The sequence below is a fragment of the Cyanobium usitatum str. Tous genome (assembly GCF_003011885.1).
Taxonomy (GTDB): domain Bacteria; phylum Cyanobacteriota; class Cyanobacteriia; order PCC-6307; family Cyanobiaceae; genus Cyanobium_A; species Cyanobium_A usitatum.
Map to the genome: position 1 here is coordinate 163,258 of NZ_PXXO01000001.1, position 199,236 is coordinate 362,493.

219 protein-coding genes, 1 tRNA gene, 1 other RNA gene and 4 pseudogenes (1 of these 225 only partly in view) are annotated in these 199,236 nt (G+C 64.2%); 91 read left to right on the forward strand and 134 right to left on the reverse strand.

Annotation, left to right across the window (positions count from 1 at the left end):
* Positions 1 to 842, reverse strand: a protein-coding gene (locus C7K55_RS00845; protein ID WP_241518073.1) for an IS5 family transposase whose coding sequence is annotated in 2 segments (ribosomal slippage) — positions 1 to 316 and positions 318 to 842 — 981 coding nt in all (it extends 140 nt beyond the left edge of the window). Because the reading frame shifts where the segments join, the coding sequence is not laid out codon by codon here.
* 226 nt (positions 843 to 1,068) lie between these two features.
* Here C7K55_RS00845 and C7K55_RS00850 point away from each other — a divergent pair.
* The 4 genes and pseudogenes from C7K55_RS00850 to C7K55_RS00860 all read left to right on the forward strand — a co-directional run bounded on the left by C7K55_RS00850 (position 1,069) and on the right by C7K55_RS00860 (position 3,100).
* Positions 1,069 to 1,521: a helix-turn-helix transcriptional regulator gene (locus C7K55_RS00850; RefSeq protein WP_206603451.1), complete on the forward strand. Its 453-nt coding sequence runs from the start codon at positions 1,069 to 1,071 to the stop codon at positions 1,519 to 1,521.
* A gap of 51 nt (positions 1,522 to 1,572) precedes the next feature.
* A pseudogene (locus tag C7K55_RS13955) lies at positions 1,573 to 1,825 on the forward strand (hypothetical protein); the annotation flags it as partial.
* A gap of 95 nt (positions 1,826 to 1,920) precedes the next feature.
* Positions 1,921 to 2,193 (forward strand): cell division protein SepF, encoded by a 273-nt coding sequence (locus C7K55_RS00855; protein ID WP_106501508.1) that lies wholly within the window; start codon positions 1,921 to 1,923, stop codon positions 2,191 to 2,193.
* Positions 2,194 to 2,248: 55 nt separating this feature from the next.
* The gene (locus C7K55_RS00860; protein ID WP_106501509.1) at positions 2,249 to 3,100 is read left to right on the forward strand and encodes an acyl-CoA desaturase; all 852 of its coding nucleotides are present in this window, start codon (positions 2,249 to 2,251) and stop codon (positions 3,098 to 3,100) included.
* Here C7K55_RS00860 and C7K55_RS00865 read toward each other — a convergent pair.
* The 3 genes from C7K55_RS00865 to C7K55_RS00875 form a co-directional block, all read right to left on the reverse strand.
* Positions 3,097 to 3,318 (reverse strand): hypothetical protein, encoded by a 222-nt coding sequence (locus tag C7K55_RS00865; RefSeq protein ID WP_106501510.1) that lies wholly within the window; start codon positions 3,316 to 3,318, stop codon positions 3,097 to 3,099. The two genes, C7K55_RS00860 and C7K55_RS00865, sit on opposite strands and share 4 nt — an antisense overlap.
* A 98-nt stretch (positions 3,319 to 3,416) precedes the next feature.
* Complete coding sequence (locus C7K55_RS00870; protein WP_106501511.1) at positions 3,417 to 4,013, reverse strand: esterase/lipase family protein; 597 nt, start codon at positions 4,011 to 4,013, stop codon at positions 3,417 to 3,419.
* A 105-nt stretch (positions 4,014 to 4,118) separates the two neighbouring features.
* On the reverse strand, positions 4,119 to 4,466 hold the full coding sequence (locus C7K55_RS00875; protein WP_106501512.1) for an RNA recognition motif domain-containing protein: 348 nt from the start codon (positions 4,464 to 4,466) through the stop codon (positions 4,119 to 4,121).
* Positions 4,467 to 4,674: 208 nt separating this feature from the next.
* Between C7K55_RS00875 and C7K55_RS00880 the strand changes: the two genes are divergently transcribed.
* Positions 4,675 to 4,839 carry a Nif11-like leader peptide family natural product precursor gene (locus C7K55_RS00880; RefSeq protein WP_106501513.1) on the forward strand — a complete coding sequence of 55 codons (165 nt, stop codon included), beginning with the start codon at positions 4,675 to 4,677 and terminating at the stop codon, positions 4,837 to 4,839.
* Positions 4,840 to 4,855: 16 nt separating this feature from the next.
* Here the strand turns inward: C7K55_RS00880 and C7K55_RS00885 are convergent, their stop codons facing one another.
* Positions 4,856 to 5,305: a hypothetical protein gene (locus C7K55_RS00885; RefSeq protein ID WP_338152854.1), complete on the reverse strand. Its 450-nt coding sequence runs from the start codon at positions 5,303 to 5,305 to the stop codon at positions 4,856 to 4,858.
* A gap of 103 nt (positions 5,306 to 5,408) precedes the next feature.
* Between C7K55_RS00885 and C7K55_RS00890 the strand changes: the two genes are divergently transcribed.
* Positions 5,409 to 5,627 carry a CP12 domain-containing protein gene (locus tag C7K55_RS00890; RefSeq protein WP_106501514.1) on the forward strand — a complete coding sequence of 73 codons (219 nt, stop codon included), beginning with the start codon at positions 5,409 to 5,411 and terminating at the stop codon, positions 5,625 to 5,627.
* 37 nt (positions 5,628 to 5,664) lie between these two features.
* On the opposite strand, the gene C7K55_RS00895 is transcribed toward C7K55_RS00890, so the two are convergent.
* Entirely contained in the window at positions 5,665 to 6,798 is a 1,134-nt protein-coding gene (locus C7K55_RS00895) for a potassium channel family protein (protein WP_106501515.1), read from the reverse strand.
* A 183-nt stretch (positions 6,799 to 6,981) separates the two neighbouring features.
* Between C7K55_RS00895 and C7K55_RS00900 the strand changes: the two genes are divergently transcribed.
* From C7K55_RS00900 to C7K55_RS00915, 4 genes are all read left to right on the forward strand, one after another.
* Positions 6,982 to 8,244, forward strand: coding sequence for a ferredoxin:protochlorophyllide reductase (ATP-dependent) subunit N (locus C7K55_RS00900; RefSeq protein WP_106501516.1), 1,263 nt, complete (start codon positions 6,982 to 6,984; stop codon positions 8,242 to 8,244).
* A 28-nt stretch (positions 8,245 to 8,272) separates the two neighbouring features.
* The gene (locus C7K55_RS00905; RefSeq protein WP_106501517.1) at positions 8,273 to 9,895 is read left to right on the forward strand and encodes a ferredoxin:protochlorophyllide reductase (ATP-dependent) subunit B; all 1,623 of its coding nucleotides are present in this window, start codon (positions 8,273 to 8,275) and stop codon (positions 9,893 to 9,895) included.
* Positions 9,896 to 10,041: 146 nt separating this feature from the next.
* Positions 10,042 to 10,941 carry a ferredoxin:protochlorophyllide reductase (ATP-dependent) iron-sulfur ATP-binding protein gene (bchL, locus tag C7K55_RS00910; protein WP_106501518.1) on the forward strand — a complete coding sequence of 300 codons (900 nt, stop codon included), beginning with the start codon at positions 10,042 to 10,044 and terminating at the stop codon, positions 10,939 to 10,941.
* Positions 10,941 to 11,654, forward strand: a complete 714-nt coding sequence (locus C7K55_RS00915; protein ID WP_106501519.1) for a potassium channel family protein — start codon at positions 10,941 to 10,943, stop codon at positions 11,652 to 11,654. Before bchL ends, C7K55_RS00915 begins: the two co-directional genes overlap by 1 nt.
* On the opposite strand, the gene C7K55_RS00920 is transcribed toward C7K55_RS00915, so the two are convergent.
* The 6 genes from C7K55_RS00920 to pyrC all read right to left on the reverse strand — a co-directional run bounded on the left by C7K55_RS00920 (position 11,626) and on the right by pyrC (position 20,162).
* On the reverse strand, positions 11,626 to 14,760 hold the full coding sequence (locus tag C7K55_RS00920) for an efflux RND transporter permease subunit (protein ID WP_106501520.1): 3,135 nt from the start codon (positions 14,758 to 14,760) through the stop codon (positions 11,626 to 11,628). The two genes, C7K55_RS00915 and C7K55_RS00920, sit on opposite strands and share 29 nt — an antisense overlap.
* 40 nt (positions 14,761 to 14,800) lie before the next feature.
* Positions 14,801 to 15,016 carry a DUF3136 domain-containing protein gene (locus tag C7K55_RS00925; protein ID WP_094561403.1) on the reverse strand — a complete coding sequence of 72 codons (216 nt, stop codon included), beginning with the start codon at positions 15,014 to 15,016 and terminating at the stop codon, positions 14,801 to 14,803.
* A gap of 39 nt (positions 15,017 to 15,055) precedes the next feature.
* Positions 15,056 to 16,399 carry a cation:proton antiporter domain-containing protein gene (locus tag C7K55_RS00930; RefSeq protein ID WP_106501521.1) on the reverse strand — a complete coding sequence of 448 codons (1,344 nt, stop codon included), beginning with the start codon at positions 16,397 to 16,399 and terminating at the stop codon, positions 15,056 to 15,058.
* Positions 16,396 to 17,889, reverse strand: a complete 1,494-nt coding sequence (locus tag C7K55_RS00935; RefSeq protein ID WP_106501522.1) for a bifunctional orotidine-5'-phosphate decarboxylase/orotate phosphoribosyltransferase — start codon at positions 17,887 to 17,889, stop codon at positions 16,396 to 16,398. Before C7K55_RS00935 ends, C7K55_RS00930 begins: the two co-directional genes overlap by 4 nt.
* A 26-nt stretch (positions 17,890 to 17,915) precedes the next feature.
* Positions 17,916 to 19,028: an acetate/propionate family kinase gene (locus tag C7K55_RS00940; protein ID WP_106501523.1), complete on the reverse strand. Its 1,113-nt coding sequence runs from the start codon at positions 19,026 to 19,028 to the stop codon at positions 17,916 to 17,918.
* 75 nt (positions 19,029 to 19,103) lie between these two features.
* Positions 19,104 to 20,162 carry a dihydroorotase gene (gene pyrC, locus C7K55_RS00945; RefSeq protein WP_106501524.1) on the reverse strand — a complete coding sequence of 353 codons (1,059 nt, stop codon included), beginning with the start codon at positions 20,160 to 20,162 and terminating at the stop codon, positions 19,104 to 19,106.
* A 130-nt stretch (positions 20,163 to 20,292) separates the two neighbouring features.
* Between pyrC and C7K55_RS00950 the strand changes: the two genes are divergently transcribed.
* On the forward strand, positions 20,293 to 20,517 hold the full coding sequence (locus C7K55_RS00950; protein WP_106501525.1) for a DUF3136 domain-containing protein: 225 nt from the start codon (positions 20,293 to 20,295) through the stop codon (positions 20,515 to 20,517).
* Between the two features lie 100 nt (positions 20,518 to 20,617).
* Positions 20,618 to 21,850, forward strand: coding sequence for an NAD(P)/FAD-dependent oxidoreductase (locus C7K55_RS00955; RefSeq protein ID WP_106501526.1), 1,233 nt, complete (start codon positions 20,618 to 20,620; stop codon positions 21,848 to 21,850).
* On the opposite strand, the gene C7K55_RS00960 is transcribed toward C7K55_RS00955, so the two are convergent.
* Complete coding sequence (locus C7K55_RS00960; protein WP_106501527.1) at positions 21,847 to 22,866, reverse strand: helix-turn-helix transcriptional regulator; 1,020 nt, start codon at positions 22,864 to 22,866, stop codon at positions 21,847 to 21,849. The genes C7K55_RS00955 and C7K55_RS00960 overlap by 4 nt on opposite strands.
* 90 nt (positions 22,867 to 22,956) lie before the next feature.
* The gene (locus C7K55_RS00965) at positions 22,957 to 23,244 is read right to left on the reverse strand and encodes a DUF7219 family protein (RefSeq protein ID WP_241518074.1); all 288 of its coding nucleotides are present in this window, start codon (positions 23,242 to 23,244) and stop codon (positions 22,957 to 22,959) included.
* Between the two features lie 252 nt (positions 23,245 to 23,496).
* Here C7K55_RS00965 and C7K55_RS00970 point away from each other — a divergent pair, with 252 nt between their 5' ends.
* The 5 genes from C7K55_RS00970 (at position 23,497) to pstS (ending at position 29,695) form a co-directional block, all read left to right on the forward strand.
* Positions 23,497 to 24,597, forward strand: a complete 1,101-nt coding sequence (locus C7K55_RS00970) for a CorA family divalent cation transporter (RefSeq protein WP_241518075.1) — start codon at positions 23,497 to 23,499, stop codon at positions 24,595 to 24,597.
* Between the two features lie 69 nt (positions 24,598 to 24,666).
* Entirely contained in the window at positions 24,667 to 25,686 is a 1,020-nt protein-coding gene (locus C7K55_RS00975; protein WP_117434954.1) for a PstS family phosphate ABC transporter substrate-binding protein, read from the forward strand.
* Between the two features lie 7 nt (positions 25,687 to 25,693).
* A complete protein-coding gene (locus C7K55_RS00980; RefSeq protein ID WP_106501528.1) occupies positions 25,694 to 26,668 on the forward strand; it encodes a CHAD domain-containing protein in 975 nt (324 codons plus the stop codon).
* 166 nt (positions 26,669 to 26,834) lie between these two features.
* Entirely contained in the window at positions 26,835 to 28,514 is a 1,680-nt protein-coding gene (locus C7K55_RS00985; RefSeq protein WP_106501529.1) for an iron uptake porin, read from the forward strand.
* A gap of 206 nt (positions 28,515 to 28,720) precedes the next feature.
* Positions 28,721 to 29,695, forward strand: coding sequence for a phosphate ABC transporter substrate-binding protein PstS (pstS, locus tag C7K55_RS00990; protein WP_106501530.1), 975 nt, complete (start codon positions 28,721 to 28,723; stop codon positions 29,693 to 29,695).
* 505 nt (positions 29,696 to 30,200) lie between these two features.
* Here pstS and arsJ read toward each other — a convergent pair.
* The gene (arsJ, locus tag C7K55_RS00995) at positions 30,201 to 31,457 is read right to left on the reverse strand and encodes an organoarsenical effux MFS transporter ArsJ (RefSeq protein ID WP_106501531.1); all 1,257 of its coding nucleotides are present in this window, start codon (positions 31,455 to 31,457) and stop codon (positions 30,201 to 30,203) included.
* A gap of 9 nt (positions 31,458 to 31,466) precedes the next feature.
* Positions 31,467 to 32,492 carry an ArsJ-associated glyceraldehyde-3-phosphate dehydrogenase gene (locus tag C7K55_RS01000; RefSeq protein WP_106501532.1) on the reverse strand — a complete coding sequence of 342 codons (1,026 nt, stop codon included), beginning with the start codon at positions 32,490 to 32,492 and terminating at the stop codon, positions 31,467 to 31,469.
* A 78-nt stretch (positions 32,493 to 32,570) separates the two neighbouring features.
* Between C7K55_RS01000 and C7K55_RS01005 the strand changes: the two genes are divergently transcribed.
* The 4 genes from C7K55_RS01005 to C7K55_RS01020 all read left to right on the forward strand — a co-directional run bounded on the left by C7K55_RS01005 (position 32,571) and on the right by C7K55_RS01020 (position 35,099).
* Positions 32,571 to 32,897 (forward strand): ArsR/SmtB family transcription factor, encoded by a 327-nt coding sequence (locus tag C7K55_RS01005; protein ID WP_106501533.1) that lies wholly within the window; start codon positions 32,571 to 32,573, stop codon positions 32,895 to 32,897.
* Complete coding sequence (gene arsB, locus C7K55_RS01010; protein ID WP_106501534.1) at positions 32,894 to 33,961, forward strand: ACR3 family arsenite efflux transporter; 1,068 nt, start codon at positions 32,894 to 32,896, stop codon at positions 33,959 to 33,961. The genes C7K55_RS01005 and arsB overlap by 4 nt, the downstream gene beginning before the upstream one ends.
* A gap of 153 nt (positions 33,962 to 34,114) precedes the next feature.
* Entirely contained in the window at positions 34,115 to 34,354 is a 240-nt protein-coding gene (locus tag C7K55_RS01015) for a hypothetical protein (protein ID WP_106501535.1), read from the forward strand.
* A gap of 67 nt (positions 34,355 to 34,421) precedes the next feature.
* Positions 34,422 to 35,099 carry a CPP1-like family protein gene (locus C7K55_RS01020; protein WP_106501536.1) on the forward strand — a complete coding sequence of 226 codons (678 nt, stop codon included), beginning with the start codon at positions 34,422 to 34,424 and terminating at the stop codon, positions 35,097 to 35,099.
* A gap of 60 nt (positions 35,100 to 35,159) precedes the next feature.
* Here the strand turns inward: C7K55_RS01020 and hslO are convergent, their stop codons facing one another.
* Both hslO and C7K55_RS01030 read right to left on the reverse strand, forming a co-directional pair.
* A complete protein-coding gene (gene hslO / locus C7K55_RS01025) occupies positions 35,160 to 36,077 on the reverse strand; it encodes an Hsp33 family molecular chaperone HslO (protein WP_106501537.1) in 918 nt (305 codons plus the stop codon).
* Positions 36,074 to 36,754, reverse strand: coding sequence for an ABC transporter ATP-binding protein (locus tag C7K55_RS01030; protein WP_106501538.1), 681 nt, complete (start codon positions 36,752 to 36,754; stop codon positions 36,074 to 36,076). Before C7K55_RS01030 ends, hslO begins: the two co-directional genes overlap by 4 nt.
* Positions 36,755 to 36,815: 61 nt before the next feature.
* On the opposite strand from C7K55_RS01030, the pseudogene C7K55_RS01035 reads away from it, so the two are divergent.
* A pseudogene (locus C7K55_RS01035) lies at positions 36,816 to 37,259 on the forward strand (DUF3531 family protein); the annotation flags it as partial.
* A gap of 113 nt (positions 37,260 to 37,372) precedes the next feature.
* Positions 37,373 to 38,155: a 16S rRNA (uracil(1498)-N(3))-methyltransferase gene (locus C7K55_RS01040; protein ID WP_106501540.1), complete on the forward strand. Its 783-nt coding sequence runs from the start codon at positions 37,373 to 37,375 to the stop codon at positions 38,153 to 38,155.
* Between the two features lies 1 nt (position 38,156).
* Here C7K55_RS01040 and C7K55_RS01045 read toward each other — a convergent pair whose 3' ends face one another.
* Entirely contained in the window at positions 38,157 to 38,609 is a 453-nt protein-coding gene (locus C7K55_RS01045) for a hypothetical protein (protein WP_241518076.1), read from the reverse strand.
* A 43-nt stretch (positions 38,610 to 38,652) separates the two neighbouring features.
* Here C7K55_RS01045 and C7K55_RS01050 point away from each other — a divergent pair, with 43 nt between their 5' ends.
* The gene (locus C7K55_RS01050; protein WP_106501541.1) at positions 38,653 to 39,396 is read left to right on the forward strand and encodes a DUF92 domain-containing protein; all 744 of its coding nucleotides are present in this window, start codon (positions 38,653 to 38,655) and stop codon (positions 39,394 to 39,396) included.
* On the opposite strand, the gene C7K55_RS01055 is transcribed toward C7K55_RS01050, so the two are convergent.
* The 7 genes from C7K55_RS01055 to C7K55_RS01085 all read right to left on the reverse strand — a co-directional run bounded on the left by C7K55_RS01055 (position 39,354) and on the right by C7K55_RS01085 (position 45,882).
* Entirely contained in the window at positions 39,354 to 40,280 is a 927-nt protein-coding gene (locus C7K55_RS01055) for a sigma-70 family RNA polymerase sigma factor (RefSeq protein ID WP_106501542.1), read from the reverse strand. The two genes, C7K55_RS01050 and C7K55_RS01055, sit on opposite strands and share 43 nt — an antisense overlap.
* 105 nt (positions 40,281 to 40,385) lie before the next feature.
* Positions 40,386 to 41,066, reverse strand: coding sequence for a GDSL-type esterase/lipase family protein (locus C7K55_RS01060; protein WP_106501543.1), 681 nt, complete (start codon positions 41,064 to 41,066; stop codon positions 40,386 to 40,388).
* Complete coding sequence (locus C7K55_RS01065; RefSeq protein WP_106501544.1) at positions 41,023 to 42,609, reverse strand: PhnE/PtxC family ABC transporter permease; 1,587 nt, start codon at positions 42,607 to 42,609, stop codon at positions 41,023 to 41,025. Before C7K55_RS01065 ends, C7K55_RS01060 begins: the two co-directional genes overlap by 44 nt.
* A complete protein-coding gene (locus tag C7K55_RS01070; protein WP_106501545.1) occupies positions 42,606 to 43,352 on the reverse strand; it encodes an ATP-binding cassette domain-containing protein in 747 nt (248 codons plus the stop codon). The genes C7K55_RS01065 and C7K55_RS01070 overlap by 4 nt, the downstream gene beginning before the upstream one ends.
* 102 nt (positions 43,353 to 43,454) lie before the next feature.
* Positions 43,455 to 43,679: a hypothetical protein gene (locus C7K55_RS01075; RefSeq protein WP_106501546.1), complete on the reverse strand. Its 225-nt coding sequence runs from the start codon at positions 43,677 to 43,679 to the stop codon at positions 43,455 to 43,457.
* 61 nt (positions 43,680 to 43,740) lie between these two features.
* Positions 43,741 to 44,676 carry a putative selenate ABC transporter substrate-binding protein gene (locus tag C7K55_RS01080; protein WP_106501547.1) on the reverse strand — a complete coding sequence of 312 codons (936 nt, stop codon included), beginning with the start codon at positions 44,674 to 44,676 and terminating at the stop codon, positions 43,741 to 43,743.
* 15 nt (positions 44,677 to 44,691) lie between these two features.
* Positions 44,692 to 45,882, reverse strand: a complete 1,191-nt coding sequence (locus C7K55_RS01085; RefSeq protein ID WP_106501548.1) for a pyridoxal phosphate-dependent aminotransferase — start codon at positions 45,880 to 45,882, stop codon at positions 44,692 to 44,694.
* 122 nt (positions 45,883 to 46,004) lie between these two features.
* Here C7K55_RS01085 and C7K55_RS01090 point away from each other — a divergent pair, with 122 nt between their 5' ends.
* The 3 genes from C7K55_RS01090 (at position 46,005) to C7K55_RS01100 (ending at position 49,365) form a co-directional block, all read left to right on the forward strand.
* Positions 46,005 to 46,628, forward strand: a complete 624-nt coding sequence (locus C7K55_RS01090) for a uracil-DNA glycosylase (protein ID WP_106501549.1) — start codon at positions 46,005 to 46,007, stop codon at positions 46,626 to 46,628.
* Positions 46,629 to 46,713: 85 nt separating this feature from the next.
* On the forward strand, positions 46,714 to 47,925 hold the full coding sequence (gene ispG, locus C7K55_RS01095) for a (E)-4-hydroxy-3-methylbut-2-enyl-diphosphate synthase (RefSeq protein ID WP_106501550.1): 1,212 nt from the start codon (positions 46,714 to 46,716) through the stop codon (positions 47,923 to 47,925).
* A 93-nt stretch (positions 47,926 to 48,018) separates the two neighbouring features.
* Positions 48,019 to 49,365, forward strand: a complete 1,347-nt coding sequence (locus tag C7K55_RS01100; protein ID WP_106501551.1) for a S41 family peptidase — start codon at positions 48,019 to 48,021, stop codon at positions 49,363 to 49,365.
* On the opposite strand, the gene C7K55_RS01105 is transcribed toward C7K55_RS01100, so the two are convergent.
* On the reverse strand, positions 49,344 to 49,943 hold the full coding sequence (locus C7K55_RS01105) for a DUF3598 family protein (protein WP_161956099.1): 600 nt from the start codon (positions 49,941 to 49,943) through the stop codon (positions 49,344 to 49,346). The genes C7K55_RS01100 and C7K55_RS01105 overlap by 22 nt on opposite strands.
* Before the next feature lie 77 nt (positions 49,944 to 50,020).
* Between C7K55_RS01105 and C7K55_RS01110 the strand changes: the two genes are divergently transcribed.
* The gene (locus tag C7K55_RS01110) at positions 50,021 to 50,251 is read left to right on the forward strand and encodes a DUF6737 family protein (protein ID WP_106501553.1); all 231 of its coding nucleotides are present in this window, start codon (positions 50,021 to 50,023) and stop codon (positions 50,249 to 50,251) included.
* A gap of 35 nt (positions 50,252 to 50,286) precedes the next feature.
* On the opposite strand, the gene C7K55_RS13665 is transcribed toward C7K55_RS01110, so the two are convergent.
* Both C7K55_RS13665 and mfd read right to left on the reverse strand, forming a co-directional pair.
* Entirely contained in the window at positions 50,287 to 50,460 is a 174-nt protein-coding gene (locus C7K55_RS13665) for a hypothetical protein (protein WP_193486056.1), read from the reverse strand.
* Positions 50,461 to 50,558: 98 nt separating this feature from the next.
* On the reverse strand, positions 50,559 to 54,131 hold the full coding sequence (gene mfd, locus C7K55_RS01115) for a transcription-repair coupling factor (protein WP_106501554.1): 3,573 nt from the start codon (positions 54,129 to 54,131) through the stop codon (positions 50,559 to 50,561).
* 185 nt (positions 54,132 to 54,316) lie between these two features.
* Between mfd and C7K55_RS01120 the strand changes: the two genes are divergently transcribed.
* A complete protein-coding gene (locus C7K55_RS01120; RefSeq protein WP_127431952.1) occupies positions 54,317 to 54,943 on the forward strand; it encodes a hypothetical protein in 627 nt (208 codons plus the stop codon).
* A gap of 17 nt (positions 54,944 to 54,960) precedes the next feature.
* Here the strand turns inward: C7K55_RS01120 and C7K55_RS01125 are convergent, their stop codons facing one another.
* Positions 54,961 to 55,698, reverse strand: coding sequence for a hypothetical protein (locus tag C7K55_RS01125; protein WP_241518077.1), 738 nt, complete (start codon positions 55,696 to 55,698; stop codon positions 54,961 to 54,963).
* Positions 55,699 to 55,741: 43 nt separating this feature from the next.
* On the opposite strand from C7K55_RS01125, the gene C7K55_RS01130 reads away from it, so the two are divergent.
* The 4 genes from C7K55_RS01130 (at position 55,742) to C7K55_RS01145 (ending at position 58,531) form a co-directional block, all read left to right on the forward strand.
* Positions 55,742 to 56,509 carry a TerC family protein gene (locus tag C7K55_RS01130; RefSeq protein WP_106501556.1) on the forward strand — a complete coding sequence of 256 codons (768 nt, stop codon included), beginning with the start codon at positions 55,742 to 55,744 and terminating at the stop codon, positions 56,507 to 56,509.
* Complete coding sequence (locus C7K55_RS01135) at positions 56,506 to 56,853, forward strand: DUF6464 family protein (RefSeq protein ID WP_106501557.1); 348 nt, start codon at positions 56,506 to 56,508, stop codon at positions 56,851 to 56,853. Before C7K55_RS01130 ends, C7K55_RS01135 begins: the two co-directional genes overlap by 4 nt.
* Positions 56,854 to 56,995: 142 nt before the next feature.
* Positions 56,996 to 58,249 carry a DEAD/DEAH box helicase gene (locus C7K55_RS01140; RefSeq protein ID WP_106501713.1) on the forward strand — a complete coding sequence of 418 codons (1,254 nt, stop codon included), beginning with the start codon at positions 56,996 to 56,998 and terminating at the stop codon, positions 58,247 to 58,249.
* 66 nt (positions 58,250 to 58,315) lie between these two features.
* Entirely contained in the window at positions 58,316 to 58,531 is a 216-nt protein-coding gene (locus tag C7K55_RS01145; protein WP_315856769.1) for a hypothetical protein, read from the forward strand.
* Positions 58,532 to 58,534: 3 nt separating this feature from the next.
* Here the strand turns inward: C7K55_RS01145 and C7K55_RS01150 are convergent, their stop codons facing one another.
* The 12 genes from C7K55_RS01150 to C7K55_RS01205 all read right to left on the reverse strand — a co-directional run bounded on the left by C7K55_RS01150 (position 58,535) and on the right by C7K55_RS01205 (position 69,182).
* The gene (locus C7K55_RS01150) at positions 58,535 to 58,741 is read right to left on the reverse strand and encodes a hypothetical protein (protein WP_106501559.1); all 207 of its coding nucleotides are present in this window, start codon (positions 58,739 to 58,741) and stop codon (positions 58,535 to 58,537) included.
* A gap of 90 nt (positions 58,742 to 58,831) precedes the next feature.
* Positions 58,832 to 59,872 carry a methionyl-tRNA formyltransferase gene (gene fmt, locus C7K55_RS01155; RefSeq protein ID WP_106501560.1) on the reverse strand — a complete coding sequence of 347 codons (1,041 nt, stop codon included), beginning with the start codon at positions 59,870 to 59,872 and terminating at the stop codon, positions 58,832 to 58,834.
* A gap of 10 nt (positions 59,873 to 59,882) precedes the next feature.
* Complete coding sequence (locus C7K55_RS01160) at positions 59,883 to 61,259, reverse strand: TldD/PmbA family protein (RefSeq protein WP_106501561.1); 1,377 nt, start codon at positions 61,257 to 61,259, stop codon at positions 59,883 to 59,885.
* Positions 61,260 to 61,261: 2 nt separating this feature from the next.
* A complete protein-coding gene (locus C7K55_RS01165) occupies positions 61,262 to 62,641 on the reverse strand; it encodes a TldD/PmbA family protein (RefSeq protein WP_106501714.1) in 1,380 nt (459 codons plus the stop codon).
* 171 nt (positions 62,642 to 62,812) lie between these two features.
* Positions 62,813 to 63,919: a magnesium-protoporphyrin IX monomethyl ester (oxidative) cyclase gene (gene acsF, locus C7K55_RS01170; protein ID WP_106501562.1), complete on the reverse strand. Its 1,107-nt coding sequence runs from the start codon at positions 63,917 to 63,919 to the stop codon at positions 62,813 to 62,815.
* Positions 63,920 to 63,967: 48 nt separating this feature from the next.
* The gene (locus C7K55_RS01175) at positions 63,968 to 64,384 is read right to left on the reverse strand and encodes a DUF2996 domain-containing protein (protein WP_106501563.1); all 417 of its coding nucleotides are present in this window, start codon (positions 64,382 to 64,384) and stop codon (positions 63,968 to 63,970) included.
* A gap of 74 nt (positions 64,385 to 64,458) precedes the next feature.
* Positions 64,459 to 64,947, reverse strand: a complete 489-nt coding sequence (locus C7K55_RS01180) for a hypothetical protein (protein WP_106501564.1) — start codon at positions 64,945 to 64,947, stop codon at positions 64,459 to 64,461.
* A gap of 27 nt (positions 64,948 to 64,974) precedes the next feature.
* Positions 64,975 to 65,658 carry a flavin prenyltransferase UbiX gene (locus C7K55_RS01185; RefSeq protein ID WP_106501565.1) on the reverse strand — a complete coding sequence of 228 codons (684 nt, stop codon included), beginning with the start codon at positions 65,656 to 65,658 and terminating at the stop codon, positions 64,975 to 64,977.
* 3 nt (positions 65,659 to 65,661) lie between these two features.
* Entirely contained in the window at positions 65,662 to 68,010 is a 2,349-nt protein-coding gene (locus tag C7K55_RS01190) for an RNB domain-containing ribonuclease (protein WP_106501566.1), read from the reverse strand.
* A 135-nt stretch (positions 68,011 to 68,145) separates the two neighbouring features.
* Complete coding sequence (locus C7K55_RS01195) at positions 68,146 to 68,448, reverse strand: TMEM165/GDT1 family protein (RefSeq protein WP_106501567.1); 303 nt, start codon at positions 68,446 to 68,448, stop codon at positions 68,146 to 68,148.
* A 15-nt stretch (positions 68,449 to 68,463) separates the two neighbouring features.
* A complete protein-coding gene (locus C7K55_RS01200) occupies positions 68,464 to 68,814 on the reverse strand; it encodes a TMEM165/GDT1 family protein (protein ID WP_106501568.1) in 351 nt (116 codons plus the stop codon).
* Entirely contained in the window at positions 68,811 to 69,182 is a 372-nt protein-coding gene (locus C7K55_RS01205; protein ID WP_106501569.1) for a YkgJ family cysteine cluster protein, read from the reverse strand. Before C7K55_RS01205 ends, C7K55_RS01200 begins: the two co-directional genes overlap by 4 nt.
* A gap of 85 nt (positions 69,183 to 69,267) precedes the next feature.
* On the opposite strand from C7K55_RS01205, the gene psb30 reads away from it, so the two are divergent.
* Positions 69,268 to 69,441 carry a photosystem II reaction center protein Ycf12/Psb30 gene (psb30, locus tag C7K55_RS13960; protein WP_241518078.1) on the forward strand — a complete coding sequence of 58 codons (174 nt, stop codon included), beginning with the start codon at positions 69,268 to 69,270 and terminating at the stop codon, positions 69,439 to 69,441.
* On the opposite strand, the gene C7K55_RS01215 is transcribed toward psb30, so the two are convergent.
* Entirely contained in the window at positions 69,420 to 70,745 is a 1,326-nt protein-coding gene (locus tag C7K55_RS01215) for a chloride channel protein (RefSeq protein WP_106501715.1), read from the reverse strand. The two genes, psb30 and C7K55_RS01215, sit on opposite strands and share 22 nt — an antisense overlap.
* Position 70,746: 1 nt before the next feature.
* Positions 70,747 to 72,648, reverse strand: a complete 1,902-nt coding sequence (gene recJ, locus C7K55_RS01220) for a single-stranded-DNA-specific exonuclease RecJ (protein WP_106501570.1) — start codon at positions 72,646 to 72,648, stop codon at positions 70,747 to 70,749.
* A 97-nt stretch (positions 72,649 to 72,745) separates the two neighbouring features.
* On the opposite strand from recJ, the gene C7K55_RS01225 reads away from it, so the two are divergent.
* From C7K55_RS01225 to C7K55_RS01235, 3 genes are read left to right on the forward strand one after another with little or no spacing between them, the layout of a single operon-like run.
* Positions 72,746 to 73,498 carry an HAD-IA family hydrolase gene (locus C7K55_RS01225; protein WP_106501571.1) on the forward strand — a complete coding sequence of 251 codons (753 nt, stop codon included), beginning with the start codon at positions 72,746 to 72,748 and terminating at the stop codon, positions 73,496 to 73,498.
* Positions 73,495 to 73,842 carry a DUF565 domain-containing protein gene (locus tag C7K55_RS01230; RefSeq protein ID WP_106501572.1) on the forward strand — a complete coding sequence of 116 codons (348 nt, stop codon included), beginning with the start codon at positions 73,495 to 73,497 and terminating at the stop codon, positions 73,840 to 73,842. Before C7K55_RS01225 ends, C7K55_RS01230 begins: the two co-directional genes overlap by 4 nt.
* Positions 73,842 to 74,672 (forward strand): hypothetical protein, encoded by an 831-nt coding sequence (locus C7K55_RS01235; RefSeq protein WP_106501573.1) that lies wholly within the window; start codon positions 73,842 to 73,844, stop codon positions 74,670 to 74,672. The genes C7K55_RS01230 and C7K55_RS01235 overlap by 1 nt, the downstream gene beginning before the upstream one ends.
* Positions 74,673 to 74,689: 17 nt before the next feature.
* On the opposite strand, the gene C7K55_RS01240 is transcribed toward C7K55_RS01235, so the two are convergent.
* Positions 74,690 to 74,869 (reverse strand): 50S ribosomal protein L32, encoded by a 180-nt coding sequence (locus C7K55_RS01240; protein WP_106501574.1) that lies wholly within the window; start codon positions 74,867 to 74,869, stop codon positions 74,690 to 74,692.
* A 118-nt stretch (positions 74,870 to 74,987) separates the two neighbouring features.
* Here C7K55_RS01240 and ftsH (C7K55_RS01245) point away from each other — a divergent pair, with 118 nt between their 5' ends.
* Complete coding sequence (gene ftsH / locus C7K55_RS01245) at positions 74,988 to 76,820, forward strand: ATP-dependent zinc metalloprotease FtsH (RefSeq protein ID WP_106501575.1); 1,833 nt, start codon at positions 74,988 to 74,990, stop codon at positions 76,818 to 76,820.
* On the opposite strand, the gene C7K55_RS01250 is transcribed toward ftsH (C7K55_RS01245), so the two are convergent.
* The 3 genes from C7K55_RS01250 to thrC form a co-directional block, all read right to left on the reverse strand.
* Positions 76,758 to 77,726: a cupin gene (locus C7K55_RS01250; protein WP_106501576.1), complete on the reverse strand. Its 969-nt coding sequence runs from the start codon at positions 77,724 to 77,726 to the stop codon at positions 76,758 to 76,760. The genes ftsH (C7K55_RS01245) and C7K55_RS01250 overlap by 63 nt on opposite strands.
* A gap of 62 nt (positions 77,727 to 77,788) precedes the next feature.
* On the reverse strand, positions 77,789 to 78,064 hold the full coding sequence (locus C7K55_RS01255) for a MoaD/ThiS family protein (protein WP_106501577.1): 276 nt from the start codon (positions 78,062 to 78,064) through the stop codon (positions 77,789 to 77,791).
* 54 nt (positions 78,065 to 78,118) lie between these two features.
* A complete protein-coding gene (gene thrC / locus C7K55_RS01260; RefSeq protein ID WP_106501578.1) occupies positions 78,119 to 79,384 on the reverse strand; it encodes a threonine synthase in 1,266 nt (421 codons plus the stop codon).
* Between the two features lie 133 nt (positions 79,385 to 79,517).
* On the opposite strand from thrC, the gene C7K55_RS01265 reads away from it, so the two are divergent.
* Positions 79,518 to 82,388: a UPF0182 family protein gene (locus C7K55_RS01265; RefSeq protein ID WP_241518079.1), complete on the forward strand. Its 2,871-nt coding sequence runs from the start codon at positions 79,518 to 79,520 to the stop codon at positions 82,386 to 82,388.
* A 46-nt stretch (positions 82,389 to 82,434) separates the two neighbouring features.
* On the opposite strand, the gene fba is transcribed toward C7K55_RS01265, so the two are convergent.
* The 15 genes from fba to C7K55_RS01340 form a co-directional block, all read right to left on the reverse strand.
* Complete coding sequence (gene fba, locus C7K55_RS01270) at positions 82,435 to 83,508, reverse strand: class II fructose-bisphosphate aldolase (protein WP_106501579.1); 1,074 nt, start codon at positions 83,506 to 83,508, stop codon at positions 82,435 to 82,437.
* Between the two features lie 41 nt (positions 83,509 to 83,549).
* A complete protein-coding gene (locus C7K55_RS01275) occupies positions 83,550 to 84,647 on the reverse strand; it encodes a Gfo/Idh/MocA family protein (RefSeq protein ID WP_106501580.1) in 1,098 nt (365 codons plus the stop codon).
* On the reverse strand, positions 84,644 to 85,048 hold the full coding sequence (locus tag C7K55_RS01280; RefSeq protein WP_241518080.1) for a hypothetical protein: 405 nt from the start codon (positions 85,046 to 85,048) through the stop codon (positions 84,644 to 84,646). Before C7K55_RS01280 ends, C7K55_RS01275 begins: the two co-directional genes overlap by 4 nt.
* Positions 85,045 to 85,920 (reverse strand): acetyl-CoA carboxylase, carboxyltransferase subunit beta, encoded by an 876-nt coding sequence (accD, locus tag C7K55_RS01285; protein WP_106501581.1) that lies wholly within the window; start codon positions 85,918 to 85,920, stop codon positions 85,045 to 85,047. The genes C7K55_RS01280 and accD overlap by 4 nt, the downstream gene beginning before the upstream one ends.
* Positions 85,921 to 85,957: 37 nt before the next feature.
* Positions 85,958 to 86,803: a prepilin peptidase gene (locus tag C7K55_RS01290; protein WP_241518081.1), complete on the reverse strand. Its 846-nt coding sequence runs from the start codon at positions 86,801 to 86,803 to the stop codon at positions 85,958 to 85,960.
* Positions 86,804 to 86,810: 7 nt separating this feature from the next.
* Entirely contained in the window at positions 86,811 to 87,209 is a 399-nt protein-coding gene (locus tag C7K55_RS01295; RefSeq protein WP_241518082.1) for a hypothetical protein, read from the reverse strand.
* A gap of 5 nt (positions 87,210 to 87,214) precedes the next feature.
* Complete coding sequence (locus C7K55_RS01300; protein ID WP_106501582.1) at positions 87,215 to 88,117, reverse strand: phosphoribulokinase; 903 nt, start codon at positions 88,115 to 88,117, stop codon at positions 87,215 to 87,217.
* Positions 88,118 to 88,165: 48 nt separating this feature from the next.
* Positions 88,166 to 89,248, reverse strand: a complete 1,083-nt coding sequence (leuB, locus tag C7K55_RS01305; protein WP_106501583.1) for a 3-isopropylmalate dehydrogenase — start codon at positions 89,246 to 89,248, stop codon at positions 88,166 to 88,168.
* 26 nt (positions 89,249 to 89,274) lie between these two features.
* Complete coding sequence (gene lpxD, locus C7K55_RS01310; RefSeq protein ID WP_106501584.1) at positions 89,275 to 90,327, reverse strand: UDP-3-O-(3-hydroxymyristoyl)glucosamine N-acyltransferase; 1,053 nt, start codon at positions 90,325 to 90,327, stop codon at positions 89,275 to 89,277.
* Positions 90,328 to 90,365: 38 nt separating this feature from the next.
* Positions 90,366 to 91,433: a glutamate 5-kinase gene (gene proB, locus C7K55_RS01315; protein WP_106501585.1), complete on the reverse strand. Its 1,068-nt coding sequence runs from the start codon at positions 91,431 to 91,433 to the stop codon at positions 90,366 to 90,368.
* A 20-nt stretch (positions 91,434 to 91,453) separates the two neighbouring features.
* Positions 91,454 to 91,963, reverse strand: coding sequence for a YqeG family HAD IIIA-type phosphatase (locus C7K55_RS01320; protein ID WP_106501586.1), 510 nt, complete (start codon positions 91,961 to 91,963; stop codon positions 91,454 to 91,456).
* Complete coding sequence (locus C7K55_RS01325; RefSeq protein WP_106501587.1) at positions 91,963 to 92,523, reverse strand: DUF3727 domain-containing protein; 561 nt, start codon at positions 92,521 to 92,523, stop codon at positions 91,963 to 91,965. Before C7K55_RS01325 ends, C7K55_RS01320 begins: the two co-directional genes overlap by 1 nt.
* Before the next feature lie 19 nt (positions 92,524 to 92,542).
* Positions 92,543 to 93,034, reverse strand: coding sequence for a Holliday junction resolvase RuvX (ruvX, locus tag C7K55_RS01330; RefSeq protein WP_241518083.1), 492 nt, complete (start codon positions 93,032 to 93,034; stop codon positions 92,543 to 92,545).
* The gene (locus tag C7K55_RS01335) at positions 93,031 to 94,119 is read right to left on the reverse strand and encodes a GNAT family N-acetyltransferase (protein WP_117434955.1); all 1,089 of its coding nucleotides are present in this window, start codon (positions 94,117 to 94,119) and stop codon (positions 93,031 to 93,033) included. The genes ruvX and C7K55_RS01335 overlap by 4 nt, the downstream gene beginning before the upstream one ends.
* 86 nt (positions 94,120 to 94,205) lie before the next feature.
* Positions 94,206 to 95,402, reverse strand: a complete 1,197-nt coding sequence (locus tag C7K55_RS01340; protein ID WP_106501589.1) for a F420-0:Gamma-glutamyl ligase — start codon at positions 95,400 to 95,402, stop codon at positions 94,206 to 94,208.
* Positions 95,403 to 95,496: 94 nt separating this feature from the next.
* Here C7K55_RS01340 and C7K55_RS01345 point away from each other — a divergent pair, with 94 nt between their 5' ends.
* Entirely contained in the window at positions 95,497 to 96,879 is a 1,383-nt protein-coding gene (locus C7K55_RS01345; protein WP_106501721.1) for a PhoH family protein, read from the forward strand.
* Positions 96,880 to 96,894: 15 nt separating this feature from the next.
* On the opposite strand, the gene C7K55_RS01350 is transcribed toward C7K55_RS01345, so the two are convergent.
* The 12 genes and pseudogenes from C7K55_RS01350 to C7K55_RS13965 all read right to left on the reverse strand — a co-directional run.
* Complete coding sequence (locus C7K55_RS01350; protein WP_206603452.1) at positions 96,895 to 97,704, reverse strand: HAD family hydrolase; 810 nt, start codon at positions 97,702 to 97,704, stop codon at positions 96,895 to 96,897.
* Positions 97,705 to 97,779: 75 nt separating this feature from the next.
* Positions 97,780 to 98,451: a 2'-5' RNA ligase family protein gene (locus C7K55_RS01355; RefSeq protein ID WP_206603453.1), complete on the reverse strand. Its 672-nt coding sequence runs from the start codon at positions 98,449 to 98,451 to the stop codon at positions 97,780 to 97,782.
* Between the two features lie 59 nt (positions 98,452 to 98,510).
* Entirely contained in the window at positions 98,511 to 99,827 is a 1,317-nt protein-coding gene (gene glnT, locus C7K55_RS01360; protein ID WP_193486060.1) for a type III glutamate--ammonia ligase, read from the reverse strand.
* The gene (locus tag C7K55_RS01365; RefSeq protein ID WP_106501590.1) at positions 99,820 to 100,821 is read right to left on the reverse strand and encodes an alpha/beta fold hydrolase; all 1,002 of its coding nucleotides are present in this window, start codon (positions 100,819 to 100,821) and stop codon (positions 99,820 to 99,822) included. Before C7K55_RS01365 ends, glnT begins: the two co-directional genes overlap by 8 nt.
* Positions 100,818 to 101,735, reverse strand: a complete 918-nt coding sequence (locus C7K55_RS01370; RefSeq protein ID WP_106501591.1) for a fatty acid desaturase — start codon at positions 101,733 to 101,735, stop codon at positions 100,818 to 100,820. Before C7K55_RS01370 ends, C7K55_RS01365 begins: the two co-directional genes overlap by 4 nt.
* Positions 101,736 to 101,740: 5 nt before the next feature.
* The gene (locus C7K55_RS01375; RefSeq protein WP_106501592.1) at positions 101,741 to 103,501 is read right to left on the reverse strand and encodes a putative bifunctional diguanylate cyclase/phosphodiesterase; all 1,761 of its coding nucleotides are present in this window, start codon (positions 103,499 to 103,501) and stop codon (positions 101,741 to 101,743) included.
* A gap of 71 nt (positions 103,502 to 103,572) precedes the next feature.
* Positions 103,573 to 104,946 (reverse strand): class II fumarate hydratase, encoded by a 1,374-nt coding sequence (gene fumC / locus C7K55_RS01380; protein WP_106501593.1) that lies wholly within the window; start codon positions 104,944 to 104,946, stop codon positions 103,573 to 103,575.
* Complete coding sequence (locus C7K55_RS01385) at positions 104,946 to 105,560, reverse strand: thylakoid membrane photosystem I accumulation factor (RefSeq protein WP_106501594.1); 615 nt, start codon at positions 105,558 to 105,560, stop codon at positions 104,946 to 104,948. The genes fumC and C7K55_RS01385 overlap by 1 nt, the downstream gene beginning before the upstream one ends.
* 40 nt (positions 105,561 to 105,600) lie before the next feature.
* Positions 105,601 to 107,217, reverse strand: coding sequence for a DUF3685 domain-containing protein (locus C7K55_RS01390; RefSeq protein ID WP_106501723.1), 1,617 nt, complete (start codon positions 107,215 to 107,217; stop codon positions 105,601 to 105,603).
* A 73-nt stretch (positions 107,218 to 107,290) separates the two neighbouring features.
* On the reverse strand, positions 107,291 to 107,653 hold the full coding sequence (locus tag C7K55_RS01395; RefSeq protein WP_106501595.1) for a Fur family transcriptional regulator: 363 nt from the start codon (positions 107,651 to 107,653) through the stop codon (positions 107,291 to 107,293).
* 159 nt (positions 107,654 to 107,812) lie between these two features.
* A complete protein-coding gene (hisA, locus tag C7K55_RS01400) occupies positions 107,813 to 108,577 on the reverse strand; it encodes a 1-(5-phosphoribosyl)-5-[(5-phosphoribosylamino)methylideneamino]imidazole-4-carboxamide isomerase (protein WP_241518103.1) in 765 nt (254 codons plus the stop codon).
* A 30-nt stretch (positions 108,578 to 108,607) separates the two neighbouring features.
* Positions 108,608 to 108,808 (reverse strand): annotated as a pseudogene (locus C7K55_RS13965) (TIGR02450 family Trp-rich protein); the annotation flags it as partial.
* Between the two features lie 179 nt (positions 108,809 to 108,987).
* Here C7K55_RS13965 and C7K55_RS13850 point away from each other — a divergent pair.
* The 4 genes and pseudogenes from C7K55_RS13850 (at position 108,988) to C7K55_RS01415 (ending at position 111,798) form a co-directional block, all read left to right on the forward strand.
* Positions 108,988 to 109,140 (forward strand): hypothetical protein, encoded by a 153-nt coding sequence (locus C7K55_RS13850; RefSeq protein ID WP_206603454.1) that lies wholly within the window; start codon positions 108,988 to 108,990, stop codon positions 109,138 to 109,140.
* A gap of 18 nt (positions 109,141 to 109,158) precedes the next feature.
* Positions 109,159 to 109,851, forward strand: a pseudogene (locus tag C7K55_RS01405) (substrate-binding domain-containing protein); the annotation flags it as partial.
* Between the two features lie 60 nt (positions 109,852 to 109,911).
* Positions 109,912 to 110,829, forward strand: coding sequence for an NAD-dependent epimerase/dehydratase family protein (locus C7K55_RS01410; RefSeq protein ID WP_106501725.1), 918 nt, complete (start codon positions 109,912 to 109,914; stop codon positions 110,827 to 110,829).
* A 45-nt stretch (positions 110,830 to 110,874) separates the two neighbouring features.
* The gene (locus C7K55_RS01415) at positions 110,875 to 111,798 is read left to right on the forward strand and encodes an oxidoreductase (RefSeq protein ID WP_106501597.1); all 924 of its coding nucleotides are present in this window, start codon (positions 110,875 to 110,877) and stop codon (positions 111,796 to 111,798) included.
* Here C7K55_RS01415 and C7K55_RS01420 read toward each other — a convergent pair.
* Positions 111,784 to 112,311 (reverse strand): CDP-alcohol phosphatidyltransferase family protein, encoded by a 528-nt coding sequence (locus C7K55_RS01420; protein WP_106501598.1) that lies wholly within the window; start codon positions 112,309 to 112,311, stop codon positions 111,784 to 111,786. The genes C7K55_RS01415 and C7K55_RS01420 overlap by 15 nt on opposite strands.
* Before the next feature lie 78 nt (positions 112,312 to 112,389).
* Between C7K55_RS01420 and C7K55_RS01425 the strand changes: the two genes are divergently transcribed.
* Positions 112,390 to 112,827: a CBS domain-containing protein gene (locus C7K55_RS01425; RefSeq protein ID WP_106501726.1), complete on the forward strand. Its 438-nt coding sequence runs from the start codon at positions 112,390 to 112,392 to the stop codon at positions 112,825 to 112,827.
* 23 nt (positions 112,828 to 112,850) lie between these two features.
* Here the strand turns inward: C7K55_RS01425 and C7K55_RS01430 are convergent, their stop codons facing one another.
* From C7K55_RS01430 to C7K55_RS01445, 4 genes are all read right to left on the reverse strand, one after another.
* Positions 112,851 to 114,245: a hypothetical protein gene (locus tag C7K55_RS01430; RefSeq protein WP_241518104.1), complete on the reverse strand. Its 1,395-nt coding sequence runs from the start codon at positions 114,243 to 114,245 to the stop codon at positions 112,851 to 112,853.
* A gap of 74 nt (positions 114,246 to 114,319) precedes the next feature.
* Positions 114,320 to 114,970 carry a ligase-associated DNA damage response endonuclease PdeM gene (gene pdeM, locus C7K55_RS01435; RefSeq protein ID WP_106501599.1) on the reverse strand — a complete coding sequence of 217 codons (651 nt, stop codon included), beginning with the start codon at positions 114,968 to 114,970 and terminating at the stop codon, positions 114,320 to 114,322.
* Complete coding sequence (locus C7K55_RS01440; RefSeq protein WP_106501600.1) at positions 114,967 to 115,581, reverse strand: glutathione S-transferase family protein; 615 nt, start codon at positions 115,579 to 115,581, stop codon at positions 114,967 to 114,969. Before C7K55_RS01440 ends, pdeM begins: the two co-directional genes overlap by 4 nt.
* 18 nt (positions 115,582 to 115,599) lie before the next feature.
* Positions 115,600 to 115,815 carry a hypothetical protein gene (locus C7K55_RS01445; RefSeq protein WP_106501601.1) on the reverse strand — a complete coding sequence of 72 codons (216 nt, stop codon included), beginning with the start codon at positions 115,813 to 115,815 and terminating at the stop codon, positions 115,600 to 115,602.
* 6 nt (positions 115,816 to 115,821) lie between these two features.
* On the opposite strand from C7K55_RS01445, the gene C7K55_RS13485 reads away from it, so the two are divergent.
* On the forward strand, positions 115,822 to 115,959 hold the full coding sequence (locus C7K55_RS13485) for a hypothetical protein (protein WP_161956100.1): 138 nt from the start codon (positions 115,822 to 115,824) through the stop codon (positions 115,957 to 115,959).
* On the opposite strand, the gene C7K55_RS14205 is transcribed toward C7K55_RS13485, so the two are convergent.
* Together C7K55_RS14205 and C7K55_RS01455 are read right to left on the reverse strand one after the other, a co-directional pair.
* A complete protein-coding gene (locus tag C7K55_RS14205) occupies positions 115,937 to 116,128 on the reverse strand; it encodes a diguanylate cyclase domain-containing protein (protein ID WP_106501602.1) in 192 nt (63 codons plus the stop codon). The genes C7K55_RS13485 and C7K55_RS14205 overlap by 23 nt on opposite strands.
* A gap of 48 nt (positions 116,129 to 116,176) precedes the next feature.
* Positions 116,177 to 116,500 (reverse strand): diguanylate cyclase, encoded by a 324-nt coding sequence (locus C7K55_RS01455; RefSeq protein ID WP_127431953.1) that lies wholly within the window; start codon positions 116,498 to 116,500, stop codon positions 116,177 to 116,179.
* 123 nt (positions 116,501 to 116,623) lie between these two features.
* Here C7K55_RS01455 and C7K55_RS01460 point away from each other — a divergent pair, with 123 nt between their 5' ends.
* Complete coding sequence (locus tag C7K55_RS01460; protein WP_206603455.1) at positions 116,624 to 116,872, forward strand: hypothetical protein; 249 nt, start codon at positions 116,624 to 116,626, stop codon at positions 116,870 to 116,872.
* Positions 116,873 to 117,067: 195 nt separating this feature from the next.
* Here the strand turns inward: C7K55_RS01460 and C7K55_RS01465 are convergent, their stop codons facing one another.
* The 5 genes from C7K55_RS01465 to nadA all read right to left on the reverse strand — a co-directional run bounded on the left by C7K55_RS01465 (position 117,068) and on the right by nadA (position 124,189).
* Positions 117,068 to 119,551 carry a ligase-associated DNA damage response DEXH box helicase gene (locus tag C7K55_RS01465; RefSeq protein ID WP_106501604.1) on the reverse strand — a complete coding sequence of 828 codons (2,484 nt, stop codon included), beginning with the start codon at positions 119,549 to 119,551 and terminating at the stop codon, positions 117,068 to 117,070.
* The gene (locus tag C7K55_RS01470) at positions 119,548 to 121,179 is read right to left on the reverse strand and encodes an ATP-dependent DNA ligase (RefSeq protein WP_106501605.1); all 1,632 of its coding nucleotides are present in this window, start codon (positions 121,177 to 121,179) and stop codon (positions 119,548 to 119,550) included. Before C7K55_RS01470 ends, C7K55_RS01465 begins: the two co-directional genes overlap by 4 nt.
* Before the next feature lie 7 nt (positions 121,180 to 121,186).
* Complete coding sequence (locus C7K55_RS01475) at positions 121,187 to 122,200, reverse strand: ligase-associated DNA damage response exonuclease (RefSeq protein ID WP_193486062.1); 1,014 nt, start codon at positions 122,198 to 122,200, stop codon at positions 121,187 to 121,189.
* Between the two features lie 13 nt (positions 122,201 to 122,213).
* Positions 122,214 to 123,170: an aldo/keto reductase gene (locus tag C7K55_RS01480; RefSeq protein WP_106501606.1), complete on the reverse strand. Its 957-nt coding sequence runs from the start codon at positions 123,168 to 123,170 to the stop codon at positions 122,214 to 122,216.
* A 65-nt stretch (positions 123,171 to 123,235) separates the two neighbouring features.
* A complete protein-coding gene (gene nadA / locus C7K55_RS01485; protein WP_106501607.1) occupies positions 123,236 to 124,189 on the reverse strand; it encodes a quinolinate synthase NadA in 954 nt (317 codons plus the stop codon).
* A gap of 47 nt (positions 124,190 to 124,236) precedes the next feature.
* Between nadA and C7K55_RS01490 the strand changes: the two genes are divergently transcribed.
* The 3 genes from C7K55_RS01490 (at position 124,237) to C7K55_RS01500 (ending at position 127,159) form a co-directional block, all read left to right on the forward strand.
* Positions 124,237 to 125,139 carry a TIGR04168 family protein gene (locus tag C7K55_RS01490; protein WP_106501608.1) on the forward strand — a complete coding sequence of 301 codons (903 nt, stop codon included), beginning with the start codon at positions 124,237 to 124,239 and terminating at the stop codon, positions 125,137 to 125,139.
* On the forward strand, positions 125,133 to 126,224 hold the full coding sequence (locus tag C7K55_RS01495) for a hypothetical protein (protein WP_106501609.1): 1,092 nt from the start codon (positions 125,133 to 125,135) through the stop codon (positions 126,222 to 126,224). The genes C7K55_RS01490 and C7K55_RS01495 overlap by 7 nt, the downstream gene beginning before the upstream one ends.
* A gap of 185 nt (positions 126,225 to 126,409) precedes the next feature.
* Positions 126,410 to 127,159, forward strand: coding sequence for a glycoside hydrolase family 24 protein (locus tag C7K55_RS01500; protein WP_193486083.1), 750 nt, complete (start codon positions 126,410 to 126,412; stop codon positions 127,157 to 127,159).
* Between the two features lie 5 nt (positions 127,160 to 127,164).
* On the opposite strand, the gene C7K55_RS01505 is transcribed toward C7K55_RS01500, so the two are convergent.
* On the reverse strand, positions 127,165 to 127,986 hold the full coding sequence (locus tag C7K55_RS01505; RefSeq protein ID WP_106501610.1) for a TPM domain-containing protein: 822 nt from the start codon (positions 127,984 to 127,986) through the stop codon (positions 127,165 to 127,167).
* Positions 127,987 to 128,033: 47 nt separating this feature from the next.
* Between C7K55_RS01505 and C7K55_RS01510 the strand changes: the two genes are divergently transcribed.
* Positions 128,034 to 129,212: a class I SAM-dependent methyltransferase gene (locus C7K55_RS01510; protein WP_241518085.1), complete on the forward strand. Its 1,179-nt coding sequence runs from the start codon at positions 128,034 to 128,036 to the stop codon at positions 129,210 to 129,212.
* Here C7K55_RS01510 and C7K55_RS01515 read toward each other — a convergent pair.
* Both C7K55_RS01515 and C7K55_RS14160 read right to left on the reverse strand, forming a co-directional pair.
* Positions 129,172 to 129,870 carry an SDR family oxidoreductase gene (locus C7K55_RS01515; protein ID WP_106501611.1) on the reverse strand — a complete coding sequence of 233 codons (699 nt, stop codon included), beginning with the start codon at positions 129,868 to 129,870 and terminating at the stop codon, positions 129,172 to 129,174. The genes C7K55_RS01510 and C7K55_RS01515 overlap by 41 nt on opposite strands.
* Positions 129,867 to 130,052 carry a DUF4079 family protein gene (locus C7K55_RS14160; protein WP_106501612.1) on the reverse strand — a complete coding sequence of 62 codons (186 nt, stop codon included), beginning with the start codon at positions 130,050 to 130,052 and terminating at the stop codon, positions 129,867 to 129,869. Before C7K55_RS14160 ends, C7K55_RS01515 begins: the two co-directional genes overlap by 4 nt.
* A gap of 95 nt (positions 130,053 to 130,147) precedes the next feature.
* Between C7K55_RS14160 and C7K55_RS01525 the strand changes: the two genes are divergently transcribed.
* The 4 genes from C7K55_RS01525 (at position 130,148) to C7K55_RS01540 (ending at position 134,112) form a co-directional block, all read left to right on the forward strand.
* A complete protein-coding gene (locus C7K55_RS01525; RefSeq protein ID WP_106501731.1) occupies positions 130,148 to 131,140 on the forward strand; it encodes an ABC transporter ATP-binding protein in 993 nt (330 codons plus the stop codon).
* Between the two features lie 50 nt (positions 131,141 to 131,190).
* Positions 131,191 to 131,925 carry an ABC transporter permease gene (locus C7K55_RS01530; protein ID WP_106501732.1) on the forward strand — a complete coding sequence of 245 codons (735 nt, stop codon included), beginning with the start codon at positions 131,191 to 131,193 and terminating at the stop codon, positions 131,923 to 131,925.
* Positions 131,922 to 132,734: an ABC transporter permease gene (locus C7K55_RS01535; protein ID WP_106501733.1), complete on the forward strand. Its 813-nt coding sequence runs from the start codon at positions 131,922 to 131,924 to the stop codon at positions 132,732 to 132,734. The genes C7K55_RS01530 and C7K55_RS01535 overlap by 4 nt, the downstream gene beginning before the upstream one ends.
* A gap of 64 nt (positions 132,735 to 132,798) precedes the next feature.
* Positions 132,799 to 134,112: an aromatic ring-hydroxylating dioxygenase subunit alpha gene (locus C7K55_RS01540; protein ID WP_106501613.1), complete on the forward strand. Its 1,314-nt coding sequence runs from the start codon at positions 132,799 to 132,801 to the stop codon at positions 134,110 to 134,112.
* On the opposite strand, the gene aroB is transcribed toward C7K55_RS01540, so the two are convergent.
* The gene (aroB, locus tag C7K55_RS01545) at positions 134,109 to 135,212 is read right to left on the reverse strand and encodes a 3-dehydroquinate synthase (protein WP_106501614.1); all 1,104 of its coding nucleotides are present in this window, start codon (positions 135,210 to 135,212) and stop codon (positions 134,109 to 134,111) included. The genes C7K55_RS01540 and aroB overlap by 4 nt on opposite strands.
* A gap of 37 nt (positions 135,213 to 135,249) precedes the next feature.
* Between aroB and C7K55_RS01550 the strand changes: the two genes are divergently transcribed.
* The 4 genes from C7K55_RS01550 to ssrS all read left to right on the forward strand — a co-directional run bounded on the left by C7K55_RS01550 (position 135,250) and on the right by ssrS (position 138,944).
* The gene (locus tag C7K55_RS01550) at positions 135,250 to 136,140 is read left to right on the forward strand and encodes a carbohydrate ABC transporter permease (RefSeq protein ID WP_106501615.1); all 891 of its coding nucleotides are present in this window, start codon (positions 135,250 to 135,252) and stop codon (positions 136,138 to 136,140) included.
* A gap of 63 nt (positions 136,141 to 136,203) precedes the next feature.
* Positions 136,204 to 137,523, forward strand: coding sequence for a hypothetical protein (locus tag C7K55_RS01555; RefSeq protein WP_127431954.1), 1,320 nt, complete (start codon positions 136,204 to 136,206; stop codon positions 137,521 to 137,523).
* A gap of 51 nt (positions 137,524 to 137,574) precedes the next feature.
* Positions 137,575 to 138,747: a 5-(carboxyamino)imidazole ribonucleotide synthase gene (locus C7K55_RS01560; protein ID WP_254969513.1), complete on the forward strand. Its 1,173-nt coding sequence runs from the start codon at positions 137,575 to 137,577 to the stop codon at positions 138,745 to 138,747.
* A gap of 15 nt (positions 138,748 to 138,762) precedes the next feature.
* A non-coding RNA gene (ssrS, locus tag C7K55_RS01565) (6S RNA) lies at positions 138,763 to 138,944 on the forward strand.
* Between the two features lie 8 nt (positions 138,945 to 138,952).
* On the opposite strand, the gene C7K55_RS01570 is transcribed toward ssrS, so the two are convergent.
* The gene (locus tag C7K55_RS01570) at positions 138,953 to 139,600 is read right to left on the reverse strand and encodes an NAD(P)H-dependent oxidoreductase (protein WP_106501617.1); all 648 of its coding nucleotides are present in this window, start codon (positions 139,598 to 139,600) and stop codon (positions 138,953 to 138,955) included.
* An 81-nt stretch (positions 139,601 to 139,681) separates the two neighbouring features.
* Between C7K55_RS01570 and C7K55_RS01575 the strand changes: the two genes are divergently transcribed.
* A complete protein-coding gene (locus C7K55_RS01575) occupies positions 139,682 to 140,080 on the forward strand; it encodes a hypothetical protein (RefSeq protein WP_106501618.1) in 399 nt (132 codons plus the stop codon).
* On the opposite strand, the gene C7K55_RS01580 is transcribed toward C7K55_RS01575, so the two are convergent.
* A complete protein-coding gene (locus C7K55_RS01580) occupies positions 140,035 to 140,352 on the reverse strand; it encodes a DUF2103 domain-containing protein (protein WP_106501619.1) in 318 nt (105 codons plus the stop codon). The genes C7K55_RS01575 and C7K55_RS01580 overlap by 46 nt on opposite strands.
* Complete coding sequence (clpS, locus tag C7K55_RS01585) at positions 140,352 to 140,648, reverse strand: ATP-dependent Clp protease adapter ClpS (protein ID WP_127431955.1); 297 nt, start codon at positions 140,646 to 140,648, stop codon at positions 140,352 to 140,354. The genes C7K55_RS01580 and clpS overlap by 1 nt, the downstream gene beginning before the upstream one ends.
* A 70-nt stretch (positions 140,649 to 140,718) precedes the next feature.
* Between clpS and petN the strand changes: the two genes are divergently transcribed.
* Genes petN through C7K55_RS01600 form a run of 4 tightly spaced genes read left to right on the forward strand, consistent with a single transcriptional unit; the run spans position 140,719 to position 143,619 of the window.
* On the forward strand, positions 140,719 to 140,820 hold the full coding sequence (petN, locus tag C7K55_RS01590; RefSeq protein ID WP_106501620.1) for a cytochrome b6-f complex subunit PetN: 102 nt from the start codon (positions 140,719 to 140,721) through the stop codon (positions 140,818 to 140,820).
* A gap of 20 nt (positions 140,821 to 140,840) precedes the next feature.
* Positions 140,841 to 140,993, forward strand: coding sequence for a hypothetical protein (locus tag C7K55_RS13670; protein WP_193486092.1), 153 nt, complete (start codon positions 140,841 to 140,843; stop codon positions 140,991 to 140,993).
* A complete protein-coding gene (locus C7K55_RS01595; protein ID WP_241518086.1) occupies positions 140,990 to 142,327 on the forward strand; it encodes a CofH family radical SAM protein in 1,338 nt (445 codons plus the stop codon). Before C7K55_RS13670 ends, C7K55_RS01595 begins: the two co-directional genes overlap by 4 nt.
* Positions 142,324 to 143,619, forward strand: coding sequence for a hypothetical protein (locus tag C7K55_RS01600; protein WP_106501621.1), 1,296 nt, complete (start codon positions 142,324 to 142,326; stop codon positions 143,617 to 143,619). The genes C7K55_RS01595 and C7K55_RS01600 overlap by 4 nt, the downstream gene beginning before the upstream one ends.
* On the opposite strand, the gene psb29 is transcribed toward C7K55_RS01600, so the two are convergent.
* The gene (gene psb29, locus C7K55_RS01605; protein WP_106501622.1) at positions 143,579 to 144,295 is read right to left on the reverse strand and encodes a photosystem II biogenesis protein Psp29; all 717 of its coding nucleotides are present in this window, start codon (positions 144,293 to 144,295) and stop codon (positions 143,579 to 143,581) included. The genes C7K55_RS01600 and psb29 overlap by 41 nt on opposite strands.
* 76 nt (positions 144,296 to 144,371) lie before the next feature.
* Here psb29 and clpP point away from each other — a divergent pair, with 76 nt between their 5' ends.
* Positions 144,372 to 144,962 carry an ATP-dependent Clp endopeptidase proteolytic subunit ClpP gene (clpP, locus tag C7K55_RS01610; RefSeq protein ID WP_106501623.1) on the forward strand — a complete coding sequence of 197 codons (591 nt, stop codon included), beginning with the start codon at positions 144,372 to 144,374 and terminating at the stop codon, positions 144,960 to 144,962.
* 182 nt (positions 144,963 to 145,144) lie between these two features.
* Here clpP and C7K55_RS01615 read toward each other — a convergent pair whose 3' ends face one another.
* The 5 genes from C7K55_RS01615 to pyk form a co-directional block, all read right to left on the reverse strand.
* On the reverse strand, positions 145,145 to 146,359 hold the full coding sequence (locus C7K55_RS01615) for a phosphotransferase (RefSeq protein WP_106501624.1): 1,215 nt from the start codon (positions 146,357 to 146,359) through the stop codon (positions 145,145 to 145,147).
* Entirely contained in the window at positions 146,277 to 148,193 is a 1,917-nt protein-coding gene (ftsH, locus tag C7K55_RS01620) for an ATP-dependent zinc metalloprotease FtsH (RefSeq protein WP_106501625.1), read from the reverse strand. Before ftsH (C7K55_RS01620) ends, C7K55_RS01615 begins: the two co-directional genes overlap by 83 nt.
* A 58-nt stretch (positions 148,194 to 148,251) precedes the next feature.
* Positions 148,252 to 148,566 (reverse strand): DUF1830 domain-containing protein, encoded by a 315-nt coding sequence (locus C7K55_RS01625; protein ID WP_106501626.1) that lies wholly within the window; start codon positions 148,564 to 148,566, stop codon positions 148,252 to 148,254.
* Positions 148,567 to 148,705: 139 nt separating this feature from the next.
* Entirely contained in the window at positions 148,706 to 149,935 is a 1,230-nt protein-coding gene (locus tag C7K55_RS01630; protein WP_106501627.1) for an ABC transporter permease, read from the reverse strand.
* 23 nt (positions 149,936 to 149,958) lie between these two features.
* Positions 149,959 to 151,743: a pyruvate kinase gene (pyk, locus tag C7K55_RS01635; RefSeq protein WP_106501628.1), complete on the reverse strand. Its 1,785-nt coding sequence runs from the start codon at positions 151,741 to 151,743 to the stop codon at positions 149,959 to 149,961.
* A 57-nt stretch (positions 151,744 to 151,800) separates the two neighbouring features.
* Here pyk and C7K55_RS01640 point away from each other — a divergent pair, with 57 nt between their 5' ends.
* Together C7K55_RS01640 and C7K55_RS01645 are read left to right on the forward strand one after the other, a co-directional pair.
* Entirely contained in the window at positions 151,801 to 152,130 is a 330-nt protein-coding gene (locus C7K55_RS01640) for a nucleoside triphosphate pyrophosphohydrolase family protein (RefSeq protein ID WP_106501629.1), read from the forward strand.
* 11 nt (positions 152,131 to 152,141) lie between these two features.
* Positions 152,142 to 152,639 (forward strand): hypothetical protein, encoded by a 498-nt coding sequence (locus C7K55_RS01645; RefSeq protein WP_106501630.1) that lies wholly within the window; start codon positions 152,142 to 152,144, stop codon positions 152,637 to 152,639.
* Here C7K55_RS01645 and C7K55_RS01650 read toward each other — a convergent pair.
* Genes C7K55_RS01650 through ilvA form a run of 3 tightly spaced genes read right to left on the reverse strand, consistent with a single transcriptional unit; the run spans position 152,633 to position 155,053 of the window.
* Positions 152,633 to 152,920: a YggT family protein gene (locus tag C7K55_RS01650; protein WP_106501631.1), complete on the reverse strand. Its 288-nt coding sequence runs from the start codon at positions 152,918 to 152,920 to the stop codon at positions 152,633 to 152,635. The genes C7K55_RS01645 and C7K55_RS01650 overlap by 7 nt on opposite strands.
* Positions 152,921 to 152,943: 23 nt before the next feature.
* A complete protein-coding gene (gene scpB / locus C7K55_RS01655) occupies positions 152,944 to 153,453 on the reverse strand; it encodes an SMC-Scp complex subunit ScpB (RefSeq protein WP_106501632.1) in 510 nt (169 codons plus the stop codon).
* A gap of 28 nt (positions 153,454 to 153,481) precedes the next feature.
* Complete coding sequence (ilvA, locus tag C7K55_RS01660; protein WP_106501633.1) at positions 153,482 to 155,053, reverse strand: threonine ammonia-lyase, biosynthetic; 1,572 nt, start codon at positions 155,051 to 155,053, stop codon at positions 153,482 to 153,484.
* Positions 155,054 to 155,126: 73 nt separating this feature from the next.
* Here ilvA and dxs point away from each other — a divergent pair, with 73 nt between their 5' ends.
* Positions 155,127 to 157,055: a 1-deoxy-D-xylulose-5-phosphate synthase gene (gene dxs / locus C7K55_RS01665; protein WP_106501634.1), complete on the forward strand. Its 1,929-nt coding sequence runs from the start codon at positions 155,127 to 155,129 to the stop codon at positions 157,053 to 157,055.
* A complete protein-coding gene (locus C7K55_RS01670) occupies positions 157,003 to 158,253 on the forward strand; it encodes an NAD(P)/FAD-dependent oxidoreductase (RefSeq protein WP_315856770.1) in 1,251 nt (416 codons plus the stop codon). Before dxs ends, C7K55_RS01670 begins: the two co-directional genes overlap by 53 nt.
* A gap of 24 nt (positions 158,254 to 158,277) precedes the next feature.
* On the opposite strand, the gene psaK is transcribed toward C7K55_RS01670, so the two are convergent.
* The 4 genes from psaK to C7K55_RS01690 are packed head-to-tail and all read right to left on the reverse strand — an operon-like array spanning position 158,278 to position 160,304.
* Positions 158,278 to 158,535, reverse strand: coding sequence for a photosystem I reaction center subunit PsaK (gene psaK, locus C7K55_RS01675; protein ID WP_106501635.1), 258 nt, complete (start codon positions 158,533 to 158,535; stop codon positions 158,278 to 158,280).
* A gap of 55 nt (positions 158,536 to 158,590) precedes the next feature.
* Complete coding sequence (locus C7K55_RS01680; protein WP_106501636.1) at positions 158,591 to 159,673, reverse strand: substrate-binding periplasmic protein; 1,083 nt, start codon at positions 159,671 to 159,673, stop codon at positions 158,591 to 158,593.
* A complete protein-coding gene (locus tag C7K55_RS01685; RefSeq protein WP_106501637.1) occupies positions 159,673 to 160,002 on the reverse strand; it encodes a DUF3593 domain-containing protein in 330 nt (109 codons plus the stop codon). Before C7K55_RS01685 ends, C7K55_RS01680 begins: the two co-directional genes overlap by 1 nt.
* Positions 159,999 to 160,304: a DUF2499 domain-containing protein gene (locus C7K55_RS01690; RefSeq protein WP_106501638.1), complete on the reverse strand. Its 306-nt coding sequence runs from the start codon at positions 160,302 to 160,304 to the stop codon at positions 159,999 to 160,001. The genes C7K55_RS01685 and C7K55_RS01690 overlap by 4 nt, the downstream gene beginning before the upstream one ends.
* A gap of 49 nt (positions 160,305 to 160,353) precedes the next feature.
* Between C7K55_RS01690 and csaB the strand changes: the two genes are divergently transcribed.
* The gene (gene csaB / locus C7K55_RS01695) at positions 160,354 to 161,436 is read left to right on the forward strand and encodes a polysaccharide pyruvyl transferase CsaB (RefSeq protein ID WP_241518087.1); all 1,083 of its coding nucleotides are present in this window, start codon (positions 160,354 to 160,356) and stop codon (positions 161,434 to 161,436) included.
* 24 nt (positions 161,437 to 161,460) lie between these two features.
* On the opposite strand, the gene C7K55_RS01700 is transcribed toward csaB, so the two are convergent.
* From C7K55_RS01700 to C7K55_RS01740, 9 genes are all read right to left on the reverse strand, one after another.
* Positions 161,461 to 162,039: a peroxiredoxin gene (locus C7K55_RS01700; protein ID WP_106501639.1), complete on the reverse strand. Its 579-nt coding sequence runs from the start codon at positions 162,037 to 162,039 to the stop codon at positions 161,461 to 161,463.
* Positions 162,040 to 162,046: 7 nt separating this feature from the next.
* A complete protein-coding gene (rpmB, locus tag C7K55_RS01705) occupies positions 162,047 to 162,283 on the reverse strand; it encodes a 50S ribosomal protein L28 (protein ID WP_106501739.1) in 237 nt (78 codons plus the stop codon).
* Between the two features lie 227 nt (positions 162,284 to 162,510).
* On the reverse strand, positions 162,511 to 162,846 hold the full coding sequence (locus C7K55_RS01710) for a type II toxin-antitoxin system PemK/MazF family toxin (protein WP_241518088.1): 336 nt from the start codon (positions 162,844 to 162,846) through the stop codon (positions 162,511 to 162,513).
* Positions 162,840 to 163,058 carry an antitoxin MazE family protein gene (locus C7K55_RS01715; RefSeq protein WP_106501640.1) on the reverse strand — a complete coding sequence of 73 codons (219 nt, stop codon included), beginning with the start codon at positions 163,056 to 163,058 and terminating at the stop codon, positions 162,840 to 162,842. The genes C7K55_RS01710 and C7K55_RS01715 overlap by 7 nt, the downstream gene beginning before the upstream one ends.
* A gap of 57 nt (positions 163,059 to 163,115) precedes the next feature.
* Positions 163,116 to 165,026, reverse strand: coding sequence for a molecular chaperone HtpG (gene htpG / locus C7K55_RS01720; protein WP_106501641.1), 1,911 nt, complete (start codon positions 165,024 to 165,026; stop codon positions 163,116 to 163,118).
* 258 nt (positions 165,027 to 165,284) lie between these two features.
* On the reverse strand, positions 165,285 to 165,509 hold the full coding sequence (locus C7K55_RS01725) for an indolepyruvate ferredoxin oxidoreductase subunit alpha (protein ID WP_106501642.1): 225 nt from the start codon (positions 165,507 to 165,509) through the stop codon (positions 165,285 to 165,287).
* Positions 165,510 to 165,518: 9 nt separating this feature from the next.
* Complete coding sequence (locus tag C7K55_RS01730) at positions 165,519 to 166,688, reverse strand: ATP phosphoribosyltransferase regulatory subunit (protein ID WP_106501643.1); 1,170 nt, start codon at positions 166,686 to 166,688, stop codon at positions 165,519 to 165,521.
* Positions 166,689 to 166,734: 46 nt separating this feature from the next.
* Positions 166,735 to 167,613, reverse strand: coding sequence for an inositol monophosphatase family protein (locus C7K55_RS01735; RefSeq protein ID WP_106501644.1), 879 nt, complete (start codon positions 167,611 to 167,613; stop codon positions 166,735 to 166,737).
* The gene (locus tag C7K55_RS01740) at positions 167,610 to 167,978 is read right to left on the reverse strand and encodes a 2Fe-2S iron-sulfur cluster-binding protein (protein WP_106501645.1); all 369 of its coding nucleotides are present in this window, start codon (positions 167,976 to 167,978) and stop codon (positions 167,610 to 167,612) included. Before C7K55_RS01740 ends, C7K55_RS01735 begins: the two co-directional genes overlap by 4 nt.
* A gap of 38 nt (positions 167,979 to 168,016) precedes the next feature.
* Between C7K55_RS01740 and C7K55_RS01745 the strand changes: the two genes are divergently transcribed.
* A tRNA-Ser gene (locus C7K55_RS01745) sits at positions 168,017 to 168,103 on the forward strand.
* Positions 168,104 to 168,289: 186 nt separating this feature from the next.
* On the opposite strand, the gene pstB is transcribed toward C7K55_RS01745, so the two are convergent.
* Genes pstB through pstC form a run of 3 tightly spaced genes read right to left on the reverse strand, consistent with a single transcriptional unit; the run spans position 168,290 to position 171,005 of the window.
* A complete protein-coding gene (gene pstB / locus C7K55_RS01750) occupies positions 168,290 to 169,114 on the reverse strand; it encodes a phosphate ABC transporter ATP-binding protein PstB (protein WP_106501646.1) in 825 nt (274 codons plus the stop codon).
* 47 nt (positions 169,115 to 169,161) lie between these two features.
* Complete coding sequence (gene pstA, locus C7K55_RS01755; RefSeq protein ID WP_106501647.1) at positions 169,162 to 170,076, reverse strand: phosphate ABC transporter permease PstA; 915 nt, start codon at positions 170,074 to 170,076, stop codon at positions 169,162 to 169,164.
* 8 nt (positions 170,077 to 170,084) lie between these two features.
* Positions 170,085 to 171,005, reverse strand: coding sequence for a phosphate ABC transporter permease subunit PstC (pstC, locus tag C7K55_RS01760; protein WP_241518089.1), 921 nt, complete (start codon positions 171,003 to 171,005; stop codon positions 170,085 to 170,087).
* Positions 171,006 to 171,277: 272 nt separating this feature from the next.
* On the opposite strand from pstC, the gene dnaK reads away from it, so the two are divergent.
* Genes dnaK through murQ form a run of 4 tightly spaced genes read left to right on the forward strand, consistent with a single transcriptional unit; the run spans position 171,278 to position 175,701 of the window.
* Positions 171,278 to 173,368: a molecular chaperone DnaK gene (gene dnaK, locus C7K55_RS01765; RefSeq protein WP_106501649.1), complete on the forward strand. Its 2,091-nt coding sequence runs from the start codon at positions 171,278 to 171,280 to the stop codon at positions 173,366 to 173,368.
* A complete protein-coding gene (locus tag C7K55_RS01770) occupies positions 173,365 to 174,318 on the forward strand; it encodes a DnaJ domain-containing protein (RefSeq protein WP_241518090.1) in 954 nt (317 codons plus the stop codon). The genes dnaK and C7K55_RS01770 overlap by 4 nt, the downstream gene beginning before the upstream one ends.
* A 34-nt stretch (positions 174,319 to 174,352) precedes the next feature.
* Complete coding sequence (locus tag C7K55_RS01775; RefSeq protein ID WP_106501650.1) at positions 174,353 to 174,760, forward strand: DUF3110 domain-containing protein; 408 nt, start codon at positions 174,353 to 174,355, stop codon at positions 174,758 to 174,760.
* Positions 174,757 to 175,701, forward strand: a complete 945-nt coding sequence (murQ, locus tag C7K55_RS01780) for an N-acetylmuramic acid 6-phosphate etherase (RefSeq protein WP_241518091.1) — start codon at positions 174,757 to 174,759, stop codon at positions 175,699 to 175,701. The genes C7K55_RS01775 and murQ overlap by 4 nt, the downstream gene beginning before the upstream one ends.
* Here the strand turns inward: murQ and mtnP are convergent.
* Positions 175,680 to 176,603 carry an S-methyl-5'-thioadenosine phosphorylase gene (gene mtnP / locus C7K55_RS01785; RefSeq protein ID WP_106501652.1) on the reverse strand — a complete coding sequence of 308 codons (924 nt, stop codon included), beginning with the start codon at positions 176,601 to 176,603 and terminating at the stop codon, positions 175,680 to 175,682. The two genes, murQ and mtnP, sit on opposite strands and share 22 nt — an antisense overlap.
* A 129-nt stretch (positions 176,604 to 176,732) precedes the next feature.
* Here mtnP and C7K55_RS01790 point away from each other — a divergent pair, with 129 nt between their 5' ends.
* Positions 176,733 to 177,173 (forward strand): peptidylprolyl isomerase, encoded by a 441-nt coding sequence (locus tag C7K55_RS01790; protein WP_106501653.1) that lies wholly within the window; start codon positions 176,733 to 176,735, stop codon positions 177,171 to 177,173.
* A gap of 1 nt (position 177,174) precedes the next feature.
* On the opposite strand, the gene ribBA is transcribed toward C7K55_RS01790, so the two are convergent.
* Positions 177,175 to 178,779 carry a bifunctional 3,4-dihydroxy-2-butanone-4-phosphate synthase/GTP cyclohydrolase II gene (gene ribBA, locus C7K55_RS01795; protein ID WP_123058583.1) on the reverse strand — a complete coding sequence of 535 codons (1,605 nt, stop codon included), beginning with the start codon at positions 178,777 to 178,779 and terminating at the stop codon, positions 177,175 to 177,177.
* A gap of 157 nt (positions 178,780 to 178,936) precedes the next feature.
* Between ribBA and argC the strand changes: the two genes are divergently transcribed.
* Complete coding sequence (argC, locus tag C7K55_RS01800; RefSeq protein WP_106501655.1) at positions 178,937 to 180,001, forward strand: N-acetyl-gamma-glutamyl-phosphate reductase; 1,065 nt, start codon at positions 178,937 to 178,939, stop codon at positions 179,999 to 180,001.
* On the opposite strand, the gene purN is transcribed toward argC, so the two are convergent.
* Positions 179,992 to 180,663, reverse strand: coding sequence for a phosphoribosylglycinamide formyltransferase (purN, locus tag C7K55_RS01805; RefSeq protein ID WP_106501656.1), 672 nt, complete (start codon positions 180,661 to 180,663; stop codon positions 179,992 to 179,994). The two genes, argC and purN, sit on opposite strands and share 10 nt — an antisense overlap.
* 6 nt (positions 180,664 to 180,669) lie before the next feature.
* On the opposite strand from purN, the gene C7K55_RS01810 reads away from it, so the two are divergent.
* The 3 genes from C7K55_RS01810 to C7K55_RS01820 are packed head-to-tail and all read left to right on the forward strand — an operon-like array spanning position 180,670 to position 183,654.
* On the forward strand, positions 180,670 to 181,014 hold the full coding sequence (locus C7K55_RS01810; protein ID WP_106501657.1) for a DUF1257 domain-containing protein: 345 nt from the start codon (positions 180,670 to 180,672) through the stop codon (positions 181,012 to 181,014).
* A gap of 4 nt (positions 181,015 to 181,018) precedes the next feature.
* On the forward strand, positions 181,019 to 182,779 hold the full coding sequence (locus C7K55_RS01815; RefSeq protein WP_106501658.1) for a M61 family metallopeptidase: 1,761 nt from the start codon (positions 181,019 to 181,021) through the stop codon (positions 182,777 to 182,779).
* Positions 182,776 to 183,654 carry an N-acetylmuramoyl-L-alanine amidase gene (locus tag C7K55_RS01820; protein WP_106501659.1) on the forward strand — a complete coding sequence of 293 codons (879 nt, stop codon included), beginning with the start codon at positions 182,776 to 182,778 and terminating at the stop codon, positions 183,652 to 183,654. Before C7K55_RS01815 ends, C7K55_RS01820 begins: the two co-directional genes overlap by 4 nt.
* 76 nt (positions 183,655 to 183,730) lie before the next feature.
* Here C7K55_RS01820 and C7K55_RS01825 read toward each other — a convergent pair whose 3' ends face one another.
* Entirely contained in the window at positions 183,731 to 184,570 is an 840-nt protein-coding gene (locus tag C7K55_RS01825; RefSeq protein ID WP_396094814.1) for a helicase DnaB, read from the reverse strand.
* Between the two features lie 179 nt (positions 184,571 to 184,749).
* Between C7K55_RS01825 and C7K55_RS01830 the strand changes: the two genes are divergently transcribed.
* The 3 genes from C7K55_RS01830 to C7K55_RS01840 are packed head-to-tail and all read left to right on the forward strand — an operon-like array spanning position 184,750 to position 188,409.
* Complete coding sequence (locus tag C7K55_RS01830) at positions 184,750 to 186,345, forward strand: glucose-6-phosphate isomerase (RefSeq protein ID WP_106501743.1); 1,596 nt, start codon at positions 184,750 to 184,752, stop codon at positions 186,343 to 186,345.
* Between the two features lie 14 nt (positions 186,346 to 186,359).
* Positions 186,360 to 188,225: a DNA helicase RecQ gene (recQ, locus tag C7K55_RS01835; protein ID WP_106501660.1), complete on the forward strand. Its 1,866-nt coding sequence runs from the start codon at positions 186,360 to 186,362 to the stop codon at positions 188,223 to 188,225.
* 40 nt (positions 188,226 to 188,265) lie between these two features.
* A complete protein-coding gene (locus C7K55_RS01840) occupies positions 188,266 to 188,409 on the forward strand; it encodes a chlorophyll a/b-binding protein (RefSeq protein ID WP_106501661.1) in 144 nt (47 codons plus the stop codon).
* 27 nt (positions 188,410 to 188,436) lie between these two features.
* Here C7K55_RS01840 and C7K55_RS01845 read toward each other — a convergent pair whose 3' ends face one another.
* A complete protein-coding gene (locus tag C7K55_RS01845; RefSeq protein ID WP_106501662.1) occupies positions 188,437 to 188,970 on the reverse strand; it encodes a tellurite resistance TerB family protein in 534 nt (177 codons plus the stop codon).
* A gap of 131 nt (positions 188,971 to 189,101) precedes the next feature.
* Here C7K55_RS01845 and C7K55_RS13490 point away from each other — a divergent pair, with 131 nt between their 5' ends.
* The 4 genes from C7K55_RS13490 (at position 189,102) to C7K55_RS01865 (ending at position 191,128) form a co-directional block, all read left to right on the forward strand.
* Positions 189,102 to 189,266 (forward strand): hypothetical protein, encoded by a 165-nt coding sequence (locus tag C7K55_RS13490; protein ID WP_161956101.1) that lies wholly within the window; start codon positions 189,102 to 189,104, stop codon positions 189,264 to 189,266.
* A 5-nt stretch (positions 189,267 to 189,271) separates the two neighbouring features.
* On the forward strand, positions 189,272 to 189,487 hold the full coding sequence (locus C7K55_RS01855; RefSeq protein ID WP_106501664.1) for a Nif11-like leader peptide family natural product precursor: 216 nt from the start codon (positions 189,272 to 189,274) through the stop codon (positions 189,485 to 189,487).
* Positions 189,488 to 189,548: 61 nt separating this feature from the next.
* Positions 189,549 to 190,244 (forward strand): hypothetical protein, encoded by a 696-nt coding sequence (locus C7K55_RS13675; protein WP_106501665.1) that lies wholly within the window; start codon positions 189,549 to 189,551, stop codon positions 190,242 to 190,244.
* Between the two features lie 5 nt (positions 190,245 to 190,249).
* Positions 190,250 to 191,128 (forward strand): GNAT family N-acetyltransferase, encoded by an 879-nt coding sequence (locus C7K55_RS01865; protein WP_106501666.1) that lies wholly within the window; start codon positions 190,250 to 190,252, stop codon positions 191,126 to 191,128.
* Here C7K55_RS01865 and C7K55_RS01870 read toward each other — a convergent pair.
* Positions 191,098 to 191,466 carry a hypothetical protein gene (locus tag C7K55_RS01870; protein ID WP_106501667.1) on the reverse strand — a complete coding sequence of 123 codons (369 nt, stop codon included), beginning with the start codon at positions 191,464 to 191,466 and terminating at the stop codon, positions 191,098 to 191,100. The two genes, C7K55_RS01865 and C7K55_RS01870, sit on opposite strands and share 31 nt — an antisense overlap.
* Positions 191,467 to 191,473: 7 nt before the next feature.
* On the opposite strand from C7K55_RS01870, the gene C7K55_RS13980 reads away from it, so the two are divergent.
* Positions 191,474 to 191,761 carry a hypothetical protein gene (locus C7K55_RS13980; protein ID WP_241518092.1) on the forward strand — a complete coding sequence of 96 codons (288 nt, stop codon included), beginning with the start codon at positions 191,474 to 191,476 and terminating at the stop codon, positions 191,759 to 191,761.
* Positions 191,700 to 191,936, forward strand: coding sequence for a tryptophan-rich sensory protein (locus tag C7K55_RS13985; RefSeq protein WP_241518093.1), 237 nt, complete (start codon positions 191,700 to 191,702; stop codon positions 191,934 to 191,936). The genes C7K55_RS13980 and C7K55_RS13985 overlap by 62 nt, the downstream gene beginning before the upstream one ends.
* A 6-nt stretch (positions 191,937 to 191,942) precedes the next feature.
* Here the strand turns inward: C7K55_RS13985 and C7K55_RS01880 are convergent, their stop codons facing one another.
* From C7K55_RS01880 to C7K55_RS01890, 3 genes are read right to left on the reverse strand one after another with little or no spacing between them, the layout of a single operon-like run.
* On the reverse strand, positions 191,943 to 192,524 hold the full coding sequence (locus tag C7K55_RS01880) for a rhomboid family intramembrane serine protease (protein ID WP_241518094.1): 582 nt from the start codon (positions 192,522 to 192,524) through the stop codon (positions 191,943 to 191,945).
* A complete protein-coding gene (locus C7K55_RS01885; RefSeq protein ID WP_193486066.1) occupies positions 192,521 to 193,087 on the reverse strand; it encodes a hypothetical protein in 567 nt (188 codons plus the stop codon). Before C7K55_RS01885 ends, C7K55_RS01880 begins: the two co-directional genes overlap by 4 nt.
* Positions 193,084 to 193,686 (reverse strand): PCC domain-containing protein, encoded by a 603-nt coding sequence (locus C7K55_RS01890; RefSeq protein ID WP_106501668.1) that lies wholly within the window; start codon positions 193,684 to 193,686, stop codon positions 193,084 to 193,086. Before C7K55_RS01890 ends, C7K55_RS01885 begins: the two co-directional genes overlap by 4 nt.
* A 65-nt stretch (positions 193,687 to 193,751) precedes the next feature.
* On the opposite strand from C7K55_RS01890, the gene C7K55_RS01895 reads away from it, so the two are divergent.
* Complete coding sequence (locus tag C7K55_RS01895) at positions 193,752 to 194,588, forward strand: PfkB family carbohydrate kinase (protein ID WP_106501669.1); 837 nt, start codon at positions 193,752 to 193,754, stop codon at positions 194,586 to 194,588.
* Here the strand turns inward: C7K55_RS01895 and C7K55_RS01900 are convergent.
* Positions 194,581 to 194,994 (reverse strand): VOC family protein, encoded by a 414-nt coding sequence (locus C7K55_RS01900; RefSeq protein ID WP_241518095.1) that lies wholly within the window; start codon positions 194,992 to 194,994, stop codon positions 194,581 to 194,583. The genes C7K55_RS01895 and C7K55_RS01900 overlap by 8 nt on opposite strands.
* Before the next feature lie 5 nt (positions 194,995 to 194,999).
* Positions 195,000 to 195,587: a PAP/fibrillin family protein gene (locus C7K55_RS01905; protein ID WP_106501670.1), complete on the reverse strand. Its 588-nt coding sequence runs from the start codon at positions 195,585 to 195,587 to the stop codon at positions 195,000 to 195,002.
* Between the two features lie 57 nt (positions 195,588 to 195,644).
* Between C7K55_RS01905 and C7K55_RS01910 the strand changes: the two genes are divergently transcribed.
* Positions 195,645 to 195,788, forward strand: coding sequence for a high light inducible protein (locus C7K55_RS01910; RefSeq protein ID WP_106501671.1), 144 nt, complete (start codon positions 195,645 to 195,647; stop codon positions 195,786 to 195,788).
* A 167-nt stretch (positions 195,789 to 195,955) separates the two neighbouring features.
* On the opposite strand, the gene C7K55_RS01915 is transcribed toward C7K55_RS01910, so the two are convergent.
* The 4 genes from C7K55_RS01915 to C7K55_RS01930 form a co-directional block, all read right to left on the reverse strand.
* Positions 195,956 to 197,113, reverse strand: coding sequence for a fatty acid desaturase (locus C7K55_RS01915; RefSeq protein WP_241518096.1), 1,158 nt, complete (start codon positions 197,111 to 197,113; stop codon positions 195,956 to 195,958).
* A gap of 98 nt (positions 197,114 to 197,211) precedes the next feature.
* The gene (locus C7K55_RS01920) at positions 197,212 to 197,964 is read right to left on the reverse strand and encodes an SIMPL domain-containing protein (RefSeq protein WP_241518097.1); all 753 of its coding nucleotides are present in this window, start codon (positions 197,962 to 197,964) and stop codon (positions 197,212 to 197,214) included.
* Between the two features lie 159 nt (positions 197,965 to 198,123).
* Positions 198,124 to 198,534, reverse strand: coding sequence for an HNH endonuclease (locus tag C7K55_RS01925; protein WP_106501672.1), 411 nt, complete (start codon positions 198,532 to 198,534; stop codon positions 198,124 to 198,126).
* A gap of 249 nt (positions 198,535 to 198,783) precedes the next feature.
* The coding region (locus tag C7K55_RS01930) for a transposase (RefSeq protein WP_193486068.1) at positions 198,784 to 199,236 on the reverse strand (453 nt) is incomplete at its 5' end.

Sequence of the window (199,236 nt, forward strand, 5' to 3'; positions counted from 1 at the left end):
GATGCTCAACCTTGGAGCGGATGTGAGCTTTGGCTGTCTCGATCAGATCCTGCAGCTTTCCATCTGGTGTATCCGGTAAGGCTCGGCGTTTGCCGGGTCGCATTGCCACCCTGAATTCCATTGCCTTTCCTGCCATCTCAGGCCTTTTGGCGATGCCTTGGTAGCCGGCGTCGCCGTAAACCACTTCCTCTTCTCCATGCATCAGCTCAGCGACGGGGGTGAGGTCATGCACGTTGGCAGCGGTGACGACGACCGAATGGATCAGCCCTGAGTCCTTGTCCACGCCGGCGTGGACTTTCATGCCGAAGTACCACTGGATTGCCCTTCTTGGTCTGGTGCATCTCCGGATCCCGCTTTCCGTCTTTGTTCTTGGTGGAGCTGGGCGCAGCAATCAAGGTGGCATCGACGATCGTGCCCTGGCGCATCGTCATGCCTTTCTCACTGAGATGGGCTTTGACGGTCTCAAAGATCTGCTCGCCCAGCCCGTGCTTCTCAAGCAGATGGCGGAAGGTGAGGATTGTGGTCTCATCGGGGATCCGGTCTCTGATCAGCTCGATGCCGGCAAAGCGGCGCATGGTGGGCACCTCGATCAGAGCCTCTTCCATGGCCGGGTCACTGAGGGAGTACCACTGCTGCAGTAGGTGAATGCGAAGCATCGTTGCCAGCGGGTAGGGAGGCCTGCCGCCTTTCTTGCTCGCTTTTGGGTAGTGGGGCTCGATCAAGTCGATCAGCGCCTGCCACGGCACTACCACCTCCATCTCAGAGAGAAACTTCTCCCGTTTGGTCTGCTTCTTGGCTGTTGTGAGCTCGTAATCCGAGAAGCCAAGCTGCTTGCCGCCCATCAACCCAGTCCTGGCCTGCGGTTACAGGCTCATTTTCGCGCAGATAGGCTGGGTTTTCCAGAGTCTCCCTAAAGCTGGGTGCTGCCGATCATTGCGATAGGTGCAGCCTTGCTACAGATCGCCCAAACGGTGTTGATTGCGATTGCAGCCATTGCTGCGGTGGGGCTATCAGTTGGGAGGTGAGACGTCTTGGATGTCTTGCAGGTGATCACCTTCCCGGACTGCGATGCGGCCCCTTTCACCACAAGCGGCACTCAGCAGTGCTGTTCACGGCCCGCCGCGCCGCTGCCGCAGCCTTCCTGTGGTTCCTGCCCAGCAACTTGAAGTGGTAACTCGGGCTGCCCACTACTTCGCCCATCATTTTTCCGAGCAGATCGAGCTGGAGGTGGTGGCTGATTCGATCGGGGTGAGTGCTGAGTGGCTCGATCTCTGCTTTGACCACTGCCGCGGTAAGACACCGTTTCAGACGCTCCAGCACATTCGACTCAGCCGGCTATTTGAGGGCATCGCAGCCCAACCGCAAACCACCCTTGATCAGCAGGTGCAACGCTGTGGCCTGGCTTCGGTGATGGCAGCCAATCGGCTGTTTGAGGAGTTGTTCGGCATTGGCCTTGCACCCTTTCGTCGGGTTTGTCGCCGAGCCGAGGCTGATCGCTTGCTGCGACAGCGGAGCTGCTGAATCCTGGGACCTTCCGCCTCCATCTGGATCGCGCTGGCCAGTGGCTGGGGGCTGGTGCAGCCGATCATCGCCAGCTTGCTGGGACTGGGTTTTCCAATTGAGCGCGCTAACGATCCCTGCGATCCCCTGGCCTTTGCGGTGACGTGACCCCCTTTGCTGCTCCAGTTCCTATGAGGGCTGGTGGGTTAGCCAGGCCTACAGAGCCATTGGTGGCCACGCTGCCGTGGCCGGCGAAGTGGTGGAGGATCTCGCCCTGGCTCGGGCGATCAAGGGCCAGGGCTTCAGGCTGCGCTATCTGCTGGGGCCGCGGCCGGGGCTGGACCTGGCGGGGTCGCTCCTTGCACATGTAGCAATAGCCCCATACGTTGAGTGCCCACCGCCAGCGGGGTTTCCCCAGGCATGCCCAGCCCATTCAACGAATGGATGCCCGAAGTGGTGGTGTTTCACCCCACCCGCTTCGAGGAGGCGCAGTGGATCGTGCACCACCTGCGCGAGCGCAAGACCGTGCTGGTGCACGCCGGGGCGATGGAGCGCAGCGAGGCCCAGCGGTTGATTGATTTTGTGGCGGGTGGTGTCAGCGCTATCGATGGACAGGCCGAATGCCTCGACGAGCTCACCTTCGTTTTCGTCCCAGAGATGGTGGCCTTGCGGCGGGATCCCGCACCGCCTTGATTCAGGCTGCACCGCTCTGCCTCCTAGGCTCAAACCCATTCTGGGAGTGGGCTGAGTGCCCCGTCTACGTCGCTTTCTGTACTCCATCGGGCCAGTCCTGACGATTGCGGCCCACCTCGGCTGCCTGCTGCTCTTTTGGACCGGTCTCAGCCTCGGTGCGGCCCTTTGGGCTTTGGGGCTCTACTTGGTGCGCATGCTGGCCACCACAGCCATCTATCACCGCCTGATCACCCATTCCAGCTACAAGGCGCCCCGTCCAGTTGCCTGGATCGGTGCCTTTGTGGGGGCTTCGGCAGGTCAGATGGGCCCTAGCTGGTGGAAGGCCCACCACCAAACCCATCACCGCCACGTCGACACTTGCGCCGACCCCCACACCCCCCTTGCTCCTTCAGCGGGATGGCGGGGCCTGTGGCGCTCCCAGGTTGGTTGGTTGTTGTCTTCAAGTTTTTTCCCCACAACCCTGCCGGCCGATGTGGAGGCCGATCCGGTGTTGCGCCTGATCGACAGGCTCCATTTTGTGCCCGTGCTGCTGCTGGCCGGCCTGTCTTGGCAGCTGGGCGGACTGCCGTGGCTGGCGGCCTTCTGCCTAAGCACAACTGTGCTCTATCACGGGGTGGCCAGCGTTAATTCCCTGGCCCATCTGCAAGGCGATCAGCCCTTCGTCACCGGAGATGCCAGCCGCAACAACTTGTTTGTGGCCGTGATCACCCTGGGCGAGGGCTGGCACAATCTTCACCACGCTTTCCAAGCTTCGGTGCGTCAGGGAATCACCCTGCGGCAAGGGCGAGTGCGGCTATTGCCAGATCCCACCTACCGCTTTATCCGCCTGCTGGAGCGTTGCGGCTGGGCCTGGGATCTAAGGATCCCCAGTAATCACGCCCTGCTTGCCCGCGGCGCTGAGAGCTAAAAAGCCCAGGCCACAAGGCTCAACTGCAGCCAGCAACCTCCTGGAGCCAGCTTTTCCACAACCACATTCTGGTGCCGATCGTGGGCTACCAAATGGGCGAAGGTTTCTGCGTCGTCTCTGGTGTTGAAGCGAGCTGCTTGCACCTGCAGCGGCACGCTTTGCTCGCGCTCTACGGCAGCGCGTACGCGATAACGACCCGAAGCGATGGGATCAGCCATAGGCGGATTCTGAATCCAATTGCTGGAAATTGCTCCAGCCTTCAGAGTTTCAGAGCAATTGATGGCTGGGGTGAGTAAGCCAGGGTGTGTAAGCCAGTTCAGGGGCGCAGCAATTCAGCAACCAGTGGCTCCAGCGCCGCGGGATGTTGCAGCAGCTGCTGGTGGGTGCGCACGGGCAAGGGCTGCCGCGGGCCCAGCGGTAATACGGCGCGCCAACCAGGCAGCACCATCAGGTCGGCAGCGCAGTAGAAGCTGCAGCACTCCACGTCGTCTAGCCCCTCGAGATTTGTGTTGAGCTGGCGCAGCAGCGGGCTGCCCCATTTCATGTCGGCAATGCCAGCCAGCAGCCAGCTTGGCCAGGGCTGAGCTGTGAGAGTGCCCTGCTGGGGGCTACCGACGCTGATGAAGCGGCGGGTGCGCGATCGGCCGCCCTGAAGTTGGATCCAGGTACGGCCGATCACGCCACCCATTGAGAAGCCCAGCAGGTCGATTTGGGTGTGGGGACCAAAGGTTGCTTCGATTTGGCGGCCCAGCCGGTGAGCTAACTCCAGGATCGGAGTGGCACCGAGGCGATTGGGTAGGTAGGGGATAAGCAGTGGAGATCGCCGCTCATCCAGCTGGATTTTGAGGCGATCAAACAGACGTGGCGTGTCCCACAGACCGTGCACCAGCACCAAGGGAGGAGCGCTTGCCATGGGCTCAGGCTAAGAAGCTGGTTGGTTTGCATCAAAAAGCCGCCCCCGAAGGGACGGCCAATGGATCACCGGAGTGACCAGGAAATCAGCTTTTGCGAGCGGGGCTCAGTAGCGGCTGCCGCCACCGCCGTAGCCACCACCGTTGTAGCCACCGCCACCGCCGAAGTCGCGGCGACCGCCGCCACCACCGCCGCCGCCACCGCCACCGCTGCCGCGGGGCTCAGCTTTGTTGACGCGGATGGCGCGACCCATCCACTCAACATCCTGGAGATCTTCAATTGCCTTGGTCTCTTCGGCCTCGTTGGCCATTTCAACAAAGGCGAAACCGCGCTTGCGGCCGGTGTCGCGGTCGAGGGGGAGGCTGCACTTGCTCACCTGTCCGTACTGGCTGAACAGATGCTGGACATCTTCCGCTTCCGCATCGAAGGAAAGATTGCCGACGTAAATGGTCATGAACTCAGAAACTATGAATTGATCCTTCGACGGCCCAACAGAAAGTGGTCAGCTCGCTAGAGAGAAATCTTTGAATCACTTTTTACCATACACGGCCGCCTAACGCTTCGGTCGAAACTGCCCCTCACAGGATGTGCCTTGACCAGCGGTGTGATGCCAAATCATCAAACCCTGGCTAGGGATGGGGTGTTCCAAGCCTTGCATCGCCATGTCGAAAGCCCAGCTCACAGCCTTCATGGTCAAGGTTGATGCCGATACGGCCCTCAGGGCTCGGGTTGATGCCGCCGACAGTGTCGACGCGGTCGTGGCGATTGCCCTGGAGCAGGGCCATGCCTTTTCTCCTGCTTCCTGGTCCCGCGCCCAGCGCCCCTGAGCGCAGTCGCGCCTGCTTAGGGCCAGGGCGTGAAGGTGGCGGGCTGGTATTTGACGATGCCGATCCGCCAGCGCCGCTGGGCCAGTTGCTTCAGGCTGGCTAGCAACTCTTCAGTTGTGCCACCGGCGATCCAGTCGGCCTTGATCAATGGCAACCGCTCGCTCATCACTTCGAGCGGCATCTCCAACAGCAACAGGCTGTCTTCAGCAGCGGCCCGCCGCAGGGCACCCTCGTCACTGCGCTGCCACAGCCTCAGCAGCAGCTCCAGGGCAAGGGTGCGGCCTGCTTCGCCGGGTTCGCCGCCGCTGGCTTCCCTCTGGGACTTGCCGGTTAGGGGCAGGGCACGCTTGCCATCGAGTTCGACTAGGGCCAGGGCCACCAGGTATGGAGCGTCTGCCACGGAAATCTCTGTGAGTCGCCACACCATGGCGAGGGGCGCGGATTCAGTGTGGAAACTGACACGCATTAGGTCTTCTGTTGCCGTTGGCAGATGGGGCTGCCCCACAGGCATTTGCCGGGACTAAATTTTCAGCCGTTCGCTCACAACCCCTTTCCAGGGAGCCAGCGCCATGTCGAGCATTGTTGACCAGTTGGTGACCTATCGCTCAGCTCTGGCGGAGGCCACGGAGCGGGGAGATCAGGCCGTTGCCCGCAAGATCGAGCAGCAGATCAAGGAGCTGCAGGATTTTCAGGTGCGCCATCCGGAGGAAACCGAGGCTCCAACACCGTTTGAGGTGTTCTGTGACCTCAACCCATCGGATGTCAATTGCCTCGTCTACGACGATTGAGCCCTGGCTCAGTTGTTCGTTTTTGTAGATCTAACGGTTAGGTAGACATCACGTCCACACTTTTAAGGGCAGTGCCAAGCAGCCTCGTGAATAGGTCCAGCTGCTCCTGACTGCCCATCACAACAAGCATCTGGCCCGGGGCCAGGCGAGTGTCGCTACCGGGATTTGCCAGCAACTCCGGCCGCTGTTGGGAGTACTGGGAGCCCCGGTACTGCCTCTGCACATCGTTGGCTGCAGGCTGGGGCGGCACGATCGCCAGCACTAGGGCACCAGAGCGCGAGCCGAGCTGGAGCTCAGCCAGGGATGCCCCATTGAGGCTGCCCAGGTCGGCTGGGTCGCTACTCAGCAGAAATTCCTCCACCTCGCAACCAGAGCCAGCCAAAAGATCCATGAAGGTCACCGCCAGGGGGCGTAGGGCGGTGGCGGCCATGGTGCGCCCCCCACTGACGTACGGGCTCACCACTTGATCGGCGCCGGCCAGGCGCAGCTTGCGTTCCGCTTCTTCACTGTCGGAACGGGCTATGAGCCGGCAGTTGGGCGCCATCCCCCGGGCGCTCAGCACCACGTAGAGGTTGGATGCGTTGTTGGGCAGTGCCGCCACCAGGGCACGGCAGCGGTGGATGCCGGCATCCAGCAGGGTTTCGTCGAGGGTTGCGTCGGCCATCAGCACGGCTAGCCCCCGTTCTTCGGCGGCCTCGCGGCGCTCCGCATCCATCTCCACCACCAGCAGGGGAACGTTTTCCCTGGCGAGTTGTTCGGCGATTTCACGGCCGATGCGGCCATAGCCGCAAAGGATCACATGGTTATGCATGGTGGATAGCCAACTGCGGAATCGGCGCTCGCGCAGGCGCCGGAAGTACCCGGATTCAGACAGACCCAGCACCGCTTGGATACTGATCTGCACCACCACCAGTCCGCCAAGTATCAGCAGGGTGGTGACGACACGCCCGCTGGCGCTAAGGGTCTGGGTGTCCCCATCACTGAACCCCAGGGTGCTGAGCGTGATCAGCACCATCCAGTAGCAATCCCCCCAGTCCCAACCCTCACTGAGGTGGTAGCCGATGGCGCCAGCATTCACCAGCATTGCCAGCGACAGGGGAGCTCGCCAGGATTTGCGCGCTCGCCGAGAGGGTGGTCGTCTGGGGACTATTGACCGGAAGGGCTTAGGCATGGGACCTGGACCCGGTGCTCCAGATCACGAATCCCAGATTATCGGCTGCAATTAGTTACGGCCTGTGGGCTGATCCCGAACATTTGTAGGGGTTGTCGACAGTTGGCCTGCCAGCTCCGTTAACCCTTAAAGGTTCTTTCCGCAGGGGTCGCCTGGATGGGCGCGTCTTCGGTGATTGGTGACATGACAACTGGTTTGGCTGAGCAGCCGCCCCTACAGCTGTTTAAGGAGAGTGGTCAGCGGGAGGTGTTCTGCGGACTCACCTCGATTGTCTGGCTGCACCGGCGCATGCCGGATGCCTTTTTTCTAGTGGTGGGCTCCCGCACCTGCGCCCACCTAGTTCAGAGCGCCGCCGGCGTGATGATCTTTGCTGAACCCCGCTTCGGCACTGCGATTCTGGGGGAGCGTGATCTGGCCGGCTTGGCCGATGCCAATGATGAGCTCGACCGGTTGGTGAAGGATCTGCTGGAGCGGCGCCCCGAAATCCGCACCTTGTTTCTGGTGGGCTCCTGCCCCAGCGAGGTGATCAAGCTGGATCTGGCTAAGGCTGCCGAGCGGCTCAATACCCAGCTAGCCGGCCGGGTGATGGTGCTGAACTACAGCGGCAGCGGCATCGAAACCACCTTCACCCAGGGGGAGGACCAAGCGCTGCTGGCGATGGTTCCCCTGATGCCCAGCAGCGAGGTGGATCAGCTGTTGATCGTCGGCACCTTGGCCGATGCGGTGGAAGACCGGCTGGTGCAGCTTTTTGGTCGCCTGGGTATTCCGGTGGTCACGAGCCTGCCGCCGCGGCGCTCCACCGAGCTGCCCCCGATTGGTCCCGGCACCCGGGTGCTGCTGGCCCAGCCCTTCCTCTCGGCCACGGCAAGGGCCCTGGTGAGCCGCGGCGGCCAGCTGCTTACGGCTCCCTATCCCTTTGGGGTGGAGGGCAGTCGGGCCTGGATGGCGGCGGGCGCCGCTGCCTTCGGGGTGGCCCCAGCCCTGGTGGCCGAGGTGCTCGATCCGCTGGTGGAGCGGGGCCAGCGTGCAATCGCTCCCCACCGGGAGCTGCTGGCCGGTAAGCGGCTTTTTCTGCTGCCCGATTCCCAGCTTGAGCTCTCCTTGGCGAGGTTCCTGCAGCGCGAGTGCGGCATGGAGCTGGTGGAGGTGGGCACGCCCTACCTCGATCGCCAGCTGCTCGATGCGGAGCTGGCCCTGTTGCCACCTGGCACCCGTATTACCGAGGGGCAAGACGTGGAACGCCAGCTGGAGCGGGTCCGCGCTGAGCGGCCAGATCTTGTGGTGTGTGGCCTCGGCCTGGCCAATCCCCTGGAGGCCGAGGGCATCGCCACCAAGTGGTCGATTGAGCTGGTATTCAGCCCCATCCACGGTTGCGACCAGGCCGGCGATCTGGCCGAATTGTTTGCCCGCTCCCTGCGCCGCCGCGCCGCACTCTCCTTTTCCTGACCACCCGTCCCCGTCCCATTAATCAGTCATGGAACTCACCCTCTGGACCTACGAAGGCCCCCCCCACGTGGGTGCCATGCGCATAGCCGCCTCGATGGAGGGGGTGCACTACGTGCTGCACGCCCCCCAGGGCGACACCTATGCCGATCTGCTGTTCACGATGATTGAACGGCGGGACAGGCGCCCGCCAGTTACCTACACCACCTTTCAGGCCCGCGACCTGGGTGGCGACACCGCCGAGCTGGTGAAGAGTTCGATCGCTGCAGCCGTGGAGCGCTTCCAGCCCGAGGCGCTGCTGGTGGGCGAGAGCTGCACGGCCGAACTTATCCAGGACCAACCTGGCTCCCTGGCGGCGACCATGGACCTGGGCGGTATCCCGGTGGTGAGCCTGGAACTGCCGGCCTACTCCAAGAAGGAAAACTGGGGTGGCGCTGAAACCCTCTATCAACTGGTGCGAGGCCTGCTCAAGGCCCAGGTGCCGCCGCCCGGTGAGCCCAAGCCCGATCCGACTCGCTGGCGTGCCGAGGGCCGGCGGCCCCGGGTGAATCTGCTGGGACCAAGCCTGCTGGGTTTCCGCTGTCGCGACGATGTGCGCGAGATAAGCCAGTTGCTGGCTGGCTACGGCATTGATGTGGCGGTGGTGGCGCCCCTGGGGGCCCGTCCGGCCGACCTCATGCGGATCCCCACGGCTGATGCCAATGTGAGCCTTTATCCCGAGCTGGCGGGCCCGGTATGCAGCTGGCTGGAGCGCAGCTTCGGCATGCAGATGGTGAAGACAGTGCCGATCGGTATCGGCGCTACGGCCGCCTTTTTGCGGGAGCTGCACGGGGTGCTGGGTTTGGAGCTGCCCGCTGAGCTTGAAACCGCAGCCGACGGCACCTGCGCCGCTGAACGGCGCTCGCGGCTGCCTTGGTATTCGCGCTCGGTGGATTCCACCTACCTCACCGGTAAGCGGGTATTCATTTTTGGCGATGCCACCCACGCCATCGCTGCAGCCCGCATCGCCAGCCGCGAGCTGGGCTTCAAGGTGGTTGGCCTGGGGAGCTACAGCCGCGAGCAGGCAAGGGAGGTGCGGGCGGCCGCCCAGGAGCTCGGGCTGGAGGCGTTGATCTCAGACGACTACCTAGCCGTGGAGGCGGCGATGGCGGAGGCGGCTCCGGAGCTGGTGCTGGGCACCCAGATGGAGCGCCACAGCGCCAAGCGCCTCGGCATCCCCTGTGCCGTGATCAGCTCACCGCTGCATGTTCAGGATGTGCCAGCGCGCACCTCGCCCCAGATGGGCTGGGAGGGGGCAAACGTGATCTTCGACAGCTGGGTGCATCCGCTGATGATGGGTCTTGAGGAGCACCTGATCGGCATGTTCCGCCACGATTTTGAATTCGTGGATGGACACCTCAGCCACCTAGAGGGTGCCAGTGCCCCCGCCAAGCACCCCACGGCCACGGCCACTGCTACTGCCCCTGCGCCAGCCAGCATTCCCGGCGATGGGGTGATCGTTTGGAGCCCGGATGGTGAAGCTGAGCTGGCCAAGATCCCCTTCTTTGTGCGGGGCAAGGTGCGTAAAAACACGGAGGCCTACGCCCGCGAGCAGGGCCTAGCTCTGATCGACAGTGAAGCCCTTTATGAGGCCAAGGCCCATTTCGCTCCATGATGGGTTGGATGGCAATAGCAGGCCCGCGCTGCGGGGGTGACCCTGACGCTCCTTCACTGATTCCAAAAGCCCAGGGCTAAGTCTTACGATCCTTAATTATTTAGCTAAGAGTTTCAGTTCCGATCTTTCCTGTTTCCCCAACTTCAATGACCACAACACTCAATCCTCCAGCCACTTCCAAGCCCGATGGCGAGGGCAGCGTGCAGGTACACCTTGATCCCACCATGGCTATAGAGGAGGGTGCCTTGGTGCTGGCGGTTTATGGCAAAGGTGGGATCGGTAAATCCACTACCTCTTCCAACCTTTCGGCGGCCTTCTCGAAGCTGGGCAAGCGGGTGCTGCAGATCGGTTGCGATCCCAAGCACGACAGCACTTTCACCCTCACCAAGAGGATGGTGCCCACCGTGATCGATATTCTCGAAACGGTTGATTTTCATACTGAAGAATTGCGGCCCGAAGACTTTGTGTTTGAGGGTTACAACGGCGTGATGTGTGTGGAATCTGGTGGTCCACCGGCGGGTACTGGTTGCGGTGGCTACGTCACAGGTCAGACGGTGAAATTGCTCAAGGAGCACCATCTGCTCGAAGAAACCGATGTGGTGATCTTTGATGTGTTGGGAGATGTGGTGTGTGGTGGCTTTGCTGCACCGCTTCAGCACGCCCACTACTGCCTGATCGTTACTGCCAATGATTTCGATTCGATCTTCGCGATGAATCGGATCATGCAGGCCATCAATGCCAAGGCCAAGAATTACAAGGTGCGTCTCGGTGGTGTGATCGCCAACCGCTCTGAGGAGACAGACGAAATCGACAAGTTCAATGCCCGTACGGGACTGCGCACCATGGCCCATTTCAAGACCGTGGACGCGATTCGTAAATCCCGCCTCAAGAAGTGCACCATCTTCGAGATGGAAAGCACACCGGAAGTTGATGCTGTTCAGCAGGAATATTTGAACCTGGCCCAGCGGATGCTCGACGACGTCGAGCCCTTGGAGGCCGAATCCCTCAAGGATCGCGAGATCTTCGACCTGCTCGGCTTCGATTGATGGATTGGGGATCTACCCCACGCCAGCAGAGCTACGGCCAGCTGCTGATCTCCTGTCTGTTGGTGCTGATCACCTTCACCCTGCCCCAACCCTGGAATCATCGGCTCTCCTCGCTGGGCTACATGCTCATGGCTCTTGTGATGATCAGGGGCCTGGGTAATCCCACCGGCAGCCTGCAGTTCGGCACACTGCCGCGGCGCTTGTTCAAGGGGCTGGGAGTTGCGGCCATTGCCGTTGGTCTGCTCTGGTATCTCACCCCGCTGGAGCTGCGCAGCACCGGCATTCCGGTGATTGCCCTCTGGGCCTTATTTAGCGGTTGGAGTGCCATTCGCCTGATCAGGGGCCTGGCCCAGGAGCGGCGCGTCTCGGATGTGGTTTTGCGTGGAGCGCTGGCTGGCTACCTGATGTTGGGGCTAGCGGCCGGCTTGCTCTGTTGTGCCCTGGAGACCATCGATCCGGCCAGCTTCAGCAATGTGAACCTGTCGGCGCAGGATCTGGCCCAGGGCAGCTCGGTGTGGGGCCTCAATTTTGTGCGACTCAACTATTTCGCCTTTGTCAGCCTTACCACCATGGGCTATGGCGATGTGACCCCCCAGACCCCCCAGGCCCAGATGGTGAGCGTGGCCATCGCCACCGCAGGCACCTTCTACGTGGCTGCGGTGATGGGGGTGCTGATCAGCCGCCTTACGGTGCAGGAAAGCCAGCAGCCTTAGGGTTGCCCCGCTCCCAGCCCTTGATGATGCGATACATCACGGGAACAACAAACAGGCCCAGGAAGGTAGACACCAGCAACCCAAAGAACACCACCGTGCCGATGCTCACCCTGCCGCCTGAGCCGAAGCCATTGGCGAAGAGTAGGGGTATGCCTCCTGCAAGGGCGGCGAGGGCGGTGAGCAGGATCGGCCGCAGGCGGGCGATCGCCGCTCCGCTGATCGCCGTGTCCAGGTCGAGGCCTTCGGCCATGCGCTGGTTGGCGAATTCCACTATCAGGATGGCGTTCTTGGCGGTAAGGCTCACCAGCATCAGCAGGCCCATCTGGCCGTACACGTCCAGCGGCAGGCCCCGCAGCATGAGGCCGCCGACCGCTCCCAACATGGCCAGAGGCACTGTCACCAGAATGATGAAGGGGTCGGCGAAGTTTTCGTAGAGGGCTGCTAGCACCAGCACCATCACCAGGATTGCCAAGGCAAACACCCGAATGTTGCCGCCACCGGCGCGCGATTCTTCCCGAGCCAGGCCGGCCCATTCCAATTCGGTGCCGCCGCCGACCTGCCGCTGCACTTCCATCAGGCTGGCCATGGCTTGGCCACTGCTCACGCCAGGGCGGGGCAGGGCCCGGATGCTGATCGAACGCACTAGCCGGGTGTGGTTGATTGTGGTTGGGCCAGTGTTTTGTTCGATCCGCACCAATTGGGCTAGGGAGATCAGCTGGCCGTCGCGGGTTTTCACCTGCAGAGCGAGCACGTCATCGGCGCTGCGGCGCGAGGCGCCGTCAAGTTGCACGATTACCTTGCGCACCTGGTCGCTTTCAAAGCTGTCATTGACGTAGTCACTGCCGAAGCTGGCTCCGAGGGTGTCGACCACGGTGCTGAGATCCACCCCAAGGGAGGCCATCTGCAGCCGATCTGGCACCAGCTGCACCAGGGGGGCACCGGCGGTGAAGCGGGTTGAAACCCGTTCAAAGAGATTGGTGGCTTGGGCGGCGCGGATGAAGGCTTGGGCTTGCTGCTCGAAGTCAGGCAGGGTGAGTTGACCGTTGCTGTTGTCCAGCAGTTCAAGCTCGAGCCCCCCTTCTGAACTGAACCCCCGCACGGAGGGGGCCTCGCTTAACTGCACCACTGCACCGGTGATGCGACGGCGCAACTTGCTCTTGAGGCGCTCCCCCACGGCTCGAGTAGATGCTTCGGAGCTGCGGCGCTGCTCGATTGGCGCCAGGCGCAGGAAGAAGTTGCCCTTGTTGGGGCTGCTATCGCCAAAGGAGCGCCCCGCATAGAAATTGGCGCGGGTGATCAGGGGTTCTTCAGCCACCACCTGGCGCACCTGGTCAAGCACCCGTTGGGTCTGCTGCAGCCCCAGGCCATCGGCGAGGATGACAACCCCCCGCAGCTGACCGTTGTCTTCCTGGGGGATGAAGGCTTTGGGCAGGGCTTGCAGGGCGAATCCTGTGATCAGTAGGCCGGCCAGCAGTAGGGACACCACCAGGCGCCGTCGCTCCATAGTCCAGGCCAGCCAGCGCCCGTAGGGCACCTCCAGCCCCTCGAGCCAGCGCCGCGGCGGGTCGATCCAACGCAGCAACCAGGCCGGTTCGCGTTGCTGGGGTTTTAGTAGTCGGCTGCCGGCCACCGGCGTGAAGCTCAGGGCATTGAGGGTGGAGAAGGCAATGGCGCCGCTGATCGTGATTGCGATCGGGGCGTACAGCCGGCCCAAGCTGCCTCCCAGGCTGAGCACCGGGATGAACACCACCACCAGGGCTATGGAGGTGGACACCACGGCCCCGCCGAGCTCGGCCATGGCTTCGCGGGCGGCCTGCAGGGGTGGCTTGCCAGCCTCCAGGCGGCGGCCAATGTCCTCGCTCACCACGATGGCGTCGTCCACCACCAGCCCAGAGGCCAGCACCAAGCCAAACAGGGTGAGGGTGTTCAGCGATTGGCCGGCAAGCTTCAGCAGGCTCAACGAGCCGATCAAGGCCACTGGCACTGCGGCAGCTGTGATCAGGGCCAGGCGGCTGTTGCCAAGGCCAAAAAGAAGCACCAAGAACACCAGCAACACCGCATCGCGCAGGCTGTCGAGGGTGCCCTGGATGCTGCCGCGCACAAAGTCGGCCTCATCAACAATCAGCTGCTGATCGACCCCCGGCGGAAATTGGGGTGCGAGCTCATCTAGGGCTGCATTCACCGCTTTACTCACGGTGATGGCGTTGCTGCCGTCGCGCTGGTAGATCACTACGGCTACCGCTGGCCTGCCCTGCAGGTTGGTGGCGATCGTGTCGTAGCTCTCGCTGCCCAGGCTCACCCGGCCCACATCCCGCAGCAGGGTGACGCCGCCATTAGCGCTGCGGGCCACCACCAGCTGTTCAAATTCCGCCGGACTGCGCAGGCGCCCCTCCATGCGCAGCGGCAGGGTGAGCTCCTGGCCGCTGGGGCTGGGGGCTTCGCCCGTTTGGCCCAAGGCAGCCAGCACGTTTTGCTGCTGCAGGGCCGCGCGCACCTCGGCGATGGTGAGGCCGCGCTCCTCGAGTTGGGCCGGGTTGAGCCAGAGCCTGAAGGCCAGGCTGTTGCCACCTGAAAGGGTGACGTTGCCCACTCCAGGCACCCGCTGCAGTCGCTCTTTCACCACCTGATCGAGCCAACCGCTCAAAAAGGTTTCGCCATAGAGCTTGGGATCAGCACTGAAGCTCAGCACCATCAGCAGGTCGTCGGAGCTGCGCCGCACCTGCACCCCGAAGCGCGCTACCGGTGCCGGCAGCTGGCGGGTTATCACCGCCACTTCGTTCTGGGTGTTGATCTGGTTGAGCTCGGGGTCGCCGCCCTCGAATCCCAGGGTGATGGAGCTGCCGTTGGCGGAGCTGGTGGAGCGGATGCTGTCGAGCCGCTCAAGGCCATTTAGCTGTTGCTCCAGCAGGGCGGTGACCCCCTGCTCCACCACCTCTGGGCCGGCGCCTGGGTAGGTGGCCCGCACCGTGACTCGGCCGGGAGCAATCGGTGGCAGGTTTTCCACCTGCAGCAGCGGTAAACACACCAGCCCTATCAACAGCACCAGCAGGCTCACCACCAGGGTGAGCACGGGCCGGCGCAGAAAGGGATCTGAGATCGATTTCATGGGAGCCTTTGCGTTGCGCTGCTCGGGCTGGGATGAATGATCAGCCGAGATCGCGCTTCAGCACAACGCATAGATAGTCAGGGGCTTTATAGCGACTAGGCAGGCAGATATGCAGTTGCTCCAAACGGCTCCAGCAGACGGTGCGTTGAATGGCGGCTACGGTTTTTCCTTCCTTTAGGAGCAGCCTCAGGGCCTTGCAATAAAGCGAATAATTGGCTTCGAGTTCCCCGATGGTGAGTCCCTGACTGCTGCTCATCGCACGGGTGGGCGTCCAAGAGTTGCAAAGACGCACTTATTACCCTACGGCTTCAGGTGGCGCCGAGATCAGGTTGAGCCGCCGGCAGAGCCGCGGCAGGGTGAGGCCTTGGGCTAGCAGGTTGATCAGCACTACAACGAACACGATGCTTTGGGCGTTGTGGGCTAGGGCAACGACGGAGCCTGGGTCGACACCGCGTAGCTGACTGATCTGATCGACCGCGCTGTAAGAGAGGGCCAAAGGCACTGCCCCCCTTAGGCCACACCAAGACACCAACACGCTGTCCTTCCAGCGGAAGGGAGAGAGGGGTTGAAACACCAAAACGCTTATTGGCCGCACCACCAGCATCAACACCGCCGCGGTTATCAAGCCAACAGGCAGGGCGGGAAGCAGGCTGCTTGGATTCACTAGTAGACCAAATATTAAAAAGATACAAATCTCGGCCATGGTATTGAAGGGCAGCAGCACCTCCTGAATCGATTCATGGTTGATATCGGCTTGGCGGTAGATCATGTTGGTCATCATCACTCCAGTGATGTACACCGAAATCAATCCGGACCCGCCTAGAAAGTAGCTGCAGCCATAGTCTACAAAGGCGATAGACATGGCCACAATCAGTAGCTGGGATCTGTCGTGGGCCAGCTCATTGATCACGAATTTGGCCACATAGCCAAACAGTGCCCCTATGACTAGGCCGCCGCCTACCTGTTGCACGAAGCTGCGCAGGCCGTTGAGCATCACCCCAACAGGTGCTGCTTGCTCGAGGCTGGCGCCGGCGCTGGAGGTGCTGAACAGCCCCACGATCAAGCCGAATAGCAGCAGGGCCGTTGGGTCATTGACCGAGGATTCGAATTCGAGCAGGTGCTTGAGCCGTTCTGGCACCAGGTGCCGCACCGAACTCAGCACGTTGATGGTGGCTCCGGCATCGGTGGAGCCCAGGCAGGCGGCAATCAGCAGGGCAGCCCCCAGGGGCATGGCGTCGCTGAGTCCTGGCGCTAGTTGGTTTCCACCAGCGGAAGAAAGCAGCCAGATCAGGGCGGCCAGCAGACCCGTGGCAATCGCCACCCCCCCTACCGCCAGGGCCAGGCCATACTCCAAAAAACCTCGGATAGTTTTGATATCCGTTTTCAGCCCCGCATAAAAAAGCAGCAGGGCCAGGGCGAATACATGCAGGCTTTCGGCCTGTTCATGGGTGACGTTGAGGCTTTGGATGTTGATCGCTAGGCCCAGCAGCAGCACCCCGAGAATCGCCGGGATCCCGATCTGGACCGAGAACCGGCTGATCGCCAACGTGCCTAAAAACAGCAGGCCGATGAACAGCAGCTGGCCCTCCAAGGGCACCCCACTAAGACCGGGTGCCTGAGCAAAGAGGGGTGCGATCACGGCCGGACTGGGTCGTCGTGACTCGATCCGAGGCTCGCGGCCTGGGCTGCGCTGAGGCGGCCGGCTCCCTGCAGCACAGCGGTGATCTGGGCGATGTCCAGCACTGAATGGCAGCTGTAGCCCGCCGCTGCTAGCCGCTCCCGGGCGCGGCGGTCATGGTCGCCGCCATGGTCGATGAACACCACCACGTCCTGCACCGTCAGGCCAGAGCTCTCCAGCTTGCCGATGCCCTCCAGGACGCTGCCGCCTGTGATCAAGATGTCGTCAACCACCACCACTCGGTCGCCCTCCTCAAAGTCGCCCTCGATCAGGCGCCGGGCGCCATGGGCCTTCACCTCCTTGCGGGGATAGATCAGGGGCTTGTGCAGTTGCAGCGAGAGCCCAGTGGCGGTGGGCAGGGAGCCGTAGGGGATGCCGGCGATGCGGTCAAATTCGAGGCCCTGCAGCTTGCCGGCATAGGCGTGGAGCACTCGGTGGAACAGGTTTGGGTCGGAGATGATCTGGCGCAGATCGACGTAGTAGTTGAAGACCGCACCCGAGGCTTGTACGTAATCGCCGAATAGCAGGCAGCCGATGTCGAATAGATCAACAATCAGGCTCTCGAGCGGGTCGGCGCTTGGTTGCTTCTCAGGTAGCCACAGGGCACAGGTATCCGGGTTGCCCTTGTCGTGATTTTCCAACCACTGTTGCCGCTTGGCCGTGATCTGCTGTTTGAGCGCCTCGGCTCGGCTAGCCATGTCGTCTTCTACCAGCAGGTTTTGAGGTAGGGGCAGCAGCAGCCCATCGGCGGCGGCCCCCAGGCCGGCCTGCAGCATGGCGTCGAGCTTTTCCTCTTCCCCCCAGAGGCTGCGCAGGATCAAGAAGCGCTCCGGTGCTGCGGCCCGCACCCGCGCCAGGATTTGCGGATCACTGGTTCCCACCTCCAGCAAAAGCTGGTCGGGGGTGGCCCACAGCTGGGTCTCGCGCACAATCTGCAGGTATAGGGGTGTCTCCTCATTTGGGTAGTGCTGGATCTGGCGCGCCGCCTGGTTTGAGCTGTGGCAGGTCATCACCACGGCCTTGTCTGGATAGAGCAGGAAGGGGGCTGCGATGTCCTGGCCCGCCAGGGGGGAGAGGGTCACCGCATCGGCGCCCAGATCTTTGAACAGGTAGTGGGCCAGGGCCGAGGAGGAGTTGAGATCGCCGTGTTTGGCGTCGATGATCAGGGGGAGATCGCGGGGCACCAGGTCCCGCACCTCCAGCAGCAGCTCCAGTCCCACCGGCCCAAGGGCCTGATAAAAACCAAGGCTGGGCTTGTAGGCGCAGACATGGGGCGCTGTGGCCTCGATCACCGCCTTGATCCAGTGGCGGGCCTGGCTGAGGAAGGAGCGGCCCGCCAGGCCCCGCCGCGCTGCCCAGCTCTGCAGCATCTCCGGGTTTGGATCAAGCCCGGTCACCAGCAGCGACTGGCGGTCGGCGATGGCGTCGGTGAGTTTGACGAAGAAGCCCATCGCCCGCAGGCTGTTAGGGCTCGTTGTTAAGCCAGCCGTTGGCCTGTCCGCCGGCTGGTGACACAGCTCTTTGCAATCAGCCGCACCATCAACCCTTCCTCATCGGCGGCCACCCGCAGCCAGCGCAGCCCCGGCAACCAGGCCAGGGCCTGCTCCAGTTCGGTGGCGAGGGCGTCGTCGTGTTCGCCGATGCCGCCGCTGAGGGCAATGGCCTCCACTCCACCGAGGCTGGCTGCCATGGCCCCAATCCCTTGCAGTAGCCGGTGGCGGAACACCGCGATTGCCAGCTGGGCGCCGCGGTGCCCCTCGCCAGCCTGGAGGCGCAGCTCCCGCATGTCTCCGCTGAGCTCGGATAGCCCCAGCAGGCCGCTCTGGCGGTTAAGGGCCGTATCCAGTTCGGAGACGCCAATTCCCTGGCGCATTAGGTGCAGCAGCAGCCCTGGATCGACGCTGCCGCTGCGGCTGGCCATCACCAGTCCCTCGAGCGGCGTGAAGCCCATCGTGGTGTCGACGCTGCGCGGCTGGCCCTGGGGATCGATTTCGATCGCGCAGAGGGAGCAGCCGGCGCCGAGCTGGCAGCTGATCAGGCGGCGGATGTCTGGATCTCGGGCCGCGACCGTTTCGCCCACGTGCTGGTGGTTGAGGCCGTGGAAGCCAAAGCGGCGCAGGCCCTGCTGGCGCCAGCTTGCTGGGATGGCGTAGGTGGAGGCGGCTTCGCTGAGGCTGGCGTGGAAGGCGGTGTCGAAGCAGGCCCACTGTTGGATGGCGCTGCCCTGCAGCTGGCTCTCCAGCTGGCCCTGCAGCCAGTTGATTGCCTCCAGCGCTGGGCCGTTGTGCAGCGGGGCCAGGGGCACCAGATTTTCCAGCTCCGCCAGCACCTGCGGGCTCAGCAGGGTGGGAGCGCTGAAGTGGGCACCACCGTGCACGATCCGGTGAATTACAAGCTGGGGTAGGGGCTCAAGGGCAGCGAGCAGGGGGGAGAGCCACTGCTCCAGCAGTTCAGCCAGTTGCTGGCCGCCCGCATCGGCTTGGGAAAGCCCCCAACTGCGCTGCTCTTGCCAGAGCCGTCGGCCGCTCGTATCGCAGAGGGCCAGCTTGACGCTGGAGCTGCCCGTGTTCACCACCAGGGCGTGGGTCATGCGATCGGGTGCAGGCCTGTCTTGGCCATAGCGTTGCAAGTCTTGCCTTAACACTGCCGGCAGCAGCTCGGATTCTCAGGGCTGCAACAATCGCCAGGGCAGGGTTTCTCCAGCATGGAAGGGCACCAGTTCGACGGCGGTGCCGGCCGCATCATTGAGGTGGAGCCGGCTGGGCACCTCCAGGGGCTGCCGCTCCAGGGTGATCGTGGCCTCGTTGAGCGGTAGCCCGTAAAACCGGGGCCCAAACTCCGAGGCGAAGGCCTCCAGCCTCTCCAGGGCATTCTCCTGCTCAAACACCGCCGCGTAGCTCTCCAACGCAAATGGGGCATTGAAAATGCCAGCGCAGCCGCAGGCCGCTTCCTTGGCAGTGCGGGCGTGGGGTGCGGAATCGGTGCCCAGGAAGAACTTCGGGTTGCCGGAGGTGGCGGCGCCCCGCAGGGCGATGCGGTGCAATTCCCGCTTGGCCACAGGCAGGCAGTAGAAGTCGGGCCGCAGGCCGCCGGCAAACATGGCGTTGCGGTTGATGTGCAGGTGGTGGGGCGTGATCGTGGCCGCCAGGTTGGCCGGGCCGCTGCGCACAAAATCAACCGCATCACTGGTGGTGATGTGCTCAAGCACCACCTTCAGGCCGGGGTGGCGCCCCAGTAGGGGTTCCAGGTGGCGCTCGATAAATACCGCCTCCCGATCAAAAATGTCGATATCGGCGCTGGTTACTTCGCCGTGGATCAGCAGGGGCATGCCGATGCGCTCCAGGGTCTCAAAGACGGGCGTGATCGCCTCGATTGAGCTGACGCCAGCGGCCGAATTGGTGGTGGCATGGGCCGGGTAGAGCTTGCAGGCCACCCAGGCCCCCTGGCGGAAGCCCCGTTCGATTTCGGCGGGATCGATGGCATCGGTGAGGTACGCCGTCAGCAGTGGTTCGAAGCGACTGCCGTCGGGCAAGGCTTCGCGGATGCGGCGGCGATAGGCCTCGGCTGCCGCCGCCGTGGTTACCGGCGGGCTCAGATTTGGCATCACGATCGCCCGGGCGAACTGGCGGGCCGTAGCCAGGGCGACGGCCTGGAGCATGGAGCCATCGCGCAGATGCACATGCCAGTCATCGGGTTGACGCAGGCTCAGCTGCTGGCTTGGCATGGCGCGGGATCGGTTGGGGGTGGAACTGGTAAGGATTCGTGTCTGGACGGCTTTGTTGCCGCGGGCACACAGCCTTCTGTTTAGCGTTGTATTGAGCTCGCCGCCGGGCTTCCTTCCGAACTTTCCCAGCATGACCGTTGCCCCCAAGCCCACGATCGGAGAATTGGAAGCTGGTTATTCCGGCTGCTGCAAGGCCCTGCGGCTACTGATCCGGGAAGGGCGCAGCTTGGAGGCGATCAAGCGCACCGTGGCCTGGGACCGACTCAGCCTGCTCCACTCCTGCCTACCCACCCGCTACAAGGCACCCGACTATCTCTACGCCCTGCTCAAACGGGAGGTGACCGAAGCGGTGTGAATCCTTAGCGGTGTGCATCCTTCGGGCTTGTCCATTTGACGCTTCCCGTCTAGAGCGGGAGGAATGGCATCCAGCCGCTGCTCCACCAGCGGCCCTTTTTATGGCCCATCACCAAATTTTGATTGTCGGCGGCGGCGCCGCCGGCATCACCGCCGCCGCCCAGCTGAAACGGGCCCGTCCGGCCCTTGCGGTGACGATTCTCGAGCCCTCCAGCGATCACTACTACCAACCGGGCTGGACCCTGGTGGGTGCAGGTGTGTTCAGCCTTGAGGAGACTCGCCGCGCTGAGGCCGATCTCATCCCAGCGGGGGTGACCTGGATCCGCGATGCGGTGGCTGGTTTCGATCCGGATCGCAACCTGGTTAGCACGGCCAGCGGCCAGAGCCTCAGCTACGACGTGCTGGTGGTGGCCACCGGCCTGCAGCTCTGCTGGGACAAGATCAAGGGTCTGCCAGAGGCCCTTGGACAGGGCGGGGTGTGCAGCAACTACAGCCAGCACCACGCCGCCTACACCTGGGACACGCTCCAGGCCTTCAAGGGCGGCCAGGGGGAGGCCGGCAACGCCGTGTTTACTTGTGCGCCGATGCCGATCAAGTGTCCGGGGGCGCCCCAGAAGATCGCCTATCTGGCCGCCGATGTTGTTGCCAAGAAGCGACTGGCGGCAAAGGTGATCTATGCCACCGCCACGCCAGGCATCTTCGGGGTGCCCGTATATGCCGCACCGCTGCGGGAGGTGGTGAAGCGCAAGGGTATTGATGCCCGCTACAACCACGTGCTTTCGGAGGTGCGCCCCCAGAGCCGGGAGGCGGTGTTCAAGGTGACTGAGGGCGAAACCAGCCGCGAAGAAGTGATCGGTTACGGGATGCTGCACGTGACGCCGCCGATGGCTGCCCCCCAGGTGGTGGCGGATAGCCCGCTGGCAGCGGCGAGCGGCTTCGTCGAGGTCGACAAGTTCAGCCTGCAGCACACCCGCTACGCCAACGTATTTTCGCTCGGCGATGTAAGTGGCATGCCGAACTCCAAGACGGCCGCGGCGGTGCGCGGCCAGGCGCCGGTGCTGGTGGCCAACCTGCTTGCCCTGCTTGATGGCCAGCCCTTAGCGGCGGCCTACGACGGTTACAGCTGCTGCCCCCTGATCACCGGCTATGGCAAGGCGATCATGGCTGAGTTCAACTATGAGCAGCAGCCGGTCCCCTCCTTCCCGCTCGACCCCACTAAGGAGCGCTGGAGCATGTGGTGGATCAAGCGCAAGCTGTTGCCGGGGCTTTATTGGAATCGCATGCTCACCGGTGCCCAGCATGAGCGGCGGTTTATCCCCGGACTGAAGGGCTAGCCGTGTAGGCGCCGCCCTTCACGCAACATCTCTGAGGGGCGAATGCCGTAGGTGTTGTGGAAGTCGCGGCTGAAGGCGGAGAGGTTGCTAAAGCCCAATTTTGAGGAGATGCCGGCCACGCTGTCGCTCGGCGAGGGGTTGAGCAGGTGCTGACGGGCCAGGCCAAGGCGCTGGCGGCGGACCCATTGGATTGGTCCGCAACCGAAGCGTTGGCGGAAGGCGAGCTGCAGGTTGCGCCTCGAATAGCCGCTGCGCTGCTCCAGCTGCGTGAGGTTGATTGGTGATTGCAGATTGGCTCCAATCCACTCCAGCAATTCTTCGAAGATCAGCTCCCTGGAGAGCCCCTCGCCATGCCCGCTACCCCGCTGCTCGAGTTGGGGGCAAAGGGCTAGGGCCAGGATGCGATAAATGAGGTCGTCGAGCTGCAGCACCTCCAGATCGCCACGGGCTTGCAGCTCCGGCGCATCCAGCAGGGCAAAGGCTCGACGCATGGTGAGCAGCAATTTGGCCTGCCGCTCCTCGGTCGTTGAGAGCACTTGGGGACGCTGCAGATCAGGGGCAAAGCGTCGACCGGAGAGCCCCATGCCGCCGATGGCAGCGGCCGTGTCCTGCAATCGCTGTAGATCTACGTGCAGCACTAGTCCGTTGTAGTGCCCACTTGCGTAGGTGTAAGAGAAGCCTGGGTTGAAATAAAGGGGGGCTTCAGCGTGAATTTGGAAGGTGTTCCCGTCCACTCCGTAGGAAGATTCCCCCTGATAGCAGATGTTGATTGCGCCTACGCCGGGGTTATCACCGATGCAGCCATGGATAGGGCTTGTATATCCACAGGTGAGGGTGAGGTCTCCCGCTACGGCAGTGCTGGCCCGGTGCCGAAACGGGTTGAGCAAGGGGTTGCGAGGGGCAAAATCCTGGAGAGGAAAGTGCTGGGCCAGCTTGGTCGCGAGGGCCTGGGGATCTAAATCCACCACCGCTTGCTGGTCGTGGAACACCAGGGGGAACTGGGAGACAGGATCCAAGCCAGACCAAAATCGTTGCCCACACCCTATGGAAAGACGGCTGCAGCGCCAGTAGCCGGGAAGCGGTATTAATGCTTAGTGATTTAGGGCTCAGCCCTGCTCCGGGAGATTGAGCAGGATGTTCTTGCTTTCCTTGAGATCGTTCCAGATGCGGCGGATTTCGTCGTAGGCCTGCTCCTGACTCATCTTGCCATTGCTTTGCAGGCCCACCACTAGCCCGACCCTCTCGGCAAATGATTCGAGGTTTTGGTGGAACATCAAACGCTCGGGAGTCCAATCGGAGCCCCGGTAGGCGGAATGGGGTTCAAAAGGCGAGCTAATGCCGTTGGCTATGCCTTGCGGATCGGATGGGGTGGGCCTGGGCCCCGCACTGGACATTGAGATCTTCCAACCCTGGCCAACTTAGAAGAATTGGATTAAGGGGCGTTGAAGGGCGCTTCGGTGTCGTCAGGAGCACCGGCGGTATCAGGTCGGCGGCCGCAACATGCCAAACCATCAGATCTGCGCTCTCATGGATCAGTCCACGGGTAGTAGGTGGCTACAGGTTGTGATGTGTCTGCTGATCCAGGCCAGCATCATTGCCGGTGGCCAACTCTTGATCCGCTGGCAGGCTCCTGAACTGACCCCAACGTGCTGCGCCCCACCCCTGGTGCTCTGAATTCCCACCTCCTGGAGGAGCGGCCGGCCAATTTGCCAGCCCACCTCTACGTCTCTGGCGGGCGGCACCGCAGTTGTTTCAGTGCCGTGTTGTTTGAGCCAGACGGCCCCCGGCTGATATTCCTGCACGATCCTGCTGAACTTTTGCCTCTGCAGGCGCTCGGCTATCCCATCTGGCTGAGGGTGATGGGCCTGGGGGATCCAGGGGCAGTTGAGGCCATGCTCGACGTAGTCCAGGTGCCTCGCATGTTGCTGCCTCCCCTACTGGAGGTACCCCAGCGCTCACGGGTCGACGGGCTAGGGGAAGCCGTGATTGTGGTGCTGCACCGGCTCAGCTTTGCCCGTGATCCATTTCACCTGCTCAGCTCCCAGGTGGGTCTGCTGCTGCTGCCCAATCTGCTGGTCACCTTTGAGGAGGCGCCGGCGGGGGAGTCGTTTCCGGAGCTCACCGCTTGGCTGGAATCCAGGGTGGGTGAGGTGGAACATCGCGACCTTGATGACATTCTCCACTTCCTGGTGGATGAGTTGCTCGATGCCCTCTTCCCCATGCTTGAGCAGATCGCCAATCGCCTCGACGATCTGGAAGAAGCTGCCTTGCGGGACCCCAAGCCGAAGTTATTGGCCCGGGCTTTTGTGTATCGCAGCAACCTGCGCACGATTCGCAACCAGGTGTGGCCCCTGCGCCACCAGATCCGGGTGCTGCTGCGCCAAAGGCAGCAGCTACTAGGCCCCGAAGCCCTGGTTGGCTTTCAGGAGATGGCAGATCTGGTGGAGTTGCTGTTTGAAAACTGTGAGTTGTTGCGACACCAATGTGATGCCATCACCCAGGCCTATGCGGCCAGTGTGGGCAACAGGATGAACCAGGTGATGAAAACCCTCACCATCCTCACCAGCATCTTCGCGCCGCTCACCTTCATCGCCGGTATCTACGGCATGAACTTCGAGAATATGCCGGAGCTGCGTTGGCATCTGGGCTATCTCTACTGCATTGTTTTGATGGCGATCGTGTCGGTGATCCAGACCTACTGGCTGTGGCGCCGTGGTTGGTTTGCGGATTGGACGGCACCGCGCTGAAGCCACAACCTGGCCTTAACCCCCATAAGCCCTCCGATCACCCAGAGTTCTATTGCCGTTGTGATCGTTATGCGCCCTACCTTGCGCTTTGCCTGGCTTGCCCCGATGGTGTCCCTCCTGCCGGCGGGCGCGCTGGCAGCACCGGAGCCGATCCTCATCGGCGGTTCGAGCACGGTGTTCCCGGTGATGCAGGCGGCGATCGCGGCCTATCAGAAGGGCGGCGCCAATCGCCACGTGCGCTTTGAGCTCAAGGAAACCGGCACCTCGGCGGGATTTAGGCAGTTCTGCAGCGGTAAGTTGCCCGTGGCCAACGCCTCGCGTCCGATCAATGCCAAGGAGCTCAAGGCCTGCGCGGCCAAGGGGGTGACTTTCCTGGAGCTGCCGATTGGCTTTGATGCGATCACTGTGGTGGTGAACCCCGTCAACACCTGGGCTTCCAGCATCACCACCCGGGAGCTCGCGCGTATCTGGAGTGCGCGGGCGGCTGGATCGGTAAAAACCTGGAGTCAGGTCAACCTCGATTGGCCCAATCGGCCGATTCGACTGTGTGGCCCTGGTAAGGACTCTGGTACTTATGATTATTTCAATAAGGCCATAAATGGTGATGAAGACAATTCGAGGTCGGATTACTTTTCCAGTGAAAACGATAATGAACTAGTTGCCTGCGTTGCCAAGAATCCTGATGCCTTGGGCTATTTTGGATTTTCCTACTACCAAGCCAACGCCAAGCGTTTGAAGGCCCTCAGCATTGTTGGGTCAAAAGGTGCTGTGCTTCCTTCGCTGGCGACGGTCCAAAAGGAAGCCTATGTTCCTCTGTCCAGGCCCCTGTTTATTTACGTAAACGACAAGGCCTTGCGGCAACGCCCGGAGCTGCAGAAATTTGTGAACTACACCATCAAAAATGGTCTCACTCTGGTGAAACAGGCTGGGTCTGTGCCCATCTCCTCCAGTACCTATAGGTTGGTGGAAAGTAAGTTGCATCAAAAAGTGAGCGGCACGGCTTTCGGTGGCGATATCCCCGTAGGACTCACCACCAGCCAGGCCCTGCAGCGCAGTCTCGACAGCATCAAGAAACCGGAATTCCGCTGAGCTCGGCATGGTGTTCCAGGCAACCTCCCACCCCCTCAGCAATGGCCGGTTTGCCCGGGATCTGCTGCAGCGGCAGGTTGCCAAGCTGGTGCAGTTGCAGACCCCTGTTTCCGAGGGCAAGGGTGCCGAGCCGTTGCATCAGATGCGGGTCACCATGCGGAGGCTGCGCACCACCGTGCTCCAGTTCGAGCCAGCCCTGCAGCTGCCCTCGGCCATCAATGACCAGCGCCTGGCCAAATGGGTGCGGCGACTGGGTCTGGCCCGGGATCTCGATGTGCTGCGGGAGCGCCTAGAAGAGGGCTTCCTGCCCCAGCTGCCGCAGGCCGAGGTGAAGGCCCTCCGGCCCGTGCTCAAGCAACTGCGCCGGGAGCGGCAGTTGGCCTACGGCCATGTGGTGGAGGTGCTGCAGAGCCGCTCCTATCTGGAGGGATTGGCCCAGTTGCAGCTCTGGTTGAAGCAGCCCCAATACACCCTGTTGGGGGATCAGCCGGTCCGGGAGTGGCTGATCGAATGGCAGGGGCCCTGCCTGGCCAGCGTGTTTCTCCATCCGGGCTGGCAGGTCAGTAGCGCGGAGGGCGAAGTGGAGGTGCTGCACGAGCTGCGGCGGCAGATCAAGCAGGCTCGCTATCGCCTGGAAAATCTAGCCGCGCTGGAGGGCGTTCAAACTGCCGCCTGCATCGACAGCCTCAAGCAGGGGCAGGAGCTGCTTGGTGAATTCAACGATCTGCAGGTGCTGCAGTGCGCCATCAACGATCAGGTGCCAGGTCGGTTGGAGGAGGTGCTGCCCCAGCTGGAGTGGCTGCTGGTGCAGCATCAACGCCATTGCTGGGAGCAGTGGCGCGAGCTGGTCTGCGATGTGCTGCCGAGCAGGCGGCGGCAATCTCTCTGGCGGGCGTTGCTGCCGCGACCGCGGCTGTGGCGCCCCTGGTGTTTACTGAAGGGGAGGTTATGGCGGGCTGTCGCAGCTTCGTCTAAGGGTTGAAAAGCTGGCACTTACTCGCTGCAGCACTTCAGCATCAGACTTGCCGCATGTGCTGTGTCCTGGAACACCCAACGCATGTAGTCCGCTTGCTCGTAGTTGCCAAGCGCCCTCGATAGGTTGCCTGAGTCTTCCTTTGTGAAGTCACCCCTATCGGTGTGAGGACCCGATGATTCTTTCCAAAAAGCTGCTGCTGGCTCTTGCCGGCGCCAGCATTTCAGCACCCCTAGCCGCTCCTGCCCAAGAAGTGGCCTCGTTGAACGGCTCGGCCGCCATCAACGACTACATGCAGCAGCAAGACGTTGATCGCTTCCGCGCCTGGGAATCGAAAAACCAGGTGACCAGCGTCAATCAATTCTCTGATGTGCTGCCCACCGACTGGGCCTATCAGGCACTCAGCAACTTGGTGGAGAAGTACGGCTGTGTGGCCGGCTACCCCAACGGCAAGTTTAAGGGCGGTAACGCCATGACCCGCTACGAAGCGGCCGCCTTGCTGAACGCTTGCCTCGACCGCATCACCGAGGTGACCGACGAGCTCCAAAAGCTGCTCAACGAGTTTGACTCCGAGCTCACCGTGCTCACCTCCCGGGTGGACGGCCTCGAGTCGAAGGTGGGCCAGCTGCAGGCCCAGCAGTTCTCCACCACCACCAAGCTGCGTGGAGAGACTAGCTTCATCATTGGCGGCATGCCGAGTCTTGATAGCAATGTTCCCAAGACCGTAGTTACTCCAGCAGTTTCTGCGGTTCGTGGTACCAAACTCAACGCTGCCCGTACGGCTATTGAGGCCTGCAATTTCGGTACAGCTAACTGTGTTGGGGGTTCAGCTGCCAAGGCCGCTGTATTAAGCGACCGTCCTAATAAGACTGCTTTCAACTACGACCTTCGCCTGAGCTTCGATACAAGCTATACTGGTAAAGATCTACTACGTACTCGCCTGCGCAGCGGTAACTTCAGCTCTCTCCCCTTCGGAAGTAGCGGTCAGATATTCAAGTTGGACAAGGCTGAACAGTCGCAGGGCACAGGTACCAGCAGCAACATCTGGGTTGATCGCCTTTTCTACACCTTCCCTGTTGGTGACGAGATCAAGCTCACGGCTGGCGCACTAGTCCGTAACACCGAGATTCTCGCCTTTATTCCTAGCGCCTACAAGTCAGACATTCTTGACTTCTTCGGCCTGGCTGGGGCATCAGGCACCTACAACAAGGCGACTGGTGCAGGCTTCGGCTTTAATTGGAAGCAGAAAGTAGAGAAAGGTAAGCCTTATGTCACATTTGATGCAAACTACATTTCGGATAGTGGATTCGCAGATTCTTCTGCTATCGGTGCCTTCGACTTTGATGGCGCCCTCAATGTCCTGAGTCAATTGGGTGTCAAAGGCCAGAACTGGGGTGCTGCCGTGGGCTATCGCTATGGCACACAGGGTTCTCGGATGAGGGATCCTAACTTTGCACTTGCCGCCCTGCCTCGTGGTGCTAGCTCCAACAGCATTTCTTTTGCTGCTTTCTGGGAGCCGATGAATACTGCTTGGGCTCCTTCGATCAGCCTCGGCTACGGTTTCAACGCCGGTGGCGGTGGCTATGAAGACTCCCAGTCTTGGATGGCAGGTTTCCAGTGGAAGGATGTCTTCCTAAAAGGCAACAACGCCGGTTTTGCCGTGGGCCAAGCTCCCTTCAATAAAGATGGAGTCGCTGGTATCGACAGCGAAAGCTGGCTCTGGGAGGTGTACTACAAGTATCAGGTCACAGACAAGATTTCGGTTACTCCGGCAATCTTCTGGGCGACTGATTACCGCCAAAACGGTGGTAATGGCACCTACGGCGGTGTCATTCAGACGACTTTCCGGTTCTAATTTCCAAATCGTAACTACTCCTCACGCAGTCCTCGGCTGCCCATCACACACTTCCAAAGCCTCCCCATTTCGGGGAGGCTTTTTTGTAGTTGGCGTTTGCCTATTGAGGGCGATCATCACCCATTGCTTTGCCGCCTCTTAATGGCCTCATAACGTTGGCTAAGGAGGTGGGTTGCTATTATTTTTTTGGAACTGTCTTCTACTTAATGACTTTCCTGAAGCGATCTTTTACTACCCTGGTTTTTGCTGGGCTCATCGGTGGAGCAGCTTCCCAGGCTGCCGTGCGCTTGGCTGGTGCCGGTGCAACCTTCCCTGATGCGATTTATGCCCGCTGGTTTTCCATGCTGGCCAAATCGGGTGGCCCTAAAGTGAATTATCAGGGCATTGGCTCTGGTGGTGGCCGCAAGGCATTCATCAACGAAACCGTTGCTTTCGGTGCCAGTGATGACCCGATCAGCGAAAAGGATATCAAGAGCGTGTCACGCGGTGTGGTTCAGATCCCCACCGTGGGTGGCTCAATCGCGGTTGCCTACAACAAGTCTGGCTGCTCTCCTAAGCTCACCCAGAAGCAGGTTGTTTCGATCTTCATGGGGTCTATCAACAACTGGAAGCAGCTCGGATGCGCTGATGGCAAGATCACCGTGGTGCACCGTTCCGACGGCTCTGGCACCACTGCGGCTTTCACCGAATCACTGCAGTCATTCTCGAAAGAATGGACTCTCGGTAACGGCAAGTCCGTGAACTGGAAAGTGGGTGTGGGTGGCAAGGGTAACGACGGTGTTGCCGGTACTATGAACACCACTGAAGGCTCGATTGGTTACCTGAACCAGGCCTTTGTGAAGGGCAAGTTGAAGGCCGCTGCCGTACAGAACAAGGCGGGTGAATTCATGCTTCCCACTGCCGCCGCCGGCGCCAAGGCTCTGGCTGACATCAAGCTCGATAAGAACCTGGCTGGTGGCAACCCCAACCCAGCCGCCAAGGGTGCTTATCCGATAGCTACTCTCACCTATCTTCTCTTCTACGCCAAGGGAAATGGTGCCAAGGCAGAGTCCCTTCGTGAAATGGCGACCTTCATCCTGAGTGACAAGGCCCAGGCCATTGCCGACGACCTCGGCTACGTGCCCCTGCGTGACTCGATTCAGGTTGCAGCTCAGAAGGCTGTGGCACGGATTAAGGAGTGATCGTCTGGATCTTGTGATCCATTTAGCAAGGGGGCTCAACGAGCCCCCTTTTTAATGGGCTGCGATCGGCGTGCGAATGGCATCCACGGCCGGATTAATTCCCTGTCAGCGCAGGAGTCAAAAGTTCTGCCAACGGGATTTTTCTTTCCCTATCACTTGACTGGCTATCGCTTAAGACCAGCCTAAGTATCAATTGCAATCGATGCGTACTCTGTTGGCTGAATTATACCTTGGTGCTTCGTTGGCCAACTCCCGTTTCGCTGCTGTCCTTGCCACAATATGTCCAATAAGGGATAATGAATCTAAATTGCGACTACATATGTCCTGATCATCTTCTGCTGCCGCGCAGAGAGCAAGTGCTGTATTTATTCTTCTGAATATAAGAGTTGCATCCTTGTCTCCAAATTGTTAGCCCTGGTTTGGTATTTGTGCCGAAAAAAAGGAGCGTGGCTAATCCGCTGGCTTTTGGCGAAAAATCATTAACTCAGCTCGGTAGCCTTCAGAATTAGCTGGTTTCTATAAGTTGCCGCGGCGGCGTTGGCAGGCGAGTGCTCACTAAGGCAGCTAGGGCAACCATTATGGCCGAGCTCCACAGGCAAGCCTGAAGACCTCCCAGCATAAATAGGGTTCCAGAAAGCACGGTGCCGAGTAGGCGGCCTGCTGCGTTTGCCATGTAATAGAAGCCCACATTTAGGCTCACGGATTCAGTGTCGGTGTAAGCCAGCACCATGTAGCTGTGGATTGATGAATTCATCGCAAACACCACGCCAAATACGGCTAATCCCCCCACTACTGCTACCCCAGGCTGGCCAACCTCCCGCCACAACGCAATTGCAATCAGAGCTGGTATAGCGGTGAGGACCGCACTCCAAAACTGCACTGCTGCTACTCCTGGAGGTGCGCTCTGGCCCCAGGCCCTGCGCAGGGCCGGTGCCGACCCCTGCACGATTCCGTAGCCGATCACCCACAGGCCCATGAAGCCGCCTACTTCCCAGGAGCGCCACCCCAGGGCGCTCTGCAGAAAAACGGGTAGGGCCACCACAAACCAAACGTCGCGAGCACCAAATAGGAAGAAGCGTGCCAGCGACAACACGTTGATGCCGCGGCTCTTGGAAAACAGCGCTGTGAAGCCCGGCTTCTGTTTCATCTTGCCGATTTCTGCTGGCAGCACCAGGGTCACCAGGAAAGCCAAAAACAATCCGGCCGCCATCGCTGCCACCGCGAGGTTGAAGCCGATTGTGGTGAGCAGCACTCCGCCAAGAAAGAAGCCCACACCCTTGAGGGCATTTTTGGAGCCGGTGAGAATCGCTACCCACTTAAAAAGCTGACCCTCTCCCTTGCTGTGGTCTTCCGGAGTTTCAGGCACCACGGTTTTAATGGCGCTCTTGGCACTCATTTTGTTGAGATCTTTGGCTATGCCGCTGATCGCCTGGGCCACCATCACATAGGCCACGCTCCACCATTTGGGCCAGTCTTCAGCCACTGGGATCAGCATCAGCAGTGCTGCCACCTGCATTAAGGTGCCGCTCCAGAGGGTTAGCCGCAGACCAAAGCGAGCTCCCAGCCAGCCGCCATAGAGGTTGGTAATGATGCCAAAAAACTCATAAAAAAGAAACAGAAAGGCTATCTCAAGGGTGCTGTAGCCAAGCTCGTGGAAGTGGAACACCACGAGCATGCGCAGTGCGCCATCGGTGAGGGTGAAGGCCCAGTAATTGGCCGTCACGATCATGTATTGCTGCAGGGCTGAAAGGGCGCGGCTCATGGCTCTGGCTCAGCGCTCGTCGATCAGGGCCACATGGCTCACCAGATCGGCCATGCGAGAGCTGTAGCCCCACTCGTTGTCATACCAGGCGTAGACCTTGAGCTGGGTGCCATTAACGACCATGGTCGAGGCGGCATCAACGATGGCGCTGCGATCATCATTTACATAATCAACTGAGACCAGCGGCCTGGTTTCGTAGCCAAGAATGCCTCGCAGTGTTCCGTTGGCAGCGACTTCAAAGGCGCTGTTTATCTCCTCCACTGTCACCTCGCGCTTTAGTTCAAATACCGCATCGGTGAGCGAGGCATTTAGCAGCGGTACCCGCACGGCATGGCCGTTTAGTTTTCCTTGCAGCTCTGGAAAGATCATTCCAATCGCCTTGGCTGATCCCGTGGTGGTGGGGATCAGGCTCTGCATGCAGGAGCGGGCCCTGCGCAGGTCACTTTTAAAGCCATCCACCACTACCTGGGTGTTGGTGACGTCGTGAAGGGTGGTGATCGAGCCGTGCTTGATGCCAAAGCCCTCGTGAACCACCTTCACGACCGGTGCCAGGCAGTTGGTGGTGCAGGAGGCGGCCGTGAGCAGGCGGTGCTGCTCAGGGTCGTAGAGCTGGTGATTGATGCCGAATACAACGTTGAGGGCCTCGGCCCCGGCGATCTCACCCTTCACTGGGCAGGCCACCACCACGCGCTTGAGGCCCACCTGGTCGAAGTAGGGCTGGAGTGTTTCCGGTGTTTTGAACTTGCCGCTGCACTCCAGCACCATCTCCACGCCAGCTTCCTTCCAGGGCACGGTGGTGGGATCGCTGTGGCGGGTGTAGCTCACCGCCTGGCTACCCACGAAGAAGCCGCGCGTATTGCCTTGCACCGCCTGTTGCCAGCGGCCATGAACGGAGTCAAAGGCGAGCAGGTGGGCGGCGGTTTGAGCATCACCGCCGCAATCGTTGACGTGGACAAGCTCAATGCCGGGACGGCCCCACAGGGCCCTAAACACCAGGCGGCCGATGCGGCCAAAGCCGTTGATGCCGATTTTCATGGCGCAGAGCCGACAATGGCGGTATGGGTTGCTAGACCCTAAATCAATATGAGTTGATTGATCAACTAAAGTTGGTGTATGAGTGTTATAGGTCACCCTGTGGCGCTTGATCCCACCAAGGCTCGGGCCCTGCTTAAGGCCATGGCAGATCCCCTCAGGCTCCAGGTGCTTGAAGCCTTGGGGGTTGGTGAGCGCTGTGTTTGTGAGCTCACCAGTGAGCTGGGCCTGGCCCAATCCAAGCTCTCTTTCCATCTCAAGGTATTGCGAGAGGCTGGTTTGATTGAGGCCCGAGATGAGGGCCGCTGGGTGTACTACAGCCTGCGCACCGATGCGATTGAGCAGTTGCGCTGCTGGCTAGGGGATTTGGCTGCCAAATGCTCAACTCCTGCCCCCTCTTGCCGATGACCTCCCCTGCTCAAGAGCCTGTTTTGGCTCGACTTTCTTTGCTTGATCGGCTTTTGCCGTTGTGGATCCTTTTGGCAATGGCGAGCGGTCTGTTGCTTGGTCGCCTATTGCCTGGTCTTCAGTCGCTGCTTGGCACCGTGCAGGTAGGCCACACCTCCCTACCGATTGCGCTGGGTCTATTGATGATGCTGTATCCGGTGCTGGCCAAGGTTCGCTATGGGGAACTCGCGCGGGTGGCCAGCGACCGCAAGCTGCTGGGACTGGCGCTTGGCTTGGTTTGGGGTTTGGGACCCTTGCTGATGTTCTGCCTGGCTTGGTTGTTTTTACCTGATCAGCCCGAATTTCGCACCGGTTTGATCCTGATCGGCATTGCCCCATGCATTGCGATGGTGTTGATCTGGATTGATCTGGCTGGGGGCGATCGGGAAGCGGCTGCTTTGCTTGTGGCCATTAATTCCGTTATTCAGGTGCTCGCTTACGCCCTGCTTGGCAGCTTTTATCTTCAGATCCTGCCTAACTGGCTTGGTCTTAATAGTGAGACGGTGAATTTTTCGCTTTGGGAGATCGCCAAGGCGGTGATGATCTTTTTGGGAGTTCCTTTGCTTGCTGGCTTTCTCACCCGACGCATTGGCGTGCGAACTAAGGGTGTGCGCTGGTATGAAAAAACCTTTTTGCCACGGCTCGCTCCCTGGGCCCTTTATGGCCTGCTGTTCACGATTGTGGTGATGTTCGCCTTGCAGGGTCAGGCCATTACATCTGATCCGCTTCAGGTGTTGTGGATAGCCATTCCACTGTTCATTTATTTCGTTCTGATGTGGAGCCTGGCCTTTGTAATCGGCCGCTGTAGTGGCCTCGACTATCGCCGCACCTCGTCGCTCGCCTTCACTGCTGCTGGCAACAACTTTGAGCTGGCAATTGCCGTCAGTATCAGCGTTTGGGGTGTCACCTCCCAGCAGGCTCTGGCCGGGGTCGTTGGCCCCCTGATCGAGGTACCTGTTTTGGTGGGCCTGGTTTACGTCTCGCAGGCTTTGAGGCGCTGGTTTCCTGTGGTTTATGAGAATTGAGCGCTGTCCCCTTGTCAGGGTCTTCACCGCACTGCTTCGACTTTTGTGGCAACTACAAGCAATGGTCCAGACAGGGGGAACGGTCCCGGCGGGGGAACCCTCACGGCGGGGCGGCTGGCGCGCCAGACTGTTAAGTAACGAACCATCACAGTGATGCCCAAGCCTCTTTGGCTGGTGCGTCCCCGCCCAGACGGGGGCTGCGATTACGTGAGTTTCCTGCCCGCCCAGGGACCTATTGGTGCGACCACGGTTGAGATGCGGGAAGGTAGCCACTTGCCACCCCAGCTTCCCCTGCTCAAACACCGCAAGCGACTCGGGGCTGAGGAAGCAGAGAGCTTCCGCCTCCGACTGCAACTCGAGTCTGGATTTCTCTCCTGTGAGCCCCTGTTTTAGTCACGCCTCGATACCCTGATTCCAGGGAACGATTTGTGATCCCCTCTGTGCCGTTCCGCGGCTTGTCATGACCCAACGCTCCGACCAGCCATCACCTGCAGCCGACCCCTCTGGCCCTTACGAGCTGCTGGGCGTGCCTGCTGATGCTGGCTTCGACGAGGTGCAGGCGGCCAAATTGGCCCGGCTCGACGAGGTGGGTGACGACACCATGGCGCGCTCGCGGATTGAGGCTGCCTACGACGCTGTCTTGATGGAGCGACTCAAAGAGCGTCAGCAGGGTCGCGTCAGTAGTGCTGCTAAGTCCGCCTCCCAGCGGGAGCAACTGGCGCCGCCGCCGCCCAAGCTGGCAGTGCCGGCCCTGCCTCAGCTGCAGTTGCCCAGGGTTTCCGCTCCCCAGCTCAGGCTTCCTGGCTTGGCTCTAGCCACTGGTCGGGAGCTCTGGTTTCCCTTGGCTACATCTGGGGCTTTACTGCTCCTACTGCTGCTTGCTCCAGGCTTCCCCCCGGATCTGGTGCTTGCCTTTGCTACCGCAATGGCAGTTATCAACCTGCAGTGGCGTAACCGCCGCTTCTTGGCTGCGGTGGGCTGGGGCTTCGCCCTTCTCTGCGCCGGATTGCTGGTGGGCGCGATTTTGGCCGGTGCTCTCTCCAGCACCTTGCCGCTGGGGTTGCCATTGAGCCTTACCCAGGTGCAAAGCCTGCCGGCTCTGCTGCTGTTGTTGCTTGGCGCCCTGCTTATTGGTTGATTTGGTTAATCACTTAACCAGCTAATATATTAAATGCTGGAACAGGCCAGGGCTTGTTATCTATAGAGAAGAGCCAAACTCTGCGATTAGCTCGCTAAGCTCTGCTGCCCCAACCGTGTAGATCTCATTACAGAAGTGGCAGGTAAGTTCGGCATGGCCGTCTTCCACTAAAATTGAATTCAGCTCAGCGTGGCCAAGCAGTTTCAGGGCGCTGACGCTGCGCTCCCGGCTGCAGGGGCAGTGGAACCGCACCGGCGTACAGCCCTCAGCATCTTCCAGGGGCTGGGGATCGAGGTCTGGGAAGATATCTTCGAGCAGGTTGTGTAGCTGGCCTTCGCACTCGGCCAGTCGTTGGCTGAAGTGTTTCACCTCGCGGCAGCGCTCCTCGAGAAGGGCCACTAGGGCTGGTTCGCGGGCGGCCTTTGGCATCACCTGCACAAGCACGCCGCCACTGCAAACCACACCACTGTTGTCGAGCTGCTCGCCCACGAATACCGCTGAAGGGGTCTGCTCGGAGTGCAGCAGATAGGAGGCCAGGTCTTCGCCGATGCCGCCGCTCACCAGCTCCACCGTTGAGCTGAAGGGCTCGCCTTCACCCAGATCTCGCACCACGTGCAGATAGCCGGTGCCGCAGGCGGTTTTGAAGTCAAAGTGGGCCAGGCCTTCTGGATCTTTCAGCAGCTCCAGCTCCAAGCCCGGATAGCCCACATGGCCGCGCACCGTGCCGTTGCGGCCCGCATCCACCATCAGGCCCTTCAGGGGGCCATCGGAGGCAATGCGCAGGTTGACGCGGCCATGGGCCACCTTCATCGAGCTGGCCAGCAGCAGCCCAGCCGTCATGGCCCGGCCCAGCAGGGCACTGGCGAGAAAAGAGAGCTGGTGGCGCTCCCTGGCGGTGCGGCTGGCCTGGGTGGTGCTGACCGCCACCATGCGGATGCCGCCGCCGGCGGCCGTGGCCCGGAGAAGTTGGTCGCTCAAGGCTGGTTTCCCTGGGGTGTGGCAATCGTTGGGGCCATCGTAGGCAGCGCGCTGAGGGGTTCCAGCTGGCCCCGCGCCAGCCGCCAGCCGCCATCGATCACGCCGCCAAATAGCTCCGGCTCGTGGGTGACCACCAGCACGGCCCGCTCTTGGGAAAGGACCGCTAACAGCTCCAGGATTTCGCCACGAACGGCCCAGTCGAGGCCTGCGGTGGGTTCATCCAGCAGCAGCACCCGGGGGTTGCGCAGCAGCTGCACTGCCAGGGCCAGGCGCCTTTGCTGGCCGCCGCTGAGCTGCTCCGGCGCCTGCTGCAATGACAACCCCTCCATACCCACCAGCTGCAGGGCTGCCTGGGCCTCTTCTGCTGTGAGCCGGCGGTGACCGAGCTTCAGCTCCTGTCCCACGCTGAGGCCGAGGAAATGGCGCTCCGGAAACTGAAACACCAGGCCGCATAGCCAGCGAAGCTGGCGACCATTGAGCCGCTCGCCTTCCCACAGCACCTGGCCGCTAGAGGGCTCGGCCAAGCCGCTGATCACCTCCAGCAGGGTGGTTTTGCCACTGCCACTGCGGCCGGCCACCAGGGAAGCGCGGCCCACGGCCAGGCTGAGGCTGACGCCGCAGAGCACCGGTGCCACCGCCGTGGCCGGTTGGTAGCTGACGTTGCGGAGCTCAAGCATCCCCCCAGCATGCCGGCGGGCGTGTTTGATTGAGCCAGTTCTCTGTTGCAGCCAATCCGCCATGGAGGTGCGTTTCCGCGAATTCAATCCCTTCAACTGCTGGATCTGGATGCGTTTCCCCCACCCGTTGGGTTCGGGTGAGCGCGGCTACTTGGAAACCGCCTTCGATAGTTGGTTTTACCTGGGCAAGTTGGGGGGCTTCAACGCCGAAAACCTCCAGGCCCACGAGGAGGGCGCGGAGCTGGGCTGGATGGCCTACAGCCACGAAGCTGCTGCCGGCGCCCTGCCAGCCCTGATGCACAACATGGGCCCTATGGAATACCAGGAGGAGTGGGCGCGCTGCTGGGTGGATCTCGGCACCAGTGATGCCTTCGCCCTCGACGTGTTGATCAATGCCCTGGGCCAGCTCAACAACGACGTGCTCGAAATTGAGGAGTTGCTGATTGGTGGCCTCAACGACGACTGGCCGATCGAGGAACAACCCGATGCCCTGTTCCCTGGCCTCGATGAGCTTGAGGATGAAGACAACGACGAAGACGACAACGATGAAGACGACGAAGACGATGGTGAAGCTGGCGAAGATTACGCAGACCCCCAGTCCCGCGACTAGGAAGCAGGGTGACTCGCGATCTTCGCCGTCTGCTAATTACCCCCGGTCGCTTGCCCGCCGGCCCCTCTGCTGGCGCTGAGCTGGAGCTGGATCGTCAGGAGCTCCACTACCTCACCCGGGTGCTGCGCTTGCGCCCCGGTGATCGCTTTGCGGTGGTGGATGGGGCAGGCAGTCTCTGGACTGCCCTGTTGGGTCCTGCCGATCAGGCTCTGCTGGAGCAGCCCCCCAGCTCCCCCCTGGCGTTTGATCCTTCACCGGCGCCGCCACTGCAGCTGGCGGTGGCCCTGCCAAAGCGCGATGCCGACGTGTTGTTGCGCATGGCCTGTGAACTTGGTGTGGATCGGTTCACCCCTCTAAAGGCCCAGCGCAGTGTTGCTGCCGACTCCCTGAAGCCGGAGCGAGCAGAGGCGATCCTGCGGGAGGCGGTGGAGCAGTGTGAGCGCCTGTGGCAACCCCAGCTGGAATCGCTGCGGCCAGCCGCCGAGCTGCTGGGGGCCCGGCCGCCCGGTGGTTCAGGCCGGGGGCTGCTTTGCACCGCCAGACAGCCGGGCCTGGCCCTGTTAGCCCAGGCGCTGGAGTGCTTAGGAGACCCGCCTGGGGCCAGCGAGCCGCTCACTGTGGCGATTGGCCCGGAAGGGGGCTGGACTCCAGGGGAGGAAGCCTTGGCGCTGGCCCACGGCTGGCAAGCCGTGAGCTTGGGCAGCACGATCTTGCGTTGCAGCACCGCTGCCGTGTCGGCAGCAGGGCTGCTCAGCCACTGGCGTGCCCAGCAGATTGGCGCGCCCAGCTGAGTTAGTTGCGGAACATGCCAGAGGCCATCGCCTTATAAACAGCCAGGTTTGCGCCGGCTAGGCGGCGGCGGCTGGGCAGGGCATTGGCGGGGTTGAGGCAGTCGGGGGCGAAGGTGACGTTGCTGGGTGGGGGCAGGGCCTCCTGGGCGGCCCGCAATTCGGCAGCGATCGCTTCAGCAGTGGTGAGTGCCGTGCCTGCTGGAGCTGGGCTCGCTGGCGTTGCTTCAGCAGCAGCTGGAGTGGACGAGCCAATTCCTATTTGGAAAGTTGCCGCTTGGCTGGCTTCCGGTTCGCTGGGATCGGGCTTGGCCTCGGCGATCGCCACCTGCGCTGGTGTGGCCCCTTCGCTGCCCAGATCTAAGAAGAAGGAGGCCTTGCGGTTGAACACCATCACGGCAGCAGCGTCGTAATGGGGATTATCCGTTGCTGCGCTGCCCTCTGACGCTGCTGCCACGCTGTGCAACACACTTTGTTGGCGCCGCTGCTGCCCTGTGCTGATGTCTGCCGCCGCACTCGTCGCCCCCCAGACCTGGAGCCACTGGCTCCTGGCCCTGGCCCTCAATGGGGTGCTGATCTTCCTTGCCCAGCGCCTGCCCCTGCTCACCCGCGCTGGCTGGGTGCATGCCGGCATCCTCGGCAGCTTGCTGTGGGGTTGCCTCGGCCTGCGGGGCTGGCTGGCGGTGGTGATCTATCTGGCTCTGGGCTCCCTGGTGACGCGCCTGGGCTTTCGCACCAAGCAGGCGCGGGGATTGGCGGAGGCGCGGGGCGGGTTGCGAGGGCCGGAGAACGTTTGGGGTTCGGCCGCTACTGGTGCCCTACTGGCTGGCGCCGCCGCCCTGGCGCCGGCAGCGGCGCCGCTGCTGCTGGTTGGTTTTGCTGCCAGCTTCGCCGCCAAGTTGGCCGACACATTCGGCAGTGAAATCGGCAAGCGCTGGGGGCGCCACACGCTGCTGATCACCACCTTGCGTCCGGTGCCCCCCGGCACGGAAGGGGCGATCAGCTTGGAGGGCACAGCCGCCAGCCTGGCGGGCAGTGCGCTAATGGCGGCCCTGATGCTGGCCCTGGGGCTGCTGGCTGGCAGCGGCGCCTGGCTGCTTGTGACCCTGGTGGGACTGGGGGCCACCTTGATCGAAAGCCTGATCGGAGCCAGCTTCCAACAGCGTTGGTGCTGGCTCAGCAACGAGCTGGTGAACGGGCTTCAGACGGCGATCGCGGCGCTGCTGGCGATGGCGTTCACCTGAAGACAGGCCAGCAAAGCCTCGCCACGCTGCCGGGCTTGGCGGCTGCTGAGCTTGTGCTCAAGGGCCAGCTCGCACCAGCCCAGACCCTCGATCCAGTGACCCAGCAGCAACCGCTGCTCGATGCCGCCCAGCCGGCTTAGCTGAGCCTGCAACCAGTGGGCCTCTAAAGCCCTTTCGCCAGCCGTCAGATCTTCGCTCGGATCGTTGCTCGGATCGTCGCCTGCGCTGGTTGCGCCTGTTGACCCAGCTGCCAGCTGGTCGAGCAGGGTTCCCTCCTGCTCGCCTTCGCCGCTGAGCGGGGCATCGAGACTGCGCACCTGCAGGGCCCGCTGCACTGCGCTGGCCTCCTCAAGTTGGGCGGTGTTGCAACCGAGCTCTAAGGCCAGATCTGCGGCGGCAAGCGGCGCAAGGCCCTGGCTGCGGCGCTGCTCCTGCCGCCGCCGGGCCCGTTGCTGTAGCTCCCGCAGCCGCCGGGGGGTGTGCAGTGGCTGGCCGTGGTCGCGGACGTCGTGAAGCATGGCGCCGCGGATGAAGGGCACCGCATAGCTGCTGAGATTGCAGGTTTGGCGCAGGTCGAAGGCCTCCACGGCCCGGATTAGCCCCAGGCAGCCTGCAGACACCAGCTCATCGAAAGGTTGACCCGTGCGCTGGCTCTGGCGCTGGGCCACCATGCGCACTAAGGCGAGGTTGTGCTCCACCAGGGCGTTGCGCCACCAGAGCTTGGTTGCGGCGTCCGGGCTGGCGGCCATGGCCTCAAGCCAGCTGCGGTTGCGGGTGTGCAGCTGGGAGGGGCCCAGCTCGGCCTGGGCTGGATCGGCTTGGCCGCTGCGGCGCTGGCGGGCAGATGTTTTCGAGTGGGCAGATGCTGGGCAGGAGCGGGCCATGGGGTGGAGGCGTCGGTGTTATTACCTTCGCCGCGGTGCCCATGGGGCTGGCTCCCCCAGGGCGGTGAAGCGCTCTTACCCGAATGGGTGATATGTAATTGCTGCTTAGTAGCCCAAGGGGGTGGGCTCCTGGCGCAGCTGCAGATCGGCCCAGTCCAGAAGGGCCGGCCAGGAGCGCACCCGCTCAAATACCCGGCGATGCCCCTCACTGTTGAGGTGCAGGCCGTCGTTGCTCAGCCATAGGGGCCAGTCGGAATCGGCCAGCAGCCCCTCCAGTAGAGGCAGGAACGGCACATTCGCCTCCAGGCAGGCCTCTTCCAGCAGGGCCTCGTAGCGACGGATGTCTGCCAGGGAATACCAGAGCGCCCCTGCATAGGGCATGGCGCTCTCCTCCACCGGGGTGAGGCCGATCACATGCACCGCAGCGATCTCCTTGGCCTTGTGCAGCAGCTGCAGCAAGCCAAACAAAAAGCCTTCGGCATCCAGTTGGGGTCGCCCATCAGGCCGCCCCACCCGGGCGGTGTCGTTGAGGCCTATACCGAGCAGGATCCCCTGGGGCAGCTGGCGTCGTAGCTCACCGCGGCAGCCAACCTCAGCGCTGAGGCGAGCCGCCAGTCGCTCCAGGCCATCGCCACGCACGCCGAGGTTGTAGAGCACCGGGCCGCCCGGCAGTTCCATCCAGTGGCGCCGTAGCCGCTCGCACCAGCCACCCTCAAGGGGATCACCCCAGCCAAAAACGCCGCTATCGCCAAGTGCCACCAGCTTCCTGGGGATGGCCATCACCATGGGGGGTCTCCAGCAGCCACTGGCGTGCGCGGTCGCTGAGATCTTCCCCCAGCAAGGTCAGCAGCGCATAGGCCAGCACAAGGGCCAGCAGTTGGTCGCCGGCAAACGAACTCAGGGCTTCCAGCAGCTGGCTGCCCAGGCCCGTGGCCCCAACCAGCCCAACTACCACCGATTCGCGCAAAATCACATCAGCCCGGTAGGCGCCATAGGCCAAGTAGGGACGGGCCAGGCCGCTGAAGCGGCCGTAGAGCAGGGCCAAGCGCGGACCCACCCCTGCGGCCAGCAGGGCCTGCTCCTGGTTGCCGCCACTGGTTTCGGCGGCTTCTAGTAGCAGGCGTCCGAGAATGCCCAGGTTGTGGAAGCCCAGGGCAAGGGCACCTGTAAGCACCCCGGGCTGGAGCACAAACAGCAGCAACAGCGCCGTTAGCGGTGGCGGCCATAGCCGGCCCAGGGCCCAAAGCCCCCGCACTAGTGCGCCCGCCGCCGGCCAGGGCGTCGCAAGCAGCAGTAGCAGCGGCGCCAGCCCCACAGCTAGGGCCGCTGCCACCAGGGTGAGCACCAGGGTGTTGCCTATCAGTCTCGGCCAGGGCAGGGCGGCCACGGCTCCCCAGTCGGCGGCGCCCAGCGGTGGCAGGCCTTGCCACTGCAACAGGGTGGCGGGCTGCACCTCCAGGCGCCATGCCACCAGCACCAGCACGGGCAGCATGGCCATTGCCACAGCCACCATCTCCTGGCCCTGGCTGCCCACCCCCCGCTGGCTCAGCCCCAGCCGTGCCGGCATGGCCCAGCGACGCCGCAGCCAGCCCATCAGGGCCTCCAGCAGCAGCATCACCGCCAGTAGCAGCCACAGGCCGCTCCAAAGCTCGTTGAAGGCCAGCGATTGCAGGGTGAGGCGCAGCTCGGTGCCCAGCCCGCCCAGGCCAAAAACCCCCAGCAGGGTGGCGCTGCGTAAGGCGCATTCGAGCCGGTAGCCGCTGTAGCTGATCACTTGGGGCAGCAGGGGCGGCCCCAGGGCCGTTAATAGGGCGGTTGGGGCGGGGCTGCCGCCGCAGCGCAGGGCCTCCAGGCTTGCGGTGGGCAGGGCATCCAGCAGGTCGCTGACCACCCGGGCTACTAGCGCTCCAAATGGAATGGCGATTGCCACTACCGCCACCACTGGTTGCAGCCCGACCACCTGCAGCAACAGCAGCCCCCAGAGCAGCTCGTGAATCGAGCGCGGTAGGGCTAGTAGGCGGCGTATCCAGCTAGCTGGAGCGGCGCTGCCGTAGCAGGTGCGCCACACCACCCTTGAACTAGCAATTCCCAGCACCAAGCCCAGCACCAGGCTGCCGGCCCAGCCCAATAGGGCCATGCCGGCTGTTACGGCTAGGCCGCCCAGCACCGATCCCAGCACTATGGGATCAAGGGAGGGCCGCAGGGCTGCGGCAGCAAATTGCCCCACCAGCTCCCAGCCACCGCCATGGCTGATTCCCGGCAGCAACGCCAGCAGCGGCAGCACGATTAGGGCGGGCAGCAACACCCACAACGGCGCCGCTGGTCTCATGCCCCTGGGGTCCCGGCGTAAAGCTCCTCGAGCTGGCCTGGCTCAAGGCTGGCCATGGGTTGGTCGAAGACAAGGCGCCCGGCCCGCAGCCCCAGCACCCGATCGAAACCAGCCAGCAAATCGGGACGGTGCAGGCTCAGCAGCAAGGCCCGAGGCGGGTTGGCGAGCTCCAGCAGCAGGGTTAACAGCTCGCCGGCCAGGCGGGGATCAAGGCTGGCTACGGGTTCATCGGCTAGTAGCAGTTCGGGCTCCTGTCGCAGTAGTCGAGCTAGGGCCACCCGCTGGCGCTGGCCGCCGGAGAGGGCGGAGACGGGCTGGTTGAGCAGGGCTGGATCGAGATCAAGCCGCTGCAACATCGTTGTGCAGGCCTTGGTCTCTAGGGGCATCAGCAGGTTGAGCAGGGCCCGCGGCCAGCCCCAGACCGCTAGCCGGGCGGCGTTGAGGTTTTGCTGCACGGTGAGCTCCTCAATCAGGCGCAGGTCTTGCCAGAGGGTGCCGATCCGCGCTTGCTGCCTGCGCCGGGCCCGTCCGCTGCGGGCCCGGGCCTCCCCCTGCCAAAACACCCTGCCCTGCTGCGGTGTCAGCAAGCCATTGGCCACGGCAAGCAAGGTGCTTTTGCCAGCTCCGCTGGGACCCAGCAGGGCGATCCGTTCACCGGCATCAACCTGAAGCGACACCCGATCAAGGCGAGGCTGGCTGCGGCCCTTGACGGTGATGTCTTGAAGTTTGAGCAGTGCAGACATGCCCCCCTTCAGACCAGGGTGAGGCGGTAAACGATCAGCGCCAGGATCAGAGCCACTAGGGACACCTCAATCAGATCAGGGCCGCGGGGATTCATTGACGTTTCAGGTGCGCCGCCGGTCCAGGCTGGCCGCTGAGGGCAGGGCCAGGGCTAGGGCGAGGGCGGGAATTTCAATCAGCAGTTGGCCGTTGCCGAAGGTGATGAAGGCCAGATCAAGAAAGGCGATGCTGCGCAGAAACAGGGACCAAGCCTCATCGCCTTCATTATTGGCGCGGCTCCAAAGCACAAAGCCTGCCAGCAGCAACACCAAATCAATCAACCAGACCACGGATCTGAGGCGCTGGAGAGAGTTGATTCTGAATGCTGCTGGACCCAAACGCCGGCCTGTGTCAGCGGATCTTGCCGATTTGCCGCCCCACCTGCTCGATCTGCTTGTATTCGCCCGGTTTCACCGTGGTGAATTGCTGGGCACCAAACAGGCTCAAGATCTGCTTTTGCTCTGGGTCAGTGGGTCGCCAGCTGATGATCGACTGGCGCAGCTTGGCGCTGAAGCCCTTGCCGAAGCGCTGGTCGAGGTTGGGCTGGCCCAGCCAGAGGTAGTCGGGGTAGCTGGGGGTGCGCCAGATCTGAACCACCTTGCTGCGGTTGGCCTTGCCGCTGCGCAGGTTGCTCTTCCACACCTGCTCATTGACGGCGCCAGCGTCGTAGGTGCCGCTCTGTACCAGGGCGATGGTGGCGTCGTGGCTGCCACTGAAGCCGGGGGCTCCGCCTGCGAAATCAGCCAACTTGACGCCGGCCTGTGCGAGGAAGTACTGGGGCATCAGCCGGCCGGAGGTGGAGCTTTCCGAGCCAAAGGTGAAGCGCTTGCCTTTAAGGGCCACTAGCCCCTTCTGGTTCTGGATCGGCTTGATGCCGCTGCGGGCATTGGCGATAAACACGGTGTAAAACTGCGCATCGATGTCTCGCTGGGCAAGCATCTGGGCACCGGGTTTCTGCAGGCTTGCCTGCACACCGGTGAGCCCGCCAAACCAGACCAGATCAAGACTGCCGGTGCGGAAGGCACTGACAGCAGCTGCGTAATCGGTGACGGGCACATAGCTGACCTTGACACCCAGTTGCTGACTGAGCTCATCGGCCACCAGGCCGTAAAGGCGATTCAGCTTTTCAGGGTTCTGGTCGGGGATGGCACCGATGCGCAGCACCTGCTGGGCTTCGGCCGCCGGCAGCAGGGAGGCGGGCACTGGGGGGAGTGGGGGGAGGACCGCCGGTAGCAGGGCCAGGCAAAGCCCCGCAAAAGCGGCGGTCCAACGTTCTCGGGTAGGCATGGGACGGGGTGGGAATCAGAGGGCGGCCAGGAAGCGCTGCAGCCGCTCGAGGCCATCCTCGATCGTGGCAGGTGACGCGGCACAGGAGAGACGAATGCAGCGATCGTCGCCGAAGGCAACTCCAGGCACCACCGCTAGGCCCACCTCATCGAGCAGGCGGTTGCACAGGGTCATGGAATCGAGGCCGAAGCCGCTTACATCGGGGAAGGCATAGAACGCCCCCTCCGGCGGCAGCAGTTTCGATCCTTCGATTGCCATCAGCCCCGCACTGAGCAGGCTGCGGCGCTCGTTGAACTGGGCCGCCATGGCGTGCACGCAGTCGCGGGGCGCTTCGATCGCAGCCAGGGCGCCGAACTGGGCAAAGCTGCAAACGTTGCTGGTGCTCTGGCTCTGCAGGGCGCTGGCGGCGGCCACCACTGGCTGGGGGCCGGCCAGCCAGCCGATGCGCCAGCCGGTCATGGCCCAGCCCTTGGCGAAGCCATTCACCGTGAAGACGCGATCGGCCAGGTCTGGCGCCACGGCTCCAAAGCTGTGGTGGGCGTGGCCTGGGGCTAGCAGGAATTCGTAAATCTCATCGCACACCACGGCCACCTGGGGATGGCGGCGTAGCACGGCGGCAATCGCCTCCAGCTCCGGCCGGCTCAGCACCATGCCGGTGGGATTGCCGGGGCTGTTGAGCACAAGCAACTTGCTGGCTGGAGTGATGGCTGCCTCCAGTTGGGCCGGATCAAGGCGGAAGCCTTGGGCCGCTGAGCTGGGCAGCATGGTCACCGTGGCGCCGGCCAGCTTGGCGATCTCTGGATAGCTGAGCCAGTAGGGCGCCGGCAGCAGCAGCTCGTCGCCCGGCTCGAGCAGCACCTGGAACAGGTTGTAGAGCGCCTGCTTGCCGCCGTTGGTGACCAGCACCTGCCGGGCGGTGGTGGGTATGCCGTTTTCAGTGCTGAGCTTGGCGGCTATCGCATCGCGCAGGGCAGGCTCGCCGGCGGCCGGGCCGTAGCGGGTGTGGCCTGCCTCCAGAGCAGCCGTGGCGGCCTGGCGGATGAAGGCCGGGGTGTCGAAATCAGGCTCGCCGGCGCTGAGGCTGCAGATGTCCTGACCATCGGCCTTGAGGGCCTTGGCTCGGGCGGCAATGGCCAGGGTGAGGGAGGGCTGGAGGGCCCGGGCCCGGGCAGAGAGGGCCGGAGTGGTGGTGGGCGCGGCGTTCATCCCTGTGTCCGGCATCAGGACGCGCGGCTTCAGCACTAACTGGCATCCTGCCTTACGGATTTGCCGCGTACGGTTCAAAGGGGCACGAAATGGCCAGCTAGTTACACGTTGATGGTTTTGCCGTGACGACATCTACCCCTGCAGCGCCCGATCCCCTGGGGCAGTTGCTGCTCGATTGCGCAGCCTGTCGCCGCTGTGATCTGGTGGCGGAGAGGCAGCAGGTGGTGGTGAGTCGGGGCAATCCCGCCGCCCGGCTGATGCTGATCGGCGAGGGACCAGGCGCTCAGGAAGACAGCGCTGGCTTGCCTTTTGTGGGTCGCTCCGGCCAGCTGCTCGATCAGCTGCTGGCGGCCGCTGGCATCGACAGCAACCGAGATGCCTACGTGGCCAACGTGGTGAAGTGCCGCCCCCCCGGCAACCGCAAGCCCACGGCGGCGGAGATGGCCGCCTGCCGCCCCTGGCTAAATCATCAGATCGATTTAGTGAATCCGGCCGTGATCCTGCTGCTGGGGGCCACGGCGCTGGAGGGGGTGCTGGGTATTAAGGGCGGCATCACGAGCTTGCGGGGCCAGTGGCGCGCCAGCGAGATAGAAATTTTGCGGGGCCGCCGCCTGATGCCGGTTCTGCATCCCTCCTATCTGCTGCGCTTTAACTCGCAGGCCCAGGGCTCGCCCCGCGCGCTCACGGCAGCCGACTTCCAGGAGGTACGCCGATCCTTTTCTGGCCAATCCCGCCCGCCTTGCTGAACTGCTCAATCCGTTTGACACCCTCGTCGCTTGAGCGGCTTTTGTGACAGGCTTTGCCCTTCCCGGCCCCCCGCTTCACCCAGCCATGACCGGCACCCCGGCTTCTTACGACAGCGTGGCTCGCTACGACACCTTGATTCACCGGCGCCAGACCCGCAGCGTGCGGGTGGGAGATATCTGGATCGGCAGCGATCACCCGGTGGCGGTGCAGTCGATGATCAACGAGGACACCCTCGATATTGAGGGTGCCACCGCTGGCATCCGGAGGCTGCACGAAGTCGGTTGCGAAATCGTGCGACTTACGGTGCCTTCCCTGGCCCACGCCAATGCGGTAAAAGAAATTCGCCAGCGGCTTGAAGACACCTACCAGCCGGTGCCATTAGTGGCCGACGTGCACCACAACGGCATGAAGATTGCCCTGGAGGTTGCCCAGCACGTCGACAAGGTGCGGATCAACCCGGGTCTGTTCGTGTTTGATAAGCCCGACCCAAATCGCACCGAATTCAGCCCCGAGGAGGTATCTGCCATCGGTGAGCGCATCGCTGAAACATTTGAACCGTTGGTTCAATTGCTCAAGCAGGAGGACAAGGCCCTGCGCATCGGTGTCAACCATGGCTCTCTGGCTGAGCGGATGTTGTTCAGCTACGGCGACACGCCCCTGGGCATGGTGGAGAGCGCCATGGAATTTATCCGCATCTGCGACCGGCTCGACTTCCACAACATCGTGGTGTCAATGAAGGCTTCGCGGGCGCCGGTGATGATGGCCGCCTACCGAATGATGGCCGACCGCATGGATGCGGAGGGCTTCCCCTACCCCCTGCATTTGGGAGTCACCGAGGCAGGCGATGGCGACTACGGGCGAATTAAAAGTACCGCCGGCATTGCGCCCTTGCTGGCTGAGGGCCTAGGCGACACGATCCGGGTGTCACTCACTGAGGCCCCCGAGAAGGAAATTCCTGTTTGCTACTCGATCTTGCAATCCTTGGGGCTGCGCAAGACGATGGTGGAATACGTGGCCTGCCCCAGTTGCGGCCGCACCCTGTTCAACCTGGAGGAGGTGCTGCATCAGGTGCGCAACGCCACCGCCCATCTCACTGGCCTCGATATCGCCGTGATGGGTTGCATCGTTAATGGGCCGGGCGAAATGGCCGACGCCGACTACGGCTATGTGGGTAAAACCCCCGGCACCATTTCTCTGTACCGGGGCCGCGACGAGATCCGGCGGGTGCCGGAGGCCGAGGGAGTGGCAGCCCTGATCGCCCTGATCAAGGAGGACGGTCGCTGGGTTGATCCCTGAGCGCCTGCTCACTTCCGGTAACCCGCCCCGTTTGGGGTTGGATAACGGCGCTAGCTTGATAAGACGTTTCCCGGGCCCTGACGGCTCTTCCAGATGGCCAGCCCCCGCGCCAGCATGCTTGTGCTGGCTGGCATAGGCGCTTGTGCGGCCACGGCGGTGGTGGCTAGGGAAGTGGTGACCCCTCCCGGGGGCTCATCTCGCATCAGCGACAGCCCCAAGGAAGTAATCGACCAGACCTGGCAGATCGTCTTCCGCGACTATCTGGATATCAACGGCAAGTACAAGCCAGAGCAATGGCGCAGCCTGCGGCGTGACGTGCTCGCCAAGAGTTACGGCAGCTCTAAGGAGGCCTATGAAGCGATCCGGGGCATGCTCGGCAGCCTCGATGACCCCTACACCCGTTTTCTCGATCCACGGGAATTCAAGGAGATGCAGATCGACACCTCCGGAGAACTCTCCGGGGTGGGAATCCAGCTGAGCCTGGATAAGGAAACAAAAAATCTGGTGGTGGTTTCACCGATTGAAGGTTCGCCCGCTTCGCGAGCTGGCGTTCAGCCCAAGGATGTGATTGTGGCGATCGACGGCAAGTCGACCAAGGGCATGAGCACCGAGGATGCCGTCAAGCTGATCCGTGGTCAGGCCGGCACCAAGGTGACCCTCACCCTCAAGCGCAAGGCTCAGACCCTGGAGTTGCCCCTTACTCGGGAGAGCATCGAACTCCATGCCGTTGACCACCAGATCAACACCAGTGCTGATGGCGTCAAGGTGGGTTATATCCGCCTCAAGCAATTCAATGCCACCGCCACCAAGGACATGCGCCAGGCGGTGAAGGACCTAGAAGAAAAGGGGGCCCAAGGTTATGTGCTCGATCTGCGCAGCAACCCAGGCGGCCTGCTGATGGCAAGCGTGGAGATTGCCCGCCAGTGGCTAAACGAAGGCACGATCGTTTCCACCAAAACCCGTGACGGCATCCGGGATGTCAAGCGCGCAAACGGCCGTGCCCTCACCACCAAGCCCATGGTGGTGCTGGTCAATGAGGGTTCAGCTAGCGCCAGTGAAATTCTCTCCGGCGCCCTGCAGGACAACAACCGGGCGGTGCTGGTGGGCCAGAAAACCTTCGGCAAGGGATTGGTGCAGTCGGTGCGGGGGCTATCCGATGGCTCAGGGATGACTGTGACCATCGCCAAATACCTCACCCCCAGTGGCCGCGACATCCACAAGCACGGCATCGACCCTGATGTGACGGCAAAAATGACTGAGCTCGAGGCCCAGCGCCTCAAGCTCGAGGATCTCGGCACCAAGAAGGACAGCCAATACCGGGTGGCGGAATCCACGCTGGTGAAACGACTTCGCAATGCAAATAGCGTGGAGAAGGCCTACAACCCACGCAGCGCCAATGTGCCGGCGGCTTTGGCCCCTCAGGACTCCAGCGCGCCATAGGCGCTGTAGCGCCTGCGAATTTCCAGATGAATCCCCGGTTCGGGCTGCCAGCAAAGGGCTACTTCTTCTGGCACCCCAGACTGCCGGCGATCCGCCGTTTGGAGGGTTACGCCTAAAGCTGCCGGCAGGCTCCAGATCAAGCCAGCGCTAGTGGGGGCCGGGCTAGCTAGGGCCTGGAGCGGCGCGGGAGGTAATGGTTCCTCCATCCCTGGCCTCGCCTCGCTTACAACCACCAGCGATTCGAGCCGTTCGCTGCCATGGCGAATCACGGCGCGGCGGCGGCGCTCTCCCCACACCAAGCAGAGCTCGCTCACCCAGGGCCAGGCACCGATGCGATCGGGGCCCAGGCTCCAGTGCCCCTCTGGGCTGATTTGCATTTCTGCGGGAGGCTCAGCAAAATCCATTGAGCGCACCTGGCCACTGCAGACATTGGTCAAGGCCGCCACTACTTTGCCGTCCTGGTCTTGCACTGAGAGCTGGCTTTTGAAGCGCTCCTGCTCCCGGCCACGGCCATCACAGCGAATGAAGCAGCCATGCCAATCGCCAGAGTTGTGGGAGAGCAAGGTTTCACGCCGCATCTGGGCAGTAAGCGGCGAGAATGGCGTATTCATATAGAAATTTGGTGGCTGTGCCGCTTGATTCGCCCCCACCTCAAATGATCGACCCTGCATCTATTTGGGAGATCAAGCCATGGTGGTGCCAGCCCTGGAGCATCTTGCTCACCGGTGCAGTTGTGGTGGCAGGAAGCTGGTTGCTAATTCAGCGTTGGTGGATCACCGCGCCAGTAGTCATAGGGGTGCTGGCTTGGTGGCTGCTTTTTCTGGTTGTGGTGCCAGCTGGCTATCAGGCCGAACTCCGGGCTGCTGAACAACCTGAAAAGCCTTGAAATCCGCTTGACTTCAAGTGACTAACTAGGTGAAGTCAGGCGACCGGCTGCATCAGTCCACCGCCTGGGCCGGAATCGTCGTCATCGTTGTTGTTGCCGGGACCCGGTTGAAGCAGGGCATACATGCCGATCGCCAGGAGGCTCACCACTCCAGAAACGAGGCTGAACCCGCCCCCTAAGCCCGAACCTGCTCCGATCACTTCGCCCATGGATCGCCGTTACACAACTTCTCATGAATGTAACGGATTTTTGCGGGACCCGGTCGGATTAAGGGGCCTTGGGCCTTAGAGCAGCTCGCTTGCGGCGCCTACACCGCCAGCACCTCTTCATTGCGGGCCTTGAGCTGCTCGCGCCGCTGGGCTTCGGTGAGGCCATCGCTGCCTGGGATCTGCTCCGCCATTTGGTTGAGCCAGCCCATCAGCTCCTCGAGCTGCTTCTCAGCAGGCAGCACCCCCAGGCCCCGGGCCAGCACCTTGGCAGTGGCGCCCGATCCGGGCTGAAACACCAGGCGGCCATGGAGGTGCTGGGGCAGGCCTTGGCGCAGTAGGCGGAAGGCGGGCTCCTCCATGGGGGTTTCCAGGGCGATGTTGGGTTTTTCCGGCTTGATGCGGGAGAAGCCGCAGCGCTTGGCCACCAGCTTCAGCTCCATCAGCTGCAACAGCGAGATCACCGGCGCCGGAATGGCGCCATAGCGATCCACCCAGCCGGTGGCCAACTCCAGCAACTCCTCCTTGCCGCCGCACTCGGCGGCGGCCCGGTAGGCGGCGATCTTCTCGTCGTTTTCCGTGATCCAATCGCCTGGGATGAAGGCGGTCACAGGCAGGTCGATCTGGGTGTCTTCCACCACTGGGATGTCCTGGCCTTGGATTTCAGCCAGCGACTCCTGCAGCATCTCCATATAAAGGTCGAAGCCGATGGTTTCCATCTGGCCGCTCTGCTCCACCCCCAGCAGGTTGCCGACGCCACGGATTTCCATATCGCGCATAGCCAGCTGGTAGCCGGATCCCAGCTGGGCGAATTCCTGAATCGCCCGCAGCCGTTGCCGTGCCGCTTCGCTCAGGGAGGCATTGCCGGGATAAAACAGCCAGGCATGGGCCTGGATACCGCTGCGGCCCACCCGGCCCCGCAGCTGATAAAGCTGGGCCAGGCCGAACTTGTGGGCGTCCTCGATCAGGATCGTGTTCACCCGGGGGATGTCGAGGCCGCTCTCCACGATCGTGGTGCAGAGCATCAGGTCTGCTTCGCCGGCGTTGAAGGCCACCATGGCGCTCTCCAGCTCGCCTTCGGCCATCTGGCCGTGGGCGACCAGCAGCCGCAGGCCCGGGATCATTAGCCGCAGGCCGGAGGCCACGTCTTCGATACCCTCCACCCTCGGCACCACGTAAAAGATCTGACCGCCGCGGTCGAGCTCCTGGCGGATTGCGCTGCGCACCGCCTCCTCGTCGAGGGCGGCCAGGTGGGTCTTGATTGGCCGGCGCAGCGGCGGTGGTGTGGTGATCAGGCTCATCTCCCGCACACCGGAAAGGCTCATGTAGAGGGTGCGGGGGATCGGCGTGGCTGAAAGGGTCAGCACGTCTACGTCTTTTCTCAGCGCCTTGATCTTTTCTTTCTGGTTGACGCCAAAGCGCTGCTCCTCATCCACCACCAGCAGACCCAGCTGCTTGAAGCCAGTGCTTTTGGACAGCAGCTGGTGGGTGCCCACCACCACATCGACCGTGCCTTCGCCCAATCCTTCCAGGATTGTTTTGCGTTCGGCGGTGGTGCGAAAGCGGTTTAGCAGGCTCACCTTCATCGGGTAGGGCGCAAAGCGCTCCGAAAGGGAGCGCCAGTGCTGCTGCGCCAGCACCGTGGTGGGGGCCAGCATCGCCACCTGTTTGCCCGCCGTGACGGCCTTGAAGATGGCCCGGATCGCCACCTCGGTTTTGCCGAAGCCCACGTCGCCGCACACCAGCCGGTCCATCGGCTGGGGCTGCTCCATATCCCGCTTGACATCGGCGATGGCCTTCACCTGGTCGGGGGTGGGCTCGTAGGGGAAGGAGTCTTCGAGTTCGATCTGCCAGGGGCCGTCGGCGGGGAAGGCGAAGCCCGGTGCCTGGTGGCGCTCGGCGTAGAGCTTGACCAGATCCACCGCCACCTTGCGCACGGCCTTTTTGGCGCGCTCCTTGGCCTTGGCCCAGGCCGTGCCGCCCATGCGGTTGAGGTCTGGAGGCGCATCGGTGCTGGCGCGGTACCGGCCGAGGCTGCCCAGCTGGTCGGCGGCAACCCGCAATAGGCCGTCGGCGTATTGCACCACCAGGTAGTCGCGGGATTCGCCGCCGATCGCCAGCTTTTCCAGCTTCAGAAACTTGCCGACGCCGTGGTTGCGATGCACCACGAAATCGCCCGGCTGCATCTTGCCCGGATCCACGGTGCGGCTGACGGCCTTGCGGCGCCGGCGTACGTAGCCGCTGGCGGCCAGGGCGTGCTGGCCAAAAAACTCCCGGTCGGTGATCAGCACCAGCCGCCAGGCCGGCAGCTGCAGCCCTTCGAGCTCGGCGGTGCCCTTGGTTTTCAGGGCCACCGGCGTGGCCTGCTCCACCAGTCGGTCGATGGCCGGAAAGTCGGCCGGATTGGGCACGAAGCGGGTTATGCAGTCGTGTTCCTCCAGCAGGGCTACCGCCCGCGAGGGCTGGGCCGATAGCAGCCAGACCGTGGCTTTCTCGGCCACAAAGCCCTTCACCAGGCCGGCCAGCTTGCCGAAGGCGTTGGGGTAGGCCGGCACCGAGCGGGAGGCCAGGTCAAAGCTGTTGGGGTGCTGGTCGGTTTCGTGCAGCTCGGCCAGATCGAAACCCGCAAACACCTCCGCCTGCTCCAGGGCGTCTGCCGCGGGGCGATGCAGGAGCGGCGGCAGGATGGATAGCGCCGCGCTGGCTTCTAGTTCCAGCTCCTTCACCACGTCGGCGTAGTGGTCGCAGGCATGGTCAAACCACTGCTGGCCATGGGAGAGGCAGTGGCGCCGCTCATCGATGGCGATCAGGGTGTGGGCCGGCAAATAATCCAGTAGGGAGGCCGGCTGCTGCCAGGCCAGGCCCATCAGCCGCCGCATGCCCTCCGGGGTGCCCCCTTCGAGTAGCTGCTCGAGGGCCTCAGGACTGAGCATTTGCTCGAGCCCATCGGGCATCGACTCGCGCAGGGCATCGGCGATCAGGGGGCCGTAGCCGGTGGGTGTGAGTCGCACCACCTCGATGGCGTCTAGGGAGCGCTGGGAGGCGGGATCGAATTCCCGCAGTTTCTCCAGTTCTTCGCCAAACAGCTCCAGCCGCACGGGCAGCTCGGCACTCACCGGAAACACATCAATGATGTCGCCGCGCCGGCTCCAGCTGCCCTCCTGCTCGATGGTGGGCACCCGTTCGTAGCCCAGCCGGCTGAGGGTGGTGGCGAGCTGTTCAAGGTCGATCGTGTCGCCCTTACGCAGGCTCAGGCATTGATCCCGCAGGGTTTCGGGAGGCGGCAGGTGCGGCTGCAGGGCCCTTTCCGTTGCCACGATTGCCAGGCGGCGGGGGGCATCCAGCAGTTCGCTGAGCACCTGCAACTGGCCCCAGGTGATTTCGCTGGTGGGGTCAAAGGGCTCGTAGGGGCTGCCCTCGCTGGTGGGGTAGAGCTGGCAGCTGTTCCACCCCATCAGCTCCAGCAGCGCTGCCCAGCGGCCCGCTTCCTCCAGGGTCGGAACCAGAACAAGCAAGGGCGCCTCGGCAGCCCCGGCCAGGGCGCTGCTCACCAGGGCCCGCGCACTGCGCCCCGCCCCACTGAGCCGCAGGCGGTCGGCCCGCTGCAGACGCAGCAAAACCTCGCCGGTGAGGGGCACCTGCTGCAGCTGGCGCACCAGGGCGGTGAGGGGCATGGGGTCAGGGAATCTCAGAAGGCTCCGATCTTCGCAACTGGTACCAGAGTGGTGTTGGTTGCCACCAACTTCTGCTTCGACTTCACTGTCTGTCCAAGACCAACAGCCTGTCCAACACCAACAGCCTGCGCAAGGCGCCAGCCGTGTTGGCGCTGGGCGGCTTGCTGGCTTTGTTGGGGGCTTGCTTGGCAAGCGAGCCTGCGCGCCCAACGGCCCAGGCGGCAGGTCTGCTGCCTGAACAGGAGGCGGCTTTGCTGCAGCGACTGGCTATAGCTGATCGTCAGTGGCTGCCGCGGGCTGAAACCCTTCCCAGTGGGGCGGTGCGTTACCACTACCGCCTCCGGGCCAACGAACCCAGGCTGTCTGTGGCGGAGCTGCGGGCCCTGATCGCCAACCCGCCTAGCTTTGGGGCCGAGCGCCTGGCGATAGGTGAGCTGCTCATGGTGCTGGCCAAAGCCGGGGTGCGTCTGGAGCTGGGTCAGCCCCGCAAGCCTGGGGCGGCGGGGGAATGGGACCCGGCAGCTCGCACCCTGCGCATTCAGCCCCGGGTGGTGGCTAAGGGCAGTGTGGAGTTTGCCCGGGTGCTCAACCATGAGGCGATTCACGTTGCCCAGAGCTGCAGTAATCGGGGATTGCGTTCCCGCCCCCGGCCCCTGGGTCTGCCCTCGGCCTTGCCCGATCACCTAAGTCGTGTGCTCAATGAATCCGTCTACAGCCAGGCATCGGAGCAGGAGCGGCAACTGGAGCGGGAGGCCTATGCCAATCAAACCCGCTTGGGCTTGGGGGCCCAGTTGGTACGCCGCCATTGCTAAATCGAGCGTCGTCTCTTTCAAGGTGACGTCCCTGGCGCATCATTACGGGCGAGCCACTCACTTTCCAGCAACATATTAAATTGCAGTAGTTGGCTGTCGCTGAGTAGTTGGCGGCTGGCTAAATCAAAATGCTTCTCAAGGAAGGCACGACCCTGGCCCGGATCCCACTGCAACTGGCTAAGCAGCTCCTCACACTGGCTGAGCAGCTCCTTGCGTCGTAGGGGGGGTGGGGCGCTGGCGGGTTCGCTGCCATCGGCAAAGCCTTCTAGGGCCTGTAGGTAGGCCAGCAGGTCCCCATAGCTGGTGAGGCGGTTGCGGTTGGGGTGGCCGAATACCCGCTCGAGATAGACGGCCTCCTGCTCGCGATTCCAGCCGAGCCGTTGCAGCTGTAAATCCAGTCGGGCCAACTCGCTGCTCCAATCCTCCGGGTCGGCCGGCGGTTCTTCGATCGCCTGGGCCGGCGGGGGGCTGGGCGCCGCTGGGCGCTCGGCTTGGGGTTTGGGCTGAACCTGGGGGGGCGCACTACTTATCCGGACGGGCGTGGGTGCGCTCGCAGTGGGGGGCGCGGCCACTGGAAGGTGTTCACCCAGGCGTTGGCGGGCTCGGTCTTCTGCAGCCTCGGCGGTCGCTGCTTCGCCCAGTGCTGCGTCGATTACCTGGCCAGCACGGCTTATTTGCACCAGCACCACTCTGCTGCCTGGTTCGGCATGGAGCAGCTGGACGTTTAACTGCAGTTCGCCTAACGGATGCTCCAACCCAGCTTTCTAGAGTGGATCCCATCTTGACCCGCTGCAGCCCGTGGAAGCGGAGTCGATCCAATCCCTCACCCCCCTGCTGAACCAGGCAGACCAGTGGCGTGAGGTGCTGTTGTTGCTGCCCCTGTTGGTGGCCTTAGAGGCGGTGCTCTCCGCCGACAACGCCATTGCCCTGGCGGCGATCGCCCGGGGTCTGGAGGATCCGGCCCGTCAGCGCCAGGCCCTCAACCTCGGCCTGGCCTTGGCCCTGGTGTTTCGGCTTGGTTTGATCGTGGCTGCCCGCTGGGTGCTCAATTTCTGGCCGCTGCAACTGGCGGCGGCGGCCTATTTGCTGTGGCTTTGCGGGCGCCACCTGCTGCTGGTGTGGTCTGAGCCCGAAGAGGGGGCCGGCGCGGCCGGTGCTGCTGATGGTGCAGCCACTGCAGGAGCCAAGCCCGGCTCGCTGCACCACGCCGGGCTTGGATCAATTGTGGCCACCCTGGCCCTTACCGATCTGGCTTTTTCGCTTGACAGCGTTGCCGCAGCGGTGGCGGTGAGTGATCGGCTGTGGCTGGTGATGGCCGGTGGGGTGATCGGCGTTATCGCCCTGCGACTCACCGCAGAGCTGTTTATTCGTTGGCTTGAGGTCTACAAGCATTTGGAAACGGCCGGCTACCTGGCGGTCGGTCTGGTGGGTATGAAGCTGCTGCTGCGCCTGGGCCTGCCCCAGGTGGTGCCGCCGGAGTGGCTGCTGCTGCTGCTGGTGGCTGCCTTGTTTACTTGGGGCTTTTCGGTGCGCCTGCCTCTGGCGCCGAAACCGCTGGAGCCATGAGGGTGGAGCTGCGCCAGATCGGCAGCGATCGCCTGCTTGATTGGCTTGAGGTGCCAGAGCTGGCTGAGGTGCCCCATCCGGGCCGTTGGCTTGAGGCTGGCGGCCGCAGTTTTTTGGTGCTGCAGCGGCGCCACCGCTATCAATTGCGCAATGGGTGCTACGAACTTGCCAGTGTGGCTCTGCAGGTGAAGCCCCAGCGCCAGCCCACCGATGCCCGCTGGTGGCAAAACCAGTGGGTGATCGGGAACCCCGATTGCCGTTTCAACGCCCGCAGCCCGCTGCTGCGCTGTGCCGTGCTTCCCGATGGCCCATGCGAGCGCTGCAGCCACTTCGCCGGTCCCTAGGGTGGGGGATCATGCAACACCTGCAATCCGTCAGCCCTCTCCACGATCCGGCACAGAGGTTGCCGATTCCAGTCCGGCGGCGGTGGACGCTGCGGCGCTAAGCAGCGATGCTCCCGAGTTGCTCGACTTTGCATCGTTTGGGCTGGGTGAGCCGATCTTGAAGGCGGTAACCGAAAAGGGTTACACCAAGCCCTCACCGATTCAGGGCCAGTGCATCCCGGCGGTGCTGGCGGGTCACGACGTGATGGCGGCGGCCCAGACCGGCACGGGCAAGACCGCCGGTTTCACCCTGCCGATGCTGGAGCGGCTGCGCCACGGCCCCCCCGCCCGCGCCGGCATTGTGCGCTCCCTGGTGCTCACCCCCACCCGCGAGCTGGCTGCCCAAGTTGGAGAAAGCGTGCGGGCCTACGGCCGCTACCTCGATCTGCGCAGCGACGTGGTGTTCGGCGGGGTCAAGGTGAATCCCCAGATCTCCAGGTTGCAGCGCGGCACTGACGTGCTGGTAGCCACCCCGGGCCGGCTGATGGACCTTTATCAGCAGAAAGCCCTGCGGCTCGACCGGGTCGAGATCCTGGTGCTCGATGAGGCCGACCGGATGCTGGATATGGGCTTCATCCGCGATATCCAGAAAATCCTGGCCCTGCTGCCGCCCAAGCGTCAAAACCTTCTTTTCTCAGCCACCTTCTCTGGGGATATTCGCCGCCTTGCCACCGGCCTGCTGCACAACCCCGTGCAGCTCCAGGCCACTCCCGAAAACCGCACCGCTCCCACGGTGGAGCACCTGCTCCATCCCTGCGACATGGATCGCAAGGGTGATCTGCTCAGCCACTTGATCAGCAGCAACAACTGGCAGCAGGTGCTGGTGTTTTCACGCACCAAGCACGGCGCCAACCGCATGGCCGAGCGACTCACCCGCGAGGGGATGTCGGCTTCGGCTATCCATGGCAACAAGAGTCAGGGAGCTCGCACGCGGGCCTTGGCCGACTTCAAGGCTGGTTCGTTGCGGGTGCTGGTGGCAACAGACCTGGCTGCCCGCGGCATTGACATTCACCAGCTGCCCCACGTGGTCAACCTGGACCTGCCGAACCAGGCGGAGGACTACGTACACCGGATCGGCCGCACCGGCCGGGCCGGCCACAACGGCCACGCAATTTCCCTGGTGGCAGCTGAGGAAAGTGAGCTACTGCGGGCCATTGAGCGCATGATCGGCACCCGTCTGCCGCGGCAGGAGGTGCCCGGTTTTGAGCCCAAGGTGCTCTCTGCTCCACCCCTGGATCTCAGCGGTGGTCGGGGTAAGGGCAGGGGCGGTGGTCCTCGCCGGGGTGGACCCCCAGCCGGACCCTCCCGCAGCGGCAGCGACGGGGGCCGCCGGGGTCGCTACAGCTCTGGGCGTTGATCAAAGCCCTAACGGCAGCAATCGACACACCGGCTAAGGGTTGTCTCCGCTCGGATAGGGACGTTGATGAATGCCCCTATGCCCTACGAGCCCGGATCCCCTGAATGCCGAGTCCTGATCGACTGCAAGGTTCAGATTGAGTCGATGCTGCTGGCCCTGGGGCGCATCGACAACAGCCAGCACATCCGCGACCAGCTGTTGTCTGTGCACAACCAACTTGAGGGGCTGCACGCCATCCACCGCAAGGCAGTTGCCGCTCCCCTGGCTGCGGGCGAGCCTTGAGGATCAACCAGCCGCCTGGGCAGCAACGAGCCCGCTATTCAGCCGCCCCATTTCAAAACCTTGACAGGTGGCATAGGCGCTGGCCAGGGTTGCAACCCGGCGGCGCCTGTGGGGCTGTTGCTCGTGGCTGACCACGTAGCGGCCTGTCGTTTCCCTGTAGATCAGACAACCATTGCCGGTTTCACCGACGTAGGACAGTTCGTTTCCCATGGTTCCCGAGCAAGGTCTCCTTCCTCTCTAGCTGCGGTTACTGGCGCCGAAAAGTGAGGGAGCCCTAACAACACAGAACTTAAGTTATGTCTAAGCGACCCCAAGCTGATCACCTGCGCTGCAGCCCAGTTGTTGCAGCAAGCTCTGGCCTTGGGCAGGTGACTTGCCCTCCAGTTGGGCTGCTCTTACCAGCAATGGGCAGCCAGCAGTGCCAACCACCAGGCCCGCGTCGGCAGCAAGCGCCAGCAAGGTTCCGGGTGCCGCTGCTGCCGACAACGATCCCTTCGACAACACTCCTGGCTCCGCTAATAAGTAGCGGGCTTCTGGGCTCACTTGAGAAGCGAGCCTGGCGACCAGAGGTTCGGTGGCTAGAAGTTTCAGCCGCTTGCCCTGCCACTGGGTGACGGCGCCGGGGTACAGGCCCATCACCCGACGATGAATTTCCAGAGCCGACTGGTTCCAGTCGACTAACAAGTCGTCTTTGGTGAGCATCCGGGCGTAGCTGAGGCCCATTTCTCCCTGGACACGAGCCCCGAGCCGGGCTAGCCGTTCGGCTTCTGGTCCCGTTCCGGCGGTTTCGATGCGCGGCAGCGCCTCCACCAGCAGCTCGGCGCTGAGCTGGGCGAGCCGCTGCCCCAGCTGCTGGGCGTTCTCCAGCAGGCCAATGGAGATAGAGCGCTCCAGCAGCACCGGCCCGGTATCGAGGCCCTCCTCCATGGCCATAATCCCGACGCCGGTGCTGCTGTCGCCCTGCAGTAGGCACCACTGGATCGGTCCGGCGCCACGCCAGCGGGGCAGTAGGGAGCCGTGGGCGTTCCAGCAGCCCAGGGGGGGCTGGGCCAGCACCTCTGGCGGCAGGATCTGGCCAAATGCCACCACAACGGACACATCGGCGCGGAGGGCGCCAAGCCTGGCCTGGAGCTCGGGCTCGCGGCGGATCCGCTCCGGCGTGAATATCGGCAGGCCTAGCTCCAGGGCGCGTGCCTTGACAGGACTTGGCAGTAAGTCCTTGCCCCGCCCCCGCCGCCGATCTGGCTGGGTAACCACCCCCACCAGCTCGTGCCCTGCTTCCACCAGCGCATCAAGGCTGGGCACCGCGTAGGCGGGGGTGCCCCAAAACAGGATCTTCAAGGACAGATGATCAGGCCTCGCCAGTGATCGAGAGCCCTTCCACCCAGACATAAGGGCAGAGACCATCTGGGGTGATCTTGGCCAGGCCTTCAAAGCCGACGACCGCCTTCATCACGGTGCGGATGTCGCCGGCGACGGTGGCGGCTTCGATCGAGCGGCTGACCCCACCCTCAACTAACCAGCCGTCAAAAGGCAAGGAGAAAGAGCCCTGGCTGGCTTTAACTCCAGCATGCAGGGCCGATAGGGAGTCGATCACCACAACGGGGCCGGAATGGTTTAAGCGATCTAGACCCTGCTGGCCGCCGCCACTGCCAGGGGTAGCCCCAATCTCGAACCAATCGGCCCCCACCGACACCTTTGCTCCCATGCCGGCATGGCCGGTGGGCGCCACCCCAAATGCTCGGGCCGTGGCCTCCGAGTGCAGGAAGTTTTTCAGCATGCCGCCAGCCACTAGGTCTAGGGGCGCGGTGGGGGTGCCCTCGCCATCGAAGGCAGAGGCGCCCACATTGCCGGGGTGCAGGCCGTTATCGCGGATGCTCAAAAAGGTCACGGCCACGCAGTCGCCAAGTGAGTCGCGGTGGCTGAGGCTCACCCCATCGAGCACGGCCCGGGCATTGAAGAGGCTGCTGAAGGCCCCGATCAGGTCGAGGAAGGCTTCCGGGCTGAAAACACAGGTGTAGTAGCCGGTTTCGATCGGTGCGTAGTCAAGGTGGGCGATCGTGCGCTCGGCGGCCTCTTCGATGCAGCCGGCGATGTCGAGTTCGGTGGCGCCGTAGGCCAAGCGCACGGCACCGGAACTGCGTGGTTTGCGACCGGCTTCCTCTGCCCTGGCGTAGAGGTAGAGGCTGGCGGTGGTTAGGGTCTGGTGGCGGCAGGCCCCTTCGCTATTGAGATAAAGGCGCTCGCTGCTGCGCTGGGCCAGGCCGTTGTATGGAACTGTGCCGATGGCTATGTGGCGATCAAGCAGTTGCCGTTCGGCCTGTTTGAGGGTGTCCAGCAGGCTGAGGATCGGCTGGGGTTGATGCAGCGGTTGATCTAGTGGGGCCAGGGGTGCGGTGGCCAGGGGCGAGAACGCCGGTGTTTCCTCCGCATTGCCAAAGGCGCTGGCGTCGCGGGCGCCGCTCAGGGCCCTGGCCAGGCCGGAATCGCTGAGGTCTGAGGTGCTGGTAATGCCAACTAGGCCGTCGCCGTTCCACACCCGCAAGGTGATGGCGCTGCGTTGGGCACCTTTCATCTGTTTGGCTTCGCCGCGGTCTACCTGCACGGAGGTGTCGGTGCTGCAGGAGGCGCCAAGATCCCATTGCTGGATGCCGGCGCCTTGGGCGAGTTGTTGGAGCCGGCCGCTGAGGGCCTCGGCGTTCAGGGTCTGGATGGTGGGCTGGGTCATGGTCAGCGTCCTCCCACGGTGATCGAATCCACCTTGATGTGGGGCTGGCCGACGGTTACGAAGATGCTGCCGCTCACGGAGCCACAGAAGCCCGCGGCTAGTTCCAGGTCGTTGGCGCACATCGAAATGCGCGGCATCACCTCCTTGGCTTCGCCAATCAGGGTGGCCCCCTTCACCGGTTTGGTGAGCTGGCCGTTTTCAATCAAGTAGCCCTCCTCCACGGCGAAGTTGAACTGGCCGGTGGGGCCGACGCTGCCGCCGCCCATCGATTTGCAATAAAGCCCCTTGTCGACCGATCCGATCAGCTGCTCGGGGGTGTGGGGGCCGGCGGCGATGAAGGTGTTGCGCATGCGGCTGGCGGCAGCAAAGGTATGGCCCTGGCGCCGGCCGCTGCCGGTGCGGCTGTGGCCGGTGCGCAGCTCGCCGGCTCGATCGCTGAGAAATCGCTTGAGAACGCCGTTTTCGATCAGCACGGTGCGCTGGGGCTCCATGCCTTCGTCGTCCATGGAAAGGGAGCCGAAGGCGCCGTCGCTGAGGCCTTCGTCGATGGCCGTGACGGCCTCGTGGGCAATGGATTGGCCAACCATCTCAGCAAAGGGGGTGGTGCCCCGCTCCACCTGGGTGGTTTCCAGCAGATGGCCGCAGGCCTCATGAAAAATCACGCCGCCGAAGCGGTTGGCCAGCACCGCTGGCATCTGACCGGCTTCGACGTAATCGGCGTAGAGCATGGTGCCCACACTCGAACACACCTCCTGGGCGGCGGCGTCCGCGTCCCATTGGCGCAGGTCATCGGGGCGATCGGAGGTGCCGTAGCGGCGGCCGAGGCCGGCGCGGTGGTCGCCGTCGGCGGCAAGCACGTTTAAACCGAGGGACTGGTGCAGGCGGATATCGCGGGCAAAGGTGCCATCACTGGCAGCAACCAGCACCGACTGCCAGTCGCGGGAGTAGCTGCCGCGCCTGGCCTGTAGGTGGCTGCCGTGGTGCTCGAGGCGGCAAGTGCCCTCCAGCAGCTTCAAGGTGGCTTCAGCCAGGGAGGGGCAGCTATCAAGCCAGTCCAGCTTGGCGGCGGCGAAATCGCGCATCACCTGCAGACCTTCGAAGGGGCTGGAGTTGCTGCTGCTGTGGCTCAATCCGAGCATGCCGAGGGCTTGCTCAAGGGCCTGCATCAGGCCGCGTTCACTCAGGTCGTTGGTGCTAACGAAGCCATCGCGGTCGCCCAGGAACACCCGAATACCAGCGCCCATGCCGAAGGCAGGACTGACGCTGGTGATGGTGTCCTGCTCAGCCAAGACGCCGAGGTGGTCGGTGCGCTCTAAGAAAATCTCAACTAAATCGGCACCTGCTGCCCTGCCGCTCGCCAGTAAGGCCTCCAGCCGCAGCATCCAGCTTTGATCAAATGCATCTGCCGCTACCACTGCCGACTGGGCTGCAGCCGACTGGAGAACAACCGGTTTGGAGGCAACCAAAAGAACTCAGCGAAGGAATGATGTAACTGCAGGCCAGGCAAAGGCAGGCCAGGCCTATCAAAAAATGCTCGGCGAATCAGGAATAATTCAGCGCACTGAGGGCTGGAATTGCTCGCTGCGGATAGCAGGGGTGAAATAAAGCTTGGCCATTTCTGCGCCATTGGCGATCCAATAAGGCAGTTTGCGCAAAACTTTTATTGCTCCAGGAGCACCGCTTGCGTCGGCCTCGCTGAGCTTGGCGTTGTTGCTAACCAGACGCTCTAGGCGGATGTAGAACTTGGGATGGTCAACATTCAGCACCACGGGGAACACTCTGGCGGAAGTCTCATTGGTTTTAGCAATCACGACCTTGTCGTATTCGCGAGCGTCGAGGCCCAGGGCTTCGTAGAACTCTTTGCGAGAAACATCTCGGACATACATGGTGGCAAACACTGCCAGCAGGAAGAAGCGGCACCAAAGCCTGGCGGTGAAGCCGCGCACGGTGTCTGGCTGAGCCTTCATCAAGGCATCAAAGAAATCGCCGTGGCGGTTCTCGTCTTGGCACCAATTCTCGAAGAAGTTAAAAATAGGGAAGATCTTGCTTTCTGGATTTTGCTCTAGGTGGCGATAGATGGCGATGTAGCGCCAGTAGCCAATCTTCTCGCTCAAGTAGGTAGCGTAGAAGATGAATTTAGGCTTGAAGAAGGTATACGACTTGCTGGCGGTCAAGAAGCCCAAGTCCAGTTGCAGCCCAAAATCTCCCATGGCTTTATTGAGGAAGCCGGCATGGCGGGCCTCATCGCGCGCCATGTGGGCAAAGCACTCGGCAAGTAGCGGATTTTTGGTTTTGATGCGGCGGCTGAGCTCCTTGTAGAGCAGGAAGCCAGAAAATTCAGAGGTGCAGCTCTGCTCAAGAAACTCAACGAAAACCCTCCGGGTATCAGGATCTAGCTTCTCGGCTGCCCCCTCAAACTCGCCGTTGCGCACGAAGTGGTGGCGGTTGTAATCCTTGCGGAACTCCTCGCATATGGCCTCAAGCTCCACCTCATTTGGCCGCAGATCCATCGCCGCAATGGCGTCGAAATCTGTGGTGTAGAAGCGGGGCGTCAGGATCGTGTCTTTGGCCGGATCTTTGACGGCTGGTGCACCGGGCGAGCCCACAGAGGCTTGACTGGGGCTGGTGGTAGCGCTGGCAGTTGCGGCTGGAGGCACCATCGAGGCTTGCGGCTTACGGCAGTTCCTGCATCGTAGAGGGCGTGGCAGTCAGTTCGGGCCGAGCCATTTCTGACCGTTGAGCCGCTGCACCAGCCGCGATACCAGCAGCGCCAGGCTCATCTTCTTCTCGTCGATCAGAAACGACTCCAGCAGGCTTGGCTGGCCGCCTGCCTCTGCCAAAGCCACCGTTTTGGCTGAACTGATATCTGGTTTGGTGAAGCACAGCCAGAAGCGACGCCGACCCGGCAGCTCCCCTTGAATCATCCAGCACTCCGACCCCACCACGGGCATGGCTCCTTGCACAAAGGCCAGTTCGGCAGCAGCTCCTCCGTAGCCCTGGATCTCTTTGGCCAGGGCCGGGATCAGTAGCTGGGGCACAAAGATCTCAAACGGCTGGTCTTCCACTGCAGGCGGTTTGGCCTTTGCGGGTTGATCTTTGGCAGCTGGCTGGGCGGATTCGCTCACCGTTGCAGGCCCCTTTCGGCATCGTCCTTGGACTTTACGCAGGTTGCCAGGCGATGGGTTGCCCGGCAGCTAGCTCACCAGTCGTCACTGCTGGGGATGTCCCAGCCATCACCCACGGCAGCGGCCTGGGCCACCACCGGTTCGCCTGCCGAAGCTGGATTGCTGCCTTTGCGAATCACCCGAAATTGCACGGCAACGGTTGGGGCTGGTTCGCCAGGGGATCTCTGCGGCCCGGCTGCGGCTCGAGGGGCTGGCCTTGCTGGCTCGCTTTGGTTTTGCTGCTGCGGCTGCCTCCAGTTCTCCTCGGGGGCACTGGCGCCGCCGCGCACTTGACGGCGCAGGGTGAGCGGCCCAGTGCGCAGGGCTAGGGCGGCTCCGGCGGCGCTCAGCCCGGCTCCCGCGCTGGCGGCCAGGGCTATCCAGGCTCCGATTGGCAGGGCCGGGCTGGTCCAAACCAGCAGGCGCAGGGCCGCATTGGGTCGGGGGTTTAGGGCGCCTACCAGCAGCACCAGCAGCAGGGGAGCCAGCAGGGGGAGCAGCAGCAGGCGTTGCAGCAGGGCCAATGGATCGACTGGGGTGAGGAGGGCGGCCTAGGGGGAAGTAGTCCCGGCGGCTGGTGCCCCAGGGGATCCTGGCTGGTGCGGCGGCCCCTGCCAACGGCGCAGGTTGCCGAGCTCGTAGCCGAGCACGTCAAAGACGCGGATCACCAGAAAATCCACCATGTCTTCGATCGATTGGGGTTGGTGATACCAGGCAGGCACCGGCGGGGCGATGCGGGCACCAGCCTCGGCCAAGGCCGTGAGGTTGCGGAGGTGCACCAGGCTCCAGGGGGTTTCCCTCGGGCAGATCACAAGGGGGCGCCCCTCCTTGAGGTGAACATCGGCGGCCCGCTCCACGAGATCCAGGGCTACCCCAGAAGCGATGCGCCCCACGGTTCCCATGGAGGCCGGCAGGATCACCATACCGCGGGTTTTGAAGCTGCCACTGGCAATGCCAGCGGCCTGGTCGTTCCAGCGGTGGCAGCGCAGCTGCCCTGTGCTGACAGCGGTGCGTTCTCGCCAAAAGGCTTCCTGGGCATCAGGTTCTGAGGGCACCCTCAGTCCCAGTTCGGCCTGCCAGACGCCAATGGCTCCTCGCGAGGTGACCAGCTCCACCGCTTCTCCGGCCTCCAGCAGCAATTGCAGGGCCCGCTGGGCGAGGGGCTGGGCCGAGGCGCCAGAAACGGCCAGCACCACCGGCCCCTTTCCGGAGCTGGTTCCGGATGGCCGAACCATGGCTCAGACCTCGCTCAGCACCGCGATGGGCGCGAAGGGGTCGATCTCGTCATGGTCCTGGTTTTGGTACTGGTTTTGGTCCTGGTTTTGGGGATAGGAGTCGGCCGTCTCGCTCTCGTAGCCCTCGGGCAGCACCACGGCCAGGTCGATCTGGTGGCGCAGGGCATCCACCTTCTGGATCTCCACCTGCACCTGGTCACCCAGCATGTATGTGCGACGGTTTTTGCGTCCCACCAGCCGGTTTTGGCGGGAGCGGTACTCGTACCAGTCGTCCTTGAGGGAGCTGACGTGCACCAGGCCTTCCACCTGGGAAGGGGGCACCTCCACGAAGAAGCCGTAGCTCTGCACACCGCTGATTACCCCAGGAAGCACCTGCCCCACTAAGGGCTCGGCTTGGCGGGCCTGCAGCATGGCCAGCAGGTCGGCCTGTAGTTCAGATAAAAAGCGGCGCCGGCCATTGAGACGCTGCACCAGCCCATGCTCCTGCACTTCCAGGTAGGGAGTGAGCTGGCTAGGGGCCAGCAGCGGCCAGTCGATGGCGCCGTGGCAGGCATCCGATGCCAGATCGACGGTGGTTTTGTGGCGCACACTGGGGCGGTCCTTGCCCTCGGTGAGCAGCAGCACCAGCAGTTGCTGGTTCCAGAGGTCGGCGTAGTGCAGGGTTGGGCAGCACCAGGGGGCTAGGGCCGCCCCCTCTTCCAGCAGGCCGGCCAGGGCATGGGGGCCGGGGCTGGTGCTGAGCTGGATCGGTTTGAGGATGGCCTGCAGTTGCTGCTGCAGGGCCCGGCTGCGGTCGGTGCCAGCGAAGGCGGCGGCCAATTCGGCCGCACTTGCATTGCCCTCTTCGCTCAGCTCCAGCGGGATGTCGAGGGCCAGGGCCGCCCGGGCAACGTCGTTGAGGTCGCTGGGGTCCGCCAGGGCATTGGTGGCATATATCGCCGGCAGTGCCAAGGTCGCGAGGTGCTGGCCTAGGGCCTGATCGGCCAGCAGAACCGCTTCGCGCATCAGGGCCAAGGGGTGGTGGGGCTCCAGGCTTACAAGCCAGCCAGCTAGGGCGCTGTCGGGGCCGGGCACAGCCAGATCTCCCAGGCTGTCGATGGCGGGCAGGGGCAGGTTGAGGTCGAGGGATCCAGCCGCTTGCCGCCGTTGGCGCAGCAGGCCAGTGACAGCGATGAGCTGCTCCAGCAGGCCCAGCTGCTCCTTCAGCCCCTTGAGTGCCGCTGGCACGGTGCGGCTCTTGGGTTTGCGCTCCGCCAGGGCGTTTAGTGCTTCCAAACCGACTGCCGCCACGGGATTGATCTGGCTGCGGCTGAAGCGGTAGTGCTCAAGGCTGCCGTCAGCGCCCAGCTCCAGGGCCACCGACAGGGCTGCCTGCACCTCGCCCACCTTGAAGGCACTGGCCTTGGCCAGGGCTGGACTCAGCAGCGGTAGCCACTGGTTTCCGGTGCAGTAAGCGTCAGCCTGGTTGCGAAGCCAGGTGTCGAGGGTGCTGCCGGCGCTGAAGCGCTCTGCGATGGCCGGGGTGTGCACCCACAGGGTCCAGCCGCCGTCGCGCTCCTCAATGCCCAGGGCTGGCAGAGCGGGGGCCTCCTTGCCGCTCCATGGTTCAAGCAGCAGGGTGGCTTGGGCCGTGAGGTCGATGCGCTCCTTGGCGGCCAAGGTTTTGAGGGTTGCCCGTGGTGGCTGGGGGCGGCTGTGGAGCCGGTGCTTGGTCAGCAGCAGGTCTAGGTCGGCTGCTTCCCCCCCGTTGACAGGCAGGCTGCGCGCCACGTGACCCTGAGGGGCAAATTGCCCCACCGGATAGCGGTCCACCAGCACTTCCACCACCGATGCCTGTTCGCCATCGAGATGGGCGGCGTCGCCAGCCGGCAGCTCCACCGCCGTTAGCAGGCGGTCGTCTAGGGGGGTGGCCACCAGACGCTCATCCTGCTGCTCGACCTGGGCCAGCAGCGAGGTGGTGTGGCGCTCAAGAACGCACTGCACCCCGCCCTCGGGTGAGCGGCGACGGCCGCCTTCGCGGGTCACCTTGACCAGCACTCGGTCGCCATTCCAGGCGTGGTTGAGCTGGTGATCGCGGATGTAGATGTCTTCGCCGCCGTCTTCGCGCAGGGCAAAGCAAAAGCCTTTGCTGGAGCAACGCAGCCGTGCTGCGATCAGTTCAGGGTCTTCGCGGCGGGCGACTCCGTCCTCACTGACCTCCAGCAGGCCAAGGCGGCTGAGCCCGTCGAGGCCGATCTGAAGCTGCTGCTTTTCAGCTTTTTGGCTGATGCCCAGGGCTTTTTCCAGCTTTGTCAGCGGCAGGGCTTCCTGGGCGGGCAGCTGGTCGAGCAGGTCGGCGACCGTGAACTTCATCGAGGGGAGGGCTGGTTGGCAGGGGGCCGCCCCGGGGAACCCGGGGTGCAGGGGCGGTGGCTGGACTGAAGCCGGTTGATGGCGGACTGGACTCGGAGCGATGCCCACGGCCGCCAAGGCCTTCATTTACTGATATTAATCAGCTGACGATTCTTCGGCTTCCGGGCTGCTCGATCGCTGGATCAGGCGTGCGCCGATCACCAGAAAGCCAACCGAGGCTGCCAGCTGCAGGGCATTGGTGGGGATCACGGCGGATAGGGAGCCGCCGGCGGCTGCGCCCAGCAGGCTGGCCAGTACCAGGGCAGCGGAACTGCCGGCAAACACCGCTCCAGGGCGGGTTGAGGTGCCACTGATGGTCACGATGGCCAGCTGGGTTTTGTCTCCCAGCTCAGCCAAAAACACTGTGGCGAAGGTGGAAGCGAGCAGGGCGAAGGGCATGGCGTAGCGCTGCGGTTAGGAGAGGGGAAGGTCGGAGGGGCTGGGAACCAGGCCCAATACGGCTTGCCGGCCCAGCCACAGGCCCAGGGCCACCATCAGGATTCCCGCCAGGCGCTCCAACTGCTGTGGCGGCATCACCTTGGCCAGCCAGCGGCCCAGTAACACCCCCACCAGGCTGGAGCTAATCAGGGCCAGGGAGGCGCCAACAAACACGACAACTGGCCTGCCTGATTGGGCAGAGAGCAGGAGGGCGGCGAGCTGGGTCTTGTCCCCAAGCTCTGCCAGGAAGACCGTGGTGAAGGTGGTCAGGAAGGCGGCACCCCAACTGCCTGCCCGGTTGGCGCTTGGATCGGGTTCGCTGCTCATAAACGCTTCCGTATGGCACGCCTAAAGCGTTTCATTACCCTGCCACGGCCTCCGTATTCACTGCGGATCTGCTGCAGGCAGCAGCCAATAGCCAGGCGGTCGCCGGCGCCTGGATCATCAACCGTGCCAAACAGCTGCACCAGGTTGGCCACGTTGCAGAAGTCAGGCCGGTCCGCATAGATGCGGCAACTACGCGCGCCGGTGTTGAAGTTGATGCACCAGCCATCGGGGCCAACCATGGCCAGATACTGCTCCTGCTGCTCTGGGCTAAGCGCCTCGATTGCTTCCTGACGCAGACTGGGATCCAGCCGGCAGCAGGCTCCGCAGCCGCTGATGCATCCCCAATGGGCCCGATCGTCCCTGGCCATCCCCCTGCAGCGATTAACTCCATTCAGCCACAGCTCAAGGCGCTACTGCCGCTGTGACAAGCCGTCACAGAGCCTGCCGGCAGCCATGGGCAGCTGGGATCGACCCCTAACCTGTGCCCATAGCGACTACTGCTCTACGGCAGCAATCTCCATGGGTATCGACTTCCACCTGATCGCCAATTTTGCCGCCCTGGCGCTGATCACCCTGGCTGGTCCTGCCGTGATCTTCGTGCTCTTCTACCGCCGCGGCGCACTCTGATCGCCACTTCGGCCGAGGTTCCAGAGGGCGTGATAAATCGGCTCAGGCTGGATCTGGCGGCCCACATAGGCACCCACCACGGCGCTCAGCAGGATGCCGAAGAGCCACTGCTGATCCCCTGCCATGCGCAGGGCAAACAGCACCGTCATCAGGGGCAACTGGGTAGCCCCGGCGAGAGCTGCCGCCATACCTAGGGCTAGGCCAAGCTCGCTGCTGCCCCCAAGCAGCTCCAGGCTGCCGCTGCCAAACAGGGCACCAATGGCGAAGGCTGGATCAATCAGGCCCCCGGGTATTCCCGCTGCCAAGGCCAAAATCGGTGCCACCAGTCGGGCTGCCACCACCAGCAGCCAGCCGATCACGCTGACGGGCAAGCCTGGCACCGGCAAGCTGCCGCGACCTTCAAGCAGCTGAGCCATCAGGGCTTCGCCATCGCCACCGCTCCAGCCACCGCTGGCCACGGCGATCAGGCCGAGGGCCACTCCCAGCCCCAGCCCCCAGGCCAGGGGCCGCTGCCGTACTCGCTGGCGCAGCAGGGCCGAGCTCTGCCAGAGGATGCGGCTGAACAGGCCGCCCAGCAGGCCGCCACCCACCCCGACGGGCAGGGCCCATAGCAGTTGCTGCCATTCCGGCTGGGTGGTCTGAACCATGCCCAGGGTGAAAAGGGGTGTGCCAGCGAGATTGCTCACCAGGGCTGCTGCTGAGCAGACCACCACTGCCGGCCAAAGCACGGCTGTTTGGAAGCGTCCGGTGAGTTCTTCCACCACAAACACAGCTCCCATTAGCGGGCTGTTAAAGCCCCCCGCTAGGCCGGCGCCGGCGCCGATTGCCATCAGGCTCTGGGTGCTGAGTTTGGCCAGCAAGCGGGGGAAGCGTTGCCGCAGGCCGTGGGCCACTGCCGCTCCCAACTGCACCACGGGGCCCTCGCGGCCGAGGGGCATCAGGGCCAGGCTGGCCGCCGTCCAGAGGCAGAGCCGCGCCACGGTGGCGAAGGGTGCCATCAAAGCAGCGGCCTGCTCGGGATTCTCGAGGCTCTCGATTGTTTGGGGTATGCCCGAGCCCGAACCCCGGCCCCAGGGGCCGGCCTGAAGCCAAAGCAGGGCTGGCATCACCAGCACCGGCGCCAGGGCTATCGCCAGGCCCTGCAGCGTCCAGGCCCCGCCGGCAAAGTTGGGCAAGCGCTGCAGCAGCAGCTCCTGGGCGTGGTCCACCAGATTCAGGGGCCAGCAAGCCAAGCCCACCAGCAGCCCTAAAAGCAGGAGCTGCAACAGGAAGGGGAGCTGGCCGCGGTTTAGGGGTAAGGACATCTCAGGCGACCAGGCCCAAGGCCAGGGCAGCATCCTGCATCAGGCCTCGTACGTAGGGGTGGTCGTGGCTGGCGCCCTCGGCGCTTGTGAGTTCGTCGCCGGCCGCATTGCGCACCACCAGCCCAGCCCCCTCGCGGCGACACCAGTAGGTGCGGTTGTGGTGCTGCAACACCACCTCACCACCATCAACGGCTCCACCAGCGCTGGCTCGCAAGCCCACCAGCTCCAGCTGTAGCCGCTCATCCCCCTGCCAGGAGTCGAGCCGCAGGCGGTAGGCCACATCCAGCAAGGCCGGCAGGTTGGTTTCACCCTGCCAGCGCCAGCCCATGGCGCGCAGGCTCGCCTCGCCCTGGCGCAGCTCCAGTTGCAGGTGGCCGCCGCGCAACAGCTTCTGGGTCGCAACCTGGCAGCCCTGGCTCCAGAACACGGGCTGGGGGTGGCCGATGCCGAAGGGCTCGAGCCGTTGCAGCTGGCGGTAAAAGCTGCGGTTGATCTGCTCGAAGCTGAGCAGGGCTTCCGGTTCTACCGGGGTGCCATGGCCTGCCTGCTGCAGCCAGGTTTGGGCCAGTTGGTTGAGTTGCTCGTGCAGGGCTGCCACCTGCTCGGCGCGCACGGTGAAGCCCCCGGCGGCGGGGTGGCCGCCGAAGCGCTCCAGCAGGGACGCGCACTGCTGCAGGGCCCCGTCCACCGCAAAGCCCCGGGGAGCCCGCACCGAGGCCCGCAGGCGGCCGTTGCCCTCGCCAGCGAGCAGGGCGGCGGGCAGGCCGAAGCGCTCCACCAGCCGGGCGGCCACGATGCCGATCACGCCGTGGTGCCAGTGGTTCTGGGCCAGCAGCAGGAAGGCCGGGCGCTGGGGACCATCGGCCTCGAGCAGGGCCAGGGCCTCGGCTTCGATGGCGGTGCAGAGGTCGCGGCGTTGGCGGTTGAGCGCCTCGCAATCGCGGGCCAGGGCCAGCGCCCGGCTTGGATCTTCGGTGGTGAGCAACTCCACCACCAGCTGGGGATCACCAAGCCGGCCGACGGCGTTGATCCGCGGCGCGATCTGGAAGCCCACCGCCTGGGCATCGAGGGGCGTTTCGTCGAGGCCAGCTAGCTGTTGCAGGGCCTGGAGCCCCACCAGGGGGCTGCGGCCCAGCTCGGGCAGGCCATCGATCAGCCAGCGCCGGTTTACCCCCACCAGCGGAGCCATGTCGGCGATCGTGCCGATACAAAACAGATTGAGAGCAATCTGCTGGCCGTCGGTGTGCCGCAGGCTTTGGCAGAGCGCCGCCGCCAGCACATAGGCCAGTCCAACCCCAGCCAGGCCCCGATAGGGGGATCCGGGCGGGGTGCGCTGGGGATGGAGCAGGGCCAGGTGCGGCGGCAGCGGATCGGGAATCGTGTGGTGGTCCGTGAGGATCGCTTCGACGCCAAGGGCTTTGGCCCGCTCCAGGGCCTCAAGGGCAGACACCCCGTTGTCGACGGTCACCAGCAGGGCGACCCCCTGCTCCGCCAGCTTCTCCACCATGGCGGCGTTGAGGCCGTAGCCGTCATCCATGCGGCTGGGGATCGCCGCGATCGGCCTGGCGCCAAGGCGCTGCAGCACTCCCACCAGCAAGGCCGTGCTGGTCATTCCGTCGGCGTCGTAGTCGCCGCAGATCGCCACCGCTTCCCCCTGGCTGCAGGCGCGCTTCAGCCGCGCGACGGCCTTGGCCAGGTCGGGGAAGTGACGCCCGGCAGCCGGTGCCGCCTCCGGATCCAGCAGGGCGGCGATGGCCTCCGGGCTAGTGAAGCCCCGGCGGCTGAGCAGCGCTAGCAGTGGTTCGGGCAGGGGATCGCTGGCCGGCGCTGCCTGCAGGGCGCCAGGCGCCAATGGAGCGGGCAGGTGCCAGCGTTGCTCTTGGAGGGCTGGCAGCAACGACATAACAACCGGTACCAAGTCATTGTGCGGGACCTGCTGCTAGGCCGCATCCCCCAGAAGGGATGAGCCCTAGCCTGATAAGCCCTGGTGCGAGCAGCTGATGGCCCTGCAAGCCCTGCTCTGGGATGTCGACGGCACCCTGGCGGAGACCGAGCGGGATGGCCATCGCTTGGCCTTTAACCGCGCCTTTGCCGACGTTGGTGTGCCCCTGCATTGGGATGCCGCCCGCTATGGCGAGCTGCTGGCCATCAGCGGTGGCGGGGAGCGTATCACTTTTGCTCTCACGGAGCTGCTGGGCGAGCCGCCACCGCCAGAGATGGTCGCTGAGCTGCAGGCCCGCAAGCAAGACCATTACGGAGCTCTGGTGGCCGCCGGCGAGCTGCGGCTGCGCCCCGGGGTGGCCGAGCTGATCGCTGCTGCTGGCTCGGCTGGCCTGAGCCAGGTGATCGTGACCACCAGCGGTCGCGCCGCGGTGGCGGCCCTGGCGGAGCACCTGCTGGGGGGGCTCTGCCAGCACTTCGCCTTCTGGGTGTGCGGCGAAGATGTGGCCCGCAAGAAGCCCGATCCGGAGGCCTACCGGCTGGCCCTGCAGCAGCTGGGCTACCCCGCCAGCACGGTGCTGGCCTTGGAAGATTCCGGCAATGGTCTTGCGGCCGCCGCCAGCGCCGGACTGGCCTGTCTGCTCACCCTTAGTCACTACGGCAGTGCGGAACCGCCGCAGCGCTTTGCGCGGGCGCGGGCGGTGGTGGATCACTTGGGCGCCGGGGCGGCCGTGCTGCGGGGGCCCGCTTGTCAGGGCGGGCAGATCACGCTCTCCTATGCCCAGGCTTTGCTGGAGGATTCGCCCACGTGACGCGTTCGAACCTGCAGCCCACCCGCTTCAATCGGGCTATCGAGCGGCTAGGAGCCCAGCTGCTGGGCAATCTGCGAGGCAATTGGCGCCTGCGCAGCAGCGTGGTTTTGGCCCTGCTGCTGGGCTTCTACGCCGGCAGCAACCTCACGGCATACGTGCTGCTGGAGATCCCCGGTGGGCGCCCGATGGCGGTGCTCACCATGGTGCTGCTGTTGGAGCTGGTCGTGCGCGTGCGCGGCCGTTTGGTTCGAGCCACGCCCGGACTCGGCTGGGTGCTGGTCGACAACCTGCGCATTGGCATGGTGTACGCAGTGGTTATTGAGGCCTTCAAGCTCGGCACCTGATGGATTCCCAGCTAGAGCGCAGGTTTGTGCAACCCCTGCTGGCCCAGTTGCAGCTGCTGGGCCGCAGGGGCCAGCGCGCGGTGCTGGCCCTGAATGGGCCGGTGGGCGCTGGTAAGTCCACCATGGCTCGAGTGCTGCAGCAACGGGCCGCCGGCCTAGGGCTGGGGCTGGCAGTGGCCTCAATCGACGACTTTTACCTGCCCTGGGAGCAGCGGCAACGAGCGCTTGAAGGCAACCCTTTTGGCGTATCCCGGGTGCCGCCGGGCTGTCATGACGTGGCCCTGGCGCTGGATTGTCTCGACGCCTGGCAGGCCGGCGGCGCCCTGCGCCTGCCTCGCTTTGACAAGACCCTGCGGGGTGGCCTGGGTGACCGCTCTGCTGAGGAGCTGGTGGAAGCGGAGGTGTTGCTGCTGGAGGGCTGGCTGCTCGGTTGCCGCTCGCTGGGGAGGGAATCCCTTGCCACTATTCAGCCCCCGGCCGGGCTCAACCAAGAGGAGCTGGCCTGGCTGCCCCACTGGGACCTAGCGCTTGAGGCTTATCAGCCGCTTTGGCAGCGCTGCGCCAAATTGTGGCTGCTGCGTCCCCAAAGCTGGCAGTCACCGCGCCGTTGGCGCCTGCAGGCGGAGGCAAAACAGCGCCGCCGAGGCGAAGCCTGGTTGCCAGCGAGTGAGCTGGATCGCGTGGTGCGCGCCAGCCTTTGTTCCCTGCCCCCATCCCTTTATCAGAATCCCCTGCTTGAGCTAGCCAGTGGTTACGCAGTGCTGGACAGCCGGCGCCGCTGGATTGATGGCAGCTGGATTGGCGGCAGCTGCGTTAGCTCAGAGACCTGATTGAGTATTCGGAACGATCAGCTTTCGCCGTCGTCGCCTTCCTCATCCACCGGATAAATAAAGCCTTGGGCCTTGCCGCTCAGCACTGCTTTGCCGATGGAGAGAGCTTTCTGAGCTGCCACCGCGGCCTTGCCCTTCCAAGTTGCATGGCGCTGGTTGCGCTTGCCCTGGGAAGTTTTCTTCTTAGGAACAGCCATTCCGGCCTACTACATCAAACCAAGATCTTCCGTTGTCGCCTGGCCTTTCGTCAAATCGCTAAGCTCAGTGCAAAGACAGAACCTAGTGAGCGACAGCATTCCTCCAATTGGGCAATCCATGCGGTTGAACGGACTATCGACTCGCGACCCTGCACCCTCCTACAGCCAGTTGCTGAAGGATCTGCGGGCGGGCAAGGTCAAGGATCTGGAGTTGTCCTTGCGGCAGCGGGAAGTGCGGGTGCGCTTCGACGACGGACGCCAGGCCACGGTGCCGGTATTCAGTAACGATCAGCTGCTTTTGCGCACCGCCGAGCAGGCGAAGGTGCCCCTCAACGTGCGCGATGACCGGGCTGATGGCGCCACGGCTGGTCTGGTGGCTAACGGCTTGCTGGTGCTGTTGCTGTTGGCTGGACTTGCCCTCCTGATCCGTCGCTCGGCCCAGGTGGCCAATCGGGCCATGGGCTTCGGCAGCAGTAAGCCCCGGTTGCAGGAGGAGGGCGGCGTGGCGGTGCGATTTGAGGATGTGGCCGGTATTGGTGAGGCCAAGGAGGAGCTGCAGGAGGTGGTCACCTTCTTGAAGGAGCCGGAACGCTTCACCGCCGTGGGCGCCAAGATCCCCAAGGGAGTGCTGCTGGTGGGGCCTCCAGGCACTGGCAAAACCCTTTTGGCCCGAGCCATTGCCGGCGAGGCTGGCGTGCCGTTTTTCTCGATGGCCGCCTCCGAATTCGTTGAGATGTTCGTGGGGGTTGGTGCCAGTCGGGTGCGAGACCTATTTCGCAAGGCCAAAGCCAAAGCGCCCTGCATCATTTTCATCGACGAGGTAGATGCGGTCGGTCGCCAGCGAGGTGCTGGTATCGGTGGCGGCAACGATGAGCGGGAGCAGACCCTCAACCAGCTGCTCACCGAGATGGATGGTTTCGCGGATAACTCCGGCGTAATTCTGCTGGCGGCCACAAACCGACCTGATGTGCTCGATAGCGCCTTGATGCGGCCCGGTCGTTTTGACCGCCGCATCACCATTGACTTGCCAGATCGCCGCGGCCGTGAGGCGATCCTTGCGGTCCATGCCCGTAGCCGCCCCCTGGCTGGGGCGGTGTCGCTTTCGGCCTGGGCCAGCCGCACCCCGGGTTTTTCTGGGGCCGATCTGGCCAACCTGCTCAACGAGGCAGCCATCCTCACGGCACGCCATCACCAGAGCGAGATCGACGACGGCGCCCTAGCCGGTGCCCTCGAACGCATCACCATGGGCCTGACGGCGGCACCGCTGCAGGACAGTGCCAAAAAGCGGTTGATTGGCTATCACGAGGTGGGCCATGCCCTACTCACCACCTTGGTGCCGAAGGCCGATCCCCTCGACAAGGTGACCCTTCTGCCGCGCTCAGGCGGAGTTGGCGGCTTTGCCCGAATGATGCCGGACGAGGAGATCCTCGACTCCGGGTTGATTAGCAAGGCCTACCTGCAAGCCAGGCTTGTGGTTGCTTTGGGTGGCCGCGCAGCTGAGCTGGTTGTTTTTGGTCCCGCTGAGGTGACCCAAGGTGCCAGTGGTGATCTGGATATGGTCACCCGCATCTGCAGGGAGATGGTGACTCGCTACGGCTTCTCCAGTCTTGGCCCGGTGGCCTTGGAGGGGGATGGGGCTGAGGTTTTCCTCGGCCGCGATTGGTTGCGTTCCGAGCCGCCCTATTCGCGAGAAACCGGCAATCGCATCGATGGCCTGGTGCGCGAACTGGCTAGCTCAGCCCTCGACCAGGCCGTGGCCTTGCTGCAGCCACGCCGCGCCCTAATGGATGAGCTGGTCGAAATGCTGATCCGAGATGAAACAATCGAAGGTGAGGCTTTCAGATCGGTGGTGACAAGCCATGAGGCGGCCCATCCTCAGCCGACTGGCTCAGCCGTTGCCCTGCAGGCCACCGGAAAAGCGGATGTCGAGGCTGCGCAAGTAGGTGTGTAGGCCCGAATCCTGAATCGGCAGCAACCGGGACATCCGCTCGCTGCTGTTGACATGGGCGTGCCAGTAGCCCGGCGGTGTGATGAAGGCCCCACCGGACTGCCAGTCGATGCGGCTGGGGTTGGCGATGGCGCCGCTGGCATCGAGCTCCGTGCCCACCAGGGTGTAGCAGCCCGGGTCGCAATCGATGATTAGATCAAGGGCAACCGACTGGTGCCGGTGCGGTGGCTGGATGGCGCCAGCAGGCACAACTCCGAGCATGGCCCAAAGGGTGTGGGTCACGGTGCGACTTTGGGGCAGATCGCTGTTAGCCAGCAGCAGGCTCAGCCGGTTGCTGCGAGCAGAGCTGGGATCGGCGAGTAGCTGATCTAGTTCGCGCTGCAGCAGGGCGGCGGGGTAGTGGGTTGGCTCAAACCGGGCGGTGCTGGCCTCGACGCCGAGGTGGCTGAGCAGGGGGCCGTCGTGCACCCAGTAAAGAACGCTGGTGGCCTTTGCAGTTAGCAGGGGGGGCTCGCCAGCCGGCAATACAAAAAGATCTCCAGCGCTCCAGTCAAGCTGCGGCGTGCCAGCACGCTTGAGGCTGCCCGATCCGTGCAGCACATAAAACAGCAAGCTGGTGGCGTTCGCCGCTGCCTTGAGGCCTTCACCAGGTTCGATGCGCAAAAAGTTGGCCGATAGGCCAGGGCTGGTGGCCGGGGCGCTACAGCCGAGCTCGTTGCTGAGATCGAGAGGCACAACCGCCGTGGGCCCTGACTGGTGCAGGGCTGGGTCCCATTGGCGCAGGGGGATAGGTTCGGTTAGCCCTGCTCGCACCGGATTGGCAGCCTGGCGGTAGTCGAACAGCTCTGCCTTGGCTTGCCACTGGGCAGAGCCGGTAGTGGGGATCGAGTGGATCGGGGCCTGGGTCATTGCTCTGGCTCCTCGCGGGATCTGAACACTATTAGGAGTTGGCTCGAGCCCAGAGGCTTCGGTCAGCCGCCGGCCACGGCGGGAACAATCGAAACCTCATCGCCGTCGCTGAGGCTGGTGGCCTGGTTGTCGAGGAAGCGGATGTCCTCACTGTTTACGTAGACGTTGAGGAAGCGGCGCAATTTGCCGGCCTCATCGCACAGCCGACCCTTGATCCCCGGATAGCGGCCCTCGAGGGCATCGATCAGGCCATCCACGCTGGAGGCATCGAGATCCACGCTGGCCTCGTCGTTGGTGAACTTCTGCAGGGGGGTGGGGATCAGAACCTGAACTGCCATGGCGGGGATTGGAGGGGCGTGGGGAATGGTTGGGGTGATCAGTGCTAGTGGTGATCAGCCCTGGTGGGAGGCTTGCGCTTTTGCCCAGGCCGCTTTGAAGCTGTCGAGCTGGGCCTCAATCAGGTAGGGCTCGCCGATGGAGGAGGCGATCGCCTCAGTCGTCTTGAGACCGTTGCCGGTGATGTAAGCCACGGTGGTTTCGTCAGGATTGATCTTGCCCTGCTCCACCAGCTTCTTCAGCACTGCGATGGTGGTACCGCCTGCCGTTTCGGTGAAAACGCCCTCGGTTTCAGCCAGCAGCTTGATGCCCTCGATGATCTCGTGGTCGCTGACGGCGGCGATGCTGCCGTTGGTCTTCTTGGCGATGTCGATGGCGTAGGGGCCGTCCGCCGGGTTGCCAATGGCAATCGACTTGGCGATCGTGTTGGGCTTCACCGGAGTGATGAAGTCCCGGCCTGCTTCGAAAGCCTGGGCGATCGGGGAGCAGCCCTCGGCCTGGGCGCCGCTGAAGCGCACGTGCTTCTCCTGTACCAGCCCCACCTTGATGAACTCGTCAAAACCCTTGCGAATCTTGGTGAACAGGGAGCCGGAGGCCAGGGGCGCCACGATGTGGTCTGGCAATTGCCAGCCCAGCTGCTCGATCACCTCGTAGCCCAGGGTTTTTGAGCCCTCGGAGTAATAGGGGCGCAGGTTGATGTTGACGAAGCCCCAGCCGAAGGTGTTTGCCACCTCGGAGCAGAGGCGATTCACCTGGTCGTAGTTGCCATGCACCGCCATCAAGGTGGGGTTGTAGATCAAGGTGCCCAGCACCTTGCCCAATTCCAGATCGCTGGGGATGAACACACAGCAGTCGAGGCCGGCGTGGGCGGCGATTGCGGCGGTGGAGTTGGCCAGGTTGCCAGTGGAGGCGCAACTCACCGTGGTGAAGCCCAGCTCCCGGGCGCGGGTGAGGGCCACACTCACCACCCGATCCTTAAACGAGAGCGTCGGCATGTTGACGCCGTCGTTCTTGATGTAGAGGCTCTTGAGGCCGAGTCTCTTGGCCAGGTTGCCGGCTTTGAGCAGTGGCGTAAAGCCCGTGCCTACATCAATGGGATCGCCTTCAATCGGCAGGAATTCGCGGTAGCGCCAGATAGAAGCGGGCCCCGCCTCGATCGTGGCCCGGCTCACCCGATTTTTGATCGCCTCGTAGTCGTAGACAACTTCGAGCGGTCCGAAGCAGACGTCTTCGCAGACGTGGCGAGCGCTCGCTTCGTAGGGATGGCCGCATTCCTTGCAGCGCAATCCGGTGAAGGTGGAGCGGGAGAGGGTGGCAGTCACAGTCACGCCCAGTGTTGATAAGAAGTTAGCAGCGGTGGAACCGGGACTTCTTAATATCCGATCTTGGAGCTCGGGTATTGCCTCTTCCTTCTGGGCCCCTTGACCTGGGGGGTTCACTTCTTAGCCTCCAATGGTGACAGCACCCTCCCCGCGCTTCTCCGCTGAAAGCCTCTTCGGCGCTCTGCGCTGGCTGGCCGCACTAGCCCTGCTGTTCGGCTTGCTGCTCTTGATTGCCAGGCTCGGCATTGAGAGGCTCTGGTTTGCCCAGTTCGGGGCTGAGATGGTGGTGATGCGCCGCTGGCTGCTCCAGCTGCTGGGCTTCGCCGTTGTGATGGGCCTGGGTGTTCCTCTTCAGCTGCAACAGCTGAATCGCTGCTGGCGTCTGCGTCAGCAGGCTGCCAGCAAAGATCTGCCCCAATCCCCCCTAGTCGTGCTCGGGCAGAGGCGGCTGCTGCTCGTTCTTGGAGTCTTGCTTTTGCTGCTGGCGGCAGGACTCACCTATCTGATGGTGCAGGCCAGGGATCTCATTGCCGCTCCCTTCAGTGGCCAGGTGATCACAGGCATTCCCGTGTTGGCCGATCTCAGGCCTCTGGTCGTGGTGGCCCTGGCGGCGGGGCTGCTGGTGCCGTTGCTGCTTTGGCCCCTCACCACTTTGCGGATCAGCCTGGCCACGGCCCTGGCCGGCTCGGCCACCGCTCTGGCTCGGGGCTGGAGCCTCTGGCTGCCTGCTCTCCTGGCGGTGCCTTTCCACGAGGCCGACCCAGTTACGGGATTTGATCTGCGCTTCACCGTGCTGCAGCTGCCGGCGTTGCATTTGCTGATCAGTGTGGTGATGGCCCAGGCCGTTGTTGGCCTGGCTGGTTGTCTCTGGCTGACCTGCACAGAGGGCACGAGCCTCTCGGAGCTCCGCTTTCCAGGACTCAGCTCCCTGCAGCAGCGAGTGCTGCAGCCCCAGTTGGCGGTGCTGGCGCTGATGGCGGCCTTCAGCAATGCTCTCTCGCCCTTCGATCTGATGGTGCAGGGCAGCGGGGTGGCCTCGGGAGCGGGATTTGTGGATCTGCATGTGCGCCTGCCCCTGCGTCTGCTGTTCAGCGGGCTGCTCCTACTCACGGCCCTGGGGCTGCTGGTGCCGCTGCCCAAGGGGTGGCTGCGTCGTGGTGCCCTAATTCCTCTGGCGTTAACGGCCCTGGCCGTGCCGATCACCGAGTGGATTGTGGCTCCCCTGGTGCAGAGGTTCTTGGTGCAGCCGCGGGAGTTGGTCCTTGAATCCCCCTATCTGGCGCGGTCCATTGCGGCCACGCGGCAGGCGTTCGGCCTTGAATCCGTTCAGACGCTTACCCTCCAGCCCCGCCAAAACCTCACCGCCGCCGATCTGGCGCAAGCGCCGGGCACCCTGGCCAACATCCGCTTGTGGGACAGCAAGCCCCTGCTGGAGGCCAATCGCCAACTCCAACAGCTACGCCTCTACTACCGCTTTCCCTCCGCGGCCGTCGATCGCTATCCCCTTGGCAGCGATCCGGCCCGCCAGGGCTCCCAGATGGTGTTTATCGCTGCCCGGGAACTCGATACCGGAGCCCTGCCCAAGGACTCCCGCACCTGGTTGAACCGCCATCTGGTTTTCACCCATGGCTACGGCTTCACCGTCAGTCCCGTGAATGCCTTCGGTCCCGACGGGCTGCCGCTGTATTTCGTCAAGGACCTGGGGCGGAGCGGCAGGGTGCAGGGCATCCCCCAGCTGGGCCTGCCTGACTACACCGTGCGCCAGGCTCTGCCTGTGGGACGGCCCCGCCTGTATTTCGGCTCGGCCAAGGCGCCCTATGTGATTGCCCCCACCAAGGTGCGTGAGTTCGACTACTCCGAGGGGGAGCTGAACATCTATTCCCACTACGGCGGTGCCGGGGGCGTGGCCATTTACGGTCCCCTGGAACGTCTAATGGCAGCGGCCTATCTGCCAGAGCCGCGGCTGTTGTTCACGGGGTCTTTGCAGCCAAATTCGCGGCTGCTGCTCCGCCGCCAGGTAAGTGAGCGCCTTGCAGCTCTGGCGCCGTTTCTGCGCTTCGAGAGCCAGCCCTACCTCGTCACGGCCAGGGTGCCGTCCACCCCCGGCTACGACCCCGGTCAGCACCAGTACTGGCTGCTCGATGGCTTCACCAACAGTCGCAGCTACCCCTACAGCGATGCCAACCCCTCCGGTATCCGCTATTTACGCAATCCGGTGAAGGCCGTGGTTGACGCCCATAGCGGCAAGGTCTGGCTCTATGTGAATGATCCCAGTGATCCAATCCAGCGCACCTGGCAGAAGGCGTTCCCTGAGCTGTTCAGACCGCTCTCAGCCATGCCGAAGTCGCTGCTGGCCCACATTCAGGTGCCCCAAAGCCAGTTTCAGGTGCAGGCCGAACGGCTGCTGCGTTACCACGTAACCGATGTGCGCACCTTCTACAGCGGAGATGACGTCTGGTCGATGCCACTGGAGATCTACGGATCCTCGAATACGCCGGTGCGCCCGTATCACGTGACGGTGCAGCTGCCGGGAGAAAGCAAGCCGGAATTCGTTTTGCTGCTCCCCTTCTCGCCCTTGAAGCGTCCCAACATGGTGGGTTGGTTGGCTGTCCGCAACGACCCCCCCAACTACGGCCAGCAGCTGCTGGTTCGCTTCCCCCAGCAGCGCCTACTTCTGGGGCCGCAGCAGATCTCCTCACTGATCGAGCAGGATCCCGCCATCAGCTATCAGTTCGGCCTTTGGAACCGGGCTGGCTCCAGCGTGATCCACGGCAATCTGCTCGTGCTGCCGGTGGGTCGGGGGCTGTTGTATGTGGAGCCCATCTACCTGCAGAGCAAGAACAACAACCTGCCCACGCTGGTGCGGGTGGTGGTGACGGACGGCACCAACTTCGTGATGGAGCGCAATCTTCAGGATGCCCTGGCCAAGCTCGTGAGCAGCAAGAATGGTGTGGTAACTGGCCGCTCACTGACCCTGGCCGGTACTGCTGGCCGGCGCCAATAAAAAAGGGGCCCCGTGTGGGGCCCCTGGAATCCGATCGCTGGCCAGATCAGGCTGCGACTGCTGCCTTGGGGTCAAGGGCGCCCTTGGCGTAGAGGCCGGCGTAGTAATTGATGTCGCGCTGCTTGATCTTGCTGGCGTTGCCTGCACACCAGAACTGCTGATAACGATCTAGGCAAACCTGCTTCATGTACTGGCGGGCAGGCTTGTTGAAGTGGCGGGGATCGAAGTTGGCGGGATCCTTGAAGGCCGCTTCCCGAACAGCTGCGGTAAAGGCCAGGCGGTTATCGGTGTCGATGTTCACCTTGCGCACGCCATTGCGGATGCCCTCCTGGATCTCTTCGACGGGCACGCCGTAGGTCTCGGGGATGGCGCCGCCAAACTTGTTGATCATGTCCAGCCACTCCTGGGGAACCGAGGAGGAGCCGTGCATCACCAAGTGGGTGTTGGGGATCGCTTTGTGGATCTCGGCGATGCGGCTGATGGCCAGCACTTCACCAGTGGGCTTGCGGGTGAACTTGTAGGCGCCGTGGCTGGTGCCGATGGCGATAGCCAGGGCGTCAACTTTGGTTTTGGCGACGAAATCGGCTGCTTCGGCGGGGTCGGTGAGCAACTGGCTGTGGTCGAGCTTGCCCTCAAAGCCATGGCCGTCCTCGGCCTCACCCATGCCGGTTTCCAGGGAACCCAGGCAACCCAGCTCGCCTTCCACACTCACGCCGATGGCGTGGGCCACGTCCACCACCTCTTTGGTGACAGCCACGTTGTACTCATAGCTGGCGGGGCTCTTGGCGTCAGCCATCAGCGAGCCATCCATCATCACAGAGGTGAAACCGTTAGCGGCAGCACCAAAGCAGGTGGCAGGGCTGTTGCCGTGGTCCTGGTGCATCACCACCGGGATGTCGGGATAGGTTTCGACTGCGGCCAGGATCAGGTGGCGCAGGAAATTTTCACCGGCGTACTGGCGGGCACCGCGGGAGGCCTGCAGAATCACCGGAGAGTCGGTCTCGCTGGCCGCCTCCATGATCGACTGCACCTGCTCCAGGTTGTTTACGTTGAAGGCAGGGATGCCATAGCCGTTCTCAGCGGCATGGTCGAGCAGCAGCCGAAGCGGAACGAGCGCCATGGGAAAACCTCTCGGGGTCGGGAGTTGAACTGGCGCCGACTCTAGGTGATGCCCCTTGGAGTGCTCTGGGCAGCTCCCAGGCGGGCCCAGTCGCAGCAGCGCTGACTCAGCACTGCCTCGCCCAAGCCAGGCAGCATCGGTCGGCCCTCGCGCACCGCCGCACTCCACCAGCTGTGGATGCGCTGCACCGGCGCAATCCGGCCATCGGCCCAGGTGCGAGCAAAGCTCCAGCGGTCATCAGCCTCCACCGGCCGCAATGGCTCTCCCGCATGGGACTGCCACAGCCCAAAGCCATGCACGTAGTCGGCCTGGTTGTCGGAGCCCAGCACGGCGGTGCCGTCGCGGCCGTACAGCTCCAGCCAGCAGCCCCGGCCCCTGCGGGCCACGGAGGCCAGGTTGAGCTGGGCAGGCACCCTCTGCCCCAGTGGTGTTTCCAGCTCCAGCTGCACCAAGGCGATGTCTTCGGCATCCACCCTGGCCAGGCGACCACTGCCATCGGCTAGGGGCCGCTGGGTAATTGCCGTGCTCAATTGGGCCCTAAGGGAGTGGCTTGGACCCACCAGCCAGTGCAGGGTGTCAAAGGCATGGGTGCCCAGCGCTCCCAGCACCCCGCCACCTTCGGCTGCCTGGGAATACCAGCTCCAGGGGCGCGAGGGGTCAGCTCGGCTGCCCATCAGCCAGTCGTATTTCACCAGCACCAATTCACCGAGGACGCCGCTGGCCAGCAGGTCGGCGAGCTGCTGAAACAGGGGAACGGCCCGGTATTCAAAGTTGACCGCCACGGTTAGCCCCCGCTGCAGGGCCAGCCGTTGCAGGCTCTCGATCTGCTCGGCGTTGAGGGCTACGGGTTTCTCCAGCAGCAGGTGCTTGCCCGCTTCCAGGGCGCGCCTGGCTAGATCAAAACGCGGCCCCGGCGGGGTGGCGATCACGATCGCCTCGACGGCCGGATTGGCCAGCAACCCATCGAAGTCGCTGTGGCCAGGCAGTTCGGCGCTGCGGCAGGCGGCTTCCAGTCGCTCGGGGCGCGGGTGCCAGAGGGCCACCGGCTCGGTGCCGGGGCAGGCGCGCAATGCGGGTAGGTGCACGGCCTCGCCAAAGCCCAGGCCAGCAATGGCGACCTTCAGCGGGGGAGCGCTCATGAGAGGCCCTCGGCTGCGGTGGCACAAACTTCGCCGATCACGCTGCTGATCAGGTTGTCCCCCGATGCCGGCTGCCATTCAGCTCTGAACTGGGGTAGGCCGTTGATAGATGTGTCGCGGAACAGCTCCTGGCCGCAGTCGATTTCCATCACGTAGAGATCGGCGAGGGGCCTGGGTTGCTCCTCGCTGACAGGTTTTTGGAAGCGTGTCAGCACCGAAATATTGCCGCCGCGGCTGGTGCGCAGGCTGCCGCCGTCCCACCACTGGCGTCCCTCGCTGGTGCTGGCCACCTCATGCCAGTCGACCGGGCCAGCTAGGGCCCTTCCAGGCGTGGCGGCCAGGATCCCCACGACCAGCAACATCAGCAGCAGGGAGTGGGCTGCCCGGCGCAGGCTGCTCATGCCGCCACCGTTTCACGGCAGCCGTGCATGGTCAGCAGGCTGGCCAGGGTTGCCTTGAATTCAGTGCGATCCACGATCGCGTCAACGAAGCCGTGGTCGCGCAGGTATTCGGCGGTTTGGAAGCCCTCGGGCAGCTTTTCGCGCAGGGTCTGCTCGATCACCCGGCGGCCGGCGAAGCCGATCAAGGCCTTGGGCTCGGCCAGGATTAAGTCGCCCAACATGGCGAAGCTGGCAGTTACACCCCCTGTGGTGGGGTAGGTGAGCAGGGGTAGGTAAAGCAGCTCTGCCTGGCGGTGCCGCTCCAGGGCGCCGGAGATCTTGGCCATCTGCATCAAGCTCAACATCCCCTCCTGCATGCGGGCACCACCGGAGGCGCAGACAATCAGCACCGGTATGCGCCGGGCGGTGGCGGTTTCGATCAGGCGGGTGAGCTTCTCGCCCACCACCGAACCCATCGAACCGCCCATGAAGCGGAAATCCATCACTCCAAGGGCCAGGGGTAGGCCACTGGTGCGGCAGATACCGGTAACTACGGCATCGCGCAGGCCCGTGCTCTGCTGGCTGTCGCGGATGCGATCGGCGTAGCTACGCCGGTCCTTGAAGGCGAGGGGGTCGGTGGGAGAGAGGCCGGTATCCATGGGCTCGAAGCTGCCCGGGTCGGCGATCAGGGCGATGCGCTCAGGGCTGTCGATGCGGTTGTGGTGGCCACATCCCTTGCAAACGCTGGCGTTAGCCACCAGGTCTTTGCGATACACCACCAAACTGCATTCCGGGCACTTGCTCCAGAGACCATCGCCCTCCTCCGGCTCCTGGGTGACCCGCACGGTTGGGGCATTTTTCTGGCGATCCGCAAACCAGTCGAACAGCGACATGCGGCACTTACCAACAGCTCAACCTATTTAAGGCGCTTCACCACACCAGCCCCAGCACGGCCAGCCATAGGTCGTTGCCCAGTAGCCACACGGCGGCTCCTCCAGCTGCAAGGAAGGGGCCAAAGGGAAAGGGCTGGTGCTTGCCGAGCAGGCCGCTAAGCCGGCCGATGCTGCCCAGCACCGCCCCAGCAAACACCGCCAGGATCACGGTGATGCCAAGCCCGGTGAGACCAAGCCAAGCACCAAGCAGGGCAGCCAGTTTGGCGTCTCCCAGGCCGAGGGCTGGCCGGCCGATTGCCTTGTGGGCCAAGGCACTGACCGTTTCAAAGCCAACCAGGCCAACTCCAGCGGCCACCAGATGGTGAAACAGCAGCTCTCGGCCGATTTCGGCACCCTGCTGGAAGCCGATCACCGCGGTCACCGCCAGGCCTATTAACAGGCCAATTCGGCATAGAGGTTCGGGCAACCAGAGGCGATCTAGATCGATCAACACCAGCGGCAGCAGCCAGCTCAACAGCAGCCAGCCTGCGGCTACCAGCAGCCAGGGCTGGGGCTGGCTGCCCATGGCGCTCGGCTGGGCCAGCAGGGCCGCTACCCAGAGCCCGGCGCTAAGCAGCTCCACCAGGGGGTAGCGGCAGGAGATCGGAGCACCGCAGTGGCCACAGCGTCCCCGCAACAGCAACCAGCCCAGTAGGGGCACATTTTCAAACCAGCGCAGCCGGCTGCCGCAACGGTGGCAGTGGCTGGGTGGCAGCACGATCGATTCCTCCCGAGGCAGGCGCCAGGCCACCACATTGAGAAAGCTGCCTACGCAGGCCCCAAGTAGCGCCACCACAACTGGCACGGCTGGGGAGCTGGCAAGCAGCGGAGCAAGGGCGCTCAATCGGACCTCAGGCGAGAGGGGGTGAGGACGGTTTGCGAGGTAGACGCAGCCTGGCTGCACCGCTCCGTGCCAGGCGGCCACGGATCAAATCAATGGGCACAAATTGCTCATCGGGCAGCAGCACCGGCTGGTCGAAAACAATCCTGCCCTGCAATATTTGCTTGCCATGGAGAACCACGCCGGATGGTTCGTGGCCGGCGTGGCCGAGCTCCAAAGACTGAAACAAGATGCGGCGAGCTGCCTGAATCACCAGGCTGCTGTTGATCTGGTCGAGACGCAATGATTCTGCGGCCTTGGTTTTGGCAGCCCCCGGAATCAAAAACGACGGGGAAGGATTCTTCGTGGGTGTGGCGAAGGAGATCGGCCTCACCAAAACGAATGGCAACCCCAGAATAGGGGTTGCCATTGCAATCAGGACAGCTTCTTCTTCTCTTCGATCATGCGATGGATGATCGGTGTAAGGATCAGCTCCATGGCGAAGCCCATTTTGCCGCCATCTACCACGATCGAGGTGGGGCTCGACATGAACGAGTCGTGGATCATGTCGAGTAGGTAGGCAAAGTCGATGCCCCACTTTTCGCGGGCACCCTTGCGGAAGTGGATGATCACGAAGGATTCATCCGGCGTGGGGATCTCCCGGATCATGAAGGGGTTGGAGGTGTCCACCGTGGAAACCCGCTGGAAGTTGATATCGGTGAGGCTGAACTGGGGGCAGATGTGGTTGATGTAATCCGGCATGCGGCGCAGGATCGTGTCCACTGTCGCCTCGGCCGAATAGCCGCGCTCCTTGTTGTCACGAGCGATCTTCTGGATCCACTCCAGGTTCACGACCGGCACCACGCCGACGAGTAGATCAGCTAAGCCGGCTACGTCGTAACCCTCGCCCTTGACGCCACCGTGCAGACCTTCGTAGAAGAGCAGGTCGGTGCCGTTGGGGATGGCTTCCCAGGGGGTGAACTGGCCGGGATCCAGGTTGGTGCCGAGACGGGCGTTGTGCTCGGCGGCTTCATCAAGGGAGTGAAGGTAGTAGCGCTTCTGGCCACTGCCGGTTTCGCCGTAGGTCTTGAACAGCTCCTCGAGCTTCTCAAACAGGTTTGCTTCGGGGCCGAAGTGGGAGAAGTTTTCACCATTGGCCAAGGCGGTGGCCATTGCTTCCTTCATCGGGCCACGCTCGTAGCGGTGGTAGCTGTCGCCCTCCACCACTGCAGGGGTGATTCCTTCGCGCTTAAAAATGTGCTCGAAGGCGCGCTTGACAGTGCTGGTGCCTGCGCCGGAGGAACCGGTGACAGAAACAACCGGGTGACGCTTCGACATGCGCAGGAATCAACGAAACTGACCGAGAGTTTGGCAGGTCGCCGGCGCCTACCCCGCCAGGGCAGCTAGCAGCTGCTCTCCCATGGCGCGGCAGCCCAGCTGGGTGCAGCCCTCGCTCATCAGGTCGCCGGTGCGGTAGCCAGCGGCCAGCACCCGGTCGACGGCGGTTTCTAGGGCGGTGGCAGCGGCGTCTTGCTGCAGGCCGACCCGCAGCATCATGGCGGCGCTGAGCACCATTGCCATCGGGTTTGCCTTGTCCTGGCGGGCGATGTCGGGGGCGGAACCGTGGATCGGCTCAAACAGGCCAGGCCCGCTAGACCCCAGGGAGGCGGAGGGCAGCATGCCGATCGAGCCGCTCAACATGGCTGCTTCATCACTGAGGATGTCGCCGAAGAGGTTGCTGGTGAGCAGCACGTCGAATTGGCGGGGATTGCGCACCAGCTGCATGGCGGCGTTATCAACGTACATATGGCTGAGTTCCACCGCCGGGTAGTCGGCCGCCATGGCGGTGACCTGGTCGCGCCAGAGCTGGCTCACATCGAGCACGTTGGCCTTGTCCACGCTGCAAAGCCGGCCGCTCCTGGCCACGGCCAACTCGAACGCCACCTTGGCGATGCGGTCGATCTCGTCGTCGAAGTAGGCCATGGTGTTGAAGGCCCGCACCCGCCCCTCAGCCTCGACCCGTCCCTTGGGGGTGCCGAAATAGACGCCGCCGGTGAGCTCGCGCACCACCATCAGATCCACCCCTTCGATCACCTCGCGCTTGAGGGTGGAGGCATCGATCAGGGCCGGGATGATCTTCACCGGCCGCAGGTTGGCGAACAGGCCCAGCGCTGATCTCAGCCCCAGCAGGCCCGATTCAGGGCGCTGCTCCCGGGGCAGGCTGTCGTATTGGGGCGAGCCGATGGCGGCGAGCAGCACGGCATCGGCGGTCTTGCAGGCCTCGAGGGTGCTGTTGGGCAGGGGTTCGCCGGTAGCGTCAATGGCAACGCCGCCCATGGGCTGTACGTCGTAGACGAGGCTGAAGCCATGGCTGCTGCTGACCGCATCCAGCAGCTGGCGGGCTACCGCCATGATTTCCGGGCCGATGCCGTCGCCGGGAAGCAGGGTGATCCGGTAGCTGGTCGTCATTGGGAGGTGGGGCGCCGCCGGCGAGGCTAGGGCTTGGCCTGCTTCTCCAGCTGCCGCAGGGCTTTAGCTAGCTCAGGCAGCTTGTTGAATATGGCCGAGCTGCGCAGCCAGAGGCGGTTGGAGATGGCCGGATAGCCGCTTACTACCTCGCCGGCGGCCACCTCGCCATGTACCCCGGATTTGGAGCTGGCGATGGCTCGGTCGCCCATCACCGCCTTGTTTGCCAGCCCCACCTGGCCCGCCAAAATCACGCCATTGCCGAGGCGGGCCCCGCCGGCGATGCCCACCTGGGCCGCCAGGGCGCAGCCCTTGCCGGTGCTGACGCCATGGCCGATATGCACCAGGTTGTCGATCTTGGTGCCGGCGCCGATGCGGGTCTCACCTACTGAGGGTCGGTCGATGGTGCTGCCGCAACCCACCTCAACCCCCTCCTCAAGAACTACCTGGCCGGTCTGGGGCATCTTGCGCCAGCCATTGGCGGTGGGTACGAAGCCAAAGCCCTCGCTGCCCACCACGGCATTGGAGTGCACGACGCAGCCCCGGCCCAGGCGGCTGCCGGGGTGCAGAACGGCACCGGCGTGCAGCTCGCAGTCGTCACCGATCTGCACGTCTTCGTAGAGCACCACCTGGGGGTGGAGTACGCAGCTGGCGCCGATCTGCACGTTGGCGCCGATCACGACCAGGGGGCCTAGGTGGGATCCCATGCCAACTACGGCGCTTGGATCGACCACTGCACTGGGGTGGATGCCAGCGGCGGGCTGGCGGCGGGGGTGGAGAGCAGCGAGGGCCTCGGCAAAAGCAAGGCGTGGATCAGCAAGGGCGATCCAGGCCAGGCCCCGCTCCAAGGCCAGCTGCTGCAGGGCTGCGGCCTCGTCGCCGCGGGCTGGCAGCAGGATGGCTCCGGCGTTGCTGCCGGCCAGGGCAGCAGCTAGGGCGTTGCCTGGTTCCAGAAAAGTGAGCTGATCAGCCTGGGCCTGATCTAGGGCTGCCGCCCCGTGTAGCTCGGGGTCGTCAGCGAGATGCCGCAGGCTGGCATCCGTAACTTCGCTGAGCTGGCTGAGCAGTTCGCTGAAGCGCATGCCAGGGAAGAGAAGCGGGGCGAATCGTAGGTCCGGCCTTAACGGCCGGTGAGCACCAGCTGGTCGCGGTGCATCACCTCAACGCCGGAGCTGCCCATCAGCTCTCGCAGCTCCGTGCTGCTGAGGCTGGCCAGACCTCGGCCCAGTTCGCGCCCATCACTGGCCAGCAGGCGCACCGCCTCGCGGCGCTCGAAATCGCCAACCACCGCTTGCACTCCCACGGCCAGCAGGGAGGCTCCCTGCTGGGTTAGGGCCCTCTCGGCGCCGGCGTCTAGCTGGAGGCTGCCCTTGGGCAGGAGCGCGTGGGCCAGCCAGCCCTTGCGGTCGGGAAGGGGGGTGGGGCTGGGCTGGAACAGGGTGCCGACCCGCTCGCCGGCCAGTAGGGCATCGAGCACGGCGGGGTCACGGCCGTCAGCCAGGCGCACCCGGATGCCGCTGGAGGTGGCGATGCGGGCTGCCGTGAGTTTGGTGGTCATGCCGCCAGTGCCCCACTGACCTCCGCCGCTGGCCACCGATTGCAGGCTGTCGAGCTCGGCCAGGCTGGCCACCTCCTCGATCGGCCGGGCCTCGGCGTCGCTGCGGGGGTCGCCTGAATAAAGACTGTCCACGTCGGTGAGCAGCACTAGCTCATCGGCGCCTATTGCCACTGCCACCAGGGCGGAGAGGGTGTCGTTGTCGCCGAAGCGCAGTTCGTCGGTGGCCAGGGTGTCGTTTTCGTTGACCACCGGCACCACTCCCCAGGTAAGCAGCTGCTCGAGGGTGCGGCAGGCGTTCTGGTAGCGGCGGCGGGAGGCCAGATCGCCGCGGGTCAGCAGCACCTGGGCTACCGCCAGCCCACGCACGGCGAAAGCGTCTTGGTAGAGGGCCATCAGCCGGCCCTGCCCCACGGCGGCGGCGGCCTGGAGTGCCACCACTTCGCTGGGGCGCTGCCCCAGGCCAAGGGCTTCGCAGCCCAGACCCACGGCCCCACTGGTAACCAGGGCGATGGTCTCGCCCTGGCGCCGTTGGCGGCTGAGACTGGCAGCCAGATCGGCGATCACCACTGCCGTGGGACGGCCGGCGCTGCCCCGTAGCAGGCTGGTGCCCACCTTGATCACTCGGCGCATGGAGTGGGATGGGGTTGGCATCAGCCCAGGCTGGTGCCAACCAAGTTGGCCAGGCGCAGCTCCAGTTTTTGGAGCCGATCCCGCTTGCAGGGGTGGCCTTGGGGATCGATCGGTTTCACCAGCACGGTGAATAAGCCAAGCCGGTTGCCGGCGATTACGTCCGTAAACAGGCGGTCACCGATCAGGGCGACCTCCTGGTGGGGCAGGTTGAGCTCGGCCAGCACCCGACGCAGGGCGCTGCGGCGTGGTTTGCCGGCGGAAATTGTGTAGGGCAGGTCGAGCTGGGCCGCCACAGCTCCGATCCGCTGGCGGGAGGGGTTGTTGCTGAATAGGTGGATAGGCACCTGCTGCTGCGCCTGCTGCAGCCAGCGCAGGGCGCTGGCGGGCAGATCCGCCTGGCGGCGGGGCAGCAAGGTGCGATCGACATCGAGCACCAGGGCCCGGATCGGTTGGTCGAGCAGCTCCTGCAGGGGCAGCTCGGCCAGGGTGCACTCCCGCAGCCAATTAGGGCGCAGCAGCTGGCGCAGCATCAGTCGTCGCCCTCGCGCTCTTCCAATTCAGCCTCGATTCGGGGCTGTACCCGCTCAAACTCCTCGCCTTCCACCAGCAAGGCGCCGTCGCCATTCATGCGGGCCACCACGAAGAAGGGATCTAGGGGGATGTACAACCCGTATTCCAGATCGTCTACGAGGAAGCTCACCAGCAACTCGTAGGTCTCGGAGTCGTCGTCAGCGTCTTCGTCGTCATCGAGCTCATCGGGTTCGGGCTCGTCCAGTTCGCCGCTGACGGTGAGGGTGACGGCAGAGCGCACCAGGGTGAGGTCGTGCTCCTGCAGCACCACATCGGCAACCGACAGGATCGGCTCGGTGGCATCGATGGTGTCGATCAGTTCTGGGTCTTCGTCGCCGTCGAGGCGGAACAGGCAGACAGGGGTGTCGACCGGGGTGAGCAGCACGTAGTCGTGGCCATCGAGGGGAATCAGCTGCTCGAGGAAGCAGAGCAGCTGGCGGCCGCGGCTGTCGTGCACGAGCACGGTGGGCACATCGGCGGGGATCTCCGAGCTGGACTGGGAAGGGGGTTCGGAACTCATGGGCTGGAATTGAATCTCTTCAGGATGCTGCAGCGTCGGCCGTCTGGCACCGTTCGATGGTCGCCGGGAGCACCGGATCGGGGCCGTCCTGCAGCCATTGTTCGAGCAGCAGGGCCGCGGCGGCGCTGTCGAGGGCACCGCTGCGGTCGCCGTGAAGCCCGTGGCGCTCGCCGGCGGCCCAAGTGCTGGCATGCTCATTTACCCAGGCCAGGGGTAGCTGCAGCCGGCGGGCCAGGCGCTCGCCGTAACGCTGGCAGTGCAGGGCCTGGGCGGTGAGCTGCCCAGCCGCATCTAGCGGCAGGCCCACCACCAGGGCCAGCACCCGCCGCTGCTCCACCAGGGTGTTCAGATGCTCTAGGTCGCTGGCGAAGGAGCCCCGGGCCAGGGCCCGCAGGGGGGTAACGGTGAGGCCGAGGGGGTCACAGCCCGCCAGGCCGATGCGCCGTCGCCCAACGTCGAGGGCCAGCACTGAGCGGGGCTGCGGGGCGCCTCTTGATCGGGTCGCGCTCACAACGGCGGGGCCAGGGGGGTTGGGGTGGGCAGGGGTCGGCGGCGGGGTTGCCACTGCTCAAGTAGGGCATCGATTCGCTGGGCGGCCCGTGCCGGGGCCTGCAGCCCCTGACGCCGCCAGACGCTGCGCGCCATCAGCACCCGCTCGCCTTGCTCCTGAGCTCCCAGGTCAGCCAGCCAGCGCTGACGAGCTTCATCGCGCAGGTCACAGCGCAGCCAGAGGGGTTCGCCGGCGCCGAGGTCGGCTTGGGCCTGGTGCAGCAGCAATTCGGTGGCGGTGCCCACCAGGTGTTCCCAGCCGGGATGGACACTCAGCTCCACATCGTGACCGCCGCCTGGGTGCTCGCCGATCCAGCGCACGGCTGCCACCGCCTGCTCCCGGCTGGGATCCACCAGCATCCAGCCACGGCCGTGGCTCTGGTCGAGCAGATCTTCGACGCGGCGATCGAGCAGCTGACGCAATTGGGCCGGGCAGGCGGCCTGCTCCAGGTGCCAAAGCAGGGTGGCGCTGCGGCGGTTGAGGGGTGTGAGCTGCAGCTCTGCCGGTGCGGGGCTGCTGGCCGAGATAGGGCTGCCGCCGGCAGGGGCGCCAGGCCAGCACCACAGCCGGTCGCTGCGCAAGGGCTGAAAGCCCTGCTCGCGCAGCATCGCCAGGCGGGTGTCATCGAGGGTTGAGGCCGCAGCAATCCAGCTGGCCGCTCCCCGGGCCCGCTGGATTGCTGCTCGCAGCAAGGTGCTGGCCAGTTCATGGCGGGCGGCGCTCGGGGCCAGGCGCAGGTGCTGCATCTGCCAGCAACTGCCACTGCGGTTGAGCCGGCGGCAGATGATCAGCCCGAGCGGCTTCTGGCCGCTGAGAGCCACCAGCACCTGGGGTGCGAGCGAGGGTCTAGCCAGAAGCGCCTGCATAAGCCGCTCGGGCAGGCCCAGCAGCACGGCCCGCTGAAGTACCGGTTGCAGGGGTAGAAAGGCGGGATCGGTGAGTAGGGGTAGGTGCCAGCCAGCCAGGGTTTCGAGCCGCCAGCTATCTGGCCCGGGAGGCTCGGGTGGTGCCGGAAGGGCAGAGGGCGGCTGCAGGATCCCGATCATGGGGGCGTAACCAGTCAGCCGGGTAGCCCAACTGTATCGGCGCCAGAGTTGGCTGCGGCTTGGCTGGGAGTTAGCTGTGCTGGGGGTCAGCTGGGACGCACCAGCACCAAGGGGGTGCGCTCGTTGGCATTACCAGCCGGGTTGGGACGCAGGGCCCGCTCCAGCAGGGCTTCATCGCAGCCGGGGCTGGAGGCCAGCACCTTGACCCTGCCCAGATCGTTGACGTCTACCACCGCCACGGCCACGCCCAAGGAGCGGGCCATGGCGGCGCAGAAGGCGGCGGGCTGTAGGGGCCCGAGCACAATCGTTTGGTCGTAGGGGGGCGTGGTGCCGGTGATGTCGTCGATCAGGCGGGCCTGGTCGCCGGCAAGGCGATAAAACCAGCCCTTACTGCCCACCAGTTTCAGGGCCAGGCCAATCAGCCAGGCGCCCAGCACCTGGGCCGGACCGACCACATCGATCAAGGACTGCAGGCCGCAGGCGGTGGCCAGGGAGCTGGTGGGGTGGAACCCACGACAGAGCAGCCGGGCCAGGGCGCTGGGTTGAACGGTGGCCGGGTGGTGATAGCGACCCTGCATCACCGCCAGGGGGGTTTCGCCGATGGTGAGCACATCGCCGGGCTGGATCAAATCGCCGGCGTAGCGGCGCAGCACAGCTTCTGGGTCGTCGAGCACGCCGAGCAGGTGGGTGCCAACTGGCAGCACGCGGCAGCGGTCGCCGTCGCGCCAGCGCGCCGATTGGGGCGCTATTGGCGTGGGTTGCTGCAGTGGCACCAGCACGCCATCGCGGCGATGGAGGCGGCCGAAGGGGCCGTAGTTGACCCAGAGAATTTCCAGCCAGAGGGTGTCGAGCAGCTGGTCTAGGGACTGGCCCGGGGCGCCGTTCAGGCTGATCTGGATGCGGGCGCTGGTGCTCTTGCGCCCTTTGACTATGTAGGCGGCCCAGTAGCCATCAGGGCGGGATTCCTCATCCGGATGTAGTGCCTCGATCCGACTCGACACCGTGACGCCTGCCAGGTCGCCCCGACCCAGCAAGGTGGGCCGCAGCTCGATCTCCGGCACCATCACCTCCATGCGCTGGTGGGGGTTGTGGATCGTCACCATGCCGGAGACGGTGAGGCCATCGCTGCCAGCTTCGACGCGGAAGTCTTCAGCGCGCAGCCGCAGTGGCGAGGCGGGGCGCAGGCGATGGCGAAGCTCCAGCACTACCAGGGTGAGGCCCAGCAGCAGGGCCAGCACCAGCAAGAGCTTGAGCAGAACCAGGGCGGCAAGCGAGGAGGCCATGGGCGAAGGCGCCAATTGCGACGAGGCACGAATCGACGGAGCGTAAATGGCCTAGTGGTCTTAATTTCGCGCCATCACGGAATTGGTGATCGGCATGCGCAAGACCTTCGTGCTCGACACCAACGTGCTGCTGCACGATCCGGCAGCCCTGACCCGCTTTGAAGACAACAACATCCTGATCCCGATCGAGGTGGTCGAGGAGATCGACCGCTTCAAGCGGGACCCAGCTGAAAAGGGACGCAATGCCCGCCAGGTATCGCGGCTGCTCGACTCTCTGCGCGCCCATGGCAACTTGGCCGATGGGGTGCCCAATGGCGAACAGGGCGGCACGCTCAAGGTGGTGTTTTGCCGGGCCGAAACCCTCAGCCAGCTGCCGCCCGAGCTCAAGGGCGGCAGCGGCGACAACAACATCCTGGCGGTGGCCCTTGAGGAGCAGCGCCTGCAGGCGGTGCTGGGTAGCCAGCCGCCGGTGGTGCTCGTTACCAAGGACACCAACCTGCGCATCAAGGCTGATGCGGTGGGCTTGATCGCCCAGGACTACACCAGTGACCGCGTTGCAATCAGCGACCTATATCCCGGCTTCTGTGAGGTGTGGGTGGATGCTGAGCAGATGGATCGGGTCAAGCTGCCGCCAGGACTGGCGGTGGAGGGCCTGGTGCTGGAGGCGCCGCTGCAGGCCAATGAGGGCGTAACCCTGATCGATCGGGCCCAGCCGGCCCACACCCTGCTGGCTCGTTACAACGGCGCCACCGCCAGCCTGCAGCCGCTGCAGCGGGCGCCCAAGGCCAAGCTCGGCCGTATCCAGCCCCGCAATCGGGAGCAGACATTTGCCCTTGATCTGCTGCTGGATCCCAGCATCCAGCTGATCACCCTGGTGGGCAAGGCCGGCACCGGTAAAACCCTGCTCGCCCTGGCCGCTGGGCTGCACCAGGTGGCCGATGAGCGGCTCTACGAGCGCCTGCTGGTGACCCGCCCGGTGATTTCCCTCGGCAAGGAGATCGGCTTTCTGCCAGGCGATCTGGACGAAAAAATGGGTCCCTGGATGCAACCGATCATCGACAACCTCGATTTTCTGCTCGGTGGCAGTGAGGAGGAGGGGCGTGGTGCTGCTCGCTCTGCTGGCAGTCACCGCGGGCCGCGCAGCAATTGGACCGACCTCAAGGGCATGGGCCTGCTCGAGGTAGAGGCGATCAGCTACATCCGCGGTCGTTCGATTCCGCGCCAATTCATGGTGGTGGACGAGGCCCAGAACCTCACCCCCCACGAGGTGAAGACGATCGTGACTCGGGTGGGCGAGGGCACCAAAATCGTGCTTACCGGGGATCCTTACCAGATCGACAATCCCTATGTGGATGCTGAAAGCAACGGCCTCACTTGGCTGGTGGAGCGCTTCAAGGGCCAGCGGCTCGCCGGCCACGTGACCCTGCTGCGGGGTGAACGCAGTGAACTGGCCGAGCTGGCTGCAAATTTGCTATAGCGCGGCCAGTTTCTTTTACTGGGGCTGGAAGACGACGTTCCAATCCTGCTTCATATCCACAACTAGCCAGCCCTGCTCGGGAGCCGCTTTTAGGGCTTCTACAAGCTTGCCGGTGCTGTTCGTCTTGGCGTCGTAGGCATACTCGCGTTCAGCGTCGGTGTGATGGACAATCAGCCCTAAACTAGGGCGAGGGTTGTTGATCGTGGTGTACTGCAACATGGCATGATCGCCATCGCTGTTGCCACAGCAAATCACAGGTCTGCGGCCGATAAACTGATGGATGCCAACTGGCTTGCCGGCCTTATCGTTTACAAACAAATAATCGAGGGTTTTGGTGATTACTGGTTTGCCGTCCCGCAGTTCGAATATGGCCCGCGATGTTGAGCCAACAACTTGTTCTAGTGGTATGCCGTAAACCTCTTCCACCCAGGCCCGCATAAAGTCGGCGCCGCCACCTGAAACAATGAAGTTCTTAAAGCCGTTATCGCTTAGATAGCGAAGGAGCTCCTGCATGGGTTGATAGGTGAGCTCGCCATAGGCCTTGCCGTAGCGCGGGTGAAGGGCTGATGTAAACCATGCCTGCACGGCATCTCGAAATTCTTCTACCGTCATGCCTGCATGGGTGATCGCCAGGATCTGCATCAGGCCATCGAAATGTTTGCCTTCCAGAAGTTTTGCAAGATCGCCATCCAAGGCAGCTTGCACCATGGGGTTTGAAGTAAGGCTCGGCTCGGTGAGGATGCGCTGTCTCAGTTCGTCGATGGCAAAAGCTACCTGAAAAGGCAGCGGATTTTCTGGCCAGAGCGTGCCGTCGTTGTCATGCACCGCAATGCGTTCGGCTGGAATTAGGTATGCGGGTGAGTCTTTATTTGTGACTTTTTCGATGAATGCAACGATAGCTTATTTGACCTGCCCTTCATTCCAAGAGGGCAGCGGATCTGCTTGGTGAGAGAGGTCGTATAGCTTTGTTTGGGCCACACCGAAATCACCTATCTGGTAAAGGCTCACGGAGGCTGATTGGAAGCCAAAGGCCTCAAATGGCTCTGCTATTAAAGCGTCTACAAAATCACTTGTGGCAATGCCTAAGGTTAGATGGGGCTGGTAGTCCGGGCCGGTCCGCCCATCGCTAAAGTTGGTCACGTAGTCAATAGTTGCCTGGCTGATTGCATCGCCGTCAAGGCGAGGCGCAAAGGCATCACTTGTGCCATATTTCACAGCAAATGGTGCGGTGGCAGCGATAATTTTTTGCTGAAGTCGATGCTGCTCGGGAGTGGCCTCGATGTTGAATCCTACTAATTTTAGATTCTCGCTGGCTAATTCAAAGTAGCCAGTTGCTTTGCCCTCAATATTGATCGGCGGCTCACTTCGCAGCAAGTTGGTCACGGCATCTGCTACTTGGCTCAGATCTACAGCTTTTATAAATAACTGGAGAATGGTGATGTGAGGGGCGTGGTTGGCATCTAGGGGGAAGCTGGCTGGGTAGTTTTCTCGCAGCCGCGCGTTTATCGCCTTTGCTTTCTCAACCGTGGCGGCATCTGGTTCCAACAGGACGTTGATAGCAATCAGGGGCATCGGCGCAGTGCTGCAAGTAGCAGGTAGTTTGAGCCTATTTCGCCGGCCGCTCGCCGGGCTCAACAATCCAGGCAAGCGCGGCGCTCAGTGTCGCTGATGTCGCCGCGTTCGCGCTGCCATTGGCGCCGGCGCAGCTTTTCGTAGGCCTGGCAAAACTCTTCGCCCAGGGCCTGGCGCAGGGCCGAGTCGGCCTTGAAGGCATCGAGGGCCTCGCCGAGGTTGACCGGCAGCCTGCCGCAGCTGCCGGGCTCCAGGGGCTTGGCGTAGTTGTCGTTGTCGCTGCGGGGGCCGGGATCGAGCTGGCGCTCAATGCCATCGAGTCCAGCCGCCAGGATTGCAGCCTGCAGCAGGTATGGATGGGCGGCACCATCGGGGAGGCGCAGCTCTAAGCGCTGGTCGTCGGGGATGCGCACCATGTGGGTGCGATTGTTACCGGTGTAGCTGATGCCGCCCGGACTCCAGGTAGCACCAGAGGTGGTGGGCGGGGCAGCGAGGCGCCGGTAGCTGTTCACCGTCGGGTTGCTCAGGCAGCTCAGGGCCGGCGCGTGGGCTAGCAGGCCAGCCAGGAAGTGGTAGGCAAGCGGCGATAGGCCGAGCTCGCCGACGGGATCGTGGAACAGGTTGCGGCCCGCTTGCGAGCTGCCCGCCGTGCCCCACAAGGAGAGGTGGGTGTGGCAGCCATTGCCGGTGAGGGCGGCGAATGGTTTGGGCATGAAGCTGGCCCGCAGCCCCTGCTGCTCCGCCAGGGATTTCACCATCACCTTGAAAAAGGCGTGGCGATCGGCGGTGGTGAGGGCGTTGGCATAGGTCCAGTTGACCTCAAATTGGCCGTTGGCATCCTCGTGATCGGCTTGATAGGGCCCCCAGTCCAGCTGCTCCATCGCCTCCAGCAGGGGGCCGATCAGGGGGTAGCGGCGCATTAAGGCCAGTTGGTCGTAGCAGGGCTTTTCCTGGCTGTCGGCGCTATCGCCGATCCGCTCGCCGCTGGGATCGAGCAGGAAAAACTCAGCTTCCACGCCGCTGCGCAGCTCCAGCCCCCGCTCAGCGGCCCGCTCCAGCTGGCGCCGCAGCAGGCGGCGGGGGCACTGCTCCATCGGCTGGCCATTGAGCTGGAGCTCGGCCGCCACCCAGCCCACCCCCGGCTGCCATGGCAGGGGGGTGAGACTGGCCGCCGCCGGGATCGCCATCACGTCGCCATCGGCGGGGGAGAGATCCAGCCAGGCCGCAAAGCCGGCGAAGCCGGCCCCATCGCGGGCCATGCCCGCCACGGCCGAGGCCGGCACGAGCTTGGCCCGCTGGATGCCGAACAGGTCGGTGAAGGAGATCAGCAGGAACCGGAGCTGCAGCTCCTGCACCCGCTGGGCGAGATCAGACATGGGACGGTTGCTGGAGAAGGGTGTCGACGATGTGGCGCAGGCTCTGTTGCTCGGCCCGGCTGCTGTGGGGGTTGCCCGCCCGGTGGCCGAGTTCCGAGCGGAGCACGTGAAGCTCCGCTCCCGGGATGGCGGCGCTGTCGGCGGCCAGGTCGTCGACTGGGAAGTAGAGGTCGTGGCTGCCGGCCACCACGGCGGTGCGGGCTTGGATGCGGCCGAGGCTGGCGGCCAGGTCGCCGCCGGAGGCCACGTCGTGGGCCAGCCAGGTGTCGAGCATGGCGATCAGGTCGCGCGGGTCGTGGCGTTGGTAGTGGGGCAGCCACTGCTGCTCCACGTGGTCTTCGACCGGTTCGGCGAGGCTGCGGAAGAAGGGCTGGCTGGCGGCCCAGCTGGAGTAGATGAGGGCGTAGGTGCGCAGCCCCTGCTCCGGCGGTGCGTTGAAGCCCCCACCGTTCCAGTGGCGATCGGCGGTGAGGGCCTGGCGCAGGCTGAGGCAGAACAGGCGGTTGTGGGGGGAGGTGCGGGCGGTGCCGCACACGCAGCAGATCCGCTCCACCGCCTCCGGGTGATCGACGGCCCACTGGTAGGCCTGCTGGGCCCCCATCGACCAGCCGTAGATCAGGGGGAGCCGTTCGACACCGAACACCTCCGCCAGCAGTCGCCGTTGGGCGGCAACGTTGTCGCGGTGGCTCACCACCCAGCCCTGTTCGGCCAGGCCCATGGCCCCGTGGCTGGGGCTGCTGGAGGCGCCGTTGCCGAACATGCCGGCGATGACGATGCACCACCGCTCCGGATCCAGCACCGGCCCCGCCAGCCAGGCCAGATCCTCGGGCCGGGCGCCATAGGAGGTGGGCACCAGGATCAGGTTGGAGCGCTGGGCGTTGAGCTCACCGATCGTGAGGTAGCTGAGCTGGGCCCCAGGCAGGGTGCGGCCGCAGGCCAGGGGAAGGTCGCCCAGGGCGTGCTGGGCGCGACGGGCGACAGCGGTGGCGCTCATGCCGGCAGGCCCAGGGCCGGCAGGTTGCGCAGCAGGCGGCGGTGCACCGCCAGGTAGCCCCGATCGCAGTGGCGCAGGTGCGGGGCGATGGGGCCGTGGGCGGCGGGCAGGGCGTGGAAGGGCAGGGAGGGGTAGAGGTGGTGTTCGGCGTGGAACGGCATGTTCCACATCAGCCAGCGCACGGCCGGATGGGTGAGGGTGGTGCGGGTGTTGTCGGTGCCGTCGCTGCTGAAGCTGCAGCCCGTGTGTTCCGCCAGCAGCAGAACCCTCAGCGCGGGCTGACCGAGCGCCAGGGGCAGCAGCCAGAACCAGAACAGAAAGCCGGTGCCGCCCACCAGGGAGGCCAGGGCCAGGACGGCGTAAACGGCGAACTGCAGCCGCACGGAGCGCCGCACCTGGGGAATGGCCTCAGGGCTCAGGTAGCTCAGGCCGCTGAGGTCTCCCCAGAGCAGCCGCGTGTAGCCGCTCCACTTACCGGTCCACCAGTTCCAGCCGCTCACCTCGCGGAGATAGGCCCAGGGGTTGGTGGGAACGGGATCCTCCAGCTCGGGATCGAGGCCCGGTTGGTGGGTGTAGCGGTGGTGCCACTGGTGGTAGCGCCGGTAATAGGTGGAGTTGTAGAAGCTCAGTAGCCCGGCGATCCAGGCCACGCCGTCGTTGACGCGGCGGCTGCGGAAGGCCGTGCGATGGCAGCACTCGTGCAGGGGGGCGAAGCAGGTGGCCAGGCCAATGCCACACAGCAGCAGACCCGCCAGCCTGAGACCCAGGGGCCAGGGCGCCTGGCCCCACACCAGGCCGCCCGCCAAAGTCGTCAGCAGGTGGCTGGCCAGGCGCACGGCTGCGGGGCCATCACGCAGCTGGTTGAGGCTGGCCAGCGCATCGCGCTCCAGCAGGGGTGGGTTGGATTGGGCCATGGGCCCTATCCCACCAGCCCGGGAGCCCCGGCTTCGGTAGGCGATGTGACCGTTTGAGTGTCTTGCAGGGCGCCCTGGGGTTGGAGACTTTCAATCTCCCCGACGTCCCGGGAGGGGCCGAGGAAGGCCCCCTGGCCCAGGCGCACCCCCATCGCCAGCAGTTCCTGACGGGTCTCTTGGTCGCCCACGAACTCAGCCACCACCATGGTCCCGAGTCCCTTGGCCAGCTTCACCACCGCCTCGATGATCAGGCGGTCGGCGGGGTCGTGTTCCATGCCCAGGCCGCGCACGTATTCCCCGGCGATTTTGAGCAGATCGACGGGCAGATGTTTGAGGTAGTAGAAGCTGCCGAAGGCGGCTCCGAAGTCGTCCAGCGCCAGCCGGCAGCCGAGTTTGGTGAGCACCCGGCCAAACTGGCGGGCCCGTTCGAGGTTGGCCATCGCCACCGATTCCGTGAGCTCAAAGATCAGCAGCTCGCGGGGGAAGCTGGTGCCTGCCAGGTGGGTTTCGAGGAACTGGGCGAAACGATCCCCCTGCAGGGACGCGCCACTGATGTTCACCCCCAGGGCGATGGGTTGGGCCTGGTTCATCTCCTCCAGCAAGGTGATGGCCCGCCCGGTGACCCACTCATCGATGTCGATGGCCATGCCGAAGCGTTCGGCCGTGTAGAGGAACACCGCCGGGGGAATCAGGACGCCTCCGGGGGCCCGCAGCCGGATCACCAGCTCGTAGAAGGCCACCGCATTTGTTTGCAGATCGATCACCGGTTTGGCGTGCAGCACGAAGCCGTCGTGGTCGAGGGCTTCTCGGATGCGCTCCGACCACAGCAACCGGGCCGTCACCTTTTCGTGCAGGCCGCTGTCGGCGGCAAATACCTTGACGCAGCCTCGGCCCGATTCCTTGGCCTGGTACAGGGCCAGGTCGGCGTTTATCAACACGTCGTCGGCGCACTGGCCATCGTCGCTGTGGAAACCTGCCACCCCGCAGCTGGCGGCCACGGTGATGCCTTGGCCGACCCCCTCCACAACCACAGCACCTATGGCCTGGAGCAGCTTTTCGGAGTGGGTTTCGGCCTCGCTGAGGCTGGATTCCGGTAGCAGCACGGCGAATTCATCGCCCCCCAGCCGGGCCACCAGATCGGTTTCGCGCGAGTTGCCGGTGAGTGCGGCGGACACCGCGATAATAAGGGCATCGCCGGCGGCGTGGCCGTACTCGTCGTTGACCTCCTTGAAGTTGTCAAGGTCGAGCATCAGCACAGCGCCGCCGCCGCCATGGCGGCGGCCGTAGGCGAGCTGGCGGTCGACGTCGATGCGGAAGCGGCGCTGGTTGAATAGCGAGGTGAGCGGGTCGTGGTCGGCGAAGTATTCCAGCTGGCCGACGAAATGCTTGCGCTCGGATATGTCGTGCACCTGCACCACCAAGGTCCCCTGGCGGCTGCCACCAGCGTCGTTGCCCTGGGCCACCGTTACTAGTCCCCAGGTGCGATGGCCATCGGCGTGTTCAAAGCGTTTCTCAAAGCTGCAGCTCTCTACCTGGCCACTGCTCAGTCTGGCGAGCTGGTCTTCCCCGAGGGCGACATCGTCGCGGTGCACAAGCTCTGCAAACGCCAGCCCCGTCAGCGCCTCCATCGAGCGGCCGGTAAAAAAGGCCATGGCCCCATTGGCTGACTGGATCAAGCCCAGACCACCCCGCTCATCGCTGGGAACAACAAAGGCCATCGGGATGCCGGCATCAGCAAAGGCGCTGTCGTTCAAAAATAGGGTCATCGTCTTATCTCTCCGCTTGGCCCGTGAAGGTATGAACCCTCTTGCTTAATACTGGCCGGTTTTTCAGCCCCTCACACCATCTGCTCGGGCTGCACCCATCGATCGAACTCTTCAGCGCTGATCTCGCCGAGCACCAGGGCGGCCTCCTTGAGGCTGAGCTGGTGGTTGTGGGCGTGCTTGGCGATGGCGCAGGCCCGGTCGTAGCCGATGGCGGGGGTGAGGGCCGTAACGAGCATCAGGCTTTGATCCAGAAGGGTTTCGATGCGGCTTTCATTGGCCCTGAGCCCCTCGACGCAATGCTGGCGGAAGCTGGTGCAGCCGCCAGCGAGCAGCTCGATGCTTTCGAGCACGTTGTGGGCGATCACCGGCTTGAACACATTCAGCTCGAAGTTGCCCTGGCTGGCGGCCAGCTGCACCGCGGTGTTGTTTCCCATCACCTGCACGGCCACCATGGTCAGGCTCTCGGCCTGGGTGGGATTCACCTTGCCGGGCATGATCGAGCTGCCCGGTTCGTTTTCCGGAATCACCAGCTCCCCCAGGCCGCAGCGTGGGCCACTGGCAAGCCAGCGGATGTCGTTGGCGATCTTCAGCAGCGAACCCGCCAGCACGGTGAGGGCCCCGTGGGCCGCGGCCAGGGGCTCGTGGCCGGCCAGGGCTTGAAACTTATTGGGCGCGCTGCTGAAGGGCAGACCGAGGCGCTCGGCCAGCCGCGCCGCCACCGCTTCGCCGAAGCCGCTGGGGGCATTCAGCCCGGTGCCCACCGCCGTGCCGCCGATGGCCAGCTGGCGCACCTGGGGCAGGCTGGCGCGGATGGTTTCCAGGGCTAGATCCAGTTGGGCTCCGTAGCCACTGAACTCCTGGCCCAGGCTCAGGGGCACCGCATCCTGCAGGTGGGTGCGGCCGATCTTGATGATCGCGGCAAAGGCCTCGGCCTTTACGGCCAGAGCGGCGCGCAGCGCCTCCACGGCGGGCAGCAGGGTGCGCTCCAGCTCAATCGCCACGGCCACATGCAGGGCCGCGGGGAAGGTGTCGTTGCTGGATTGGCTGAGGTTCACATGGTCGTTGGGGTGCACCGGGCTCTTGCTGCCCAGCACCCCACCGGCGGCTTCGATCGCCCGATTGGCGATCACCTCGTTGACGTTCATGTTGGTTTGGGTGCCGGAGCCCGTCTGCCACACCTTCAGTGGGAATTCAGCATCAAGCGTGCCGGAGGCCACCTCCTCGGCAGCCGCCACGATCAGGGTGGCCAGCTCCGGATTGAGCTTGCCCTTGGCCATATTCACCTCGGCGCAGGCTGCCTTGAGCGCTCCGAAGGCGTGCAGCACCGCCAGGGGCATGGCCTGGCCGAAGGGGAAATATTCGATTGAGCGCTGGGTCTGGGCGCCCCAGTAGTGCTGCTCGGGCACCTCGATGGCGCCCATGCTGTCGCTTTCAAGGCGGCCCATCAGCGGCTTACCACCTCGGAATTGAGTTCGTTGAAGCTCTCGGTGGTGCTGGTGGTGCCCCCCTCGGGTAGGGGGATGCCGGTGGCGTGGCTGACGGCGGCATTAATGGCATCGACGCTCACGGCGCCCTGCTCATCGAAGACAACCTGCCCCTCGCTGTTGAACACCACCACCTGGGGGATCAGGCCCGACCAGTAGTGGGCAGGATCGCTGGGGCCGGTGTCGGCCCGGTTTTGGAGCGGATCAGTAACCAGCGGAATCAGTTCGATGTTGTTGAGCCACACCCGCTGCAGCTCCGAGACCACCGCCGAGAATTGCTTGCTGGCTGCGTCGTCGTCGAGGTAATAGACGACAACGGTGGTGCGGTGGTCTTCCAGGGCCTGGGCAAGGCTGCTGCGGGGCGGCACCAGGGAGCCGTTGCCGGCGTAGAGGGCGTAGATGTTGCCGTCGTAGCTGTTGCTTGTGAGCGAGGCCTGGGCGGGACGGCTACCGAGGCCCACCAGGCCCACAGCCAGCAGCAGCCCCAGGGCTGAACTGAGCAGGAGTCGCAGGATGGGCTGAAGGGTTGAGGCCCGTGCCCCGATCCCGTGTTGCCCGTTCTTATTTCGCCCCATGCCAGCTTGCAAGCTCGTTTAAAGCCATTGTGGAGGGGCGTCAGCTGCGGCCCACGCCCTTGGCGATGCCCCGGCCCATGCCCTGGGCAATACCTCGGCCCACCAGGCCAATGGCCCGGCCCAGCACCCTGGTGAGTAGCACCACCACCAGATCGCCGAGGCCTCGCAGCAGGCCCTGCACTTGGGGCGCTAGGGCATCGCGGCTTTCCAGGGCCAGGGTCACCAGTTGCTGCAGCCAGCCCAGTTGGCGCAGTTCAGCGTCGCGGGGTTCGGTGAGCTCCTGGCAGCGGATGGCGCCATCGCGCAGGCAGTAGAGCCGGCGGCGGCTTTCGTAGAGGCTGATTGGCCGCTCCACCCAGCTGCTCCAACGCAGTTGGGCGTTGAGCTGGTTGCGCAGCCGCTCCAGGTTGCGGGTGGCGAGTAGCTCGGGCTGGAGCAGGTAGCGACGCAATTCGGGCCAGCTGGCGCAGCTGGCCAGCAGCTCGGCACTCACCAGTTCGGCGCTGCGCACCAGCCAGTTGCTCACTAGGAGTTCGAGGTAGAGCACGGCCCGCGGTTCGTCGGCGGCCAGCAGCTGGCCATCCACCAGCAGGGGCTGGGCCCGCACCAGGGAGGCCAGCATCGGCTGGGCCTCGGGCAGCTCCGGGTCGCGGCCCGTCAGATCGCTGCTGCGAAGCAGGCTGTCGGCCACCGGCAGCAGGCTGCCTTCGCAGGGCAGCTGCACGTAGGAATTCACCAGGCTGCGCATGGCCTGCTGGCGCAGCTCGGGCTGCCACTGCTCCCAGCGCTCCTGCAGCGGAGCGGGGTCGGCAAGTAGCCGCTGGCGCAGGCTGTCTACTTGGCATAGCAGGGCCAGCAGCAGGTCGCGCCGCCGCTCGGGGCTGAGGCCCTCCAAGGCCAGCAGCTGGCCGCTTTGGTTGCTGAGCTCGGCACCACTGCCGGCCTCGAGCCGCTGACGAATGGCGCGCCAGATGCCATCGGCACTGCGCTGCTGCAGGGTGATCGCCAGCACGGGCTCCGGGCTGGGGAAGGGATCGGGCGCGCCCCAGGCCACACTCAGCGGCCCCCAAAGCAGCAGCAGCAGCTCGCGGGCTGCCGAGAGTTCGCGCAGGCGGCCCTGCAGCACCAGCAGCAGCACCAGGTTGGTGGGCGGCGGCGTCAGCAGGCGCTTGATGGCAGCGAGGTCTGCGTCGATCTGCTGCAGGCCGCTGATCAGCAGCCACTGGCCCAGTCCCAGGGCCGGGCTGGCTGCTGGGTGGGCTGCTGGGCGGGGGGAGGCGCTGCCTGCCGCTGCTGCCAGTACGCGCCCGCCTGTAAGCAGGGTGGCGAGGGCCGCCAGCAACTCCTGGGGTTCGGGCGACTCGAGGATTCCAGCCGCCGGCAGCTGCAGCAGGGCATCACCGCCCAGACCATGGGCCGGCGGCAGCAGCAGCAGCAGCGGGGCCGGCTGCCAGCGCTCCTGCAGGCGCAGCAGTTCTTCTGCCAGGCGCCCGCCCTGGAGGTCGCCGCTGCTGGCTTGCCAGATCACCAGTTGGGGCAGCCCTTGCAGTTGCTCTGGCCGCTCAGCGACGGTGTACAGCCCCGCCTGAGCCTTGAGCAGGCGGGTGAGGCCATCGCGCAGCAGCGGTTCGGCAAACAGCAGCAGCTGCGAACTCACGGGTTTGGGCAGGGCATGCGTCAAAGGTACCGATGCTGGAGCGGATTCTCCAGTCCTGGGTGGGCGCAGGGATTCAGCTGCGGCGCCGGCCGGTGAGATTCAGGGTGTAGGTCTCGATGGCGAAGCCGGTACGGCGCTCGATTTGGTCGAGCAACTCGCGCGGTAGCTCGACGTCAAGGTCTTGGATGGCGCCTGATTGCGAGCAGGTGAGGTGGCTGTGGGGATCGCTGCGATAGCCGTAAAGCCGGCCACTGGCCCGGTCGAGGCATTCGATCACCCCAGCTGTCTGCAGGGCTTCGAGATTTTGATAAACAGACGTGTGCCCGATATTGCGGCCCAGATTGTTGAGCTTTTCAAAAATGTCGCGGGCGCTGAGATGGCTTTTCTCAACCCAAAGCAAATCGAGCACCATGCGGCGCTGGCGGCTGAGCCTCATGCCCAGGTCGCGGCAACGCTGGTAGACGTCGTCTACGCAGGTTGATGGATTGATTGGGGGAAGGGCGCCGGCGTTCACGCGACACGCCTCAAAACAGACTCAATCTGTTATAGGGCAGGTCGCAGCGATCCGCTTTTGCCATCGGGGCAGGCTGCCGGTTCAGGCCATCATCGAGGCACTGGAGGGATCCTGCAGGCGGCCCTCGCCGATGGCCTGCAGGGCTTCAGCTAGATCCACCCGTCCGTCGTAGAGGGCCCGGCCCACGATCACCCCCTCCACCCCTAGGGGCGCCAGGCTCAGCAGCGACAGCAGGTGCTCCAGGTTGCCGATGCCGCCGGAGGCGATCACCGGCACGGCGCTGGCTTCCGCCATGGCTCGCAGGGCTTCGAGGTTGGGGCCCGCCAGGGTGCCGTCTGTGGCGATGTCGGTGCTGATGATTGCGGCGATGCCGCTGGCGCAGAAGCGCTGGGCTAGGGCGGTGGCTTCGGTGCTGCTCTCTTCGATCCAGCCGCGGGTGGCCACCTTGCCGTTTTTGGCGTCAATGCCCACCACGATCCGGCCTGGATAGCGCGATGCCAGCTCATCGACTAATTCGGGTTGCTCAAGAGCCACGGTGCCGAGGATGACCCGATCCAGTCCGAAGCTCAGCAGCTCCTCAGCCCGTTCGGCGCTGCGCACCCCACCCCCTAGCTGCACGGGGATGCTGAGGGCAGTGGTGATCGCCTTCACTGCCGCATCATTGACCGGTTGGCCGCTGCGGGCGCCGTCTAGATCCACCAGGTGCAGCCGCCTGGCTCCCTGCTGCTGCCAGCTGAGGGCCTGGGCCACTGGGTCGTCGGAGAAGCGCGTTACCTGGTCGTAGTCGCCCTGGTGCAGCCGCACGCAGTGGCCATCGAGCAGGTCGATGGCGGGAATTATCTGCATGGCTGCTGGAGGCAATTGCTGCCAGCCAGGCTGCCAGAGCTGCCGGTTGCGCAGCTCACCAAGCGGCACCACCAACCGAAAGCCCCGCTCCAGCACCGCCTGGAGTTCCACAGCCCGTTCCGCGCCCTGGCCCCGCTCCCCCAGCAGGGAGAAGTGGCGATAGCCGCGGCTGCCGGCGGGCCACGACGTGATGGTGGTGGGCTGGGCGGTGTAGGCCTTGGCCAGACGCATCACTGAAAGGGGCAAACCAGAACCAAAGTGTGGTTTACGGGGCCGTCTTGGCAGCCAAAATTAGAAACCCATTTGTGCTCCCTATGGCCCGAGTTCGACAAGCCTCCTTTGCAGGCGGAATCGGCAGGAGTGCCGTCAGGGTTTTCGCCTGCTTAGGCGTTGCTGCAGGAGCGATGTTGATGCCCGTTAGGGCGGAACCGGCCAAAACGGCGCTGCGTTTTGTGCTGGTTCCGAAAGTCAGTCACCCCTGGTTTGAGGAGGTGCGACTGGGGGCCTTGGCTGCGGCCCGCATGATTACTAGCCAGACGGGACGGCCAGTGACCGTGGACTAGCAGCCCCCGGCCCAGGCCACGGTGGAGCAGCAACAAGCGATCCTCAGCCGGGCCATCAATTCCAAGGCTGATGGAATTTTCATCGATCTGCTGGACGCCAACCGCCTAACTCCCCTGCTTGTCCGCGCTCGGGCAGATGGGATCCAGCTGGCGATTTTCGATTCCGAAGCACCAGCCGGCTTGCCGATCACCAGCGTGGGCAACGACTATTGCAAGCAGGCCCAGCTTGCCTCTGAGCGCCTGGTGAAGCTGCTGGCAGGTCGTGGTGAGGTGGCAATCATGCAGGGCGTTCCCACGGCGCCAAATCATGCGATTCGATTTCGCTGCCATCAGGAGGTATTCCGCCGCTTTCCCGGCATCCAGGTCGTTGCCACCCCCAGCGATCAGGACTCCATCGCCACCGCCGAGCAGCAGGCTCTTGCCACGATGAAGGCCCATCCGGCGCTGCGGGGCTGGGTTGCCAGCGACGCCAGCGGGCCGATCGGCATCGGACGCGCAATCGCCAGCCTGGGGGCCCAGGGTCGTGTGCAGGCGGTCGGCATTGATGATCTGCCCGAGCTGGTGGGCCAAATACGCAGCGGCGTGGTGAACTCCAGCGTGGCGACTAAGCCGAGGGCCCAGGGCTACTGGTCGATCTTGTCCCTCTGGCAGCAGACGCTGGCGGCGCCACCGATCGAGCGGATCGACACGGGGATCACGGTGGTGGAGTAACAGCCTCTGCTGGCCGGGGGTTTGAATGGCGCCCAGTTTCGCGGCCCCGGTGGCAGCAGCATGAACATCCTGGTGATGGGCGGCACCCGCTTCGTGGGCAAACCGCTGGTGGAGCGGCTGCAGGATGCAGGCCATGCCCTCACCTTGTTTACCCGAGGCAACAAGCCTGCGCCGGCCGGGGTGGAGCACCTGATCGGCGACCGCAGCACTGCTGGGGGGCTGGAGCCGCTGGTGGGTCGCAGTTTTGATGTGATCGTCGATAGCTCGGGCCGCAGCCTTGAGGATTCCCGCGCTGTGATAGAGCGCACCGGGCCTCCGGCCCATCGCTTTGTGTATGTGAGCTCGGCCGGCGTCTATGCCGACAGCGAGCTTTGGCCCCTCGATGAAAACAGCCCCGTTGATCCCGCCAGCCGCCACGCTGGCAAGGCCGAAACCGAAGCCTGGCTGCGCAGCGAGGGCATCGCTTTCACCAGCTTCCGGCCCACCTACATCGTGGGGCCGGGCAACTACAACCCTGTGGAGAGCTGGTTTTTTGATCGCATCGTGCACGGCCGGCCCGTGCCCCTGCCCGGCGATGGCAGCACGATCACCCAGCTGGGCCATGTGGCAGACCTAGCCGCCGCCATGGCTCGCTGCATCGAGGTGGATGCCGCCGCCAACCGCATCTACAACTGCACCGGCAGCCAGGGCGTCACCTTCCGCGGCTTGGTGCAGGCAGCTGCCCGGGCGGCCGGCAAGGAGCTCGCTTCTGTGGAAATCCGCAGCTTCGATCCCGCTGCTCTCGATAAAAAAGCCCGCAAGGCATTCCCGCTGCGCCTGGCCCACTTCCTCACCGACACCACCCGGGTGCGGCGCGAACTGGCCTGGGAGCCGGCCTTTGACCTCGAGGCCACCATCGCCGACAGCTACATCAAAGACTACGCCCTGCGGACTCCCACCAGCCCCGATTTCTCCGCAGACGAGGCCTTGATCGGCTGAGCACCCCTGCCGCAGGTTAGGGGCCTATTTCCATAGGCTCCTGCCATGAACTGGACTACCGACTCCATTCCCGATCAGGCCGGCCGCTTGGCCCTGATCACCGGCGCCAACAGCGGCCTGGGCCTGGAAACGGCTCGGGCGCTACTGGCCAAGGGCGCCACCGTGGTGCTCGGCTGCCGCAGCCTGCCCAGGGCAGAGCTGGCCAAGGATGAATTACAGGCAGCGGCCGCTAGCGGGGGTGGTGCCGTTGAGCTGCTGGAGCTTGATCTGGCCAGCTTGGCTTGCGTGCGTCGTGCCGCTGCGGAATTTGCCGATCGCTACGGCCGGTTGGATCTGCTGATCAACAACGCCGGCCTGATGGCCCTGCCGCGGCAGCTCACCCCCGACGGCTTCGAGATGCAGCTGGGTGTGAACCACCTGGGCCATTTCGCCCTCACCCTGGCCCTGCTGCCGCTGCTATCAGACCGCCCGAATGCACGGGTGGTGAGCGTGACCTCAGGGGCCCAGTATTTCGGCCGGATTGCTTTCGACGATCTGCAGGGCGAGCGTCGCTACGACCGCTGGGCTGCCTACGGCCAGAGCAAGCTCGCCAATGTGATGTTTGCCCTAGAGCTGCAGCAGCGGCTGCGCGATCAGGGACAGGCCGTGTTGTCGCTGGCGGCCCATCCGGGCTTTGCCCGCACCAACCTTCAGCTGGCCTCGGTGGCTGCCAACGGTTCGTGGTTTGAACCCCTGGCCTACCGGCTGATGGGCCCGCTGTTGCAGAGCGCGGCCATGGGAGCGCTGCCCCAGTTGTTTGCCGCCACCGCACCTGAAGCCACCCCAGGCGGCCACTACGGACCAAATCAGTTTGGTGGCATGCGGGGCTGGCCCACCGAGGTGCGCATTGCCCCCGCGGCCCTCGATGCCGATCAGCGCCAGCGGCTCTGGCAACGCAGCGAGGAGCTCACCGCTTTAGGGCTTGCGTAGGTAGCCCCAGGCCGAGCTCAGCGCCAGCAGCAACGACGGCCAGAACAGCCAGAAGCCAGCGGTCTGGAATGCTGCCGCCAGTCCGAAACCCCAGCCGTTGGGCCAGAGCAGCAGCAGCAGGCTGGCGAATTGCAGGATCGTTTTGAGCTTGCCGCTCCAGGAGGCCGGGCCGCCGCTGGCTTCAGCGGCGCGCCAGCCAGAAATAAGTAGTTCCCGGGCCAGCAGCAGCCAGATCGCCCACAGGGGCAGGATCCCCTCCGCTCCAAGCCACAGCAGCGGCGCGCTGATCAGGATTTTGTCGGTGAGGGGATCGAGGCGGGCTCCCCACACCGAGCCGCCGCCGGCCCGGCGTGCCAGGGCGCCATCGGCCCAGTCGCTCAAGCCGCCCAGTAGCAGCAGCCACCAGGCCAGGACTGGTTGGCCCCCCGCCAGAGCAACGATCAGCGGTAGTCCCAGCACGGCCCGGGCCACGGTGAGGCCGTCGGCCAGTTGGCGTATCCGTTGCGTCGCCATCGTGTCTGCCGTGCTCGGCCCCAGAATGGCTCCAGTCGTCTTGTTTGGCCCGTGGTGCAACAGCTGGTTTCCGCCGTGATGTCTGCACCGGTGTTGAGTGTCACAGCGGACAGCCCCCTGCAGGATGCTGTGAAGCTGATGAGCGAGCACCACATCAGCGGTTTGCCGGTGGTGGATGGCAGTGGCGCCCTGGTGGGCGAGCTCAGCGAGCAAGACCTGATGGTGCGCGAAAGCGGCTTCCAGCCCGGCCCCTACGTGATGCTGCTCGATGCGGTGATTTACCTGCGCAACCCGCTCAACTGGGACAAGGAGGTGCACCAGGTGCTCGGCAGCACCGTGGGCGAGGTAATGGGCCAACACCCCCACAGCTGCAGCGCCGAGCTGCCCTTGCCGGCGGCGGCTGGCCTGCTGCATGAGCGCAGCACCCAACGCCTGTTTGTGCTGGATGGCGAGCGTCACCCGGTGGGTGTGCTCACCCGCGGGGATGTGGTGCGGGCCCTGGCGGCTGCGGGCTGAAGCGAAGCAGGGGTATCAGCCGATCAGGGCTGTGGCAGGCCCGGTGGGGGCGGCGCTCCCGGCAGGGGAGCCCCTGTGGTGATCTGGCCCGTGGGGCCGACCGCCGAATCCACCGGTGCTTCTGCCGGTTCGGCACCCTCCAGTTCGGCGGCCCCTGGTGCCCCTGGATCCGCTGGTGAGGCGTACCCGTCCGCGGCCGCGGCTTCCTGCTCAGGCAGTTCTGCGCCTTCTGGCAGTACCAGGGGCTGGGAGAGGTCGGATGGCAGGCCGAGGGTCTCGAACTCCACCCCGGTGATCGCCGGGGTGTCGGCGGCTTGCTCTTGGCGCTGGCGCAGGGCCAGGGGGTCCGCGCTGATCGGCGGCTCCCGCAGGGGGGCCTTGGCGTTGGCCCGCAGGGGATCCCGGGGGCCACGAGGGGCCCAGATCAGCTGGGCGATGGGTTCCACCCCCTGCTCCATCAGCCGGTTGAAGCCGGCCAGGGCCCGGTCCACCAGTTGCCCGCCGAGGGTTTGGCCGCACTGGAAGGGATTGCCGCAGCCCTCCGCCGCCGTTCGCCCCGCCAGGCTGGCCAGCAGCGACCCCTGCAGGGGGGTGCTGCGTCGGCTCAGCCGCAGCAGGTAGGGCACGTGTACAAAGCTGGTGGCGCCACCGCTGATCCAGTTGGCGTCAGCCGCGCTGAAGCCCTTTTTGCCTGGGATGATGAAACGGCTCTTGGAGGCGTGGTCGGGCAGGTAGGCGGCCCGCAGCCCGCGCTGCCGCGCCAGGGAGCGGGTCTGCTCGAGGGTGAGGCCATCGCGGCTCATCAGCACCTCCAGCCGGCCGTCGGGGCGCAGGCCGATCACCATGCGGATCCTGGGTAGGAAATAGCGGATCTGCTGGCCCATCGAAATGCTGTAGGCACCGCGATAGCTGGCCGGCGGCCGCTCCAGGTCGTTGTAGACGCTGTGAAGCCCGCCGATGAAGCTGTCGTAGCGCTGGGCGCGATCGGCCGTCAGCTCGCCGAAGCCGAAGTCGACGCCCCCATCGCGGTGGATGCCCACAAAGGCCCGCTGGCGGGCAGCGGTGCGGTTGCGGCCGCGCCAGATGCGATCGCCCAGCTTGAGATCGCCCAGCGGCACTGTGATTTCCCGCCCGCCCGCATCGACGTGGCGCTCGTACATCGGCCCCGAAAAGAAGGCCAGGGACTGGCTGTCGGCGTAGGCCTCCTGTTCCCGATCCCAGCCCTCCAGCAGGTCGATCTGCACGGCCCGGGGATCGAAGTCGAGGGCATAGGTGCTGTCGTCCGGCTGGTAGCGGAACGGTTGGTCGTCGGCGCGGGTGAGTAGGGGTGCTCCGGCCCGGGGGCCGGACCCGGGCAGCGGTGGGGCAATGGCCACCAAAAAGGTGAGAAAGCCTGCTGGCAGAGCCACCGTGAGCATCCGCTTGTATCGCCACAACGGGCGGCGGGGCCTGGGGCTCAGGCGGCCCGATTGCTGCTGGGTGGTGCTTGCTTTCAATCCACGACGGCGCCGTCGGCCACCAACCAGATCCGATCACGTTGGGAGCAGGGATGGCCTCCCGTCAAGCGCCCGAAGGCTGGCATGGCTAAGCGCTCACTGGCTTCGCAATAGCTGAAGCAGGGCAGCCGCAGCCGATCGGCACCCCGGCCCACCACTGCCACTGGATGCAGGTGGCCGCAGAGGTTGAGCATGCCCGTCCGGGGTTCTGGAATGTGGCTCAGCCACCAGGGGCCCAGGGCTTGGGAAGGCTCCTGCGGCAGCCCCTCGATCCAGCTGCCCTGCTCATGGTTGCCGCCGATCAGGCGCAGCGGGCAGCCGAGCAGCTCCGGTAGGGCAGCCAGCTTGGCGCGGAGTTCGCCGGTGAGCCCCAGGCGGCTGTGGATCAGGTCTCCCAGCACCACCACCCGCTGGGGCTCCAGCTGATGGGCCAACTCCAGGAGCCCATTGAGGGTGGCGCCATCGCCATCACTGGGCAGGGGAATGCCATGGGCCTGGAAGGTTTCCGCCTTGCCCAGATGCAAATCGGCCACTAATAAGGTTCGGCGCTGGGGATCCCACGCCGCCTTGGCTCCAAGCAGCTGCAGCTGCTGGCCTTGCCAGTCAAAGCTGACGCTTGCGGCAGCAGCGCCTTGTGCCGAGTTCAAGCCCTGCCCATGCCGTGTTGGTAGGCCGGCCGGGCCTGGGTGGCGGCAATCGTGGCCTGCACGTTGGGGTAGGGAGTGAGGTCGATCTGGGGGAAGAAGATTGGCAGATAGGCCAGGTAGGCATTTACGGCGCAGTCGGCAACGCTCCAGGCTGGATCGCCCCAGGGCCCTGCCAGCAGGGGCCGGCCGCCTGCCAGCAGCCCATCGAGCACCCCCATCAGCTGCGGGAATTCCCGCTCCCGGTTGGCAGGCACAAACAGCGCCACGGCCAGGGTGGCATTGGCAAACAGGATCCACTGGTTTGCCAGGGCCCGCTGGGCTGCCATTTCAGCCGCCGTGCCAGTGAATTCGTTGGCGTGGTGATCGGCCAGGTGCAGCAGGATTGCGCCGCTTTCAAACAGCTGCAGCGGTTTGCCGCCAGGCGCGCGCAGGGTTTCATCCACCAGCGCTGGCACCTTGGCGAAGGGGTTGATGGCACAAAAGTTGTCTCCCTTGTGCTCGCCTGCCTCCATGTCGAGTTGAATCCAGTCGTAGGCAATCCCCTTCTCCTCCAGATACCAGCGGGGCATGGAGGCGCGGCTGCGGGCGCCGCCATAGAGCTTCAGGGTCATGGATTGGTGCTGAGTTGCTTAGGAGTTGCGGCAGAGCCGTTGGATGTCGGGGATGCGATAAAGGCTGTTGATGTCGCTGGGCTGAGCCTCGGCCAGCTTTGTGTTCTTGGTGAGACCGTTGCTTGCCCCAAGCCTGTTGGCGAGGCTGGCCTTTTCTGCACCTCGGGCTGAGCGCCATTGGGCGCAGAGCTCCAGGTTGCCAGGTGCCGATGGAGCAACCAGCAAAAATGACATCAGAAGGTGGATGGCTTTGACCCATCAGCGGCGATAATTGTTGCAGTAGTAGACGCTTCAGCCATGACCATCGCCTTGTTGATTGCCCTTGCCGGTTCCTTGGCCCTGATGGCTCTGATCGTCAAGCGTTTGGAGCAGGCCTGAGCCAGCGGGTGCCTGAAGGGAGGCACGACTCAGCTGCACAGGATTGCTCTTGGCCTGCATCCGGCACGAGCACCACGAATTCATCGCCGCCCTGACGGCAGAGCAGGTCGCCCTCGCGGATCACATTCCGAAACCGATCCGCCACGATCTGCAGCACTTGGTCGACCACGTTGTGGCCGAACTGGTCGTTTACAGACTTGAAGCCGTCGAGATCGAGCTAGAGCAGCGCGACGCCGCGGCCATGGCGCTTGGCTAGGACGAGATTGCGCTCCAGCTGCTCCATCAGCATCGAGCGGTTTGCCAACCCGGTGAGGCTGTCGTGCTGGGCCATGAAGTGCACGGCCTGCAGCATGCCTACGTAGTACTGGGGCTCGAGGCTCTCGTCGCGCACCGTGGAGATGTTGAGGTGATGGCTTCTGATCTCACCGCTGAGTACCAGGTTCCAGATGTCGCCCTCCCAGAAGCCCTTGTGGAGCACCTCATCCCACATCCGCTTGTAAAAGGCGTTGTTGGCCATCAGGATCCGGGGATCTACCCTCACGGCGGTATTCCTGACAACAATCAACGCTAGCCATGGCGCCTTCGGCTCGCTCGGCTGCCGTAGGAGGAACTTAATTAGAAAAGCCTGCCGCTAAGATTGGATTGACAAATCTTTTAGTCCATGATGACCCAAGATAAGCCCGGGTTTCATGTTTGGCATGTCTGGTGTGATCATCAAGGGGTGAGTCATCAAAAGAAGGAGTGGTTGGATGATTTTAAGCTGATCACATTTATCCAGGGAATAGCAAGTGTTTGGCAGTCTGGCCCCCGCGATGATGCAACCGGTGTTGTGTTTTTATCTCTGGTGCCTGGTCAAGAGTATGAATGGCGTGCGGGTAGAGATGGGGCCTGGCGAGATATCGTTTGGCGCTGATCAGAATTGCCGACTTGTTGAAGGTCGTAGAGGTCATCTTTCTGGTGCTGTGGGCTCGGAACCTGCGGTGATCATGTTGATCCAGGTGGCCTCGAATCCGTTCGGAGTTGTTTGAGAGTGGATGATCAAGATCGATAGCACCTTGGTACGTTCTGGAATGCCCAGTTCGCCCTCGGTGCTGGGATCTTTGATGTATCAACTCCCCTCCGCTGCCCCTGCGTCTTTGATCAACCGCTGAAGCCTGTCCAGCAGCGACTCATTACTCATGCGGTTGTTTAGGCGCTCCGCCAGTAAGGGGAAGGCCAGCGGGCCGGGCCGGGCGGTGCGCTCCAGCTGCAACCTGCATCGCTGCAGCCGCTGCAAGGCCAGGGTGATCCTGGGCAGATCCAGCTGGTCGGTGAGCACTTCCGATCTGGCCTGGGCCAGGAGGCGGTTGGCAGGTTCGTGGCGGCTGAATACATCAAAAAGCAGGGCGGCACTGATCTGCAGTTGACCGCCGGATTTGGACTGGCCGGGGTAGCCGTTCAGCACCAAGCCGCTGATCTGGGCAATGGCGCGGAAACGCCTCCGGCAAAGCTCTGAGAGGTTGATTGCCTGCTCCAGATCGACCTTGAGATCGCTGTCATCGAGCAGTTCTTCGGCGTGTATCTCAAATAACTCTTCAAATGGATAGTTTTTTGGCGCTAGCAGTTCAAAGCCGTAGTCGTTTACCGACACCGTGATCGTGCTGGGCTGGTGGCGGGCCAGGCGCCAGGCCCAAAGAAAACCCAGGCCCTCGTGTACAAAGCGCCCTTCAAATGGATAGGCATAGAGGTGGCTGCCCTCACGGCTGTTACACACCTCCACCAGTAGTTCGTGTTGCCTTGGCAGCCTGGAGAGCTGCACCTGGCGCTGCAGCAGGGGCTCCAGGGCCATAAGTTCGGGGCTATCGAGCTTGGCTTCCCCAGCCAGGGCGCGGGCGCAACGATCCACTTCGGCGCGCAGGTGCTGGCTGAGCAGGTCGGAAAGGGCCATCTGGCCGCCAGACCAGGCGGGCACGGTGCTGCTCTTTTTGGAGCTGGCTTTCACATGGGCCGTCATCTCCCGCAGCCGCACGAATTCCAGTTGACGGCCGGCAAAGAAGAACACATCGCCGGCCTTGAGCCGGCCGATGAAGGTCTCTTCCACATGGCCGAGCACGGCGCCGCGCACAAAGCGCACGGTCACGGCGCGATCGGCGGTGATGGTGCCGATGTGCAGGCGATGCATTCGGGCGATCGCCTTTTCCTTCACCAGATAGAGATCGCCATCGCGCTCGAGCTTGCGGTAGCGCGGATAGGCACCAAGGCAGTCGCCGCCGTGCTCGAGGAAGCGCAGGCACCACTGCCAGTCGCTATCGCTGAGCTGCCGGTAGCTCCAGGCGCTGCGGACCGTTGCCAGTGCCTGGGCCGGTTCAAATCCCGGGCCGCAGGCCAGGCTGGTGAGGTGCTGGAGCAGCACGTCGATCGGTGCCGTCGGTGGTCGGCGCGCCTCCACCAGCCCCTCGCTCAGGCCCCGCCGCAGGGCGCTCAGCTCCAGCAGCTCTAAGGCATGGGTAGGCATGAACAGCACCTGGGAGGTGCCGCCGGGGAGGTGGGCGCTGCGGCCAGCCCGCTGCAGCAGCCGGGCCACATTTTTGGCAGAGCCGATCTGCACCACACGCTCCACCGGCTGGAAATCCACGCCCAGATCGAGGGAGCTGGTGCACACAACCCAGCGCAGGGCTCCTGCTTTCACCCCGGCTTCGATCGCTTCGCGCTCGGCCCGGTCGATGGCGCTGTGGTGGAGCGCTAACGCGTGCTCCATTTCCGGGCAGGCGTAGCGGAGGCACTGGTGCCAGCGCTCGGCCTGGTTGCGGGTGTTGGTGAACAGCAGGGTGGAGACGCCGGGCTCCAGGGCCGCCACCAGATCTTCATAGCGGCGCAGGCCGAGGTGGCCTGCCCAGGGAAAGCCGTCGATCGTCTCGGGCAGCAGGCTACGGATCTCCGTTGCCCGGGCAATCGGTGCGGTGATCAGGTGGGGTTCGCTTCCGGCACCCAGGGCGCTGCGGGCGGCCTCATCGAGATTGCCGATCGTGGCGCTGATCGCCCAGGTGCGCAGGCCCGGCTGCTGGCTGCGCAGCCAGCTCAGGCAGAGCTCGGTTTGGCTGCCGCGTTTGCTGCCCATCAACTCGTGCCACTCATCCAGAACCACCGCCTGAAGGCCAGCAAATAGGGCAGGGGCCTTGGGATTGGCCAGCAGCAAGCTGAGCGACTCCGGCGTGGTGATCAGGATTTCGGGCGGGCTGCGCAGTTGCTTGCCGCGCTCGTAGCTGGAGGTGTCGCCATTGCGGATGCCCACCCGCAGCGGCCAGCCCATCGCCTCGATTGGCTGCTGGATCGCCAGGGCCAGATCCCGGCTCAGGGCGCGCAGGGGCGTGAGATAGAGCAGGCGTAGGCCGGGGCTGGGCTCGGCCAGCAGCTCCGCGATCGGACCCATTACGGCGGCATAGGTTTTGCCCGAGCCGGTGGGCACCTGGATCAGGCCGCTCTCGCCGGCCAGATAGGCCTGCCAGCACTGGCGCTGAAAGGGCAGGGGCGTCCAGCCCTGAAGCTCAAACCAGGCTTCGATCGGGGCCAGGAGTGCGCAGGACTTTGGTTGGCCAGGGGGCTTCCGGCTCATGGCTGGGTTGCCAGCAGGGCCAGGGCGCTGGCCAGGCTGTCGGCTTCTGCGGCTGGTTTGTCTTGGCGCCAGCGGGCGATGCGGGGGAAGCGCACGGCGATACCGCTCTTGTGGCGGCTGGAGCGCTGCAGCCCCTCGAAGGCCAGCTCGAACACCTGCAGCGGCTGCACCGCTCGCACTGGCCCGAAGCGCTCGCTGGTGTGGCTGCGGATCCAACGGTCGAGCGCGGTGATCTCGGCGTCGTCGAGGCCGGAGTAGGCCTTGGCGAAGCTCACCAGTTGCCCTTCGCCATCCCACAGCCCGAAGGTGTAGTCGGTGAACAGGTTGGCGCGGCGACCGCTTCCGGCCTGGGCATACAGCAGCACCGCATCGAGGGTGTAGGGATCGCGCTTGTGCTTCCACCAGTGGCCCCGCTTGCGGCCGGCCAGGTAGGGCGATGCGAGGCCCTTGAGCATCAGGCCTTCGGCGGCAGCGCTGGCGGCCTGCTGGCGCAGCGGCTCCAGCTGCTCCCAGGCCGTGAGGGGTAGGAGGGGGGATAGGCGCAGGAGCCCGGCTGCCGGGGTGGGTGTCGTTTCAGACAGTTCTTGGAGCAGCTCCTCCAGGGCAGCACGGCGCTGGCTCAGGGGTGCCTGGCGCAGGTCGTCGCCCCCCAGCTCCAGCAGGTCGTAGGCCACGAAGGCCGCCGGACACTCGGCCAGCAGCTTGCGCCCTGGCGCCTTGCGGCCCAGGCGGCGCTGCAGCTGGGCGAAGGGGGCGGGCTGGTCGGAGCCGGGGGGCCACACCAGGATCTCGCCATCGAGCACGCTGCCGTTGGCCAGGCACCCTGCCGCTGCGAGCAATTCGGGGAAGGCGGCACCGATTAATTCTTCGCCGCGGCTCCATAAAAAAACCTCGTTGGCGCGGCGGATCAGCTGGCCACGGATGCCGTCGAACTTCCACTCCGCTTGCCAGTCGCTGGCGGGGCCGGCCGGCTGCTGCTCCAAGGGCGATGCCAGGTAGAAGGGGTAGGGGTGGCTGGGCACCGCTTCGGCTCCATTGGCTGGGGCCAGCAGGGCGGTGAGGGCGGCAGCACCGGGCTTGAAGCCGCCCATCAGCCGGTGCTGCAGCTGCGCTTCCTCCAGCCCGCTGAGGCGTGCCAGGGCGCGCACCACCAGCCCCTGGGCCACGCCCACCCGCAGGCCACCGGTGAGCAACTTGTTGGCTACCAGCAGTTCGGATCTGCTGAGGCCCCGCCAAAGCTGCCGCACCGCTTCTGCCTGCTCGCTGCCCTCTAAGGCGGCGGCGGCCGGCAGCAGCTGCTCCATCCAGTGCTGCAGGGAGTGCTGCAGGGGTTGGCTCGCCCCAGCTCCCACCTGGGCCCAGAGCAGGGTGATCGTTTCGGCCGAATCACCAACGTGGGCGTAGCAGTCGTCGAATAACCACTCCGGCAGGGGGGATTCCTCCAGGCAGATCTGGCGCAGCCGCCGTCCGGTGATCAGGCGCTTGCCCTGCTTGCCCAGCAGCACGTGCAGGGCCCAGGCGCCATCGGCGGCATCAACACCACTGAAGTAGGCGACGAGGGCATCCACCCGGGCCTGGGTGCCGCTGCTGGCATCAAGGGCGCTGTAGAGATCGGCGAAGCGACGCATGCCGGTCTCAGCCCGCCAGCGGTTCGGCGCTGATCCCTTCCACCTCGCTCAGGTAGCGGGCCAGGCCGTCGCTGTTGCCGTGGGTCACGTACACCTGCCGGGCGCAGCTCTGCTGCACGCTCTGGATCAGGCCGGGCCAGTCGGCGTGGTCGCTCATCACGAAGCCCCGCTCATACCCCCGGCGGCGGCGGGCGCCACGCACCGCCATCCAGCCGCTCACGAAGGCCGCTTGCGGCAGCTTGAATCGCTTCATCCACACCGAGCGGTGGGCTGAGGGCGGCGCAATCACAAGCCGGCCCGCCAGGGATTCCCCTTTAGCGATTGCGCTCACCGGCAGGGTGGGCGGCAGCCGCACCCCCGCCTCCCGGTAGGCCGGCATCAGGGCCTCCACGGCGCCGTGCAGCAGGATCTCGTTGCCTTCCGCGCCGGGCTGCCCTGGCTCCCCCACCCCAATGGCGGCTAGCTCCGCCAGCAGCCGCTGGGCCTTGCCGAAGGCATAGGCAAACAGGATCGACGGCCGCTCCGGTGCTCCCTGCCACCAGCTCAGGATCTCGCCGGCCACCTCGGCGCCGCTCTGCCAGCGATAGATCGGCAGGCCGAAGGTGGCCTCAGTAATAAATACGTCTGCCTGCACCGGCTCAAACGGGGAGCAGCTGGGGTCGGCGCAGCGCTTGTAGTCGCCGCTCACCAGCCAGCTCTCACCGCCCGCCTCCAGTCGGATCTGGGCGCTGCCCAGCACATGCCCGGCGCTGTGAAACGACACCCGGGCCTCCCCAATGCGATGGGCGGCGCCGTAGTCGACCGGGATCAGGTTGATCGTGGCCCCCAGGCGTTGCCGCAGGATCGCTTCGCTGGCGCCCACCGCCCAATATTCGCCGCAGCCGGGCCGGGCGTGGTCGGCGTGGGCGTGGGTGATCAGGGCCCGGGGCACCGGCCCCACGGGGTCTATCCAGGCCGCCGCCGCCCGGCAGTAGAGCCCCTGGGGGGTGTGCTCCAGCAGGCTGCCGGTGGGGAGGGGCATGGCTAGGAGGTGCTCAGGTTTCGTCCCAAAGGGTCTGCAGCGACCAGGGGCCCCCCTCCAGCAGCCAGAACGATCCATCCACCAGGCGGCGCTGCTGATCCAGCGCGGCGATCCGCTCGAGATCGGCCGGTGTGAGTGTGATCTCAGCTGCCGCCAGGTTTTCCAGCAGCCGGGCCGGACGCACCGATTTGGGAATGGTGGAGATGCCGCTCTGCAGCTGCCAGGCGATCAGCACCTGGGCGGGGCTGCAGCCATGCTCCGCGGCGATCGCGCCGATCAATGGGTTTTCCAGCAGAACCGGTTCATCGGCGCCCTTGAGGGCGGCGGGCCGGTCCTGGGAGCCGAGCGGCGAGTAGGCGGTGAGGTGCACGCCCTCGGCTGCGCAGTCGGCCACCAGGCCCGGCTGTTGCAGCAGGGGGTGCCGTTCCACCTGATTCACCTCCGGCCGGATCCGGCAGTGGGCCAGGAGGTCGTGCAGCTTGCGGCTGGAGAAATTGCTCACGCCGATGTGGCGCGTGAGGCCCGCCTCCATGGCCGCTTCCATCCCCTCCCAGGTGGATTCGAGCGGCACCTGCGCCGGTGGCAGCAGGTCAGAGCCGCTGGTGGGAAAGGCCACGCCCGGCTTGATCGGCACCGGCCAGTGGATCAGGTAGAGATCAAGCCACGCCAGGCCCAGATCGGAGAGGGTGCGGCGCAGCGCCGCTGCGACGTTTTCGCGTCCATGGGCATTGCACCAGAGCTTGGAGGTGATCCACAGCTCCTCCCGCTTCACCTCGCCGGCTTCGATGGCGCCGCGGAGAGCCTCGCCCACCTCTGGCTCGTTGCCGTAAACGCTGGCACAGTCGATGTGGCGGTAGCCCAGCCGAATGGCCTCCCGCACCGCGGCCCCCACTTCCCCCGGAGCCGATTTCCAGGTGCCAAGCCCAAGCAGGGGCATGGAGTCGCCATTGGCGAAGGTGGCAGTGCGCATGGGGGCACTTTAGGGAGCCTTGCCTAAGGCGAACTCTCTGTTTAGGCATCTGCCCTGGCGGCGGCTCAGCGGCTCATGGCCAACATCTTTTCGATCGGTGCCAGGGCCCTTAGCCGCAGCGCCTCATCCATCACGATTTCTGGTTCCATTCGATCGAGGCACTGCCACACCTTTTCCAGGGTGTTTAGCCGCATGTAGGGGCAGGCGTTGCAGCTGCAGCCGTCGGCGCCGGGCACCTCGAAAAAGGTCTTTTGGGGCAGTTTCAGCCGCATCTGGTGCAAGATCCCCGGCTCGGTGAGCACGATGAAGGTGGTGGCGGGGCTCTGCTCTGCTTGACGCAAAAGGGCGCTGGTGGAGCCGATGAAGTCGGCCAGGTCCAGCAGGTGTTGCTGGCACTCGGGATGGGCCAGCACCTCAGCCGCTGGGTGCTCGAGCTTCAGCTGCAGCAGGGCTTGTTCGCTGAAGGTCTCATGCACGATGCAGCTGCCTGGCCAGAGGGTGAGCTGGCGGCCGCTCTGGCGCTGTACCCAGCGGCCCAGGTTTTGGTCGGGGGCAAACAGGATCGGCCGGTCGGCTGGCAGCTGCTTCACCAGATCCACCGCGTTACTGCTGGTGCAGATCAGGTCGCTAAGGGCTTTGACTGCCGCCGAGCAGTTGATGTAGCTCACGGCGATGTGGTCTGGATGCTCGGCGCGGAAGGCGGCAAACTCATCGGCCGGGCAGGCATCGGCCAACGAGCAACCGGCCTCCAGATCTGGCAGCAGCACGGTTTTGTCCGGGCTGAGGATCTTGGCGGTCTCAGCCATGAAGTGAACGCCGCAGAAAACAATCACCTCGGCGTCGGTGGCGGCGGCCTTGCGCGAGAGCTCCAGCGAGTCGCCGATGAAGTCGGCGATGTCCTGAACGGCTTCGTCTTGGTAGTAGTGCGCCAGGATCACAGCCTTGCGCACCTGCTTCAGGGCGCTGATAGCGGCGGGCAGATCTTGCGGTGCGTGGTTCTTGGTGGCGGTGAAAACCAACCGGGGGCCTCAGCTGATGCAGGATGGCATGAGCCTAGGCAGCAGTGATGGCGGTATCCGGCGGGGGGAAAAGGCTCCGCATTGCCATCGCCGGAGATCTGCATGGTGAATGGGACCACAGCGACCATGCGCTACTGGACTGCCTAGCCCCCGATGCCCTGCTCGTGGTGGGCGACCTAAGCGATGGTCAGCAGCGGATTCCGTCCCTGCTGCGCCAATTGCCCATGCCTGTGGCCTGCATCCTTGGCAACCACGACACCGGCAAGGACGCTTCTGGGCGCACGCTGCAGCACCAGATCAACCTGCTGGGAGAGGTTCACTGCGGCTGGAAATTGCGAGCCCTGAGCCCGCCGGATCTGGCGGTGGTGGGGGGGCGGCCGGCCACCGCCGGCGGTGGCTTCAGGCTTTCTCGGGCGGCGCTAGCTGCCTTCGGCCCGGTGAGCTTGCAGGAGTCGGCCGATCGGATCACGGCCGCCGCCGCCACCGCACCCCCCGACTGGCCCCTGGTGTTGCTGAGCCATAGCGGACCCTCCGGACTCGGCAGCGATGCCACCTCCCCCTGCGGCCGCGACTGGAAGCCACCCGCCTGCGACTGGGGTGATCTCGACCTAGCCCTGGCCATCCGCCAGATCCGCCTCAATCGCCCGGTGCCCCTGGTGGTGTTTGGGCATATGCACCACGCCCTCAGGCGCGGCCAGGGGGATCGCCAAAGCTTCTGCCGCGATCGGGCCGGCACCTCCTACCTCAACACCGCCTGCGTTCCCCGCCACGGCACCGATGGCGCCGGCCAGGCCCTGCGGCACTTCAGCTGGGTGGAGCTGGTGGGCCAGGAGGTCGTGAGTGCCAGCCATCGCTGGTTTGGCCTGGGTGGTGAGCTGCTCTACGAAGAGCGCCTCTGGACTGCCCCCAACCCAGCCCCTAACCCAGCTCCCGAACTGGCGCCGTGCTGATTTATGCCTGCGTCAGTGCCCATGGTTTTGGCCATGGCTCCCGCACCGCTTCCGTTTTAACCGCCCTGCATGGGCTGCGGCCCCACTGGCGCTTGGTGTTGTCCACGGCCCTACCTGAGGCCTTTCTGCGCTCCGCCCTGGGGCCCGTGCCCTTTGAACATCGCCCCTGTCGTTGGGACGTGGGCGTGGTGCAGGCCGATGCCCTAGGGGCAGACGCTGGGGCAACCCTGGCCGCCCTATCGGCCCTGGAAGCTGAGCTGCCCGCCCAGCTGGCGGCTGAGCAGGCCTGGCTGGCCGCCCAAGCGATGCCGCTGCTTGTGCTTGCAGACGTGCCCCCAGCGGCGGCGGCCTTGGCTCGAGGCCTCGGGGCGCCTCTGATCTGGCTGGCCAGCTTTGGCTGGGAGGCCATCTACGGGGCGATGGGTGCCGCTTTCAGCCCCTGGGCCGACCGTTGCCTGGCTGCCTACCGCCAGGGCGACCTGTTACTGCGCTGTCCCCTGGCGATGCCGATCGACTGGGGAATTCCCGAGCTGTCGATTGGGCTCACCGCCGGTAGCCCCCGGCTTGAGCCGGGCAGCCTGGCCCGCCAGCTGCAGTTGCCGGACGAGCGTGAGCGCTGTGTGCTGGTGAGTTTTGGGGGGCTGGGCTACGACCTGGATCCGGAGTTGCTGCAGCTCTGGCCCGATCGCGTGTTTGTTAGTCCCGATCCCCGTTTGGCCCAAGCTGCCAACTGCCGCCTGCTGCCTGCCGGGGTGCGGCCGCTGGAGGTATTAGGGCACTGCGCCCGCCTGATCACCAAGCCCGGATACAGCTCCTTTTGCGAGGCCTTGAGCGCCGGAGTGGGGGTGCATTTGGTGCATCGTGAAGGTTTTGCCGAAGCGCCAGTGCTGGAGGCGGCTTTGGTGCGCCACGGCTGGCACCGGCTGCTCAGCCAGGAGCAGGCCCGCCAGGGGGATTGGCAGCTCGACCAGCCTTTGCAGCCCCCCACTGGTGAGCCATTGGCTGGCCAGGGTGCTCTGCAGGCGGCCGAGGCGCTTGCAGCTTTTGAAGCGGGCTGTTTGTTTTATTCAAAAATTCAGGCGTAATTTACCTGGCTCACAGTGATCTGAACTGTTCGCTGTAGTTGTTGACACTGGTGGACACCTGTGCGATTGGCACTAACTCCATCGTGTCTGGGCCGATTGATAGGCAAATTGGCTCGAACAAATCTTTTCTACGCATTTCCAGATTTGGCCGCCTGCAGGCGGTCTGCCGTTTGATCCGCTCCGGTATGACCTTGCCCAGCAACTGTTTTAGATCCGCCCTCGCCTTGGCTGTAGGACTGGGAGCCCTTTCCCTGACGGCTCCGGTAGCCCAAGCTTTTGAGGCCTCTCAGCCCAGCTTCCCAACGGCTATGGCCCTGCCCCTGCCCCCACCGCCGGTGCGGATCTTCGCGATCACCGCTGAGCGCCGCGCCCTGCTCAACACCATTCGCTACGCCGAAGGCACCTGGGCCGATGGCGACGACATCGGCTACCGGATCATGTTTGGTGGCGGCCTGATGCCCTCCCTGGAGCGCCATCCCGACCGGGTGGTTCGCACTGCCCGCTATGCCAGTGCCGCGGCGGGTGCTTACCAGTTCATGCCCTTCACCTGGACCATGGTTTCGCGCTCCTTGGGAATCGCGGCCTTTGGCCCCCAGGTCCAAGACCAGGGTGCCATTTACCTAATCCAGCGTCGTGGTGCCCTGGCCCTAGCTGATCAAGGCGTGTTCTCGCCGCTGCTGGCGGCCAAATTGGCCCCCGAGTGGGCCAGCTTCCCCACCCTCGCCGGCCGCAGCTTCTACGGCCAGCCGGTGAAGCGCTTCCACGATCTCAAGCGCTTCTACGACGACAACCTCAGCCGTCTGCGCGATCAGCAGCCCCAGTCCTTAGCCAGGGATGAAATCAAGCCCGCCTGTGCGCCTGCGGGCTCCTTGCGCTGTCAGCTCGAGGGGCTTGAAAAGCTGGGACCGCGCAGCCGCAGCCAAAACCCCGGCTGAAAGTTCTAACCCTGATCGGCATCCTTGAGCCTGGCCTTACCCACGGTGGCTCCGGCGATTAGGTAAGCGCCAAGAGCTGCGCCGAGGAAGGCCAGGGTGTTGCGGGCAACCGGCAGCAGGTCGTTGGTGCGGGTCAGGATCGGGCCCAGGCCTAGGGCGCCAAACAGGATCAGCCACAAAGGGGAGAGCAGCAGCACCCAGGCCCACTCCACCTTGCGACCCTCTTTGCGCGGATAGGAAGCGAAGCCCGCCACCAGGCCTCCGAGCATGGAAGTGGAGAGGGTGAGCAGCCACTGCTCGCGTGGCAGGCCTGGCACCACCTGGCAACCACCCCGCTCCAAACAAATTTCCACAGCTGCCAGGGCATCGACAATGGCGGCGTCCTGGCCGTTGTCGCGCACGTAGTACTGGTTGCCGAAGCGGGTCTGCAGCTCCACCCAGTAGGTGCGGGGCATCAGGGCAAACAGGGCATCACCCACGTTGAAGTTGAGCAGGTTGCCGCCGCGCTCATCGGCCACCAGCAGCAGGCTGCGTTCGTCGAGGTTCCAGAAGTCCTTCACCGCCTGGCCTGGGGTGCGGTCGTATTGGGTGAGCACCCGCAGTTTCCAGCCGGTATCGGCCTCGAAGCGAGTGAGATTTTCTTCCAGGCTGATGCGCTGACCATCGGTGAGGGCCTTGGCCAGGTCGATCACCGGGGTGGGATGGTCGGGTAGGAGGTCGGGGTTGTCGTAGGCCTGGGCCGGCGCGATGCCCACACCCAGCCAGCAGGCCAACACCAGCAACAGCGACACCAGCGCAGGCAGCACGGCGTTCCAAGCGCGACCCATACACCAGCCTCAGCGAAGATGCATTCTCCCTGAGCAGACGTCTGAGCGTGAGCTTGCCCCCCTGGCTGCTGCAGCGCTTCGAGGCCGTCGGCGCAGCGGTCCCTTTCCGCACCTACATGGAATGGGTGTTGCACGATCCGTTGCACGGCGCCTATGGGGCTGGCCGGCTGCGCATCGGCCCGGCGGGGGATTTCGCCACCGCCCCCTCCCTGGGGCCGGATTTCGCCGCCCTGCTGGCACCCCAGCTGGCCGAGTGGCTCACTGCCCTGGCGGCCGGTCCCGGGCCCCTGGCTCTGGTTGAGGCAGGGCCAGGGGAGGGCAGCTTGGCCCTGCAATTGGCCGAGGCCCTGGTGGCTGGTTGGCCCCAGCTGGCCCAGCGCCTGGAGCTGGTGCTGGTGGAGCCCAACGGGGGCATGGCGGCACGTCAGCGAGCCCTGCTGCAGGACTGCCCCCTGCCCTGTCGCTGGGCCAGCTTCGCGGAGCTGGCGGCATCACCGCTGCGTGGTGTGGTGCTCGCCCATGAGGTGCTCGATGCCCTGGCGGTGGAGCGGATCGAGTGGGACGGGGCGCTCTGGCGCCAGCAAGTGGTGGCGCTGCATGAGGGCCCTGGGGCGGAGCTCTCGTTGCGGCTGGAGCCCGGCGAGCCCCTGGAGCCGGCAGCGGCCGCCCAACTCGAGCCCCTCGCACTCCTGCCCCCATCGCCCCAGCGCTCTTCCGGTTGGTGCAGCGAGTTGCACCCGGGCCTGGCCCCCTGGCTTGGCGAGTGCGCCGCGGCCGTGGCCGCGGGCCAGCTGCTGGTGATCGACTACGCCTTAGAGGCCTGGCGCTACTACGCCCCCCAGCGCTCTGGCGGCACCTTGATGGCTTATCGGGGCCAGCAGGCCAGCGGCGATCCGCTGCTGGAGCCAGGCGCCTGGGATCTCACCGCCCACCTTTGTATTGAGAGCGTCGATGCCGCCGCCGCCGCCAGCGGCTGGCTGCCCCTGGGCCAGTGCCGCCAGGGCCAGGCCCTGCTCGCCCTGGGCTTGGCCGAGCGACTGCATGGGCTGCAGCAGGAGGCCCCGGCTGAGCTGGCCACAGTGCTGGCTAGGCGCGAGGCCCTGCTGCGGCTGGTGGACCCCGTGGCTCTGGGAGATTTCCGCTGGCTGGCCTACGGCCGGGGTGTGGCCCCAGAGCTGCCCCGCTTCAGCCGGGAGCCGGGATCGCTGCCTCCAGCCACTGGTTGAGGGCTTGGGGCTCCTGGGTGGGACTACTGGTGATTTCGATGATTCGCCCGCTGGCGGCCGGGGTTTCCAGGGCCTCTAGGCACACCCGGGCCACCAGGCGGCGGGGCAGGCTGCTGCTCTCCTGCTGGTTGGGGCCGGAATAAACCACCCCCTCCCTTTCGCTGCGGCTGTCGTCCTCGCTGAGGCCGCCGGGGCGCACCACGGTCCAGTCGAGTCCGCTTTCTTCAAGCCAGCGCTCGCCTAGGCGTTTCGACACCAGGATCAAGCCAAATAGGTTTAGGGGGTGCTGCCAGCGACCGGCGCAGAGCGAACTCACCAGCACAACCCGCTTCAGGCCCACCGCCTGGCAGGCGCGGATCTGGTCGCGCACCCCGAAGGCATCCACCTTGAGGGGGCCGGCCAGATCCACTGATGGCCGGGCGCCAGTGGCGATCACCAGGGAGTCACAGCCGCTCAAGGCGGCATGCAAGGCCTCGGTGGCACTGAGATCCAGACGCCGCACATCGAGCCGCCCTTGCTGCTCTGCTTCAGCCAGGGCCGCTGGCAGCACCGAGCCGGGTCGCACAAGCGCCCGCACCGCCAGGCCGCGCTTCAAGGCTTCATCCACCACCCGCCAGCCGGTTTTGCCGGATGCTCCCGTCACTGCCACCAGGCTCATCGCTGCATCTCCGCCACCACAGCTCCATGTTGCTCGCTGCCGGAGCTTGCCGGCGCCTTGCCTGGGTTAAGGCGGCGCCGGCGGGTCTGGATGGCCAGCTGCAGGACAGCGCCCAGCAGGGGAAAAACCAGGGCTACCGCAAGGGCGGGGTGTAGGAGCCAGAGCCAGTCGACGCTGGTCATTGCCCCAGGGGCTGAAGGGATGCGATTCCTAAACCCTAAACAGCCCAGCTGGCTGCCTACGGTGCGCTGGACTGCAAAACGTTGTGGCAGGGCCAATCATTCGCGCTAGTGGGTTGAGCAAGACCTACCGAATCAGCGAGAAGCAGCCTGGCCTGGCCGGCACAATTCAGCATCTGCTGCGGCGGCGCCATCGCGATGTGCTGGCGGTGGATGGAATCAGCTTCACGATCGAGCCGGGGGAGATCGTTGGCTTCCTGGGCCCCAACGGCGCCGGTAAGACCACCACCTTGAAGATGCTCACCGGTCTGATCCACCCCAGCGGCGGCGAGCTGGAGGTGGCAGGTCACCAGCCCTTTCGGCGTCAGGCCCGCTTCTTGCGCCAGATCACCCTGGTGATGGGCAACCGCCAGCAGCTGATCTGGGACCTGCCCGCCCTCGATTCGCTGAGGGTTAATGCCGCGGTCTACGGCATTGCGGAGGCGGAGGCCCAGCGGCGCATAGGCCAACTCGCCGAGATGCTGGAGCTGGGCCAGGAGCTGCGGCGACCGATGCGCAAGCTTTCCCTCGGCCAGCGGATGAAGGCCGAACTGCTGGCGGCCCTTCTGCACGAGCCGGCGGTGTTGTTTCTCGATGAGCCCACCCTGGGTCTGGATGTGAATGCCCAGGCGCGGGTGCGGGATTTCCTCGCCGATTACAACCGCCGCACCGGCGCCACCGTGCTGCTCACCAGCCATTACATGGGCGACATCACCGCCCTCTGCCCGCGGGTGCTGCTGATCCACCAGGGCCAGCTCTTCCACGATGGCTCCCTGGCCGATCTCACCCAGCGGTTGGCCCCCTGCCGCCAGGTGCGGCTGGAGCTTGCCGACCTCCACCCACCGGAGGCCTTTGCCGGGTTCGGCCAGCTCGAAGCCCATCAGGGCCACCTGGTGCGGCTGCTGGTGCCGCGGGCCCAGCTCGCCCAGCAGGTGGCGGCGCTGCTGGAGCGCTTTGCGGTGGTGGATCTTGAGGTGAGTGATCCGCCGGTGGAGGAGCTGATCGGCGGTTTGTTCCGCCAGCGCGATTCAAACTCCGAGGCCTCCCAGTGAGCTGGGCCTGGCGGGTGGCGCGGGCGCTGCTGGGCAGTCAGTACGCGCTGATGCTCGAATACCGGGCCGAAATCGCCCTCTGGGCCCTATCTGGGGTATTGCCCTTGATCATGCTCGGCGTTTGGAGCGGCTCGGGCGCGGCGGCGGCGGCTGGCCTCTCACCCCAGCAGCTCAGCCAGTACTTCCTGGCTGCCTTTGTGGTGCGCCAGTTCACGGTGGTTTGGCTGATTCAGGTATTCGAAGACGACGCCCTGCAGGGCCGCCTGTCGCCCTTCCTGCTGCAGCCGCTTTCGCCGCTCTGGCGATATCTGGCGGCCCATTTCAGTGAACAGGCGTCGCGAATCCCGTTTGTGGCCGTGATGCTGCTGGTGGTGGGGCTGGCGGCGCCCGGCTTGCTGTGGCTGCCGTCAGCGGGGGCTTTGCTGCTGGGAATCCTGGCGATTGTGGCGGCCTTTCTGCTGCGCTTTCTGCTGCAGGTGCTCGTTACCACCCTCTGTTTTTGGAGTGAGCGGGCAGCGGCCCTCGACCGGCTGTTGATGATTCCCTATCTGTTTTTATCGGGCATAGTTGCGCCCCTGGAGACCTTTCCTCCAGCGGTGCGGCGGCTGGCCCTGGCCACGCCCTTCCCCTGGATGGTCGACTTCCCCGCCCGGCTGCTGGCCGGCGAACCGGTGAATGTGGCGTTGGGTTTTGGGGCGATCGCCGCTTGGTGCCTGCTGCTGCTGCCGATCGGCCACTGGCTGTGGCGGGCGGGCCTGCGCCGCTACTCGGCGATGGGCGCGTGAGGGAGTTTGCGCGCTACTGGCGCAGCCTGCGCTGCTTCTGGGGCACCTCCCTCGCTGCCGAACTCGAATACCCGCTCAATGCCTGGATCGAGCTGCTGTCGGTGCTGGGCAACCTGGCCGGCAGCGTCTTTGTGCTGCAGCTGCTGTTTGGTGGTGGGCCCCAGCTGGGGGGCTGGAGCTGGAGTGGCGCTCTGGTGGTGCTGGGCCTCTACACCGTGCTGGATGGTTTCACCACCTGCGTGCTGCAGCCCAACCTCAGCCGCATCGTCAACCACGTGCAGACCGGCACCCTCGACTACGTGCTGCTCAAGCCGATTGATAGCCAGTTTTGGCTGTCGGCCCGCACCGTGTCGCCCTGGGGGTTGCCAGGAATATTTGCTGGGCTTGGCTTGATCGCCTGGGCCCTGCTGAACAGGGGTACTGGGGCTCCATCCAGCCTGCCGGCGGCTGGGCCCGTGCTGCTCTCGCTGGCACTGCTGGTTGCAGCCCTGGTGATTCTCTACAGCCTCTGGTTTGTGTTGGCGGCCCTCAGCATCTGGTTTGTGAAGGTGTGGAATGCCACCGAGGTGTTGCGCTACACCCTGGTGGCGGGCCGCTACCCGGTGAGTGCCTATCCACCGGCGCTGCGGCTGCTGTTCACCTTTGTGCTGCCGGTGGCCTTCCTCACCACCGTGCCCGCCGAGGCCCTGCTGGGGCGGGGTTCGGCCATCTGGGCTAGCGGCTCTTTGCTGGCCGCCGGGCTTTGCCTGGCTGGCAGTCGCCTGCTGTGGCGCTACGCCCAGCGCTTCTACACCTCTGCTTCTAGTTGAGCGGAGCTGCGGGTCAGCGCGCCATCATCGATCCACCGGCTCTCCCTAGTTGCTGCCGCACCCCATGGTGATCCCCGCTCCTGCTATCGATTCCGCCGCCAGCATCAGGCAGGAGCACTGGTTGCAGCGCTGGTATCCGGTGGCCTATCTCCAGGATCTCGACCCTCGTCGCCCCACGGCCTTCACCCTGCTGGAGATGGATCTGGTGCTGTGGTGGGACGCTGCAGGCCAGCAGTGGTGCGCCTTTGCCGACGTCTGCCCCCACCGGCTCGTGCCCTTGAGCGAAGGCCGCCTCAACGAAAGTGGTGAGCTGGAGTGCCCTTATCACGGTTGGAGTTTCAACGCCCAGGGCAGCTGCACCGCCATCCCCCAGGCCGAAGCCGCAATCGGCGCCAACCCCCGCAGCTCCTGCCGCCGCTACGCCACAGCCAGCGCCCAGGGGCTGCTGTTTGTGTTTGCCGGCGACCCGGCCGCGGCTGCGGCGGTGCCCCTGCCGCTGGTGCCCGTGCTCGAGGAACCCGGCTGGCTGGTGCAGGACACCTTCCGCGACCTGCCGATGGATGCCCTCACCCTGCTGGAGAACGTGCTCGATGTGAGCCATGTGCCCTTCACCCACCACCGCACGGTGGGTAAGCGCCAGAACGCGGCTCCGGTGGTGGCCGAGCTCACAAGCTTCGGGCCGGAGGGGTTCACCGCCACTTGGCCCGAGGGCCCGCGCCGGGGGCGCCTGGGCAGCCAGTTCACCACCTTTCAGGCGCCGGGCCTGATGTGGCACGACCTCACGGCGAAGGGATTTGCCCGCTTCCTCACGGTTGTGTATGCCACGCCGATCCGGGCTGGGGAATGCCGCTTGTTTGCCCGTTTCCCATTTCAGTTCCGCTCGCTGTTGCCCAGGCTGCTGCTGCGGGCTCGGCCGGTGTGGTTGCAGCACATCGGTAACCACACGGTGCTCGAAGACGACCAGGTGTTTCTGCACTGGCAGGAACGGGTTCAAAGCCAGGCGAGCTTCCTGCCCACCAGCGCCGACATCTACGTGCGGGCGTTGCACAGATGGGTCAAAGATATTGCTGGCCAGCCATGCCCAGGCTCCGCCCTGCCGCCCCGGCTGGGTCGGGTAGCCCTGATGGATCGCTACGACAGCCACACCCGCCACTGCCGTGCCTGCTCCGGTGCCCTGCGGCAGATACGCCGCTGGCGGCCGCTAGTGCTGGTGGCCCTGGGGGTGGAGCTGCTGCTGGCGGCCTGGCTGCCCGGGCTGCCGGCGCGGTTGACCCTGCTGGTGCTGCTTGGCGGCAGCGCCCTGCTACTGCGGCAGCTAAATCGCTGGGACCGCCAGCTATTGCGCGGCGATGGCCACCCACCCCGCAACGCCCTCTAGGCGCAGCTGGCGAGGGCGCTGCGGATGGTTGCTTCGCTGACGTCGCTGCGGATCTCAACCCTGCCGATCCCGGTTGGCAGCACGAAGCGCACCTGACCCTCCCGCACCTTCTTGTCGCCCTGCAGGCAGGCCAGCACGGCGTCGGGATTGAGGGCTGGCCAGGCCAGCGGCAGACCTGCGGCGGCGATCACGGTTCGCTGGCGGGCCTGGTCGCTAGCGCTCCACAGGCCCATGGCCAGGGAGATTTCGCCAGCCGCCAGCATGCCCAAGCCAACGGCTTCGCCATGGAGGTAGGTGCCATAGCCGCAGAGGGTCTCCACCACGTGGCCCAGGGTGTGGCCGTAGTTGAGGATCGCCCGCAGGCCCCCTTCGTGTTCGTCGGCGGCCACCACCTTCGCCTTGGCGGCGGCGGAGCGCACCAGAATTCGCTGCAGCAGCTCGGCTGACAATGTGTTCAAGCTGGCCAGCTGGGGGCCGCTCGCCTCTAGCTCGGCCAGCAGCTCGGGGTCGCCGATCACGCCGTATTTGATCACCTCGGCCATGCCAGCGCGAAATTCGCGCTCCGGCAGGGTGGCAAGGCTGCTGGGGTCGATCAGCACCAGGCGCGGCTGGTGAAAAGCGCCGATCAGGTTTTTGCCGCCGGGGTGATTGACGCCGGTCTTGCCGCCGATCGCCGCATCCACCATGGCCAGCAGGGTGGTGGGCACCTGAACCACGGCAATGCCTCGCAGCCAGGTGGCTGCCGCAAATCCCGCCATGTCGCCCACCACGCCACCGCCAAGGGCAACGATCAGCGAGCCCCGCTCCAGCCGGCGGGCAAAGGCTGCGTCATGGATCAGGCCCACGGTGGCTGGGGTTTTCTGATCTTCTCCCGCCTCGATCACCAGGGTGCTGGCATCGAGACAAGCCTCGCTGAGGCTCTGCAGGGCAGAGGCGCCGTAGTGGGCTTCCACCACGGCGTTGGTCACCAGCAGCACCTTGGTGCCTGCTTTAAAGCCCAGACCCCGAATCTGGTCGCCCAGGCTCAGCAAGGCTGCCGAGCCGATGATCACCGGGTAGGGGGAAGCCTGCAGCTCCACCCTGATCGTTTGCAGATCCATAGGGCGATCATCCTCCAGCCCAGGTACTTTGCCCTGTATGAGCGAGGCCAATCTCCGCAAGCGCACCGCCACGGCCTGGGGCTTTTTGACGCCTGCCCTGGTGCTGATCGGGCTGTCGGTGCTGATTCCGGCAGCGATGGCCTTGGTGATGAGCTTCAGCCAGGCCGGCCTCGATGTCAGCGAGCCCCTGCGCTTCGTTGGCCTGGCCAATATCCGGCGCCTGCTGGCCGACCCGATGTTTTTCCGGGTCACAGGCACCACCTTTTTGTATCTGCTGGGAGTGGTGCCCCCGATCGTGGTCGGAGCCCTGGCCCTGGCCGTGCTGGTCAACCGCCAGTTGCCTGGGATCCACTGGTTTCGCGGTGCTCTGTACACCCCGGTGCTGGTGTCGATCGTGGTGGCGGCCATTGCCTTTCGCTGGATCTATGCCGAAAACGGCCTGATTAACGGCTGGCTCACCGCCCTGTTGGGCAGCAGCTTCGATCCCATCGGTTTCCTCACCTCGCCGCTGCTGGCCCTGCCTTCGGTGATGCTCGTGACCCTCTGGAAGGGCCTCGGCTACTACATGGTGATCTTTCTGGCCGGGCTCCAGGGCATCTCCCCCGATCTCTACGAGGCGGCGGCCCTCGATGGCAGTGAGGGCTTGCGCAAGCACCTAGACATCACCCTGCCGCTGCTGCGGCCCTACATCACCCTGGTGGCGGTTATCTCTGCAATTGCGGCCACCAAGGTGTTCGAAGAGGTGTATTTAATGACTCAAGGTGGCCCTGCCGATTCCACCCGCACCCTCGTTTACTACGTCTACGACCAGGCTTTTGCCGAGCTGGAGATCAGCTACGCCTGCACGATTGGTTTGGCATTGTTTTTGATCGTGTTGATGCTGAGTTTGGTGCGCTATCTCTTCGCCGGTGATCGCGGCCTCACTTGAAGAGCCTTTTACTAGACCAGTCCAGGAAGCCTGCCTAGGGTTCATTCGCCTGAAATGAAGGCAATGGCTTCCTCCGGTGGCAAACCCCGCTCCAGCCTCAGCGAGCGCCAGATGGTGGGCCTGTTCAGCCTTGGGCTGGGCGTGGTGCTGTTTCTACTGATCCTGATGCGGGGCCAGCAGGCCGCCCGCGAGGGAAACCAGGAGATCAGCAACGACACCTACTGGGTGCTGGTTTCGCCACTGGTGTTTTCCGCTTTTGGCGTGGTGTTGTTGCGCTCCCCTAAGGCTCGGGTTGGCGCCCGGGGACGGGCGCTGGAGCAGTCGCAGCGCACCACCCAGTCGGCCCAGGCCGCCCTAGCCAGGGTTGACGACGGAGCTACCCAGCAGCTGGCCCAGGCTCGCGCCGAGGCGGCGGCGGCACTGGCAGCGTTGGAGTCGCTCCAGGGCGAACAGGACCGAACCGCAGCCCAGGCGGGCGCAAAAATTAGGGCTTTGCAGGCTGAGCTCTCCGCAGCCCAGCAGGCTCGTGTTCAGTTAGAGGCCAACCTGCGCCGTGATCTGGTTACCCAAACAGCCGACACCAGCGGTGCTTTGGCGGCCGTCCAGTTGGTGGAGGGTCAGCTGGATGCTTTCGCCGGTGGCTTCAATGATCAACTGGCAGCGGCTCGCCGTCAGCTCGATGGGTTGATTGCCAGTCAGGAGCAGCAGCTGGCCGGGCTACGCAGCGAGGCAAGCCAGGCCCAGGCGGCCCTAGATCGACTTCGCGGCGACCAGGAGGCCCAGCTGGCCCGATTGCGCAGCGAAGCTTCACGGGCGATCAGCTCAGCGCAGGCTGCCCAGGCCGATACCCAGGCGGTCGCTGCAGATGTGTCCGCTCAGATGGCAACGATGGATCAGCAGATTCAGCAGGCCCAGCAGAGCTGCAGCCGGGCCACGGCCAGCCTCGATGCCGCTGTGGTCAGCACTGGGCAGGGGCAGGCCGAGGCCCTGGCCACTGCCCAGCAAGCCCAACGCCAGGTGGAGAAGCTGGCCAGCACCCTGGCGGCTCAGATGGATACGGCCCGCCAGCAGCTGGCGGCGGCGGTTCAGGCCAGCAAGCAGGCCCAGGAAGTGGTGGACCGTTTGGAGCAGGGCGCCCCAGCTTTTGTGGCTGCCGCCCCAACAGCCGCTACAGGTTCCGATGCCTTCCTGAGTTGCTACCGAGAGGCTTGCGAAGAGCTGGGAGTGCTACCAGGCAGTGGCTGGCAGGAGGTGCGCGCTACCTGGCGCCGTAAAGTGATGGATTGGCATCCAGATCAGGGTGGTGACTCCAGGCTTTGGGTCCGCCGCAATGCTGCCTATCAGCTGCTTGTGGCCTGGTACGAGTTCAACGGGGCGTCCTGATTCATACGCTGCACGCTGCGAGTTCCAAGATCCGTGGCTGGTGCCAATCCTGTGACTGAGCCAGTTGCTAGCGCTGCAGTTGCTATCGGTGTAGTTGGTGGCGGCCAATTGGCCTTGATGCTTGCCGCCGCTGCCCGCAAGCTCAATGTGCCCCTGCATGTTTTGACACCAGGGGCTCAGGATCCCGCCACTGCCCTTGCCAGCAGTGTGGTGCTGGCTGAACTCGACGATGTGGCGGCCACCCGGGAGCTGGCGCGCCGCAGTGGCGCTATCACCTTTGAAAACGAATGGGTAGACCTGCCGGCCCTGGCGCCGCTCAGTTTTGACGGAGTCGTCTTTCTGCCAAGCCTGGAGGCCCTCGCTCCCCTAGTCAGTAAGCGGGGCCAGCGGCAGATGCTGCAGGATCAGGGGCTGCCTTGCCCGCGCTGGTGCGATCTGCCCACCAGTGGCCTGTTGCCTGAAGGCTTCAACTACCCATTGATGGCCAAGGCCTCCACCGGCGGCTACGACGGCAAGGGGACAGCCGTGTTGCGCAGCCCTGAAGATCTCACGGCCCTGCTGGCAAGGGTGCCCCAAGGGGACTGGATTCTTGAGGAGTTTGTCAATTTTGAGCAGGAGCTCTCCCAGCTCGCCTGCCGCGACCGGGCTGGCAACGTGCGCTGTTATCCCTTGGTGCAGACCCACCAGCACCAGCAGGTATGCGACTGGGTGCTGGCGCCGGCCTCAGTGCCCCATGCGGTACAGGCCTATGCCCGCAATATCGCCGCTTCCCTGCTCACGGCAATCAATTACGTGGGCGTGATCTCCATTGAGCTTTTTTATGGGCCGAGCGGTTTGCAGGTTAATGAAATCGCCCCCCGCACCCACAATTCCGGCCATTTCACGATCGAGGCAGCCCATACCAGCCAGTTCGAGCAGCAGGTGAGGATCGTGGCTGGCCTGCCGATGGGGTCTGTCGAGTTCCAGGTGCCGGGGGCACTGATGGTGAATTTGTTGGGCTTTGAAAGTTCGGAAGCCGACTACCAGGCTCAGCGGGATGATCTGGCAGCCATACCGGAGGCCACGGTGCACTGGTACGGCAAGGAGGGCTCCAGTCCAGGACGCAAGCTTGGTCATGTCACCCTGCTGCTGCACGGGGTCACAGCTGGGGAACGGGCTGGCCAGGCGGAGCAGCTTTTAGAGCGGGTCAGATCCATCTGGCCCCTGCCCCCGCAAAACCCGTAATCGGCCTACACTTCCATAGGACTGTCTTGTTGGTGAATGCCTTTTACAGTTTTCTGATCTGACTCCCTTTTCGACATGGGGGTCTGCAGCGGAAGCAACGTAAACCGGCCTCGTAGCCGGAAACGGCGCCCCGTCCTTGACCCTCTTCTGGTTCCACCAGGTCGAACACTGGGGCAAAACGGCACGGCGGTCCACCCCTTTCAAATCAACGCCTCTCGATGAGTTCGGCGGGGGCGTAGCGAACCTTCGCCAGTGAGGCGTATTTATCGCTGCTGTCGCGATAGCCAGCCGCACACACCACACAGCTGCGGTAGGGCGAGTCTGCCAAGTTGAGAATGCGGTCGTAAGCAAGGGGATCGAAGCCTTCGATGGCACAGGTGTCCACTTCGAGCAGGGCTGCAGCTGTCATGAAGGTGCCCAGGGCGATGTACACCTGGTTGCTGGCCCAGCGGTCGATCTGCTGGCTGCGAGGCCCATTGATCAGGTCGACATCGATCATCTGGCGGTAGGTGGCCAGGGCGGTTGAATCGAGGCCGCGAACGGCTGCCATCGTTTCGATTAGGCGATCGGCTTCGGCGGCGCCGATCTGGCGTTGCACCAGGAACACCACCAGGTGGGAGCAGTCGGTGATCTGGCTCTGGTTCCACGACTCGGGGCGCAGCTGCTGGCGCAGGGCGGGGTCGTTTATCTCCAGAAATTTCCAGGGCTGCAGGCCATAGCTCGATGGGCTCTGCACGAGGGCGTCCTCCAGGGCGGCCCAGGTGGTGTCGTCAATGCGGCGACTGGGGTCAAATACCTTGGTGGCGTAGCGCCAGGCCATGGCCCCATTGAGCTGCTGGGGTGAGATCGGCATGGTGGGGTGGCGACAACGGTGGGGATAAGGGGCCATTCTGGACCTTGTTACTGCCGTGGTCGGGTTCGGCCGCCAGCCTCGATGGAGTCCTTTCAGCAGGCCTTTGAAGCCCTTCTGGCCCTCGCCCCTGGCCCGGTTTTTCCTCGCGCTCGGGAGCTCTATTTGCGCAAATACTGCCTCGAGGGACGCGACGCCCAGGATCGCTTCCGCACCTTCCTGTTTGAAGAGGAGATTCAGGAATCTGAAGGGGGCACCGTGCGGGTAAGCGCCCTGAGCTTTGCGGTGGTGCATTGGCAGGCAGCCCAGAGCACCCCTCAGGAATATGCCGCCTACCTTCAGCAGCGCTGGCAGCTGCAGCCCGAAGGGCTCAGCCTTGAGCGTGAGCCCTGGTTTCGGGAGGGGGGCGCCTTTGCCCGGTTTCAGGCAACGGCCTCCTACGAGCGTTCCCCTTCCGGTGAGTTGCTGTTGGGTGGTGTCTGACCCAGCAAGCGATCTAGGCACTGCTGCAGTTGCTCGCGGCTCCAGCCGGTGACTACAAACACCTCCTGCACGCTGCTGCCGCGTCGGGCGACCAGCTTGTGCCCACCGGTGATGGGCGCTGAAACCCGCAGCCGCATCTGGCTGCTGCGGCCACGCACGCGGCTGATAACCGCCGGGGTGACGGTGTCGATGCCAGGGCAGAGCGCAAGTTGCTTGAGCAGCGGAATCAGCCCCTCCACGTAGGTGCTGTGGGTGATGACCACCCGGCCCATCAGGCCCGCTCCAAAGGAGCCATGGTCAGGCCGGCTGCTCCCAGCTGCTGGTGGTAGAGCTCCGCCTGTTCCTGGGGGCCGCACCACACCACCGCCGAACCCTCCCCGTCTATGCGGTGGGCCAGATCCCAGGCCTTATCAGCGAGCATGCCCGGGATGATGCGCACCAGTGATTCCACCACGTGCTGAAAGGTGTTGAAGTCGTCGTCAAGCACCACCACCTTGAAATCGGGGTATGGCTGGCGCAGGCGCAGTCGCTCCTGAACGGGGCTGGCGGAGGAAAGGACCACAACCACGGACTGCAACGACGAACACCTTTAGGGCTCCAGCCTAGGTAAAGTGCCTTCAACGACTGCAAGCTGCACCATGTTGATCTCTGCGGGTTGGGCCTCCTTGGCTGCTCTTTTCAGCTTTTCCATCGCCATGGTGGTCTGGGGTCGTCACGGCGACAACAGCATCAAGTTCTGACCTGGCTTTGACGATCCTCTGTGCCTGAGCTGAACCTCTCCGCCTCCCAGGTGCTTTCCGCAATCGCGGTGTTGCTGCTGGTGTTTGTCAGCGGAGGCGTGATCTATCTCTCCATCATCGAGTGGAGCGATCGTCGCCGTCGCAACGCCCTTCAAACCAAGCGCCGCAAGTGAGCCCAGCCGGCTCTTCGCCACCATCCCCCACTCCCTCTGGGTTAGCGGATTGGGCCTGGCAGAGCGCCGCAGAGCTGCTGGTGCCACCCCCAGCTGGGCCATCTAGCCCTTCGGCAGCCCCCGACCTAGAGGCACTTGACCTAGAGCCCCTCGACCTAGATGACCTTGTTGCGGCCATTGACTCGGCCCAGCCGAGGCTGCCTCTCAGTGTTGATAGCGGTAAGCACGACCCGGGCAGCTGGGATCCGGCCTTGCTTGCCTCCCTCGGTCTGATCCTGCTCAGCCGCCCCGCTGACGCCGAGCAGGATGAATTGCTGCGCCGCGCTGCAGACGGCTTGCGTCAGCAACTAGCTGGCAACATCGTCACCTACGTGGTGAACCGCAACCTCAACGTTTCAAACCACTGCATCAAGCACTGCAGCTTCTGCGCCTTCCGCCGCGATGCTGGCGAGCCCGGCGCCTACTGGCTTAGCGAAGCCGACCTGCAGCAAAAAGCCGCCGAGGCGCTTGAGGCTGGAGCCACTGAGCTCTGCATCCAGGGCGGACTCAACCCAGCCGCCACGGTGGCAGGCAGTCAGCTGGCCTATGCCGAACGGTTGCTTGGTCTGTTGCAGCAGGCAGCACCGGGGTTGCACCTTCATGCCTTTTCGCCCCAGGAGCTGCTTTATTTCGCCCAGCACGACGGGCTTCCGCTTGATCAGGTGCTGGATCGGCTGCAGGCGGCGGGGTTGGGATCGGTGCCGGGTACGGCGGCAGAGGTGCTCAGTGAGCCGGTGCGGCAGGTGCTCTGCCCGGAGAAACTCACGGCCAGGGAGTGGGTGGCGGTGATGCTTCAGGTGCACCAGCACGGCTTGCCTGCCACCAGCACCCTTATGGCAGGCCACATCGAGTCCCCGGCAGACGTGGTGGCTCACCTGCTCACCCTGGTGGCGGTGCAGCGCTACGCCTGGCAGCATCAGCGCCAGGGTTTCACTGAGTTTGTGCTGCTGCCTTTTGTGGGCGCCTCGGCGCCAGCTGCCCTGCGCTCCCGTGTGCAACGGGACCAGCCCGACCCTGCAGCGATGTTGCGGCTCACGGCCCAGGCCCGGCTGTTACTGGGGCCCTGGTTTCGCTTCCACCAGCCCAGCTGGGTGAAGCTCACCCTCCCAGGGGCCACCGAGGCCCTGCGCTGGGGCTGCAATGACCTGGGCGGCACCTTGATGGAGGAACACATCACCACGATGGCCGGTGCCAGCGGCGGCACCCGCCAGTCCCCCCAGGCGCTTGAGGCGGCTGCCCAGCGGCTTGGCCGTCCGGTGCGGCGCCGCACCACCCTCTACGGAGCTGTGGCGTGACCCGCTTGCGCTGGACCCTCACCCTGACTTTTCTGCTGCTGCTGCTTCCCGCTGGCTTGCTGCTGCGATCTCCCCGGCCCCGGGCCGAGGGCCTGGAGCGGTTGATTGGCCAGGCTGCCCTGCTGCAGAGCTTTCCCGCCGCCCCGGAGCGACCGGTGCCAGCCCTGTGGAGCCAGCGCCTCGGCGCTGCTCAGGCGCGTCGAGTTTGGCGTCAGCAGCGCCGCTTCTGGTGGCAGTTCTGGGGGCGCGATGGCGATGGTGGCGCCTATTTGGCCTATCAGTTCCAAGCAGGAAGCCCCCTGCCTTCCCATGGAATTCGGGTTGATGACCTCGTGGTCGTGGCAGCCGATCCCCTTGCCAAGCGGCTACTGCAAGACCAGCTCAAGTTGGCCCAACGTCAGCGCCGCGGTCTGGAGCAGCGCTGTCTGCAGCGGTTGCAGCAGGAGCAAGCGGTTTTCTGGGCCCCCCTTGGCCTCGGCGTGATGGCGGGCCCTGCAGCCCCTTTGCTGCAACGCTTCCAGGAGGGATGTTTGAGTCTCGAGCTCGAGGGGGCCAATCTGGGGCTCGCTGGAGAAGCAGCTGCCGCCAGCGGCCTGTTGGCCGCCCCAGGTCGTGCGGCAACACCCGTCGTTCCTCCCCCCCTGCCTTCAGGGTTGCTGCTGGAGTGGCGCGGTCCTGGCCTTGAGGGCTTATTGCAGGGGCTGTTGAGCCGCCAGCTGATCCGGGAACCCCTGTCGGCTCGCTACGGCATCGGTGATGCCCAAATAACCATGCTGCGTCGTGTGCCCTTTGTCTTGCGACTGCGCCCGCTGGCCCAGGGGCCTTTCCAGACGGGTCTGGAGCTGCAGTTGGTGGTCTCAGGGGATCGGCGTCCCTGGAACCAGATGCTCGCTGGGCTGGTTGAACCGCTGGAGACCCAGGGACTCGAGGCGACGCAATCTGGCTCCAAGGCCTTAGCCGCGACGCTCTGGCGCCAGCAGGATGGGCGAGTCGTGGGAGGTTGGCGCTGGGTGCTGGCTGGTTCAGGCAGCACCCACTTGCTGCTGTTCCTTGGACCCGAACCACCTGCCGCTACTCCTGCAGCAGCCACGCCTGTGCTGAGCCAGCCCGGCCTTGGCGCTTCTATGCAGCTGCGGCTGCGGCCTGCAGCGCTTGCAGAGCGGGGCTTGCTGCCGCCCGAATTGCCCAAGCCCGTCCAACTGGCTAGCCAGCTCAGCCTGACGGCAGTGCCAGCTGCTCCTGGCTCAGCCCTCAGCCAGCTGACTGGGCGGCTTCAGCTGCAATCTCGGTAGGTGCCTCTGTGGCTTCCTGTTGCTGCCGTTCCCGTTTACGGCGTTCAGCAGCAACGGTTTCCGCCATTAGCTCAACGGCCTGGGCCATTTTCTCGAGGTTGGTGGCGTAGAGACTCAGGTCCTTGTCGAGTCGCTCGCGCAGCAAGCCCATGGCGCCGCCCAGCTCGTGGGCATAGCTGCGCAGGGCGGAGGCATCCAAGGCGTCTGCGCCCTGCGCCTGCTCCAACAAGCTCAGCAGGCCTACGGCCATCAACCGTGAATAGTGGAAATCGGGGCGGCGGATGTCAGCAAGAGCTGCCGCAAGGGGTTCGGGTGCGCCCGAACCCTCCTGTTCGATCCATTGCTTCACCTGCTCGACGCTGTGGCTGCCCATGGCTGCCATGGCGCTGTCACGCTGCTGGCGCAACTGGTTGGCATCGAAACCGGAAGCGGAACAAAGGGCCTGGAGCAGGGGGAGGCGCTGGGCGTCAGGGCGATAGCCCCGGGCAAAACTGTCGAACACCTGAATCAGGCCGCAGGCAAACAGGGCATCACTGCGAAAGCCGGTTTGACGGCTGAGCAGGTGCAGCTCCACAAGCAGCTCATCCACCATGCGGCGATAGAGCGGCGCGATCACGTAAGGGAAGGCGCGATGAAACTCCCGCTTGCTGTCGGCAACGGTGAGGGCTGCACTCACGCTGGATTAGGCCAAGGTTGGTCGACCCTAGCCGCCCGGGCTCAGTAGGATCGGGACCACTCGCAAATGCAGCTCCATGATCCCGATCGTTATTGAAGAGTCGGGCCGGGGTGAGCGCGCATTTGACATCTATTCCCGGCTACTGCGGGAGCGCATCATCTTCTTGGGTGAACCGGTCACTGCTGAGTCGGCCAACCGGGTTGTGGCCCAGTTGCTTTTCCTAGAGGCAGAAGATCCCGAGAAGGATATTTTCATGTACATCAATTCTCCGGGTGGATCGGTATACGACGGTCTGGGAATTTTTGACACCATGCAGCACATCAAGCCAGATGTGCAAACCGTCTGCGTGGGTCTGGCCGCTTCGATGGGTGCCTTTCTGCTTTGTGCTGGCACCAAGGGCAAGCGCAGCAGCCTCACCCACTCGCGGATCATGATCCACCAGCCCCTGGGCGGCGCCCGCGGCCAGGCCAGCGACATCCGCATTCAGGCAAACGAAATCCTCTACTTGAAGCAGAAGCTCAACCAGGAGCTCAGCGATCGCACGGGCCAAGCCCTGCCCCGCATCGAGGAAGACACCGACCGCGACTTTTTCATGTCACCCGCGGAGGCTGTTGAGTACGGCTTAATTGACAAGGTGATCGAAAAGCGACCAGTGCGTCCCGTTTGAGGGACTAATTTACAAGGGCACGATTAAAACGAGTAGCGCAAACTCAGCTGCACCCCATGGGCTTGCAGGTCCGCCTTGGTTCCTCCGATAGGGATTGTGGTGCCTTTGGCCAATCGCTGCCTGCCCCCAGCCGCACATAGGGGCCGGGAGCCAGCGCTGGGTTGGCGAGATTTACGTCAATATCAGGCATTCCAGGCACTCGGATCGGGCAGAGCTAGAGCTTGCCAGGCGTCAATTTCCAAGGCGTAGGCCGCATGACGCTGGATCGAGTCATCCATGAACAGGGCTGCCCGGATCGGAATGTCTGGGCCCGTGAAGGAATGCATGGCTATGCCGGCAGTGATGGTCCGTAGAGCTGCTAATTGCAGGTCGTACCTGGCCTCTTCAAGCGAGTAATCACAAACTCCAAGCTTGAGTAGTTCCTGGTGCCAAGCCAGTAGCAGGTCTTCATGACGTCCAAGCCGCTGAGCCTGGGGCGTGCTGCCGCCAATCAAAAAGGCGATATCAATAGCGGCTGAACTACGGCTGGCCCAGGACCAATCAATTATCACTGACTCTGGATCTTCTACAGTATTGCCGAATAGCAGATTGTCGGCGCGCAGATCACCATGGACGAGGGTCCATGGCCTGTCATTGAGAGCCTGATCAATATCTGCACTTTGCTCGAGTACGGCTCGATATAACCTGCAAACATCCGTGCCGAAGCGCACGCCATAGGTGGCAAAGAAATCATCAACGATTTCGGCTTTGGGGTCTGCAAACCAGAAGCCATGGTTTGGCAACCAGCTGTGCTGGTTCAAGGAAGGATCTAGCCAGAATTCGGCGTGGATAGCGGCCATGCGTTGAATCGTGGCCAACGTTTCCTGGTAGCTCAGTCCGATTACTTGATCACCAGAACGTAGGTGGGTCAGATCCTCGATCAGCAACCAATAGGGCTCAGAGGAATTGGTTGCAAAGACTGAGGGTTTGTGATTTTCTAATCTTGGCGTGCAGTGAGTGTAAACACCCACCTCACGACCAAAGGCATTATTCAGCCGGCTGAACTCATTGAAGTCCTTATTGGAGGTTTCACTTTTGAGAATTACGCTTGCTGGCCCTTCTTCAGGTGGATCACAGCTCAGCTCCAGGCGCCAAGTGGTCGATTGAAACCCCCGGCCCTCCCCGAGCAGCTTCGCTTCCAGGCTTTTGACATTTGAGGAGTCGAATCGCGTGGCGGCGGGCTGGGTGGCTCGCTGGCTAGCGGAGCACCCACAGAGTGCACCCACGACGAGTCGCGTGGATGCCGGTCCTGTGATGGCTAGTGCTACTGCTTGATCAGCCGGCCAGCAGGGGCGAGAAGCGCTCCTTCTCTGGAATTGCCGTGAATTCGGCCACGATGGCGCGGAATTCTTCGCCATCGAGGCTTTCTTTCTCGATCAGTAGCTCCACTACCCGATCCATGCAGGCGCGGTGTTCTGCCACCAACTTGACCGTGTCTGCGTAGCAGCTGTGCACCATCTGGCGCACGGCATCATCGATCTTGCTGGCAAGGCGATCGGAGCCATCGCTGCGGGTCATTAGGTCGCGGCCCAGGAAAACCTCCTGGTTGCCTGCTTCAAAGGAGACCTGGCCAAGATCGCTCATGCCAAACCGGGTGACCATTTGGCGGGCAATCGAGGCGACCTGCTGGATGTCACCACCTGCACCAGTTGTGACCTCTGCGTGGCCGAAGACCACATCCTCGGCAGCCCGGCCGCCGAGGGCACCCATGATGCGAGCTCGGAGCTGGGCCCGGCTCACCAACATCTGCTCCTCGTCGGGGGAGAACCAGGTAAGTCCCTGGGCCTGCCCCCGTGGGATCAGGGTGACCTTCTGAACGGGGTCATGGGCCTGCACCAGGGTGCCCACCAGGGCATGGCCAACCTCGTGATATGCGATCAGGCGCTTGCTGCGCCCATCGGTGAGGGGCTTGCCCTCCATGCCGGCAATGATCCGATCGACGGCATCATCAATTTCGGCAAGTGAAGTGGCCTCCTTGCGGCGCCGGGCCGTGAGGATTGCCGCTTCATTAAGCAGGTTGGCGAGATCGGCGCCGGAGAAGCCCGGGGTACGGCGAGCAATCACTTCGAGGCTCACATCGTCGGCCAGTTTCTTATCGCGGCTGTGCACCTTGAGCACAGACAGCCTTCCTTTGATATCTGGCACATCAACTTGAACCTGGCGATCGAAACGACCTGGGCGCAGCAGGGCTGAATCGAGCACATCGGCTCGGTTTGTTGCGGCAATGATGATGATACCGCTATTGCCTTCAAAGCCGTCCATCTCGGTGAGCAGCTGGTTGAGGGTTTGCTCCCTCTCGTCGTTACCGCCGCCGACACCAGCACCACGCTGGCGTCCCACCGCATCGATTTCGTCGATAAAGATCAAACAAGGGCTATTTTCTTTAGCCCGCTTGAACAGGTCGCGCACCCGGCTGGCGCCCACGCCAACAAACATTTCAACGAATTCAGATCCTGAAAGCGAAAAGAAGGGAACTCCGGCTTCGCCAGCAATTGCCTTGGCTAGCAGGGTTTTACCGGTACCTGGAGGTCCTACCAGCAGCACACCCTTGGGGATCTTGGCGCCAACTGAAGTGAAGCGCTCGGGGGTTTTTAGGAAGGTGACAACCTCCTGGAGGTCCTGCTTGGCCTCTTCAACACCAGCCACGTCGTCAAATTTGACGCCAGTTTCAGCCTCCATGGCGAAGCGGGCTTTGGTTTTGCCGAATTGCATCGCCTGACCGGGGCCCCCGGGCATGCCGCTGCCGCGGCGTGAAAGGAAGATCAGCGAGCCGATCAGCAGCAATGGGAAGAGCAGATTGCCGAGCAATCCAAGAGCTGGTGGAGCGGTTTTGGGTGGATGGATATCGAAGCTGATGCCCTGCTCTTTGAGCTTGTTGACGAGCTCTGGAGCAACACCGGGCAGGTCTACGCGCAGACGCTGTACCCGATTGTCGAGGTCAGGATCCACAGCCTCGATAACTGCACTGCGACCGCCGTCGAAAATATCAACCGCCGTTACCCGGCCCGCATCGACGTAATCGAGGAAGCGGCCGTAGCTCATGCGGGCTACTGCCGCATTGCGCGGAGCAACCGTGGAGCCTTCAGGTTTGAAACGGGCCGTGCCGCCGTTACCAAGCAGCTGCCAGCCGAGGAATGCGACCACTGCCAGGGGCAGCAGCCAGAGGGCAATCAGACGCCAGCGCTGGTTCATAGCTGAGACACTTTGTTGACAAGTGTAACGGCGCCAGGCCCCCTCCCCGAGCCCAGCTTCAGCTAGCCGTTGCCCAGGGCAGCTCGCCATCCAGCAGACCGGTGAGATAGCCGCGGGAACCGGGCAGCGCTTCGAATTGGGCCGCTTGAGCTGGTAGGGACGGTGGATCGTTGATCAGATCGCAGGAGTTAACGGTCTCCACCAATTCGGGCCCACCTAGGCCGTGGGTCCAGATCTTCACCACGCTGCTTGGTGGGCACTGGAAGCTGAGCAGCTCGAAGGGAAACACCACTCGTTCGAGGAAGAACTGCTCGGGACCGATGCAGCGCAGTATCACCATCCGATCGCTGGTATTGCGATAACTGCAAGCCATTTGAGCCACGACTGAATCCCGATTTCTCCACCCATAAAGCCACTGGCTTGAGTGCGGGTTTAGTGACGGACGCCACTGTTTTCGGTTTTTAATGGTTTTTTCTGGTTTCGCCCCACCGCTGCCGGCTGATCAGACCGGTTCAAAGGCTGCGCAAGGCAACGATTGGGTCGAGGCGCGCAGCCCGGCGGGCGGGCACTACGCCGAAGAAAAGGCCAATCGAACCGGATAGCCCCACCGTGACCAGCACCGTGGCCGCCCCAATCGATGCCGGTAGGGGTGTCAGAACGCCAACCACAGCCACCGTGCCAATGCCCACGGCGCTGCCGATCACGCCCCCCAGGCTGGCCAGCACCAGCGACTCCACCAGAAACTGCAGCAGCACATCGCCGCTGCGGGCGCCGAGGGCTTTGCGCAGGCCGATCTCCTCGGTGCGCTCACTCACCGACACCAACATGATGTTCATGATGCCGATGCCGCCCACCAGCAGCGACACGGCGCCGATGGCCGCCAGCATCAAGGTGAGGCCACCAGTGATCGTGCTCACGATCGTGAGGGCATCCTTCTGAGAACGCACGGCAAAATCGTCTTCCCTCAGGATCCGGTGTCGCTGGCGCAGCAGGTTGGTGATCTGAAAGCTCGCGGCCCCCGTGCTCTGCTCGTCGCGGGCTTCGACGCTGATGAAATTTAGGCTGACCCCGTAGGTGGGGTCGCGTCCTGAAAGCTTGCTCACCATGGTGCTGAGGGGCACGTAGGCGTTCTCGTCTTGGTTTTGACCAAATACGGCTCCCTTGGGTTCAAGAACGCCGATCACTTCGAACAGCTGGTTGCGAATACGCAGCTGGCGCCCCACTGGCGCCTTGCCTGGGAACATCTTTGTGCCCAAGTCGGGCCCCACCACGGTGACATTGCGAGCGCCGTTGAGATCGCTGGCGGTGAAGAAGCGCCCCTGGGCCATCTCAAATTGACGAACCGGCAGAAACTCCGGTGTAACACCGAGAATTGACGTGCTACTGCTCAGTCCGCCCGCCTGAACCACCCCGCTCAAGGTGATCTGGGGGGCTACCCGCTTGACGCTGGGTACCTGCTCGCCGATGGCGATCGCGTCTTCTAACACGAGGTTTTTTGGGAAGTCGATGCCCTGGCGCCGGGTGTCGTTGCTGCCAGGCACTACAAAAAGCACGTTGGCGCCGAGATTGCTTAGCTGCCCTTCTGCCAGGTTCTGGGCGCCTCGCCCCACCCCCACCAAGGTGATTACGGAGGCATTGCCGATGACGATGCCGAGCATGGTCAGCAAACTGCGCAGCCGATTGGCGCGCAGGGTGCTCAGGGCCATGCCGACGGTTTCCCGCATGGGGAGCTTGGTTGGCATGGCTGCGGTGGCGGCTGCTGGCCTTAAACGATGGCGGGTTTGTCGTCAGCGTCGTGGCTGCGGGCGCCCCGATGCACCTCGCCGCGCTGCAGATCCAGGGTCACGATTTCCCCCTGACGCAGGTTTGCGATCGCGTTACAGACACCCACAATCGTTGGTACGCCAGTGCGCTCGGCGATCAAGGCGGCATGGCTCTCGAGGCCACCGGCTTCCGTAACTACCCCTTTGGCTTTGCGAATCGCCTCGACGTAATCGGCGCAGGTTTCATGCACCACCAGGATTTCGCCAGATTGGATTGCCGCCGCTGCCTCTGGACTATCAACCAGGCGAACTCGACCGCTCACGGATCCAGTGCCGACGCCGGTTCCCTTAGAGAGCACCGCGGAGACGATGCCCACCTTGATGAAGTCGGTGGAGCCGCTGATACCCGAGAGGGTGCCGGCGGTTTGAACGACTAGGTCACCATCGCGAAGAAAGCCCAGCTCGCGTGCCATGCCCATGGCCAGGCTGAAGGTGCTGGTGGAGGAGCTCTGCTCCTCCACTACCAAGGGGTTGACGCCCCAGCAAAGCTGCAGCTGCCGGGCCACATTCACCTCGCTGGTGATCGCCAAAATTGGGGTGCTGGGGCGGAACTTGCTGACACTGCGAGCCGTAGAGCCCCCCTTGGTGAGCGGCAAAATTGCGGCCGCATTCAGCTGGCGAGCAATGCTGCTCACTGCCTGGCAGATGGCATTGGGGATGGTGGTTGCCATGTGGCTATCGAGCACCCGGCGGGGGTAATCCCGCTCGATGCGCCGGGCGATTATGGCCATGGTGGCCACCGCTTCCACGGGGAAATCGCCCACAGCGCTCTCATTGGAGAGCATCACGGCATCGGTGCCATCAAGAATGGCGTTGGCTACGTCGCTCACCTCGGCCCGGGTGGGCCTGGGGCAGCTCACCATTGAATCGAGCATCTGGGTGGCAGTGATCACCGGGATGCCAAGACTGTTGGCCTTGCGAATCAGCTCCTTCTGCAACAGGGGAACTTCTTCGGCGGGCATCTCAACGCCAAGGTCGCCCCGAGCAACCATCACCCCGTCGCAGAGGGGCAGGATGTCGTCGATCTGATCGATGGCCTCAAACTTTTCGATCTTGGCCACCACGGGGGTGTCGTGGCCATGGCTGCGGATCAGTTCGCGGATCTCGCGCATGTCCGAGGGGTTGCGCACAAAGCTGAGGGCCACCCAATCAACCCCCTGCTTCAGACCAAATGCCAGATCAACGCGGTCTTTCTCGGTGAGGGCACGGATAGAGAGCTGCACATCGGGGAAATTCACTCCCTTGTTGTTCGAGAGCACTCCACCAACGGTGACGCTGCAGAACAGGGTCTGCTCTGGCTTGTCGACGCTCTCGACCACCATCTCCACCCGACCGTCATCCAGCAGGATGCGACTGCCTGGCACCACCTCATCTGCCAGGGATGCGTAGGTGACGGTGGCAATCTTCTGATTGCAGGGCACGTCCCTAGATGTGAGGGTGAACTGATCACCCTTGGCCAGGGTGATCGGCCCATCGGCAAAGCGGCCCAAACGAATTTTGGGACCCTGCAGGTCCTGAAGGATGCCGAGCTCAATGCCCAGCTCCGTTGACACCTGGCGAATCGTGGCGATGCGAGCCGCATGCTCGCTGTGGTCGCCGTGAGAAAAATTGAGCCGGAAAGTAGTGGCGCCGGCGGCCACCAACTCGCGCAGACGTTCGGCGGATTCCGTGGCAGGCCCGATCGTGGCCACGATCTTGGTGCGACGCATGAGATCGGGCTGGGGCATGTAAACGCCAACAGACGACTGGAAACTACCATCCAGGCCTGCAATGGGCTGTAGCAGGTGGATTTTCAGCATTACCAAGAGGGTTGCCGCGCCACGGCCCGCTACCCAGATGCCGGCGCCAACCCCATCTATCCCACCCTGGGGCTGTGCGGTGAGGCTGGCGAGGTGGCCGACAAGGTCAAAAAAGTGCTGCGCGACCGTCAGGGCAGCTTTTCGCCTGAGGTGATTGCAGACCTGCAGCTCGAGCTTGGTGATGTGCTCTGGTACGTGGCCCAGCTCGCTACCGAACTTGGTCTGGAGCTAGAGCAAATTGCCCAGGCCAACCTCGACAAACTGGCCAGCCGCGCCGCCCGTAACGTAATCGGAGGCAGTGGTGACAGGCGGTGAGCAAGCAAGGTATGGAGCTTGGGCCACGGCATGAGCTCGCAAAGTGGCTGGCGCGGTTGCTCGCTCTCATAGTTATTGGTGCTCTGGTGCTGCCAGCTCCTGCCTGGGCAGCAGATCTCCAGGTATCTGAGCTGAGCATCGAACCCTGCCCCGCCGAGGACATCGGGGCCCAGCCAGAGTTGCGGCGCCCGGCTGGTGCCAGCTGCTACGCCCTGCGCGGCAGCGTGGTGAATCCCACCCGCAAGACCGTTGTTGATACCGACGTATTTGCCCTGATCGTTGATTCAAGTGGCGAGCCGGTGCTGCAAAACCGCACCCGGGTGGGTTCGATCGGTGATGTGCCGCCTGGCACCTCTGCCTTTGCCCTGCGCCTATCGGTGCCGGCTGGCACCCCTGGACCGCTCAGCTTCCGCAATGTCAAGGCAAGGGGTTTCAGTGCCCCGGTGCGCACCCGCGCTGGTGTGGATGACGAGCTGCTGCCCCTTGAACAGGCCTTAGCTGATCAGTAACCAGCTCCCAGCACCGAAACGCTGGCGCCTTCGAGCAGGCTCTGCACCAGTTGCAGGGCAATAAAAGCCACGATCGCCGAAAGGTCTAGGCCGCCTAGGGGCGGAATCAGGCCGCGGAAGGCATTCAGGTAGGGATCGGTGATCGAGCTCACCGTCGAAAGCACGGGGTTGCTCCAGTCGAGATTGGGAAACCAGCTCAGCAACACCCGCACCAGCAACACCAGGGTGTAGATGCTGAGGGTCTGGGCCAGAACCTGCAGCAGGAAACTCAGGGCGTCCATGGAATTTTGTTAGTGGACCAACTCTAGGCAGCTTGCTTCCAGAGGTCAGCCTCAGCCTTGATGGCGAAGGTGCGGTGGAACTTCTCGCTGAGGGTGAGCCAGTAGGAGCGGCCCTCGCTTTGGCGCTTGCGCTCGATGAAATTTTGGGCCAGTAGCTCCTTGATGTGGTCGTAGGCGCCGGAGCCGCGCAACTCGACTAGATCCGATTGCAAAATCCGCTTTTTTAAGGCAATCGTGGCCAGGGTGCGCAAGGCGGCCGTGGATAGGTCCACGGGCAGGAGGTTCTGAACCAAGTCGCCCAGGCCATCGCGCAGCTGCAGGCTGTAGCGGTTGCCCTCTTGGCGCACCTCCAGGGCCGTATCCCGGTGGGCGTAGTCGGTGATCAAGGTGATCAAGCCAAGCTCCGCTTCCTCTCGGCTAACCGCAGCGATCTCAGCCAGCTCTTCCAGGCTGAGGGGCCGGCCTTTCAAGTAGAGGATCGCCTCCATGCGGGCGGGCAGGGATAGGCCCTGAATCAGCCCCTTGCTTTGCATGGCCGCACGTTACCGCAGCTTTTTGGGCTCATGCCAGGGCTGGCAGGGGCGCTGAGCTGGGCCCCAAAAACAGTTGGTAGGCAGGGTTGGCCGATTCGTCCCAGTGCTGATAGCCCAAGCCATCGAGGAACTCCTGCCAGGCGGGTCTGTCAGCGCGAGGCACCTGCACCCCCACCACGATCCGCCCTACGTCGGCGCCGTGGTTGCGGTAGTGAAAGATGCTGATGTTCCAGTTGGCGTGTAGGGCGTTTACGAACGCCATCAGGGCGCCTGGTTTTTCGGGGAACTCGAAGCGATAGAGCAGCTCTTCGCCCTGCGCGAGAGCCGGGCCGGCGCTGGCGGGCAGGCGGCCGCCCACCATGTGACGCAGGTGCAGCTTGGCCAGCTCGTTGTTGGAGAGGTCGAGGCAGGGGAAGCCGGCGTTCTGCACGTCGTTGATCAGTTGCTGCTCGTCGGCTGTGCCACTGGTTTGCACCCCTACAAAAATGTGAGCAACCCTGGGATCGGCTAGCCGGTAGCTGAACTCGCTGAGGCTGCGCTGGCCCAGCACGCCACAGAAGCGCCGCAGGCTGCCGGTCTGCTCGGGGATTTCCACCGCCAGCATCGCTTCGCGGTCTTCGCCGATCTCAGTGCGCTCGGCCACGAAGCGCAGCCGGTCGAAGTTCATGTTGGCGCCGCAGGCAACCGCCACCAAGGTTTGGCCGTGCAAGCCCTGTTGCACCACATCGCGCTTCATGCCTGCTACGGCGAGGGCGCCGGCTGGCTCCAGGATCGATCTCGTGTCTTCGAACACGTCCTTGATGGCTGCGCAGATGGCGTCGGTGTCGACTGTCACCATGCGATCCACCGTTTGCTTCGCCAATTCAAAAGTGAGCTCACCGACGCGGCGCACCGCCACGCCATCGGCGAAAAGGCCCACCTGCTCGAGCTGCACCCGCTCCCCGGCGGCTAGGGAGCGGGTCATGGCATCGGCATCCATCGGCTCAACGCCAACGATCTGCACCTGGGGCCAGAGGGTTTTGACGTAGGCCCCAATGCCGGCGATTAAGCCGCCACCGCCTACGGCCACATAAATAACGTCAGGCGGCGAGGAGCACTGGCGCAGGATCTCCAACCCGATCGTGCCTTGACCGGCGATCACATCGGGATCGTCAAAGGGATGGATGAAGCTGAGCCCCCGCTCAAGGCCCAGGAGCGTGGCTTCCGTGCAGGCGGCGTCGTAGTTGTCGCCATGCAGCACCACCTCGGCGCCCCGGGCCGCCACCGCTTTCACCTTCATCTCCGGTGTGGTGACAGGCATCACAATCACGGCCCTGCAGCCCAACTTCTGGGCGGCTAGCGCCACTCCCTGGGCATGGTTGCCGGCGCTGGCGGCGATCACGCCCCGCTCCAGCTCGGCAGGCGAGAGGCCCGCCATTTTGTTGTAAGCGCCGCGCAGCTTGAAGCTGAACACGGGCTGCAGGTCCTCACGCTTCAGCAGCACCCGGTTGTGCAGGCGCGCCGAGAGATTTGGCGCAGGATCCAGTGGCGATTCAATCGCCACGTCGTAGACCCGCGCCCGCAGGATCCGTTGCAGATAGCTCTCAGGGGCCTCGCTCATCGCACCAGTGTCGCAATTCGGACCCCTGGGCGGAAGCTAAGGCCTAGATTGCACCCCACCTCCAGGGTTGTGCATGCATCTCAGCGAGCTGAGTCACCCGAATCAGCTGCACGGCCTGAGCACGGCAGAGCTTGAAGCCATTGCCCGCCAGATTCGTGAGCGCCATCTGGAGGTGGTGAGCACCAGCGGCGGGCACCTGGGTCCTGGGCTGGGAGTGGTGGAGCTCACCCTCGCCCTCTATCAAACCCTCGATCTCGACCACGACAAAGTGGTGTGGGACGTGGGTCACCAGGCCTACCCCCACAAGTTGATTACGGGCCGCTACAAGGATTTCGACAGCCTGCGCCAGAAGAACGGGGTGGCCGGCTATCTCAAGCGCAGCGAGAGCCGCTTTGACCATTTCGGTGCCGGCCACGCCAGTACCTCGATTTCGGCGGCCCTTGGCATGGCCCTGGCCCGCGATCGCCGCGGGGAAGACTTCAAATGTGTGGCGGTGATCGGCGATGGCGCCCTCACCGGTGGCATGGCACTAGAGGCGATCAATCACGCCGGCCACCTGCCGAAAACCAAGCTGGTGGTGGTGCTAAACGACAACGACATGTCGATCAGCCCACCGGTGGGGGCCCTTTCCACCTATCTCAACCGCATGCGGTTGAGCCCACCTCTGCAGTTTCTGCAGGGCAATGCCGAGGAGGCGATCAAGCACCTGCCCTTCTTGCACGGCGAGCTGCCTAACGAGCTCAAAACTCTCAAAGAGAGCATGAAGCGCCTGGCGGTTCCCAAGGTGGGAGCCGTGTTTGAGGAGCTGGGCTTCACCTACATCGGCCCAATCGATGGCCACGACATCGCCGGCATGGTGCGCACCTTTGAACAGGCCCACCGCACAGAGGGGCCTGTGCTGGTGCACGTGGCCACCACCAAGGGCAAGGGCTACGCCTACGCCGAGGCTGATCAGGTGGGCTATCACGCCCAGAGCGCCTTTGATCTGGCCACTGGCAAGGCCTATCCCTCCAGCAAGCCGAAGCCGCCCAGCTACAGCAAGGTGTTTGGCCAGACGCTGGTGAAGCTCTGCGAACAGGACCCCACCGTGGTGGGCATCACCGCTGCCATGGCCACCGGCACCGGACTGGATCTGCTGGAGAAGGCTTTTCCGGCGCAGTATTTCGATGTGGGCATCGCCGAGCAGCACGCCGTCACCATGGCGGCTGGCATGGCCTGCGAAGGGCTCAAGCCCGTGGTGGCTGTTTACAGCACCTTCCTGCAGCGCGCCTACGACCAGTTGATTCACGACGTCGGCATCCAGAACCTGCCGGTCACCTTTGTGCTGGATCGGGCCGGCATCGTTGGCGCCGACGGCCCTACCCACCAGGGTCAATACGACATCAGCTACTTCCGCGCCGTCCCCAATTTCACGGTGATGGCCCCCAAGGATGAGGCTGAGCTGCAGCGCATGCTGGTGACCTCAATTCATCACAGCGGCCCCTGCGCCCTGCGCATTCCCCGCGGCGAAGGCGAGGGGGTTCCTTTGGCTGAAGAAGGTTTTGAACCCTTAGAGATCGGCCGGGGCGAGCTGCTCACCGATGGCGACGACCTGCTGATCGTGGCCTACGGCGCCATGGTGGCTCCGGCGATGGCTACGGCCGGACTGCTGCAGGAAAAGGGTCTGCGGGCGGCCGTGATCAATGCCCGCTTCCTGCGGCCCCTTGATGAGGTCTTGATCCTCCCCATGGCCCAGCGCATCGGCAAGGTGGTAACCATGGAGGAAGGCTCCTTGGCGGGTGGCTTCGGGGCTGCGGTGGTGGAAACCCTCAGCGACCACGACGTGCTGGTGCCGGTGCTGCGCATCGGCATCCCCGACGTGCTCGTGGACCACGCCAGCCCGGAGCAGAGCAAGCACAGCCTGGGCCTCACCCCACCCCAGATGGCGGAGCGGATCATCACCCGTTTTGGTGTTCCCCTTCAAAGCAGTCTCCCTGCTGCGGCTGCGCCAGTTGCTGTCTGAACCGGAGCCCTACGACTGCGAAGTGCTTGTGGTGGGTGCTGGCCCTTCGGGTGCTGAGCTAGCCCGCTTACTTGCCCAGGCTGGGGTTGATGTGCTGCTGGTTGATCGGCTTAAGCATTTGGGTCAGGCGGCTTTCAGTAGTGCGGCCCTGCCGCTTGAGACCCTCGATCGCTTTGGCATACCCGCTCACGTTGTGGCGGCGCGCTGGAGTGGCTGGCAGCTGGTGGGGCCAGGCGACCAGCGCCGGCTGTGGAGCGCAGGCCAACCCCTCGGCGCCGTGCTCGATTTTGGTGCCCTGCGTCAGTGGCTAGCTGGCCAGGCCCAGGCCTGGGGCGCCCGCCTGCAGCTCGGCGTCACGGCCATTGGCTGGCATCAAGATGGCGCTGGCGTTAACACCGTGGTACGCGATGGCGCTGCTGGTAGCCGCCGGCTGCGCAGCCGCTGGCTGGTGGATGCCAGCGGCGAGGGCCGAGCCCTGATTGGCGAGCAGGCAAAGCTGGCCGATCCGCTGGTGGCCGGCCTGGGGGTGGAGTGGTTGCTGCAGGTGGATCCCGAGCAGCACCGGCCCTGGGCAGACAGGCTCAGCTTTTTCCTTGGCAGCGACTGGGTGCGGCAGGGTTACGGCTGGGTATTTCCGATGGCACCGGGCCAGCTCAAGGTGGGGGTGTGCCGCTTGGCCGATCCCAGCCGTGCCCAGCCAGCGCTGGCTCTGGAGCTGGGCGCCTTAGTACAACGCTGCGGCCTTGGACAAGCCGAGGTGCTCGATCGCCATGGGGGGCGCATTCGCAGCACGGTCCGCCGCCATGAACCCCACCGGATGGGCAGGCTGATCGGGTTAGGTGATGCGGTGAGCACGGCCAACCTGCTGGGTGGGGAGGGCATCCGCCACGCCCTGGCCAGTGCCCGGGTGCTGGCACCGCTATTGCTGGAGGCCCTGGCCAAACCAGCTGGCTCTGTCGGCCTAGACCAATACGCGAGCCTCCTAAGAAGCGAGCTGGGCTGGCGCTGGAGCCTGAGTGGCCGCCTAGCTAGGCGCACCTGGCTAGGACTGGCTGATGCCAGGGCCGATGCTCGCCTGGAGCGCCTGCTGGCTGGCTTGCAAACCCGGCGGGCGGAGGATCTCTCCGCCCTGTTGTTTGACTACCGCTTTGAGCGCTACGGGCTTAAAGCGCTGCCCTACTTGCTGGGTTGGCGCTGAGCCCTGAGGGTGGAACCCAGGTTTTCAGACCACGCCGCGGGAGGCCATGCCAAGGATGGCGCCCATGCCGAGGATGTGGCCGAGGCTCAGGGTGCCGAGCATGGCGCCGTGGCTGAAACCGCCAAATAGGCCGGGGCTGGGCAGCTTCAGACCAACGTTTTGATGTTGGATCGTGGCCTTGCCAATGGCGATGGCAATCACGTTGCAGACAATCATCACCAACGCCACCTTGGGTGACCAGGTGATGGTGGCGGGGGCAAGGGCCAGGAGGGGAGCGATCATGGAGCAGGTGCCAACGCCCCATCTTCCGGGCAGCACCCCCTATGGATGACCCGGCTTAAGACTTGTTCATTGCCTGCTGCCGCAGCCGGCTGACTACGCCATCGCGCTTGAGCCTGCCAAGCGCTTCATTGATCCGGGTTTCCAGGTCTTCGCTGATGCCTGGTGAGAGGGCGAATGCCTGGGATTGGGGGTTGAGGTTGCGCAGCGCCAGCCCGTAGAGCTTGTGGGGCAGTTGCTGCAGCAAAAAGTCGAGCTGGATGTCGTCGGCGAGCACCGCATCCACGGCATCAGCAGCCAGCAGGCTGTCGGCGCGGATCACCTGATCCAGCTCGCGCAGCTGAATCGGCGGCTGCAATCCGGAGTCGTTGAGTCTTTGCAGTAGGTCGTTGCTGACGGTGCCACGCCGCACGGCAACCCGCTGGCCGGCGAGATCGTTGAGGCTGCGGATGTTGGGGCTCGCCAATTCCTGGTTGCCCCGCACGACGTTCAAGGTGACGTAGCTGACCAGCAGCGAGGCCGTGATGATCCGCACCAGGTAGGCCACAAAGACAAAGGTGTGGCCCCGTGTACTAACAACCACGGTGTTTGTGCCAGGGCCGGTGGCTAGCACCTGAAAGATCAAGGCGAAGGCGCGTCGCGGCCCGATCTCCCAGCTGCTGGGTTTGCTGCCGTTGCGCTCCACCTGCCAGACAGCCACGCTCAACAGGCCAATCAGCACCACGTAGGCCACCAGCAGCCTGATCAGATCAGGAGTCAGCAGGCTGCGCAGCAGGGAACTGCCGAGCTCGAGCTGGTTGCGTTTGACCATCACCCCCAAGCCCGATTCCTGAAAAGGCAGGCTGAAGCGGTTCTGGCGGATGCGTTCTGGTGAGATGGTGATGCAGCCGATCGCAACGTCCACTTCGTTGCGCTTGGTGGCTGCCAGCAGCTCGGTTGTGTTGTCTGCTGGCACCAGTACGTAGGGGATCTGCTCCTGGTCGGCGACCTGTTGCCACAGTTCCACGGCCATGCCACTCCAGCTGCCCCGCTGGCGATAGGAGCAGGGCTGGGAGCCATCCGCCACGCCGACTCTCAATACGGGTGCAGCCTGGCTAGGCCCAGCGGCCATGCTGACGACTATCGCCAGAAGCCAGAGCATCAGGATCGGGGCGGTTGGGCCGTGATCACGGCGCCAATGCCGCTGAAGCCAAGTACCACAAGCAGGTTGGAGATCGTGAGCAGCGATTCAGCTCCCCCATGCAGGGAATCCACATTGGCCAGCAGCTCGCCATAGCGCAGTTGGGCCACGATGGCGGCGGCAATCGTGACGGCCACAAACACCAGGGTGAATTGAAAACCCCGCAGGGCCAGCTTGGGGAACCCCTCAATCCGCCCTGCCCACCAAAGGAAGGCCAGATAGGGGAGTAGCGACAACACGAACAAAGGCGTGGGGTCGATGCCGGCAAGCCAGCCGAGGGGGCCGCTCATGGCGTCGCCTGCCGCTGCTGGCGCAGCAGGTTCCAGGCTGCCAGTGCCAGGGCGGCGTTGCCAATGGTGGTGAGGCCCGCCTGAAACACCACCAGGCCCTGCAGGTTTGGGCTGTTGTCAAACAGATGCCAGGTGCAGGCAGCCATGGCGCTCACCAAGGCCGGCAACATTGCCAGGCTCAACCAACGCCAACCGCCCTCCCGGCGAGCCACCCCCAGGCGCTGCACGGCCACCATCGCTACCACCCACTCGAGCACCGAGGTGACGTGAATCCACCAGGTGGGTAGGGAGAGGGCATGCATTGACTGATCTTGACAGGGTGAGAAGCTGTGCGTCTGATACCTGGTTTAGGTGCGCGTGATCAGGCCGGCCAAGACGGATCAGTCAGCGCAGCGGCTGTTGCTTTGCGGCTACTACGGCGAGCACAACCTGGGCGACGACGCCCTGCTGGAGGTGTTGCTGGCCCAGTTGCCAGCTGGCTGCCTCGGCACGGTTACGGCCCACGACGGTGCCCTCGTGCGGGAGCGCTTTGGGGTTGATACGGTGGCGCGCCGCAGCCTGCCTCTGGTGCTCAAGGCGCTGCGGCACTGCGATGCCTTGGTGCTTGGCGGCGGCAGCCTGCTGCAGGATTCCACCAGTTTCAAGAGCCTGCTCTATTACGCAGCTCTGATCGGAGCCGCCCGCTTGCAGGCCAAGCCTGTGCTGCTTTGGGGTCAGGGGCTGGGGCCCCTGCAGCGGCGGCGCAGCCGAATGCTGGTGAGCTGCCTACTGCGCTTGGCAACGGCTGTGAGCTGGCGCGACCCGGAGTCGGCGGCCCTGGCCAGGAGCCTGGGGCGTGATGGACCCGTGGGCAGCGATCCGGTCTGGGGCCTACCTCCCCAGCAATGGCGCGGCAGGGGCGGCCCCCTAGTGCTTTGCTTCCGCCCCACCCGCCAGTTGCAGGGTTCAGCTTGGAGGCCCTATCTGGCCGCCCTGGATCAGTTGGCCGCCAGCCACGACCGGGAGGTGATCTGGCTGCCTTTCCACGCCAACCAGGACAGGGGCCTGCTGGAGCAGCTGCGCCGTGAGCAGCTGCTGCCGCCAGGGCTGGCAGCCCGCAGTCGGGAGGTGCTGGCTGAGCGGCCCCAGGAGGCGATGGCCATATGCAGCGGTGCTGGCTTGGTGGTGGCGATGCGGCTGCACGGCCTGATCCTGGCGGCCCTCTCCGGTGCGCCCTGCGCCGCCCTCAGCTACGACCCCAAGGTGGCTGCCGCCGCCGCCAACCTGGGCTGCTCCTGTCAAAATCTTGATATGGCGCCCGGCCCTGGGCTGCTGGCCAGCTGGGATAGGGCGCTCGACATCCCGCCACCCTCTTCAAGGCTGCTTGAGCTGCGTCAGCAGAGCGAAGTACACCAGCAAGTATTTGCATGGCTGGCACCACTGGCTGGTTTATGACCAATTGGCCGCGTTAGCGCCTGATCAGCTGGCTTGAAGCTCCCGCAGGCTGGTGAGCACTTCGGCGCTGTGGCCGCTGGGACGCACCGCCACCCAGGTGGAGCGCAATATGCCCGAGGGGTCGATCAGGAAGGTGTGGCGCTGAGAGAAGGGAGCGATCCAGCTGCCGTAGGCGCGGCTCACCGTGCCAGCTGGATCAGACAGCAAGGGAAATGCCAGCCCCTCGCTGCTGCAGAAATCGGCGTGGGATTCGGCATCGTCGGCACTCACCCCCACCACGGCAGCATTGGCGGCACGGAAGCTGGCCAGGTCTTTTTGAAAACCGCGAGCTTCGATGGTGCAGCCTCCGGTGAAATCACGGGGATAGAAGTAGAGCACCAACCATTTGCCCTGGAAGTCGGCCAAATTCAGCCGGGTAGGTACGGCTTCACCACCGGCTGCTGGCGCAATGCCGGCTAGGTCGAAATCAGGGGCGGATTGGTTGAGAGCAGGCAGGGTGCCTCCCAAAGCAAAAGCCTGTCGGCTGGATGCCAACAGGCTTGAAGCACCCGCTGCGGCGGGCAGAAGAGCAACTAGGCCCTGCAAAAGTGCCCGACGCCGCATCGCAGGCTCAGATTTTGGCCAGGTTGACGCCCAACTCTTTGGCGTAAGCGCCCAGGCCCTTCTTCTGGATGGTTTTCAGAGCGCGGGTGGAGACGCGCAACTTGATGAAGCGATTGCCTTCAGCCCACCACAGACGGCGCTCTTGCAGGTTCACCTGCTGGAGCTTTTTGGTGCGCACGTGGGAGTGCGAGACGGCCATGCCGTTGTTGGCGCGCTTGCCGGTGAGCTGGCAGACCCGGGACATGAACCACTTCCAAAACGACTTGCAGGCGCTAGCCCGTATCCCAACCTTACCAAAGCGTGGATATCCCCGGTCCAGACGGCCTAGGCCTTGATCCGGTTCGGGCTCTGGGGTCCACGTCAGGGGTAGCTCGATCACCACCTCGGCCCCGCCAATGCGGTCAGTGGTGCGCACTACGCGGGTGGCTCTAGGGCTGGTGCATGTTGAGCACCGCTCAAGCAGTGCAGCCTCTACGAACCCGCCAGGCCTAGGAACACAATCGCAGCCTGGTTGAGCCGTTGCAGGTCACTGCGGGCCAACTTGCCGATTCGGGAGCCCAGCCGGCGGCGCGAGACGGTCGTGATCTGGTCAACCATCAATTGGCTCGTCGCTGCCAGGCCATTGGCGGTGCTTGGCTTCACGGGGATTCGAAACAGTGGCGCTTCGGTGGGATCACTAGTGAAGGCACAGATCGTGACGGACTCGGTGCTGTCAAAAGCATCGTGCTGAAGGATCACCGCAGGGCGCGGTTTGCCGGTCACATCGCCGCCACCGGCAACAGTCCAGATCTCGCCCCGCTTCACCACCCATCCAGCTCGCTGACGCTGTCAATGAAGCCCTGATCGCTGGAGGCCATGGTGCTGGTGCCCACCGCAAGGGAGTCCTGGTGGGCGCGTTCCGCAAAGGCAGGCGTGCGTGTATCAGGAATCCAGACCTGAACTGGCCTGAGGCCCTGAAGGCGCAGCCGTTGTCGATGGGCTGCGACGCGCAGCCTGGTTGCTGAGGAGCTGGTGGCCATCGCGGCTGACGCCTTGGATGTTGTTACATGTTACGGCTGGCCCGGTGTGTCGGCCGATCACAGCCCCCGCTCCATCAGCTTGCCCATCAAATCGGCGCTGCGCTGCTGGAAGCCAGCCAGCTCATTGGGCTCCAGGCCGCCCACGGCCAGACGGGCCAGCTCGTAGACATGGCGGCCAAGATCATCGGCCAGCTGCTGGCTGGGGGAGCTGCCGCCACCGCCACCGGTTGTGATCACCGAACCGGCCGAGAGCTTGAGCAGGCCTTCCACCAGCTTGTGTTTGCGGTTCACCAGCAGCACGTGGTGATCGGGCAAGCCCGGCAGGCGCTGCTCCATCAGGGCGCCCATGTCGTTGAGGCGGCGCATCTGCTCCGGCAGCAGGATCAAGGCGGCTGGGGCGTTGTCACCCTTCAGGGCCTGCACCTGGATGGTGATCTTGTCGTTGGCCAGAGCTGCCTTGAATAAATCGCGCAGCTTTTCGGAATTGTCCTTGCCGTCTGCGTCGCTGATCTCGCTTTCTTTCTCCTGCAGCGATTCATCCAGCTCGCTGTCCACCCGCTGGAATTTGAGCTCCTCGTGGCGGTATTCGAGCCAGGGGATGAACTGGGTATCGATGAAGGTGTCGGCCAGCAGCACCTCGGCCCCCTGGCTCTTCCATAGGGCAAGGGCCCCAGCCTGGCCTGCTTCATCGGTGCAGTAGAGGATGCGCTTGTCGTTGGCGCCATCCAGGCGGGTGCGGTAGCCAGCCAGGGTGGTGTAGGCCTTGCCGCCTTCGCCGGGGATGGGGTCGGGGCTGTCGCCTTCGCCGGCGGCAGCCGTGCTGCCAAACAGCACCAGATCGGCCACCTGGTCGGCGAACTTTTCATCCTCCATGGCGCCGATCTTGATGAAGGGGGCCAGCGACTCCCAGCTTTCGGCGTAGCGCTTGGGGTCGTTGCGATGGAGCTCCTTGAGCCGGTCGCCCACCTTCTTGGCCACGAAGCCACCGATCGAACGCACGCGGCGATCGGTTTGCAGGGCGGAGCGGCTCACGTTCAAGGGAATGTCGGGCGAGTCAATCACGCCGCGCAGGGGCAGCAGGTAGCGGGGCACCACCTCCTTGATCGAGTCGCTCACAAACACGTTGTTGCAGTAGAGCTTGATCTCGCCCTTCTCCCAATCGGCCCGGCCAGTGGATTTGGGGAAAAACAGGATGCCCTGCAGGTTGTAGGGGTAGTCGGTGTTGAGGTGCACCCACAGCAGGGGATCGCCTTGGAAGGGATAGAGGTAGCGATAGAGCTCGATGTAGTCGTTGTCGGTGAGATCCCTGGGGCTCTTGCGCCAAGGGGCCTCGCGCTTATTGACGGTTTCGCCTTCCAGCTGCACTTCCACCGGCAGGAAGTCGCAGTAAGTGGTTATTAAGGTGCGGATACGGGTCGGCTCGATGTATTCGAGCTCCTCCTCCATCAGGTGAAGGATCACGTCGGTGCCGGGCTCGCTGCGCTCGGCCACCTCCAGGCTGAAGTTGGGGGAGCCATCACAGCTCCAGCGCACCGCCTCAGCGCCAGCACTGGCCGAGAGGGTCACCAGCTCCACCTGCTTAGCCACCATGAAGCTGGAATAGAAGCCCAGGCCGAAGTGGCCGATGATCGCGTCGTTTTCTTGCTTGTATTTCTCGAGGAAGTCTTCGGCGCTGGAAAAGGCCACCTGGTTGATGTAGCGCTTCACCTCATCGACATTCATGCCGATGCCGTTGTCGGAGATGGTGAGGGTTTTGGCCTCGCGGTCGATGCGGATCGAAATCTTGGCCTCAGGCCCTTCGCTGCAGTCGCCAGCCATCGCCGCCATGCGCCGCTTGCTGATGGCATCCACGCCATTGCTCACCAGCTCCCGCAGAAACACCTCATGGCCGCTGTAGACGGCTTTTTTAATGATCGGAAAGATGTTTTCGGTGTGGATCTGAATCTGGCCCTGTTCCAGCACCGTCATGGCAAGCGTTAGGTCGTTGGGCCAAACCTTACGGAGCTTGGGCCTTCCGGCTCAATGGCTTTGAGGGAGGGGTCTCCGAACTCTGAATTAGCTAAGTCTTAGCTTGGCTAAGTAGTGGTTTGCCTAAGTGGTTGCTTGGCTAAGCGGTTGCTAGGCTAGGCGGTGGTTTGCCTAAGCGGCGTCTTGGCTAAGTCTTGGCTAAGCTAAGTAGCGCCGCTCACAACCTGCCTGCTGCGCTAAGCCTGCCTGCTGCGCAGCTCAGCCTGCCTGCTGCAGCTCGGGCTTTTCTTCGGGAAGGATGGCCCCCTGCACGGGACACACCTGCAGGCAGATGCCGCAATCGATGCAGGTGTCGAAGTCGATCCAATAAAAGTTTGTGCCCTTGCTGTTGGCACCTTGGCCGGGGTTGATGCAAGCCACGGGGCAGGCATCAACGCAATCGGCTACGCCCTCGCAGACGTTGGTGACGATCGTGTGAGCCATCTCAGAATTTTAAGGAGCGATCCAGAGGGTACGGCCGCAGCCGCGGGCTTGGCCGAGGGCTTCTGCTTCCGCCTGGTTGGCGCAGGCCCCGCTGAGCAGTTCAGCGCAGGTGCCCATCTGGTGCAGGGCCTCCAGCTGATCGAGGGCTGCGGCCAGGTGATGGGTGTTGCCGTAGGCCACCAGCACCGGCGAAGGGCTCTCTATGGCAGGTGCCACCAGCTCCCGCACCGCTCCCACATCGAAGCCAAAGCCCACTCCCGCAGCTTCGCTTGGCTCTGGGCAAAAGCGACCCACCAGGGCGTCGTAACGACCGCCGCTGGCAATCTCCACCGGCACCTCCTGGCCCTGGCAGACCAGCTTCAGCACCAGACCGTCGTAGAGGGCGAAGTGGGGCTGGAAGCTGGGGTCGAGCTGCAATTGCACCCCAAGGCGCTCTGCGGCCGGGGCCACCGCAGCCAGGGTCTCGCCCAGCTCCGCTAGCAGGGGAATGGGGCCCAGCCATTGCTCCAGTTGATAAAGCACCTTGGCGGGCTCGCCGCGCAGGCGCATCAGGTTGCCCAGGCGCTGCCGATCAGAATCCGGTAAGGCCAGTTGGGCCAGAGCCAGCGGGTCGAAGTTGGTTAGGGCGGCGCGGGCAGCGCCCTGCTGCTTCTCGGGGAGCTGGCGCAGCAGGGCGCTGAGCACCCCGTGGTGCCCAACTAGCAGCCGGGGTTGGTGATGCTCCTGTAGTCCAAGGGCTCCGGCGGCGGCAAGCAGCAGCCGCATCAGCTCCACATCGGCGGCGGCGGTTTGGGCCCCGAGCAGCTCGACGCCGCTCTGCAACTGTTCATGCAGCCGCTGGGAGCCGCCCTCAGCCGTGGAGCTGCGGAAGGTGCTGCCCATGGCCCAGAGCCGCAGGGGGCGGGGCCGCTCGGCCAGGCGGGTGCTGGCGGCGCGGGCGATCGAGGCGGTCAGCTCCGGCCGCAGCCCCAGGGGCTCATCACTTGCCAGCCGCACCAGCTCGCGGCCGTCGATGCCACCACCAGCCTCCAGGGTGTCGAGCCGCTCAAAACTGGGCGGCGCCACCTCCTGGTAGCCCCAGAGCCGATACACAGCTGCGAGCTGATCGGCGATGCGCCGGTTGCCCTCAACTTCACGGGGGTTGAGATCCCGAACGCCAGCGGCAGGTTGCAGGGCCATTGCGGCGTTGAAGGTGGGATGGGGTGGGCTGATCCTATGGATCGAATCAGGGGGAGTCGAGTTCGGGGGCGCCATAGCTGGCTCCGGCCAGGGGGCGGCAGGAAGCCAGGCCCTCGATCAGGGCTGGTTGCAGGGTCGCTCCACAGGCCAGGATCCGCCCCGAGTCGATCACAAATGCCGAGCCGTCGTAGGCGCTCACCACACCGCCGGCTTGCTCCACAAGCACCGCTCCGGCGGCCAGATCCCAGGGCGATAGGCCCCGCTCCCAAATGCCATCGAGCTTGCCGGCGGCCACGAAGGCAAGATCGAGGGCCACTGAGCCGCCGCGGCGCACGCCCTGGCTGCGGTGGGTAAACCAGGCGAATTCGGCGTAGTTGTTGTCGAGTCGGCTGCGGCGGTCGTAGGCAAAGCCGGTTACCAGCAGGGCCTGCTCAAGGCTGGGGCAATTGCTAACGGCCAACCTGCTGCCATTGCACCAGGAGCCCAGGCCGGGTGCGGCCCAGTAGAGCTGCTCCAGGCCTGGGGCAGCCAGGGCGCCGAGCAGGGGCTGTCCGCGCCAGCACAAGCCCACCGAGGTGGCAAACAGCGGATAGCTGTGGGCGTAGTTGGTGGTGCCATCTAGGGGATCGACGCACCACTCCAGCTCGCCGGGCCTGGAGCGGCGTCCGCTCTCTTCGGCCAGAACGCCAATCTGCGGTGTTTCGGCCTCGAGCAGCGCCAGCACCGCTGCTTCAGCGGCATGGTCTGCCTCGGTGACCAGATCGCCGGAGCGCCCCTTCTCACGCACCTGCTGCAGGCGGCCAAAGTGCTGGCGCAGTTGCTCGCCTCCGACCTCCGCAGCCCGGCGCGCCACCGCCGATAGGTGTTCGATATCGCCGCTGCTCAGGCCCGATTGCTCGTAGGCCGCGGTGCTGGCTGCTTTCATTCCTCCTCCAGGGGTAGGGCGCTGCGCACCTTGCCGCGGCCAAAGTGCCGCCCAAACTGCAGTTCGTAGACCTCGTCCTCCTCCTGGGTCACTACCTCCAAGGGGCCGGTGGCCCGGGCCACGCAGAGAAGTCCGTAGCCACGCCCGCGCAGCTCCCGCGACAGCCCCAGGGCCTCGCGCTGATCGATTTCGCCGCTAATCACGCGCACGGCGCAGGCGGTGCAGCAGCCGTTGCGGCAACTAAAAGGCAGGGGATCCCCCTGCTGCTCAAAGCTGCGCAGGATGTATTCCCCTTCGGGAACCTCATGGCGAATCACCTGGCCGGTTTGGAGCCAGTGAACCGTGATCGGATGGGTGAGAGTCATGCTGCTACATTGCCATCTGGTTGCCCCATTTTGCCCCTGGAGAGGTGGCCGAGTGGTCGAAGGCGCAGCACTGGAAATGCTGTATAGGGGCAACTCTATCGAGGGTTCGAATCCCTCCCTCTCCGTTATAAAGCCGGCCTTGCGGCCGGCTTTTTCATGGTCTTCAAGGATTGAATGAATCAATCCATGATTAGCCAAGTTGCTGATTTTCCAAGTTCCTAGGCCAATAAGTTCCTGTGTTTACAAGTTACTAAGTTGGCAAGTCGCTGATTTTGATATAAAGTTCTAATTTAAATCCCTATCGTTGTATATCAGCCGAATCGGCCGCTCACGTAGTCCTGGGTGGCCTGCTGGCCGGGGGCATTGAAGATCCGCTCGGTGTCGTTGAACTCCACTAGGTAGCCCACCTTGCCGGTGCCACCTTCCACTGCTTCGGCATTAAAGAAGGCCGTTTGATCAGCCACACGCACGGCTTGCTGCATGTTGTGGGTCACGATGATGATCGTGTAGCTGCGCTTCAGCTCATGCATTGTTTCTTCGATCTTCAATGTGGAGATCGGATCAAGCGCTGAGCAAGGCTCGTCCATCAAGATCACCTCAGGCTCAGTGGCGATGGCGCGGGCGATGCAGAGGCGCTGCTGCTGGCCGCCGGACAGGGCAAATCCGCTCTCCCTAAGCTTGTCCTTGCATTCGTCCCACACTGCAGCCTTGCGTAGGGAGCGCTCCACCAGCTCATCCATATCACCCTTGAAGCCGTTGATCCGGGCGCCAAAAGCGATGTTTTCGTAGATCGATTTTGGGAAGGGATTGGGCTTCTGGAACACCATGCCAATGCGCCTGCGCACCTCGACTGGATCCACCTTGGGGTCGTAGAGATCGTGGCCGTCAAAAACAACTCTGCCCTTGAGCTTGCAGCCCGGAATCAGATCGTTCATCCGATTGAGGCCGCGCAATACGGTCGACTTACCGCAGCCTGAAGGTCCGATAAAGGCGGTCACCCGGCCGCGGGGGATATCCATGAACACATTTTTCACCGCCTCAAACTTGCCGTAGGAGATGGTGACGTTCTGCAGGGACATGCAGGCATCCCCTTTGGAGGAATCGGCGGACTGGCTGGAGTGGGAGCTGCTGGTCATTGCTCTGTAGGGAATGGGGGAAACGGAGGGGCTGGAGGGTTCGGACTTCAGACTTTGGTCATCCGGGCTATCCAGCGCGCCAGCAGGTTGGCGGCCAGGATCATCATCACCAGCACAAAGGAGGCAGCCCAAGCGAGTTCGTTTTGGGCTTGATAGGGCATGATCGCGAAATTGAAGATCAGCACCGACATGGTGGCGATCGGATCAAACACCCCATCAGGCCAGAATGAGGAGAAGAGAGCTGTGAAGATCAACGGAGCCGTTTCACCGGCGGCTCGGGCGATTGCCAGCACTACACCAGTGGCAATCGGAGTGAAGGCCGATGGCAGGGTGATCCGCATCACGGTCACAAATTTAGAAGCACCTACGCCGTAGGCACCCCAGCGCAGCTCCTGAGGCACCAGTTTGAGCCCCTCATAGGTGGTCTTAATCACAGTCGGCAGCATCAACACGGCCAGGGCGATACCGCCAGCCATGGCGCTGTAACTCTGACCGAAAAATACACGGGTGGTTACAACAGTGCCGTAGACGAATACACCGGCGATGATTGAAGGCACGCCAGCCAAAACGTCATTGCCGAAACTAACGAAATTGGCAAACCAGCCGCCGCTGGAGTATTCGCTTAGGAAAATGCCGCCCCCCACTCCCACGGGGATGGCAATCAGAGAGGCGATCAGGGTTACAAGTAAGGTGCCTATGATGGCGTTACCAATACCTCCACCCTCCATTCCGATGTCGGGTGGCAGTTGGGTGAACAAGCCCACGCTGATCAGGCGGCCGCCTTGCATCAACACGTAGAACAAAACTAAAACTAGCGGTAAAACCGCAATAGCAGCAAATATGGAAGCAATGCCGGTGAACAGCAGATTGCGTAAGTTGCGCGTCAGCCAGGGATCGTAGCGCAATGGCCGCCGGTCAAAAAGGGCGGTGTTGTCGTAAGTGATCGGAGAAGGATTGGCCATGGTGGTGATCAGTAACGCAGGCTGAGGCGACGGACGATCCACTGGGCCGCCACATTCACCGTGAATGTGAGCACCATCAGGATGAGGGCGGCATACATAAGGGCCGACACCTGGATGCCATCGGCTTCACCGAACTGATTGGCGAGCATCGAGGCGATGGTGTTACCAGGCGCCAGCAGTGAAAAGCTGAAGTTGAAGGAGTTGCCAATAATCATCGTGACCGCCATGGTTTCCCCCATGGCCCTGCCTAGGGCAAGCATCACGCCGCCAGTTATGGAAGAAATAGCTGCCGGCAAGATCACGCTGAATATGGCTCCCCAGCGGGTAGTTCCTACCCCGTAGGCTCCCTGCCGCAGTTCAATAGGCACTTGATTCAGGGCATCTCGTGAGATGGCCGTGATGATTGGTAGCACCATCACCACCAGGATCAGGATGGCCGGGGCCATGCCAGGGCCCTGGGGAGCGGTGTCAAAGAAAGGACTCCAGCCCAACAGTTCGTGCAGCCAATTGAGGACAGGCCGGATGGCGGGCCCCATGACAAAGATTGCCCAAAGTCCGAGCACTACCGATGGAATGGCGGCAAGCAGTTCCACCATCAGGCCAATCCCCTCCCGCACGGAGCTGGGGATCAGGTCTTCGGTGATGAAGATCGCCGTGCCAACACCTAGAGGGATTGCGATGGCCAGAGACAGGATCGAGGTCACCAAAGTGCCGTAGATGGCGGTGAATGCCCCGTATTGCTCGTTGACGGGATCCCAGCTGGAGATGGTTAGGAAGCTGAGGCCAAAACTGGCCATCGCCTCCCGCGCACCCTGGAAAACTGTGATGAAAATGCCTAACAGGACGATCGCGACAACTGAGGCGAGCACCAGGGTTAGCTGGCGAAAACCCAGGTCGAGCAACTTTTCTGAAGGTGGGCGGCGACGCAAGGTGAAGGCGTCAGCATCTAGGTTGCGATGGGGATTCGTTGGGCCTGAGCCCGCTTGGCTGGAGTCCGTCAGCATGGGTAGGGATGGCTTTGCATCGGTCAGCGCTAAGCGGCCGATCCAAACGAAATCTACGAAGGGCTCCCCTCACCGCCGTTTAAGCAGTGATTAACGTCTGGGAGACCGTTAGTTTGGGGACCAACAGCGCGGGGCTGAGCCGCCGTTTTCATGGGTCGACGGGGTTCTAGGCGCATGCTTCTAAGTAAAGGGGTGCCATGTCCCGGATAGTTGGCATCGACCTTGGCACCACTAACTCAGTGGTGGCGGTACTGGAGGGCGGCCGTCCCCAGGTGATCGCCAGCGCTGAAGGCGGCCGTACCACCCCCTCGGTGGTGGGCTTCAGCCGCGACCAGGAGTTGCTCGTCGGCCAGCTGGCCCGGCGTCAGCTTGTGCTCAACCCCCGCAATACTTTTGCCAACCTCAAGCGTTTCGTTGGCCGTCAGTGGGACGAGCTTGAGGAAGACAGCCTGTCGGTGCCCTACAGCGTGCGGGCCAACGACCAGGGCAACGTTCGGGTGGTGTGTCCAGCCACTGAACGGGAATACGCCCCTGAAGAGCTGGTTGCCAGCGTGCTGCGCAAGCTCTGTGACGACGCCGCCACCTACCTCGGCGAGCCCGTGGAAGCGGCGGTGATCACCGTGCCGGCCTACTTCAACGACGCCCAGCGCCAGGCCACCCGCGATGCCGGCCGCCTGGCTGGGATCAGCGTTGAGCGGATCCTCAATGAGCCCACCTCGGCAGCCCTGGCCTACGGCTTTGATCGCAGCACCGTCAAGCGGGTGCTGGTGTTTGACCTGGGCGGGGGCACTTTCGATGTCTCGGTGCTGCGCATCGCCCAAGGGGTGTTCGATGTGAAGGCCACCAGCGGCGACACCCAGCTGGGCGGCAACGACTGGGACCGGCGCATCGTTGATTGGCTGGCCGATGCCTTCCTGGCGGAGCACAGCATTGATCTGCGCCGCGACCGCCAGGCCCTGCAGCGGCTCACCGAAGCAGCGGAGAAAGCCAAGATCGAGCTCAGCGGTGTGCAGAGCACGCCGATTTCCTTGCCTTTTATTGCCACCGGCCCCGACGGGCCGCTGCATATCGAAACCACCCTGGAGCGGCGGGTGTTTGAGGGCCTCTGCCCCGATCTGCTGGATCGCTTGCTGCGGCCGGTGCAGCGGGCCCTGCGGGATTCGGCCTTCGCGGCCGAAGACATCGACGACGTCGTGCTGGTGGGTGGCTGCACCCGCATGCCGATGGTGCAGCAGATGGTGCGCACCCTCATTCCGCTGGAGCCCTGCCAGTCGGTGAACCCCGATGAGGTGGTGGCGATCGGTGCTGCGGTGCAGGCGGGGATCCTCACCGGTGAGCTGCGCGATCTGATGCTCAACGACGTCACGCCCCTTTCGCTTGGTTTGGAAACCATTGGCGGCGTGATGAAGGTGCTGATTCCTCGCAACACCTCGATCCCGGTGCGCAAGAGCGACCTGTTCAGCACTTCCGAAGCCAACCAAAGCTCGGTGGAGATCCACGTGCTGCAGGGGGAGCGGCAGATGGCGGTTGATAACAAGAGCTTGGGCCGTTTCCGTCTCTCTGGCATTCCGCCAGCGCCTCGGGGTGTGCCCCAGGTGCAGGTGTCCTTCGACATCGATGCCAACGGCCTGCTGCAGGTGTCGGCCACCGATCGCACCACCGGGCGCCAGCAGAGCGTCAGCATCCAGGGGGGCTCCAACCTCAGCGAGGAGGAGATCACCAAGTTGATTGAGGAGGCCGATCTCAAGGCCAGCGAGGATCGGCGCAAGCGAGCCGAGATTGATCGTCGCAACCGGGCCCAAACCCTGGTGGCCCAGGCGGAGCGCCGGCTGCGCGACGCATCCCTTGAACTGGGCCCCTACGGCGCCGAGCGCCAGCAGCGCTCCGTGGAGATGGCCCTGCGCGATGTGCAGGACCTGCTGGCTGCCGACGACCTGGTGGAGCTGGAGCTGGCCGTGAGCCAGCTGCAGGAAGCTCTGTTTGGCCTAAACCGCCGCTTGCAGAGTGAACGCAAGGCAGAGCAGGGGCCGCTGCAGGGACTCAAGAACACCCTGGGTTCGCTCAAGGATGAGTTGTTTGCCGATGACGATTGGGATGACTGGAACCGCCCGGGCAGCGATCCCTGGGCTGCTCCCCCCAGTCGCTACGACCGGGATCCCTATCGCGAGCCCTACAAGGATCCCTACAGAGAGCCCTACAGGGAGCCCTATCGCGAACCTGAGCCGGCAGCCCGCGAGCGCCGGCCCGGCAGCGACTCAGATCCCTGGGGGGATAGTTCCTACCGGTGACCTCTAGCCCCGCCGCCCCGGCCGACTACTGGTCGGTGCTGGGCCTCGAGCCTGGCGCCGATGCCAGCAACCTCAAGCGGGCTTTCCGGGCCCAGGCCCGCCGCTGGCACCCCGATCTCAACGGCAACGACCCGCTGGCGGAGGAGCGCTTCAAGCTGGTCAACGAGGCCTATGCGGTGCTCTCAGATCCGCGCCGCCGCCAGGCATGGGAGGCCGGTATGCCCGCTGACGGCTCGGGCCGGGAGTCCCAGGATCCCTTTGCTGTCGGTTTCCCCGACTTCGAGGTATATCTCGAGGTGCTTTTCGGGGAGCGCCGCCGTCCCCGCCGGGCCGCCGAACCCGAGTGGCAGGAACCCGAGCCTGAGCCCGAGCCTCCTGCGGAACCCCCCCGTCAGGCTTCTGGATCGGTAACCGCCGCACCGCCGCCACCACCACCGGTGCGGGCTTCCAGCGACCAGGAGAGCCTGGTGGAGCTCACGCCGGAGCAGGCGTTGCAGGGGGAGCGGCTGGAGCTGGAGCTGGCTGATGGCACGGCGGTGGAGGTGTGGACCCCTCCTTTTGCCGGCGATGGCTGGCGACTGCGGCTGGCGGGGGTGACCCCCGGCGGCGGTGACCACTTTCTGCAGTTGCGGGTGCGCACCGAAGAAGGCCTGCGCATCGACGGCCTGCGGGTGCTCTACCCCCTCGAGCTGACCCCAGCGGAGGCGGCCCTGGGCTGCCAGGTGGTGGTGCCCACCCTGCGCGGTCCGGTGAAGCTGCGGGTGCCGGCCGGCTCCTCCAGCGGCCGCCTGCTGCGCCTGCGGGGGCGGGGCCAGGAGTGGGCTGAGCAGCGCGGCGACCAGCTGGTGGAGGTGCGCATCCTGGTGCCGGAGCAGCTGGGTGAGGCGGAAGCAGCCCTCTACAAGCGGCTGCAGGAGCTCGCCGACGATCCCGACGAGCAGCACCGGTGACACACTGGAGGGCCATTGCCCCATGCCGCGATCCATGCCGGTGCATGTGCTGCTGTTTGATGCCGGAACCGATCAGGAAGGCATCCATTCGTTGGAGCTAAACGGCCGCACGGTGGTGCTGCTGTTTGAAGACAGCGACGATGCGGAGCGCTACGCCGGCCTGCTGGAAGCCCAGGACTTCCCCGTGCCCACCGTGGAGCCGCTGGACCGCGAGGAGATGGAGCTTTTCTGCGGCGAGGCTGGCTATGAGGCCCGCTTTGTGCCGGCGGGCTTCCTGCCCCAGAGCGCTGAAGACCGGCTGCTGATTGCGCCGCCTGTGCGCAACATGGACGTCACCAACTGGCAGGAGCAACGGGAGCTTCAGGAGCAGGAGCAGGCCGGCGAGAGCGCCCCTGATCCCAGCCTCGAAGCCTTCCGCCGGCAACTGGAGGGCCTGCTGTGAGTATCTCTCCTGTGACCGGCCCTGATCGCGGCCACCTGCTCACCGAGCAGGCCAATCCCCTCAGCGAGCGGCTCGACCAGCTGCCCACCGACGAGCTGGTGGGCCTTTTTTGTGCCAACGAACGGGAGCCCCAGCGGGCCCTGGAAGCGGCAGCCCCGGCCCTGGCTGCCGCCGTGGATGCCATCGCCGCCCGTTTGCAGGCCGGCGGGCGACTTTTTTACCTAGGGGCGGGAACCTCCGGCCGGCTTGGGGTGCTGGATGCGGCCGAGTGCCCGCCAACTTTCTGCACGGCGCCTGAGCTGGTGCAGGGCGTGCTCGCTGGCGGCGCCCCAGCCCTGCTGCGCAGCTCCGAGGGCCTGGAGGATCTGGCAGCTGCTGGCCGCAGCGACCTGGAGGAGCGCGGCTTTGGCCCGGCCGATTGTTTGGTGGGCATCGCCGCTGGCGGCACCACCCCCTACGTGCTCGGGGCCCTGGAGCACGCCCAGGCGATCGGAGCCCTGGCAATCGCCATGGCCTGCGTGACAGCCGAGCAGGTGCCGATGCCCTGCTCCATCGATATCCGCCTGCTCACTGGCCCTGAACTGCTGGCGGGCTCCACCCGGCTCAAGGCCGGCACCGCCACCAAGATGGCCCTGAACTTGCTCTCCACCGGCGTGATGGTGCGCCTGGGCAAGGTGCACGGCAACCGCATGGTGGATGTGGCCGTCACCAACAGCAAGCTGGAGGATCGGGCCCTGCGCATCCTGCGCGACCTGGCCGGGCTGGACCGGCAGCGCGGCCGGGAACTGCTGCTGCAGAGCGGCGGCTCGGTGAAGCTGGCCCTGCTGATCGCGGCCACTGGCCTGGATGCGGCCTCAGCCGCCGCCCACCTTGCCAGCCATGGCCCCAGCCTGCGCCAGGCGCTGGCGGCCTGCGGCGCTCAGCTGAATGGGCCCCAGTAGGGAGCCGTAAACAGTTCGAGCTTGCGGCGGGTGGCGGCGGGCACGTGCTCTTTGGGCGTCATCAGGGCATGGCGCAGGGCCTGGTGGGCGCTGCTGCTGGGTCGCTGGGCCTCCACCCGCTGGGCCGCTAGCCGCACGATCTGCTGGGCCAGGCTGGCGTTGGCTTGCAGGTTGGCGATCACCATTTCAACGGTCACCGAGGCGTGTTCCTGGTGCCAGCAGTCGTAGTCGGTCACCATTGCCAGGGTTGCGTAGGCGATCTCGGCTTCCCGGGCCAGGCGGGCTTCGGTGTGATTGGTCATGCCGATCACCTGGCAGTCCCAGGAGCGGTAGAGCTCCGATTCGGCCCGGGTGGAGAAGGCCGGCCCCTCCATGCAGAGGTAAGTGCCGCCGCGGTGCAGCTTGCGGCCCTCGGGCATCAGGCTTTCGGCAACATCGCCCAGCAGACGGCTTAGCGCCGGGCAGAAGGGTTCGGCAAAAGCCACATGGGCCACCAGCCCCTCGCCAAACAGCGTCAGCGGCCGCTGCTGGGTGCGATCGATGAATTGATCCGGCACCAGCATGTCGAGGGGCCGAACCTGCTCCTGCAGGGAGCCCACCGCCGAGAGGGACAGGATCCAGCGCACGCCGAGGGAGCGCAGGGCCCAGAGGTTGGCCTGGTAGGGCACCTCGGTGGGGGTGTGGCTGTGGTGGCGGCCGTGACGGGCCAGGAACACCACCTCCAGATCGCCGATACGGCCGAGGCGCAGGGCATCGGAGGGAGCTCCGTAGGGCGTTTCGATCGTGAGCTCTTGAATGTCTTCGAGGCCCTCCATGGCGTAGAGACCGCTGCCCCCCAGGATCCCCAGGCGGGCGCGGCTGAGATCGATGCCGTTAGGGGAGTTGGGGGTGGGGCTGCTCATCGGCGGTTGGGTCTGGCGACGGGGCGTTTAAAAGGATTGGTCCGGCTAGAGCCTGCCCCATTTTGAGCACGGCGTTTCAGCCGGTTCACCCGTGCCTCCCCATAAAGTCGGCTTTTATTCCCTGCCGCCGTGACCAAAGCCTTGATGGAGACCGACGCCGGCACCATCGAACTCGAACTGTTCGAGGCCGATGCACCCAACACCGTGGCCAACTTCACCAAGCTCGCCAAGGAGGGCTTCTACGACGGCCTGGCCTTCCACCGCGTGATTCCCGGCTTCATGGCCCAGGGCGGTTGCCCAAACAGCCGTGAAGGTGCCCGTGGCACCGCCGGTACCGGCGGCCCCGGCTACCAGATCAACTGCGAGATCAATAGCCAGAAGCACCAGGCGGGCACCCTGGCCATGGCCCATGCCGGCAAGAACACAGGCGGCTCGCAGTTTTATATCTGCCACGGAGCCCAGCCCCACCTTGATGGCGTGCACACCGTGTTTGGCCTCACCGGCAACATGGATGTGGTTACGGCCCTTAAAAACGGCAGCCGCATCAACAAGGTGACAGTTCAAGACTGATTCAGCGCCAGACCAGGAAGGCACCGGGCTGAAGTATCAGGTCGGTGCCCAGATCTGCAAGGGGCCGCTGCTCTGACTCCAGATCAGCGCTGGGATGGCTGCTGCGTTGACCATCAGGGGCTAGTAGCAGGCTCAGCCGTTCGGTTTGGGGCCAGTCGCCCATCAGCACCAGCGCCGCAGCAACTGCCCCCACTCCACTGCCGGCATGGTCGAGGCCGCCCAGCAGCACCGCAAGCTGGGGCTGGTCGAGCAGGGCCAGCAACCTTGGATGCTCCTCTCGCTCCACCTGCAGCCCCTGCTTCAGGGCCCAGCGTTGCAGCTGCTCAAGCTGGCCATTCGCCAAGGCCTGGCCGTGCCAGGCCAGCACTGCCGTGGGTCCGCCGATCGGGCAGGAGGGACCATCACCCATCAGATGGCCAAGTTTGATGCGCTTGGTTTGCAAATAAGCGGCGTTGTGGCTGCCGGCATCCATCACCAGCGGCACCCGGTCTTCGACCTGCAATCCATAACCACCAAGGCCTGCGATCTTGCGCGGGTTATTGGTGATCAGGCGCAGCCGGTGCACGCCCAGGTCGCTGAGGATTTGAGCCCCAACTCCGTAGTTGCGCAGGTCGGCAGCGAAGCCAAGGCGTTCGTTGGCTTCCACCGTGTCTAGGCCGGTGTCCTGCAGGGAGTAGGCCTTGAGCTTGTTGATCAGGCCAATGCCCCGGCCCTCCTGGCGCAGATACACCACCACCCCAACGCCGGCGGCTTCGATCATGCGCAGGGCAGCCTCCAGCTGGGGCCGGCAGTCGCAGCGCAGCGAGCCAAAGGCATCGCCGGTGAGGCACTCGCTGTGCACCCGCACCAGCACCGGCTCCTTAGCCAGCTGCGGTTGGCCCTTGATGATGGCAACGTGCTCGCTGCAATCGAGTTCGTTGCGGTAGCCAATGGCGCGGAAGTCGCCGAAGGCGCTTGGCATGGCCGCTTCAGCCTGGCGCTGCACGAAGCGCTCGGTGTCGAGGCGGTAGCTGATCAGTTCGGCAATGCTGATCAGGCGTAATCCGTGGCGTTTGGCGTAGGCAGCCAGCTGGGGTAGCCGGGCCATGGAGCCGTCGCTGTTTTGAATTTCGCAGATCACCCCGGCGGGATAGAGGCCAGAAAGCCTGGCCAGATCAACGGCGGCCTCGGTGTGCCCAGCGCGCTTCAGTACGCCACCTTGCTTAGCCCGCAACGGGAAGATGTGCCCTGGCCGACGCAGGTCGGCTGGACGGGTGTGGGGGTGGATCGCCACCTGGATGGTGCGGGCGCGATCGTCGGCGGAAATTCCAGTGCTGACACCGTTTTCAGGGCCCGCATCGACACTCACCGTGAAGGCGGTCTGGTTGCTGTCGGTGTTTCGATCCACCATCAGTGGCAGATCCAGGGCATCGAGCCGTTCACCCTCCATGGCCAGGCAGATCAGGCCCCGGGCCTCGGTGGCCATGAAGTTGATCTGCTCGGGCGTTGCAAACTGCGCGGCGCAGATCAGGTCGCCTTCATTTTCCCGATTTTCATCGTCAACCACCACGATTGATTCGCCGTTGCGGATCGCGGCGAGACCATCGGCAACTGAGTCAAAAGCGATGCGCTCTTCCCCGTTCAAAGCGACCTCCGGGCTGGAACCGGATGGCAGGGGCGTGGAACTCGAGTCGCGCAGGAGGGTCAACGGAGTGCGGGCGGGGTCTAGGCCCTGGCGCAATCATCCTTTATAAAGCCCCTTCGTCCTGCCCCCGGGCCTCGCCATGGCCAACAAGCGTGTTGCGGTAATCGGCGCCAGTGGCTACGGCGGCCTGCAGACCCTGCGCCTGCTCCACCAGCACCCTGCCCTGGATATCAGCTTCTTGGGCGGCGAGCGCAGCAGCGGCAAGCGCTGGAGTGAGCTGGTGCCCTTTTTGCCCCTGGCCGGCGACCCGGTGGTGCAAACCCCAGACCCCGATGCCATCGCAGCGGCGGCTGATTACGCGGTGCTCAGCCTGCCCAACGGCCTGGCGGCCCAGCTGGTGCCGCCCCTACTGCAGCGGGGTGTGCGGGTGGTTGATCTTTCCGCCGACTACCGCTTCAGCAGCCTCGGCCGCTGGCAGGAGGTGTATGCCAGCGAGGCCCTGGAGGTGCCCCGCAGCGATGACGACCTCTGCGCTGAGGCCGTCTATGGCCTGCCCGAATGGGAGGCGGATGCGATTCGTACCGCCCGTTTAATAGCGGCTCCTGGGTGTTTCCCCACGGCCTCACTGCTGGGGCTGCTGCCGTTCTTGAACCAGGGGCTGATCGACACCACCGGCATTGTTATCGATGCCAAAACCGGCACCTCCGGTGGTGGTCGGGCTGCCAAGGAGCACCTGCTGCTGGCGGAATGCTCCGAGGCGGTTGCTCCCTACGGGGTGGTGGGCCACCGCCACACCAGTGAGATTGAGCAGCTGGCCAGCCGGGTGGCGGGCCATGAGATCCAGCTGCAGTTCACCCCGCACCTGATGCCGATGGTGCGGGGCCTGCTGGCCACCGTCTACTGCCGTCTGCGCGACCCAGGCCTCACCGCTGAAGACTGCGTCACCCTGCTGGCTTCCGCCTACCGCCAGGCCCCCTGCGTTGAGGTGCTGCCGGTGGGTACCTACCCCTCCACCAAATGGGTGCGCCAGACCAACCGGGCCCTGCTCTCGGTGCAGGTGGATCGCCGCACCGGCCAGCTGATCGTGATGGCTGCCATCGACAACCTGGTCAAGGGCCAGGCCGGCCAGGGGGTGCAATGTCTCAACCTGATGGCCGGGCTTGAGCCCACCGCGGGCCTGCCGTTGCTGCCCTTCTATCCCTGACGCACTAGGTCCACTACCAGAGATACCGCCAGGGGCAGGATGCGGTGCTCCTGGCGCTGGATGCGGGCGTTGAGGCTGGGGTGGTCGTCCGTGGCTAACACCGGCACCGCCGCCTGCACCAGGATGCGCCCTGCATCAACCTCCTCGCACACCAGGTGGGCAGTGCAGCCGGCCAGGGTGACTCCCGCTGCCAGGGCCTGACCCACCGCATCAAGGCCGCGGAAGCTGGGCAGCAGCGAGGGATGAATGTTGATCAGGCGCTCGGGGAAGGCGCCGATCAGGGTGCTCGTGACGACGCGCATCCAGCCCGCCATCACCACCACATCAACGCCGGCTGCCTGAAAAGCCGCCACCAGGGCCTGGTCGAGGACTTCGCGGCTGGCCACGCCGCGGTGGTCATGCACTTGGCAAGGTATGGCGAGGCGCTCGGCCCGTTGCTGGGCGCCGCAGCCAGGATTGTTGACCACCAGCAGGGCCACCTCTGCCTGGAGCCGGCCGTCTGTGCAGGCTTGCACCAGGGCTTCAAAGTTGCTGCCGGCTCCCGAAGCCATCACCCCCAGCCGCAGGATTGGCTGGGCCCTGGCCCAATCCGGTTGCAATTCCGGTGGCAATGGCCACTGGACGCAGGTCTCTTGATCGCTAGGGTCTGAAAAAGCGGGCATTGTGCCGTGTCCCACCTCACCATCCTGCCCACAGTGCTGCGCGATGCCGAGGGGCTCGCCGCCAGTTTGGTGGCCCTGGGCCACACCCCCATCTATGGCGGGGTGCTTAAGGGCTTTGCCACCGAGTGCCAGCCCGTTCTTTTGCAAGTTGTTTTGCCGGGTGGTGAACGGCTGGGCTGGCAGCGCCACCGCGACGGCTCCCTTGCCCTGGTCGGCGACCTGCAGCGCCTTAGCCGCTCCCAGAGCCTGCAGCGCCTGCTTGGCGCCATCACCCGCCGCTACGCCGCCGAGCTCGCCCTGAGCCAGGCCGCCAGCGCCTTTCCTGGGGCCCAGGTGAGCTTGGCGTCCTGACGCCGTGCCCGAGCTGCATCTCGACCTCACCGCCTGCCACCAGCACCTGGTGCGGGTTCGCCTGCTTCACACTCCCCGTCACCTGAGCCTGCGCCTGGCCCTGCCGGCCTGGACTCCCGGCTCCTACCTGATCCGCGACTATGTGCGGCAGCTTGAGGGTCTGGAAATCACTCAGGCTGGACACCAGCTGGAGCCGCGCCGCACCAGCCCGAGCAGTTGGCAGCTAGAGCTTCCCAGCCTCGAACCAGTTGAAATCAGCTACGCGGTGCTGGCCGCCGAGCTCACGGTGCGCACCTGCCATCTCGATGGCGACCACGGCTTTCTGGCCTTAGCTGCCGTGGTTCTGGAGCTGGAGGGGGAGCGTTGGTCGCCCCACCGGCTGCAGCTCAGCCTTCCGCCCAGCTGGGATGCCTTCGTGCCCCTGCCAGAGCTACCGGGCCCGGCGAAGGGCTGGCTTGCCGCCGATTTCGATCAACTTATCGATACGCCGATTGAGGTTGGTCCCCATCGCTCCCATCACTTCAACGTCGCCGGTGTGCCGCATCGCTGGGTGAGTTGGGGCCGCGATCTGCAAGGCGCCGATCTGCTCGACAGTGATCCCCAGCTGCTCAGCGATCTCGAAAAGGTTTGCCTGGCCTGCTGCCGGTTGATGGGCGTGGAGCGACCTGCGGCCGACCACTACCTGTTTGTGCTGCACCTCACCGAAAGCGGTTATGGCGGCCTGGAGCACGATTGCAGCACCGTGTTGCAGTTTGGCCGTCTGGCCCTGGCTAAGCCTGGTGGCCGCCGCAAGTTGCTGCAGCTAGCCGCCCATGAATACCTGCACCAGTGGAACGTGCGCCGGCTGCGGCCCGCCGAGCTGAGCCCTTATCGCTACGACCAGGCGGTGGTGGTGCCCACCCTCTGGTTTGCCGAGGGAATCACCAGCTATGTGGATCAGCTTTTGCCCCACTGCGCTGGCTGCAGCAGCGAGGCGGAGCTGCTCGAGGATTTGGGCGCGGATCTGAGCCGCTACCTGCTCAGTGCTGGGCGGCGGTTGCAGAGCCTGCGCGCCAGCGGTGAGGAGGCCTGGGTAAAGCTCTACCGCCCCGATGCCTACTCCTCCAACAGCCAGGTGAGCTACTACCTCAAGGGTGCGGTGCTGGCCCTGGTGCTCGACCTGCACCTACGCCGTGCCGGTAGCGGTCTGCCCGTGGTGCTGCGGCAGCTTTGGGCCAGCCATGGCGCCGTGGGCCGGGGCTACCAGGAGGCAGACCTGATTGCTGCCTTTGCCAGCCAGGCGCCCGATTTAGCTGAGCTGTTGCCCCGCTGGCTCAGCTCCTGTGAGGATCCGCCCCTGTTTGGCTATCTGGCCGATATGGGCCTGCGGCTTGAACCCCGGCTGGCTGCCAGCCAGGAGCTGGGCTGCCGCTTGGAGCCAGGCAGTGGCGGGTTGGTGGTGCAGCGGGTGGGCCGCGATGGACCGGCCCAACGGGCGGGGCTGGTAGTGGGCGATGAATGGATTGCCCTCGATGGCATGCGCCTGCGCACCATTGACGATTCCATGGTGCATCTGCGGCCGGAGGCTCCCCTGATTCCCCACCAGTTGCTGTTCTGCCGGGACGGTTTGGTGCGCAGCACCGTGCTGCTACCAACGGCACCAGCCGTGGAGAGCTGGCAGCTCCAGCTCGATGCCAGCTCTCCTGATCTGGGCACTCCTGATCTGGGAACTGCCGAAGTTTGTGCTGAGCGCCGCCGCCGCTGGCTGGGTCTTGAGGCTGCATGAATTCCAGCCCCCAGCCCCTCTGGATCGCCATAGGCGCCGGCGCCATGCTCGCCCTGGGCGGGCTTGGCTGGCTGGCTCGGGATCTCTCAGCCCAACCGAATGGCGGCCAGAAGCGCCCCAGCCTGCTTGAGCTGCTCGAAGAGGTGCGCCAAGCTCCGGCAGCACCTGAGCCGGGCCGCCGGGCTGCACCGGGGCCGCCTAACCACTCGGCTTGGCAATCCCCCCTGCGGGCGAGTTGCGCTCCCGGCGATCCAGCCCAGCGTTTAAGACTGCAGCAATTGGCAGAAAGGGTCCAAACCTCCCCGGCGCGGGTGCAGATCCACCCCACCAATTTTGGCGAGCGCTTCAATCGTGATGCCTACGGCAATCCGGTGGATCCCACACCCCAGCTGGTGGTGCTGCACGAAACGGTTTACGGCATTGGTTCAGCCATCAACACCTTCGTGACGCCCCATCCCCGCGATGAAGATCAGGTGAGTTACCACACCTTGATTGGTGGCGATGGCTCGGTGGTGCAGGTGCTCGATCCTTCCAAACGGGCCTTCGGGGCTGGCAATTCGGCCTTCAACGGCCGCTGGGTAGTAACGAACGCCAAGGTGGGTGGCTCGATCAATAACTTCGCCCTGCACATCAGCTTGGAAACGCCCCTCGATGGCGAGAACGACGGACCAGCCCATAGCGGTTACACCTCAGCCCAATACGACGCCCTGGCGGCCCTGCTAGCCGGCTGGATGCAGCGTTTCCCCATCCCGGCCTCCCACATCACCACCCACCGGGCGGTGGACCTGGGCGGCGAGCGAGCTGATCCACGCAGCTTCCGTTGGTCTGAGTTGCAAACCCGAATGCAAAACCTCGGCCTGCTCTGCAAGTCTTGATTAAATTATTAAAGTGTTGATTGAATTATTAAACTGTTAATTGACTAATTAAATATTTGACTCGTTAAATATTTGATTAGATCAGTGGTGCTGGAACCTGTTTGCGGGTGGCATACAGCAGGGCATGGAGTTCGGGATCCTGCATGGTGCGCAGGATGCGGCGGGGGTAGTCGAGCTTGCCGTTGTGGAGGTAAGCCAGGGTGGCTAGGGCCTTGGCGTCACGGGGGTTGCCGCTGGCCTGCAGGGGGCGCTGGGGCAGCTCGAGGGCGCGGCTGAGGCGGGCGAATTTGCCCACCAGCAACACCACGTTGCGTTCGGGATCGAGCAGCTGGTTGCGGGCCTCGGTGATTTCGGCTTCGGAGGCATTGGGCGGCAGCAGGCCTTGGTGCACCATTTCGCCGAGGCTTAGCTGGGCGGGGCCATGGGTGCTGAATAAGCCGGAATGGGCCGCCAGGGGCAGATCTTCGCCCGGTTTGGCGTGCCGCATTTCGTCAAACAACACTGCCGCCACCAACACGGGATTGATCCTCTGGCGCTGGGATTCGGCCAGGATCAGGGGACGAAGCTCTACCAGGCGCCCCAGGGTGTGGCTGCGCAGCGGCTCTAATTGGTCGATGCCACTGGTGAATAACTGGGCCAGGCGGGGCTGGGGGCCGTGGACACCAAATCGGAGCTGCAGCTCCTTGAGTTCATCTGGTGAAAATTGCAGCGGATCTGCAAATTGCCCCGAGCCAGCAGCGGAGCTGATGCTGCCGCTGAGACCGGGATCCAGCAGCAGCAGGGGCGTTTTTGGACCGTTATGGAGCGGGAAACTCGCAACAGCCAGCAGGGCTGCTGCAAGGCCGGTGAGACGCCGGACCCCTACCAGCCGCTTGCCTAGGGCAAGCCAGCGCGGGTAGCTGGTGGGGTTAGGCACAAACACTCATTAGTTGTGGCTTGATATTACAGAATTTCTCTGGGTAAGTCCTCTGGCTACGGAACGGTCTTCCGTCCGGCCCTCGGGCTTGGGCTGGGGCTAGTACTGGTGCTGGGGCTGGTGTTGGGGCGCGGTCAGATCTAAGTTCTGGCAACGAGAGCGGCTTGAGCCGCAAGCCCATGCTTGCCAACTTTGATGGCTCCAATGCCCAGATCCAATGGCAACGCTTCTGCGACTTGCTTTGGTATGAAAGGGATCTTGGTATCTGGCTCGATGTGAGTCGCATGGCGATCGGCCAGGCCGATCTCGATGCCTTGGCTCCTCGATTTGAGCTGGCCTTTGCGGCGATGGCGGCCCTAGAGGGTGGTGCGATCGCCAATCCAGACGAACAGCGCCAGGTTGGCCACTACTGGCTGCGCACCCCAGAGCTGGCACCAGACGCCGCCACCACCGCGCACATCAACGCCGAGGTGGAGCGGATCGAGACCTTTGGCCGCGAGGTGCTCGACGGCAGCCTCTGTGCTGCTAATGGCCAGCCGTTTACCGACGTGCTTTGGATCGGTATTGGCGGTTCCGGCCTCGGCCCGCTGCTAATGGTGCGCGCCCTGCAGGAAGAGGGTCAGGGTCTCCCCTTCCACTTCTTCGACAACGTAGACCCCGCTGGCATGAGCCGCACCTTGGCGGGCCTGGACGGCCGCCTAGCCACCACTTTGGTGGTGGTGGTGAGCAAGTCGGGCGGCACCCCTGAGCCCCATATCGGCATGGAGCAAGCCCAGGCTCGGCTCGAGGCCCGGGGCGGGCAGTGGGCTGCCCAGGCTGTGGCGGTCACCATGATCGACAGCAAGCTTGACCAGGTGGCCGTGGCCGGTCAGTGGTTGCGCCGCTTTGACATGTTCGATTGGGTGGGTGGCCGCACCAGCATCACCAGTGCGGTTGGCCTGCTGCCGGCGGCCCTGGTGGGTGCCGATCTGCGCGGCTTTCTGGCCGGCGCCGCCCGAATGGACGCCCTCACCCGGGTGTCAGATCTGCTCCATAACCCTGCTGCCCTGATGGCTGCCGCGTGGTTTGTGGCTGGCCATGGCCAGGGCAAGCGCGACATGGTTGTGCTCCCCTATCGCGATCGGCTGGAGGTGTTCAGTCGTTATCTCCAGCAGTTGGTGATGGAGAGCCTTGGTAAGAAGCACGACCGCGGCGGCGAGGTGGTGCACCAGGGCATCGCCGTTTACGGCAACAAGGGCTCTACCGACCAGCACGCCTATGTGCAGCAGCTGCGCGATGGCATCGACAACTTCTTTGTGACCTTCATCGAGGCCTTGGAAGAGCCCAGCGATATCCCGCCCATCGGTGATGAGATCCCTGGCGACTTCCTCGATGGCTTCCTGCAAGGCACCCGTTCGGCCCTGATGGAAGGGGGCCGCCAGAGCCTCTCGATCACTTTGCGCCGCTTTGATGCCACAGCCCTCGGTGCCCTGATCGCCTTGTTTGAGCGCGCCGTGGGTCTCTACGCCGAACTGGTAAACGTCAACGCCTACGACCAGCCGGGGGTGGAGGCCGGTAAAAAGGCAGCAGCCCTGATCCTGGCCCTGCAAGAGCGGCTCGAAGCCCTGCTCAGTGATGGCCAGGAGCGCAGTTTGCAGGAGTTGCAGCAGGCCTTGGGCACGGACAGCCCAGAGAGCCTGTTTTGGATCCTGCGCCACCTCTGCGCCAATCCCCGCGGCTATCAGGTGACTGGTGACTGGGGTGCTCCGGCGTCGATGAAGTTCGCCAAGGTCTGATCAGGGAAATCCCCATGCCAGAGCCCGTTGCGGCGAGCCCTGCCTCTCCCGGGCAGGTGCTGCGCGAGGTTTTTGGCTACGGCGCTTTTCGCGGGCCCCAGCAGGAGATTGTTGAGCATGTGGTGGCTGGTGGCTCCGCCCTGGTGCTGATGCCCACCGGTGGGGGCAAATCGCTTTGTTACCAAATCCCGGCCCTGTGCAGAGCGGGAACGGCGGTGGTGATTTCGCCCCTGATCGCCCTGATGCAAGACCAGGTTGAGGGGCTGCGTCAGGCGGGGGTGCGAGCTGCGGCGCTGCATTCGGGCTGTAGCCCTGAGGAAACCGCCAACACCTGGCGCCTGCTGCGGGCGGGCCAACTGGATTTGGTCTATTTATCTCCCGAGCGCTTGCTGGCGGGGGACACCCTCGAACGGCTGGCGGCCTTGCCCCTGGCTCTATTCGCTATTGATGAGGCCCACTGCGTTTCCCAGTGGGGGCACGACTTTCGCCCGGAATACCTGCAGCTATCGGTGCTGGCCCAGCGATTTCCCGCCGTGCCGCGGCTGGCACTCACCGCTACGGCCGATCCCCGCACCCGAGACGAGATCCTGGCCCGGCTGCAGCTGGAGCAGGGGCGAGTGTTTCTGGCCAGCTTTGATCGCCCCAACATTCGCTATTTGCTGCGCGATAAGGACGACGTTCGCCGCCAATTGCTTGAGCTGCTCGCAGATCACCGCGGCGCTTCAGGGATTGTGTATGCCCGCTCCCGCAACCGGGTGGATGGCTTCTGCCGCGACCTGCAGGCGGCGGGATATGACGCCGTTGCCTATCACGCCGGATTGGATGGGGCGGTGCGCAGCGCCGCGCTGGAGCGCTTCCGCCGCGATAGCGGCGTGGTGGTGGTTGCCACGATCGCTTTTGGCATGGGCATCGACAAGCCGGATGTGCGCTTTGTGGCCCATGTGGACCTGCCCAAAAGCCTGGAGGCCTACTACCAGGAAACCGGCCGCGCCGGCCGGGATGGTCTGCCGGCCTTGGCCTGGATGGTGCATGGCGGCGGCGATGTACCCCAGCTGCGCCGCTTCATCGATGACTCCGACGCGGAGCAGCAGCAAAAAAGGGTTGAGCACGGCAAGCTCGATGCCCTGATTGGCTTCACCGAGGCGAGCGGCTGCCGCCGTCAGGTGTTGCTCAGCCACTTCGGCGAGACCCTGCCCGAGCCCTGTGGCAATTGCGATCTCTGCTTAGAGCCAGATACGGCCGTCGATGCCACCGAGTCGGTGCGCAAGGCCCTATCGGCTGTGTACCGCACGGGCAGCCGCTTTGGTGCCGCCCATTTGGTGGATGTGCTGCTGGGGGCAGATACGGCCCGAATTCGCGAGCTCGGCCACCAGCAGCTGGGTGTGTATGGCATTGGCAAGGAGCTTGATCGCGGCCAGTGGCGCAGCCTGTTTCGCCAGCTGGTGGCCCAGGGGTTGTTGCAGGCCGACTCCGAGCGCTACGGGGCTCTGGGATTTGGCGAGGACGGGCGGCTCAAGCCGTTGCTGCGGGGTGAGACCCAGCTACTGCTGCGGCTGCCGCCAGCGAAGCGAGAGCGCCGCCGCCAGCCTGGGGTGAGCCCGGCTCCTGCTGCGGCAGTGCTGAACCCTGATGAGGCGCCCGTGTTGCAGGCGCTGAAGGATTGGCGCCGCGAGCAGGCGCGGCAGCAGGGGGTGCCGCCCTACGTGGTGTTTCATGACCGCACCCTGGTGGAGGTGGTGGCCCGCCGGCCCCGCTCCCTGGAGCAGCTGGCTGGGATCGGCGGTGTGGGCCAGGCCAAGCTCGATCGCTATGGCGCGGCATTGCTGGCGAGCTTGGATGCTGCCCTTTTGCATCAGGGGACACAAACGCCAGCTTCATGAGGCGTTACATTGAGTTCACGTTTCCTTAAGGATTCTTTCCATGGCTGACTCCACAACCCGCTTTGGCTTCGTTGCCTTCGCCGAAACCTGGAATGGCCGCCTGGCCATGCTCGGTTTCGTGATCGGTTTGGGCACCGAGTTGCTTACTGGCCAGGGCATCCTGAGCCAGATCGGTCTGGGCTGAGTTTCGATCGGGCCTGATCAGCTGGCTTCAAAGCCACTGCATGCCCGGGGTTTCCAGCATTTCCTGGCTGGGCCAGGCACCGAGACCTGCAAAGGCTGCCCCTAGGGCAGCCCAAATACCTTTGCCGCTGGACAGCTCCTGTTCAGCGGTCCATTCGGCTTCTGACACTTCAGATTCGCTTAGGCCAAGAGCTTCCACCAGCTGTCTGTAGAGCACCTTCTCTGCCGGGTTGATCGGCGAACTGTCCTGAGGTCGTTGGCCCACCTTGGCCATCATGTAGCTGAGCTTAAGGGCCAGTGCCCGGTCTTCCCCGCTAGTGAGCCTGGGAATCACTTCCTCCAGCACGGACGAGTCGACGGTCCAGGCAGCTAGCTGAAGCGCAGCTTCCTGGTTTGCCCCCGAGCCATCTCCACAGGGGAAGTACTTGGCCACGAGTTTCTCGAGCAGCCGCTTTTCGTCTGCGGAAACATCGCCATCGGCCCAGGCCACGCAGCAAACCACCCTGAGCAGGTCAAGCTGACGATCTCGCTCAGAGCTACTTGGCCCGGTTTCAAGGGTCATGGCGCAGGAGATGACTTTTGCGCCATTTTGATCAGCCCTTGGCTTGTTTCAGCGGAAATCACCCCCAGAAGGGGGCATACAAGGGCAGCAATCCAGATGATGATGAATTGAACACAGAACCGAGGTGGGCCATGGTCCACACCACCCAAGGTTTGACAACCAGCTGCCTGGGACGCACCTGCCTCAAATGGCAGCCCGATGGGGAGCTCACCGCCCTCGATCTGCAGCTAGTGCTAGAGCGGCTGGCCCAGGTCGACCAAGATGTGGTCGCAATCCTGGATCGCACTTTCGACTAGTTCCCATGTCCCTCGATCAGCTGAAGGCCTTCCTGGGCAAGGTTCAGGATGATCAGTCGCTTCGGCAAGCCGTGCAAGCCGCTGCTACTGCTGATGACGTGGCCAAGATCGGGGCAGGCTTGGGCTTTGAATTTTCTGGCGACGAGCTGCTGCGGCTTTCAGGCAAAAAAGTAGGCCGCGTAACGGTTACCAAGCAGGACCTGCCCGGGGAATACAACTAGCTGCCGTGCCGCGGGCTTCGTTCGCGGCTAGACAACCTTTAAGCAACCCGGAAGCAACACCATGGCCATGCGGACGGAACTGATCACGGCGATTGGCTTAGGGCTCGTCGTAGCAGCTGCGGGCAGCTTCACCGCTCTGGCCCGCCCCATGGGCGGCGGTGGCTTTGGCGGGCCGGGCTCCGGTGCGGGGGTGCGTCCAGGAGCTGGCTGGGGTGCTCCTGGCGCCGGAACGAGACCGGGCGTTGGTGTGGGAGCACCCGGAATTGGGGCGCCCGGAGCGGGAGCTCGTCCTGGTGTGGGCTGGGGTGCCCCTGGCGCTGGTTTCACCCGCGCCCCAGGGGCCTCTGCCTGGAATCCGGCCTGGGGCCGCCAAGGGGGTTACTGGTCGTCGCGCACCTGGAGCACCGGCTGGTATCGGCCCTATCCAGCGGCCTGGCCCTGGTGGCGAGCCAGTTCGGTGGCCTGGGGAGTGGGCAGCTTGGCCACTGCTGCTGCGATCACCAGTGCTGTTAACGCAGCTTCGTATCAGCAGTCGACCGTGATCGTGGTGCCCCAAACCAGCCTGCAGCTCGACTACGGCTCGGTTCAAGCGCTGCCACCTAATCAAGTTCAGTTTGCCTACGGCGTTGCCGGTATGCCCCTGATGACAGCCACCAGCGATTGCAAGCAGGGGCTGATCAATGGCATGGCACCGACCACGGCCGACCAGGCCCAGGTGCTCAATGCCAGCTGCCACATCGCCTACGGCTCCAACTGAGCGGGGTGGCCCCATCCCTTTTGCGGATTCGGGCCCTGGAGAAGGGCGATCTCGCCGATGTCACCGCCTGGGCCCGCGCTGAACACTTCGCGCCGGGCCAGGGAGACGTAGCCATCTACCGCCATACGGACCGCCAGGGGCTCTGGGTTGGTTGCCTCAACGGTCGTCCGATCGGCTGTATTGCCGGGGTCCGTTACAACGCCGAATACGGCTTCATCGGCATGTTTTTGGTGCAACCAGAGCACCGGGGGCAGGGATTTGGCCGTCAGCTTTGGCAGCGGGCCTTGCAGCATCTGGAAGGCCTTACTTGCATCGGCATTGAGGCCGCCCCCGATCGCATCGGTGACTACGCCAGTTGGGGCTTTGCGCCGGCGTCGCCAACCCAGCGCTGGCAGCGGATCAGTGATGGCAACCTCCCGCCCGCCGCTACTCCAGAGGGCCTGAGCCTGCTTGAGGGAAGTGCCATACCCGACAGGGCCGTGCAGGCCTATGACGCCCAGCGGGAGCTCAGCCCCCGGCCCCACTTCCTCGCCGACTGGCTGCACCATCCGGCCGGCACGGTGCTGGCCCTGATCGGCCCGGATGGCTCCTGCCACGGCTTTGGCCGGATCCGGCCCTGCCTGCTGCATCGAGGCGAGGGTTGGCGGATCGGGCCCCTGCTAGCCGACACGCCTGCCCTGGCGGCCCAGCTTCTCAACGCCCTGATGGCCCGCCATGCCGGCGTTGTGTTGATCGATGCCCCTGCCGCCAATCCGGAGGCAGGGCCCCTGCTGCTGCAGTTGGGTTTTGCGGTGGTCGCCGAGACGCTGAGGATGTATCGGGGCAGCCTGCCGCCGGTTCCCCTTGGCGATGTCTACGGGTTGGCCTGCCTGGAGCTGGGCTGAGCGCGGCGGGCGGCGAGGCCAGCCTCCGTTGCAGTAACAACAGCCAGCAGCAGCAGGCCGCCTAGGCCGATCAGTTGATTTTGCTGCACCAAATCGGGCATCAATACCTCGTCCACGTTTTGGCTTAGGACACCTCCCGTCACAAACCAGGCCGTTGCCAGGCCTGAGCTGATCCAGTAGGCCCGCCAGCGGCGTTGATAGATGTATCCCGTACCTAAACCAGGCACCAGGTTGAGCACTACGGCCACCCAGGGGCTGGAGGCGGCAAGGATTATTTCCTGGCTGACTTCTTGGTTGACTTTCTGGCTGGTTTGATCTGGATTGCTGGTTGGGGTCATTGTTGGCGTGGCCTGGTTTGCTGCATCGGGGGCGTTGAACCTGCAGGCTGGAGTGCTGCTGATTCTTTTTGCAGTGCTCGCCGCCCTGGTGATTCTGTTGGTGATTGTGGCGGTGGCGTGGGGCCTTAATCCAAGCCGGCAGGATTTTGCCTGGTTTATCCGGCTGCGCCGCCCCCGCTGGCTGGTGTTTGAGGGCTTGGCTCACCTGGCAGGCCAGCTGGAGCGGCCTATGGATGGCGGCTTTTCTGGTGCAGCTGGTGTTGGTGCAGGGCTACATGCTTGTGATCTGCCGTAGCCGCAGCCTGGGTAAGGGCACGGTCATTGGCTTTGCTGGCTGGGTGTGGGGCATTGCCCTCACCGTTGCTCTGGCTAGCGAGAGCATGCTGGCGGCTGGTTTGCTGCTGCCTTACCTGCTCTGGAGCCCGGTGGGCACCTGGGTTACCTGGCAGATGCGTCAGCTCAACCGCTAGCCCTGGTCACCTAGGCGACTCGCGCGCCACGGCCAGGGCCGCCAGCAGGCCGCCGCCAAAACCGCTGAGGTGGCCGATCCAGCTCACCCCTGGCGGTGAAAAAATCGGCAGCAGGCTGGGCAGCACCCCCGCATAGGTGACCAGGGCCAGCACCGAAAGGAGCAGGGAGAGGGGCCGCTTCTCCAGCCAGCCGATCAGCAGCAGGTAGCCCAGCAGCCCGTACACGACCCCGGAGAGTCCGTGACTGCCGTTGGGCCAGAGCAGCCATACCGGAATAGCCGTGGCATAAACCCCCAACCAAACGGCCAGATAGTCGCGGCGGCCGCGCAGCAATACCAGCCAGGAGAGGGGCAGAAAGGTGAGCGAATTGCCCAGGAGATGGCCAAAACCGCTGTGGCTGAAGGGGGCTGTCAGCACCCCGAGGAAGGAGCCTCCGGGCGTCATCGGCAGGTTCCAGTTGCCACCGAAAACCAGCTGGTCCACCAGCTCCTGGAGCCAGGGAATCAGCAGAATCAGCGGCGGAAGCAGCAGATTGAAACCGGCTCGGGCGATCAAGCGATCCAGACGTTGGGGTAGGGATTCGCTCACGGCTCGCACTTGAAGCTGCAGCGCAGCATGGCAAGGGCTTCATCAGGGAGGCCCAGCAGGCGATCCAGCCAGGGGTCCCCGCACGGTGGCACGCTTGCCACCCCCACCAGCAGGGCCGTGCCATCGGCGCTGAGGGTCTGGCCCCTGGCCCGGTGGCGTTGCCCCTGGGCTGCGCCCGTGCTGAGCAGGGTGTCGATCAGTAGGTCGGGGGCGCGGTAGAGCCCGGCAATGCGGAAGCGAAAGCGGGCCCGGAAGTGCAGTTGCACAGCTCCTGTTGCTGAATCGATGCTGCCCGCCAGCTGCTCAGGGGCAATGGCGATCTCCAGGCCCGGGGGCAGGGGCAGGCCCAGCACCCGGGTGGTGCGCCAGTTGAGTGGCGGAATCAACAGGCTGGCGGGCTCGAAGCTCACGGTTCGTGGGCCGCCGGCAGGGCCGGGGCCGAGCTCACCGGTTCCGCCGCCGCCGCTGGCGTTGTAGCTGAAGTGGGGATAGGCGCCGATGGCCAGGCCACAGCCCTTAGTGGTGGCTAGCTGCAGCGTGCCAACCCCAAACTCGGGGCTCACAGGCTGCGCAGCGCGTCTAATTCGCCGCGGCTGTGCAGTTCGGCCAGCTCGTTGTAGCCACCAATAGCGACGCCATCGATGTAGAGCTGGGGCACCGGTCCCGTCTCGTCGGGTTCAATTTCCACGAAGGCAATGCCCAGGGTGCGCAGCATGCGCAGGGCCCGGCGCGAAAAGGGGCATTCCGGCCGGCCGGCGATTTCAACTCGCGGTTCGCTGCTCATTGATCTAGTCGGCGCTGCACTCGTCGCTGCACTTGGCGCTGGGCTGGTGCCGGTGCTGAGCAGGCCCACCAGCAGGTCGGCGCCGCGCAACACCAGGGTGCCGTGCTCGAGGTGGCCGCCCCACACCTGGCAGCTGGCATCGGAGAAGCTCAGGTGCAGGTGCACCCCATCCGGACTGATCGTGCCCTGCAGGGTGATGATCTCCAGCTCGCCAGCCAAAACCGTGGGTGCGCTTTTGCCAGGGCAGGCAAAGGCGGCTTGGGAGAGGTTGCCCACCACACTCAGCACAAAGCCGCCGGCGTTGTGCTCAAGGGCCAGCTGCTCCAGGCTGCGGCGCACATCACTGCCGGCTTCGAGGTGCAGCGGCACGGCACGCATGGCAGATACAGATTGATGGGGGGCAAGGCTACGCCGGCCCATGCTGGTGAGGTTGCCCTGTTGCCATGGCCCCGGATTCCGCCCTCGCTGCCCTCAACCTGGCGGTGGTGGGTCATGTGGAGTGGGTGAGCTTTGTGGCAGTGGAGCAGCTGCCGGTTGCTGGCTCGATCGACCGGGCCACCGCCTTTCTGGAGGAACCCGCCGGTGGTGGGGCGGTGGTGGCGGTGCAGCTGGCCCGTCTCAGTGGCAGGCGGGTGCGGTTTTTCACCTCCCTGGGCCGGGACGTCACCGGCGAGCGCTCAGCGGAGCGGCTCACGGAGCTGGGGCTTGATCTGGAGGTGGCCTGGCGGGATGCCCCAACCCGCCGGGGCGTGAGCTTTGTGGATCGGGCCGGTGACCGCAGCATCACCGTGATCGGCGAGCGACTGGCCCCTTTGGCTAGGGATCCCCTTCCCTGGGCTGATCTGGCTGGCTGCGATGGCGTCTTTGTGACCGCGGCCGACGCGGCAGCTCTGCAGCAATGCCGCCGGGCCCGGCTGCTCGGCGCCACGCCACGGGTTGGCTTGCCGCTCTTGGAGGCCAGCGGAGTGAGCTGCGATGCCTTGATCGGCAGCGCCCTCGATCCGGGTGAGCAGGTGCCCGCTGGCGCTCTATCGCGCCCCCCGCAACTGCGAATCGCCACCGAAGGGGCGGCTGGTGGCTGGAGCGAACCCGGCGGGCGCTTCGCTGCCAAGGCCCTGGTGGCCCCGCCGGTCGACAGTTATGGCTGCGGCGACAGCTTTGCGGCCGGGGTGATGGCGGGACTGGCGGCTGGTTGGAGCGCAGCCGCAGCAATCAACCTGGGCGCCCGCTGCGGCGCCGAGTGCGCCGTTGCCTTTGGTCCCTACGCCCGGCCTAACTGACCTGGTTTTGCACCAGCAGCAGCAGCCTGTTTGCCTCCGGATCCAGCAGCCAGGCCTCCACTCCGAAGGCCTCCTGGCGCGGACCGTCCAGAAGCGTGGCGCCCAGCCCAAGGGCGCTCGCCAGCCAGGCCTGTAGCAGGGCCATGGCAGCTGCGTCGTTGTTGCCGCCAGCCACGCTGCGCTGCAGGCACGTTGCTAGCCGGCCTGGTTGCTTCGCTTGGGGCCGGCTCTGGGATGGGGCGTAGATCTCCAGGAAGCCACCGGCGGGCCAGGGCACTCGCCAATGGCTGGCACCAAGCCCCTGCAGGGGCTCTACCGCCAGCAAATCGGCGTAAAACCTTGCCAGGGCAGGGGGATTGTCTGCAGCCAGCACCAGGGAGCTGCTCAGGCTTGGGGTGTCTTGCACCGGTTTTATTGATTGTCTAAAAAGTCTGCAACGGCCAGATCGGGGCGCCGCAGCAGGGCAAAGATGGTGCCGGCGTTGCCACGGCACAGCCTCAGCTCCTCGGTGAGCACGGTGATGTCGAGCCAGGCTGGAAAGCTTTGCTGCACCTCCCGTTGCAGCTGCAAGCGCGTGGTGCCAAGCAGGGGACCGCTCCAGCCACCGCGCTGGAAGCGAACCTGCACCCGTTGCTGTGGGGTTGAGCTGTTATCACCAGGGCTTGATTCGAGCTGGATGGTGGCCTCTACAGCTATGCCACCCAGGCCGGCCAGCTGCCCTGGCGGCCGCAACAGATTCAGGGCGCGCCCCCGGGATGGAGCGAGTATCTGCAGGTTCTCCAGCCATGGCACAGCCTGGAGATAGGGCTGGCTGCTGCTGCTCCAGCGCAACTCCCAGACCCCCTCCAGCAGTTCGAGGGCCCCTGGGGCGGCGAGATCCACTGGTGAGGTGCGCTCGAGCTCGTGAATCAGCTCCCGCACCCGCGGCCCCTGGCGTTGGGCTTCCCCCCTGGCGCCACGACGCAACAGGACCAGCAGCTCCTCTCTTGCTTCCAACATCCAGGTGGTCGACGCCGTTACAACCAGTTATAGTTGTTGAAACAATCCTCAACACTCATGACCGAATCCACCCCCCGCTTCGGCTTTGTTGCTTTTGCTGAGACCTGGAACGGCCGCTTGGCCATGATGGGCTTCGTGATCGGTCTTGGCACCGAGCTGCTCACCGGCCAAAGCATTGCTGCTCAACTGGGCCTGGGCTGATTGCCGTGAGCCCTGAGCTCGCCGGCCTGACTGTCTATTTATCGAGTCGGCCAGGCTGCATTGCTGCTATGTCTTGATAATTCCTGGTTTTTACCAGTGATTTTAATACCTAAAATAAAAGCCCGAAGCTTTTGCTCCGGGCCTTTTTTATGGGCAGTTGGCTAAATCTAGCTAGCTGGCTTTGAATTGTAATAGAAGCCACCATTCACTCCGGTTTGACTAACTACGGTGCAGTGAGTTGCAACCCGCCATAGGGCGCGATGGATAGGAGTGGGGTCGTAGCGAACTAGCTCGGGAAAACGCTGCTTAAGCAAGGCGCTGGCCCGCCAGGCGTTGTAGTGAGGGATTCTCGGGTTGATGTGATGGCACACATGGGTTGAGCCGATGCCGTGATGCAGCAGGTTGAGCAGGGGGCCATAGGGACGATCCACCGTCTGTAGAGCACCTTTCGCCCAATTCCAGTCGCTGCTGGAGAAGTGGGGAATATCGGTATCGGTGTGCTGCAGCCAGGTGTAGCCAACCAGCCAAGCGTTGATCACCAGATAGGGCAGGCCATATACCAGCAGCACTCTCGCCGGGGAGAAGTGGATGGAGGCCCACACCAGTACCGCCACCATCGCCAGTAGGCCGAGGTTTGAGATCACCATCAGGCGACGGCAGGAGTCGGGAAATAGCTGGCGGGCACCGTTGCGGAAGGGTGCAGCCGTAGTGAAATGGGAGGTGGGGCTGCCGTACTCTTCGCCGCTGGCAACACCAAACATCAGGTAAAGGGGCCAACCCAACACCAGGTGGGTGAACAGGGAGGCCACGCCGTAGAGGCCCTGGCCCAGCTGCCGTCTTGTTCCGGCCACGAAGCGTCCCGAGCTGGAATCGGAGCGAGGCGGCACATGGGTTTCACCTGCCTCGAGGTGGTTGCAGTTGGCGTGGTGCACGGCATGGCTGCGCTGCCAGCTGAAGTAGGGCACAAGCAGCAAGCTGTGAAGCACAAATCCCACCACCGCTTCGACGCGGGGGTTGGGATGGAAGGCACGGTGACCGCACTCATGGGCAATAACCCAGCAACCTGCCGCCACCGTTCCGGTGACCACGGCGTAGAGCAGCCAGAGGGGTGCAGCGCTGAGCTGCAGGGGGATCAGGGTTCCTAGGCCATAGGCCAAAACAGATAGGCCCAGGGACATGGCCAGACTTCCCCAGGCTTTAACCGGGTTGATCTGGGTTAACTCAGAGGGCAGGCAGGCAAGCAGCTCAGCTTTGCTGGGATAGGTGGCTGCTGGCGTGGCGGCCTGCGCGGTGGCGAGGGACGGCAGGGAAACAGGTGGAGTCAATGAAGCTGCCGCAGGGCAAGGAGGAATGGAGGCGGCCCCTAAAAGGCCTTTGAGACCTTAGGTATCAGCACACTGCTGCCGCGCCTTGGCAGGCACATTCACTCAACCCTGAAGGTCACGGCCATCACTGCGGTGATGTCCTTCTCGATTGTGCGGGTGTCGTAGGAGCCGCTGTCACTGGTCTCCGTTGAGTTGGGGGAGGTGATCTGGAAGGAGCCGGTGTCGGCGTTTGTGATCGCACCGATGCCGGCGCCGGCCTCCGAGGCTATGGCCCGCGCCCGAGCTCGGGCGTCCTTGGTGGCCTTCGCCAGCATGTCGACCCGCTTCTCCGCAAGCTTGGTGTAGGTGTAAGCCGGCTCGTTGATGGTTAGAGGCACTCCCTTGCCGATCAACTGCCCAATCTGACCAGAGACCTTATAGATCTTGGCGACATTCCAGCTGCCTATCAGCACTGCTTGCGTGCTGGTCCAGGTGGTGGAGCGCAGCTCCCCGGTGCGGGGATCGCGCACTTCCTGCTTTTCCGATTTAACCGAGTCGAGCTCCATCTCATCGGCCTCGATGCCCTGGGCCTTGAGGAAGGCCACGGTTTGCTCTATTGCAGGCTGCAGTCCTTGGTATGAAGCTTGCTGGCTGGCCCCGCTCTGGGAGACCTTCACCGACCAGTCGACGTAGTCGGATGTAATTCGCTCGGTGCTGGCTCCAGTAACTGTGATGGTGTCGTTGGCGTTGCGGATGCCCCTCACCATGACGCCACTGGCGGTGGTGAGCCCGAGTCCAAGCACGGCCATGGCAAACACCAGTGTTGGCGTCCGCTTGAGAAACATCCAGCTGCTGAGCACCCAATTTTGCATTTTCACTCGTCTTGGAAGCAGCTGAATTCAGCCTATTGAGCCGTCGCTTGCCTGTCTTAAAGCTGTTAGTCGAAGGGATATTCGAAGACAAGGTTCAGGCTAAGGCGCCCGGGTGTGGCGTGGTCGCGGTCGATGTTGGCAGCAGCGCCCTAATTACACTCAGTGCCTCAAGGCATCCCGGTGGGCACTCAAGAACTCCTCTTGTTTGCGGCTAAACGGCCGGATCAGATTCGCCCCTTCGATGCCCCAGCAGCGCAAGGCCTCCCCTGCTGCCTCGTGCTGCCAGATCAGCTGCCCACCGCTATCGAAGCTGATCCAGTGCCGATCAAACAGTTTGTCCACATGGGGGGAGAGCAGCAGGCCATTGGCACCGATCAGCCGTTCGCTGTTGTCGCAGGATCGCCAGGGTTTGATGTGGCTCGCCACCAGGAACTGCTGCCGCGCCAGGCCCGTGAACCGGCAGGCCGGCTCCCGTTCGGCCACCCGATGGCGAAACAACCCCTGCCCCAACCGCGCCTTGGTGAGCCCCCGCTCGGTGCTGCGCGACTTCAATGAGGAACTGCTCCGCATGCTTGCCAACGCCCGCTGAGGCGCTCCAGCACCGCCGGATTGCACCCCCGTTATCAGGTAGCGCCCCTCCGAGTGGTGTAACTCAGGAGGTCCTGTGACCCTTTCCGGAGGGTGAACAGGAGCAATCAAGAGATGACTGCTTGGAAGCTGACTGCGCAGCTCCGTTCATCCACTATGAACCCTGATCGCTGAATTGGCAACTCAGCGATCGATATGTTCTGTGTAGATCTAGGGAGGAGATGTTGCGGTTCAGCTGGTGCTTGCTGCCGGCTGGGCGGACGGATCAGCATCAGTGAGCTCCAGCGGCTCTTCCGGCTCCGGGATCTTGGCCATCGTGGCCTCGGAAAAAAAGCGCCTGCGTTCCAGCTGCCATTCCTCCTGCTGCTCCAGCAGCTGGCTACCCACCAACCGCACGATCGCAGCGTCGTTGGGGAAGATGCCGACCACGTTGGTGCGGCGTTTGATCTCCTTGTTGAGCCGCTCTAGAGGGTTGGTGCTCCACACCTTGCGCCAGTGCTCCTGGGGAAAGTGGAGAAAGGCCAGCACGTCGTCACAGGCGGCGTCCATCACCGGCACGGCTGTTGGGAACTGCTTGCGCAGCATCTCGGTGACCCGCTGCCAGTGGCCACGCACCTGATCAGGAGCCTGGATCACAAACACAGCCTTCATGGCTGCTGCCACCATGTCCTGGCCGGCTTTCGG

Excerpts from the sequence above, each read along its gene's own strand:
- C7K55_RS01225 (WP_106501571.1), top strand. The coding sequence starts at position 72,746 with ATGGCCCTGCAAGCCCTGCTCTGGGATGTCGACGGCACCCTGGCGGAG.
- C7K55_RS01700 (WP_106501639.1), bottom strand. The coding sequence starts at position 162,039 with ATGCGGCGTCGGGCACTTTTGCAGGGCCTAGTTGCTCTTCTGCCCGCC.
- C7K55_RS01870 (WP_106501667.1), bottom strand. The coding sequence starts at position 191,466 with ATGACCCCAACCAGCAATCCAGATCAAACCAGCCAGAAAGTCAACCAA.
- mtnP (WP_106501652.1), bottom strand. The coding sequence starts at position 176,603 with ATGAGCAGCCCCACCCCCAACTCCCCTAACGGCATCGATCTCAGCCGC.
- C7K55_RS01715 (WP_106501640.1), bottom strand. The coding sequence starts at position 163,058 with ATGGCCACCAGCTCCTCAGCAACCAGGCTGCGCGTCGCAGCCCATCGA.
- C7K55_RS01840 (WP_106501661.1), top strand. The coding sequence starts at position 188,266 with ATGGCTGACTCCACAACCCGCTTTGGCTTCGTTGCCTTCGCCGAAACC.
- C7K55_RS13985 (WP_241518093.1), top strand. The coding sequence starts at position 191,700 with ATGGCGGCTTTTCTGGTGCAGCTGGTGTTGGTGCAGGGCTACATGCTT.
- pstS (WP_106501530.1), top strand. The coding sequence starts at position 28,721 with ATGACTTTCCTGAAGCGATCTTTTACTACCCTGGTTTTTGCTGGGCTC.
- C7K55_RS01110 (WP_106501553.1), top strand. The coding sequence starts at position 50,021 with ATGATCGACCCTGCATCTATTTGGGAGATCAAGCCATGGTGGTGCCAG.
- C7K55_RS01685 (WP_106501637.1), bottom strand. The coding sequence starts at position 160,002 with ATGAGCGGCCCCCTCGGCTGGCTTGCCGGCATCGACCCCACGCCTTTG.
- C7K55_RS01890 (WP_106501668.1), bottom strand. The coding sequence starts at position 193,686 with ATGCGTGCCGTGCCGCTGCACCTCGAAGCCGGCAGTGATGTGCGCCGC.
- hisA (WP_241518103.1), bottom strand. The coding sequence starts at position 108,577 with ATGCAGATAATTCCCGCCATCGACCTGCTCGATGGCCACTGCGTGCGG.
- C7K55_RS13490 (WP_161956101.1), top strand. The coding sequence starts at position 189,102 with ATGGTCCACACCACCCAAGGTTTGACAACCAGCTGCCTGGGACGCACC.
- lpxD (WP_106501584.1), bottom strand. The coding sequence starts at position 90,327 with ATGCGCTTCAGCGAACTGCTCAGCCAGCTCAGCGAAGTTACGGATGCC.
- C7K55_RS13850 (WP_206603454.1), top strand. The coding sequence starts at position 108,988 with ATGCCCGTTAGGGCGGAACCGGCCAAAACGGCGCTGCGTTTTGTGCTG.
- C7K55_RS00905 (WP_106501517.1), top strand. The coding sequence starts at position 8,273 with ATGGAACTCACCCTCTGGACCTACGAAGGCCCCCCCCACGTGGGTGCC.
- psb30 (WP_241518078.1), top strand. The coding sequence starts at position 69,268 with ATGGGCAGCTGGGATCGACCCCTAACCTGTGCCCATAGCGACTACTGC.
- C7K55_RS01020 (WP_106501536.1), top strand. The coding sequence starts at position 34,422 with ATGACCCAACGCTCCGACCAGCCATCACCTGCAGCCGACCCCTCTGGC.
- C7K55_RS01830 (WP_106501743.1), top strand. The coding sequence starts at position 184,750 with ATGCTTGCCAACTTTGATGGCTCCAATGCCCAGATCCAATGGCAACGC.
- argC (WP_106501655.1), top strand. The coding sequence starts at position 178,937 with ATGGCCAACAAGCGTGTTGCGGTAATCGGCGCCAGTGGCTACGGCGGC.
- C7K55_RS01615 (WP_106501624.1), bottom strand. The coding sequence starts at position 146,359 with ATGGCGAAGAATTCCGCGCCATCGTGGCCGAATTCACGGCAATTCCAG.
- C7K55_RS01505 (WP_106501610.1), bottom strand. The coding sequence starts at position 127,986 with ATGGGTCGCGCTTGGAACGCCGTGCTGCCTGCGCTGGTGTCGCTGTTG.
- C7K55_RS00895 (WP_106501515.1), bottom strand. The coding sequence starts at position 6,798 with ATGCCTAAGCCCTTCCGGTCAATAGTCCCCAGACGACCACCCTCTCGG.
- C7K55_RS01440 (WP_106501600.1), bottom strand. The coding sequence starts at position 115,581 with ATGACCCTGAAGCTCTATGGCGGCGCCCGCAGCCGCGCCTCCATGCCC.
- rpmB (WP_106501739.1), bottom strand. The coding sequence starts at position 162,283 with ATGTCCCGGGTCTGCCAGCTCACCGGCAAGCGCGCCAACAACGGCATG.
- ftsH (WP_106501625.1), bottom strand. The coding sequence starts at position 148,193 with ATGAACCAGCGCTGGCGTCTGATTGCCCTCTGGCTGCTGCCCCTGGCA.
- C7K55_RS01135 (WP_106501557.1), top strand. The coding sequence starts at position 56,506 with ATGAGGGTGGAGCTGCGCCAGATCGGCAGCGATCGCCTGCTTGATTGG.
- C7K55_RS01650 (WP_106501631.1), bottom strand. The coding sequence starts at position 152,920 with ATGGACGCCCTGAGTTTCCTGCTGCAGGTTCTGGCCCAGACCCTCAGC.
- C7K55_RS01425 (WP_106501726.1), top strand. The coding sequence starts at position 112,390 with ATGTCTGCACCGGTGTTGAGTGTCACAGCGGACAGCCCCCTGCAGGAT.
- C7K55_RS01205 (WP_106501569.1), bottom strand. The coding sequence starts at position 69,182 with ATGGCCAGGGACGATCGGGCCCATTGGGGATGCATCAGCGGCTGCGGA.
- C7K55_RS01295 (WP_241518082.1), bottom strand. The coding sequence starts at position 87,209 with ATGGCAACCCCTATTCTGGGGTTGCCATTCGTTTTGGTGAGGCCGATC.
- C7K55_RS01490 (WP_106501608.1), top strand. The coding sequence starts at position 124,237 with ATGGCGGTATCCGGCGGGGGGAAAAGGCTCCGCATTGCCATCGCCGGA.
- C7K55_RS01190 (WP_106501566.1), bottom strand. The coding sequence starts at position 68,010 with ATGAAGTTCACGGTCGCCGACCTGCTCGACCAGCTGCCCGCCCAGGAA.
- C7K55_RS01150 (WP_106501559.1), bottom strand. The coding sequence starts at position 58,741 with ATGGGAAACGAACTGTCCTACGTCGGTGAAACCGGCAATGGTTGTCTG.
- C7K55_RS01000 (WP_106501532.1), bottom strand. The coding sequence starts at position 32,492 with ATGAAAATCGGCATCAACGGCTTTGGCCGCATCGGCCGCCTGGTGTTT.
- C7K55_RS01550 (WP_106501615.1), top strand. The coding sequence starts at position 135,250 with ATGAGCGAGGCCAATCTCCGCAAGCGCACCGCCACGGCCTGGGGCTTT.
- accD (WP_106501581.1), bottom strand. The coding sequence starts at position 85,920 with ATGTCGCTGTTCGACTGGTTTGCGGATCGCCAGAAAAATGCCCCAACC.
- C7K55_RS01055 (WP_106501542.1), bottom strand. The coding sequence starts at position 40,280 with ATGGCCCGCTCCTGCCCAGCATCTGCCCACTCGAAAACATCTGCCCGC.
- C7K55_RS01365 (WP_106501590.1), bottom strand. The coding sequence starts at position 100,821 with ATGAGCGCCACCGCTGTCGCCCGTCGCGCCCAGCACGCCCTGGGCGAC.
- mfd (WP_106501554.1), bottom strand. The coding sequence starts at position 54,131 with ATGCCCCTCACCGCCCTGGTGCGCCAGCTGCAGCAGGTGCCCCTCACC.
- pstA (WP_106501647.1), bottom strand. The coding sequence starts at position 170,076 with ATGGCCAATCCTTCTCCGATCACTTACGACAACACCGCCCTTTTTGAC.
- C7K55_RS00925 (WP_094561403.1), bottom strand. The coding sequence starts at position 15,016 with ATGAGCAGCAGTCAGGGACTCACCATCGGGGAACTCGAAGCCAATTAT.
- C7K55_RS00865 (WP_106501510.1), bottom strand. The coding sequence starts at position 3,318 with ATGGCTGATCCCATCGCTTCGGGTCGTTATCGCGTACGCGCTGCCGTA.
- C7K55_RS01165 (WP_106501714.1), bottom strand. The coding sequence starts at position 62,641 with ATGCTGCGGCTGGAGGCCTTACTGGCGAGCGGCAGGGCAGCAGGTGCC.
- C7K55_RS01005 (WP_106501533.1), top strand. The coding sequence starts at position 32,571 with ATGAGTGTTATAGGTCACCCTGTGGCGCTTGATCCCACCAAGGCTCGG.
- C7K55_RS01420 (WP_106501598.1), bottom strand. The coding sequence starts at position 112,311 with ATGGCGACGCAACGGATACGCCAACTGGCCGACGGCCTCACCGTGGCC.
- C7K55_RS01215 (WP_106501715.1), bottom strand. The coding sequence starts at position 70,745 with ATGTCCTTACCCCTAAACCGCGGCCAGCTCCCCTTCCTGTTGCAGCTC.
- C7K55_RS01845 (WP_106501662.1), bottom strand. The coding sequence starts at position 188,970 with ATGACCCTTGAAACCGGGCCAAGTAGCTCTGAGCGAGATCGTCAGCTT.
- C7K55_RS00965 (WP_241518074.1), bottom strand. The coding sequence starts at position 23,244 with ATGTCCAGTGCGGGGCCCAGGCCCACCCCATCCGATCCGCAAGGCATA.
- C7K55_RS01445 (WP_106501601.1), bottom strand. The coding sequence starts at position 115,815 with ATGTCATTTTTGCTGGTTGCTCCATCGGCACCTGGCAACCTGGAGCTC.
- C7K55_RS14160 (WP_106501612.1), bottom strand. The coding sequence starts at position 130,052 with ATGACCAGCGTCGACTGGCTCTGGCTCCTACACCCCGCCCTTGCGGTA.
- C7K55_RS01370 (WP_106501591.1), bottom strand. The coding sequence starts at position 101,735 with ATGGCCCAATCCAACCCACCCCTGCTGGAGCGCGATGCGCTGGCCAGC.
- C7K55_RS01645 (WP_106501630.1), top strand. The coding sequence starts at position 152,142 with ATGGAGCTTGGGCCACGGCATGAGCTCGCAAAGTGGCTGGCGCGGTTG.
- C7K55_RS00890 (WP_106501514.1), top strand. The coding sequence starts at position 5,409 with ATGTCGAGCATTGTTGACCAGTTGGTGACCTATCGCTCAGCTCTGGCG.
- C7K55_RS01630 (WP_106501627.1), bottom strand. The coding sequence starts at position 149,935 with ATGCCAACCAAGCTCCCCATGCGGGAAACCGTCGGCATGGCCCTGAGC.
- C7K55_RS00875 (WP_106501512.1), bottom strand. The coding sequence starts at position 4,466 with ATGACCATTTACGTCGGCAATCTTTCCTTCGATGCGGAAGCGGAAGAT.
- pyk (WP_106501628.1), bottom strand. The coding sequence starts at position 151,743 with ATGCCCCAGCCCGATCTCATGCGTCGCACCAAGATCGTGGCCACGATC.
- C7K55_RS01925 (WP_106501672.1), bottom strand. The coding sequence starts at position 198,534 with ATGCGGAGCAGTTCCTCATTGAAGTCGCGCAGCACCGAGCGGGGGCTC.
- C7K55_RS01475 (WP_193486062.1), bottom strand. The coding sequence starts at position 122,200 with ATGCCCCTCCCCACCGGCAGCCTGCTGGAGCACACCCCCCAGGGGCTC.
- C7K55_RS01100 (WP_106501551.1), top strand. The coding sequence starts at position 48,019 with ATGGCCAGCCCCCGCGCCAGCATGCTTGTGCTGGCTGGCATAGGCGCT.
- C7K55_RS00955 (WP_106501526.1), top strand. The coding sequence starts at position 20,618 with ATGGCCCATCACCAAATTTTGATTGTCGGCGGCGGCGCCGCCGGCATC.
- C7K55_RS01575 (WP_106501618.1), top strand. The coding sequence starts at position 139,682 with ATGGAGTCCTTTCAGCAGGCCTTTGAAGCCCTTCTGGCCCTCGCCCCT.
- ftsH (WP_106501575.1), top strand. The coding sequence starts at position 74,988 with ATGCGGTTGAACGGACTATCGACTCGCGACCCTGCACCCTCCTACAGC.
- C7K55_RS01240 (WP_106501574.1), bottom strand. The coding sequence starts at position 74,869 with ATGGCTGTTCCTAAGAAGAAAACTTCCCAGGGCAAGCGCAACCAGCGC.
- C7K55_RS01920 (WP_241518097.1), bottom strand. The coding sequence starts at position 197,964 with ATGCAAAATTGGGTGCTCAGCAGCTGGATGTTTCTCAAGCGGACGCCA.
- C7K55_RS00915 (WP_106501519.1), top strand. The coding sequence starts at position 10,941 with ATGGATTGGGGATCTACCCCACGCCAGCAGAGCTACGGCCAGCTGCTG.
- pyrC (WP_106501524.1), bottom strand. The coding sequence starts at position 20,162 with ATGCCAAGCCAGCAGCTGAGCCTGCGTCAACCCGATGACTGGCATGTG.
- C7K55_RS00985 (WP_106501529.1), top strand. The coding sequence starts at position 26,835 with ATGATTCTTTCCAAAAAGCTGCTGCTGGCTCTTGCCGGCGCCAGCATT.
- C7K55_RS01355 (WP_206603453.1), bottom strand. The coding sequence starts at position 98,451 with ATGCCCCTGATTGCTATCAACGTCCTGTTGGAACCAGATGCCGCCACG.
- C7K55_RS01085 (WP_106501548.1), bottom strand. The coding sequence starts at position 45,882 with ATGAACGCCGCGCCCACCACCACTCCGGCCCTCTCTGCCCGGGCCCGG.
- purN (WP_106501656.1), bottom strand. The coding sequence starts at position 180,663 with ATGCCCGCTTTTTCAGACCCTAGCGATCAAGAGACCTGCGTCCAGTGG.
- C7K55_RS01255 (WP_106501577.1), bottom strand. The coding sequence starts at position 78,064 with ATGGCAGTTCAGGTTCTGATCCCCACCCCCCTGCAGAAGTTCACCAAC.
- bchL (WP_106501518.1), top strand. The coding sequence starts at position 10,042 with ATGACCACAACACTCAATCCTCCAGCCACTTCCAAGCCCGATGGCGAG.
- C7K55_RS01500 (WP_193486083.1), top strand. The coding sequence starts at position 126,410 with ATGACCTTGCCCAGCAACTGTTTTAGATCCGCCCTCGCCTTGGCTGTA.
- dxs (WP_106501634.1), top strand. The coding sequence starts at position 155,127 with ATGCATCTCAGCGAGCTGAGTCACCCGAATCAGCTGCACGGCCTGAGC.
- glnT (WP_193486060.1), bottom strand. The coding sequence starts at position 99,827 with ATGTCTGATCTCGCCCAGCGGGTGCAGGAGCTGCAGCTCCGGTTCCTG.
- C7K55_RS01735 (WP_106501644.1), bottom strand. The coding sequence starts at position 167,613 with ATGAAAGCAGCCAGCACCGCGGCCTACGAGCAATCGGGCCTGAGCAGC.
- scpB (WP_106501632.1), bottom strand. The coding sequence starts at position 153,453 with ATGCAAAGCAAGGGGCTGATTCAGGGCCTATCCCTGCCCGCCCGCATG.
- C7K55_RS01070 (WP_106501545.1), bottom strand. The coding sequence starts at position 43,352 with ATGTCTGCACTGCTCAAACTTCAAGACATCACCGTCAAGGGCCGCAGC.
- arsB (WP_106501534.1), top strand. The coding sequence starts at position 32,894 with ATGACCTCCCCTGCTCAAGAGCCTGTTTTGGCTCGACTTTCTTTGCTT.
- C7K55_RS01460 (WP_206603455.1), top strand. The coding sequence starts at position 116,624 with ATGACCCAAGATAAGCCCGGGTTTCATGTTTGGCATGTCTGGTGTGAT.
- C7K55_RS00880 (WP_106501513.1), top strand. The coding sequence starts at position 4,675 with ATGTCGAAAGCCCAGCTCACAGCCTTCATGGTCAAGGTTGATGCCGAT.
- arsJ (WP_106501531.1), bottom strand. The coding sequence starts at position 31,457 with ATGAGCCGCGCCCTTTCAGCCCTGCAGCAATACATGATCGTGACGGCC.
- C7K55_RS01250 (WP_106501576.1), bottom strand. The coding sequence starts at position 77,726 with ATGACCCAGGCCCCGATCCACTCGATCCCCACTACCGGCTCTGCCCAG.
- C7K55_RS01065 (WP_106501544.1), bottom strand. The coding sequence starts at position 42,609 with ATGAGACCAGCGGCGCCGTTGTGGGTGTTGCTGCCCGCCCTAATCGTG.
- C7K55_RS01160 (WP_106501561.1), bottom strand. The coding sequence starts at position 61,259 with ATGACCCAGCCCACCATCCAGACCCTGAACGCCGAGGCCCTCAGCGGC.
- fumC (WP_106501593.1), bottom strand. The coding sequence starts at position 104,946 with ATGGGCCGCCTTGAAAGCGACAGCATGGGCGCCATCGAGGTGCCCGAG.
- C7K55_RS00885 (WP_338152854.1), bottom strand. The coding sequence starts at position 5,305 with ATGCGTGTCAGTTTCCACACTGAATCCGCGCCCCTCGCCATGGTGTGG.
- C7K55_RS01345 (WP_106501721.1), top strand. The coding sequence starts at position 95,497 with ATGCGCAAGACCTTCGTGCTCGACACCAACGTGCTGCTGCACGATCCG.
- C7K55_RS01855 (WP_106501664.1), top strand. The coding sequence starts at position 189,272 with ATGTCCCTCGATCAGCTGAAGGCCTTCCTGGGCAAGGTTCAGGATGAT.
- C7K55_RS01080 (WP_106501547.1), bottom strand. The coding sequence starts at position 44,676 with ATGCCTACCCGAGAACGTTGGACCGCCGCTTTTGCGGGGCTTTGCCTG.
- psaK (WP_106501635.1), bottom strand. The coding sequence starts at position 158,535 with ATGATCGCTCCCCTCCTGGCCCTTGCCCCCGCCACCATCACCTGGTCA.
- C7K55_RS01415 (WP_106501597.1), top strand. The coding sequence starts at position 110,875 with ATGAACTGGACTACCGACTCCATTCCCGATCAGGCCGGCCGCTTGGCC.
- C7K55_RS01105 (WP_161956099.1), bottom strand. The coding sequence starts at position 49,943 with ATGCGGCGTGAAACCTTGCTCTCCCACAACTCTGGCGATTGGCATGGC.
- C7K55_RS01580 (WP_106501619.1), bottom strand. The coding sequence starts at position 140,352 with ATGGGCCGGGTGGTCATCACCCACAGCACCTACGTGGAGGGGCTGATT.
- clpP (WP_106501623.1), top strand. The coding sequence starts at position 144,372 with ATGATCCCGATCGTTATTGAAGAGTCGGGCCGGGGTGAGCGCGCATTT.
- C7K55_RS01775 (WP_106501650.1), top strand. The coding sequence starts at position 174,353 with ATGCCGGTGCATGTGCTGCTGTTTGATGCCGGAACCGATCAGGAAGGC.
- C7K55_RS01395 (WP_106501595.1), bottom strand. The coding sequence starts at position 107,653 with ATGAGGCTCAGCCGCCAGCGCCGCATGGTGCTCGATTTGCTTTGGGTT.
- C7K55_RS01570 (WP_106501617.1), bottom strand. The coding sequence starts at position 139,600 with ATGCCGATCTCACCCCAGCAGCTCAATGGGGCCATGGCCTGGCGCTAC.
- C7K55_RS01910 (WP_106501671.1), top strand. The coding sequence starts at position 195,645 with ATGACCGAATCCACCCCCCGCTTCGGCTTTGTTGCTTTTGCTGAGACC.
- ilvA (WP_106501633.1), bottom strand. The coding sequence starts at position 155,053 with ATGAGCGAGGCCCCTGAGAGCTATCTGCAACGGATCCTGCGGGCGCGG.
- htpG (WP_106501641.1), bottom strand. The coding sequence starts at position 165,026 with ATGACGGTGCTGGAACAGGGCCAGATTCAGATCCACACCGAAAACATC.
- C7K55_RS01680 (WP_106501636.1), bottom strand. The coding sequence starts at position 159,673 with ATGCTCTGGCTTCTGGCGATAGTCGTCAGCATGGCCGCTGGGCCTAGC.
- C7K55_RS00940 (WP_106501523.1), bottom strand. The coding sequence starts at position 19,028 with ATGACCCACGCCCTGGTGGTGAACACGGGCAGCTCCAGCGTCAAGCTG.
- petN (WP_106501620.1), top strand. The coding sequence starts at position 140,719 with ATGTTGATCTCTGCGGGTTGGGCCTCCTTGGCTGCTCTTTTCAGCTTT.
- C7K55_RS01195 (WP_106501567.1), bottom strand. The coding sequence starts at position 68,448 with ATGCCCTTCGCCCTGCTCGCTTCCACCTTCGCCACAGTGTTTTTGGCT.
- C7K55_RS01725 (WP_106501642.1), bottom strand. The coding sequence starts at position 165,509 with ATGGCTCACACGATCGTCACCAACGTCTGCGAGGGCGTAGCCGATTGC.
- C7K55_RS01690 (WP_106501638.1), bottom strand. The coding sequence starts at position 160,304 with ATGCATGCCCTCTCCCTACCCACCTGGTGGATTCACGTCACCTCGGTG.
- C7K55_RS01375 (WP_106501592.1), bottom strand. The coding sequence starts at position 103,501 with ATGACCCTATTTTTGAACGACAGCGCCTTTGCTGATGCCGGCATCCCG.
- C7K55_RS01730 (WP_106501643.1), bottom strand. The coding sequence starts at position 166,688 with ATGGCCCTGCAACCTGCCGCTGGCGTTCGGGATCTCAACCCCCGTGAA.
- C7K55_RS01410 (WP_106501725.1), top strand. The coding sequence starts at position 109,912 with ATGAACATCCTGGTGATGGGCGGCACCCGCTTCGTGGGCAAACCGCTG.
- C7K55_RS00870 (WP_106501511.1), bottom strand. The coding sequence starts at position 4,013 with ATGGCAAGCGCTCCTCCCTTGGTGCTGGTGCACGGTCTGTGGGACACG.
- C7K55_RS01740 (WP_106501645.1), bottom strand. The coding sequence starts at position 167,978 with ATGACTCTCACCCATCCGATCACGGTTCACTGGCTCCAAACCGGCCAG.
- C7K55_RS01465 (WP_106501604.1), bottom strand. The coding sequence starts at position 119,551 with ATGAGCCGGAAGCCCCCTGGCCAACCAAAGTCCTGCGCACTCCTGGCC.
- C7K55_RS00950 (WP_106501525.1), top strand. The coding sequence starts at position 20,293 with ATGACCGTTGCCCCCAAGCCCACGATCGGAGAATTGGAAGCTGGTTAT.
- C7K55_RS01515 (WP_106501611.1), bottom strand. The coding sequence starts at position 129,870 with ATGAGCCTGGTGGCAGTGACGGGAGCATCCGGCAAAACCGGCTGGCGG.
- leuB (WP_106501583.1), bottom strand. The coding sequence starts at position 89,248 with ATGACGACCAGCTACCGGATCACCCTGCTTCCCGGCGACGGCATCGGC.
- C7K55_RS01625 (WP_106501626.1), bottom strand. The coding sequence starts at position 148,566 with ATGGCTTGCAGTTATCGCAATACCAGCGATCGGATGGTGATACTGCGC.
- C7K55_RS01470 (WP_106501605.1), bottom strand. The coding sequence starts at position 121,179 with ATGCGTCGCTTCGCCGATCTCTACAGCGCCCTTGATGCCAGCAGCGGC.
- C7K55_RS01340 (WP_106501589.1), bottom strand. The coding sequence starts at position 95,402 with ATGGCCTCCTCGCTTGCCGCCCTGGTTCTGCTCAAGCTCTTGCTGGTG.
- ispG (WP_106501550.1), top strand. The coding sequence starts at position 46,714 with ATGACCGGCACCCCGGCTTCTTACGACAGCGTGGCTCGCTACGACACC.
- C7K55_RS01050 (WP_106501541.1), top strand. The coding sequence starts at position 38,653 with ATGTCTGCCGCCGCACTCGTCGCCCCCCAGACCTGGAGCCACTGGCTC.
- C7K55_RS00920 (WP_106501520.1), bottom strand. The coding sequence starts at position 14,760 with ATGAAATCGATCTCAGATCCCTTTCTGCGCCGGCCCGTGCTCACCCTG.
- C7K55_RS01320 (WP_106501586.1), bottom strand. The coding sequence starts at position 91,963 with ATGCTGCGCCAGCTGCTGCGCCCTAATTGGCTGCGGGAGTGCACCCTG.
- C7K55_RS01430 (WP_241518104.1), bottom strand. The coding sequence starts at position 114,245 with ATGCTCACGGTGGCTCTGCCAGCAGGCTTTCTCACCTTTTTGGTGGCC.
- C7K55_RS00935 (WP_106501522.1), bottom strand. The coding sequence starts at position 17,889 with ATGGGCTTCTTCGTCAAACTCACCGACGCCATCGCCGACCGCCAGTCG.
- C7K55_RS01905 (WP_106501670.1), bottom strand. The coding sequence starts at position 195,587 with ATGTTGGAAGCAAGAGAGGAGCTGCTGGTCCTGTTGCGTCGTGGCGCC.
- pstB (WP_106501646.1), bottom strand. The coding sequence starts at position 169,114 with ATGACCAGCAGCTCCCACTCCAGCCAGTCCGCCGATTCCTCCAAAGGG.
- dnaK (WP_106501649.1), top strand. The coding sequence starts at position 171,278 with ATGTCCCGGATAGTTGGCATCGACCTTGGCACCACTAACTCAGTGGTG.
- C7K55_RS00850 (WP_206603451.1), top strand. The coding sequence starts at position 1,069 with ATGCGGCCCCTTTCACCACAAGCGGCACTCAGCAGTGCTGTTCACGGC.
- C7K55_RS01385 (WP_106501594.1), bottom strand. The coding sequence starts at position 105,560 with ATGGGGCGAAATAAGAACGGGCAACACGGGATCGGGGCACGGGCCTCA.
- C7K55_RS01530 (WP_106501732.1), top strand. The coding sequence starts at position 131,191 with ATGCTCGAATACCGGGCCGAAATCGCCCTCTGGGCCCTATCTGGGGTA.
- C7K55_RS01235 (WP_106501573.1), top strand. The coding sequence starts at position 73,842 with ATGGATTCCCAGCTAGAGCGCAGGTTTGTGCAACCCCTGCTGGCCCAG.
- C7K55_RS01895 (WP_106501669.1), top strand. The coding sequence starts at position 193,752 with ATGGCCCCGGATTCCGCCCTCGCTGCCCTCAACCTGGCGGTGGTGGGT.
- C7K55_RS00855 (WP_106501508.1), top strand. The coding sequence starts at position 1,921 with ATGCCCAGCCCATTCAACGAATGGATGCCCGAAGTGGTGGTGTTTCAC.
- C7K55_RS01030 (WP_106501538.1), bottom strand. The coding sequence starts at position 36,754 with ATGCTTGAGCTCCGCAACGTCAGCTACCAACCGGCCACGGCGGTGGCA.
- aroB (WP_106501614.1), bottom strand. The coding sequence starts at position 135,212 with ATGGATCTGCAAACGATCAGGGTGGAGCTGCAGGCTTCCCCCTACCCG.
- C7K55_RS01540 (WP_106501613.1), top strand. The coding sequence starts at position 132,799 with ATGGTGATCCCCGCTCCTGCTATCGATTCCGCCGCCAGCATCAGGCAG.
- acsF (WP_106501562.1), bottom strand. The coding sequence starts at position 63,919 with ATGGTGCCTCCAGCCGCAACTGCCAGCGCTACCACCAGCCCCAGTCAA.
- C7K55_RS00980 (WP_106501528.1), top strand. The coding sequence starts at position 25,694 with ATGGTGTTCCAGGCAACCTCCCACCCCCTCAGCAATGGCCGGTTTGCC.
- C7K55_RS01275 (WP_106501580.1), bottom strand. The coding sequence starts at position 84,647 with ATGAGCGCTCCCCCGCTGAAGGTCGCCATTGCTGGCCTGGGCTTTGGC.
- C7K55_RS01335 (WP_117434955.1), bottom strand. The coding sequence starts at position 94,119 with ATGATCGGGATCCTGCAGCCGCCCTCTGCCCTTCCGGCACCACCCGAG.
- C7K55_RS13665 (WP_193486056.1), bottom strand. The coding sequence starts at position 50,460 with ATGGGCGAAGTGATCGGAGCAGGTTCGGGCTTAGGGGGCGGGTTCAGC.
- C7K55_RS01145 (WP_315856769.1), top strand. The coding sequence starts at position 58,316 with ATGAATGCCCCTATGCCCTACGAGCCCGGATCCCCTGAATGCCGAGTC.
- C7K55_RS01820 (WP_106501659.1), top strand. The coding sequence starts at position 182,776 with ATGAATTCCAGCCCCCAGCCCCTCTGGATCGCCATAGGCGCCGGCGCC.
- fba (WP_106501579.1), bottom strand. The coding sequence starts at position 83,508 with ATGGCGCTCGTTCCGCTTCGGCTGCTGCTCGACCATGCCGCTGAGAAC.
- proB (WP_106501585.1), bottom strand. The coding sequence starts at position 91,433 with ATGCGCCGAGTGATCAAGGTGGGCACCAGCCTGCTACGGGGCAGCGCC.
- recQ (WP_106501660.1), top strand. The coding sequence starts at position 186,360 with ATGCCAGAGCCCGTTGCGGCGAGCCCTGCCTCTCCCGGGCAGGTGCTG.
- C7K55_RS01280 (WP_241518080.1), bottom strand. The coding sequence starts at position 85,048 with ATGAGCAGCCTGCGCCGGGCAGCCCACTCCCTGCTGCTGATGTTGCTG.
- C7K55_RS01060 (WP_106501543.1), bottom strand. The coding sequence starts at position 41,066 with ATGGTGATGGCCATCCCCAGGAAGCTGGTGGCACTTGGCGATAGCGGC.
- C7K55_RS01300 (WP_106501582.1), bottom strand. The coding sequence starts at position 88,117 with ATGTCGAAGCGTCACCCGGTTGTTTCTGTCACCGGTTCCTCCGGCGCA.
- C7K55_RS00900 (WP_106501516.1), top strand. The coding sequence starts at position 6,982 with ATGACAACTGGTTTGGCTGAGCAGCCGCCCCTACAGCTGTTTAAGGAG.
- C7K55_RS01015 (WP_106501535.1), top strand. The coding sequence starts at position 34,115 with ATGCCCAAGCCTCTTTGGCTGGTGCGTCCCCGCCCAGACGGGGGCTGC.
- C7K55_RS01185 (WP_106501565.1), bottom strand. The coding sequence starts at position 65,658 with ATGGTTCGGCCATCCGGAACCAGCTCCGGAAAGGGGCCGGTGGTGCTG.
- C7K55_RS13675 (WP_106501665.1), top strand. The coding sequence starts at position 189,549 with ATGGCCATGCGGACGGAACTGATCACGGCGATTGGCTTAGGGCTCGTC.
- C7K55_RS01555 (WP_127431954.1), top strand. The coding sequence starts at position 136,204 with ATGGCTTCCTCCGGTGGCAAACCCCGCTCCAGCCTCAGCGAGCGCCAG.
- C7K55_RS01480 (WP_106501606.1), bottom strand. The coding sequence starts at position 123,170 with ATGCGCACTGCCACCTTCGCCAATGGCGACTCCATGCCCCTGCTTGGG.
- C7K55_RS00975 (WP_117434954.1), top strand. The coding sequence starts at position 24,667 with ATGCGCCCTACCTTGCGCTTTGCCTGGCTTGCCCCGATGGTGTCCCTC.
- C7K55_RS01325 (WP_106501587.1), bottom strand. The coding sequence starts at position 92,523 with ATGAGTTCCGAACCCCCTTCCCAGTCCAGCTCGGAGATCCCCGCCGAT.
- recJ (WP_106501570.1), bottom strand. The coding sequence starts at position 72,648 with ATGTCGTTGCTGCCAGCCCTCCAAGAGCAACGCTGGCACCTGCCCGCT.
- C7K55_RS01200 (WP_106501568.1), bottom strand. The coding sequence starts at position 68,814 with ATGAGCAGCGAACCCGATCCAAGCGCCAACCGGGCAGGCAGTTGGGGT.